This is a genomic window from Arthrobacter antioxidans (genome assembly GCF_023100725.1).
Lineage (GTDB): Bacteria > Actinomycetota > Actinomycetes > Actinomycetales > Micrococcaceae > Arthrobacter_D > Arthrobacter_D antioxidans.
Genome location: NZ_CP095501.1, coordinates 2,335,367 through 2,563,951 on the forward strand (window position 1 = coordinate 2,335,367; position 228,585 = coordinate 2,563,951).

Sequence of the window (228,585 nt, forward strand, 5' to 3'; positions counted from 1 at the left end):
TACAGGTGCTCGAACCCGTAGTCGTTGGCGATCGCCGTGACCGCGGAGCTCTCCGCGTGGAGGGAGATCGCCGAGAACGGTTCGCGCTCGCCGTCGAACCGGCCCACGAGCTCGGCCGTGAGGTGCTGGGCCTCGGCGGCGGAACCGCCGTTCCCGGCCGCGAGCAGCCGCCGGCCGGCCAGCAGGCGGTCCGCCATCTCCACGCCCCAGCCGGCCAGGGTGCCGGCGTTGAGGGCGAGGGATTCGAGGGCCGGCGTGACCGCCCGGAGGTGGTCCAGGACGAGTCGGCGCGAGTCCTCCTGCACGGTGGTCGGGGCGGTGTCCGCTATCAGGTCCGAGCGGATGTCGGACGGGATGTCCGTGAGATGCGTGGTCACAGTGCCCTGCCTCCTGTGCTTTCGAGTCGACGCGCGGCACTGCGCCGCGCGGTGGCCGGTTCTGCCGGTGCTGCGGCGGCGAGGGCCGCCTGGTAGGCCTTCTCCGTGTCGGCCGCGATGCGGCTCCACGAGTAGCGGGCCTTCACACGGCGGTAGCCGTTGTCACCGAGCGCGCGGGCCCAGCCGGGCTCGCCCACGATCCCGGCGACGGCCGCCGCGATGGCCGCCGGATCCTGTGCCGGGACGTGCAGTCCCGTGGTGCCGTCCACCACGGTGTCGACGAGGCCGCCGACGGCCGCGGCGATCACCGGGACGCCGCATGCCATCGCTTCGAGCGGGACGATCCCGAACGGCTCGTACCAGGGCGCGCAGACCACGGCGTCCGCGCTGCGCAGCACCGCGGGCATCTCCGCGCGCGACACCTGGCCGCGCAGGACCACGCGGTCGGCGACACCGAGGTCGACGGCGAGCGCGCGGAGGCGCTGCGCCTCCGGGTCGTCCTCGAGTCCAGTGGAGCTGCCGGCGCCCCCCACGATATGGAGTTCGACGTCGTCGCGGCCCAGGTCGGCGAGCTCGCGCATCGCCCGGATCACGAGGTCCATGCCCTTGCGCGGGACGAGCCGTCCCACGCTCACGATGCGGTGCGCGCGGGCGCGGGCCTCCACGGGCCCGTGCGGCGTGAACAGCTCCACGTCGACGCCGCACGGGGCGATCGACACCCGGTTGCCCGGGATGCCCATGGCCTTGAGCTCGAACACCTCGTCCGAGCACGTCGCGACGATGCGGTCGGCGCTGCGTCCCACCATGGCCTCGAGCATGAGGCGCTCGGACGGGCTGGTGTCCTCGGCCCCCTGGTGGCGGCGCTTGACCGTGCCGAGGGCGTGGAAGGTCTGGATGACCGGCACGGGCCGGCCCGCGGCGCGTGACCGTCCGGCGGCGTCGAGGGCGGCGAGCCCGGACATCCAGAAGTGCCCGTGCACGATGTCCGGCGGCTCCTGCCCCCAGTCATCCACGATGCCCGCCGCCAGTTCACCCATGTAGGGCAGCAGCAGGTCCTTCGGGACGTTCCGGACGGGGCCCGCGGTGATGTGGACGACCTCCAGGCGCGGGTCGGTGCGCACCCGGTCCGGAAGGGCCGGGTCGTCGCGGCGCGTGTAGACCGTCACATCGTGTCCGCGGCGGGCCAGCGCGAGGGACAGCTCGGCGACGTGGACGTTCTGCCCTCCGGCGTCGACACCCCCCAGTGCGGCCAGCGGACTCGCGTGCTCCGACACCATCGTGATCCTCACTGGGCTTTCCTCTCTGTGACCGCCAGGACGCGGTGCCGTGTCGGTTCCTGCTCCAGGACGTCGTCCCAGTCGGCCAGGAACCTGGCCAGCCCGTACCGTGCGAGGGCCGCCTCCCGTGCTGCCTGCCCCCTGGTCCGGGCCTCGTCGGGGTCGGCGATGAGCCGTGCCGCCATGCGGACGAGGTCGTCGACGCTCGTGGAGATCGCTCCCGCCTCCGGGGGCACGGCGCGGGCCGCCTCCGTGGTGGCCAGGGCGAGCACCGGGAGCCCCACGTGCATCGCTTCGAGGAGCGAGAGCCCGAGGGACGTCCAGCGCAGCGGGTGGACATAGGCCCGGGACAGCCCGAGCCGTGCGTGCAGCTGCGCCATGGGCAGGTCGCCACCGATGCGCAGCTCGGCGGGGGCGAGGTCCAGGGCGTCGGCGAGCCCGTCCGTCCCCATCCCGAACACCTCCAGCGGCGCGACGCCCGCAAAGCGCGGCAGCAGGTCGGTGCCGGTGATGCGGCCACGGCGCACGGGCTCGTTGATGACGGCGGCGAGCTGCTCGAGCTCGCCCGTGTAGAGGTAGCCCGGGTCCACGATGCCGTGCTCGATCACCGTGGTGCGCGCGCCGCCGTTGTCCCAGAAGAGGGCGTTGAAGTGGGTGACGTGGACGATCGGGATGTCCGTCCGGCCCGCCAGCGGGTGCACCGTGCCGACGATGTCCCGGCGGGGCGTGTTGTGCTCGAGGAAGACGGCGGGGAGGTCCCGGCCCGGGGTGCGCCGCAGGAGCCGCTCGCACTCCGCGATCTCCTCGACCCGCTGCAGGACGACGATGTCGATGCCGGCGTCGGCGAGGTCATGCGGCGCCACCTCGACGACGGAGGCCGGCCAGTCGCGGCCGGCGCGGCCGAGGCCCCAGGGCCCGCCCTCGGGCGTGGTCGGCAGCACATAGGTGTGCTCCCCCCGCACGAAGGCGTCGGTCCACCCTCCGTGCACGTGCCATAACAGGATCCTCATCGGTGCCCCCTCGTTGGTCGGCGGCCCTCGGTGCGGCCGATGCTGCGGCGTGAGCCGAGTGACGATATCCCGGAGCTGAGCCGGAGGACGGCGTCCATGACGTCCTCCGGGGAGACACCGGACAGGCAGGGATGCCCCTGCACGGGGCAGACGCGGGCCCTGCTGAGCGCGCAGGCGGCATCCTGGTCGCCGAGCAGTTCCACGGGCACCCGGTAGGGCGCCCAGCGGACCGCCGGGACCACGGGCGAGAACAGGCAGACCACCGGGGTGCCGACGGCGGCCGCCAGATGCGCCGGGCCGGTGTTGCCGGTGATGACGACGGATGCCCCGGCGATGACGGACCCCAGCGTGGCGAGCTCGGTCCTGCCTCCGAGGTCCAGGGCCTCGGGGCCGGCGACGGTGGCTGTCAGCTCGGTCTCGTCCGGCCCGCCGGTGACGACCACGCGGAAGCCTGCGGCGGTCAGGAGCTCGACGGCGGCCGCGTGGTGCAGCGGCGGCCAGGCGCGGGCGGGCACGGAGGCACCGGGGTGGACGACGACGTAGGGCCCGTCGCCGACGACGGCCGCGGCGTCGGTGAGGCCCGTGACCTGCAGGCGGCCGTCGTCGCCCGGGGGCAGGGCGTAGCCCGCCGCCTCGGCGATACCGAGCGCCCGTTCCGCTTCCGGCTGGTCCTCCGGGAAGTCCTCGCCCGGTTTGAGCCGCACGTCGAGGAGCGAGCCGGCGTAGTCGACGGACGCGCCCGCGATCCGCCGGACGCCGGCGAGCCGGAGCAGCAGCGCGAGCGGCAGCGGGGACTGGTGGAACGAGGTCAGGAGCACGGCCTCGTCCACGGCGAGCGCCACCACGGCGTCGTGGAGTTCGCCCACCAGCTCCGGCGTCGGCTCGGGGGCCGGGTCCACGATCCAGGGCGCGGGCCAGGTGACGACGTCGACGACGCCCGGCAGCAGGCGGGCCGCTGCGGCGCCCTGCGGCCCGCACAGCATGACGACGTCGTTCGGGGAGTCCCCGTGGTCTCCCGCGGCGACGGCCCGGACGGCGGGCCCGGCGAGGAGGACGTCGCCGGCGCTGTCGAGGCGGGCGACGAGGACCCGGCGCCTCACGGCGTCACCGTCCACAGCGTGTCGACGGCCTCGGCGAGGGTCCGGGCGACGGCGGGAGCCGCGCGGATCTCGTCCTCGAGGGTGACGCTCGTGGGGACGAGGACGGCCTGCGCACCCGCGGCGGCCGCGGCTCCCATGTCCGCGCCGATGTCCCCGATCACGGCGACGTCCGCGGCATCGAGGCCCAGGCGGGCGCTGGCCGCGAGGACCATCCCCGGGGCGGGCTTCCGGCATCCGCAGCCGTCACCGGACCCGTGGGGGCAGAGCTCCCAGACGTCGAACGGTCCGAGCAGTTCCTCGACGCGGGCGTTGACGGCGTCCACCTGGTCGCGGGTGATGAGTCCCCTGGCGATCCCCGACTGGTTGGTCACCACGCCCACCGGGATACCCCGGGAGCGCAGGCCGTCGAGCACCTCGCGCGCCCCGGGCATGGGCTGCACGAGCGCGGGATCACCGTTGTAGGGGACGTCCACGACGATCGTCCCGTCGCGGTCGAACAGGACGGCCCGGGGAGCTGTCCGCGTGGGTCCGGCCGAAGTATGCATACAGGCTTAGTTCCCGGGCAGGAGCACTGCTAAACACTTTCCGCCGAACTTCTTCCCGGCGGTGCCCGCGCACGCCCCGGCCGGTACGGCACCGATCCTCTGGCAGGATCGGACCCATGACTTCCGAGGGCCCCGGCACCACAGGCACGTCCGCACGACCGTCCGGGCACCGTCCGGGGTCCGGATCCCGGCCGGTGCCCGCCTCGACCCCCGCACCGGACGGGCGTCCCGAGATCCTTGCGCTGCGCGCCCTGAAGCTCGGCGATCTCCTCGTGGCGGTGCCCGCCCTCAAGGGACTGCGGCGTGCGTTCCCGGAGCACCGCATCCTGTACGCCGCCCAGGAGTGGCTGCGTCCCATCATCCCGCTCACCGACGCCGTCGACGACCTGCTGCCCACGCACGGCCTCGACGATCCGCTGCCCATCGAGCACGGCAGGATCGACCTCGCCGTGAACCTCCACGGCAGCGGCGGGGAGAGCAGGGGGCGCCTTCAGGAGATCGGTGCACGACGCCGGATGGGGCACCGCTCCCCCGGCTGGGACGGACCCGAGTGGCGCGACGGCATCCTCGAGCGCGAGCGGTGGGCGTCGCTCGTGAGCTGGCACGGAGTCCCCGCCGATCCGCTGGACTGCAGGCTCCGGGTACCCGACGTCGGGAATCCGGCGCCGGGCGCCGTCGTCGTGCATGTCGGGGCCGCCTACGGGAGCCGGCTCTGGCCCGTCGAACGGTTCGCCGAGGTGGCGCGCACCCTGGCCGCCGCCGGTCACTGGGTGGTGTTCACGGGCAGTGGCAAGGAGCGGCCGCGAGCCCTCGCGGTGGCCGACGCCGCCGGCCTGCCGGAGGCGTCGGTCGCCGCCGGGGACCTGCCCCTCGACGTCTTCGCGGGCCTGGTGGCCGGCGCGTCCCTCGTGATCTCCGCGGATACGGGGGCCGCCCACCTCGCCTCCGCCTACGCGCGGCCGTCCGTGGTGCTGTTCGGACCCGCGCCTCCCTCGGAGTGGGGACCGCCGCCCGGACCCCACACCGTCCTGACGGACGAGTCGGTGCGGGTGGGCGAGACGTTCTCCGCCACGCCCGATCCGGCCCTGCTGGCCGTCACGGTCGACCAGGTGCTGGCCGCAGCGGCAGGCCACGGGATCTCCTAGGCGGTACCGGACCGCGCAGTCTGCCGTTCCCCGGCGGCGGGTGCGCCGAGGAGCCTCTTCTGCAGTTTCACGAGGATGCGCGCCAGCGCCCTCGAGACCTGCATCTGGGACATGCCGAGCTCGTCCCCGATGCCCTGCTGGGTCTGCTCCATGAAGTACCGGCGGTAGAGGAGCTCCTTCTCGCTGCCGCACAGTTCGTTGACCGCACCGCGCAGGGAGATCATGTCGTCGCTGCGCTCCGTGCCGTTCGAATCGCCCGCCAGGGTGTCGGCCCAGGTGCGCCCCTCGACGGGCGCGTCGAGCGACACCGGCCTGAGGCTCGTGGAACACGCCTGTGCTTCGAGGACCTTGCCCTCCGGCCGGCCGAGCTCGAGGCCAAGCTCGCGGGCGGTGGCCTCGCGGCCGAGCCGCTGGGCCAGGGCAGGAGCCGTGCGGGCGATCTCCGTGCGGAGGTCCTGCACCTCCCGCGGAGGCCGGACCACCCAGCAGGAGTCACGCAGGTAGCGCTTGATCTCACCACTGATCGTGGGGACCGCGAACGAGGCGAACGGGATGCCGCGCGTCGGGTCGAAGCGCTGCACGGCCTTGATCAGTCCCAGGTAGGCGACCTGGCGGATGTCCGCTGCCTCAGGGCCGGCGACGGCGAAGGACCGCGCAACCGATTCGGCGACGTCCAGGTGCCGCAGGGCGATGTCGTCCTGCAGGGCGGCCTTCAGCGGACCATCCTGACGGACGCGGCCGGTGTGTCCGTCCACCGCGACATGGGCAGGGCTGCTCGGACGCGCCAGGCCGATCGGCTGGGCTTCGGCGGTGGTCTGCATGCTGTTCTCCGATGGGCGCTCGACACTGACGTGTCCCAACACAACATCAGCACGCTTAGTATGCAAGGGGGCTGGGCCGGAAAGGTCCGAACGGGTGAGGGCCTTCCCTTTTCCACCCTGTGGATGTAGGGCACGCCATCTCCGTGGGCCGGGCCGTCGTTCCCTCAACCCGCTGTGTGCCATTGCAGCGACGGGTTCGTGCTGGCAGTATCACTGCCGTATCCCTGCACGCGAGCGGATCGAGGAGCAGTTCATGAACTGGACACTGGAAGTCGTGGTCGTGCCGGTGGCCGACATCGATCGCGCCAAGGCCTTCTATTCCGACCGGCTGGGCTTCGTGGTCGACCACGACATCACCGTGGGCCCCGGCAACCGGCTGGTCCAGCTCACGCCGCCGGGCTCCGGTTGCTCGATCGTGATCGGCGAGGGCGTCGTGCCGAGCATGCCTCCGGGCTCTCTCCAGGGGCTCCAGCTGGTCGTTCCGGATGTGCTCCAGGCGCACGCGCAGCTCGTCGAGCGCGGCGTCGAGGTCGGCGATATCCAGGTGATGGGCGGTGACCCGGATGCGGTGCGGCAGGGCGGGACGGCGCTCGACAACGTCGGGTTCGTGTTCTTCAGCGACCCGGACGGCAACGGCTGGGCGGTGCAGCAGATCTCCGCCCGGGCCTGACGTCCTGGTCCGGGGGTCGGCGGATGGTCCGATGCCGACGACGACGACGTGCAGCGGTGGAGTTGTGACCGCCCCCTACGGCACGTCCGAGGGGCTGGTACCGGGCACGGTGCGCTTCACCAGCAGGCGCCCGGCGTCAGACGCCGCTCCCGCAGGGCCGGGTCGAGCCGCTCCGCCTGCTCCCGGACCTGCCTGAGGTTCTGATGCCGGCGGTGGTCCAGCCGAGTCGTGTTTTCCAGCCAGCCGCCGGTATCGGGGAAGTCGATGACCTCCTCGGTGGTTGCGAAGTACTCGAGGCGGGCCTCGTCGCCGAGGTGGTCCTCCTCCTTCCACGAGAGCGGCCGCGCGGTGTAGCCCAGCTCGATGCGATGCTTCCGCAGAGCCTCGATCCATGTGTCGACCGCGGGGTCCTCGTGGGAGGCGAAGGGCACGCTGCTGATCCGGCGGCGCCCGTCCTGGTCGAAGAGGACATGCAGGATCGGCGCTGTCTCGGTCGACGTCCCGCCACCGTTCCCGGTCAGGATCACGCGGCGAAGGATCCGGCAGGAGACGATCACCGAGACCACCTCCTGCATCGGGATCATCCGGCGCACCGGGTCCTCGGCGCCCATGGTGTTCCACTCCGTCGTCCCGATCCAGCCCTCGCGCAGGACGAAGCTCGAGCGGTGGCATGCCCGCCAGGCGATCGTCCGGGCCGCGGCCACGGTCCTGACCAGGAGCAGGATTCCGGTCGCGACGAAGATCAGGGTCACCAGGAGCCAGGGATTCCAGAATGTCACCATCGGTGCGACGGGTACCCCGATGGAGGTTGCGCCGATGGCCGCGACGAGGAGCAGGGCAAGGACCAGGGCCCGGTCCATGACGCCCACAGCCGGTGGACGGTCCGGCGTGGCCGCTCAGGTGACCCTGTTGACGTCGTCGGCGTCCCAGGTGAGGTCCGTCGTTTCTCCGACTCTGACTGCTTCGACGGCCGGGTGGGCCATCAACTCGTTGATGAGGCCGTAGGTACCGCCGATGAGCGTCGAGTCGACGTCGATCTCGGAGGCGATCGCCCACGCCTGATCGGACGGCCAGATCAGTTGCGGCATGGGCCCGGGCAGTCGGTCGGTCCACCCCATGCCGGCCGCCAGCGGCCATGCCCGGTCCGTCAGCTCCGGGGCACCGGTGGCCAGCAGGACGTAGCGGCGCCCGGGCAGTTCGAGGAACGGCCCCTGCTTCAGCAGTCTCGACAGGGCGCGGTCCACCGTTGGGCGCTGCGGCTGAACGGAGCGCGTGTCCTCGTCCTCGGCGTCGCCCTCCGGCGCGAACGCCTCGAACCAGACGGTTCCCGAATCGATCGCCCATCCCTCCCACAGGGCGGCGGTGACGTCCTCGGGCGTGCTGGTGTGCCCGCCGGCGATCGTCATGACGTGGGCCAGGAGACCGGGATCGAGGTGACCCAGCGGAGGCGGGGCGGCGCTCCTGCCTCCCGGGAGCGGTATCGGGTCGTATTGGTGGCCTGCCACCCGGATCCACTGGACCTGGGGATGGATGACGGTCCCCGTGTGGGCCGCGATCCGCGCCCAGGTCCATGCTTCCTCGGAGTAGTCCTCCCGGGGATCACCGTGGCCCATGGCGTCGTACCGGGTGACCGTGGAGGGATGCAGGACCCGGGCGTAGGCCTCGAAGCCCGTCGGGACGATACTGCCCACCGATCCCGGTGGCCCGTTCAGCCGGGACCTGATCCAGGCACCACGCTCTACGTCCCCCGTCCACCGCATGAGCGGATACTCCCACATCCCGCGGCGTTGTCCCGGCACCTGTGTCCGCGCGGCGGTGCCGCGTCAGCCGAGACGGCGCACCTCCCTCCACCCGGGGTCGGCATCGGGTGACCCCGCCGGCTCCGCGGAGGGGCCGCTCCGAACCACCGATCAGTGATGCGCCGCACAGCGGCGTCGCCTTCGGAGCCGACGGCAGCGTCCTGTGCGCGCCTCGCATGGATCGACCCGAGAGCCGCATGAGGGTCGCCCCATGGTCATCCGGCGGACAGATACTTCGTCCCCCGCGTCCGCCCACGCAGGAAGCCCCCTGCCTTCCTGGCAAGGGGCTTCCGTCAGAACGGTGGTGCCTGCGGCGGGTCAGCTGGGCACGGTGGCGGCCGGCCCGGCGGCGTCGGAACCGTCGGCGCCGCCGCGCGATCCCGCGCCCGCAGGCGTCGAGCTCCAGCGCGGCGCTCCGAGTTCCCGGATGACGGTCTGCAGGTGGTTCCTCAGCTCCTCGGAGACCAGCCCCCCTCCGGGCACCAGGGTGCGCTCGATGTCCTCGGAGGCCTCCAGGACCCGGCGCCCCGCGGGCGAGATCGACACCATGTGGGAGCGTCGGTCCAGGTCGTTCCGTACGCGCGTCACGTGGCCCCGGGACTCGAGCCGGGAGAGCGTCTTGCCCATGGTCTGGGCCTGCACGCGCACGATCTGGGCGAGGCTGGCCTGCGTCATCGCGCCCTGGTCCGCAAGGACGCCGAGGGCGATCACGCCGGCGTGGGTCACCCCGATGTCGACCAGGCGCTCATTCCATGCGTGCTCGACCAGACGCGCCGCTGTCGTCAGCAGTCGACCGGTGGGCCATTGCTCCAGATCGGGCATAGAACCGTGCACTTCCTCTCGCTTGCGAGACCGGCGGCCGCCGTCGGCGTCGGATCTTCCACCTATGATAGCTAGGCCGGCTGCCCGATCTCTCCATGCCGGGCAGCGGGTCCCTGCCCTCCGGCGCGTCCCAGGGCGCCGCCGTCCCATCGATCCTCAGGAGAATGCATGTCGCAACGACTGGTCACGGGCGCCCACGCCCCCGATTTCACGCTCAGGGATGCCACCGGCGAGGACGTGACGCTGTCCTCCTTCAGGGGCAGCAGCGTCATCGTGTATTTCTACCCCGCCGCTGCCACCCCCGGCTGCACCACCGAGGCCTGCGACTTCCGCGACAACCTCTCCTCCCTCGGTGCCGCCGGGTACACGGTGCTGGGAATCTCGCCGGACCCGGCAGGAAAGCTGGCTGCCTTCTCCGAGAAGGAATCGCTCACCTTCCCCCTGCTCTCGGACGAGGACCACGCCGTCGCGGAGGCCTACGGGGCCTGGGGCGAGAAGAAGAACTACGGGAAGACCTACGAGGGCCTGATCCGCTCCACCGTGGTGGTCGACGCGGAGGGCAGGGTGGCGGTGGCCCAGTACAACGTGCGCGCCACCGGTCACGTCGCGAAGTTGCGGCGCGACCTCGGGATCGACCGGTAGGAGGTCCTCGGCAACCGGGGACACCGGCCCATTGGCATTACAGTGAAGGACGAAGGAATGCCCTCCGCGTGAGTGGCATCCCGAGCGCGAGTGGCGGAATTGGCAGACGCGCTGGATTTAGGTTCCAGTGTCTTCGGACGTAGGGGTTCAAGTCCCCTCTTGCGCACCATCAGCACCAGTCGTCGGACCGGTCCCGGGCTGGTCCGTGGAGCCCCACCGGGCCGCCGCCCGGTGGGGCTTTTTCGTGCCCGACGACGCCGCCGCCCGTATCGCCGCAGGTCACGAGCCGGTCACGAAAGCGCCGCTTCCCGAATCCTCACCCATCCACCCCGTCCGCACGCCCGAAGTACCTCCGAGACATCGACACGATGTGTTTCACACGACAGTCACTGATCCAGGCAGATGCCGGATCGTAACTATGGAGGAAATTCATGCAGATCACCAAGCGTAGGAACCTGTCCATCCTGGGTATCGCGGCAGTCTCGATGTTCGGTCTCGCTGCCTGCGGCGGCGGCGACGAGGCAGCAACCGGGTCCGACTCGACCAGCATGGCGGAAGAGACCACCATGGCCAGCGAGTCCCCCTCGATGGAGGCCAGCATGAGCCCCTCCGCCGACGCCATGATGGACCCCGCGGCGAACCTCGTCGGCCCCGGCTGCGAGGGCTACGCCGCCGATGTTCCCGACGGCGCCGGATCGGTGGCCGGTATGGCCCTCGATCCCGTGGCTACCGCCGCAGGCAACAACCCCATCCTGACCCAGCTGACCGCCGCCGTCTCCGGTGGCATCAACCCCGAGGTCGACCTCGTCGACACGCTGAACGGCGACGAGTTCACCGTCTTCGCACCGGTCGACGACGCCTTCGCGGCCCTGCCGGCCGAAACCGTCGAGGGCCTGAAGACCGACACCGAGGGTCTGTCCGGCATCCTGACCTACCACGTGGTGCCGGGCAAGATCCAGCCGTCAGAGCTCGAGGGCACCACGCAGACCACGGTCCAGGGCGGCGACGTCGAGATCACCGGATCGGGCGACGAGCTCCAGGTCAACGGCGCCAACGTCATCTGCGGCGGCGTCCAGACCGCCAACGCCGTCGTCTACCTGATCGACACCGTCCTCACGCCCCCCGCCGGCTGAGGACACCCCGACCTCCCCGGTTCACTCCTCTAACGTGTCCCGGGGATCACGGACGGACCTCCTCACCGCTGGGTGAGGGGGTCCGTCCGTGTGTCCGGCCCATTGCGGTTTCTGGGCGGCGGGAACAGGCCCATCGCCTACACTGGGGCATTCCAGACACCGGGCCACGACGGACCGGCCCCCCTGCCCTTCGGAGATCGACGCCAGTGAACAACCCTGCCGCGCGCCGCACCAGTCACGGGCGGGCGACCCACGGTGTGACCCGCGTCGCCACGATGGCAGTTGCCCTCGTCTCGGCGGTTTCCCTCGCCTCCTGTACGGTCGGCCAGGTCCCGCCGCCCCAGCCCGCGACGACGACGGCGCCTGCCGCCTCGGAGGCCGCCACCTTCACCTTCGGGACGGCGGCGCACCCCCGCACCCTCGACCCGGCGCTCGCGAACGACACCGAGTCCTACCGCGTGAGCCAGCAGATCCTGCAGGGACTCGTGGGCGTGGATCCGCTGACCTCCGAGCCGACGCCGCTCCTCGCGGAATCGTGGGACGAGAACGACGACGGGCGGTCGTACGAATTCACCCTGCGCGACGACGTCGTCTTCCACGACGGCGAGCCGTTCGACGCCGCCGCCGTGTGCGCCAATTTCGACCGCTGGTACACGCTGCCCGAGAGCGCGCGCGCCGGTACGAGCCGGCTGCCCTTCGAGAACGTGTTCAAGGGGTACTCCGACACACCCGAGGTGAGCCTCTACGAGGGCTGCACGGCGACCTCCGCGCACACGGTGGACCTCCAGCTCACCTCCCGGATCACGGGGCTGGTCCCGGCACTCGCCGCGCCCGCCTTCGCCATGTCCTCGCCCGCCGCCCTCGAGGCCGGCGCCGCGGACGAACTGACCGGGACGCGGGACGGCGCGGGCATCTCCCGCTACGGGCAGGCGCCCGTCGGGACCGGCCCGTTCCGGCTCGTCTCCTGGGAGGAAGGGGACGTGGAGCTCGCGTTCTTCGACGGGTACTGGGGTGAGCGCGGGGAGGTGGACCGCGTGGTGTTCACCACCATCGCCAGTCCCGATTCCCGGGCGCGCGCCCTGGCCTCGGGCAGGATCGACGGCTACGACTTCGTGTCCGTGGACAGCGCCGTCGACCTCGCCCGCAACGGACTGCAGTTCCTGCAGCGCGACCCCTACTCCGTGCTCTACCTGGGCATGAACCAGGGCTTCCCCGGCGTCGACGACCCCCTGTTCCGCGAGGCCGTGGCCCACGCCATCGACAAGAGCGCCCTCATCGACGGCCGCTTCCTGAACGGGACCAAGCCGGCTCGCCAGTTCATCCCCGAGAAGCTCGGCGTGAGCAACGAGTCGGTCACCGCCTACAGCTACGACGTCGACCTCGCCAAGGACCTGCTCGAACGCTCCGGGTACGACGGGCGCGAGCTGCCCTTCTACTATCCGCGCAACGTCTCCAGGGCCTATCTCCCCTCCCCCGAGAAGGCCTACGCCGAACTGAGCCGGCAGCTGACCGAGGCCGGCTTCAACATCAAGCCGGTACCCGTCGAATGGAGCGAGGGCTACGTCGAGACGGTCCAGCAGTCCGGGGACCGGGCCTTCCACCTGCTCGGCTGGAGCGGCAGTTACCAGGACCCCGACAACTTCGTGGGCGCGCTCTTCGGCATGTACTCGGAGGAGTTCGCCTACGAGGACCCGCAGCTGTTCAGCAAGATCAACCGCGCACGGGGACTGCCGGCGGGCGAGGACCGCACCGCGGCCTACGCGGACATCAGCGCGCAGATCTCAGACAGGATCCCGGCCGTCCCGCTCGCCTTCCCGATCTCCGCGCTGGCGATGAGTCCGCGCGTGACCACCTACCCCGTGAGTCCCGTCATGAACGAGGTCTTCAACCGCATCGACCTGGCCGATGTCGAGCCCCGGCCGGCGCCGTCCGGCTGAACGCCGGACGCCGGCTCTCCCGGGGCGGTCCCCGTCCTCCGGACGATTTAAGTTCGGTCACCACCAGACGCTAGTCTTTGTCTGCTAGTGACCTCGCGACTGGAGACTCCGTTGACCACAATCCATCAGGGCACGCCCGCCAAGACCACCGACGTCGTCCTGATCGGTGGCGGGATCATGAGCGCCACCCTCGGCGCGTTCCTCCGGCAACTGCAGCCCGACTGGGACATCTCCCTCTTCGAACGGCTCGACGTCGCAGGCCTCGAGAGCTCCGACCCCTGGAACAACGCCGGCACCGGCCATTCGGCCCTCTGCGAGCTGAACTACTCGCCCGCCGGGAAGGACGGTTCCGTCGACCCGGCGAAGGCCGTCGCGATCAACGAGCAGTTCCAGGTCTCGCGCCAGTTCTGGTCGCACATGGTGTCCGAGGGGCACATCGGCGACCCCCGCACCTTCATCAACCCGGTGCCGCACATGAGCTTCGTGTGGGGTCAGGCCAACGCCGAATACCTGCGCCGGCGCTACGAGGCGCTGAGCCCGCAGCCGCTGTTCAGCACCATGGAGCACAGCGAGGACCACGGCACCATCGCCGGGTGGACCCCCCTGGTGATGCAGGGCCGCAACCCCTCCCAGCCCGTCGCGGCCTCCCGCGTCGAGGGCGGTACCGACGTCGACTTCGGTGCCCTCACGCGCCAGCTCACCACCTACCTCGAGGGAACCGGCGTCGACCTGCACTATGGGTTTGACGTCCTCGACGTCGCACGCGCGACCGACGGCCGCTGGGACGTCAAGGTGAGGAACAAGGCCACCGGCGAGACCAGCACGGTCACCGCGAAGTTCGTCTTCATCGGCGCCGGCGGCGGCGCCCTGCACCTGCTGCAGCGCAGCGGCATCCCCGAGGGCCGCGGCTTCGCGGGCTTCCCGGTCTCCGGCCAGTTCCTGCGCTGCACCGATCCTGACCTCGTGGGCCGGCACAACGCCAAGGTCTACGGCCAGGCGTCGGTGGGTGCCCCGCCGATGTCCGTCCCGCATCTGGACACGCGCTTCGTCCAGGGTGAGCGCTCCCTGCTGTTCGGCCCCTACGCCGGTTTCTCCACCAAGTTCCTCAAGAGCGGTTCCTACCTGGACCTGCCCACGTCGATCCGCCCCTCGAACCTCGTACCGATGCTCGCGGTCGCCAAGGACAACATGTCCCTGACGAAGTACCTCATCACGGAGGTCCTCAAGAACCGGGACGCCAAGAACGACGCCCTCACCGACTTCCTGCCGATGGCCGAGGGCGGCAGCTGGGAACTGATCTCCGCGGGCCAGCGTGTACAGGTCATCAAGAAGGCTCCGGGCAAGGGCGGCGTGCTGCAGTTCGGCACGGAGGTCATCACGTCCTCGGACGGATCCGTCGGAGCGCTCCTCGGAGCCTCTCCGGGAGCGTCCACTGCGGCGCCGATCATGGTGGAACTGCTCAAGCGGTGCTTCCCGGCCAACATGGCCGGCTGGGAGCCGAAGCTGAAGGAGATGCTGCCCGGGTACGGCGTCAAGCTCAACGAGACCGCATCCCTGGCCGCCGAGGTGCAGTCGATGACCGACCGGGTCCTCCGGCTCACATAACGTCCGACGGAGCCAGCCGGCCGGTCGACCCTCAGCATCAAAGGCAGGTTCCGTGTTCCGTCTGGCTCACTTCTCCCTGGGCAACAGGGCGCTGATCGCACTCGTCACCATCCTCGCTTCCGTCTTCGGCGTCATCACCCTCGGCTCCCTGAAGCAGGAACTCATCCCGTCCCTCGAGTTCCCGCAGATCACGGTCATCTCCGCGCTGCCAGGAGCCTCCCCGGAGTACCTCGACCAGCAGGTCAGCGAGCCGCTGGAGGCTGCCCTCAGTGGGGTGGAGGGCCTCGAGTCGTCGTCGTCCACGTCCCGCTCCGGCATCTCGACCGTCAGCCTCGTCTTCGTGTACGGCACGAACCTCGACCGGGCCCGGGCGCAGGTGGACCGGGCGATCTCCACGGTGCGTCCCACCCTCCCGGAGGACGTCGAGCCCCAGGCCCTCGCGGGCAGCATCAGCGACCTGCCGATCGTGTTCATGGCGGTCTCCTCCGACCAGTCGCTCAGCGAACTGAACGGTGACCTGGCCCGGCTGACCGTCCCCCGCCTGCAGAAGATCGACGGCGTCCGGACCGCCGACGTGTCCGGAGGGTCCACCCAGCATGTCGCGATCCTGCCCCGGGACGGAGCCCTCACGGCCGCGGGCCTGACGGTCGGCGACATCAGCAGCACCCTCGAGGACAACGGCGCCCTGTTCCCGGTCGGGAGCCTCGAGGACCGCCCGCGGTCGCTGACCATCCAGGCGGGCAGCCGGATCGGGTCCCTCGAGGACATCGAGGCGCTGCCGGTGCTTCCCTCCTCGGAGGACCCCTCCCCCGGTCCGGTCAGCACGATCGGCGAGCTGGCCGACGTCAGCCTGGCCGACGACGAGACCACGTCCGTCGCGCGCACCAACGGGATCGAGACGCTCGCGCTGACGGTGACGAAGGTGCCCGACGGCGACACCGTGGAGATCTCCCAGCAGATCGTGGCCCTCGTCCCCGAGCTCGAGACCGAACTGGGCAATGCGGCGGACATCACCGTGGTCTTCGACCAGGCCCCGTTCATCGAACGCAGCATCGACGACCTCACCACCGAGGGGTTGCTGGGCCTCGGCTTCGCCGTGCTGATCATCCTCGTCTTCCTGCTCTCGGTCCGCTCGACCCTCGTCACCGCGATCTCCATCCCGCTGTCACTGCTCATCACGTTCATCGGCCTGTACGTGGCGGGGTACTCCCTGAACCTGCTGACCCTCGGCGCCCTGACGATCGCCGTCGGACGCGTGGTGGACGACTCCATCGTCGTCATCGAGAACATCAAGCGGCACCTCGGGTACGGGGAGGAGAAACGGGAGGCCATCCTCACCGCGGTCCGGGAGGTGGCCGGAGCCATCACCGCCTCGACCCTCACCACCGTGGCCGTCTTCGCCCCTATCGGCTTCGTCGGCGGCCTCGCGGGAGAGCTCTTCCGCCCCTTCGCGATCACCACCGGGATCGCCCTGCTGGCGTCCCTCGCCGTGTCCCTGACCATCGTCCCGGTGCTCGCCTACTGGTTCCTGAGGCGCACACCCCCGGCGCCCCACGAGGCCCGCCACGTCGCGGTCCCGGCGGCCTCCGCCGTCCCGTCCGGCTCCCTGGCCGCCGCCACATCCCGGTCGGAGTCCACCTCCCCGACGGAGCCCACCGACCGGCCGTCCCTCCTCCAGCGCGGCTACCTGCCGATCCTCACGGGCACCCAGCGCCACCCCGTGATCACCCTCATCAGCGGCGTGATCGTCCTGGGCGCCACGGCCGCCATGGTCCCGTTCCTGCCGACCAACCTGCTCGGCTCCTCGGGCCAGAACAGCTTCTCGATCACGCAGAGCCTCGCCCCGGGCACCAGCCTGGCGACGACGGCGGAGACGGCGGCACGGACGGAGGAGATCCTCATGGACAACCCGGAGATCCGCGACGTGCAGTTGACGGTCGGCAACGCCGACGGTGCCTTCGCGGCGCAGTTCTCCGGCGGCGCCTCGGTGGCGACGTTCACCGTCATCACCGATCAGGACGCGGATCAGGAGGCCCTGCAGGAGTCCGTGCGCCAGGACCTCGAGGGCCTCGAGGACGCGGGCACCATCTCCCTGTCCAGCCAGCAGGGCGGCTTCGGCACCTCGAGCACCATCGACATCGACATCACCGCGCCCGTCACGGCGGATCTCGAGGCCGCGGACCGCGCCGTGTTCGAGGGGCTGCAGGGGATCGACGGTGCGGGAGAGATCACGAGCAACCTCGCGGCGGCCCAGCCGCAGGTCCAGGTGGACGTCGACCGCACGGCCGCCGTGGAGGCGGGCCTGAGCGAGGGCCAGATCGCGGGCCTCCTCGGGGGCAGCATCAGCCCGGTGCCGGCCGGTTCGGTGCGCTTCGACGCCGACGACTTCCCCGTGCTGATCGGGGAGGGGACCACGATCACGAGCCTCGACCAGCTGAGGGACCTGCAGATCCCCACCGCGACGGGACCGGTCCCCCTGACCGACGTCGCGTCGGTCGAGGAGGTGCAGGTGCCCCTGTCCGTCACGAGTTCCAACGGTGAGCGCACGGCCCGGGTCTCGATCACGCCGTCCGGCGACGATCTCGGGACGCTGACGGGGTCGGTGAACGAGCGCCTCGACGGCATCGACCTGCCGCCGGGAGCCACCGCGACCATCGGCGGTGCCTCCAGCCAGCAGGCGGAATCGTTCGACCAGCTGTTCCTCGCGCTGTGGGCCGCCGTCGCCATCGTGTACGTGATCATGGTGGCGACGTTCAAGAGCCTCGTCCAGCCCCTGATCCTGCTCGTCTCCATCCCGTTCGCGGCCACCGGCGCCATCGCCCTGCTGCTGATCACGGGGACCCCCCTCGGGCTGCCCTCCCTGATCGGCATGCTGATGCTCGTGGGCATCGTGGTCACGAACGCGATCGTGCTGATCGACCTCATCAACCAGTACCGCCTCCCCCACGACGGACGGCCGGGGCTGCCGGTCTCGGACGCGATCCGCGAGGGGGCCCGTCAGCGTCTGCGCCCGATCCTGATGACCGCGCTGGCGACCATCTTCGCCCTCACGCCGTTGGCCCTGGGTCTGACGGGGAAGGGCGGTTTCATCTCGCAGCCCCTCGCCATCGTGGTGATCGGCGGCCTCGTCTCCTCCACCGCGCTGACCCTCGTTCTGGTCCCGGTCCTGTACCGGCTCGTCGAGGGCCGCCGGGAGCAGCGGGCGCTGCGCCGGGAGGCCGCTGCCGCCGCCTGACCGGTGGGCCGTACCGAGGAGGACGGCGTATACTCGATGCATACGTATCTAGTTGCCGGTGCCCCGGCAGGAGGCCCGAAACCGCCATGGCTGACCGCTCGCCCACCGTCGTCGACCCCGCCCCTGAATCTGCCGTGGAACCCGCCGACAGCACGGCGGACGTCGGGGACCCGGAGCCGGCGGCGTCCGTCCGCCAGGCGTCGGAGACCTGGGAGTCGCTCTTCCGGGCGCAGGTGGGCATCATGCAGCGCATCCGACAGGACCCGGCGTTCAAGGACCTCCCCATCCGCGAGTACGACGTCCTGTTCAATCTGAGCCGGTGCCCCAGCGGCTGGACGCGACTCAACGAGCTCAACCACCACCTCCTGATCAGCCAGCCCAGCCTCAGCCGCATGGTGGATCGGCTCGAGGCCCGGAACCTCGTGCGCAGGCGGCCGGCGGCGACCGACCACCGCGGCATCGAGCTCGCGCTGACCGAGGAGGGCAGGGCGCTCCAGCGGCGGATCGGCTCGGGCCACGTGCAGCGCATCCGGGAGGTCCTCGCGCCCGTTTTGGACCCCGGGGAGATGGACCAGCTGAAAGCCCTCACGGACAAGATCAACGCCCGGCTGGGTGCCTGACACCGAACCCCGCGGACCCCGGGGCAGGACGAACGAGCGGTAAGGACCAGGATGGACAACGACTTCACAGCGGACGCGATCGGCGATCTCACGGGCAGGCGCGCGGTCGTCACCGGGGCCAACAGCGGGCTGGGCCTCCAGACCGCCGTCGGGCTGGCGCGGAAGGGTGCGGAGGTGATCCTCGCCTGCCGCAGCGAGGAGCGCGGGCGCGACGCCGAGCAGCGGGTCCGCTCGATCACCGGCAGCGAGCGGGTCGAGCTGCGCCTCCTCGATCTCGCCAGCCAGCAGTCCATCCGCGCGTTCGCTGCCGGCCTCAGCGGTCCCGTGCACCTCCTGGTCAACAACGCCGGGGTGATGGCGACCCCGCGGTCCAGGACGGCCGACGGCTTCGAGCTGCAGTTCGGCACCAACCATCTGGGCCACTTCGCCCTGACGGGCCTGCTGCTGCCGAACCTCCGCGAGGCCGGATCCTCCCGCGTGGTCACGCTCTCGAGCCTCGCCCACAAGCGGGGACGCCTGGACTTCGACGACCTGCAGTCCGAGCGCCGCTACCGCCGGTGGGCCGCCTACGGGCAGAGCAAGATCGCCAACCTCTACTTCATGGTCGAGCTCGATCGGCGCGCCCGCGCCGCCGGGTGGGACCTCACCTCGGTGGCCGCGCACCCGGGCCTGGCCAATACGAACCTGACGGCCGGGATGCGGACACCGGCGGTGCTCGACGTCTTCTCCGGTTTCATCGGGCTGATGAGCCAGTCCGACGCCGCCGGCGCGCTCCCCACCCTCTATGCGGCCACCGCCCCCGATGTCCGGGGCGGGGACTACTACGGGCCGTCAGGCCTCGGCGAGACCCGCGGCGCACCCCGCCTCGTCGCTCCCGTGCCCCGCGTGCTGGACCGCGACGTCGCCGTACGGCTCTGGAACCGCAGCGTCGAGCTCACGGGCGTGGACTTCGGGGCGCTGCAGCCCGTCGGGTGAGCACCCCGGCGCGTGGAGGTCAGCCGGTGGTGGCCGGGGCGATCCGGAGGGAGAGGAGCATCTCGCGGATGGTCGCGAAGTCCGGGGTGTCGTAGAAGGCCTGGGCTTCGCCGATCGTCCCGAAGGTGACCGTCTGCGGTCCGGTGTTCGCGGGCGCCTTGGGCGCCAGGACCTCGAGGTCTCCGAAGCTGACCCGCCCGAGCGCGTCGCCGCCCTGGACGGTGTTGGACAGCGTGCAGGCCAGGCCGTCCGCGCCGCCCGCCTGGTCGGTGATGCCGTAGGCCGCGAAGAAGCGGAAGCCCGTGATGAGCCGGATCACGAAGCGCGGCTCGACATCCGCACCCGCCGGCGCTTCGTCCGTGAGGTCGAGCGGTTCGCTGCCGATGACGTAGTAGGGGGTCCGCTCGGCGTCCGGGCAGGGTGCCTCCGGGGTCTGGATTCCGGTGTGCAGCTCGGCGGTCGTCACGCCCTCCGGTGTGCGGACGGCGTAGTGCAGCGAATCGGGAGCGTGGACTCCGGGCTCCGGCTCGAGGAGCTGCACCATCCACTCCTCGGGGAGCTCGAAGCTCAGGAGCCGCCCCGGATCGGTGAAGACCTTCCAGCCCTCGCGCGCCTCGCGCAGGGGCGCGGCTGCGGGCTCCGCCGTCGCGGTCGCTGCGTTCGTCGACGGCGGCGGCGCGCCGCCGTCACCCCCGGGGCCCGTGCAGGCGGTGACCAGCGTCAGGGCGAGTGCGGCAGCGGCGAGGGCCTGCGGCAGGCGCCGCCTGCCCGCCCCTCCGGACGGTCCGTGCTCCATGGCGTCCTCCCTGGGGGTGGCTCGGTGCGGCCAGTCTAGGCGCCGGCGTGGCTGCCCGCGTGTGCCGCGCCGAGGGACCGCACGGCCTCCACGGCTGCGACGACGGCGTGGGCCGCCTGGTCGAGGTCGGCGGACGCGGTGTCCTGCGTCCAGGAGAGCCGCACGGCGCTGTGCGCCGTCTCGTCGTCGAGACCGAGCGCCAGGAGGACGGCGGACGGCTCGGAGGATCCGGCTGCGCACGCGGACCCGCTCGAGCAGAGCACGCCGCGACGCTCGAGTTCCAGGAGGATCGCCTCGCCGCTGACGCCCGGGAAGCAGAAGGAGGCGAGATTCGGGAGCCGGCCCGCGGCGTCGCCCGTGAGGAGGGCCCCGGGCACGCCGGCGAGCACCTGCGCGATGAGGGCGTCGCGGGATGCCGTGGACCGGTCGGCGGCCCCGGGCAGGGCTGCCTGGGCGAGTTCCAGCGCGCGGGCGAGCCCCACCGCGCCCGCCACGTTCTCCGTACCCGACCTGCGCCCCCGCTCCTGGCCGCCGCCGTGGAGCACCGGTTCGCAGGGCGTCCCGGACCGGAGGTACAGCAGGCCGATCCCCTTCGGCGTCCCGAGTTTGTGCCCCGAGATGCTGAGCGCTGTGACGCCGAGCCGGTCGACGTCCAGGGGAAGCCAGCCCGCGGCCTGCACGGCGTCGGTGTGGAAGGGAACACCCGCACGCCGGCAGACCTCCGCGAGTTCCGGGATGTCCTGGACGGTCCCCACCTCGTTGTTCGCGTACATCACGGTGCACAGCGTCGTCGTGTCCTCGAGCGCGGCGGCGAGGTCCGACGGCGAGACGCGGCCGGTGCCGGAGACGGGCAGCACCGTGATCCGGAAGCCGTGGAACGCCCGCAGGTAGGCCAGGACCTCCAGCACCGCCGGGTGCTCGATCGCACTGGTGACGATGTGCCGGCCGCGCGGGGCGGCGAGCGCCAGGCCCTTGAGCGCGAGGTTGTCCGCCTCCGTGCCGCCCGAGGTGAAGATGATCTCCCCCGGCCGGCAGCCGAGCAGCGCGGCGATGCGGGACCGTGCGCGCGCGTAGTCCGACGCCGCGGCCTCGCCGTAGGTGTGGTGGCTGGAGGGGTTGCCGAACGTCGCGGTCAGCAGGGGCCACATCTCCTCGAGGACCTGGCGCCGGGCGGGCGCGGTGGCGGCGGCGTCGAGGTAGATCACGGGTGCCCTCCCGGGTCGACGATCGCCGCCCCCTGCGCCGCGAAGTCCAGGCCCAGGTCCAGGGAGCGGACGCTGTGGGTGAGCGCTCCCGCGGAGATGATGTCGACGCCGGTGGCCGCGATCGGCCCCACCGTGCCGAGGCGGACGTTCCCGCTGGCTTCGACGAGCGCGCGGCCGCCGATGCGGCGCACGCCCTCCGCGAGGTCGGCCGGCGTGAAGTTGTCGAGCATGATGGTGTCCACCCCGGCGGCGAGGACGGGCTCGATCTGGTCCAGCCGGTCCACCTCCACCTCGACGTGCACGGTGTGCGGGAGCCTCGACCGCGCCGCCCGGAGGGCCGCGGTGAGGGCCTCCGGGCCGTCCGCCGCGAGGAGCGCCAGGTGGTTGTCCTTGACCATGACGGCGTCGGACAGGCCGGAGCGGTGGTTCGAGCCTCCCCCGCAGCGGACGGCCCAGCGCTCCAGGACCCGGAGCCCCGGCGTGGTCTTGCGGGTGTCGGTGATGCGCGCGCGGGTGCCCGCCGCGGCGTCGACGAACGCGCGGGTCATGGTGGCGATCCCGCTGAGCCGCTGCGCGATGTTGAGGGCCGTCCGTTCGGCGGTGAGGATACCGGCGGCAGGTCCTGCGATCTCCGCAAGGGTGTCCCCCGCAGCGAAGGCGGTCCCGTCGGCCCGCGGGAACGTGACGCGGATCCGCGGGTCGGTGAGGCGCATCGCGGCCTCGATGGCGGCCGTCCCGCAGAGGACGCCCGGCTCGCGGGCCGTGATGGTCGCCGTCGCCCGCTGGTCGGGGCGGATCAGGGCCTGGCAGGTGAGGTCCCCCCACGGCGCGTCCTCGGCGAGGGCTGCGGCCACGACGGCGTCGATGAGGTGCTGCGGCGGCCGCGCCGGCTCGACGGCGTCCGGGGAGGGCGTCCGGGCGGTGGTGGTTGCGGTCTCGGTCATGGACGTGTTCCTTCGGTGGCTCGTGCGTAGGACCGGCTCGGGGCGGGAGCCTGCGGCGCGGGATCGGGCTGGTCCGCGCGGTGGTGCGCCCCGCAGGACCCCGTGCGGCGGGACGCCGCGTGCACGAGCAGCCGTGCGCACAGCAGCAGGTTGGCGAGCTCGGGGTCGGTGTCCGGGCGGTAGGAGGCGAGGTGCTTGCGGGCGAGCTCCAGTCCGGCGCCCGTACGGAGCACTCCCGCGTGGTCGGACATGACGGCCTGCAGGTCGCCGCGCGTGAACGACTGCGTGACCGTCTCCTCCGCCTCGAGGTCGAGGTACTCGACGTCGAAGGACGGCGCCGGTCCCCCGCCGGCGGCGAGCGCCGCCGCACAGCGGGCACCGAACACCACGCCCTCGAGCAGGCTGTTGGAGGCGAGCCGGTTCGCGCCGTGCACACCGGTGCGGGCGACCTCCCCGACGGCGAAGAGGCCCGGGACGGATGTCCGCCCCGAGGTGTCCGTCCGCACGCCGCCCATCCAGTAGTGGGCCGCCGGCACCACGGGGACCGGTGTGGAGGACCAGTCGATGCCGTGCTGCGCGGTCAGGGCCGTGAGCGTGGGGAAGCGCCGGACCAGGAAGGCGCGGCCGAGGCCCGTCGCGTCGAGGTACACACCGGCACGACGGCGCCCCTCCCGCGCACAGTCGCCCTCGGGGGTGCCGGAGCGGCCGCCCGAGGGATGGTGGAGGAGGTGCTGCGCGATGCTGCGCGAGACGACGTCCCGCGGCGCGAGATCCCCGTCCGGGTGGTAGTCGGCCATGAACCGGTGGCCGTCGGCGTCGACCAGGTGTGCGCCCTCGCCGCGGACCGCCTCGGAGATCAGCGGGTTGCCGGGAACGTCGAGGGAGGTGGGATGGAACTGGAAGAACTCGAGGTCCGCGACCGCAGCACCGGCATGCCAGGCGAGCGCGACGCCGTCGCCCGTGGCGATCCGGGGGTTGGTCGTGGAGTCGAACAGCTGGCCCGCCCCACCGGTCGCAAGGACGACGGCGTCCGCCCGGAGGGTCCGCGCCGCTCCGCCGTGGAGCACCTCGACGCCGGAGGCCCGCCGGCGGCCCTGGCGGGTCGGGGGTGCGCCGTCGTCGTGGCCGGCACTGTCCTGCAGCAGCACGCGCGTCACGAGGGTGTCCTCGAGGACCTCGATGCGGGGGTCGCGGCGGACCGCGGCGGTGAGCGCCGCGACGAGTCCCGCCCCGGAGGCGTCGCCGCCGAGGTGCAGGACCCTCGCCGCCGAGTGCGCCGCCTCCCGGCCCCTGGCCGGGACGGTCGCATCGGTCGGCGAGGCGTCGAAGACGACACCCGCGGCCTGGAGGGCGGCGATCCCCCGTGCCGCCTCCGCGCAGAGCACGGCGACGGCCTCGGGATCGGCCAGTCCCGCGCCGGCGGCCAGCGTGTCGGCGATGTGATCGGCGACGGAGTCGTGCGCGGCCGCCCGGGTGCCCGGCGGATCCGGGACGACGGCGGCGATACCTCCCTGGGCGTACCGGGTGTTGCTCTCGGCGAGCGCCGTCTTGGAGGCGAGGACCACGTCGCAGTGCGGCGCGAGCCTGCGCAGCACCAGGGCGGTCTGCAGGCCGGCGACGCCCGAGCCCACGATGACCACGCGCTGCACGGCGTCCGCCGTCATGGCTGGACCGCGAGCATCCGGTTCAGCGCGATCCGGGCCGGTTCGGCGACGGCGTCCGGCACCGTGATGCGGTTGAGCACCCGGCCCTCCACGAGCCCCTCGAGCACCCAGGCCAGGTAGCCGGGGTGGATCCGGTACATCGTGGAACACGGGCAGATCACCGGGTCGAGGCAGAAGATGGTGTGCTGCGGGTACTGGGCGGCGAGGCGGTTCACCATGTTGATCTCGGTGCCGACCGCGAAGGTGCTGCCGGGTGCGGCGGCGTCGATCGCCTTGCGGATGTAGTCGGTGGATCCCGACTCGTCGGCGGCATCGACCACGGGCATGGGGCACTCGGGGTGCACGATCACGCGCACGCCGGAGAATTCGGCGCGGGCCTTCTCGATCTGTGCCACGGTGAAGCGCCGGTGCACCGAGCAGAAGCCGTGCCAGAGGATCACGCGGGAGTCCCGGAGCGTCTGCTCGTCCGTGCCGCCCCAGGGCTTGCGCGGGTTCCACAGGGGCATCTGCTCCAGCGGCACGCCCATGGCCTTGGCGGTGTTGCGTCCCAGGTGCTGGTCCGGGAAGAACAGGACCCGCTGGCCCCGCTCGAACGCCCACTCCAGCACGGCGGCGGCGTTCGAGGAGGTGCACACGATGCCGCCGTTCTCCCCGCAGAAGCCCTTCAGGGCGGCGGAGGAGTTCATGTACGTCACGGGGATCACGGGCCGGCGGCCGGCGGCGTCCGGCGCGGAGCCGAAGAGCGCGGTGAGCTGGTCCCAGCACTCGGAGACGGAGTCGATGTCCGCCATGTCCGCCATGGAGCAGCCTGCGGCGAGGTTGGGGAGGATGACGGCCTGCTGGGGTGTCGAGAGCATGTCCGCGGTCTCCGCCATGAAGTGCACCCCGCAGAAGATGATCGCCTCGGCCGCCGTCCGTTCCGTGGCGGCGCGCGCCAGCTGGTAGCTGTCACCCACGAAGTCGGCGTACTGCACCACCTCGTCGCGCTGGTAGAAGTGGCCGAGGATGACGACGGACTCGCCGAGGGTCTCCCTCGCCGCGCGGATACGCCCGTCGAGTTCCTCGGCGGACGCCGTCCTGTACTCCTCGGGCAGTTCTCCCTGCCGGGGGGTGGCCGCCGGGGCGATGTCGAACATGGACGCGCCGGGACCGTAGTCGGGCAGGGGGACGCCATCGAACGCCCAGGGGTCCTGCGCGAGATCCGGCGAGCAGGTCCCGGCGGCCCCGGCGGCCCCGGTGGTGCCGGCCTCGCCGCGGGTGATCAGCTGGATGGCGGTGGTGACGGACATGGGGCTTCTCCCTGGGGTGGGGCCGGCGCGGCGGTCGGCAACGGGGCGTAGGTGGAGTCGTGTCTGGCTGGGGGCTAGGACGCCGTCGAGGTTCCGGCCTCGACGTCGGAGGGCGGGGCATCGGACGGAGGGGCCCCGGAGGGCGCCGTCCCGGACCGCGGTCCCGTGTAGCGGTAGAGGCGCGGCGGCCGGTTCCGACCGCCCTGGAGGACCTCGTCCGTCGCCGCGATGTCCTGCGCCGATCGCAGCTGGCGCCGGAAGTTGGCCGGATCGAGCTGCCTGCCGAGCACGGCCTCGTAGACGCCCCGCAGTTGCGCGAGGGTGAAGCGCTCGCCCAGGAAGTGATAGGCGACGGACCCGTACGTGACCTTGCCGCGCAACCGCTCCAGGGCGTAGGCGACGATCTCGTCGTGGTCGAAGGCGAGGCCCACGGCCTCGGCGGCGCGGAACCAGCGCACGTTCTCCGAGTCGCGGGCCAGATCCGCCTGATCGGGGCGGACGAGGGCCCAGTAGACGATGGACACCAGCCGCTGGGTGGCGGACCGGTCCAGCCCGCCGAAGGCGTAGAGCTGTTCGAGGTAGGTGGGGTCGAGGGCGGTCGTGTCCCGCAGGTTCCGCGAGGCGGCATCCTGCAGCGACTCGCGGGCTCCCAGCGGGCCGCCGGGCAGCGCCCACTTGCCGAGGTGCGGCTGCCGGATGCGCCGGACGAGCGGCAGCCAGATCTCCGACCGGCCCGATGCGGGGTCGGTGCGGAGCGCGAAGATCACGGTCGAGATGGCGAGGGAGGGTGCCTGGGACTGCCGTTCCGAGACGTTGGCCGAGCTGTACATCCCCGTCCTCCGACCGTCCGTTGGGCTCCCCACTTGTTAGGGTCACAATGACTATAACTCATGGGGGCGGTTCTCGCAGGGGACGTCCGACCCATTCAGGTCCGCGCGGAGGTGTCCGCCGCCCAGCACGGTCCTGCCGCGCATACGATGGGACCCATGGACCACCATGCCGTGCACGTCGTCGAAGGCGTCGACCCCCGTCTGTCCATCACCCGCAGCGATGCCGGTGAGCCGCTCGACCTGCCGCCGATCCTGCTGCTGCACGGCTTCGGCTCCTCCTCCCGGCAGAACTGGGTGGAGACGGGCTGGGTCCGCTTCCTGAACGACGCCGGACGGAGCGTGATCATGGTCGATCTCCCCGCGCACGGCGACAGCGCGGCGCCGGAGGACGCGGGATCCTACGCACCGAGCCGCATGCGCGCGGACATCCTCCAGGCCCTGTTCGACGAGCGGGTCCTCCCCCTGCGCAGCGACGTGCCGGGGTCCGGTGTCGACGTCGTCGCCTACTCCCTCGGGTCGCGCCTGGCCTGGGAGTTCGGCGCCACCCAGCCCGAACTGGTCCGCAGGATGGTGCTCGGCGGTCCCGGCACCGCCGATCCGCTCGCCACCTTCGACCTCGCGGGGGCGGAACTCTTCCTCGCCGGCGGGCCCGCCTCACAGGACCCGACGACGGCGGACCTGCTGCGCATGGCGCAGGCCGGACCGCACAACGACCTCCCCTCGCTGCTCGCGATGGTCTCCGCGATCAAGACGGAGCCGTTCGACCCGCGGCACGCCGTCCCGAAGATGCCCCTGCTCCTGGTCGCCGGGGACCAGGACGGGTACGCCGAGGGCATCACCGACCTCCGGGAGTGGGCCCCGGATGCCCGCATCGCGACGCTGCCCGGCAGGGACCACTCCAACGCCATCACCGCCCGGCTCTTCAAGGACGAGGCCCTCGCCTTCCTCGCCTGACAGGCCGATGATCAAGGTTCGATAAAGCGTGCGCCGGAAGGGTATGTCCGCCGATTCACAGCGTTATACTGGCCACTGATCAGCAGCCTTACAGGTCGCCGGTCGACGCCCATCATCGGTAGGGGGAGGACACGCATGCCCGTCCTCCTCGCGGACCGATATCAGACCACGGACCTGCTGGGGGTAGGCGGCACGGCATCCGTGTACCGCGCGGTGGACCGCAACCTCGGGCGCGACGTCGCCGTGAAGATCTTCAACGCCACCACCTCCGACGACGACGACTACCGTCGCCAGCACACGGAGAAGGTCCTGCTCTCCACCCTGAACCACCCGGGTCTCGTGACCCTCCACGACGCGGGGATGCACGAGGACCAGGAGGGCCGCACCGCCGGCTTCCTCGTCATGGAGTTCGTCGATGGGGAGGATCTCCGGCACCTGCTCAAGCGCGGCGCCCTGCCGGCCGACGACGTCGCGCAGCTCGGGGCGGACCTGGCCGATGCGCTGGCGTACATCCACTCCGAGGGCGTCATCCACCGGGATGTGAAGCCCGCGAACATCCTCCTGTTCTACAGCGGCGACAACGGGACCCGGCTGTACCCGAAGCTGACGGACTTCGGCATCGCCCGCATGATGGAGGCCACCTCGGCGACCGCCGTCGGCGCGACGATCGGCACGGCGAACTATCTCAGTCCCGAGCAGGCGAAGGGCGACCCGCTCGACGAGCGGAGCGACATCTACTCGCTGGGCCTCGTGCTCCTCGAGTGCCTGACCGGCGAGAAGTCCTTCCCCGGCCCGGTGGTCGAGGCCGCCCTGGCCCGGCTCCTGCGCGATCCGGAGGTACCCGACTGCCTGGGGCCGGACTGGAGCGGACTCCTGCGGCGGATGACCGCGAGGGATCCCTCCCTCCGACCCGCCGCGCACGACGTCGCCCTGCAGCTCCGCAGCCAGGACGATCTCCAGGCCGACGCCCGGGCCGTCGCCCGGCGGACCGGCCTCGCCTCGCCAGGGACGTCCGGCGTGCTGGACGACGGCGAGCTCGTCACCGGCGGCGTCCTCACCGGCAACGTCCACATCCCGGCCCCGCCCTCCCGCGCTCCCCGCATCAGCTGATCCCCGGGAACGCGTCGCCTGCCGCTCCGCCGGCGCGCACGTGGTGCCCTGGACAGAACTGCGCCCCCACCGGTCCGTCCGGCGGGCGCGCAGTTCTGCACGGTCTTCGTGGGATCCGGCGGGCTAGTGCCCCTCGCCCGCGTCTTCCTCGGGCTCGAAGCTGCTCGGCTCGTCCGTGGAGCCGGCTGCCACGCCGTCGCCACTGGCCGGGATGGTGCCTTCGGGTCCGGCGCCCTGTGATTCTGCGGCGTCGTCGTGCCCGGTGCCTTCGGTACTCATGCGTCCTCCTGGATCTCGGTGTCCTTCGATCCTATGCGTCCCGCGGAGTCACTGTCAGCCTGCCGACGAATCCGCCCGGGACCCGTCAGGCCCGGCTGACGCGCCGCAGCGCGACGGCGGACACCGCGCCGAGGACGAGCAGGACGGCCGCGGCGGCTGCCGGGACGACGACGGCGGCGGCCGCTCCCCCGGTCTCGGCGAGGGTCCCTGCCAGTCCGGACCCGACGGCCGTGCCGGCGACGATGCCGCTCGCGAGGAGCGTCATGACCGTGCCGAGGCGGTGGGCCGGTGCGACCGCGGAGCCGATGGAGAAGATCGTGACCATCGTGGGCCCCACGAAGACACCGAGGAACAGCAGCGCCACGAGCATGGCGGCGATCGTCGTGGGCAGGGCCAGGGCGGCGGCGGCCACGGCCATGGCGGCGGCCGAGACCATCCACCGGTGCGTGTGGCGGAAGCGCTGCGGCCAGTAGGCGACGGACAGCGCCGCGACCGCCGAGGTCAGGCCCATGACCGCGTAGAGCAGGCCCGATGACTCGGCGGCACCGAACTGGCCCGAGAAGGCGGTCAGGAAGGTCTGGGTGGATCCGAAGAACGTGCCCACCGCCACCATGCCCGCCACGGGCAGCAGGACGAGGGCGGCCCGGGTGGCCGCGGCCGGGTGGTCCTCCTCCGGCCCGGAGCCGGCGTCCCCGTCGGCAGGGGTGCGGGCATCGGACGAACCCCGGTCGCTGTACGCCACGGTCCGGTGCACGGCGAAGGCGCTGACGAGGGTGATGGTGAGCGCCGCGGCCAGCGCGAGCGGGAGCCAGGGGGCGATCAGGCTCGCGAGCAGGCCGACGAGGGCCGGCCCGAGGACGAAGGTCAGCTCATCCGCGGTCCCCTCGTAGGAGAGCGCGGTGTCCAGGGCGGACCGGGGGCTCCGTCGGGTCATGGCCATCCACCGGACCCTGGCGAGCGGGCCGATCTGCGGGCAGGTGAAGCCGACGGCGAAGGCTGTCGCGAGGACGAGCGCCAGCGCTCCCCCGCTGAAGGTGGCGCTGGTCAGCGTCACGATCAGGAGGGCCGCGATCGCCGCGGTGTTGAGCAGTGCGGAGACGAGCAGGACGATGCGCTGCCCGCGTTTGTCAGCGAGGAAACCGAGCAGGGGCGCCCCGAGAGCCGACCCGAGGCCGACGGCGCCTGCCGAGAAGCCACCGGCGGCGTAGGAGCCGCTCGCCGTCGTGACGAGCGTCAGGGCTCCGACGGTGAGCATCGCCAGGGGAAGACGGGCGAAGAGGCCGAGGACGAGGAAGGAGGTTCCCGCGAGGTGCGGGAGGACGCCGAACTTGCCGAGGCGGGACCGCTGGGGGCCGGGCACGATCGGGGTCGAGGGGGCGGCGTGGGAGGACGTGGCGTCCGGCGAGGCCGATGAAGGAGTGGTGTACATGCGCTTTTCCGGGTGCATCGAATGCGCATCGTCCCCCCTCCCGATGCGCCCGACCCGGTAACGGCCCGAGTTTACACGCTGGCGGGCTGCTCCACATAGCGGAGGATCGAGCCCTGCCGGCCCTTCACGACCTGCAGCTGCGCGCTGACCCGTTGCTTCAGCTCCGGCACGTGACTGACCAGTCCCACCACGCGTCCGCCGCTGCGCAGTCCCTCGAGCGCATCCATGACCTGCTCGAGCGCCTGGTCGTCGAGGGAGCCGAACCCCTCGTCGACGAACAGGGTCTCGATGTCCAGCCCACCGGCCTCCTGCTGCACCACGTCGGCCAGTCCGAGCGCGAGCGCGAGGGACGCCATGAACGACTCCCCACCCGAGAGCGTCGAGGTGTCGCGCTTGTTCCCCGTCCAGCCGTCGATCACGTTCAGGCCGAGCCCGGACCGCCGGTTGCCCGCTGTGGCGTCGCTGTGGACCAGCTGGTACCGGCCGTCCGACATCTGCAGCAGCCGCTCGGTGGCCGCGGCGGCCACCTGTTCGAGACGTGAGGCGAGCACGTAGGTGGCGAGGGACATCTTGTAGAGGTTCTCCCCGCCGCCGCGCGCGGTGTCGGCCACGGCCGCGGCCAGCTGGGCCTCCTGCCGCAGCGGGGCGATGTCCTTCTCGAGGTCGGCGAGCTGCCGGGCGTACGAGTCCAGCTGCGCGACCGAGTGCCCGAGCACCTCGGCGCCGATGCCCGCACGCTGGGCCCTCCCCCTCAGGTCGTCGGCCGCGGCCCCGGCGACGCGCTCGTCGTCGTCGGTCGGCGCGAGGACTCCCTCCTGCTCCTCGCGGAGGGTCTCCCGGACGGCGTCGTCGTCCCAGGCGGCGTCGAGGCGGTGGCCGCGCAGCTCGTACTCCTTCACCGTCGCCGTGAGGCTCGCGGAACGGTCCTCCGGCAGGAGGGCGGCACGTGCCTCCGCCGCCGCATCGAACGGCGTCCCCTCAAGTGCGTCCTGGAGGCGCCGGGCGTTCTCCTGCTGCGTGTCGGTCGCCCGCGCCAGCGCGTCGAGGGTCTCCCGGACGCGGTCGAGGTCGTCGTGGGCGTCCTGGACGGCGTCGATCCTCGCGGCCAGCGACGGCGCGTCCGCCTGCAGCCCGGCGAGACGCTGGGAGAGCTCGGCGTCCTGGTCCGTCAGGGACGACCGTCGGCTCTCGGCAGCGGCACGCTCCTCCCGCAGCGCGTCCCGCTGCGCACCGGTCCTGTCCTCCTCCTCGACCGCCCGCCGCATCCGCTCCTCGACGGCGGCGCACTCGGCGTCGGCGTCCTCGGCGCGCTGCAGGGTCGAGCGCGCGGTCCGTGTCGCCGCGGCGGCGTCCTCCGGGGCCATCTCGCCGCCGCGGGCAGCCAGCCGAGCCACCTCGAGCCGCCCCTGGTCCCGTACCTCGCGGGCCGTCTGCAGCGCCGCTTCCGCCTCGGCCTGGAGCCGGCGTGCGGCCTGCTCCTCGTCGAGGCTGATCCGCTCGCCCTCCGGCGAGGAGACCGGTGCCGGGTGCTCCGTGCTCCCGCACACGGGGCAGGCGTGCCCGTCCTGCAGCCGGTCCGCGAGTTCCTGCGCTGCCTGCTCGAGCCGGAGCTGCAGCTTGGCCAGCCACTCCTCCTTGAGCGTCAGGAACCGCTCCGAGGCCACGGCATAGCCGGCGTCCGCTGCCACCTGGCGTTTCGTCGCAAGGGTGTACTGCCTGACCGTCTCCTCGGCGGCCACCGCGGCGGCGAGGTCCGTGCGGAGGTGGGCGAGCCCGTCGGCGGCCTCCCGCAGGGGCACGAGGCTCTCGGCGTCGGCGGCGCGCTGCCGCTGCAGCCGCGCGATGCCCTCGCGGGCGCCGTCCAGCCCGTCATCGAGCCGGCGGATCGTCGACGCGAGGGCTTCCAGCCCGGCGCGGACGTCGAGCAGCCGCTGCTCGTCCGGCAGGGCTGCCCGCAGGACGGCGAGGACCGAGGAAGAGGCCGCGCAGGCGCTCGTCAGGGCGTCGCGTGGCACGCCGCCGTCCGCTTCCTCCCCGGGGGCGACGTCGAGGTACTCACCGACCGCGGCATTGCGCCGCAGGCGGTCGAGTGCTTCCGTGTGCCGGACGCGGGCGTGCTCCACGAGGGAGGCCGCCTCGTCGTCGAGCCGCAGGTGGGCGGCGAGCCCGCGGGCCTGGTCGTGGCGCCGTCCCAGTCCCACCAGTTCCGCGATCTCCTCCGCCCGGCCCTGGTGTTCCTCGCGTTGCGCCCGGAGCTGCGCCAGCGCGTCGAAGCGGAGCCGCCGCTGCCTGAGCGTGGCGAGCGCACCGTCGGCCTGCGTACTCTGCCCGGCGAGGTCCGTGGATTTGAGGACGGCCGCGTCGCGGCGTCCGGAGAGCGCCAGGGACAGCGCCTGCAGCGTCGCGGCCCAGGCGTCCGGGGCGTCCGGATCGGCGCCGACGTCCGCCGGTGCGAGATCGTGGCGTCCGGCCTCGTCGATGGCGCGCAGGAACAGATGCCGCTGCCGACCCTCCTGCTCCGCCAGGCCGCGCGCGGTCCGCAGGTTCTCCTCGGCGAACAGCCGTTCGAGGTCCTCGAAGCGTGACGTCGAGAAGAGCCGCTGCAACAGTTCCCGGCGCGGTTTGGCGTCCGCCCTCAGGAAGGCGGCGAACTCGCCCTGCGGCAGCATCACCACCTTCGTGAACTGCTCCTTGTCCATCCCGAGCAGGGACTGCAGCTCGAGCCCGGCTTCGTCGTTCCGCGCGGACTTCTGCACCCAGTCACCGTCGATCCGCTCGCTGAGCAGGGTGCGCGCCTGTTCGGTGGTCGTGCCGCTCCCCCGTCGCGACGGCCTGTCCCACGCCGGCGACCTGACCACCCTGAAGCGGCGATCCGCGACGGAGAACTCGAGGGAGACCTCCGGGGCGAGGGACTCGGCCGCGTGGTCGCTCCGGAGCCTCTTCGCCGCCTGGCGCGCCCCCGGGACGGAGCCGTACAGCGCGAAGCACACCGCGTCGAGCACGCTCGACTTCCCGGCGCCGGTGGGTCCGTTGAGAAGGAACAGGCCCTGGGCCGAGAGGGCGTCGAAGTCGACGCCCTGCCGGTCGGCGAACGGCCCGAAGGCCTGGATCTCGAGGTGATGCAGTCTCATGGGATGCTCTACCGTTCGTGGGCGAGGCTCAGCGCGGCGTCGACGGTCGACCGGACGAGTGCCTGTTCCTCGGACGAGGCCTTGCGGCCGCGCACGTGTTCGAGGAAGCCGCAGCAGATCTCGGCGTCGTCCCGGGCCTCGGCGAGGCGCTGGCTGTACGTGCGGGTGTCGGCCTGCTCGCCGCCCTCCGGCGCGAAGGCGAGGACGAGCGTGTCCGGGAAGCGGGCCCGCAGGCGTTCCATGGCCCGCGCCGGCCGTTCGGGGTCCGTGAGCGTGATCTGGCAGTAGGCCCCTTCGGCCCAGGCGAGGTCGTCCCGGACCAGCAGGTCCTCGAGCCGCCCGCTGAGGACCGCGAGGTCGCGGGGTGCGGGCCACTCCACGGCCTGGATACCGCCGATCCCGTCCGGGGTCACGTCGAGGAGCCAGGCACCCTTGGCCTGGTTGGCCTCCGAGAAGGAGTACGCAAGGGGTGATCCCGAGTAGCGCACGGTCTCCGAGAGCTTCTGCCGGCCATGGAGATGTCCGAGGGCGCTGTAGTCGAAGCCGTCGAAGAGGGAGAGCGGCACGGCTCCGAGCCCGCCGATCGCGAGGTCCCGCTCGCTGTCGGAACCTGCCCCTCCCGCGGCGAAGGTGTGGGCCAGGACGATCGAGACGGTGCGCCGCACGGCCGAGCGCGGGGCCAGGTCCTCGCGGATGCGGTCGAGCGCCGCCGCGGTCACCGCGGTGTGGGTGGGGGCCTCCGCCTGCAGGCTCTCCGCGACGACCCGCGGCTCGAGGTAGGGCACACCGTAGATCGCGAGCTCCGCATGCCCGTCCAGGGGGATGATGACGGGGACCGCGATGTCCTCGGTGCGCGTGCGCAGGTGGACCCCGCCGCGGGCGAGGATACGTCCGCCGAACCCGAGCCTGGTCGCGGAGTCGTGGTTGCCGCTGCTGATGACCACCTGGGCGCCGGCGACCGTCAGCCGGTCCAGCGCCTCGTCGAACAATGCGACGACGTCCACCGCGGGCAGGGCCCGGTCGTACACGTCCCCGGCGACCAGAACGACGTCGACGCCTTCCTCGCGGACCGTCTTCTCCAGGTTGTCCACGAAGATTCGCTGGGCGTCGAGGGTCCCGGTGCCGTGGAAGGACCGGCCCAGGTGCCAGTCCGACGTGTGGAGGATCTTCATGATTTTCACGCTACCGCCGTACGCCGACATTCCATGGATCAGCGCGCGGCGGGGCGGTGACCGGGGTCAGGACCTGGTCCCGGAGGTGCCGGGCCCGTCGTCGCGCGCGGCCCCGGTGTCGGATGCCTCGGTGGCGGATGCCTCGAAGAAGGACGCGGCGTCCCCGTGCGCGGGGACAGCTCCGGCGTCGCGCGTGCCATGCGGCTCGTCGACCGCCGCCGGCGCAGGATCCCCTGCGTCGGAGGGCGCACCGTCCGTACGGTCCGGGAGCCGGCCGGCCGGGTGCCAGGCATCGACACTGCGGTAGACGAGGCCCGCGATCAGGGCCCCGACGATCGGCGCGGCCCAGAACAGCCACAGCTGCTGGAGGGCCCAGGACTCCGCGAAGAGGGCGGATGCGGTGGCACGCACCGGGTTGAGGGCGCCGTTGGTGACGGGCAGGAGGAAGGAGAGCAGCCCGGCGTAGGTGAGGCCCACCGCGAAGGGCGCCAGGTCGCGCCGCGCCCGTGCAGAACCTGCGCCGAGGAAGACGGCGACGAGGAGCGCCGTGGCCACGGTCTCCAGCAGGAACGCGCTGGCCAGCGGGAACCGTGCCGGCGAGTGCTCGTCGAAGCCGTTGGACGCGGAGCCGAAGAACTCGCGGATCCCGGAGAGCTGGGCGTTGGCGCTGAGGACCAGCCAGAGCAGCCCTGCCGCGGCGACGGCTCCCAGCACCTGGGCCGCCACGTACGGGGCCACCGACGTCCATGCGGTCCGGCCGGCGACGGCGGACCCGATGGTGATGGCCGGGTTGAAGTGGCCGCCCGAGGCGAAGCCGAAGGCGATCATGGCGGCGAGGACCGCGAACCCGAAGACGAGCGGGGGCTGGAGGGCGGTCTCCGTGGCCAGCATGGTGGCTCCGAGCCCGGCGAGGACGATGAGGAATGCGCCGACTCCCTCGACGATCGACCGCGCGACCAGCCCGGGGCTCCGCTCGGTGTGCGGGGAGGCGGTCGCGGCGGAAGCGGTGTCGTCCGCCGCTCCGGTCGCCGTCGTCTGATGCGTCATGGCTGCACAATCCTTCGTTGGGGACACTGTTGCTTCGGCGGGACGCACGGGACTGCGCCGGGCCGCCGGCAAGCCTTCCATCCTAGCCTGCACGGCGGCTGGGAGCCCTCCGGACGCGGCGGGGGCCCGCCTCCTAGACTGGACCGGTGATGACGAACAACACCGCCGACACCGGCAGCCACACGGATCCCGGCACGAGCGACGCGCGCGCCGTGCAGCATGCACCGCAGGAGGACCCCGCCGCCTACGAGGATCGGGTCCTGGGATGCCTCCTCGGCACGATGGCGGGCGACGCGTACGGCCTCCTGTACGCCGCGGGGGACGATCCGCTGCCGGCCCTGGCTGATCCCTCGGACCTGGCGGTCTCGGACGCCACCCACCTGACCCTGTACACCGTGGACGGCCTGACGGACGCCCTGGAGTGGGCGAACGACGGCGTGGCGGCCGACGAGACCGCCTGCCTGTGGCTCGCCTACCTGCGGTGGCTCACCCGCCAGGGGGAGCACCTCCCGCCCAGGGCGCCGGCACCGCCCGCCCGGTGGCTCGACCGGCAGGAGGACCTCCTCCCGGTGCACGAACCGGACGCCGACACCGTCCGGGCCCTCCTCACCGGCGAGATGGGGACGCGCGCACGGCCCCTGAACCCGGACGCGGAGGGGGCGGGTGCGCTGATGCGTTCGGCGCCCTTCGGCCTGGTCCCCCGCATCCCGGCCAGCCTGGTGGAGCGACTGACCGTCGAGGCCGCGGCCCTCACGCACGGATCCGCCGCCGCCCGGGCCACCGCGGCGCTGTACAGCGGGATCATCCGGTCGCTCGCCATCGACGGCCTCACCCTCGAGGAGGCCGTCGTCGCCGAGCGCGGCGAGGAGCGGCACCTGGCGGAGGACGCCGGGAGCGACCCGGCCCGTGCCGCCGCCGCGGGTGCCCTGGGGGGCGTCACGGCGCACCGCCCGTCCGCCGATCGCACGGGGGTGGGAACGGCGACGGCCGCCGCAACCCTGGACGCGGCCCTCCAGGCGGCTCGCGAGGGCGCGGCCGCGGGCTCGCCGCGCGAACAGTTCGCTGCCGCGCTGGCGCACGCGGCGGCCGCCGGCCGGCCCGACGCCTCACCCGTGGTCGCGGCCTCGCTCGCGGGCGGCATCCTCGGAGCGCTGCACGGTACGGGGGCGCTGCCGGCCGCGTACCTGGACGCCCCCGGGACCGCCGACGTCGTCCGGTCCATGGCCAGGACCCTCCTGAGGGCGACCACCGGCTCCTGATCCGCACCCCTTCCCGGCCCACCGGATCCGTCCGGCCGGTGAGGGCGCGGCGCCCTAGGCTTGGTCCCATGTGGAACCCCGTCGATCTCCCGCCGCTCGCCGGCGCGCGCATCCTCGTCACGGGCGGCAACGCCGGACTCGGCTACTTCGCGTGCGAGCAGCTGGCCGCGGCCGGCGCCCACGTGGTGATGGCGTCGCGGAGCGCCGACAGGGCCGCGCGGGCCATGGACGCCATCCGCGGCCGGCACCCCGGCGCCGAGGTCTCCTTCCAGCCCCTCGACCTGGCGGATCTCGCGTCCGTCCGCGCGGCCGCCACGACGATCGCCGCCGGAGCGCCGCTGAGCGGCCTGCTCGCGAACGCCGGGGTGGTGGGGTCCCGGCGACGGCGGACGACGGCGGACGGCTTCGAACTCCAGTTCGGCACCAACCACCTGGGGCACTACGCGCTGATCGCCCGGCTCCTGCCGTCGCTGTCCGCCGCGGGCACGAGGATCGTGCACCTCGGCAGCATCAGCCACCGCTGGGCGCGCCTCACGCCGTCGTTCCTGCAGCCGGCCTCGTACAGCAGCGCCCGCGCGTATGCGACGTCGAAGCTCGCGGTCATGGCCTTCGGCTTCGAGCTCGCCCGGCGCCTCGATGCCACCGGCAGCCCGGCGACCAGCGTCGTCGCCCATCCGGGACTGGCCCTGGGCATGTTCACGCCGGACCGACCGGGAGTCGCCGCCCGCCCGTTCGTGGCGGCGCCCCGGTGGAGGCAGCGTCTCATGGAACCGGTGGCGCAGGGGAAGGACCACGGCGCCTGGCCGCTCGTGCGCGCCACGCTCGACCGTGCGATTCCGAACGGCGCCTACTGCGGCCCGGACGGCTGGTTCCAGCTCACGGGGCAGCCTGTCGTCGTCCCGGCGAAGCGGCATGCCCGGGAGCGCAACGCCGCGTCCCGGCTCATCGACCTCTCGGCACGACTGACCGGCGTCGACCTCCGCCTCTGAACGACGGACCGCCCCTGATCGACGGGCGGGGATCCGCCCGCGCGGTCACTGGCCGTCTGCCGGCCACCGTCCGCCGGTCATCTGGAGGAACTCGGCCTCGGACAGCACCTCGACCTCCTGGCCCCGCTCGTGCAGTTCGAGCACCCGCCGGGCCTTGCCGGTGACGCGGCCGTTGCGGAGGTCCGAGGCCACGAAGCCGTCGCCGACCACGAGGACCGTGGTGCGCCGGGTGACGGAGCTCGCCGGTTGCGCTCCGAGGCGTGCCGCTCGCTCCTTCGCCTGGGGGCGTGGGATGCCGAGATTGCCGGTGAAGACCACCGTCTGCCCGTACAGCGGGTGCCGCGGATCGGCCTGGGCGTTCGCGTGGGGGTTCTCCCCCTCCTCCGGCCAGCCGGACCAGCCGGCGGGCGAGGTGCCGCGCTCGAGGGCCGTGCGCGTGGCCTTCGACAGCTCGTCGACGCCGGGCGCGTAGGGTTCGGCGCGCGAGAGCGGCAGGTTGTGGCATTCGAGCACGCCCTCGACGGTCGGTACACCGTACCGGCGGGCGATGTCGATCATGATGCCGGCGCAGGCCCGGGCGTCCTCCACGGCGTCGTGGTGGTTGAGCAGGGGCACCCCGGCCGCCTCCGCGACGAACGGCAGGGAGTAGGAGGGCAGCGAGTAGCTCTTCCGCGCGAGCACCACGGTGCAGGCGTAGTCCCACGCGGGACCCGACAGCGCGGAGACCTCGAGCGCCGACCGGATGACGCCGAGGTCGAACGCCGCGTTGTGCGCCACCAGGACGTCGGAGCCGATGAAGCCGCCGATCTCGGGGAACAGGTCGCCGAACCGCGGGGCGTCCTCGACCATCGCCGAGGTGATGCCGTGGATCGCGATGTTCCGGGAGTCGAAGTGGTCGTGGCCGACGGGCGGCCGCATCAGCCAGGAGGCCTCCTCGACGACCCGGCCGTCCCTGACCTTGGTCAGGCCGACGGCGCACGGGGAGCCGCGGAAGCCATTCGCCGTCTCGAAGTCGATGGCCGTGAACGCGATTCCCACGATCCCCAGTTTACCGCCGCCCCCGCGCCTGCCGTTCACCCGAAGTTCACCGCGGCAGCGGCGTCCTATCGCGGTGCGTGTTCCTATGCTGGACCATGGCCCGCACTGACAGTCCGCACCGGTGGTACCTCTTCGACTACGGCAACGTGATCTCCACGGCCCCGACACCCCAGGACTGGGACCTGCTCGCGGAGGCGGTCGGCGTCGACCGCCTGCAGGAGCCGGCGTCCGCCTACTGGCGGCACCGCGGCGCCTACGACGCCGGGTCCCTGACCTCCGACGAGTACTGGTCGCTCGTGCGCGGCCGGCGCATCGAGCCCGCCCGCTCCGCGTGGCTGGACGTCCTCGACGCGAACCAGTGGTCACACCTGAACCTCGAGACGCTCGACGTCCTCGAGGATCTGGACGCGCGGGGCGAGCGCCTCGCGCTGCTGTCCAACATGCCGGCGGCCATGGCTGTGCAGTTCGCCGGCGCCCCGTGGACGAGGCTCTTCCGGCACAGCTTCTTCAGTTCGTCGCTGCGGCTCGTCAAACCCGCTCCCGCGATCTTCGACCGCGTCCTCGCCGAGCTCCAGGCCGCCCCGGGGCAGGTGACCTTCGTCGACGACGCGCCCGCGAACATCGCCGCGGCGAAGGGCATGGGCATCCACGGGCTGCTGTTCGAGCCGTCGTCGGACCTCTCGCGCCTGCTCGCGGAGGGGCGGCCCGTCAGTCCGGCGTTCCGGGAATGAGGAGGTCCAGGACCGCCTCGACGCCCTGCACGCCGGCCACCCAGCCCGGCCGGACGAAGTCCTCGCGGGCCAGCAGGAGGTTCTGCTGCACATCGACCTCCCCGCAACGGGCCTCCACGAGCGTGGTCCCGTTCAGGGCGTAGCCCAGCCGGGTGGACACGCCCAGCGAGGCGCCGTTCCACGCCGCGGCCTCGGACACCGCGGACGTCGCGCCCAGGTGGTCGAAGGCGAACTGGAGCACGGCCGCCCGCATCTCGGTCCCGAGCCCCAGGCCCTGGGCGGACCGCGTGAGCCATGAGCCCGAGCCGACGCGACGGAGCAACGGGAACGAGTGGGCGGTGAGGTCCTGCACACCGATCACGCGGCCATCGTGCAGGACGGCGAAGTTGATGGCCCAGGCGTCCGTCGAGACCCCGGCGCGGAGCCGCCACTGGTGCTTCGCCGTCTCCGTGATCAGGACCTCCCGCGGCGCGTCCGTCCACGGGACGCTGAAGGGCATCTCCCCCGGGTCGTGGATGCCCGCGAGGACGGCGTCGATCAGTTCCGGCAGATGCTCGTCGCGGACCGGGGTGAGGACCAGCCGGGGCGTCGTGAGGACGAGACCGAACAGCGGCCAGATGCCGACGAGGGGGTCCGCAGCGGCACCGGCGGCGGACTCCCCGGTCACTGGATCCGCTTCTTCGCGCGGTACTTGCGCACCTTCGAGACGACGAAGTAGAGGAGGAACAGGATGATGCCGATGATGACGATCCTCTGGAACGTGCTCGCGTACTGCTCCACGATGTGCCAGTTCTCCCCCAGGTAGAACCCCGCCAGCACGAAGATCGAGTTCCAGATGAGGCTTCCGGCCGCGGTGAGCAGGAGGAACTTGCCGACCGGCATGCGCTCGATGCCCGCGGGGATGGACACGAGGCTCCTGAAGAGCGGGATCATGCGGCCGAAGAAGACGGCACTGTACCCGTGCCGGTTGAACCAGGCCTCCACCTTGTCGACGTCCTCGAGGTCGATGAGCGGCACCTTGGACACGAGCCGCCGCATGCGGTCCCGGCCCAGCCAGGCCCCGAGGGCGTACAGCGCGTAGGCGCCGACCACCGAACCGATGGTGGTCCACAGGATCGCCTCGAACAGGGAGAAGTTGCCGCGGCTGGCGGTGAAGCCTGCCAGGGGCAGGATCACTTCGCTCGGCAGCGGCGGGAAGAGGTTCTCGAGGGCGACCGCCAGGCCCGCACCGGGCGCCCCGATGGTCTCCATCAGGTTCACCGCCCAGTCCGTGACGGCGCCGAGGGCCGAGCCGTCCGACGTCGTGGTCGCCGCTGCGACGTGGATCGTCTGGACTGTCTGGGTGATGCTCACGGTGTATCCGTCCCTCTCATGGCCCGTCCTGCGGGACGTGCGGTGCTGGCTGGCGGTGCTGATCAGTGGTGCTGGTGGTGCTGAAGGTCCATCGTGCGGGTGGGCCGGGCGCCCCGGTCAGGACAGCGCCTCGACGAGGTGCGGCAGGAGCGCCCTGAACGCGATGCCGCGGTGGCTGATCGCGTTCTTCTCCTCCGGGGCGAGCTCCGCGCACGTGCGGTCGAGGCCTTCGGGCACGAGGACGGGGTCGTACCCGAAACCGCCCGCGCCGCGCGGGGCGGCCAGGAGCGATCCCCGCAGTTCGCCGCGCTCGGTGTGCCCGGCGGCGCCGTCGGGGTGGGCGAGGGCCGCAGCGCAGACGAAGGCCGCGCCGCGCCGCTCCTCCGGGATGTCCGCGAGCTGCGCCAGGAGGAGATCGAGATTGGCGGCGTCGTCGCCGTGCCGGCCCGCCCAGCGGGCGGAGAAGATGCCCGGCGCTCCGCCGAGGACGTCCACGGCCAGCCCCGAGTCGTCGGCGACGGCGAGGAGGCCGGTGGCCCGCGCGGTCTGCTCGGCCTTCAGCGCGGCGTTCTCCTCGAAGGTGACGCCGCTCTCCACGACGTCCGGGGCGCCGACGGTGGCGGCGTCGACGACCTGCGTGTCGACGTCGAGCCCGGGCACCTGCCCGCGCAGCAGCTCGCGCAGCTCACGCAGCTTGCCGGCGTTGCGGGTGGCCAGGACGAGCCGCGGCCGGGACTGCTCAGGCACCCTGGGAGTCCCGGAGGGTGTCGATCTGGATCTGCGTGAGCTGGGCCGTGCCCACCAGCGCGAGGTCGAGCAGGGCGTCGAGCTCGGCGCGGTCGAAGGGCGCGCCCTCCGCGGTCCCCTGGACCTCGACGAAGGTCCCCGACCCGGTGACGACGACGTTCATGTCCGTCTCGGCGCGCACGTCCTCGACGTAGGGCAGGTCGAGCATGGGGACGCCGTCGATGATGCCGACGCTCACGGCGGCCACGGTGTCGGTGAGCGGGGAGGCCGAGGCGGGGATGAGCTTCTTGTCCTTGGCGTACCGGATCGCGTCGGCGAGCGCCACATACGCCCCGGTGATCGCGGCCGTCCGCGTCCCGCCGTCGGCCTGGAGGACGTCGCAGTCGAGGACGATGGTGTTCTCGCCCAGCGCCTTCGTGTCGATGACGGAGCGCAGCGATCGTCCGATCAGCCGGGAGATCTCGTGCGTCCTGCCGCCGATCTTCCCCTTGACCGACTCGCGGTCGGACCGCGTGTTGGTGGCGCGGGGAAGCATGGCGTATTCGGCGGTCACCCAGCCCTTGCCCTCCCCCTTGAGCCACCGCGGCACCCCGCTGGTCAGCGACGCCGTGCAGAGCACGCGGGTGTTGCCGAACTCGATGAGCGCCGATCCCTCGGCCTGCTTCGACCAGCCCCGCGTGATGGTGATGGTGCGCAGCTGATCGGGTGCCCGGCCGTCCGCGCGGAGGACGGGGGCGGTGCTCACGGGGGCAGGGACGGACGTCTGATTCGCGGGGGTCATGGCTCCCAGTCTAGACGGGAGCACATGGGAGATCGCTGGCAGGACCGTCTGCTGCACGTCCCCGGCCCGGTGGGACCGGCCCCTCAGACGGTGTAGGAGACGCCGGCGACGGCGACGGCGAGATGGCCGTCGTAGCTCTCGCGGGCTTCGCTCACGGCGACGTTGGCATCGTTCCAGACCGGCAGGTGGGTCAGGAGGAGGCGCTTGGCCGCCGCCCGCGTGGCGACGTCGCCGGCCCGCTTGCCCGTGAGGTGGACTCCGGAGATGCCGTCGTCGCGGCCCTCGTGGAACGCGGCCTCGCACAGGAAGATGTCCGCGTCGCGGGCGGCATCCACGAGCCCGTCGCACGCATCGGTGTCGCCGGAGTAGGTGATGACGCGGGTGCGGTCCACGCCTTCCGCATCGGTCTCGGCCACCTCGACGCGCAGCGCGTACGCCTCCTCGATGGGGTGGAGGACCTGGTACGGGGTGATCGTGAAGGGCCCCACCGTCACCGGGCCGCGGTCGGTCCACGACTGGAAGTCGAAGTCCTCGTGCATGCCCGGGTCGAGCTCGAGGCCGTAGGCGCTCGCCATCCTGTCCGCGGTCGCCGCCGGACCCCACACGGGGATGCGGGGCAGTCCCCAGCCGGAGGGATCCCAGTGGACGGCGACGTGCAGTCCGCACAGGTCCATGCAGTGGTCGGGGTGCAGGTGGGACAGGAAGATGGCGTCGATCTCGCGGAGGTCCATGTGCCGCTGCAGGGCGCCGAGCGACCCGTTGCCGAGATCGAGGAGGATCCGCCAGGTACGGCCCTGCCACTGCGCGCTGAGCAGGTAGCAGGACGCCGGCGACTGGGGGCCGGGGAAGGAGCCGCTGCACCCGACGATCGTGAGCTTCATGCCGGGGGGAACCCTGCGGCTGCGATCATCTCGGGCGTGATCCGCGCGAGGCTGCCTGTCGGGTACTGCGCGGCCACATGGTCCACGTGCTGCACGCTGAGCACCTCGGGGCCGAGGAAGCGGCGGGCGAGGACCTCGAAGCTGGCGGCGTCGCCGGTCGCGACGAAGCGGTGCACGCCCGGTGCGGTGGTCTCGCGCTCGAGGCCGTGCGAGACGAGGGCGCGGTAGACGTCCTTGGCCGTCTCCTCGGCGCTCGAGACCAGGGTCACGGAGTCGCCCATGACGTAGGAGATGACGCCGGTCAGCAGCGGATAGTGGGTGCAGCCGAGCACGAGCGTGTCCACACCCGCGGCTCTGAGCGGCCGGAGGTACTCCTCCGCCGTCCGCAGGAGGGCCTCGCCACCGGTGACACCGGCCTCCACGAACTCGACGAACGCGGGGCAGGCCACGGAGGTGATCTCGAGGTGCGGCGCGGCCGCGAAGGTGTCCTCGTAGGCGCGCGAGCCGACGGTCGCCGTCGTGCCGATGACGCCGATCCTGCCCGAGCGGGTGGCGGCGACGGCACGGCGCACCGCGGGCTGGATGACCTCGATCACGGGGATGCCGTAGCGCGCCGTGTAGCGCTCCCGCGCATCGCGGAGGACCGCGGCGGAGGCGGAGTTGCAGGCGATCACGAGCAGCTTGACGCCGGAGTCGACGAGTTCGTCCATCACACCGAGCGCGTGCGCCCGGACCCGGGCGATCGGCAGCGGGCCGTACGGGCCGTTCGCGGTGTCACCGACGTAGATGACGGATTCGTGGGGCAACTGGTCGATGACCGCTCGGGCGACCGTCAGTCCGCCGACGCCGGAGTCGAAGATCCCGATGGGCGCCTCGCTGCGGTCCGTGTTCGTTGGCTCAGGGCTCATAATCCTTCGACAATATGACGTGCCGCCGTTGAAAACTATTCGCCGATCCGTGGGTTTTGTCACAGCCTCCGGTTCGACAGCCCGCGGCCGGTCCGGTGGACCGCCGGGTCAGCGCTCCAGCTTCGCCGCTTTCAGCAGCGCCTGCACGAGCGATTCCTGGAGCCAGGTGATGAAGTTGTAGACGAGGGCGAGGTAGGACTCGACGTCGTCGACGTCCTTCGAGTCCGCGATGTCGTGGAGCCGTTCGGCGTCCTCCTCCGTCTGGATGCTCAGGCGGTCGGCGAGGACCAGACGGACGTCGTTGAGGGCCTGGGCGAGCAGCCGTGCCTGCTCGCCGGTGAGCGTCATGGGGCTGGACTCGATGAGCAGCGCACTGCTGCGGAGGGCACCGATTTTCTGCTCCCGCAGGGAGCGCTCCGTGAGGCGGCGGAAGGCGAGCGCTTCGTCGTCGTCGCCGCGCACCGCATCCGGCAGGAGGCGTCGGACGGCGGAATCGTCGGGGGCCGTGGCGTCGGCGTCGGCACCGGACATGCCGATCAGTGCCGCCAGTGGATCCTCGCTGGGCGCCGTCTCGGGCTCGAGCATGGAGATGACGTCGTCGAGGAGGGCGCCCAGCAGGCGCGCCTCACCGGGCTCCAGCGCTCCGGTGATGCCCCGGCGCGTCGATTTGAAGGGTTTCGCCATGGGGTGCGCCTACTCGCTTCCGGCTTTTTCGAAGGTGGCCCACAGTCCGTACGAGTGGAGGGCTACGGTGTCCTGCTCCACCTTCTCGCGGCTGCCGGAGACGACGGCGGAGCGGCCCTGCTCGTGCACCTCGAGCATGAGCGTGCGGGCCTTGGCCTCGCTGTAGCCGAAGTAGGACTGGAAGACGAAGCTCACATAGCTCATGAGGTTCACGGGGTCGTTCCACACCACCACGACCCAGGGCTGGTCGAGGTCGGTCTTCTCGGCCGTCCCCACCGCTTCCTGGGTGTCGGTACCGGTTGCAAAGCCAACTGTCATAAGCGCCATTCTAGGGCGGCTCGCCCGCACCGGGTGGCCGGGTACTCTCTCGGCGGACGCCCGGCTATCGTTTTCAGGGTGACCGATGCCCTGACCACGAACCCGCCGGCCGCTGCCGGTCCCACACCGCCGGCGGTGACCGCGCCGAACAGTGCGCTCTTCACCGACCAGTACGAACTCACCATGCTGCAGGCCTCGCTGCACTCGGGTGCGGCCCACCGCCGTTCCGTGTTCGAGGCCTTCGCGCGGCGCCTCCCGGCGGGTCGCCGCTACGGCGTCGTCGCGGGCACGGGCCGGCTGCTGGAGGCGCTGGCCGCCTTCCGGTTCGACGACCCGCAGCTCGCGTTCCTCAGCGACCACCGGATCGTGGACGACGCCACGCTCGCCTGGCTCGCCGACTTCCGCTTCACCGGGTCGATCTCCGGGTACGCGGAGGGCGAGGCCTACTTCCCGAACTCCCCCATCCTGACGGTGGAGTCGACGTTCGCGGAGGCCTGCATCCTCGAGACGCTCATCCTCTCGATCCTGAACCACGACAGCGCCATCGCCTCGGCGGCCTCCCGCATGACGGGAGCCGCGGCGGGACGCCCGTGCATCGAGATGGGATCGCGCCGCACGCACGAGGAATCCGCCGTCGCCGCCGCCCGCGCCGCGATCATCGGCGGCTTCGCCAGCACGTCCAACCTCGAGGCCGGCCGGCGGTACGGCGTGCCCACGGTGGGTACGGCCGCGCACTCCTTCACGCTCCTCCACGACTCCGAGCGGGCGGCCTTCGAGGCGCAGGTCGCCGCCTTCGGGTGCGGCACCTCGCTGCTGGTGGACACGTACGACGTCGAACAGGGCGTCCGCACGGCCGTCGAGGTGGCGGGCCCGGAGCTGGGCGCCGTCCGCCTGGACTCCGGCGACCTCGTGGCCCAGGCGCGGTGGGTGCGCGAACTGCTCGACGACCTCGGCAACCACACCACCAAGATCGTGGTGACCTCCGACCTCGACGAGTTCGCCATCGGGCTGCTCGCCTCGGCGCCCGTCGACTCCTACGGCGTCGGCACCTCCCTCGTGACCGGTTCCGGCGCGCCGACCGCCGGCATGGTCTACAAACTCGTGAGCCGGCAGGACGACAGCGGCAGGTTCGTGTCCGTCGCGAAGGCGGCCAAGAACAAGGCCTCGGTCGGCGGGCACAAGCTCGCACTGCGCCGCCTCGACGAGCACGGCAGGGCGCAGGCCGAGATCGTGGGCATCGGCATCACCCCGGCCGACGACGGCAACGACCGCCCGCTGACGCAGCAGTTCGTCACCGACGGCGTCGTCCTGCCCGGCTGGACCGGGCCGGAGGCCGTCACCCGCGCCGCCGAGCAGCACCTGCGCTCCATCGCCGAACTGCCGGGAGCCGTCCGGCGGCTGCAGCGCGGCGAACCAGTCATCCCCACCGAGTACGAGGAGGCAGCATCATGACGCGCGCCCTGATCATCGTGGACGTCCAGAACGACTTCTGTGAGGGCGGTTCACTCGCCGTCGACGGCGGTGCGCAGGTGGCCGCCGACATCAGTGACCACATCGACGGGCAGGCTGCGCGGTACGACTACATCGTCGCCACGCAGGACTGGCACATCGATCCGGGGACCCACTTCTCGGAGACGCCCGACTTCGTCGACTCCTGGCCCGTCCACTGCGTCGCGGACACCAAGGGCTCCGACTTCCACCCGGACCTGGACACCGAGAGCATCGACGCGGTGTTCCGCAAGGGCCGGTTCGAGGCCGCCTACTCCGGCTTCGAGGGCGTCAAGGCTCCCGACGACGAGGTGCCGACGGGCGACCAGAAGCTCGGCGGCGCGGCCGTGGACAGCGGCGATGAGGATCCGAAGACCCTCGACGACTGGCTGCGGGACCACGACGTCGACGACGTGGTGGTCGTGGGCCTGGCGACGGACTACTGCGTGCGGGCGACCGCGCTGGACGCACTCCAGGCCGGCTACTCCGTCACCGTGCCGGTCGACCTCACGCGGGGCGTGCACGAGGACAAATCGGAGGAGACGCTCGACGAGCTGGAAGCCGCGGGCGCCGAGCTGGTCCGCTAGCTCCCTCACGGCGAAGGCCGGGCCGGTTCTCCCGGCCCGGCCTTCGCCGTCTTCCCTGCTTCCCGCCTACTTCTTGCCGATGAACCAGTCCTGCAGCTTCTGCAGGCGGCGCTGGAGCTGGTCCTCGTTGGCCTGCGCCACGGCGGGTCCGCCGCACTGGCGCCGCAGCTCCGTGTGGACCTGGCCGTGCGGCATCCCCGTGCGGGCCGCCCACGCCGAGACGTTCTTGGCCAGCTGGCCCCGCAGTTCGGTGAGCTGGCGGTGATCCACCACGAGCGGTTCGGCGGCGGGCGCTGCGGCCGGCCGGGACTTCCTGCGCGACTGCTGCTCCTGCTGGCGCTGGCGCAGCAGCTGGCCCACCTGGTCGGCGTCGAGCAGTCCCGGGATGCCCAGGAAGTCCTGCTCGTCCTCGCTGCCCATCTCGCCGCCGGTGCCGAACTCGCCGCCGTCGAAGAGGACGCGGTCGAAGGACGCCTGCGATTCGAGCGCCTCGAACTTCTGCTTGGTCAGGGAGTCCGAGGCCTTGTCCTCGCGGTTCGCGGCCTCCATGAGGGCGTCCTCGAGGCCGAACCCCTCGTCGTCTTTCTCGGGCCGGTCGAGCGCGTGGTCACGCTCGAGTTCGAGCTGGTTGGCCAGCGCCATCAGGTTGGGTACCGAGGGGAGGAAGATCGACGCCGTCTCCCCGCGCCGTCGCGCCCGGACGTACCGGCCCACGGCCTGGGCGAAGAACAGCGGAGTGGCCGTCGACGTCGCGTAGACGCCGACCGCGAGGCGCGGGACGTCGACGCCTTCGGACACCATGCGCACCGCGACCATCCAGCGCTTGTCCCCCGCGGAGAACTCCTCGATCTTCGAGGACGCCTTGGCGTCGTCGGACAGGATGACGGTCGGGGACTCCCCCGTGATCCGCTTGAGCTGGCCGGCGTAGGCGCGGGCGTCGTCGTGGTCCGTGGCGATGACGAGTCCGCCGGCGTCGTGCACGGTGCGCCGCACCTCGGTGAGCCGCTTGTCCGCGGCTGCGAGGACGGCGGGGATCCACTCGCCCGCCGGATTGAGTGCCGTCCGCCAGGCCTGGGCGGTGATGTCCTTCGTGACCGATGCCTCGCCGAGGGACGCCGCCATCTCCTCGCCCGCACTCGTGCGCCAGCGCATCTGGCCCGAGTAGGCCATGAACATGACGGGGCGGACCACGTGGTCCTTGAGGGCCTGGCCGTAGCCGTACGTGTAGTCGGCGCGGGAGCGGCGGATGCCGTCGCGGTCCTCGGCGTATTCCACGAACGGGATGGCCGCGGTGTCCGAGCGGAAGGGCGTCCCGGTGAGGGCGAGGCGGCGGGTCGCGGGCTCGAACGCCTCGCGGATGCCGTCGCCCCAGGAGAGGGCGTCGCCGCCGTGGTGGATCTCGTCGAGGATCACGAGCGTGCGGGCGGCCTCCGTCTTGGCGCGGTGCAGCATGGGCTTGCTCGCGACCTGCGCGTAGGTCACCGCGACACCGATGAACGCTCCGCCGTGGCGTCCGTCGGCGTTCTTGAAGTTGGGGTCGATCGAGAGTCCCACCCGCGCCGCGGCGTCCGCCCACTGGCGCTTGAGGTGATCGGTGGGGGCCACGACGGTGACCCGGTTGACGATGCCCCGCTCCACGAGCTCCGTCGCCACGCGGAGCGCGAAGGTGGTCTTGCCGGCACCGGGTGTGGCGACGGCGAGGAAGTCGCTCGGCGATTCCTGGAAGTACTTCTCCAGCGCCTCGCTCTGCCACTGGCGCAGCTTGGGGGCTGTCCCCCAGGCCGCGCGCTCCGGGTATGCGGGGGGCAGGGCTGCGCCGGCACCGAACAGGGTGTCACTACTCACGCCGGGACAGTACCTTCCATTGGCTTGCTGGGGGCGAGACCGGGGCCGTCACCTGATGACCGGGCCCCTCTCAGACCCGAAACTATACCTGCTGCCGTGAACACCCAGAGAGCCAGCCAGATCGCAACAAAGGTCGGGACGTGACCCGGGTCGGCGTCGTCGTGCAGGAGGGCGAAGAGGGCTCCCGCGCCCGCCGTGCCGACCACCCCGCCGAGCTGGTCGGAGATCTGCAGGGCTGCCGAATTGCGGCCCTGCTCGTTCGACGCCGAGAGTTTGAGCACCAGGACGGACGTACTGGAGAGCGTCATGCCCATGGCGAAGCCCGACAGCCCCCACACCACGGCCAGCACCCACAGCGGCGCCTCCACCGCCGTGGCCAGGGCGAAGCCGCCGAGGCTCAGGGACAGGATGGAGGACCCGGCGACCAGCAGCCACTGGCGGCGGAACGTCACGCGCGCCTGGACGAAGGATCCGGCACTCCATCCGAGCGCTCCGGCACTCAGGGTCAGGCCGGCCATCCCCGGGCTGACCTCGCGGGAGCTGACGAGCATGAGCGGGATGAAGGCCTCGGTGCCGAAGAACGCGACGTTGACGAAGCCGCGGGTGGCGATGATGCTCGGCAGGCCGCGCCCCAGGACCAGCGTGCCTTTCGGCAGGAGGGCGGGAAGCACGAGGAGGGCGACGACGACTCCGGCGGCCGCGAGGCTCACCAGCCCTGCCACCGTGGCACCGCCGGGATCCTCGGTGTCGGCGAGATGGACGAGTGACCACTGCGCGGCGAAGACACCGGACGCCAGCGCGAGCCCTCGCAGGGTGCGGGCCTTCGCCGATCCGGCGTCGGGGGCCTCGACCGGACCGAGGTCCCTCGTCTTCGGCCAGACGATGATCACCGCCGCGAGCACGATCGGCGCGACGCCGAGGAACACCCAGCGCCAGCCGACCTGCTCGGTCACGAACCCCGCCACCACCGGGCCGATCAGCGCCGGCAGGACCCAGGCGGCCGAAAGCCAGCCGAAGACCACGGGCCGCGCCTTCTCCGGGAAGGACCGGCCGATCACCACGTAGACCGCGACGATCATGAACCCGCCGCCCAGCCCCGAGATGGCACGGCCCACGGTCACGAGCCAGAAGGCGGGTGCGGCACCGGCTGCGAGCAGCCCGAGGATCATGAGGCCCAGGCCGACGGCGAGGGCGGGCCGGGGTCCCCTGCGGTCGCACCAGGAACCGGCGACGACGGTGCCGAGCAGCGACGCCGTCAGGTACATCGAGAAGGCCAGGCCGTAGCTCGACTCCCCCGAGAGCTCACGGGCCACCGAGGGCATGGCGGTCACCACGGCCATCGCCTCGAAGGCCGCGCACGTGATGATCGCCAGGATCCCGATGGTCAGGGGCCGCAGTTCGGGCGACATCGCCCGTCCCGTCGCGCCCGCGGACGTACTCGCGGCCTTGCTCATGTCACCTCGGGTTCAGGTCGGGGCGCGTCCGCCGCGGGGTGCGGGTTGCTCCCTTCGGGACGCGCCAGTGGCGCCGACCAGGGGCCGGCGCGGTGGGACGCGCCGGCCGGGCGCCGTCAGTCCTTCGGCTTGTCCTTGCCCGGGCGAAGACCGTTGTAGATCTCCTTGCACTCGGGGCATACGGGGAACTTCTCGGGATCGCGTCCGGGCGTCCACACCTTGCCGCAGAGCGCGATCACGGGCTCGCCGGTGAAGGCGGACTCCATGATCTTCTCCTTGCGGACATAGTGCGCGAAGCGCTCTGCGTCGCCGGGCTCCACCTCCTGGCGGACTTCCTCACGCTCGATGGTCGCAGTCGAACCGCCGGTGCCGGGATCGCGTGGATCGTTTGCAAAGGGATCAGCAGGCATAGTCATGGCGCCAGTCTATCGCCCGGCCCCTGCGGCTTCGAGGTGGCTCGCTCGCATTCCCCGGATATCGGCATCCGGAGTACGTCCACCGGCCCTCGGGATCGCATTGTCCGGAGCCCTGATCGTGCGATCCTGGCCGCCACCATAATGTCGGTGGTGGGCGGGAGAATATGTTCATGAGGACGTCAGCGGAATACGAGAGGGAACTCGATCGGATATCCGCTCGGATCACCGGGCTGAGCGCCGAGAAAGCGCGGATCGACGCCGAACTCGCCGCGAGCACCGAGGAATTGAGGAAAGTCTTCGAAACGAAGATGATGGAGCATTTCTGGCCCGGCCGGCCCGGGCCCCACCGCACCAACCTCGCCGACACCACCACCGCCACGGAGATCGCGTGCCTGCTGCGCATCTCCGAACGCGCCGCGCACCGCCTGGTCCAGTACTCGGCCCTGCTGGTCAACTACCACCCCCGGACGCTCACCGCCCTTCGCGACGGCGCGATCTCCTGGCCGCACGCGACCACGCTCCTGCACGAATACCTCGGCCTGCCGCACCACGCCGCCACCCGTCTCGAAGAGGCACTGCTGCCCATCGCGGCGGACACCACGGTGCCCCGCCTGAGCTACCGGGCCCGCCGGCTCCGCACCCAACTCCACCCCGAAGCCCTCGAGAAGCGCGCCCGCGCCGCGGTTCATGGACGGCGCGTGGACCTCGAACCCGCCGACGACGCCATGGCCTGGCTCCACGTCCACCTGCCGGCCACCGACGCCGCAGCGATCGATGCCAGGCTCACCCACACGGCTCGCACCCTCCAGAGGCCCACCGAACCCCGGACGCTCCCCCAGCTGCGGGTCGACGTCCTCACCGACCTCCTCCTCAGCGACTCCGCGCGCCCGGACCACGCCGACCAGCCCGATTCGAGTTCGGCGGACGGGTACCGGATCCGGGCGCACATCAACGTCACGGTCCCGGTCCTCACCCTGCTCGGTGTCGACGACGCCCCGGCGGACCTGGAAGGCTACGGGCCCATCCCGGCCGACATCGCCCGCCGGCTCGCGGCACACGCACCCTCGTTCACGCGGCTCCTCACCCACCCCGAGACCGGAGCGGTGCTCAGCGTCGGGCGCAACACCTACACCGTCCCCGCGGACCTGAAGAAGTGGTTGCGGGTCCGCGACCGCACGTGCCGACACCCGGGGTGCGGCATCCCCGCGGCCCGGTGCGAACTGGACCACACCACACCCTGGTCCCACGGCGGACCCACCAGCCACGAGAACCTCGCCCACCTCTGCCGCAAGCACCACATGCTCAAGAGCGAGGGCCTTTGGCACTACGACCAACCCACCCCGGGTACCCTCGTCGCCACGTCGCCGGGCGGCCGGACCTACGCCTGCGACCCAGAGCCTCCGCCCTTCTGACCCGGGACCTCGGACGCGGCGTACTGGTCACCGGGTGGGAGCCTCGCAGCCGATCCCTCGGGGATTCTCGATGCAGTTCTCGCTCACGTTGTGCCCTTCGGTGCGCCAGATACTCATGAGGTGGGGCTCCGACACGACCGCGGCTTCACCGGCGACCGGCTGGAAGGGCCCGCCGTCCACCGAGTAGTCGCCGGCGAAGAACGTGGTCAGCGTCAGGTCGAAGTCGCCGGTCCGTGCGTACTGGTGACTCGTGGGCGTCTGTGTGTCGAAGGCGGTACCGGCCACCGGGCCTCCGGGGGAGGTCGTTGTCGCACTGGTGCCGTCGCCGTAGTTCCACTGATAGGACACCGGGCGGGCTTTGAGTACGATCTCGGCGTCCTGGAACTCGAAGGTGAACTCCTGCTCCCGCGCCTGCGCGTAGATGTTGGAGTGAGCGTTCCGGAGCCCGAAGTTCGACGGCTGCGACACGATGGTCGCCGCCAGGACGGGCTGCTTCTGGAACTCTTCGAGGGTGATCACGATCGGTGCTTCTTCGGCAACCTCCGCTCCCTCGACGGGCGGCGCAGGAGGCTCACCGGGATACATGCACGACGACCTGCCGGTCGGAGTCCGCGTTGCGGGCTGCACGTTGTTGTTGATCTCGATCCAGTTGACGAGGATCCCATCGTCCTGGGTGTCACACTGGGCGTCCATGCGGGGACACGTCTCCGGATCCAGGACGCTCCCGGCGCCGGCAGTGCAGGCGCGGACGTAGGTGTAGGAGATCCCGTCGCTTACTGGCAGGACAACGGACTCAGCAGCTAGGGCTGGCTTGGTAGGAACGTCTGCCTTCAGAGATCCGGGGCGCTCACTTCGTGAATGATTCTTTCCGATGAAGTTATTTCCCGAAGTCTCAACAACCGGTAGTGGATCGTCTAATGCGTTCGCGGCCATTGGTTGATCCATGACTCCAGCAAGAACGACCGAGCTCAAGAGTGCGGGGAGAACTCTGAATCTTCTCATTACGAAGTTCCTTCGGGTGCTCCATAATCGAGAATTATCCATTTGCCCTCTTCGTAAAGGGCATTTATAACGTCAAATGCTGGCGGATCTTGAGTTGGGACAGTTCTGAGCACTGATCCATCTTTATCAAAGTATTCAATTTTTGACTGTCTATTCTCAACGTACGCTGTTATCGACCCGCTGGTCGTGGATTCGAAAGTGGTGTCGAAAGAAATTACTTGAACCTCTGCTCCACGCACCCAACGGCCCTGCCCATAAAGTTCGTTGACGGCTGACTTGATGCTTGAACAAGTGCGACAGCCAGAATCGGTCTTTTCATCTAACTGCTTCCAGTCGTTTGTGATGTAGGAATAGCTCAGCAGCTCAAACCAGTACTCCGTGAAGGCCTCGAGACCCTCGGGCGTGTTCTCGTCGGCGAGCGCGGGCTTCACGGGAACGGGGATGTTGGCGGCCGGACCGGCCGATGACGCCGGTGATGGTTCAGGCGTGGCCGAGGGCCGCGCGGATGCTTCAGCCGCCGTGGGCGCAGCCGAGGACGACGGCGGAGCGGAGGTCCGGCCGGGTGCGGCGTCCGCATCGTTCTGGCATCCGGTCAGCAGCACCAGGGCCGCTGCCGCCCCGGCAAGAATCGGTGCTGATCGTCGACGGCTCTCTGCACGCACAGGAAACACGCAACTCCCCCATCACTCGGCCGGTCTCGCCGGAATGGGCCTCAGCATAGCCCTCGGCACTGCGCCGTCTGAAGGTTATGCACAAGTGAAAGGTGCCGTGGGACTACGCGATCCGGGCCACTCTTGTCAGGGCGATCCGAGGGGCCTAAGGTACGCGCGGAGCGGAGTCCTACCTCTCAGCGGTTCGCCGAGACCGCCAGCAGCAGTTCAGGCGCCCGGCGGTCGTACCACCGGCCTCCGGCCCTGATACCGACCACCAGGAGGGCCCCGCCGAGGATCAGCCCGACCAGCAGGCTCAGCCAGCCGTACAGTGCGTCACCGGTCACGAAGTAGACGATCGTCAGGACGATCTCCGGCAGCACCAGCAGCAGCATGACGATCCAGCCGAGGAACTGCACGGCGAACATGAGGAAGTTCGTCCCCGGCGGTGTCTTGAAGGCGCTCTCGCCCGGGAGCGGCACGTTGTAGGTGTACCGCGCGGACACGAGGCTCGAGAGCCCGGTCCCCGTCAGCAGCAGGCCGATCGACAGGCCCAGCATCACCGGGAGGTCCTCCAGCCGCCCCGAGAACAGCAGCGGCGCCGCCGTGAGCACCAGGGTGACCGGCAGCGCGAACACCAGCAGTGCGAGCGCCCGGCCCAGGCGGTCGTCTCGCCCGCTGACTCCCGTGGAGAGGTGCAGGCTGAAGGCGGTGTTGTCGTAGGAGATGTCGGCGGAGATGGACCAGGCCAGCAGGAACGCCGTGATGGGACCGAGGAACGCGAGGACCCCGCCCTGGGGGCCGCCCGAGATGACCAGCAGCACGGCGATGAACGGGATGGCCACCAGGGAGGCGAAGTAGCGCGGATCCCGCTGCCAGTACGTCAGGGCCCGGGCGGCCACGGCGCCGGCGGGTGTGGCCGGGAAACGGCCGAGCCAGCCGATGTTCCCGCCCGCCCGCTTGGTCACGGCGTTGTAGGGAGGGGTGACGAGCGCGTGGCTGAGGCTGCGGCTCCACAGCACGAGGAACAGGCCCAGCGTCGCGAGGCCGATCAGGAAGCGGAGCGCCGCGACCCCCGCATCGCCGGCGGCGACGTCGGCCGGTGCGGCCCAGAGCGCACCCAGCGGCGTCCAGGCGAGGACATCGGCCAGTGTGGCGGCGAAGCCGGGAGAGTTCTGGAAGCCTGCCGTCACTCCCCCGATGATCGGTCCGAGGAAGATCAGCGGGATGAAGGCGACGATGCCGTTGATGTCCTTGAACCTGCGCGAGCCGGTCATGGAGGACACCGCCGTCGTCACGAGGCGCGAGGCGACCACGCACAGCAGGACGGCCACCAGCCCGCACACCAGCGCGGTCGCCGCCGCGGCCGGGTACCGGATCCAGGTGAACACCTGCGCCAGGGCGGCGATGAGGGTCACCACACCGGGGATGCCCACGATCCCGCCGAGCACGAGCCCCGTGAGGAGCTGCCGCTGCGGGATGGCGAACGTCACGAACCGGGCGGGGTCCAGCGTCATGTCGATGCCGGTCGCGGCGATCGGGATCACGATCCACCCGAGCACGACGGCGGATCCGCCGATCACGAGGACGGTCCGGATGAGCTCGGGGTCCGCTGCGCCGAGGAACGCGAGCCCGACGACGACGGTCCCCAGGATGCCGAGCCCGTACAGGCCGCCGAGGATCACGCCGACCAGCTGCGCGGTACTCCGCTTGAGCGAGTTGCGCAGGAGGAGGAGCTTCAGCTTCAGGAGGTCCGCAACCACGACAACCCCTCCGACGTGTTGCGGCCACCGACGAGCTCCACGAAGCGGTCCTCCAGGGTCGCGTCGCCGCGGACCTCGTCGACCGTCCCTGCGGCGAGGACGGTGCCTGCGGCGATGACGGCGACGTGGTCGCACATGCGCTGCACGAGGTCCATGACGTGGCTGGAGACGATGACCGAGCCGCCGGACTCCACGTAGCCGGCCAGGATGTCGCGGATGTTCGCTGCCGAGACCGGATCGACCGACTCGAACGGCTCGTCGAGGACCAGCAGCCGGGGCGCATGGATGAGGGCGGAGGCGAGGGCGATCTTCTTGGTCATGCCCGCCGAGTAGTCGACCACGAGCGTGCCGGCGTCGCCGGCGAGGTCCAGCGCACGGAGCAGGTCGCCGGTCCGTTCGGCCACGGTCTCACGGTCCATGCCCCGCAGCAGGCCGGCGTAGGTGACCAGCTGCTCACCCGTCAGCCGGTCGAAGAGCCGGACGCCGTCGGGCAGGATGCCCATGAGCTTCTTGGCCTCCAGCGGCTGGCCCCAGACGTCGACGCCGTGGACGAACACCTGCCCGAAATCGGGACGGAGCAGCCCCGTCGCCATCGAGAGGGTCGTGGTCTTGCCGGCGCCGTTCGGGCCGACGAGCCCGTAGAAGGACCCCTGAGGGACCTCGAGGCTCACACCGTCGACGGCGATCTTCTCGCCGAAGCGCTTGGCCAGCCCGCGGATGCTGAGGGCGGCACTGCCGGCCCTCCCCCGGGGTTCGTTCTCAGCAGATGGCAACGGCACAGGGGAACTCATGGTCCCACGCTAACAACGCGCCGCTGCGCCGATCGTCATCCCAAAGGAGGAAAAGGGCGTCGTCAGTAGGACCCGGCACGCTCGTACTGGGGTGCGGGCACCAGCTCGTGTCCGAGCTCCTGGGCGGCGCGCATCCACCAGTGCGGGTCGCGCAGGGCGGCCCGCGCGATGAGTACGACGTCGGCCCGCTCGCCGCGGATGATCTCCTCCGCCTGGCGTGCATCGCTGATCAGGCCGACGGCGCCGGTCGGGACGCCGGAGGTGCGCACCTCCTCGGCGAGCGATACCTGGTAGCCCGGCCCCACGGGGATGGAGGCGGCCGGGACCGCACCGCCGGAGGACACGTCGACGAGATCGACGCCCTCCTCGGCCGCCCGCTTCGCCAGTCGGGCGGAGGCGTCGCCGTCGAGCCCGCCCTCGGTCCAGTCGGACGCCGAGATGCGCAGCAGGAGGGGCATGCCCTCCGGGATGGCGCGGCGGACCGCGCGGACCACCTCGAGCGTGAGCCGGAACCGGGCCTCCTCCGAGCCGCCCCAGCCGTCGGTCCGCGTGTTGACCAGGGGCGAGAGGAACTGGTGCAGCAGGTAGCCGTGCGCGGCATGGATCTCCATGGTGTCGAAGCCGGCGTCGACGGCGAGCGCGGCGGCGGCGCCGAAGTCGCGGATGACCTGGTGGATGTCCTCCTCGGTCATCGCCCGCGGCGCGGCATACGCACCGAACGCCTCGTCCGTGGGGCCGAGGGCCTGCCAGCCGCCGTCGGCCTCCGGCACCGAGTCCCGCTTGCCGCTGAACGGCCAGTACGTGGACGCCTTCCGGCCGGCATGGGCCAGCTGGACCGCGGTCTTCGTGCCGACGGCGCCGTGCTCGTGGATGAAGTCATTGATCCGCCGCCACGCATCGGCCTGCTCCTGCGTGTGGATGCCGGCGTCCCGCGGGGTGATCATTCCCTCGTGGCTGACGGCGGCCGCCTCCGTGATGACGAGTGCCGCACCGCCGAGCGCGAACTGCCCGAGGTGCACCAGGTGCCAGTCGGTCGGGACGCCGGGTGAGCCGACGGGATCGCACGAGTACTGGCACATCGCCGCGACCCAGCCGCGGTGCGGCAGCTCGAGGGAGCGGAGCGTCATCGGATCGAACAGGCCAGGGGCACCGGCCGGGGAAGCTGCGGGAGTCATCGTGGTCCTCGGGGGTGGGGAGCGGAGCGGCCGGGGGCCCGGCAGGGCACCCCGGCAGGAGCGTCTAGAACAGGGCCCGGGCCAGCGCGCTGCGCGCCTTCGTCACGCGCGGGTCCGTGACGCCGACGACGTCGAACAGCTCCAGCAGGCGCTTGCGGGCCGCGTCGCGGTCCTCGCCGGAGGTCCGGCCGATGAAGGCGATGATGCGGCCGAACGCGTCCTCGACATGCCCGCCCGTCAGGTCCAGGTCGGCAACGGCCAGCTGGGCCTCCAGGGCGTCGGGCTCGTCGGCCCCGCGCTGACGGACCTCGGCGGCGTCGAGGTCCTGGATGCGCTCCATGAGTTCCACCTGCGCGAGTCCGGCCTTCGCGTCGGCGTCGGCCGGCTGCTCCGCGAGCGCCCGGCGGTAGGCTGCCGCAGCGGCGCCGTAGTCGCCGCGCTCGATCGCGTCGAACGCCTCCTGGTGCAGGGGCGGCAGCGGCGGCTCCTCCGCATCGGCCGGACCGGGCTGGGAGCCGTCGTTGAGCGTGCCGGTCACCCCGTTCGCCTCGGCGACCTTCATCAGCTCGTCGAGGTAGGCGCGGATCTGGGGCTCCGGCAGGAGGCCCTCGAAGAGGGGGACGGGCTGGCCCTTCACCACGGCGACGACCGTCGGTGCGCCCTGCGCCTGGAAGGCCTGCGCGATCTGCGGCTGCGCCTGGAGATCGACGTTGGCGAGCAGGATCCGGCCGTCGGACTCGACGGCGGCGGCCTCCAGCACGGCGGTCACCTGGGTGGACTGGTCGCTGTAGGTGGCGCGGAGGTTGACCACCACCGGCACCTGCGACGACAGCTGCACGAGCTGCGGGAAGGTCTGTTCCGTCACCTCCACGATGTACGGGCTGGGCCCCGCGGCGGTCTGCCGGGCCGCGGCCGGCCGTGCGGCCGCATCCGCGCGTGCCTTGAGTGCGGAGAGGTCGACCGCTCCCCGCAGGTTCATGCTCGACGGCGGCATTCCGCCCCGCTGTGCTGGTGTGGACAATGCTCTGCCTTTCTGTGGCTGCTACTGGTGGACCCGGGAGGGAGAAGCCGGGAGGGGTAGGGCGCGGGTCAGCGGAGGGTGGCCGACAGCAACTGCTGGGCGGCACCGATGACCCGGATCTTATCCTCGCTGCCCGCGGGCGGTACGTACATCATGACGGCCTCGCCGTAGTTGACGTCGATGCCCTTCTCGCTGACGGCTTTCCCGGTCAGCGCCTGGTACACCGTGCCCTTCAGGTCGATCGTGTCGCCGCTGGCCTTCGGGACGCTCGAATAGGTGTGGGTGAGGTACCCGAAGACCATCGCCCCGCCGTCGCCCGTCATGAGGGCCTGCGTCTGGTCCTCCTGGGCCGCGTGCGTGAAGGTGATCGTCGCGGCCTTGTTGCCCGGATCCGCGACCACGCCGTCCTGGAACCCGGTGATCGCCTCGGCGAAGGAGTTCTCCTCGAACGTCTCCGCCTCGGGGCCCGAGGGCTTCGTGAGGAAGTCGGCGATGGATGCCACGGAGGCCTGCGGTGCACTCGCGAGAGTACCCGGGTCGTCGACCGGCACGGTCCCGGTGGCGCCCGGAGCCGGCGGCGAGGGGAACGTGCTGCCCGGCAGCATCTGCACGGCCGAGGTCAGCCGGTAGTTCTCCCGCGGTGTCTCCTGGACCAGCAGGAGCGCCTGAGGCACCGGGTTGTCCTCGCCCTGCGTCAGGGCGACGATCGTCCGTGGCCACCCGGTGCCCGTGGGGACCATATCGAGCAGGAGCGGCGACGCGGCGACGGGCGCGGGTGCCGCGGCGTCCGTGTCCTTGGCACGCACCGCATAGGCACCGGTGCGGAGGTCCAGGGCTGCGCCGTCGGCCCGGGGGGCGAGGAGGGTCGCGTCGGAGGCGGCATCGGCGTCGGCCACCGTGGACGCGACGGCTCGGAGGATGCGGTCGAGCTGGATGTCGAGGACGACGGGCGGCCCGCTGGCCTCGCTGCCCGCCGACGGCGCCCCGTTGGCGGCTGCCGTGGAGGACGGCGCGGGCGACGGCGTCGTCGTCGCCGCCGTCGAGGGAGCGACGCCCAGGAGCGATCCGGACCCGACCAGGCCCGCGACGAGGAGGACCGCGCCCGGGGCGGCGATGCGGGAGGCCCCGCCGGGGGCGGTGATGCGGGAGGCCCCGCCGGGGGTGCCCGCCGGAGCCTGCCGGCGGGCGTAGGCGCGCGTGCCCTCGACGGCGTCGGGCCGGTGCCCGTTCCCGGGGCGGCGGGGCGGGAGGAGGAGGAGCGCGACGCCGAGCACGATGACGAGCGCGCCGCCGATGATGAGCGGCAGGGCGAAGGGGGTGGACTGGTCGTTGGGGGTGGTGACGGACACCTGCGTGGGGGCGGGCGCTTCGCCGTCGGCCGCGAGCAGGATGGACCAGTCGCCCTCGGTGGGCTCGGTCCACCGGTAGGTCAGCGATCCGTCGCCGGATTCCTCCGCGATCCACAGATCGCTGCCGCTCGGATCGGGGACCGAGTCCTCACCCTCCGAGAATCCGGAGTCCAGCGTCTGCCCACCGAGCCCCGTGACGCTCAGGTGGGCTGCGTCGCCCACCCACGCCTCGACGTCGGAGGCACGCCCGACGGCGAGGGTGAAGGGACCGTCGGCCTCGACCGTGACCTCGACCGGGCCGTCGCCGGCTCCCCGGGCACCGGGCTCGATCACCGTGACGGGTCCGGCCTGGGCGTCCTGCGCCACGCCGGCGGTGACGGTCTCGGCGGGAGCCCAGACGGTCCGCTGTCCGATGCCGAGGAGCATCAGCAGGAGTCCTGCCACGATGATCGGTACTGCTGTCTTCACGCGCACTGGTTGCCTATCGTTGTCCGTGACGGCGGACCGCGTGGCCCGGTCCGCTCTGATTCCGCTCCGGTGGTCCGGCGCGGCGACCCATGCCGCTGCGGGCCCACCCAGGAATAGTTCCTCAATGGTAACGAAAATCGTCCCGGCCGATCCCGCCGCACACGGGCCGGGGCCACCCTGACCGTCATCCGTCAACAACTGGTCGTCCGGCACCCGGCTGTTAGGGTTTCGCTAGTCCTCCCTCCCGCGGTCGGGACACCGCGCACGTGAAAGCAGAGCCCTTCGTTGACAGACCCCCAGGACGTCCCGGTCGACCAGCCGCTCCCACGGCCCGAGCCGGCCGCGAACGGCAGCGACGAACGGCCCTCCGACGATCAGGCGCCGGCGGCCGAGCGGCCGTCGTCGACGTGGCGCTCCCTCTTCACCCTCGCGCGGCGTTCGCTCCCGTCCGCCCAGCCGCGCCCCCGTTTCGAGTTCCCGCCGGAGGTGGAGCCGGCCGAGGTCGCGGTGGACCATGACGTCTCGCTGGCCGACGAACGCCTGAAGTTCGGAGGCAACAACGCGCCGACCATGCGCGCGCATCCCATCCACTTCGGCTTCATGATGAGTGTCGGCGTCGGGCTCGCCCTGCTCGCCTTCTTCATCATCACCAATGTCGGCCAGCTCCTGGTGTGGATCGGGGCGGCGCTCTTCATCGCCCTCGGGCTGGACCCGATCGTCCGCTGGCTGGAGACGAAGTACGTCCCGAGGCCCGCCGGTATCGCCGTCTCCGTCCTGCTCCTCATGGGGGTGGTCATCGGGTTCTTCGCGCTGCTCATCCCGACCATCGTGAGTCAGACCTCGCAGATCGTCGACCGCGCGCCGGGCTATGCGAACAGCTTCCTCAATTCGGAGTTCTTCACCAGCGTCGACCGGCAGTTCCAGGTCCGCGAGCGCGTCAGCTCCGAGATCGACAAGTTCTTCGCCAACAGCGAGGCCGTGGGCGGGATCTTCGGGGGCGTCCTCGGGGTGGGGACGGTGATCGTCAACGGGCTCTTCGGAGCGCTGGTGATCCTGGTCCTCGCCCTCTACTTCCTCGCGTCCCTGCCGGGCATGAAGAAGTGGGCGTACCGGCTGGCCCCGCGCTCCCGGAGGCCCCGCGTCGAGGTGCTCTCGGAGGAGATCACGCGCAGCGTGGGTCTCTACGTCATCGGCCAGGCGTGCGTGGCGCTGCTCAACGGCACCTTCGCCTTCATCGTCATGTCGCTCGCGGGGGTGCCGTTCTCCGTGCTGCTGACGTTCGTCGTCGTGCTCCTGGCCTTCATCCCGCTGATCGGCGCCGCCACCGCCGCCGTCATCGTCTCCCTGATCGCCCTGACCGTGGGCTGGCAGACCGCCCTGCTGTTCGCGATCCCGTACGTCGCCTACCTGCAGTTCGAGGCGTACTTCATCTCCCCGCGCATCATGCAGCGTGCCGTCGCGGTGCCCGGCGCGGTCGCGGTGATCGCGGTCATCGCGGGCGGCAGCCTCCTCGGCGTCCTCGGCGCGCTGATCGCCATCCCGACGGCGGCCGCCGTGATGCTGCTGCTCAAGGAAGTGTTCATCGCCCGCCAGGACCGCCAGTAGCCCTGGCCGCCGCCCTGCAGGCTCGCGGGGAGGGCGTGCTCAGCGCGTCGGCAGCGCGGACGGCGCGACGGCGGCCGGGCCCGTCCACTGCGTGGGCAGCGGGAGCTCCACGTCGGGGCGGACGACGCCGACGATCTCGTTGAGGGCGCGCGCCGCGTACTTCTCCCCCACCCAGAGGTGCTTCGCCCCGTCGATGCCCGTGACGTCGGCCTGAGGAACACGGGAGAACCGCTCGGTGGCGGCCGCGGGCATCAGGTAGTCGTCGAACTCCGGCACCAGCACCTTCAAGGGCAGGCCGCTCGCACCCCATGCGTCGAGGTCGGCGTCGTCCGCGCGGTGCAGCGGAGGCGACAGCAGGATGGCCCCCTCGACGAGTTCGGCCACCGGATCCTGGGCGCCGTACTTCAGGCACAGCTCGGTGCCGAAGGACCAGCCCACGAGCCAGATGTGGTGCAGTCCCTGCGCCACCACCCAGTCGACCGCCGCCTGGAGGTCCAGCCGCTCGCCGTCGCCGCCGTCGAACTCGCCGTCGCTGCACCCTCGCGGGGAGCACGTGCCGCGCGTGTTGAAGCGCAGGACGGCGATGTCGGCGAGGGCGGGCAGGCGGAAGGACGCCTTCCTGTAGACGTGGGAGTCCATGAAGCCGCCGTGCGTGGGCAGCGGGTGGAGCGTCACGAGGGTCGCCGTCGGGGTACGCCTGCCGGCCGGCGCGGCGAACTCCCCCACGAGGGTCAGTCCGTCCGCGGTATGCAGCTCGATCTCCCGCCGATCGGCGGGGAGGACGGTGGACGCGCGGATCTCGATCGGCTCGTCGCTGGTGGTGAAGGTGTAGTCGGTGGTGTCGCTCGCCATGCTCCCCAGTCTAGGTCGGGCCGGACGGGTGCCCGGCGCGCGAGACCCGTGGGGGCGCACCGGGTCAGTAGCGGAAGCTGCGCGTCTGCCAGCACCGCACGTGCCAGTGGCGGCGCTCGGCCAGCGCGGTCTGCGGACCGAACAGCGAGTCCTCCCGCCAGACGACGAGGTGCGCGATCCCCGGCAGGATGAACGAGTGGCAGCCCGGGCAGGTGTAGGTCTTGGCGGCATTGCGCTCCGTGATGCGGCGCACCGACCACTCGCCGTCGGGCGCGCTCTCACGGCTGGGGATACCCGCCCGGGCGCGCTCGAGGTCCGGTTCGGGCGGCGGGGTCCACTTGCTCCGCGCGCCACCACCGGGCCGGCTGGGTCGGTTGGAACGGGGCACGGCTCCAGTCTGCCATCCGGCCGGGGCCGCGGCGGTTCCGCCGTGAGCCGCTCCACGAATCATGCGCTGCGCCCTCCGCCCGGTAGAGTCGTTCCCGTGCGTCTCGTCATTGCCCGTTGCTCCGTCGACTACATCGGCCGCCTCCGCGCCCATCTCCCCCTGGCCACCCGGCTCCTCATGGTGAAGTCGGACGGTTCGGTGCTCGTGCACTCCGACGGCGGCTCCTACAAGCCCCTGAACTGGATGAGTCCGCCGGCGAGCCTGCGCGTGAGCGCGCCCGACGACGCCGACCGCGCCGAGGGCATCACCGAGGTGTGGACCGTGCAGCACGCCAAGAGCGACGACCGGCTCGTCATCAACATCCGTGAACACCTGCACGATTCCTCCCACGACCTCGGCGTGGACCCCGGCCTCGTCAAGGACGGTGTGGAAGCCGACCTCCAACGCCTCCTCGCCGAGCAGATCGAGCTGCTCGGGGCGGGGTTCACGCTGATCCGGCGTGAGTACATGACGGCCATCGGCCCCGTGGACATCCTCGCGCGCGATGCACAGGGCCGTACGGTGGCGATCGAGCTGAAGCGCCGCGGGGACATCGACGGCGTGGAGCAGCTCACCCGCTACCTCGAGCTGCTGAACCGCGACCCGCTCATGTCCCCCGTCCGCGGTGTGTTCGCCGCCCAGCAGATCAAGCCCCAGGCACGGGTCCTGGCCACGGACCGCGGTATCGACTGCCTGACGCTGGACTACGACGCCATGCGCGGGGTCGACGACAGCGCATCCCGCCTCTTCTAGGTCTTCTAGGGAGGCAGGCCCCGGCGCCCTACACTCGGACCATGGCTCTCTCCAGCAGAACGCCCACCGCCCTGTCCGGACGCATGGTGACCGGGACGGGGATCATCGACGACGCCGTGCTGCGCTGGCAGGGCTCGCGCATCACCGAGGCGGGGACGGCACACGGCGGCGACGCACCCGCGGAACGGCTGCCGGAGGGATACCTCATCCTGCCGGGGCTCATCGATCTGCACTGCCACGGCGCCGGCGGCGGCGACTTCACCTCGGGTTCGGATGCCGACATCGCCGCCGCGGCGGCCCATCTGCACCGCAGTGGTTCGACGACGGTGCTCGCGAGCACGTGTGCCGCACCGCTGGAGGACCTCGAGGCCGCCTTCGGCCGGCTCGCCGCGGCCACGGAGGCGGGACTGGTCGCCGGCATCCATGCCGAGGGTCCGTTCCTGTCGAAGGATCGCAGCGGCGCCCACGATCCGGCCTTCCTCATCCTGCCCACCCAGGAGGACGTCTCCCGTCTCGTCACCGCCGGGCGTGGGCATCTCGCCTCCATGACCTACGCCCCGGAACTGCCCGGCAGCGACGTCCTGGTCTTCGAGCTCGTGATGCACGGGGTCATCCCCTCGATCGGGCACACGGACAGTTCCACCGAGGAGACCTCGGCCGCCCTGGACCTCGTCAACGAGGAGCTCGCCTCGACCGGCTTCGCGGGGTTCAGCGGGCGCCCGACGGCGACGCACCTGTTCAACGCGATGCCCGGGATCCATCACCGTTCGCCCGGGCCGGTCCCCCTGCTGCTGCAGCGGGCGCGCGCCGGGGAGATCGCCGTCGAGCTCATCGCCGACAACGTCCATCTCCACCCGGAGACCGTCAGGATGGCCTTCACGATCGCGGGCTCCGAGAACATCTGCCTCGTGAGCGACTCCACCGCCGCAGCGGGCCGTGCATCCGGTGACTTCCGCCTCGGGCAGGCCGCCATCACCGTCGTCGACGGCGCAGCCGTGCTCACGGCCTCGGGTGTCCTCGCCGGTGGTGCCGGGAGTCTCCTGGACATCGTCCGGTGCACGGTGGAGGCGGGGGTCGACGTCGTCGACGCGGTGCGCGCGGCGACCGCCGTGCCCGCGATCGTGCTGGGGCTCGGCGACGAGGTGGGCAGCCTCCACGGGGGGCTGCGCGCGGACGCCGTCGTGGTCACGCCCGATCTTCAGCTCAAGGGCGTGCTGCGCAACGGGACGTGGGTCAGGCCGCTCGAGGACTGAGGCCGACGCCCGGAGGATCGGGGCGCGGGACCGACGTCAGCGCCAGGTCCCGATGCCGATGACCGGGCCGGCCTCGATCCAGGAGGAGAGTCCCGCGTACACGTCGTAGCGCATCGCGAGGTCGAACGGCTCGCCCTCATGGGCCAGCTGGACGATGATCGCACCCGGTTGGATCCGCACCCGTTCTGCTTCCGTGGGTGCACGCCAGCCCTCGACCTCGAGGGAGCTCCGCAGGAACCGGAACTTCGGGACAGGGCTGAGCGAGAGCAGGCTGAGCCATTCCAGGTGATTGTCCGTATAACGACAAACCCCCACCCGCCATCCCTGGGGAGGGAGGCGGATGGAGGCGTCGAACGTGCCGAGGGCACGGTTCAGCTGGTACCGACGGAGGAGGAATGCTCCGATCACGAGCACGAGCAGGCCGAAGACGACCGCAAGGCAGATGAACGTCACACCCAGTGCCTCCATGCTGGGAGGCCTAGACGGATTCCGGCGTCACCGAACCGCCGACCTTGGCGTTGTCCGCCACGATCACCACGCGGTTGGAATCGACCGAGAAGAAACCTCCATCCACGCCGACCACCAGGCGCTCGCCACTGACCGGCTCCACGGAGATCTCGCCGGCCTCGAGGATCGCGAGGATCGGTGAGTGTCCGGGAAGGATCCCGATCTGCCCGTTCGACGTGCGTGCATTGACCTTGCGCGCCGCGCCCGACCACACGAAGTGGTCGGCCGCGACAACTTCGACCTCGAGTTCGCCCTGTGATGCCATGGGCGTTACTTACCGGTCTGCTGTTGGATCTTGGCCCACTGGCGCTCGACGTCGTCGAGTCCGCCGATGTTGAAGAACGCCTGCTCCGCGATGTGGTCGAGGTCGCCGTTGCAGATGGCCGAGAAGCCCTCGATGGTGTCCTTGATGGAGACCGTCGAACCCTCGACGCCGGTGAACTGCTTGGCGGTGTAGGTGTTCTGCGAGAGGAACTGCTGGATGCGGCGCGCACGCGCGACGATGACCTTGTCCTCTTCGCTGAGCTCGTCGATGCCGAGGATCGCGATGATGTCCTGCAGTTCCTTGTTCTTCTGCAGGATCTGCTTCACGCGGACGGCCGTGTTGTAGTGGTCGTGGCCGATGTACTGCGGGTCCAGGATGCGCGAGGTCGACGCGAGGGGGTCCACGGCCGGGTACAGGCCACGGGACGCGATCTCGCGGGAGAGCTCGGTGGTCGCATCGAGGTGCGCGAACGTGGTCGCCGGAGCCGGGTCGGTGTAGTCGTCGGCGGGGACGTAGATCGCCTGCATCGAGGTGATCGAGTGGCCCTTGGTCGAGGTGATGCGCTCCTGCAGGAGGCCCATCTCGTCGGCCAGGTTCGGCTGGTAGCCCACGGCGGACGGCATGCGGCCCAGCAGGGTCGACACCTCGGAACCCGCCTGCGTGAACCGGAAGATGTTGTCGATGAAGAGCAGCACGTCCTGGTTCTGCACATCACGGAAGTACTCCGCCATGGTCAGGGCCGAGAGCGCCACGCGGAGGCGCGTTCCGGGCGGCTCGTCCATCTGGCCGAAGACGAGCGCGGTGTCCTTGAGGACGCCCGCCTCTTCCATCTCCACCCAGAGGTCGTTGCCCTCACGGGTACGCTCGCCGACACCGGCGAACACCGAGGTGCCACCGAAGTTGCGGGCCACACGCGTGATCATCTCCTGGATGAGCACGGTCTTGCCGACACCGGCGCCACCGAACAGGCCGATCTTGCCGCCCTTGATGTACGGCGTCAGAAGGTCGATGACCTTGATGCCGGTCTCGAGCATCTCCGTGGAGCCCTCGAGGGAGGCGAAGGCCGGGGGCTTGCGGTGGATGGGCCAGCGCTCGGTGATCTGCAGTTCCGACTCGTCGACGTCGAGCGGCTTGCCCAGGACGTTGAAGATGTGTCCCTTGACGCCGTCGCCGACGGGCACGGAGATCGCCGCTCCGGTGTCCTGCACCACGGTCCCCCGGACGAGGCCGTCGGTGGCCTGCAGGGAGATGGCGCGCACGAGGTTGTCGCCGAGGTGCTGCGAGACCTCGAAGGTGATCAGGCGGGTCTCACCGCCGAGGGTGATCTCGGTGGTGAGGGCGTTGTACATTGCGGGGATTGCGTCGGCCGGGAACTCGACGTCGACAACCGGGCCGATGACACGTGCAATACGGCCGGTGGCGCCGGGGGCAACTGAGTCCGTACCGTGTTCAACAGTCTGGGCAGTCATCTCTCTCACTTCATTTACGTAGATGGCGTGGAACTAAGTCTAGCTGTGCACCCGGCGCCCTCGAGGACCCGGATGGGGAGGTGCGTCAGGAGGCGTTCAGCGCGTCCGCGCCGGCCACGATCTCCGAGAGCTCCTGGGTGATCTCGGCCTGACGGGCAGTGTTGCGCAGGCGCGTGTACTTCTTGATCAGCTCCGTCGCGTTGTCACCCGCGGACTTCATCGCCCGCTGGCGGGCGGCGAGCTCGCTGGCCGCTGCCTGCAGCATGGCGGCGAAGATGCGCGATTCGATGTACCGCGGCAGGAGGGCGTCCAGGACCTGTTCGGGCTCCGGCTCGTACTCGTACAGCGGCAGGAGGTCACCCTCCTGGGTCACTTCCTCCTCCACGACCTCGAGCGGGAGCAGGCGCATGACCGACGGCTCCTGCACGACCATGGAGCGGAACTTCGTGTAGACGACGTGGATCTCGTCCACTCCGCCGTCCTCGTAGTCCTTCAGGAATGCAGCCAGCAGCGCCTCGCCGACCTCGCGTGCCGTGTCGAACTCGGGGGCGTCGGTGGAACCCGTCCAGACCTTCTCGTAGTCACGGCCGCGGAAATCGAAGTACACCTGGGACTTCCGGCCCACCAGGAAGGCCTGGATCTCCTTGCCCTCCGATCGGAGCGTCTCGAAGAGACCCTCCGCCTGCTTGAGCGCACTGGCCGAGTACGACCCGGCGAGACCACGATCCGAGGTCATCACCAGGACGGCGGCACGACGGACCTCACCGTGCTCGGTGGTCAGCGGGTGGTCGATCTCCGACTGCGACGATACGGCCGAAACGGCACGGGTGATCGCGTTGGCGTACGGCAGTGCCGCCGCGACACGCGAGCGCGCCTTGCCGATGCGAGAAGTCGCGATCAGCTCCATCGCCTTGAAGATCTTCCGCGTCGACGTGGTCGAGGCGATCTTCTGGCGGTAGACCCGGATCTGGGCTCCCATTCTTGTCCTTTCCTTCGCCCCCGCTACGGGAAGCGATCAGGCCAGGGTCCTGCCGACGGGAGGGGCTGAGCCCCTCCCGTCCTGCAGATCCTCTAGCGCTTCTGTCGAACGATCTTTTCCTGCTCGACCGAATCCGTGTCGATCGCCTGGAATTCCTCGTGACCTGCGCCGAAGCCGTCCGCCCCGGCACCGAAGAAGCCCTCCTTGAACCCGATGACCTGTGCCTTCAGCTCCTCGGCGGTCGAGTCCTCGAGCTTGCCCGTCTGGGCGAGCGTGGTGAGGATCTGCGACTTGTGTCCGAGGTGCTCCAGGAACTCCGTCTCGAAGCGGTTGATGTCTTCCACGGGGACGTCGTCGAGGTAGCCGTTGGTACCGGCCCAGATGGACACGACCTGCTGCTCGACCGGCATCGGCGAGTACTGGCCCTGCTTGAGCAGTTCCATCAGGCGTGCACCGCGGGTCAGCTGCTGGCGTGACGCCGCGTCCAGGTCCGAGGCGAACATGGCGAAGGCCTGCATGTCGCGGTACTGCGCGAGATCCAGCTTCAACGTGCCCGAGACCTTCTTCATCGACTTCACCTGTGCGGCACCGCCCACGCGGGACACCGACACGCCGACGTCCACAGCGGGGCGCTGGTTGGCGTTGAAGAGGTCCGACTGGAGGAAGATCTGGCCGTCGGTGATGGAGATGACGTTCGTCGGGATGTACGCCGAGACGTCGTTGGCCTTCGTCTCGACGAGCGGGAGACCCGTCATCGAACCGGCACCGAGCTCGTCGGAGAGCTTGGCGCAACGCTCCAGCAGACGGGAGTGCAGGTAGAACACGTCGCCCGGGTAGGCCTCGCGTCCCGGCGGGCGCCGGAGCAGGAGGGATACCGCACGGTAGGCCTCGGCCTGCTTCGACAGATCGTCGAACACGATGAGGACGTGCTTGCCGCCGTACATCCAGTGCTGCCCGATGGCGGAACCGGCGTAGGGGGCGAGGTACTTGAAGCCTGCGGGGTCGGAGGCGGGAGACGCGACGATGGTCGTGTACTCCAGGGCGCCCTTGTCCTCGAGGGTCTGGCGGACGGCGGCGATCGTCGACGCCTTCTGGCCGATGGCCACGTAGATGCAGCGGACCTGCTTGTTCACGTCACCGGAAGCCCAGTTGGCCTTCTGGTTGATGATCGTATCCACGGCGATCGCGGTCTTGCCGGTCTGGCGGTCGCCGATGATCAGCTGGCGCTGTCCACGGCCGATCGGGATCATGGCGTCGATGGCCTTGAGTCCGGTCTGCATGGGCTCGTGCACCGACTTGCGCTGCGTGACGCCAGGAGCCTGGGTCTCGAGTGCACGGCGGCCTTCGGCGACGATCTCGCCGAGGTCGTCGATCGGCTGGCCCAGGGGGTCGACGACACGGCCGAGGAAGGCGTCACCGACGGGGACCGAGAGGATCTCGCCCGTGCGGTGTACTTCCTGGCCTTCTTCGATGCCGTTGTAGTCACCGAGCACCACGACACCGATTTCGCGGGTGTCGAGGTTCTGGGCGAGTCCGAGCGTGCCGTCCTCGAACCGCAGCAGCTCGTTGGCCATGACGGAGGGAAGACCCTCCACACGGGCAATGCCGTCACTTGCGGTGGTCACGCGGCCGACTTCGACGCGCTCCGCGTTTCCGGGCTCGTAGGACGCCGCAAAGTCGTTCAACGCACTACGGACGTCTTCGGCGTTGATGGTCAATTCGGCCATCTCAGTCCCTGCTCTCCTGTGTTGTGATCACCATGGGATGCGTGGCGACCGGTGTGTGATTCAGTGGGTGTGGCGCGGATCGGACAGGGCGTGAACGCCCTATCCCGCCAGCTTGCGGCGCAGTTCGGACAGCCGCGTGATGACGGTCGAATCGACCATCTCGTCTCCCACGCTGACTCGGACTCCGCCGATCAGTGTGGGGTCTACCTTGACGTTGACCTTGAGCTCGCGGGCGTACATGGCGTTCAGACCGGACTCCAGCCGTTCGAGCTGGCTTGCCGTCAGCGGACGGGTGACGCTGACGTTGGCAATCCAGCGCTGCTGGCGCAGGGCGACCAGTTCGAGGAACCGTTCGACGAGGATCGCGGGCTTCAGCCCGCGCGGTGAACGCACGGCCTGGGCGATGAGGAGCCTGCCTGCGGGCCCGGCCTGGGGTACGAGCTTCAGGCCGAGGACCACCTTCGACTCCGGGGTGGCCTGTGCGTCCGAGAGCGCCCTCTGCAGGGCGTGGTTGGACGCGACCACCTGGGTGAAGGAGTACAGCTCGTTCTCGAGCCGGTCCAGGCCCTCCACACCACTGCCCTGCTCGGCCACCGCGATGACCACGGTTGCCGCGAGGGTCTCCAGGGCATCACCGATGTCGCGGGCGTTGGCCCATCGCTCGCTGACGAGGCCCTTGACCACGGCTGCGGCGTCGGAGGAGACACGGCCGGCGATCAGCTGGTCGACCAGCACCGCCTTGTCCTTGCCGCTGCGGGACGGGTCCGTGAGTGCACGGCGCAGGCCGGCGTTGCTGTCGAGGATCGACAGCACGCCGAACAGCTCCTCCGCAAGGCCCAGGGTGGCACCCTGCAGACGTGACTCCAGCCCTTCACGGACCGTTGCCAGGGACTGGCTCGATACTCCTGCCATTACTTCGCCGCACCTGCACTGTTCGAGGAAGTCTCGAGGTCGGCGAGGAACCGGTCGATGACGCGGGACGAGCGGGCGTCGTCGGCGAGGGACTCCCCGACGATCCGGCTCGCGAGGTCGGTCGCGAGCGTGCCGACCTCGGCGCGGAGCGAGACCACGGCGGCCTGGCGCTCGGCCTCGATCTGCACGTGGGCCTGCTCGGAGATGCGTGCCGATTCCGCGGCCGCCTTCTCCTTCAGGTCCGCGAGGATCTGCGCCCCTTCGGCGCGCGCTTCCTCACGGATGCGGTTGGCCTCGGTGCGGGCATCCACAAGCTGCTGCTTGTACTGCTCCAGCGCCGCGTTGGCTTCCGCCTGGGCGGCTTCCGCCTTGGCGATGCCACCCTCGATGGCAGCCGTTCGTTCTTCGAACGTCTTCTCGAATGCCGGCATGACGTACTTGATGACGATGAACATCAGCACGGCGAAGCCGGCCAGTGTCACGAGGAACTCCCACCAGTTCGGTGCGAGCGGGCTGGAGCCCTCCTCCGCCGCCATAATCGCTGCGTTAAGCATTTTTCACCCGTCTTTCTTCAGCTTGTCTTCGGTCGGTCAGGGCGGCCTTGTCAGGCGCCGATGACGAAGGCGAAGACGAGGCCCAGGATCGCGAGGGCTTCGGTCAGCGCGAGGCCGAGGAAGGCGATGGGCTGGAGGACACGCTGTGCCTCGGGCTGGCGAGCTACGCCATTGATGTAGGCCGCGAAGACGAGACCGACACCGACACCACCGCCGATCGCGGAGAGGCCGTATCCAACCATGTTGAGGCTACCCTGTACTTCCATTGTGTTCCTTTCAAGATGCCGCATTCGAGCGACAGGTTGTTTGGGATCATCCCCGACGGGGAAGACTTGTAAAAATCAGTGGGCGTCGGCGTTGAGGGCGCCTTCGATGTAGATCGCGGCGAGCAGCGTGAAGACGTACGCCTGCAGGACCATGATCAGGGCCTCCAGCATGTACATCGCCACGGCGCCGACGAGGACGAGGACGCTCGTACCCTGCAGCAGGATGTTGCCCGTCATCACCATGTACTCGATGGCGGATCCCGCGAGGGTCACGATCAGGTGACCGGCGAGCATCGTGGCGAACAGTCGCAGCGAGTGCGTGACCGGACGGACGATGAAGTTCGAGATGATCTCGATGGGTACGACGATCGGCAGGATGTACCAGGGCACGCCCGAGGGGACGACGGCCAGCTTGAAGAAGCGCAGGCCGTGCTTCTGGAGACCGATGCCCACCCAGAGGAGGTAGAAGATCGCCGCGATGGCGTAGGCACTGCCCGGGTGCGAGAAGGTGGGCAGCTGCAGGAACGGGATGGCCCCGAAGATGTTGTTCACCAGCACGAAGAAGAAGGCGGTGAACAGCCAGGGGACGTATTTCAGGAAGTCCCTGCCGCCGATGATGTCCTTGCCGATGGAGTTGCGGACGAAGCCGTACGCCGACTCACCGAGGAACTGCACCTTGCCGGGGACCATCTGGCGGCGTCGTGACGCGACCAGGAAGAATGCGGCGATGATGACCACGGACAGGATGACCATGAGCATCTGCTTGCCGAAGCCGGGGTCGAACCAGACGCCGTAGGGGTCACCCCAGGGGAGGATATCCCGGTAATGGGTGTCCTCGATCGTCGGGGCTACGAATCCCTCTTCGGTAGTTGCGGCCGGGAGCGCAAGCGCGATCAACGCGTTTCCTCTCTGCAGTGTCCATCGTTGGGCAAGATCTGTTCGGCCGCAGCGTGACTGGTCCGACTCATGAAGTTATGGGAATTCACTCCGGTTCATCCTCGGCACCGGACGTCGACCGGGATCCGCCGTGCGGATTCGGTGTGTGGTTCCGAGTGAGGTTGTGCATGTGGGAGAGATAGAAACCCCCTGCTGCACCTAAGAACGCTCCCGCCAGCACCAACCAGCGCGTGTCGAGGAGATTATCCAGCCCCCAGCCTATCAAACTCCATACCGCGATCCCGCCAATCATGTAGCTGAAGACCGCGATGCCCGCGTTGTAGCCGCCGTTGGAAAAGCGCGCCTCGCCCGGGGCCGGCGTGCCGTCGGAGGGGTCTCCGGGCGTCGGTGAAGTGCCGGTCATGTCAGTGTCCTTCCGGTCGCCGGGACGCGGGTGAATCCGTGGTCGGCCCGGGCGGGTCGTCGTAGAGGGGCGTCCTGAGCCGCGAGAACGCGACGACCTCCGCCACCTGCCACACGATCACGGTGGCGAGGGCGCCCCAGAAGAACCAGGTGCGGTCGAGCCAGTCCGGGGTCCCGAACAGGAACAGGACGGCGCCGAACCCGACGACCTTGATGGCGTAGGTGACGACGAACAGGCCGAGCGCTCCGGAGGGGTTGGTCCTGCCCGTGAAGTGGCCGATCAGGAGGCTGATGCCGAAGAACACCATCACGAGGGCGGCACCGAACAGCACGCTCAGGCCGGCGGCGGGTGAGGCCGCGAGCAGCGCCGCGGCGGCGATCAGGACGGCGGTGGCCGCTCCCCCGGCGGCACTCCGGCCCAGGATGCGCAGCCAGGGGCTGTCCGTGGGTTCCGACGCCGGGGAGAGCGTCGCGTCGTCGGCTCCGGTGGCCGGGTTCTCCGGTCGTGGCACGTGCTGTCCGCTCTGTCGGCGGCGCCGTGGGGCGCCCTGTGTTCCCCGGTCGACGGCGTCGTGAGGGCTGGAGGCGGGTCTGCGGGACCGCAGGTCACCGCGCCCGGCGCCTGAAATTCTACCTCACGGCGGGGTTCGCGCCCCCGCTCAGGCCTCGACCACCGTCCGACGACGGGCGATGGCCCGGAAGATCCGCGGGGACCACAGGTACAGCGCGACCACGGCCGCGGCGAACAGCGAGGCGGTCACTGCGAGGGGCGCGGGTGCGGTGGCGAGCACGAAGCCGGCGGCCCCGGTGAGCGCGGACAGGACACTCACGAACAGTGCCACCTGGACGTGGCTGAGTCCGGTGTCGGTGAGCCGCTGGTACACGTGCTGGCGGTGCGCGGCGTAGAGCCGCTCCCCGCGCCGGGCCCGGCGCAGGAACGTGGTGAACGTGTCGGCGAGGTAGATGAGCACCGGCGAGAGGAGGTACTCGAGGTAGACGCCCGCGAGCAGGCCCGTGACGGCGATGGCCGCGATCGACGCTCCGAGGAGGTAGCTGCCCACGTCGCCCAGGAACACGAATCCCCGGCCGAGGTTCCAGGGCAGGAAGCCCGCGAAGGCGGCCGCGACCACGAGCCCCGCGACCGTCAGCCACAGCTGGTCGCTGAGGACCCCGGCCCACGAGTAGAAGAGTCCCACCACCACCCCGTGCATGCCGGAGATGCCGTTGATGCCGTCCATGAAGTTGGCGGCGTTGATGTAGGTGGCCACGGCGACGGCGCCGACCGGGACCCACCAGTAGCTGCTGTCCTCGATCGTCGTCGCGAGGACGATCGTGCCGACCACTCCGATCATGAGCTGCGCGGCGGCACGGACCTTGATGGACAGCCCCCGGAGGTCCTCGATCCAGCCGAGGGTCGCGGCCGCGCCGACCATGCCGATGACGAGGAGGATGAGCGAGCGGTCGACGGCCACCAGGCCGATCGCGAGGGAGAGGGCGAGGGCGGCGAGGATCGCGACCGCGACGGCCATCCCCATGCCCCGGATCACCACGGTGGAGTGCGAGGAACGGCTGTTGGGGATGTCGACGACGCCCCACCGCTTCAGCAGGGGCTTCACGACGACGGGCAGCGCCAGGGACAGGCCCAGGGCGACGAGCCCCACGATCACCAGCTGCGCGGTCATGACGTGGGTCCCGCGGCGCCGGCGGTGGACGGCGAGGTGCGGGCGGCAGGGCCCGCGGCGTCACTCCCGAGGACGCCGATCTGCCCCCGCCCGAAGCCGCCCTCGGTCTTCCACCGCTGCAGGCTCAGCTGTCCCGGATCCAGTGGCGCCACGGACGTGTGGGAGATCTTCGGGTGAAGGGGGCGCGAATCGTTCTCGCCCACGCCGATCAGGTCCTCGTGCATCTTCTCGCCGGGCCGCAGGCCCGTGAAGACGATGTCGATGTCCTTGCCGGACATCGCGATCATGCGCTGGGCGACGTCGAGGATCTTCACGGCCTCGCCCATGTCGAGGATGAGGACCTCCCCTCCCCTGCCGATCGCGCCCGCCTGGACGACGAGCTGGCAGGCCTCGGGGATGGTCATGAAGAATCGCGTCACCTCCGGGTCGGTCACGGTGATCGGACCGCCGTTGCGGATCTGCTCGGTGAACAGCGGAAGCATGGAGCCGCGGCTGCCGATCACGTTGCCGAAGCGCACCGAGACGTACCGCTGGCCCGTGCCCTCCGCGTGCCACGAGGTGAGCTTCTCGGCGACGCGCTTGGAGTGCCCGAGGACGCTGGTGGGGTCCGCCGCCTTGTCCGTGGAGATGTTGACGAAGTTGGTCACGCCGACGGCGGCGGAGGCCCGGAGGACGTTCAGCGAACCCTGGACGTTGGTCTTCCAGGCTTCCTCCGGATACTGCTCGAGCAGCGACACGTGCTTGAGGGCGGCCGCGTGGAAGACGACCTCGGGCCTGCGGTCCTCGAAGATGTTCAGCAACGCATCCGCGTCCCGGATGTCCGCGAGGACGGTGTCACGCCCGGTCAGCAGGCCGCGCCCGGTGAGGGAGATCTGAGTGCACTGCAGGCCGGTCTCGTCGCGGTCGAGCATGATGAGCTCCGCCGGCGCGAAGATCGAGAGCTGGCGGCACAGTTCCGAGCCGATCGACCCGCCGGCCCCCGTCACCAGCACGCGCTTCCCGGTGACGTACCCGGCGACCTCGTCCGGGTGGATGTCCACCGGACGGCGTCCGATCAGGTCCTCGACGGCGACCTCGCGGAAGTCGGCGATGGCGGCACCGGCGGCGCCGAGCATGTCCCGCAGCGGTGGCAGGACGAGCACCCTGATGCCGAGGCCCGCCACGAGGTCGGAGACGCGGCGCACCTGCGCGGCCTCCACCTCCGCGAACGCGATGACCAGGACCGAGGCCTGCGTCCTGGCCACGACATCCCGCAGGTCGTCGATCCGCCCGAGGACCGGGACGGAGGCGAGCCGCAGGTGCTTCTTGGCCGGATCGTCGTCGATCAGGCCGACGGGGAAGTAGGGGGAACCGGGGTCCTGCATCATGCGGCCCACGAGCGAGTTGCCGAGGAATCCGGCGCCGTAGATCAGCGTGCGCTGCGCGTCCTCGCCCGGCTTCGCCTTGCTCTCCACATACATGCGCTTGAGGTAGCGGGTGGCGGCCAGGAACATGCACGCGAAGGGGAAGGCGATGATGCCGATGCTGCGCGGCACCCCGATGACGGTGAAGAACGCGACGCTGACGAGGACCAGGATGACGGCGACGAGCACGGCCACGATGACCAGGAGCTTCGCTTCGTGGAAGCTCCCGAAGCTGTACCTCCCCCGATACAGCGCGAAGCTGAGCCCCACCACCAGCTGGGCGACGACGGCCACCGCACAGAACGCGGCGAATCCCGGGACGTTGACCTCGTTGACCAGGAGCTCGTAGCGGAGGATCAGCGCGAGGAGGATGGCCACGATCCAGGCTGCGGCGTCGAGCAGGTACTGCGACCACAGCCAGATCGCCGGTTTGTCGCCGGAGGAGGCTGTGGCCGTGGAGCCGGGTGTCCGGGCGGAGGCCCGGCCTTCGTTGAGTCCCATGATTCCTAACGGTGTCATGCAGCCATCCACCGCAAACCGGGCGTGGTGCGGCCCGGGGTCCCCGCGCCCGTAGGGTCGGGACCCGTCCGGCCGGGGCTGGAACACGGTGTAATAGACTGCTATTACCCCAGAATACTAACTGCCCCGCCTGTGCCAGGCCCGTTGCATACTGCCAGGGCGCGGCCCGGAAGGAACAGGTTGCACGTCCCCGACGCCGGCTCGCCCCGCGTATTCCTCGTGATCACGACGTTCAACCGGGCACCCCTCCTGCGGGAGCTCCTCGAGTCGATCGCGGCCCTGGAACCGGCCCCGGCCGCCGTCGTCGTGGTGGACAACGCCAGCACGGACGCCACCGCCGACGTCCTCGCCGACGTCCTCCTCCCCGTACCGCTCATCGTGGAGCGCCTGCCCGTGAACCTGGGCGGCTCGGGCGGGTTCGCGGCCGGCGTCGCGCGCGCCCTCGAGGAAGGGGCCGACTGGCTCTGGCTGATGGACGACGACGTCGTCGTCCTCCCCGACGCCCTCGCGTCCTTCGCCCCGTGGATGAGCCGGTACTCGTGCATCCACGGACGCCGCTACGACGCCGCGGGCCTGCCGTTCTTCTGGCAGCACACCCTCGACGAGTTCACCGGCGTCCACCTGCCGGTCCGGGGCGACGTCTTCGCGGCGTCACCGGTCTTCCACACCAACGTCGCGTGCTTCGAGGGCATGCTGGTCGCGGCCGGCGTCGTCCGCGAGATCGGTCTGCCGGACGCCCGGTTCTTCCTCAACGGCGACGACCTCACGTACGGGTGGCTCGTCTCGCAGCGGTACCCGGTGGCCTACGTGGACGCCTTCGTCCTCCGGAAGACGCGCGCGCAGCGGCAGGTGGACCTCGGCGTCCGGCACCTCAACGAGTCGAGCAACCTGTCGCGTTTCTGCGGTATGCGCAACCGCGGGCACCTCGCGCGGTACCTCCAGCTGCACGGCCGCTACCACCGGGTGGGGTTCGGCCTCGGCACGCTCCTGTCCGCCGGCAAGGAGCTCCTCCGCCTGCTCGCCGTCGAGCACTCGATCTCCGGCGCCTCCCAGGTGTGGCGCGGGTGGAGGGCGGCCCGGGTGATCCTGCACGATCCCGGCTGGCGGCCGGAGCCGCCCCTGCGGGACCTCGCCGGGCAGACGGGCGCGTCCTGATGCGCTGGCTGGTGCTCGGCGGCTCCGGGTTCGTCGGCTCGGCGGTGCTGCGGGCCCTGCACGCGTCGGGCATCGAGGCGCACGGCCTGTCCGCGTCGCGGCTCGCGACGGCCGCCGATGCGCCGGTGGCACTCCTCGCCACCGCGGACGCCACGGACACCGCCGGGCTGGAGGCCGCGATGGCGGGGTACGACGTCGTCGTGAACGCGGCCGGCCTGGCCACCCCCTCGGCGACCGGCGGGACGGACCTGCTCGGCGCGAACGCCCTGCTGCCCGCCGTCGTCGCCCGCGCCGCGTCCGCCGCCGGGGTCCGGCGCCTCATCCACCTCAGCAGCGCGGCCGTGCAGGGCCGGACGCCGATGCTGGACGAGACCGGGACCGTGCGCCCCTTCTCGGCGTACTCACGCAGCAAGGCGCTCGGCGAGCAGGCCCTGGATCTCGCGGCGGCGCGGGAGCCGTCACTGTCCGTCGTGACGGTGCGGGCCACCTCCGTGCAGGGCGAGGGGCGTCCGACGACGGCGGCCCTGGCGCGGCTCGCCCGCTCGCCGCTCGCCTCCGTGGCGTCCCCGGGGACCGCGCGATCGCCGATCACGTCGGTGGACTCCCTCGCGGAGCTGGTGCTGGCCCTCGGCACCCACCCCGGGGCCCTTCCGGCGCGGGTGCTGCAGCCCTGGGAGGGACTCACCGTGCGCACCGTCCTCGAGGCGGCCGGCGGACACCCCCGGGTGCTGCCGGCGGCGCTGTGCCGGGCCGCGGTGCGGGGCGGCTACCTGGTGTCGTCCCTCGTGCGCGGTCGCCTCGACGGGCATGTGCGCCGTGTCGAGCTCATGTGGTTCGGACAGGACCAGGTGCCCGGATGGGCGGCCGGCCACGGCGTGGTCCCGACGGCCCGGGTCCGTGAGGTCCTCGCCGACGCGGGCCGCGCGGCACCGGGTGCGGGCGGGCGCTGACCTACCTTCCGGCGTCCGCGTCCTCCGGGGTCCCGGCGTCAGGCGCATCCGCCTGGTCCGGCGTCCCGGCGCCCGGCGCGTCCGGCGTCGGGGAGTCCGCCTGGTCCGGCGTCGGGGCGTCCGCGTCCTCCGGGGTCCCGGCGTCCCGCGCATCCGGCGCGTCCGGGAGTTCGCCGTCGATCCCCACCACGCCCGGCACCACGGCCCGCAGCTCCTCGAGCGACACCGTGCCCTGCCGCACCACGCGCAGCAGCTCCCCCGTGGTGTCGACGATGGTGGACCCCGTGCCTCCGGCGTCGGCCCGCGGGCCGGCGTCGAGGTAGACCGCCACGGACTCGGCGAGCTGCTCGGCGGCCTCCGCCGCCGTCGTCGCCGCCGGCCGGCCCGTCCTGTTCGCGGAGGACACCGCGAGCGGCCCCGTGAGCGTCAGCAGCTCGAGGGCTGTCTCGTCGTCGGGCATGCGCAGCGCCACGGTGCCGAGGGTGTCGCCGAGGTCCCAGGTGAGCGACGGCTGGGCGAGGCAGATGAGGGTGAGGCCGCCGGGCCAGAACGCCTCGGCGAGGCGGCGGGCATCGGGATGGACCTCGGTCGCCAGGCCGTCGAGGGTCTGGATCCGCGGGATGAGGACCGGCGGCGGCATGTTCCGCCCGCGCCCCTTCGAGGCGAGCAGGGTGGCCACGGCCTGCGGCGAGAAGGCGTCCGCCCCGATGCCGTAGACGGTGTCGGTGGGCAGGACGATGCACTGCTTGAGCGATACCGCGCGCTGGGCGGCCGCCAGCCCTTCGCTTCGCTGGGTGGGATCGGAACAGTCGTAGCTCGTTGTCACCCGATCATCCTTCCATTGCTACCCATGGCGGCGCACATCGGCGCGTCCACCCGCCGGTCGGCGGGCGCTCAGGAGGACGGCGGCGGTCCGAAGCCCGTCCCGCGGAGCCCCGCGGAATAGGCGGCGAACCAGGCGCGCAGGCCCTTGAGGTCGCGCTGCGTGATGAAGTAGTAGGGGAAGCCGACGACGTCCGCACCGAACCACCGGAGGTTGCGGTGCTTGCGGGCGAGGTAGGCGCGGTTCCGGAAGTAGGAGAACCGCTTGAAGTCGCCGTCGGGGATCACCGGGGTGATGAAGCCGCCGAAGATCGGCTTCATCTCCGACCAGGTGGCCGGGTGACGCACCGCGACGGTGGCGAGCGTCCCGTACTTCAGGCCGGCCTTCCGTACGCGCGCCAGGAAGTCCACCTCGTCGCCGCGGATGAAGAACTTCATGTCCGGCAGGCCGATCGTCGAGAACACCTCCGCGCGGATCAGTGCACCGTTGAAGAAGTGCACCATGTCGGGCAGGTAGCCCCTGGCCTCCAGCGTCGCGCGGTCGTTCGTCAGCAGCCCGTTGATGCGGAAGTTGAAGGACAGCCGTGAGGGGTCCGACGTCGCGGCGACGAGCGGGCTCACGATGTCGAGCTCGTGCTCGTGGGCGGCCTTCAGCAGCTCGGCGAGGCACCGCCCGTCCTCGGGGTGGCCGTCGTCGTCCATGAGCCAGATCCACTCGGCTCCGCTCGCGACGGCCGCGAGGATGGCGAAGGCGAAGCCCCCCGCGCCGCCGAGGTTGGCTTCCGAGCGCAGGTAGTGGATGGTGCCGCCGGCCGCCGTGGCGGCGTCGACGACGTCCGTCGCGGGCCGTGTCCCCGAGTCCACGAGGGCCACGGTCCGGATCGGGGCGGTCTGCGCCGCGAGAGACCGCAGGAGCTGTGCCAGCTCCTCGTGCCGGTCGTAGGTGACCGCTGCGACGGCGACCGCGGCGTGCGGGGCGGTGTCCGGTCGGCCGGGTGGGGTGTGCTCCGTCATGGGTGTGCCTCTCGGGTGGTGTCGGGGGAAGCGGGTCCCGTGGTCAGCACGGCACTGGTGGCGCGGTCGCGACCGCCGAGGTCCTGATGCGTGGTGACCGCGGTCCAGACGCCCGTCCGCTCGAGGAAGGCCGCGACCCACGGAGCCTGCACCTCCGCGTGCTCCATGACGAAGTACCCGCCGGGCCTGAGCAGGCGAGCGGCCGACCCCGCAGCGGCGCGGGGCAGTTCCATGCCGTCCGCTCCCCCGCCGTACAGTGCCATCCGGGGGTCGTGCTCGGCGACCTCCGGCTCGTTGGGGACGGCTTCGGCGGGGATGTAGGGCGGGTTGGAGACCACGACGTCGAAGCTCCCGTCGTGCTCCGGGAGTGCCGTGGCGAGGTCGCCCTGCACCAGGTGCACCCCGAAGCGCGCGAGGTTCGGTCCCGCCCAGGCGAGTGCGAGGTCGCTGAGTTCGACGGCGTACACGTCGGCGCCGGGGACCTCGTCCGCGACGGCGGCCGCGATCGCCCCGGACCCCGTGCCGAGGTCGACGATCCTGGGCGCGATGAGGCCCGACGCGCGGTCGATCACGAGTTGCGCGACGGTCTCGGTCTCGGGCCGCGGGACGAAGACGCCGGGGCCCACGGACAGTTCGACACGCCGGAAATACGCCACACCGGTCAGGTGCTGCAGCGGCACGCGCCGGGCACGCTCGTCCACGAGGGCCTGGAAGCCCTCGGGAGCGGGCGACCCGATCAGCGCCAGGGCCCTCAGCCGTCCGCGCGAGACCCCCAGCAGGTGCGCTGCCAGCAGCTCGGCGTCGACCCGCGGACTGGGGACGCCCGCCGAGCGGAGCTGCCGTTCGGCGGCCCGCAGGGCCTCCTCCATGACTACTCGTCCGCGCCGATGGCGTCCAGGCGGGCCTGCTCGTCCATCTCGATGGCCGACTGCACCACGGGCTCGAGGTCGCCGTTCATGACGGCGTCGAGGTTGTAGGCCTTGTAGCCGGTGCGGTGGTCGGCGATCCGGTTCTCCGGGTAGTTGTACGTGCGGATGCGCTCCGAGCGGTCCATCGTGCGGATCTGGGACTTCCGGATGTCCGAGTTCGCGGCGTCGATCTTCTCCTGCTCGTGGGCCAGGATGCGGGAGCGGAGCACGCGCATGGCGGCCTCACGGTTCTGCAGCTGCGACTTCTCGTTCTGCATGGCGACGACGATCCCGGTGGGGAGGTGCGTGATGCGCACGGCCGAGTCGGTCGTGTTCACGGACTGGCCGCCGGGGCCCGAGGAGCGGTAGACGTCGATCTTGAGGTCGTTCTGGCTGATCTCCACCTCTTCGGGCTCGTCCACCTCGGGCAGCACGAGCACGCCGGCGGCCGACGTGTGGATGCGGCCCTGCGACTCGGTGACGGGGACGCGCTGCACACGGTGCACCCCGCCCTCGAACTTGAGGCGGGCGTAGACGCCCTCCGCGGGGTCGTTCGAGGACCCCTTGATGGCCATCTGCACGTCCTTGTAGCCGCCGAGGTCCGACTCGTTGGCGGAGATGAGCTCGGTCTTCCAGCCCCGCGACTCGGCGTAGCGGGTGTACATGCGCAGCAGGTCGCCGGCGAACAGTGCGGCCTCGTCGCCGCCCTCGCCGCCCTTGACCTCGATGATGACGTTGCGGCTGTCGTTCGGGTCGCGCGGGATGAGGAGGCGGCGCAGCTTCTCCTGCGCCGTTGCGAGCTGCTCCTCGAGGACGGGCACCTCGGCCGCGAACTCCGGATCCTCGGAGGCCATGCCGCGGGCCGCCTCGAGGTCGTCCTCGAGCGCGCTCCAGCGGTTGTGCGCGTCGACGATGCGTCCCAGTTCCGCGTACCGGCGGCCGAGCCTCCGGGCCAGCGCCTGGTCGGCGTGGACGGCCGGGTCGGCGAGCTGGTCCTGCAGCTCGGAGTGTTCGTCGAGCAGTCCCTGGATGGACTCAAACATCGGGTGTACCTCTTTCGGCTTGTGCAGCCAGTCTACGAAGGTCGGGACGGCGGGGAGGACCAGGTTGCCGGTTGGTTGCCGGTTAACGGACAAAGCCGTCCGGGACGAACCGGCCGATATACGGCCTGCTCGTCCCGGACGGCTGCCCGGTGCTAGTCGGAGTCCTTGGAGCCCAGCGTGGTCTTCTGGACCTGCATCAGGAACTCGACGTTGGACTGCGTCTCCCGGATCTTGTTGGTGAGCAGCTCCAGTGCCTGCTGGGTCTCGAGACCCGACAGCACGCGGCGCAGCTTCCACATGATCTTGACCTCGTCGGGCGAGAGCAGGTTCTCCTCGCGACGCGTGCCGGAGGCATTGACGTCCACGGCGGGGAAGATGCGCTTGTCGGCGAGGTTCCGCGAGAGGCGGAGTTCCATGTTGCCGGTGCCCTTGAACTCCTCGAAGATGACCTCATCCATCTTGGACCCGGTCTCCACGAGGGCGGTCGCGAGGATGGTGAGCGAGCCACCGTTCTCGATGTTGCGCGCGGCACCGAAGAACCGCTTCGGCGGGTACAGCGCTGCCGAGTCGACGCCACCGGAGAGGATGCGGCCCGACGCCGGAGCGGCCAGGTTGTAGGCGCGGCCGAGGCGGGTCATGGAGTCGAGGAGCACGACGACGTCCATGCCCATCTCCACGAGGCGCTTGGCGCGCTCGATGGAGAGTTCGGCGACCGTGGTGTGGTCGTCGGCGGGGCGGTCGAACGTCGAGGCGATGACCTCGCCCTTCACCGTCCGCTGCATGTCCGTGACTTCCTCGGGACGCTCGTCCACCAGGACCATCATGAGGTGGACCTCGGGGTTGTTGATCGTGATGGCGTTCGCGATCGCCTGCAGGATCAGGGTCTTGCCGGCCTTGGGCGGCGAGACGATCAGGCCGCGCTGGCCCTTGCCGATCGGGGCCACGAGGTCGATCACGCGGGGGCCGATCTTCTTCGGGTCCGTCTCGAGGCGCAGGCGGTCCGAGGGGTAGAGCGGCACGAGCTTCGCGAACTCGACGCGGTCCTTCAGCTCCTCGGCAGGCTTGCCGTTGATGGAGGTGACGCGGACCAGGGCGTTGAACTTCTGGCGTGCGGCGGCCTGGGTCTCACCCTCGCGGGGAGCGCGGATGGCGCCGACGACGGCGTCGCCCTTGCGCAGGTTGTGCTTCTTGACCTGGGCGAGCGAGACGTAGACGTCGTTCGGGCCCGGCAGGTAGCCGGAGGTACGCACGAAGGCGTAGTTCTCGAGGACGTCGAGGATGCCCGCGACGGGCAGCAGGACGTCGTCGTCGGTGACCTCGACGTCGTCGACCTCGGGGTTCTGGTTCCGGCCGCGTCGGCGGTCGTTGCGCTCGTTGCGGTCGCGGAAGCGGCTGTTGCGGTCCTCGGGACCGTTCCCTCCGTTGCGGTTCGCACGGTTGCGGCGGTTGCGTCCGCGGCCCTCGTCCTCGGTGGAGCCGTTGCCGCGGTTGTCGCTGCGCTCGTTGCCGCTGCGGCCGCCGTCGTTCTGGCCGTCATTGGTCGACTGGCCGTTCGACGGGCTGTTGAACTGGTTGCCCGACTGGTTGCCCGACTGGTTGCCCGACTGGCCACTGGACTGGTTGGAGCCGTTGGCCGAGCGGTCGTCGTCGCGGCCGTTGCGGGAACGGCTGCGTCGCTCGCTGCGGTCGCTGCGCGCCTCGCCCTGCTGTCCGGACGGGGACTCGGCCTGCGACTCGCCCTGCCCGGCGTTCTGGGACTCCCCCTGCGCACCGTTCTGGGACTCGTTCTGGCCCGACGGGGCGTCCGAGCGGTCCTCGCCGCGACGGTTGCGGCGGTTGCGCTGGCTGCGGCCGCCGTTCTCGCGGTCGCCGCGGTCCTGCTGCTCGGCACCCGAGCCGTCCTCGGCGCCGTCGCGGGACGGGGCCTCGGCCGGGTCGGCGGTGGCGGTCTCGGTCGGGACGGAGACGACGCCGTCGCTGCCCGCGCGGCGGTTGCGGTTGCGGGTGCGGGGCTGACGCTCGGCCGGAGCGGACTGCGCGTCCTGGTCCTGGTTGTCCTGTGCCCCGTCCTGCGTGCCCCCCGTGGCCGGACGCTCAGCGTCGGCGCTGCGCTCGGTGCGGACGGTGGGGGCCTTCTGGCGGTCGGCGACCGCGGAGCCCCGCTGGTGGTCGGAGATCGCGGAGACGAGATCGCTCTTGCGCATCCTCGATCCACCGGTGATGCCGAGCTGGCCGGCAAGTGCCTGCAGCTGGGCGAGCTTCAGGCCGGCGAGACCGCTGCTCTTGGAAGTTGTTGCGCCGGTTGCTTCAGCGTCTTGGGTGGCCACACCTGGTAACAGGTCAGTGGTTTCAGTCACGAAGGATCCTTCCCCCTCGTCGGGCGGCCACATGATCCGTGGTCCGCGGTGGTTTGCCCCGTGCCGCATATGAAGCAGGCGGGGGATCAGCCCGACCGGATACGATCCGGCAGGCCTGGGTGGAGCTGGAAACCTGAGAATGTCCCTGCGCGGGAGGTTGAGTCCATGCGCTCCGGGATAGGGTCGGAGGCTACACCGTCAGGATGTGCTGCTGCTGATGGGACCTGCAGTGTTGCGGCGGTCCAGAGAGGACGGCCGACTCAACAGAAGCACACGGTACTTTTCGAAACGTACTGTTCGAGATGCACAGTAGGTCGGCGTGAACGCCTCGCTACCCCTGGTGCCCTCTTATTTTAGCACCTTCCCGCTCCACTGCCAGCCGGAGGACCCGCCACGCCCCCGGCGTGTCGCCCGCATCGATCAGGCGCCGCAGTGCCTCCTCGGCCGCGTCGGCACCGGCCTCGCCCACGGCGAGGGTCAGCACGCTGGGCCCCGCACCGGAGATGGTGCTGGCGAACCCGGCGGCGCGCAGTCCGCGCAGCAGGGTGGCGCTCGGCAGCATGGCCGGCGCGCGGTAGTCCTGGTGGATCGCATCCTGCGTGGCCGGGAACAGCAGGGAAGGGTCGGTGCCGAGCGCATGCACGATGAGGGCCGCCCGGCCGGCGTTGGCGGCGGCACCGGCGTGGGACACGGATGCCGGCAGCAGCGCCCGGGCACTCTCGGTGGACAGCGCCCGGTCGGGAACCGCGAGGATCGGGATGACGTCCGGGTGCACCTCGACGCGCGTGCTGTGGAACGCGCGGCCACTCTCCCAGGAGATCGCGAGGGCGCCCATGAGGGCGGGCGCCACGTTGTCCGGGTGGCCCTCGATCGAGGCCGCCCACTGCAGGAGGTGCGCGGCGTCCATCCGTTGGTCGGCCGGCAGCAGCGCGTTGCCCGCGAGGACCCCTGCGACGATCGCCGCCGCGGAGGACCCCATCCCCCTGCCGTGCGGGATCACGTTCACGGTGTCGAGGCGGAGCCCGGGAGCGCGGCGCCCCGCCCGATGGAGGGTGCTGATCAGGGAGCGCGCCACGAGGTGGGTCCCGTCGAGCGGCAGGTCGTCGGCTCCCTCCCCCGTGGGACGCACGGTCGTCGTTCCCGACGTCGTCGTGCGGACGCGCACGGTGTCGTAGAGCGAGAGCGCGAGCCCGAGCGCGTCGAAGCCCGGCCCGAGGTTCGCACTCGTGGCGGGGACCCTGACCTCGACGTCCTGGCCGGCGTCGACGGCCGGGAGGTCGAGCTGATCCTCCGGCAGGGGTGCCGCGTGCAGCATGTCAGTCCTCGAGTCCCAGCGCGGCGGCGACGCTCACGACGTCGAACTCCACCTTGGTGGGCTCGATGTCGGCCCCGTCCGCGTTGCGCAGCGCCCACTGGGGGTCCTTGAGTCCGTGGCCCGTGACGGTGATGACGATCGTCTTCCCGGTCGGGACGGCGCCCTCGGCGTGCTTCTTCAGCAGGCCCGCGACACCCGCGGCGGACGCGGGCTCCACGAAGACGCCCTCGCGGGAGGACAGCCAGCGGTGGGCGTCCAGGATCTCGTCGTCGGTGACGGCCTCGATGAGTCCGCCGGACTCGTCGCGGGCGGCGACCGCGAAGTCCCACGACGCCGGGTTGCCGATGCGGATGGCGGTCGCGATGGTGTCCGGCTCGGTGATCGGGTGCCCCTTGACGAGCGGGGAGGCGCCCTCCGCCTGGAAGCCCCACATGATCGGGGTGTGCGTTGCGACGGCCGGGAGCTCCCCGTGGTACATGGAGTCGTAGGGCGCGGCGTACTCCTTGTAGCCCTTCCAGTAGGCGCTGATGTTGCCGGCGTTGCCCACCGGCATCAGGTGGTAGTCCGGGGCGTCGCCGAGGGAGTCGACGACCTCGAAGGCCGCCGTCTTCTGACCCTCGAGGCGCGCGGGGTTCACGGAGTTCACGAGGAACACCGGGTACGCCTCCGCGAGCTTGCGGGCCACGTCGAGGCAGTTGTCGAAGTTGCCGTTGACCTGCAGCAGCTGCGCGCCGTGGGCGATCGCCTGGCTCAGCTTGCCCATCGAGATCTTGCCGTCCGGGACCAGTACGGCGCACGTGATGCCGGCCTGCGTGGCGTAGGCGGCGGCCGACGCGGACGTGTTGCCCGTGGACGCGCAGACCACGGCCTTCGCCCCGGCGGCGACGGCGGCGGTCATCGCCATGGTCATGCCCCGGTCCTTGAAGGATCCCGTGGGATTCATGCCCTCGACCTTGAGGTAGACGCTGGAACCCGTCAGCTCGCTCAGGTGCCGCGCGTGCACGAGCGGCGTGCCGCCCTCGCCGAGGGTGATGACCTCGGTGGCGTCGGTGACGGGCAGGCGTTCGGCGTATTCGCGGATGACTCCGCGCCACTGGTGGGCCACTTAGATTCCCTCTACTCGGAGCACGGATGAGACGGCGGTGATGACGTCGAGCGCGGCGACCTGCGCGACGGTCGCTGCGAGGGACGCCTCCGGCGCGCGGTGGGTGACGATGCGCAGCTCGGCGGTGGTGCCGCCGTCGGGCCCGCCCTGGTGGATGCGCTGGCGCATGGTCTCGATGGAGACGCCGTTCTCGGCGAAGATCTGGGCGATCCGGGCGAGGACGCCCGGCTGGTCGGCGACCTCGAGCCCGATGCAGTAGCTGGTGCGGACGGTGTCGATGCTCAGCGGCGGGACGTGCCCGGTGGTGGTCTCGGTGCGGCCCGGGCCGCCGAGCACCATGCGGCGCGCGGCACTGACGACGTCGCCCAGCACTGCCGAGGCCGTGGGGGTGCCGCCGGCGCCCTGGCCGTAGAACATCAGTTCCCCGGCGTTCTCCGCCTCGATGAACACCGCGTTGAAGGCGCCGTGGACGGCGGCCAGCGGGTGGGAGCGTGGCAGCAGGGTGGGGTGGACGCGGACGCCGACCCCCGCCGCGCCGGCGTCGTCGGTGAGGATCTCCGCGATGGCCAGCAGCTTGATGACGTAGCCGTCCTCCGCCGCGGCCGCGATGTCGTCGGCCGTGACCGAGGTGATGCCCTCGCAGTGGACGTTCTCGAGGGCGAAGCGTGTGTGGAAGGACAGGGAGGCGAGGATCGCGGCCTTCGCGGCGGCGTCGTGGCCCTCGATGTCGGCCGTCGGATCCGCCTCCGCGTACCCGAGGTCCTGGGCGGCCTTCAGCGCGTCCGCGAAGGAGGCGCCCGTGGAGTCCATCTGGTCGAGGATGTAGTTGGTGGTCCCGTTGACGATGCCGAGGACGCGCGTGATGCGGTCACCGGAGAGGCTGTCGCGGATGGGGCGCAGGATCGGGATGGCTCCGGCGACGGCGGCCTCGTAGGAGAGCTGGACACCGGCGGCGTCGGCCTGCTCGTAGAGCTCGGGCCCGTCCTGCGCGAGGAGCGCCTTGTTGCCGCTGACCACCGTGGCCCCGTGCTCGATGGCGCGGAGGATGAGGGACTTGGCGGGCTCGAGGCCGCCCATGAGCTCGATCACGATGTCGGCGTCCTCGACGAGCTTCCCGGCGTCGAGCGTCAGGAGCCCGGCGGGCAGCTCGACGTCACGCTCGGCATCGAGGGTGCGGACGGCGACCCCGATGAGTTCGAGCGGTGCTCCGGCACGGCGGCCGAGGTTCTCCGCGTCCTCGAGCAGGATACGGGCGACCTGGGAGCCGACGTTGCCGCAGCCGAGCAGGGCGACGCGGAGGGGCTGGCGGGAGGGCGTGGCTGGCGTGTTCATACGGTCCGTGGGGCTCCTGGTTCCGTGGCGGGCAAGGCGGGTTCGCGCTCGACGTCCCTGCGGAACAGGTCCTCCTCGGTCTCGCCGCGCACGATCAGCCGGGCACGGCCATCGGCCACCGCCACGACGGGCGGGCGGGTCAGGTAGTTGTAGTTGCTCGAGAGCACCCAGCAGTAGGCTCCGGTGCCCGGGACGGCGAGGAGGTCACCGGCTCCGGTGTCCTCGGGGAGGTAGACGTCCCGCACCACGATGTCACCGCTCTCGCAGTGTTTTCCAACCACGCGGGAGAGCACCGGGTCCGCCCCGGGCGTCCGGGACGCCAGGACGGCCGAATAATCCGCGCCGTAGAGCACCGGACGGGCGTTGTCGCTCATGCCGCCGTCCACCGACACATAGCGTCGCGGGTGCGTAACGGAGGCGCCCTGCAGTTCCTGGGAGCCGCTGGCCGGGGCGTCCACGCGCACGGTCTTGGTGGTGCCGGTGGTGTACAGGGTGAACGTCGTGGGACCGACGATGGCGCGGCCCGGCTCGATCGAGATCCGCGGGACCTTCAGCTGCAGCTCGCGGCAGGTCGTGCCGACGACGGACGCCATGGCACGGGCGATCTCCGCCGCCGGGCGCGGTTCGTCCTCCTCGGTGTAGGCGATGCCGTAGCCGCCGCCGAGGTCGAGCTCGGCGAGTTCGACGCCGTGCCGGTCCCGGACCTCCGCGAGGAAACCGAGCAGCCGCTGCGCGGCCAGTTCGAAGCCCTCGGGCTCGAAGATCTGCGACCCGATGTGGCAGTGGACGCCGAGGAGGTTGATGCCCGGGTGGGCGAGCGCGTCCGCGACGGCGCGCGCTGCGGGTGACGAGGCGCCGTCGTCCTGGGCCTCCTGTCCTCCCCCGGCCTGGCCCGGTCCCTGCTCGGTGGTCAGCGACAGGCCGAACTTCTGGTCCTCGTGCGCCGTGGCGATGAACTCGTGGGTGTGGGCGTGGACGCCAGGCGTCAGGCGGAGCATGACGTTGGCGCGGCGCCCGCGCTGCACGGCCAGGTCCCCGACGAGGGCGACCTCCTGCAGGCTGTCGACGACGATCCGGCCGAGGTCGGCGTCGATGGCGCGCGTGATCTCCGCCGCCGACTTGTTGTTCCCGTGCAGCCCGAGCCGGTGGCCCGGCATGCCGGCGCGGAGGGCGACGGCGAGCTCTCCGCCGGAGCAGGTGTCGAGCCCCAGCCCCTCCTCGCGCACCCAGTGGGCCACTTCGGTGCACAGGAAGGACTTGCCGGCGTAGAACACGTCGACTCCCCCGCACAGGTCACGGAAGGCGTCGTCGAAGGCGTCGCGGAACGTGGCGGCACGAGCGCGGAAGTCGCGCTCGGACATGACGAACAGCGGGGTGCCGTACTCCGCGGCGAGATCGGCCACGGACACACCGTCGATGCGCAGCACGCCGTCGTCCCCGCGCTCCACGTCCTCGGCCCACAGCTTCTGCTCCAGCCGGGCCTGGTCCTCCGGGACGGAGAGCCAGTGGGGCGCGAGCGGGGAGGCCCCGTTCGGTGCGGTCCCGTCCACGCTCACATCCTCTCCGGCGCGGAGACGCCGAGGAGGTCGAGGCCGTTGGCCAGGACCTGCTGCGTGGCGTTGTTCAGCCACAGGCGGGAGCGGTGCACGTCCTCGACGGGCGCGTCGCCGAGCGGCGCGACACGGCAGGCGTCGTACCAGCGGTGGTAGGTCCCGGCGATCACCTCGAGGTGGCGGGCCACGCGGTGCGGTTCGCGGAAGGTCGCGGCCTGGGCGACGACGCCGGGGAACTGGCCGAGGGCGGCCAGCAGTTCACCCTCCGTGGGGTGGCTGAGCGACGCCGCGTCGAAGGAGCCGGTGTCCACGCCCGCCGAGACGGCGTTGCGGGCGACGGCGTGGGTCCTGGCGTGCGCGTACTGCACGTAGAACACCGGGTTCTCGTTGGTGCGGCGGGTCAGCAGGTCGAGGTCGATGTCGATGTTCGAATCCGCGGAGAACCGGGCCAGCGTGTACCGGGCGGCGTCCACGCCGACGGCGTCCACGAGGTCCTCGAGGGTCACCACCGTGCCGGCGCGCTTCGACATACGGACGGGCGCGCCGTTCTGCATGAGGTTCACCATCTGGCCGATGAGCACCTCGACGCTGGCGGGGTCGTCGCCCAGGGCAGCTGCGGCGGCTTTCAGGCGGGCCACGTACCCGTGGTGGTCGGCGCCCAGCATGATGATGTTGAGGTCGAAGCCCCGGCGGCGCTTGTTGACGAAGTAGCCGATGTCGCCGGCGATGTACGCAGGAGCACCGTCGGACTTGATGACGACGCGGTCCCGGTCGTCACCGAAGTCCGTCGACCTCAGCCACCAGGCGCCGTCCTCGAAGAAGAGGTTGCCGGATCCCTTCAGCTGCTCGAGCAGGCCGCCGACGAAGTCGTTCTCGAACAGCGAGTGCTCGTGGAAGTAGACGTCGAAGTCCACGCCGAAGTCGTGGAGCGACGCCTTGATGTCGGTGAACATGAAATCGACGCCGACGGCCCGGAAGCGCTCGACGGCGTCGGCCTCGGGGAGCGTCAGGATGTCGGGCTCGGCCGCGACCACGCGCTGCGCGATGTCCTCGATGTACTGGCCGCCGTAGCCGTCGTCGGGGGCAGGCCTGCCCGCGGCGCTGGCGTGGAGCGAGCGCGCGAACCGCTCGATCTGCGCACCATGATCGTTGAAGTAGTACTCCCGCACCACGCTGGCGCCCTGCGACTGGAGCACGCGGGCCAGCGCGTCCCCCACCGCAGCCCAGCGGGTCCCGCCGATGTGGATGGGGCCCGTGGGGTTCGCCGAGACGAACTCGAGGTTGATCTTCTGGCCGGCGAGCGCCGTGCTCCCGCCGTACGCGGGGCCTGCCTCCACGATCGTACGGGCCAGCTCGCCGGCCGCTCCGGCGTCGAGCGTGATGTTGAGGAAGCCGGGGCCCGCGATGTCCACGCTCTTCACGCCCTCGATGCCGGCGAGGCGTTCGCTGAGGATCTGGGCGAAGTCGCGGGGGTTCATCCCCGCCTTCTTGCCGAGCTGCAGGGCGATGTTCGTGGCCCAGTCGCCGTGCTCGCGGTTCTTCGGCCGCTCCACCCGCACCTCCGACGGGAGGTCGACCGTGAAGTCACCGGCCTCGACGGCGGCCTTCAGGCAGGCGGAAATAGCGGCAGAGAGTTCTTCGGGAGTCACTCGTCCAGCATAGCGGCGCGGCCCCGACCGCCCGGATTTTCGTGACGTGGGTCAAGTGTCCGTGGAACCGTGCCGTCGAACCGTCCATAGTGGCCAGGGAAACGAATGGATGAGTAGATCGTTGGGCTGACCACGGATGTTAGTTTCAGGTTCAATGATTCCGACGGTTCGGACGCCCGCCCCGTCTCGCCGCGGCACCCCGACAGGAGCACCCAGTGACCAGCACAGGCCCGACCCGAACCACTGCACGCGCGGCATCCGCCACGCCCGGCTTCCCCCGCCACAGGAGGATCCTGACGGCGCTCGCCGCCGTGTCGATCCTCGGCACCGCAGGCTGCGCCGGTGCCGATGCCGAGGAACCCGCCGCAGGCACGCCGGGATCGGAGCAGCCGGCGGCCGACGCCCCGGCACAGACGCCGGCGGCCGGCGGATCCTCCGGCGGGGTCTACAAGGACGGCACCTACAGCGGGACGGGCAGCTACCAGTCCCCCGCCGGGCAGGAGGAGGTGGGCGTGACGCTCACCCTCGAGGCCGACGTCGTCACCGCCGTCGAGGTGGAGCCGATGCCGGACAACCCCACCACCACCGAGTACCAGGGCCGCTTCGCGGGCGGGATCTCGGACGCCGTGGTCGGGAAGAAGCTGGACGAACTCTCCGTGGACAAGGTGGCAGGGTCCTCCCTGACGAGCGGCGGGTTCAACGACGCCCTGGGCAAGATCAAGAGCGAAGCGCAGCTCTAGGCGCGCCGGCGTGGCGGATTCCTTCAGCTTCGAGGCGATCGGCACCGGCTGGCGCGTGGACACCGGCGCTGCACTCCTGCCCGGCCAGCGGGCACAGCTGCTCCATCTCGCCCGGGAGTACGACGCCCTCTACTCGCGGTTCCGCACCGACTCCGGCGTCGCGGCGCTCGCCGCTGCCGGCGGCTCGCTGCCCCTGCCTCCCCACGGTGCGGAGCTCGGGCGCCTGCTGCGCTCGCTCCACGACCTCACGCGCGGCGGCGTCTCACCGCTCGTCGGCGACCCGCTCGCCGCGCTGGGCTACGACGCCGGCTACTCGCTGACTCCCACGCGGGCCCCCGCCCCCGCCCGGGCCTGGGACGACGTCCTGACCTGGACGGACGACGGCGTCACGCTGCGGGAACCGGCGATCCTCGACGTCGGCGCGGCCGGCAAGGGACAGCTCGTCGACCTCATGCTGGAATACCTGCGCGCCGAGGGCCACGAGGACGTCCTGGTCGATGCCAGCGGGGACATGCGCCGGGCTGCCGGCGGCACCATCAGCGTCGCCCTCGAACACCCCTACGACCCGTCGTCGGCGATCGGTGCGGTCGGTCTGGGGACCGGCGCACTGTGCGCGTCCGCGTCGAACCGCCGCGCGTGGGGCGACGGCCTGCACCATGTCCTGGACGCGAGGACCGGCCGGAGCGTGGACACCGTCGTCGCGACCTGGGTGCTGGCCGCTGACGCCATGACGGCCGACGGCCTGTGCACCGCCCTGTTCCTCACCGATCCCGCGGACCTCGCGGGAACCTTCGAGTTCGACTACGTCCTGATGTACTCGGACGGACGAGCCCGCTATTCCGCACCCCTCGCAGGAGCCCTTTTCTCATGACCGCAGTACTCGACGGCCTCCTGGGCCGCATGACCATGTACCGGCTGACGCTGACACTCCTGGCGATCCTGACCGTCGAGGCACTGGTCCTCTCGCTGGCCGGCCTGCTCGCGTTCACCCCGGCCGAGATCGCCGGAACCCTGGTGGCTGCCGTGGGCGGCACGATCATCGGCACCCGGCTGATGGCGCTGATCCTCCGGCTGAGGCCCCACGGCGAGTCCTCGCTCATCACGGGACTGATCCTGTTCCTGATCATGTTCCCGTCGGACACGGGAGCCGGTCTCGGGGGCATCCTCGCGGCCGGCGTGGCGGCTGGAGCCTCGAAGTTCCTCCTGGCCGTCAGGGGACGGCACCTCTTCAACCCGGCGGCGACGGGCGCGGTGGTCGCCACCCTGCTCGGGGTGGGGGTTGCCGGGTGGTGGGTCGCGAATGCCTACATGCTTCCCGTCGTCGTGGTGGGCGGCGCGCTCCTGCTCTACCGGACGCGGAAGCTGTCCATGGCGGCCGTGTTCCTCGTGGTCACCGTGGGCATCCTGCTCTACGGCCTGATGCAGAACGGGATGATGCCCGGAGCCGGCCTCCAGCTCATCCTGACCTCGTACCCTGTCCTGTTCCTGCTCGGCTTCATGATGACCGAGCCGCTGACCCTGCCGCCGCTGCGGTGGCAGCAGTGGTCCGTCGCCGCCGTCGTCGGTCTGGTGTTCGCCCTCCAGCTGTCCATCGGTCCGGTGTTCCTCGGACCCGAGTTCGCCCTCGTGCTCGGCAACGCCATCGCCTTCGTCATGGGACAGCGCGGCGGCGTACGGCTCTCCCTTGCAGGGAGGCGACAGCTGACGCCGACCAGCACCGAGCTGGTCTTCCGGACCGGGCGCCCCGTGCGCTTCCGGGCCGGGCAGTACATGGAGCTGGACCTGCCGCACCCCGGGCCCGACGGCCGCGGCAGCCGCCGGGTCTTCAGCATCACCTCCGCACCGCAGCGACGTGATGCCGTGACGTTCGGCCTGCGGACCGCGGAGGCGGGCAGCTCCTTCAAGAACGCCCTCCTCGACCTCCCGGACGACGCGCGCGTCACGGGGACGCTCGTCGGCGGTGACTTCCACCTCCCCCGCGATCCCGCCCTCCCCCTGCTGCTGGTCGCCGGCGGGATCGGCGTGACGCCGTTCATCAGCCACCTCCGTGACCTCGGCGAGCGCGGAGAGGCGCGCGACGTCGTCCTCGTCTACGCGGTCCGCAGCGAGCAGGAGATCGCCTTCCGCGACGAGCTGGCCGGCCTGGGCACGCGCGTCGTGCTGTTCATGCCGACGACCGGAACGGTCCCGGCCCTGCCCGAGGGGTGGACCCTCGCGGGGGCCGAGCCGACGGCGGACCACCTCCTCGCGGCGGTGCCGGACCTGCCCCGCCGGAAGGTGCTCATCTCGGGCTCTCCCGCGTTCATCGGGCGCCTGCGGGCGCAGGTGCGCACGGCGGGCGTCCCGCGCGTGACGACGGATGCCTTCCTGGGGTATTGAACCGACGGGTTCACCGGCCGATCCGGTCGGGGCCTGTTCCGCGCTCGCGATGCGGCCTACTCTGGGCCACACGGTGGCCGGCGAGGAAGAGGAGTGAGCGATGAGGATAGCCCTGACGAGTCTGTTCGTCGACGACCAGCGGAAGGCACTCGCCTTCTACACCGAGGTGCTCGGTTTCGTGAAGCGCCAGGACATCCCTCTCGGCATGCATTCCTGGCTCACCGTGGTGTCCCCCGAAGCGCCGGACGGACCCGAGTTGCTCCTGGAACCGTCCAGCCACCCGGCGGTGAAGCCGTACCGGGACGCCCTCGTCCACGACGGCATCCCACTGGCCCAGTTCGCGGTCGGGGACGTCGAGGCCGAGTACACCCGGCTGACCGGCAAGGGAGTGGTCTTCACCCAGCCGCCGCTCGACATCGGCGCCGCCGTCGTGGCGATCTTCGAGGACACGTGCGGCAATCTCATCCAGCTGATGGAACCGAAGCCGGAGGAGTGAACGCTCCCGGTCCCGGCGCCGGTGTCCGACGCCCTCACCGCAGGAGGAGTCGCGGTGCCGGTCCGGTCCTGGGTGTCCTCGCGCTGTGCGCCCTGTCCGGATGTGGACCCGGATCCATCTCCTGCCCCAGCTGGGCGGGTTTCCCCACACCGCAGGAGAAGTACGACGCCGCCGACCTCGTGGTCGTCGCGTCGTCGAGCACGCGGGATGGGACAGCGCCCGTCTTCGGGGTCGATGCCCACGCCTACGAGGTCCGCGTGGACGAGATCCTGAAGGGGGAGGTCGACGGAGGAAGCGTGCGTGTCTCGTCGATGCCCGACGCCTGCAGCGGCACCGCGGAGTACCCGGACGGCGATCCCCTGGACACCTCCGGTCCTCTTCTCGTGTTCGCCACCCGGCAGGACGGCGAGTGGTTCACGCTGACACCGTTCGACGGCACCCTGCCCTTCACCCGGGAGGCGGTCGACGCCCTCGCCGGATGACGGGCACGACGCTCCCTCGGCAGGCCGACGGCGTCGGGGACCATCCAGGCAAACCAGGACCCGAAAATTGTTGAACAATCTGATGAACTCGGGCATCCTAGAGGAACCACCCAGGAGAGACGAGGATCACAATCGTTCACATCGACCTCAACAGCGACGTCGGCGAATCGTTCGGCAACTGGATCATGGGGGACGACGCCGCGATCTTCCGCTCCGTCTCCAGCGCCAATGTCGCGTGCGGCTTCCACGCCGGGGAACCCTCCACCATCGCGCAGACCTGCCGGGATGCAGTGGCCGCCGGCGTGACGATCGGCGCGCACGTCGGCTACCGGGATCTGGTCGGGTTCGGCCGCCGCTTCATCGACTGCTCTCCCACCGAGCTGGCCGACGACGTCCTCTACCAGATCGGCGCCCTCGACGCGATCTCCCGGGCGGCCGGCGGCACCATCAGGTACGTGAAACCTCACGGGGCCCTCTACAACACCATCGTCACCCACGAGGTCCAGGCGCAGGCCGTGGTGGATGCCGTGAAGGCGTTCGGCGGCGACCTTCCGCTGCTGCTCCTCCCCGGCTCCGTGGCACTGAAGGCCGCGGAGAAGGCGGGCCTCCGCGGGGTGGCCGAAGCCTTCGCGGACCGGGCCTACAACCCCGATGGCACGCTGGTCTCCCGCCGCGAACCCGGCGCGGTCCTCCACGACGAGGACGAGGTCTCGGCCAACATGGTCCGACTCGCCAGCGACGGTGTCATCATCGCCCGCGACGGTTCGACCATCAGGACCACAGCCGAGAGCATCTGCCTCCACGGCGATACCACGGGTGCGGTGTCCATGTCCGCCGCTGTCCGCCGTGACCTCGAGGCCGCCGGCATCGAGATCCGGAGCTTCGTGTGACTCCTCCCGAAATTCGCTGGGCCGGGCCACGCGCCCTCCTGATCCAGCTGGAATCGCTGGAGTCGGTCCTCACGGTGCACGCGCACCTGCAGCAGCACCCGCTCCGCGGGCAGGTCGACGTGCTCGCCGCCGCCCGCACCGTCCTGGCCGTCTTCGATTCCGGCACCAACGCCCGTGCCGCCCGCGCCGCCGTCGCGCAGGTGGATACCGCGCCCGGCGGAGGCGCGGCCGCAGCCGGTGATCCTGTGCGGATCGAGGTGGTGTACGACGGCGACGACCTCGCCGAGGTGGGGCGCCTTACCGGGCTCGACCCCGACGGCGTCATCGCCGCGCACACCGGCCAGCTGTGGACCGCTGCGTTCGGCGGATTCGCCCCGGGGTTCGCCTATCTGGTCGGGGAGAACGAGTCGCTCACGGTCCCCCGTCGCAGCACGCCGCGTACCGCGGTCCCCGCCGGGGCGGTGGCGCTGGCCGGCAACTTCTCGGCCGTCTATCCGCGCCGTTCGCCCGGCGGCTGGCAGCTCATCGGCCGGACCGCTTCCCGGCTGTGGGACCTGGACCGGGAGCAGCCGGCCCTCCTCCGACCGGGGACCGCGGTGCGGTACGTGGCCGTCCGGGAGTCGGTCACGCTGACCACCCCTGCCACCGACGCCGCCCCGTCGCCGGCCACGCCCGAGGAAGCCGGACCGTCGCTCGAGATCCTCGCGCCCGGGCCGCAGTCGCTCATCCAGGACCTGGGTAGGCCCGGCCTCGGCGACGTGGGCGTCTCGAAAGCCGGTGCCGCCGATACCGCGAGCGCACGACAGGCCAACCGGCTGGTCGGGAACGCACCCGGTGACGCGGTCATCGAGACGATCCTCGGCGGCCTCACCGTCAGGGCCCGCGGGGAACTCACCGTCGCGCTGACCGGCGCGCTCACGCCCGCCGGGATCAGCGGTGACGACACCCCCCGTCCGGCCCCCATGTGCTCACCGTTCGCCCTGCACGACGGCGAAACCCTCCATCTGGACGCGCCCGACGCCGGGCTGCGCACCTATCTGGCGATCCGCGGCGGGATCGACGTGCCGGAGGTACTGGGCAGTCGGTCGACCGACGTGATGTCGGGGATCGGCCCGGCTCCCCTCGCTGCGGGAACCGTGCTTCCGGTCGGCGTGGTGGACCAGGGCCGCACGGTCGGCGCTGCCGAGCCCTCCACGCTTCCCGCCACCGTCCGGTCGGGAATGCACGAACCGGTGCTCCTCCGCATCACCGGTGGCCCCCGCCACGACTGGTTCACCGACGAATCCCTCAGGGCGCTCACCGGCCAGAGCTGGAGCGTGACGGCCGAATCGAACCGGATCGGGGTCCGCCTCGCCGTCGGTGAACAGGACGATGCAGCACCGGGAACCACGCCGGGCCCGACCACGGAGAAGACCGGCACGCCGTTGCAACGCCTCACCGCCGACGAGCTGCCGAGCGAGGGGGTCGTCGCCGGTTCGCTGCAGGTGCCACCCTCGGGCCTGCCCGTGCTCTTCCTCGCCGACCATCCGGTGACCGGCGGGTATCCGGTGATCGGCGTCGTCGTTCCCGAGGACCTGGGCGTCGCTGCCCAGCTGGCGCCGGGAACCCGTCTGCGGTTCCAGGCAGTGGATCCCGAAAACCTGCAGCCGATCCCCCGGCCGCACCAGCACCCGCCCACCCGAAGCTCGTGAAAGTAGCAGCCATGAAGAAGGTCCTGATCGCCAACCGCGGCGAGATCGCCGTCCGCATCGCCCGCGCGTGCACCGATGCGGGACTCAGCTCGGTGGCCGTGTATTCCGAGCCCGACGCCGATGCGCTCCATGTCCGCCTCGCCGACGAGGCCTACGCCCTCAACGGATCGGCGGGCGCCGACACGTACCTCGACATGGACAAGCTCCTCGCCGTCGCCGCCAGGGCCGGCGCGGACGCGGTGCATCCGGGCTACGGCTTCCTCTCCGAGAACGCCGACTTCGCGCAGGCCGTCCAGGACGCGGGGCTCATCTGGATCGGCCCGTCACCCGCCGCGATCCGCAGCCTGGGGAACAAGGTCACGGCCCGCGAGATCGCGGTCAAAGTGGGTGCCCCGCTGGTCCCCGGGTCCGACGGACCGGTCGCCGACGCCGAGGAAGTCCGCGCGTTCGCGGAACAGTACGGCGTCCCCGTCGCCATCAAGGCCGCCTACGGGGGCGGCGGGCGCGGGTTGAAGATCGCCCACCGGTTGGAGGACATCGACGACGCCTTCGACTCGGCGGTCCGCGAGGCCACCGTCGCGTTCGGCCGTGGCGAATGCTTCGTCGAACGGTTCCTGGACAAGCCCCGACACGTCGAGGCGCAGGTCCTCGCGGACACGCACGGGAACGTCGTCGTCGTCGGTACCCGCGACTGCTCGCTGCAGCGCCGCAACCAGAAGCTGGTCGAGGAAGCCCCCGCACCGTTCCTGACCGACGACCAGCGCACCCGCATCCACGAATCGGCCCGCGCCATCTGCCGCGAGGCCGGCTACACCAGCGCCGGCACCGTCGAATACCTCGTGGCGCCCGACGGCGTGATCTCCTTCCTGGAGGTCAACACGCGCCTGCAGGTGGAACACCCAGTGACCGAGGCGACGTCGGGCGTCGACCTGGTCCGTGAACAGTTCCGCATCGCCGCCGGCCTGAGCGTCAGCATCACCGAGGACCCGGCGCCGCAGGGCCACGCCATCGAGTTCCGGCTCAACGCCGAGGACGCCGGCCGCGGATTCCTGCCCTCCCCCGGCCCGGTCCACGTGTTCGAGGCTCCCACCGGGGCCGGTATCCGCGTCGACACCGGGGTGCGCTCCGGGTCCAGCGTCCCCGCCGAGTACGACTCCCTGATGGCCAAACTCATCGTCCACGGCGAGGACCGGCCGCAGGCGCTCCGCCGCGCCCGCGCCGCCCTCGACGAACTGCGGATCGAGGGCCTTCCCACGGTGGTCCCCTTCCACCGCGCGGTGGTCCGGGACCCCGACTTCACCGATCCTGACCGGCTCGGGGTCTACACCACGTGGATCGAATCGGCGTTCGCCGGACGCCTGGACGCCGCCCTCTCGAGCGGGGCGGCAGGGCGGCTGGCCCGGCGGGAGACCCTGACCGTGGAGATCGACGGCAAGGCCGTGCAGTTGGGGCTCCCCGCCGAGATCTTCACCGCCCTGATGACCGGCAACGGTGCCACCGGCGCCGTCGTACCATCCCCCGACACGACGACGGACAACCACGGCACGGTCACGGCCTCCATGGGCGGCACCCTGGTGACGTGGCTGGCCGACGACGCCGCCACCATCGGCGCGGGACAACCCGTCGCGGTGATCGAGGCCATGAAGATGGAGACCGAGGTCCTGTCGACGATCGCCGGCACCTTCCGCCGCGGCGGGCAGCAGCCGGGTGCCGCCGTCGCACGGGGAGAGGTGCTGGGCGAGGTCCTGGGCGCAGTGGACTAGCATCGGTTCGTGACGAGGGACGGGGGGAGACCATGGCGATAGAAGCAGCAGCGGAGCCCGACGGCGCGATCGCGGGGACCGCCGAGCACGCGCACACGGCGGCATGGATCGCCACCGTGTTGCGGGGTCGCATCGCCGCCGGTGAGCTCACGCCCGGGTCGAAGCTGTCGGAACAGGCGCTGTCGACGGCGCTCGGCGTCTCCCGCAACACGCTGCGCGAGGCGTTCTCGACGCTCGCCGGCGAATCGATGGTCACCCGGATCCCCAACCGCGGCGTGTTCGTCGCCTCCCCCGGGATCGAGGAGGTGCGCGAGATCTACCGCGTACGCCGGATGATCGAACCCGCCGCGGCGCTGTGGGGCGAGGTCACGCCCGAGGTGCTCGACGCCATGGAGTCCATCGTCCAGCGGGCACAGGCAGCGCGCGACGCGGGAACGGTGGCCGACATGGCCGACGCCAACCAGGCGCTGCACAGCGCCGTGGTGGGCCTCACCGGGAGCGAATCCCTCCGGACGCTGATGGACCGCGTGCTCGCCGAGATGCGCCTCGTGTTCCACGCCATGGCCTCGGCCCCGGACTTCCACAGCCATTATGTGGACCGCAACGTACAGCTCGTGGAGCGGCTCCGGGCCGGGCACCGTGAGGAGGCGGCCTCCGGCCTGCGCGCCTATCTGGACTCCGCGGAGGCCGAGCTCCTGGGCCGCCTCGCCGACGAAGCCGGATAGGACCGACCGCACGGCCTAGGGCACCAGGTAGTCGCTGTCCCGGGCGTCGGTGATGAGCATGTGCCCCGGCGCATGACCGATGGCCAGCGGGGGCCGGGACTGCATGACGGCCGCCTGCGGGGTCACCCCGCAGGCCCAGAACACCGGCAGGTGCCCCTCGGGAATCCGGACCGCGTCCCCGAAGTCCGGCGACTGCAGATCGATCCCCAGCTCCTCCGGATTGCCCACGTGGACGGGAGCGCCGTGGACGGCCGGATAGCGGGAGGTGATGCGGACGGCGTCGGCCACCTGGGCGGCCGGGACCGGGCGCATCGACACCACCAGTGGACCGGACATGGCACCGGCTGGAGCGGCCTCCCGGTTCGTCCGGTACATCGGCACGTTCACGCCCTGATCGAGGTGCGCGATCCTGACGCCGCCGTCCTGCAACGCGGCCTCGAAGGTGAAGGAGCAGCCGAACAGGAAGGTCACCAGGTCATCGCGCCAGTGCGCTTCGACATCGGTGGGCTCGTCCACCAGAAGGCCGTCGTGGTAGACGGTGTACTTCGGGACATCGGTCCTGATGTCCCCGCCGACCAGCAGCGGCCCGGACGTCTCACCGGGCTCCAGCACCCCGAGGACGGGGCACGGCTTGGGATTGCGCTGGGCGAAGAGCAACAGATCGAACGCCTGATCCCGCGGGATCGACAGCACGTTCACCTGCGCGTAGCCGCGGGACCAGCCCGACGTCGGCGTCACCAGTCCGGCACGGAAAGCGGCGCGCGCATCGGCAGGAAGCATCGCCGTCGGATCGGTCGGCATCCCCGCGGACGCGGCCCCTAGCCCCACAGCTGGGCCAACCCGGTGAGTGAGGTGTAGCCGAGGAACAGGGTCAGGAACCAGGTGACGATGCCGACGATCAGCAGCCACTTCGGGTAGGTGTACCCGTGCATCAGATCGCGGCGGCGCCAGGCGACGAAGAGGAGCACACCGAAGCCGACCGGCAGGATCAGGCCGTTGAACGCGCCGGCGAAGATCAGCAGTTCCTGGGGCGCCTGGCCGAGGAAGAGGTAGGCCACGGCGCAGCCGGCGATGAAGGCGACCGTGATGAGGTTCCGCTTGCGTTCCGGTGTCTTCGAGGTGGTGATGAAGGAGACCGAGGTGAACGCGGCGCCGATCACCGAGGTGATCGCGGCGGCCCAGAGGACGATGCCGAAGACCCGCATGCCGATCTCGCCGGCCGCGATACCGAAGGCCTCGGCAGCCATGTTGTCACTGGTCAGCACCGCGCCGCCGGCGACGACGCCGAAGATCGCCAGGAACAGCAGCACCCGCATGACGCCGGTGACCAGGATGCCGATCACCGAGCTGCGGGTGATCTGCCGGACGTTGTCCGGGCCGGTGACACCGGAGTCGAGCATGCGGTGCGCGCCGGCGTAGGTGATGTAACCGCCCACGGTGCCGCCCACCAGGGTGGTGATGATGAGGAAGTCGATCTGTTCCGGGAGGACCGCGTTCTTGAGCGCCTCACCGACGGGCGGGGCGGCGACGATGGCCACGTAGATCATCAGGAGGATCATGATCGCACCGAGGATCACCACGATGCGGTCCAGTGCCATGCCGGCCTTCTTGCTCACGAAGATCATGATCGCGATGACCGCCGAGATGGCGCCACCGATCTTGGGCTCGATACCGAGCATCGCGTTGGCGCCGAGCCCGGTGCCGGCGATGTTGCCGATGTTGAAGACGACGCCGCCGATGAAGACGAGTCCGGCCAGGAACCAGCCGACGCCCGGAAGGACCTTGTTGCCGAGCTCGTGCGCGCGGAGTCCCGAGACACCGATGACGCGCCAGACGTTCATCTGCACCGCGATGTCGATGAGGATCGAGGCCAGGATGGCGAACGCGAACGCTGCGCCGATCTGGGCGGTGAAGACGGTGGTCTGGGTGATGAAGCCAGGCCCGATGGCGCTGGTGGCCATGAGGAACATGGCCCCCAGCAGTGCGGTGCGCCGAGCGGAGGAGCTCAGCTTCGGTCTGTTCTGGGTATCTGCCATGGGCCCGTCCATTACATCAAGGTGACTGGAGTCACATTCTGTGGTGGGGACGACCCTACAGGTTGTTGAACAATCCGCGCAAGGTATTGTTCAACAACTTCCGGGGCGGTTCACCCGCAGCGGGGTGACACCGTGGTCGCTGTCCCCCGGACTGTCGTGATGAATCGGAGGTCAGGACGAAGGGCCGTTCTCCCACGATACGAAAGCCGATCTCCGGGTGGGTGATGTCCTCACCGCGGGCTTCCGGTCGAACTACCATCCCGAACTCATGACGGACCTCATATAATCGGCGCGGCCACCCGCGGCGCCATCATCAATCGGGACCGACCCGGGACCCTGTTCCTGAGCGGCCATCCGCCGAGCGACGTTGCTCGAGCCGGCCCGGATCATCGTCCCGTAGCCGTCATCACGAAGGGCGTCCGGCAACGATCAGGGTAGGACGACGACCTTGCCGAGCGCGTGCCCGGCGCCGACGTAGGTGAGGGCCTGCGGCACCTCCCCGAGCGGGAAGGTACGGTCGATGTGGATGCGAAGATCGCCGTCGACGCACCGCTGCGCGACGGGCTCGAAGTGCGCGGGGCCTCCCCTGACAGCGAGGACCCCGAGCCGCCGTCCGGTCAGCAGGCCCAGCGCGGTTCCGAGGGTCACGACCTGCAGTAGCGCCCGCGTGGTTCCGCCCACGCAGAGATACCGGCCGCCGCGGGTCAGCGCCCTCCCGTAGGCGAACGCGGATCGGTGAGCCACGAGATCCAGCACCAGGTCGTAGGGCTCGAGCCTGGTGAAGTCCTGGCGGCGGTGGTCGATCACCTCATGGGCCCCGAGGCTTCGCATGAAGGCGAGCTTGCGGGCGTTGTCCACGCCGGTCACATGGGCGCCCGAGGACCTCGCGAGCTGGATCGCGAACGATCCCGAACCGCCGCCCGCCCCGTTGATCAGCACACGCTGCCCGGGGTGTGCGCGGGCGGTGCCCTGGAGGGCGATCGAACCTGCCTGCGGCAGCGTCGAAGCCTCGGCGAACGTCAGCTCAGGAGGCTTGCGGGCCAGCGCGGCTTCGGGGACCACAGCGTACTCGGCGAAGCCGCCCTTGAACCCCAGATTGTCGCCGTACACCTCATCGCCCCGCCGGAACCGCGTGACCCCGGAGCCGACGGCGGCCACCCTCCCGGCGATATCGGAGCCGAGCACCCGCCGGGCCGGGGCACGCAGGCCACCGAGCCGCGCATACACGGGCTTTCCGCGGAGCCCCTCCCAGTCCGAGAGGTTGATCGACGTCGCGGCGACCTCGACGAGCACCTGGTGTGCCCCCGGCGTCGGAACCGGGACGTCCTCCAGCCTCAGCACGTCCGGCGGGCCGTAGCGCTCGTACACGACGGCCTTCATACGGCACTGCCCACCGTGGAACAGACGGAATCGACCATGCGGGTCAGGATACCGGGGGCATCCCGTAGCTGAAGCCCCTCTGCGGAGAGTTCCGCCGGCGCAGGCACGTCGCTCTGCCACTATCCGGTGAGTGACGTTCTTTGGGACGCCCAGATCGAACCGACCTGAGTCAGATGCTCGTCGTAGCAGGCCTGTATGTCCTCGCTGGTCGGACCATCGTCACCGCTGTAGGAGGACTGGAAGCCCAACTGCCTGCCGTCCTGCTGGTACTCACTGGTGTTGTCCCGCATCGCACGCTTCTCGTCCTCCGAGAAGGACGCAGCGTAGGCGCAGCCACTCAGCAGGAGAGCTGCGCAGCCGGCAGCAACGACGGCGGATCTGGTCCCCATGGAGCATCCTGCCGCACGAGCGAAGAAGCGTCCACGGCCGGTGGGGTGTCCCTGGCGAGGGGACAGACCGAACCGAGCCTCAGTCCTCCCGGACAGGGATAGCGGCACGGCATGCACTGCGCGTCACCGCCCGATCTACCATGAGGTACGGGCGTGGGTCCGCCACGTGCGCACGAGGTCTGGAGGAACCATGAGAGCAGCACGCTATTACGGACGAGGGGACATCCGTGTCGATGAGGTTCCCGAGCCCGAGGTGGAGCCCGGCACGGTGGGCATCGACGTGGCCTGGTGCGGGATCTGCGGCACGGATCTGCATGAGTACCTCGAAGGCCCGATCTTCTGCCCCACCCACGACACCCCTCACCCGATCTCGGGTGAGACGCTGCCCATCACGCTGGGGCACGAGTTCTCCGGCGTCGTCTACGCGGTAGGCGACGGCGTAGACGACCTCGCAGTAGGCCAGCATGTCGTCGTCGAGCCCTACATCATCGGCGACGACGTCGAGACCGGTCCGGAGAGCACGGACTACCACCTGTCCCAGAACATGAACTTCATCGGCCTGGCCGGACGCGGCGGTGGCCTCGGCGAGAAGATCGCCGTGCAACGACGCTGGGTGCATCCCATTGCCGCGTCGGTGCCCCTCGATCAGGCAGCGCTGATCGAGCCCCTGTCGGTGGGCTATCACGCCGTGAACCGCTCCGGGGCGCAGGCCGGGGACGTGGCCCTGGTGGGTGGAGCGGGACCGATCGGCCTGCTGACCGCAGCCGTCCTCAAGGCCCTCGGCGTCACGGTGGTGATGTCCGAGCTCAGCCCGCTGCGACGCCAGAAGGCGCTCGAGTCCGGGGTGGCCGATCATGCACTGGATCCCCGTGCCACGGATGTCGCTGCCGAGGTGCGCAAGCTGACCGGCGGGAAGGGCGCGGACGTGGCGTTCGAATGCACGAGCGTGCAGGTGGTCCTGGACACCCTCATGGACGCGTTGCGGCCCACGGGGGTGCTGGTCGTGGTCTCGATCTGGGGCAAGCGGTCGGACTTCGACATCCATAAGCTGGTGATGAAGGAGATCGACCTGCGCGGCACCATCGCCTACGTCAACTCCCACCCCGCAGCCATCGAACTCGTGGAGTCGGGGAAGATCGACCTCGCCCCCTTCATCACCGGCAGGATCGGACTCGACGGACTCGTGGAGGAGGGGTTCGACACGCTGATCCATCGGAACGAGACGGCCGTCAAGATCCTCGTCTCACCCTCCGGCACGGGCCTCTGACCGCGGCAGGCAGAGAGCTGCCCGTTGCTGCGCACGCGGGGACCCGCCGACGGATCATGAGTGGGTCGTCGGCCTCGGTGCTCGAGTCACCCGCTGCAGAGGCTCAGTGGCCGGATCCGGTGACGATCTTGTTCCGTTCCGACTCGTGCGCACCGCCCTTCTTCGCCAGCGTGGAGCACGCCTCCTCGATGTCGCGGGCGAGCGTGTCGACGTGCTCGCGACTCATCGTCTCCTTCACCAGGGCCCGCATGATCGTCACGTTCTGGGCGTCCGGCGGCAGGGTGTACGCCGGCACCATCCAGCCGCGCTCGGCCGAGAGCTGCCGGGCGATGTCGAACTCGTTGTACCCGGGGTCGGAGGCCAGCCGGAACGCGACCAGGGGAAGTTGCTCCTCGTCGGGGCCGATGATCTCGAACCGGCCCATGGCCTCCAGCTTCTCGGCGAGGACTCGGGCATTGGTCTGCATGTTCTGCATGATGTAGGTGTAGCCGGCGCGGCCGTAGCGCACCAGGTTGTAGTACTGGGCGAGGACCATCGCCGAGCCTGTGGAGAAGTTCAGGGTGAAGGTCGAATCGGTCTTGCCGAGATAGTTCTCCTCGAAGACGAGGTCCCTGGCGAGGTCGGCCTTCTCCCGGAAGATCAGCCAGCCGATGCCGGGATAGACCAGCCCGAACTTGTGCCCGGAGACATTGATCGAGCGGACCTGCTCGAGCCGGAAGTCCCACTCGGAGTGCGGGTAGAGGAAGGGCCAGACGAACCCTCCGCTCGCTGCATCCACATGCAGCGGCACATCGAGCCCTCGTCCGTTCCTGATCCGGAGCAGCAGGTCGTTGATGCCGACGACGTCGTCCTTGTGCCCGGTGAACGTCGTCCCCAGGACTGCTGCGACGCCGATGGTGTTCTCGTCGATGTAGGGCTGCACATCGTCCGGGCCGATGGTGTACTTCCCCGGCTGCAGCGGCACGATCCGCGGCTCGACGTCGAAGTAGCGGCAGAACTTCTCCCACACCACGTGTACGTCGCCGCCGAACACGAGGTTGGGGCTCGACGTCGACGCACCGGCGGCCTCGCGACGCTTGCGCCAGTTCCACTTCAGGGACAGACCTCCGAGCATGATCGCCTCGGATGATCCCTGCGTCCGGGCTCCCGTCGTCTCGCCGGGTGCGTGGAAGAGGTCGGCGAGCATCCGGATGCAGCGCTGCTCGATCTCGGCCGTGCGGGGGTACTCGGCGTGGTCGATGAAGTTGCGGTGCAGGTTCGCGGCGATGATCCGCTGGGCCTCCGGCTCCATCCACGTCGTCACGAAGGTCGCCAGGTTCCGGGCCGGATCGCCCTCCAGCGCCAGGTCCTCCGACACCAGGCGCAACGCATCCTGGGCAGAGATGCCGGTCTCCGGGAACTCCCGGCTCGGAACCTCCTCGGTGACGAATCGGTTGCCGAACAATGCCGCGTCGGCGTTCGTCTGGTGGGAATCTACTGACATGACTTCTCCTTCAGGAACAGTTGACAGGAACTTACGGATGGATTCCCTGGTCCGCAGGAACCGGGGCGCCGGTGGGTTCCGGACTCAGCATCAGGATCGCGCCGGTGAGGAAGCACAGTGCTCCCACGAATGTGCCGAGACTGGACAGCCCGGCGTTCCAGACGTCGCCGCTGGACGGGACGACGAAGGCCGCGACTGCCGAGATGCCGAAGGCGACAGAGCCGGCCGCGTTGATCAGGTTGATCGTCCACGTCCACGTCCGCGGCCTGAGCCTGCCCGCAGCGGCACTGCGACGGGCATATCTCAACGCCACACCGCTTGAAACGAGGAATGCCACGGAACCCAGGGCGTCGGGTCGCCACACCCGCTGCTCGGTCAACGCCGTACTGAGATCGGCCACCAGAGCGTTCGCCGTACTCCAGTTGAACCATAGGGTGCCGGCGAGTTGGATCGCCGCCGCGAGCCAGATGAGATCCCGTGGCGCCCGGGCCCAGAACGAACGGCCCGCCGTGGTGCCCCCAGCCGGGAGCGCGTCGACGGCTTCGCGGTACTGCAGGTACGCCGCGCAGGTGAAGAACAGCGAACCGATGAAGAAGGTGAGTCCACACCAGTGCGACCCCACAGCCTCCGCGTACGGCGGCACCGCACCCAGGGCGAACAGACTCGAGCCGATGATGAACAGCCAGGCGATCCGCCGGTCGTGGACGGTCGATCGGGCCGCCCTCGAGCTCCCAGGTGCATGGCCGGTGCCCGACCGGGCCGGTGGCCTGACACTCCCGCGATCGTGCGGTGTCCCGGCCTCCTTCGGACCAGGGTCCGGGAGAACATTGATGATCACGAAGGCCACCGCCACAGCCACGACCACCTGGGGTGTCACGGCCACCCCGTCGGCGCCCAGCAGCAGCGTGGCCAGCAGCGTCGACGTCAACGGCAGCCGCAGCATGGCTGCGCACATGGCGCCCATGCCCATGCCGATCCCTGCCGCGAGATCCATTCCCGGCAGCCCGCTCGCAGCGATACCGAGCGCCGCGCCGATGAACATCGAAGGGAACACCGGACCACCACGAAAGGCGCTCAGCGAGAGCCCGTAGACCAGGGTCTTGCAGACGATCAGCAGGACCAGCACAGGAAGCGAGTAGTCCGCGGCGTTTCCGACCAGCTCCGGGAGTGCCTCCTGCCCCGAGAACAGCACCTGCGTGAAGGTGCGACCTGAGATCACCTGGTACGCCATCGCGGTCAGGCCGATCAGCAGGCCCAGCGCGGTGGTCACCAGGACCCGGTTCCGATGCACGACCGGGCGGAGCGACAGCGCGGCCCGGCGGATCAGCCATCCCAGCAGGGCGCCGACGATGCCCATGATCACCGCCCAGCCCAGCGTCGCCAGAGTCGGCGGTTCCGCGGGCGGCACCACGGGCAGCGCCAGCGAGAAGCTGCCCAGCCCGGTCCAGCCGTCCAGACCGACGAACACCAGCGCCCCGACGCCGGAGGCGAGCAGCCCGGGCAGGGCCACCAGGCTCAGTGTCATCCCCCCGATCCCCGCGGCCTCCATGATCAGGAACGCGCCGAGCACAGGAGAGCCGAGCAGGGTACTGATCGCTGCGAAGCTGCCGGCCGATGCCATGATCGTCAGGGCCATCGGCGGAGCGTCCTTTTCACCAGGTGGATCGTCAACGCACCGAGGCCGCCACCGATCGCGATCAGCGGGCCTTCCGGTCCGAGCACTGCACCAAGGCTGAGCGTGGTCAGCGCACCGAGGACGATGCCCACGAGCTCCCGACCGGTGGGCGGAGCGCCGCCCGTCGTGAACCCTGCAGCGGGTGAGTGGCCACCGGTGCCCGGCAGGTACCGGATGGTCAGTGCCGTCAGCAGCCCACACAGCATCAACCACGGAACCGGCCACCACGCCGGAGCAGCGCCCCCGAGGACCTGATCCGGCAGACCGACGAAGACGAACTGCTGGATCGTCGCGACCGACGCGAGAAAACCGTACGCAATGATCGAGATGGGTACACCCAGGACGGCCGCCAGGACGAGCGCGGCGATGTAGGACCTGGAACGGATCACAGCGATCGGGTCCAGACCGGCCGAGGACGCAGCGGGGCCGCTCATGCCCGACCACCCGATCGGGAGTCGGCCGACATCGGCGCGAAAGGCGAGCTCCGGGTGTGCGGCGTCGCCGATAGGTCCGGGAGAACCAGATCGGTGGGCCAGGGGTGGCAGGTGGGCATTCCCTTTCCTTCCGCTGACCGTCCGCCGAAGGACAGGAGCCTTGGGTGAAGCCTTACGGGCGACAGAAGCTGGTCGAACGCACGGTTGCCAAGCTAGCGCGTCACGTGCGGGCACCCATCACCACTTGCGGGTGAAACGGGCCCGGGAACACCCGGCGAACGATGCGGACCCAGGCCCGCGCACAACCGACAAGGCATGCGGCAGCGTGCGACAGCCGGGATTGACATGGGCGGTCCTGGGTCCCAGCGTGGGGTTGAGTGGTTCCATGCGGACCACGCACGCCGCGGGCCGGTTCGATCTCGGTGGGCTTCACGAAGGCAGAAGAAGACCTAGAGGAGACATGGGATGACTACCTGGCGGATCAGGGATTTCCACTCGGCGGACCTGGACGGAATCCTGCACCTGTGGGAGACCCTCAAGGCGAGCAACGTCGACCCGGTGTATGCCCTCTCCGAGGTGCTCGCGTCCTGCGAGAAGGATCACGCCGTGGTGGCGGTGCAGGGCGACCAGGTTGTCGGCGCGGCCGTCGGACGTGCCGCACACGACCAGGGCTGGATAGTCTTCCTGGCCACTCTTCCCGACTATCGTGGCCGCGGTATCGGCACCTCGCTGCTGACGGCCGTCGAGAACAGCATGTCACCGCACGGGCTGAACAAGCTCTCGGCGTTGATGCCGGAATCGGAGACGAGGGTCGAAGCGTTCCTGAGCCGTGGTTTCGCGTTGAAGAAGAACCTGCGGTACTTCGAGCGCACCATCCCTGTCCAGCGACAGGAGCTCGGCGCACTGGGCCAACTCGGTGGCCGCATCCTTGCTCGCGACCAGTGGGAGAAGGTGGCGGGGATGCGCAAGGAGAAAGAGCTACTGGAACGCCGCCTCGTGCTTCCACTCGCCGAGGCAGATCTGGCCGATGAATTCGGTGTCGTACCGCCGCGGGCCGTCGTCCTCTTCGGCCCACCGGGCACCGGCAAGACCACCTTCGCCAAGGCCATCGCCTCCCGACTGGAGTGGCCCTTCGTGGAGGTGTTCCCCTCCCGCCTGGCGGCCAATCCCCAGGGACTGGCCGGGGCCCTCCGCGAGACCTTCCTGGAGATCGCCGAACTGGAACACGCCGTGGTCTTCATCGACGAGGTCGAGGAGATCGCCTCGCACCGCTCCGGCGAGCCGCCGTCACCCCTGCAGGGTGTCACGAACGAACTCCTCAAGATCATCCCGGCCTTCCGCGAACAGCCCGGGAGGCTGCTGGTGTGCGCCACCAATTTCATCCGGGCCCTGGACACGGCGTTCCTGCGGCACGGGCGGTTCGACTACGTCATCCCCATCGGCCTGCCGGACCGTCAGGCCCGCGAGGCGATGTGGCAGCGCTTCATCCCCGCACCCGTGGCGGACGCCGTGGACGTGGCGCTGCTGGTGGAACGCACCCGGGGGTTCTCCCCCGCGGACATCGAGTACGCCGCCCGCAGCGCCTCGCAGCGCGCCCTGGAAAAAGCCGTGTACGACGACGGCGGATCGGCTTCCGGAGGCGTGGCGTCCGTCCGCGCGGCGGGGCGGAAGGGCCCGACCACGCAGGACTATCTGGACGCCATCGGGGAGACCCGGACCACCGTCAGCGACGAGGTCTACCAGGACTTCCTGGCGGACATCGACACCCTCGGTCGCGTCTAGGGCCCAGGAACCTCCGGCGCGTGCAGGTCCGCTCCGACGATCCTCCGGGGAGTTACGGTGGGGGCCATGACGGCGGCACCGGCCCAGCGGGTCCTCTTCCATGGCGGAACAGGCAGCGGGAAGACCTCGGCTGCCCACGCCTACTCCCTCGTCACCGGTGGGTCCTGGACAGTGCCTACTCGTCCTGGCGGGACATCGTCCTCGCCCGCACCGAGCTGATCGTGTTCCTCGACTACCCGCGGTGGCTCTCCCTCGGACGCCTCGTCCGCCGGACGGTCCGCCGCATCGTCGGCGGACACCCGGTGTGCAACGGCAACACGGAAACCCTCGGCCGTGCCCTCGCGAAGGACTCCATCATCAGCTGGCATTTCAGGACCTTCACCCGGAAACGGCACGCGATCGAGGCGATCAGGGCTGATCCGTCGATGCCTCCCGTCCTGTCCTTCCGGCGGCCACGCGACCTGGACGCCTGGATCGCAGCAGGCGCCCATGCGCCCCCGACCGTCCGACCGGCGCGCACGAAATGAGCTCGACTCCACAGGCCGACCGGTACGGCGCCGGCATCATCATCGAGCCGTACTCGCCGGACTGGGCCGCCAGTACCGGTGTGTCGCCGACGCTCTGGGGACCGTCCTGGCAGGCTCCCGATCATCTCGATCGAGCACGTCGGCTCGACGGCGGTCCCGGGTCTACCGGCCAAGCCCATCCTCGACATCGACATCATCGTTCGGCGCGACGTCGTTCCTCCCGCCATCGAAGCGCTCGAACGCGCGGGCTACGCACACCGTGGAGACCTCGGAGTAACGGACCGCGAAGCCTTCGCGGCACCCGATGAGACACCGGCCCGCAACGTCTACCTGTGCGTGACCGGCACCCTGCACCTTCGCAACCACCTGGCCGTACGGGCGGCGCTCCGCGCGGACCCCGCCCTCCGGGACCGGTACGGCGCGGTGAAACGACAGCTGGCAGGCGAACCGGATATGGACATCCACCGCTACATCGCCGGCAAGTCCGCCGTGCTGCAGGACATCCTGGCCGTCTCGGATCTCACGCCCGAGGAGAAGAGTGAGATCCACGAGCTGAATACGCGACGGTGATCGGCGACGGTGGTCGATGACGTCCTCGACGGTGTCCTGCCGAGGACGCCGAGTGATCAGGCCCGCGCGACGATGAGCCATCCCCGACCGGGTGCGTAGGGAAGGTCGCGAACCTCGATCCGGCCGAAGCCCGCTTCCGACAACGAGTGGTGGAAGGCATCCTGCGCGCGGAAGCGCAGGGTGGAGGTGGACTCGATGCGTTCACCATCAGCCAGGAAGATGGTCGGGGATTCGAACGTCACGAACTCCCCCTCGACCCGGGTCAGTTGCACCCAGTCCTCCACAGGCCCTTCGCCGTCCACCTCGACCACCCGATGGGTGAGCTCCTTCGTCCACCGCTCCCAGGCTCGATCGGAAGGCACACGGCTCTCGAACGCCACGCGCCCACCCGGGCGCAGACATGCCCGAATCGCCCGCAAGGTCGCGAGCCACTCCTCGTCGTCGAGAAAGACCTGAGCGACATTGGCGGTCATCGTGGCCAGGTCGAAGTGGCGTCGGTGCGCAGGATCAACTGCCACGTCCACGGCGGTCCCGACGATCCACGTCGTCCGGTCGGCGCCGGCTTTGGTCCGGGCGACGGCGACGGATGCTCCAGCGGGGTCGACGCCCAGCCCCTGTATGCCGCGCCCTGCCAGGAGGGAGCAGAAGGTCCCCGTACCGCACCCGACGTCCAGGACCGCGGTGGCCCCGAACTCGTCGACAAGGTCCAGGTAGGTGTCCAGATCGCTGCGGTCGGGATCGAGCGGGTCGTAGACGCGGGCCACACGAGGGTGATCGAAGACAGCGTCAGGCATTCCACAGACGGTACTTCATCCGATGGGGCGGTTTGCTCCGCCCCCCCGTGCACCAGAACTGCGGTTTCAGAACGCTTGTCGAACCCGTCGAGGACGAGCCGTCCACCTTCAGGTGAACGCCGTCGTCAGTTCGGCGAGGGACTCGATGCGCACGTCAGCCACCTCGACCTCCGCGCGTTGCGCGTGAAGGTATCCCCAGGGGCCACGGCGGATGAAGGCGGTCCGCATACCGGCCCGACGCGCAGGCAGAATGTCGTTGTCCAACCGATCTCCGACGTACAGGATCTCGCGGGCATCGAGCTGTGCGTCCAGAATGATCCGGGAGAAGAAGTCCGCCGAGGGCTTGGCTACCCCCCAGGCGGCCGACGAAGCGATGAAGTCCGCGTCGAAACCGACATCCCGCAACTGGACCTCGACACCACGCGGCTGGTTCCCGGCGATCCCCACCACAAGACCCGCGTCGCTGACAGCGCGCAGACAATCGAGTGCGTCCGGGTACAGGTCGACGTGATCGATCAGGGAAGGCTCGACCGGGCGCTCGACCCCCACCAGGTCCCACACCCCACGGTGGTCCTCGTCCCGGGCGGCCAGCGCACCCAGGAGTCCCATCAGCGTGAACGGTGTCACTCCCGCTTGTCGGGCCAGGCTCGTCCACGTACGGGACTCATCGACCAACGTCTCTCCGACGTCGAACACCACCCCGCGGATTCCGGCAGGGATCACGATTTCCGGCATGGATCGATCCTCCCACCAGCGCAGGACCGCCCGCTCGCTCGTCGGCGGTCGCACGCCTCGGGCCACCTCAGGCGCACGCGGCGAGCACTCGACGCAGGTCGCGAACGAGACGACATGACTACGCGCCCGTCGGGATGGTCCGCATCCGGTACCGAAGGACCCGGCTGCCCGTGGGCGCGTCCTCCAGCACTCCACCGAGGCGTTCGAGGGTCTTCGCCGACGCGGTGTTGTCAGCCTCGCAGACAGCCAGCACCTCGTCCATCCCGAGCCGATGGGCTTCCTCCACGACGCGACCGAGTGCCCAGGAGGCCAACCCCCGGCGTCGAGCTGTTGGGCGGATCCCGTAGCCGAGATGTCCAGCTCGGGACACGAGCGGGTGAGATCCGTGCCGGAGCGCGATCCCACCGAGAACCTCATCACCCTCGGTGATCCACCAGTAGGTGCACTGCTTGTCGAGGGAGAGCCGCTTCACCCAGGACGTGAAGCCGACGACGGATCGGACCTCGTCACCGGGCAGGAGTCCGAAGCCGTCTTCGTGCTGACCCGGGCCCCACTCCAGGTGCGCTGTCAGCCAGGAGCCGTGCCACGTCACCGAAGGGGCACTCAGAACGGCCATATCGAGACCCTGTCGCTCGGCGCTCACGGCAGTGGCACGCCGGCCGAGCTCGCGAGGCACGGCCGCACCCGGCCCCCGGAGCGGTCGCGGGCCGGGTGCAGGAAGCTCAGGCGGTGCGCAGACAGGTGCAGGTCGACCATGTCCGGGCCTATGGACGCACAGCTGTCATGTGCGGACGCCTGAGGGTGAGCAGTCCGGCACGGGGCTGCTCATCGGGGTGCCTGTTCCAGCGATCGTACGAATGTGGCGGCACCCTCACCCCGGAAATCTTCCGTATCGACGGGGCGACCCGAGATGGCCATGAGCAGTACCAACGAGGTTCCTTCGACCTCTGGACCGGAACCGTGCCCGACCCCCGAATCGGAAGCCCGCAGACGGAATCCAGCGGCGCGTTCCTTGCCGCCGCCCATGGAGATGCCGGTTCTGAGCTGATAACGCAGGGCCACGTCGATCGACCCACTCGGGTAGGAGCGCGGAAGCCCCAGCGGACGGCGAATGTCCTCACCGTGCACGATCGCTTCGACGAGTCGGGTTGCTGGAGCAGCAGGCGGCGTCCTGGTTGCATCGCGTACGCGGCGGAACTCGGCCAGGGTCGCTTCCGGGGTCGAGGCACGTTCCCTGGTGATGCCGTTCGCGTTGTGTCTGTCGAAATCGAACCTCGCGGCGATCAATTGACGGAGGAAACCGAGGCGGGTTGTCTTCGCGGAATCCACGAGATGAGCGACGACGTCGTGAATGTCCCAACCGGGGCAGAGCGAGGGCTGTGCCCATTGCTCCGGGGTGAGCGACTCGAGTTCCCTGATCAGGATGTCCCGTTCGATGTGCACAGCCGGCCACACCGCGGCCGAAGGTCGGGAAGGCATGGGGCAATACAACCACGCGATCGGACCCGATAACCAGTGCCTCCACGACTGACGGCGGCGTCAGAACGAGTCGCTTGTTCCCTGCTCAGGATCGACCGCGAACGCGTCGACGGCTCACGACCTCCTCGTCGGCTCCGTCCCGCGCGAGGTCGTCCCGACCACCCTCGTGGTCACCGGAGCAGGACTCCTGGCCGCCGGCGTCATCGGATTCCTCACGGGTGTCCGCGGGCCGCACTGGCCGATCTACGCCCTGATCCTCGCCGGGCTGGCCGTCCTCTTCCTGTCACCGTCCCCGTGGCAGTGGCAGTGGCAGTGGCAGTGGCAGTGGCTCACCCTCGCACCGGTGCCGGTGTCCGCGTGTGGTTACGCGATCGGCAAGGAGGTTGCTTTCCTCCGCCTCAGCCGCCGCCAGCCGGTTCCACCAGCCGGGCCCTGAATGCCGATCGCCGGGCCGACTCATCCGTCCTGAACGCGGGGAGGAACGGAGGTCAGAGATGGCCGGCGAGTGCTGCTCCAGCAGCGGCGGAGGTGCCCAGATCGCTGCCGGGAAGAGGTCGGTGTGCGGTGAGGGCCGCGATCCATGAGTCCGTGGAGCCGACGGAGGCCCAGTTCGAGTTCAACAGTGCGAGCAGGGTCGTGTGTACGGTCCTGGCGTCGGCAGAACCGGCGTCGTTCGCGATGTTGATCGCCCCCGTGGCATCGGAGAGGATTTCCGTGGTGAAACCGATGGCTTCTGCTTCGACGGCGGACCCGAGGATGCAGTTGTTGGTCATGTAGCCCGCGAGGGTCACGGTGTCGACGTCGTGACCGCGCAACCATCGGGTGAGGTCCGTGTCGGCGTAGACCGACCCGTACTGCTTCACGATGCTCTTCCAGGTCCCGGCGCGGCGGCGCTCGATCTCGGGGTGGAGCTCGAACTCGGGCGTGCCCGGGGCGAAGACGGGGGCTCCCTCACCTGAACTGTGCTGGACGACCACGATCGGGATGCCGGCGGCGGTGGCCGCATCGATGGCTGCCGTGATCCGCGGGAGGGACTGCGCGTGCGGCGGGTACTGGATCTCCAGCAGCCCCCCGAAGTACTGCTGTTGGACATCGACGAGGACGAGGGCGCGGCTGGGTGTGGTCATAGTGGGACATTACCCTTGGCGATGCGGTCACGAACCGATCGGTGAGTTCGTCCCGTCGAGGCTGTCGACGATGTAGACGGCCTCGGAGGGATCGGGCCATTCGGTGAGGAAGCTGTCGACGGACCCGGCGTTCTCCTGGTCCGGTGTTGCTGCAGCGAGGTGATCCAGTTGCCCGGCGGACAGCTGGAGGACGACGTGATACGGCGTACCCTCCGGTCCGAGGAACTGGGCCCGCACCGGGAAGACCTGGTCATGGGGCACGGCGCGCGGCATGTCGGCCGGGACGTCGAGGTACACGGTCGAGGTGAATTCGTCGGCCCAGTAGACCTCCTGCGCTACATCCAGCTGTGCGCGGAGCTCGCGTGCTCCCGCTGTGTCGCCGGCAGCCAGCATGCCTTGGATGAGGCCCCGGACGCGGGGGTCCAGCGACCTCACCTGCTCAGGCTCGTCGTCCAGCATCGCCCTGACCTGCGCTCTTCTGGCCGCAGCGCGGTCACTGAGGAATCCGGCGAAGGTGAATGCTGCGGTACCTGCTGCCATCCAGCGGCGCGGGTGCCGCGTACCGGCCCGCCGAAGTTTCTCCTCGAGCCGGGCATCGATCACGTCCCCCACATCAGCGAAGCGAAGGGTGGCCGCCGCTGCCGCGCATCCAGCCAGTACCCGCAGCGGTAGTCGCTTGCCGCCGACCGTGACGCCGATGTACAGGCCGGTGAGGACAGCGGTCCCGACGTGGACAGCGCGACGCTGCTGGTCGTCCAGCCTGGATGCATCGATGAGGGGAAGGGCCCCGATGATCGCCGTCGACAGGATGCCGACCACCGGTGACGCCGGATCGGCGAGTGAGTGCTGCTTCTCATGAGTCATGTGCGGTCCTTCGGAAAGAGGGTGCTTCTTATCTATCACGGCGCGGCGCGCCACTCCCCCCGCCCGGCGTTTTCCCCACACATGCCCTACCTGCTAAGCTCGATGAGTCCCTCACGGGTACGGGAGTTTCCGTATCTGCCTTCGTAGCTCAGGGGATAGAGCGTCTGCCTCCGGAGCAGAAGGTCGTAGGTTCGAATCCTATCGAGGGCACCTCCACCGCCGTCGGCCATCAGGCCGGCGGCGGTTCTGTTTTGGTAGGCTCCACAGGATGCGGCCCCGGGGTCCGCGGGATCACCTACCGACGGGGGGGAACGTGGGGACACCAGCCGGACCCACGCGCGTCCCCACCGTGATGACCCTGATCGTCCTCGTCCTCGTGGTGCTCGCGGCCGCTTTCGTCGGCGACTTCTCCGCCGACCCCGTCGCGGACCCGCAGGACAGCTCCCCCCGACCGGTGCAGTCCGCCGCACCGACCGAGACGACCACGGCACCACCCCTGCCCGACGGCGAGCGCATCGTCGTCGAGGGCGGCACCCTGGCCGCCACCGCCCTGGTCCTCCTCATGCTCGCGCTGGCCCTCCTGACGCGGTTCCTGCTGCGGTTCCGCGGCCGGCACGGGCCCGATGGGGATCCCCCGCAGCGCACCGAGCTGCAACACCCCGCCACCGTCGCCCTGGTGACCGTGGCCCTGCCGGAGTGGGCGGCGGCGTCGCGTGCCGCGCTGGTGAGCGGCGGCAGCACCTCCGACACGATCATCCGGTGCTGGCTCGAACTCGAGCGCGTCTGCGCCGAGGCGGGCGTCGGCCGCACGCCCCCGCAGACGACGTCGGACTTCGCCTCCACGGTGGCGGTCACCCTCGATCTTCCTCCCCTGCCGCTGGCCTCCCTCAACCACCTGTACCAGCGCGCCCGCTTCGGGCAGGCCGGCCGGAACCCCGCCGCCGATCCCCTCGGCCCCGCCGACCGCCACGCGGCGGCGGCGAGTGTGGACGACCTGGCACGCTCCCTCGCCGCACGCGCCCGGCAGCCGGGCGTCCGGCCGTGACGCGGTCCGCGTGGGCCATCACGGCCGCCCTGGTCGGCCTCGCGCTGGTCGCCGTCTGGTTCTTCGGGCTCGATCCCCGCCACGGCGTCGTCCTCGTGGGCGCAGCGTGCGCTGCGGGCATCGCGAACGGCGTCCTCGAGGCCGTCGACATCCCGCGGATCGTCCTGCCGCGCCCGCCCGAGCCGGAGCGCGGTCTCGCCGACCTCCAGGCGCTCGAGTTCTCCCTCGCGTCCACGGACCCCGGCATGCGTGCGGTCCTCGAGGTGCACACCCTCGCCCGCTCCGTCGCTGCGGCACGGCCCGGCACCCCCCGCAGCGATGCGCTCGACGCCTTCGTGGCGGAGCCCCGACCCTCGGGCCTGACCCATCGCGAACTCCAGGCGCTCGGCGCGGAACTGGAGCGCATCGTCCTCTCCCCCGCGCCCCACCCGACGTCCACCCGCCATCAGGAGGCCCCATGACCGACCCCGAGTCCCACCCGCCGAGCGCCGACCCCGGCGCGGTCCTGACGGGCCCGGACGTCGGGCCGGGCCCGGACCAGCTCGACGCCGCCCGCGTGGGCCGTGACGTCCTCGCCCGTGCGGGGACCGTCGTCGTCGGCGCCGAAGGAGCCCTGCGTCTGGCCCTCGCAGCCGTGCTCGCAGGAGGTCACGTCCTGTTCGAGGACCTGCCCGGCCTCGGGAAGACCCTCGCGGCCAAGACCCTCGCCCAGGCGCTGGGGCTCGACTTCCGACGCCTGCAGTTCACACCGGACCTCCTGCCCTCGGACGTGACCGGCTCGTCCATCTTCAATCCGGCCACGCGGGAGTTCGAGTTCAAGCCCGGCCCCATCTTCGCGGGCCTGTTCCTCGCCGACGAGATCAACAGGACGTCCCCGAAGACCCAGTCCGCGCTCCTCGAAGCCATGGCCGAGGCGCAGGTGTCCGCCGAAGGCGCCACCCTGCCGCTCCAGCGCCCCTTCCATGTGTTCGCCACCTCCAACCCCATCGAGTTCGAGGGCACCTACCCGTTGCCCGAGGCGCAGCTGGACCGCTTCATGGTCCGCCTGCGCTTCGGGTACCCCGGCCCGGGAGGCGAACAGGACATCATCGCGCGACGCATCACGCGGCGGCAGGAGGAGACGCGGGTCGCGAAGGTGACCACGGCCGAGGGGCTGCTGCGCCTCCAGGCCGCCGTCGAATCCGTCGGGGTGGACGACGACGTCATCGACTACGCGGTCCGGCTCACCGCAGCAACGCGGACCCACCCGGCGGTCGAGGTAGGCGCGTCGCCCCGCGGGTCGCAGGCGCTGGTCCTGCTCGGCCGCGCGCTCGCGGTCCTCGACGGGCGCACCTTCGTACTGCCCGAGGACGTGAAGGAGGGCGCCGAGGCCGTCCTCGCGCACCGGCTGACGCTGACGCCCTCGTCCTGGGCGCAGGGCGTGGCGACGGAGAAGGTGGTGCGGGACGTGCTGGCCGAGGTGCCCACCCCGCCGACCGTGCCCCGTGGGTAGGACCGACGCCGCCCGGTCCCCCGTCTGGGCGCTCGCGGTCATCATCACGCTCCTCTGCGTGGTGGCAGGCCTGGTCTCCGGTCGCCCGGACACCGTGGCGCTCGCCGCACCGTTCGCCGTCCTCGCGCTCGCCGGGCGCGCAGGGCCGATAGCCGGGAGCGCCTGCGCGGTGCGCATCGCCCCGGACAGACGGACGGAGGCCCGGGGCCCGCGCCTGCGGCTGCTGCTCGCCCCGCGGGAGGCCGACAGTGTGCCGGACGCGGAACGCCTGGTCGTCACCACCCTGGCCGCCCCGGGGTGCCCTCCGGACGCCGTCGTCCTGCTGGCCGGCGAGGAGTGCCCGTTGCTGGTGGACGCGCCGCCCTCCGGTGAACGGGACGTCCTCGCCTACGGCGCCGCGGGTTTCGGCGCCGATCTCGCCCGGCCCTCGGCGTTCGCGGCGGCGCCGCCGGTGCGCGTGAGCATCCTGCCGCCGATCGGCGCGACGCTCACCCGCCCGGTCTCCCGGCGGCTCACGGGCCTGGCCGGGACGCATCGGTCCGGGCGCCCGGGCGACGGCGGCGAGTTGCGCTCCGTCGCCCCCCTGCAGCCCGGGGACGCGCTGCGGAGGATCGACTGGCGTGCCACGGCCCGCCGGTCCACCGACCAGGACCGGCTCTTGGTGCGGCGCAGCTTCGCGGACGCGGAGGCCTCGGTCCTCCTCGTCGTCGACCAGGCCCAGGACCTGCCGTCCTCGACCGCCGACTGGTTCGCCGCGGCTCCTCAACGCCTGGCGACCGGATCGCTGCACGTGGCACGGACGGCCGCAGCGACGGTCGCGGCCTCCTACCTCTCCGTCGGTGACCGCGTGGGCCTCGACGACCTGTCCGGCACGCGGCGCGCCCTGCGCTCGGCGGCCGGAGCACGCCATCTCGAACAGATCCGGGTCCGGCTTGCGGGCACGGCCGTGGTGCCGCGACGGCGGCGCCGGAGGGATCCCGTGCCGCCGCAGGGCGCCGTCGTCGTCGTGTTCTCCGCCTTCCTGGACGCCGAACCCGCACGGCTGCTCCGTCTCTGGCACTCGCAGGGGCACGTGGTGGCAGGTATCGACTGCATGCCGCCACTGGACCGGACGGAGACCACGGCGGCGCAGGCCGGGGCGGTGCGGTTCACGCTCCTGCGGCGTCGCCTGCTGCTCGAGGGCCTGCAGGACGACGGCATCGCCGTGATCGCCGGGGCGACCGCCGACGCGCAGCTCACACACCGACGCGCCGACGCGCCTGACCGGGCGGACGGTCTCGGCGCTCCCTCCGGGCCGGACCTCGACACCGGGTTCAGGCTGCTGGCGCGCCACACCGAACGGCGTGCAGGCCAGGGCTCCGGCCGGAGGATGCCATGAGGCGTCGTGCCGTGCCCGCCCGGACCGCCGGCTCGCCGGCGGTCCCCGACCGGCGCGGCCTCGTCCCGCTGTGGATGGTGCGCAGCGCGACGGCCCTCCTGGCGATCCTCCTCGGCAGCATCGCCTGGAGCGGTTCAGCGTGGATCGTCCTGCCCCTCGTGGTGGCCGCGGGCGCGGCGGCGCTCCGGTCGGTGGGCGTGGTCTCGCTGTCCCTGCTGCTGCTCGTGGTGGCGTACGCGGTGAACGTGCCGGCCGGGTCCCCGTGGCTCCTGGTGTTCGTCGCCGGACTGCATGCCGTCTTCATCCTCTACCTCCTGCTCCTGTACCTGCCCCTCCGCGGATGGATCAGCGTCGCGGCACTCCGTCGGCTCGGCGTGTCCTTCCTCCGCATCCAGGCCGTGGCGCAACCCGTCGCCGTCCTCGCCCTGCTGGTGGGCGATGCCGGGTCCAGCCTGCCCGTGGTGCTGGCCGGTGTGGCAGCCCTTCTCACCTGGGCGGTGTGGCTCCTCCGGCGGCCGGGCTCCTGACGCCCGCCCGCCGCGGACCATCGGCGGGAGAAATCCCGAATCAGGACAGCTATCGTCCGCTTTCCGCCGTACCGTTGACCCATGATCGAGACGTCGGCGCGCCTGCTGCAGCTCCTCTCGCTCCTCCAGCTCCGGCGCGAATGGACGGGACCCGCCCTCGCACAGCGGATGGCGGTCACGGAGCGCACGGTCCGGCGTGACATCGGCAAGCTGCGCACGCTCGGCTACCCGATCAACGCCTCCCCGGGGGTGGCGGGCGGGTACCAGCTCGGCGCCGGGGCCCAACTGCCGCCCCTCCTGCTCGACGACGACGAGGCGCTCGCCGTCGCGATCGGCCTGACCGCGGTGACGGCCAGCCCGGTCTCCGGCGTCGGGGAAGCCTCCGTCCGCGCGCTCACCAAGCTCGAACAGGTCCTGCCGCCCCGGCTGAGGCCCCGGTTCGCGGGGCTGCGTTCCGCGGTGACCCGCATGGCCGCGGCCAGCACGCCGGTGAACCCGGAGATCCTGACCGCCCTCTCCGCGGCCATCACCGAGCGCCGCAGCGTCGCGTTCCGCTACGACCGGCACGACGGCGAGTCCTCCCGGCGCGTCGTCGAACCGTACCGGCTCGTGGACACGGGCCGCCGGTGGTACCTGGTGGCCTTCGACCGCACGCGGGAGGACTGGCGGACGTTCCGCGTGGACCGGTGCCGGAGCGTGCCGGTGGCACGGGACCGCTTCGTGCCCCGCCCCCTGCCCGCAGCCGACCTCGCGGTCTACGTGCAGGAGTCCATCACACGCTCGCCCTTTTCCTACGACGCCGTCATCCGGTTCCACGCACCCCTGCAGGAGCTGGCAGCGCGCGTCCCACCGAGCACGGGCACCCTCGAGGCCGACGGCGAGCACCACACGCTCCTGAGGGCGGGCTTCGACTCCCTCGACTTCCCGCTGGCCTACCTGGCGAGCTGGGACATCGACTTCGAGGTCCTCGAACCGGCCGCCATGCGCGATCGCGCCGCCGTCGTCGCCGACCGGCTCCGCCGGGCAGGAGAGGTCGCAGGGGCGGCAGCGCAGGGCCCACCCCACGACGACGGCGGGCCCGGCTCCAGCCCTCGGTGAACATCCCGCCTGCGGCCCGGTGCGAGGAACTAGACTGGCAGGCAACTATGCCACTGACTATTTCCTACCCCGCGGATCTTCCCGTCTCGGAACGCCGGGCCGACATCATGGCCGCCATCGCGGCCAACCAGGTCACCATCATCGCCGGCGAGACCGGGTCCGGGAAGACGACGCAGATCCCCAAGATGTGCCTCGAGCTCGGCCTGGCCGAGCACGGGCTGATCGGCCATACCCAGCCCCGGCGCCTGGCGGCCCGCACCGTCGCCGAGCGCATCGCCGAGGAACTGCAGGTGCCGCTCGGGGAGGAGGTGGGTTACCAGGTCCGGTTCACCGGATCGGTGGGCCGCCGGACCAAGGTCAAGCTGATGACGGACGGCATCCTCCTCGCCGAGATCCAGCACGACAGGATGCTGCGCAAGTACAGCACGATCATCATCGACGAGGCCCACGAGCGCAGCCTCAACATCGACTTCATCCTCGGCTACCTCAAGCGGATCCTGCCCGAGCGCCCGGACCTGAAGGTCATCATCACCTCGGCCACCATCGACCCCGAGCGCTTCGCCGCACACTTCGCGGCCGATGCCGCCGTCGCGAACACCTCCCCCGCACCGATCATCGAGGTCTCGGGCCGCACGTATCCGGTCGAGATCCGCTACCGGCCCCTCGACCAGCCGCCGGGCGGGCTCGACGACGGCGAGGGCGGCGCGGACAGCGAGCTCGAGGAGGAGCGCGATCCGCTCGACGCCGTCTGCGACGCCGTGGATGAGCTGTCCCTCGAAGCCCCCGGCGACGTCCTCGTGTTCTTCTCCGGCGAGCGCGAGATCCGCGACGCCGCCGACGCCCTCCGCGCACGCATCCAGTCCACCACCCGCCTGCGCGGCACGGAGGTCCTCCCCCTCTTCGCGAGGCTCTCCCTCGAGGAGCAGCACCGCGTCTTCCGCCCCACCGGCAGCCACCGCCGCATCATCCTCGCGACGAACGTCGCGGAGACCTCCCTCACCGTGCCCGGCATCAAGTACGTCATCGACACGGGCACCGCACGCATCTCGCGCTATTCGCACCGCACCAAGGTGCAGCGGCTGCCGATCGAGCGCGTCTCCCAGGCCTCCGCGAACCAGCGGTCGGGCCGCAGCGGCCGCGTGTCCGACGGCATCGCCATCCGCCTCTACTCGGAGGAGGACTACGCGTCGCGGCGTCCGTTCACCGAGCCGGAGATCCTGCGGACCAGCCTCGCCGCGGTCATCCTGCAGATGGCTGCCATGGGCGTGACCCGCAGTCCCAAGGACATCGCGGAATTCCCGTTCGTCGAGCCTCCCGAGACCAAGGCGATCAACGACGGCGTCGCCCTGCTGCGTGAGCTGGGGGCGCTGAAGGACGACGGCGGACTGTCGCCGGTGGGCCGCAAGCTCGCCCAGCTCCCCGTCGATCCCCGCCTCGGGCGCATGATCGTCGAGGCCGGGACGCGCGGCTCCGTCAAGGAGGTCATGGTGCTCGCCGCGGCCCTGACCATCCAGGACCCGCGGGAACGACCGTCGGCGGACCAGCCGGCCAGGCAGCAACAGGCCGCCGAGAAGCACAAGCGCTTCGTGGACGAGAACTCGGACTTCACCGCCTACCTCAACCTGTGGCGGTACCTGCAGGAGAAGCAGGACGAACTCTCCTCGACGCAGTTCCGGAAACTGTGCCGCACGGAGTTCATCAACTATCTCCGCGTGCGGGAGTGGCAGGACCTGTTCCAGCAGCTGCGCCAGCTCGCGAAGCCGCTCGGCATCACCCTGCCCGCCGGTCCCGTGGACCCCGTGGGCCTCCACGAGCAGATCCACATCAGCCTGCTCGCGGGCCTGCTCGGCAACATCGGCCTCTACGACCAGCGCAAGCGCGAATACTCCGGCGCCCGCGGGACCCGCTTCGCCGTGTTCCCCGGCTCCGCCCTGTTCAAGAAGTCACCCGACTGGGTCATGGCCGCCGAACTCGTGGAGACCTCCCGGCTCTGGGCGCGCGTCGTGGCGCGCATCGATCCCCTGTGGGCCGAGCAGGTGGCGCCGCACCTCGTGAAGCGCTCCTACAGCGAACCGCACTGGTCCCGGAAGATGGGCTCGGTCATGGCGTACGAGAAGGTGACGCTCTACGGCGTGCCGATCGTGCCGCAACGCCGCATCAACTATGGGCGGATCGACCGGGAGGTGGCCCGCGAGCTGTTCATCCGGCATGCCCTCGTCGAGGGCGACTGGAAGACCCACCACACGTTCTTCAGCCGCAACCAGGCCCGCCTCGCCGAGGTGGAGGAACTCGAGAACCGCCTGCGACGGCGTGACCTGCGGGTCGACGACGAGACCCTGTTCGAGTTCTACGACCAGCGGATCGGCCCGGACGTCGTCTCCGAGCGGCACTTCGACTCCTGGTGGAAGCAGGCGCGCCACGACCAGCCCGACCTCCTCGACTTCGACCCCGAGCAGCTCCTCAGCGAGGACGCGGCGGAACTCGACGAGGCGGCCTTCCCGAGTACCTGGCACCAGGCGGGCTTCGAGCTGCCCCTCGCCTACGAGTTCTCGCCCCTCACCCCCGGCGCGCACGACGGCGTCACCGTGACCATCCCGGTCCTGTTCCTGAACCAGCTGGACCCGAAGCCGTTCCGCTGGCAGATCCCGGGCCAGCGCGTGGAACTCGTCACCTCGCTCATCAAGTCGCTGCCGAAGCAGGTGCGGAAGAACTTCGTGCCCGCCCCCGATGTGGCCCGGAGTGCCGTCGCCGCCCTCGCGGCGGACTTCGATCCGGAGCAGGACGACCTCGAGGCATCCCTCGAACTCGCACTGCGCCGGCTGCGGGGCCACGTCGTCCCGCCCGGATCGTGGACCTGGTCCGCGGTGCCGCCGCACCTGCTCATGATGTTCAGGATCGTCGACGCCGCCGGGCGCGTCCTCGACGAGTCCCGCGACCTGGAGGCACTCAGGGAGGCCCTGGCGCCGGCAGTCAGCCGCGCCATCGCGGAGTCCCTCGGAGCGACGCCCGGCAGCACCCGCCCGGCGGGCGGTCCGGGCCGCGGGGGCCGCGGGAAGGCGTCCGCCGGTCCCGCCGGGCGGAACAGCACGCGGACCGAGCCCGCGGGCCGCGGCTCCGGCAGCACTCACGCAGCGGACACCGCGGCGGGCGGGCAGGCCGCGCAGGGCGCTTCCCTGGCGCGTGGAGCGGTGGCCGTGGCGGAGGCACCGGCGGTCGCCGAGCGGACGGGCGAGAGCACATGGGTCTTCGGGGACATCGAGCGCGAGGTGTCCCGCACCGTCGCCGGGCACCGTGTCACCGGGTTCCCCGCCGTCGTCGACGAGGGCACCTCGGTGGGCCTGCGGGTGTTCCCGACCGCGGGCGAGCAGGCGACGGCGATGCGGGCCGGGATCATCCGGCTCCTGTCCCTGCGCATCCCGAGCCCGGCGAAGTACGTCCTGGAGCACCTCAGCAACACCGAGAAGCTCACCTTCAGCCAGAACCCGCACGGCAGTGTCGCCGAGCTCATCCGGGACTGCTCGCTCGCCGCGATCGACAAGCTCGTGCCGGAACAGCTGCCCTGGACCGAGGAGGCGTTCGCCCGGCTCTACGAGGAGGTCCGGGCGGAGCTCATCGACACGGTCTTCATCGTGACGGCGACGGTGGAGAAGGTGCTCTCCAGCAACCGGCGGATCCAGAAGCAGCTCAAGGGGACCACGAGCCTGGCACTGATCACGGCCCTGAACGACGTCCGGAGCCAGCTCGAGCACCTCGTGCACCCCGGTTTCGTCGCGGCCACGGGCTACGCCCAGCTGGCGCACCTCCCGCGCTATCTGCGGGCCATCGAGGTGCGGCTCGAGAAGCTGCCCACCAACGTGCAGCGCGACGGCCTCGGGACCGCGGTCATCCAGCGGCTCGAGGACGAGTACGACGACGCCGTCGCGTCCCTCGCCGCGGGGCGGCACCGGCCCGCGTCCCTGGCGCGGGTCCGCTGGATGATCGAGGAACTGCGGGTGAGCCTGTTCGCACAGGACCTCGGCACGGCCTACTCGGTGTCCGAGAAGCGCGTCAGGACGGCCCTCAACGAAGCGCTCGCCGCGACGCGGTGACCGCGACCCGCCCGTCGCCGTCCTGCGATGGAGCACCGGACGGTATCCGCTCGGGCATGGCCCGGGCGGTGAGGTTCCGTGCCCTCTCGGCGACCGACGTCCGCGGATCGCCCGCCAGGCGCTCCAGCTGGGGGTCCAGCCAGGCGCGCAGGGCGGGGTCGCCCTCGGACCACGCGGCCAGCGCCTCCATGGTGTTGATCAGCACGATCCAGTCGTGCTGCTGCTCCAGGTTGCGCTGGAGGACCACCGTGGCGCGGCGGCGCTGGTCCGGCGTGAGGTCCGGTGTCAGCCGCAGGAGCAGCTTCGCGAGCGTCCACTGCGCGGAGGCCTGGTCCAGCGTCCCGACGTCGTCGATGAGCCGGTCGGCGAACGGCACCAGCCATTCGTGCCGCGCGGCCTCCAGGCGTTTGAGGGCACTGGAGGTGCGCAGCCGCACCACCGGGTCGGCACTGCCGTAGCACCCGAACAGCTCCTCCAGCCGCGACCGGTCCGCCACCACCAGTTCCACGACCTCGACCGTGCGCCCCATCGAATTGGGGTGCCCGCCCGTCAACATGCTCTCGATAGCTTCCATGCATCGGCAACCTACCAGCGGGGAGCCGTTCGCGATAGCGGTCCGCGGCCCCTTCAGGCGGGCACGGAGGCGGAATGCCCGGCGTCACGCAGCGCGCTCCGCAGTGCCTCGGCACTCCGGTCCATTGCGGCCGGGTCCGGCGCGTGGTCCACGCGCTTGACGTCGAAATCCTCGGGTGACTGTGTCGGCCAGACATGCACGTGCAGGTGGGGCACCTCGTAGCCCTCGAGCAGGACGCCCACGCGCTGTGCACCGAACGCCGCCTCCTGCGCCCTGCCGATGGTCTGGGCGACGGCCATCACCCGGGTCAGGGTCCCCGGATCGGCCTCGAGCCAGTGCGGGATCTCCCTCCGTGGCACCACGAGCGTGTGCCCGGGGGTGATGGGGGCGATGGTGAGGAACGCGACGACGTCGTCGTCCTGCCACACGAAGCGTCCGGGGATCTCGCCGTTGATGATCTTGGTGAAGAGCGTGGTCATCGGTCCTCCTGGGGTTGCTGCCGGCGGGACACCGCCGCGCGCCCGGCCGGCAGGCAGCGGGATGCCGCCGCGCAGGGGCGGCGGTGCGGGTCGTCCTGGGGTCATGCCCCGACGCTACCGCGCCTCCGTGCGGCGGGGCCACCACGGACCCCGCCGCGGGGTCGTCCCGCACCCCCTGCGCCCTCAGGCACCCGTCGCGACGGGCAGTCCCTCCGTCGTCGACCACTGGGACCACGAGCCCGGGAACAGCGCCGCGTCGATGCCGGCGATGTCCAGGGCCGCGATCTCGTGGGCCGCGGTGATGCCCGAGCCGCAGTAGACGGCGGTGCGCCCCCGGCCCGCACCCAGGGCGCGGAAGCGGCGGCGGAGCTCCTCCGCGGACCGGAAGCGGCCGTCCTCGCCGAGGTTGTCGGCCGTCGGGGCGCTGACGGCTCCGGGGATGTGGCCGGCCCGGGGATCGATCGGCTCGTGCTCGCCGCGAAAGCGTTCGCCGGCGCGGGCGTCGAGGATCACGTCGACCTGCGCCGGATCGAGCAGGTCGGGGATCGAGACGACGGGCATGTGGCCCGAGGTGAGGTGGACGCTGCCGACGCAGTGCCGCTCCTCCCCGCCCTCGACGTCGTACCCTGCCGCGCGCCAGGCCCTCAGGCCACCGTCCAGGAGGGCGACCGACGCGAATCCGGCGTCGCGCAGGAGCCACCAGAGGCGTGCCGCCGCGAGGTTCCCCGAGTCGTCGTAGGCGACCACGGTGTCGCCGTCGCTGAGCCCCCACTGGCGCGCGGCCTCCTGGAGGACCTCCGGCTCGGGCAGCGGATGGCGCCCGAGCCCGGGACCGCCGGGGCCGCACAGCTGCGTCTCCAGGTCCACGTACACGGCGCCGGGGATGTGGGCTTCGCGGTAGTGCCCGTGGCCGTGGGGGTCACCCAGGGACCAGCGCACATCCAGCAGGATGGTCTGCCGGCCGGAGGTCATCCGGTCCCGCAGTTCCTGCACATCCATCAGAGTCTTCATCGAGATCTCCTGTCGGAACGTACGACCGGACCGCGGGCTCACCGCGGCCGGTCCTGATGCAGGCCAGTCCACCACACCGGGGGACGTCCACCAAGGAACCCGCCCGGCGAGCGGGCGGGATCGGGCAGCGCCGGGCAGGGGCTCAGACGTCGGCGCTCTCGCGGACAGCGAGGTGCCGGAAGGACGTACCGTACCGTGCACCGAGGCGCGTGACGTGGCCCTCCACGATCCCGAGCCCGGCCTCGTTGAGGAGGGCGTCATGGATCTGGAACGCGCGGGGTGCGCGGACCGACGCCACGAAGTCCACCACCTCGGCCAGCTTCGACCACGGCGCGTGCACCGGCACCAGGAGCGTCCCGACGGCGATCCCGTCCGGCACGATCAGGGAGTCGCCCGGGTGGTAGAGGGATTCCTCGACGAGGAAGCCCACGTTGGCGATCACGGGGATCAGGGGGTGGATCAGCGCGTGCTGTCCGCCGAAGGTCCTCACCCGGAACCCGCCGGCCATGAACTCCTCGCCGCCCGCCACGGCGTGGACGCGCTCCCCCGCAGCATCACCCAGGCCCTCGACGACGGCGTGCGCCACGGCGCGTGGCGCCCACAGCGCCATCGTGGGATTCGCGGCGAGCACGGCGACCACGCGGTCGACGGCGATGTGGTCGGGGTGCTCATGGGTGATGAGGACGGCGGCAGCACCTTCGAGCGCCTCCTCGACCTCCGAGAAGGTCCCGGGATCGATCGCGAGCACGGATCCCTCCTGCTCGAGCCGCACGCATGAATGGGAGTACTTGGTCAGCAGCATCGCCTCAGACTACCGCCGCCCGCGCTGATAATCTTGACTCTGATCCCGGGCACTCGAGCCCGCAGGAAAGGTAGGACATGACGCCTGAGGCGACCTCCGAGGCAGGAACGGGGACGGGGACGACTGTGCCGCCTGCGCCGCCTGTCCGCCGGGGATCCGAGCAGCGGGTCACGCGGCAGCGGCGTGCGGTGAGTGCTGCCCTCGACGCCCTGGACGACTTCGTGAGCACGCAGGAGCTGCACCGCGTGCTCCACGAGCGCGGCGAATCGGTCTCGCTCGCCACGGCCTACCGCATCCTCCAGTCGATGGCCGACGACGGCCTCGTGGATGTGCTGCGGAACGGTGACAACGAGGCGGTCTACCGGCGCTGCGCCGTCGAGCACCACCACCACCACCTGCTCTGCAGGAACTGCGGACGCGCCGTGGAGATCGAGGCGCCGGCCGTCGAGCAGTGGGCCGCGCGGATCGCGGCGGAGCACGGGTTCTCCGACGCCGCCCACACCGTCGAGATCCACGGCCTGTGCCCGGACTGCACGGCGGCGGGGGCCCGGCCCTGAGGTGCTGCACGATCGATCCCTCGCCGGGATCCGTGCCACCACACCCCGGGGCGCAGGGGGTGTCGGTGCCGTCGATTAGGCTGATCCGGTGACGTCCCCTGACAGGCCCGCAGCCACCGAGCCGACGCCGGGCCCCGCCCGTTCCGATGCCGCGTCCCATCCTGCCCCCGCGCAGGACGCGGATCCCGTCCAGGACCTCGTGGACGCCGTCCGCCGCTACCGCGATGCCGAGAGTTCCATGCGCGGCCAGAGCAGGGACTCCATGCACCTCGGCCGGACGGACATGACAGCCCTGCGCGTCATGCTGCGTGCGGGCCAGGCCGGGACCCCGCTCAGTGCCGCGGCTCTCTCCCGCGAACTCGGGATCTCCTCGGCCGCCACCACGGTGCTGGTCGACCGGCTCGAGCAGAGCGGCCACGCCGAACGACGCCGGAGCACCACGGACGGGCGGGCGATCGAGGTCTGGCCGACGGCCACGACCGAGCACGAGGTGCGGTCGACCATGGGCACGATGCACGAGCGGATGCTGCAGATCGCCTCCGCTCTCCCGCCCGGGGACTGCGCCACCATCCAGCGCTTCCTCGGCGCCCTCGGGCGGGCGATGACGGAGCTGGATTTCCCCACCGCCGGGACGGCCGACCGTTCCGCCTGATCGGAGGACGATCCGCGCGTCCGCGACAGACCATGTATCTAGGGAGATTGACTACTAGATGGTCTAGGATAAAGCCATGAAAGCTTCGGACGCGGGACAGGGAGCGGGCTACTGGTATCCCCCGACCACCGAGGGCGCCACCCATCACGCCGCGACCGGCATCGACGTCCTCAACGCCCTCAGGGCCTACCGCACCGTGGAGAGCGGCCTCCGCCGGGCGCTCAGCCAGCGGCTCAGCATCAACGACACCGATCTCGGAGCCCTGCGCTACCTTCTCGGCGTCTGGCAGAAGGACGAGGGGGCCAGCCCCAAGGAACTCGCGCTCGCCCTCGGGATCTCGAGTGCGTCGACCACCCTCGTCATCGACCGGCTCGAGAAGGCCGGCTTCATCCGCCGCCGCCGGCACCCCGTCGACCGCCGCGCGGTGATCCTGGAACCCGGGGACAGGGCCACCGACGAGTTCCGGTCCGCCTTCGACATCGAGAAGCGCGGTGTCCTCGCCGCCGCCGACGGCCTCACGGCCGAGGAGACCGAGACGGTCACCCGCTTCCTGCGGAGCATGGAGCAGGCGATCGCCGACGCCGTCCGGCAGCCGGACCACACCATCGGTTCCTAGCCCCTGCCGGCTCCGCGCCCTCCTGCTTCAGGGCTCGTCGGCTGCCGGGCCCTTCCCCCTCCGGCCGTTCCGCCCTCAGGCGTGGACGCCCGCTGTCCGTGGCGATCCGACCCCGTCCCCCGGCTGGCGCGACCTCCGCGCCGAGCGGCGGGACCCGATGAGTCGGCACACGAGGTAGATGGCGAACGAGATCGTCGTGACGTACGGGCTGATCGGGATGCGCCCGCCCAGCGCGAGCAGGATTCCTCCCACCACGGAGGTGCACGCGAACGCCACGCTGAGCAGCACGACGACGCCGGGCGCCGACGAGATCTTCAGGGCGGCGGCCGCCGGCGTGATCAGCAGGGCGAGGACCAGCAGGGCCCCGACCACCTGGATGGACAGTGCCACGGAGATCCCCAGCAGCACCATGAAGAGGATGGAGAGGCCCCGCACCGGCACCCCGCGGGCCTCCGCGAGATCCGGATCCGCGCTCGCGAAGGTGAGCGGGCGCCAGATGGCGGCCAGGGCGAGCATGACGACGACCGCACACCCCACGAGCAGGTTCAGCTGCACGTCGTCGACCGAGACGATCTGCCCGGTCAGGAGGCCGAACTTGTTGGCGGCGCGCCCTTCGTAGAGGGCGAGGAACAGGATGCCGAGGCCGAGGCCGAAGGGCATGACGACGCCGATGATGGAGTTGCGGTCCCGGGCGCGGATGCCCATGAGCCCGAGGACGAGCGCGGCGAGGACGGAGCCGACGAGGGAGCCGGCCACCACGTTGGCCCCGACGAGCAGCGCGAAGGCGGCCCCCGCGAAGGAGAGCTCGGCGATGCCGTGCACCGCGAAGGCGAGGTCGCGCATCATGACGAAGGTCCCGATCAGCCCGCCGAGGAGTCCCAGCACCGCGCCGGCGATGAGCGAGTTCCGGACCAGCGGCAGCAGCTGGGCGTAGTTGTCGAACGTGAAGATGGCGTCGAAGATGTCCTGGAAGTCCATGGCCTAGGCGCTCTCGTGGTGGTGGGTCGTGGCGTCGGGCAGGCCGACGACCACGATCCTCCCGTTGCTGTGCAGCACCTCGACGGGGCTGTCGTACAGATCGGAGAGCACCTCGCTGGTCATGACCTCGGCGGGGCTGCCCACCCGGAACTTCCCGTCCGCGAGGTACAGCACGCGGTCCACGTAGTCGATCACGGGGTTGATCTCGTGGGTCACGAAGACCACGGCGCTGTTCTTCTCGTGGCACTGCCGGTTGATGAGCGAGCTCACCGCCTGCTGATGGTTGAGGTCCAGGGAGAGCAGGGGCTCGTCGCACAGGAGGACGGCCGGGTCCGTGGCGAGGGCCTGCGCGGCCCGCAGGCGCTGCTGCTCGCCTCCCGAGAGGAGGCCGACGGGCGCGTCCGCATAGGATTCGGCACCGACGTCGTGCAGGAGCCGGTCCACGTGCTCGCGGTACCCGCGGCCCCTGAGGCGCAGCCCCCAGCGGTGGCCGTCCACTCCCAGCCCCACGAGGTCGCGTCCCCGCAGCGGCGTCTCCGGGGGAAAGGACTTCTGCTGCGGGATGTAGCCGAGCGCCCTGCTGCCCCGCGTGACGGGACCGCCGTCGACGGTCGCGGTGCCGGAGTCGAGCGCCTGCAGCCCGAGGAGGACCTTCAGGAAGCTCGTCTTGCCCGAGCCGTTGGGTCCCAGGACGGCGAAGAATTCGCCGGGCATGATGTCGAGGTCGAGCCCGTCCCACAGGGTGCGGCTGCCGAAGGACAGTGCGGCGTCCCGCAGGCTGATCGCCGGCCGGGCGTCGGCCACCCCGGAGGGGGACGCCGACCGGGGAACTGTCGAGGTCATGCGGAGCGGCTTCCAGTCTGTCGTGGTTCAGGGGTGGTGCAGGAGCGTGCCGGGGTACCTCAGGATCCGAGGGCGGCTTCGATGCTGTCGGTGTTGCCTGCCATCCACGATACGTAGTCCTCGCCGTCGGGCAGGGTCTCGGTGAAGTCGACGATCGGCAGGCCCGCCTCCTCGGCGGCGGACCGGACGGCTTCCGTCTGCGCTCCCTCGGTCTGGCCATTGTAGGCAAGGAAGGCGAGGCTGCCACCCGAGACGAGGGTCTTCATCTCCTCGAGCGCCGCCACGGGGACGTCCGACTCCTCCTCGATCGCCTCGATGAACCCTTCCGGAGTGAGGTCCTCGAGACCGGCAGCCTCCAGCAGGTACGCAGGGACGGGCTCGGTCACCGCGACCTCGACGTCATTGCCCCCGTTCTCCGATGCCAGTGCGGCGAGCCGGTCCTGGACGGGCTGCAGATCCTCGACGAAGGCGTCGGCACGCTGGCGGTAGGCCTCGGCGTTGGGCTCGTCGAGCCGGGCCAGCTCGTCCGCGATGGCGCCCGCGAGCGTCGCCATCGCGGGAAGGTCGTACCAGACGTGCTCGTTGAGGGACCCGTGGCCGTGCTCCTCCTCGCCCGCGTGCTCCTCCTCGCCCGCGTGCTCCTCCTCGCCCGCGTGCTCCTCCTCGCCCGCGTGCTCCTCCTCGCCGGCATGCTCGTCCCCCGCGCCGTCGGGCTCCTCGAGGCCGGACAGCTCGACGGCGTTGAGTACCGTTTCGACGCCGGTCTCGTCCGCGAGGCGCCCGAGGAACGCGTCGTACCCACCGCCGTTCTCGATGACGAGGTCCGCCTCCGAGACGGACAGCTTGTCCTGCACCGTCGGCTCGTACGAGTGCGGGTCCTGGCTCAGGCTGTTGACGATCGGGGTGACCTCGACGTCGTCGCCGCCCACGGCGGCCGCGATGTCCCCGTACACGTTGGTGGCGGTGACGACCGTGATCACCGCGTCGCCGGAGGTGCCCGCCTGCCCGTCCGCGGCATCGGACCCGCCGTTGCCGCAGGCGGCCAGACCGAGGGCCGAGACGGCCATCAGGGCGGGAAGGGCGAGACGGCGGGAGACAGGCATCAGGGGACCTCGATCAGACTAATGAGAATTGTTCGGGTTAGCGCTTCGAGCATAGCCCAAACGCGAACCGTTCGCATTTCTCCGACACCGAGGATCAGGCGACCGGTGCGTCGGGACCGCCGATACCCTCCCCCGACCTGCGCGCACCCTGGTTCTGGGTGGCGTCGCGGATCTCGCCGATGAGCTGTTCGATCACGTCCTCGAGGAAGAGGACACCGCGCGTGGAGCCGTCGGGTCCCAGGACGCGCGCCAGGTGCGAGCCCGTCCGCTGCATCACCGTCAGGGCGTCCTCGATCTCGTCGTGCAGGGACAGGTTGGCCAGCGTACGGACCTTGTTCTCCGTGATGGGCCGGCGGTACATGGCCTGCGGCATCGACATGATGTCCTTCAGGTGCATGTAGCCGGTGAGGTTGTCGTGCTCGTCCACCATGACGAACCGGGAGAACCCGGTCCGGCCGACAGCGCGCTCGAAGTCCTCCGGCGTGGCATCCGTCCGGACGGTGACGAGCCCACTGAGCGGCACCATCGTGGTCTCTGCCGTCTGCCCGGAGAATTCCAGGGCACCGGTGATGAGCCCGGACTCGTCGTCGACGAGCCCGCTCTTCGTCGACTCCTCGACGATCGACTGCACCTCCTCCAGCGTGTAGGTCGAGGACACCTCGTCCTTCGGCTCCACCCTGAGGGCGCGGAGGATGTGGTTCGCCGCCCAGTTGAGGGACGAGATCACCGGGTTGACGACCCGGGCGATCATCACCAGCGGCGGGGCCAGGAGGAGCGCGGCCTTGTCCGCGACGGAGACCGAGATGTTCTTCGGCACCATCTCGCCGAAGGTCACGTGCAGGAAGGTGACCAGGAGCAGGGCGATCGCGAAGGCCAGGCCGCCGGCGAGGCCCTCGGGGATGCCGACGGCTTCCAGCGGCACCACGAGCAGGTGGTGGATCGCGGGCTCCGCGACCTGCAGGATCAGCAGCGAGCAGACCGTGATGCCCAGCTGCGCGCACGCGAGCATGAGGGAGACGTGCTCCATGGCCCAGATCGTGGTCTTCGCACGCTTCGACCCCGTTTCCGCCAGGGGCTCGATCTGGCTGCGGCGCGCCGACATGATGGCGAATTCCGCGCCGACGAAGAAGGCGTTGCCGGCCAGCAGGACGACGAGCCAGACGATTCCTGCCCAGTCGCTCATCGGTGGTCCTTCCGGTAGGCCGTGCTGCCGGCGAAGACGGGCCCGGTGGTCTCCCCGGCACCCGAGGAGCCCTGGGGTACCGGCTGGTGCTCGGGCACCACGGCGCTTGCGTCGTCGTGTTCGGGGGTGGGCGCCGGACGGAACTGGAGGCGGTCGATGCGCCGTCCGTCCATGCGCTCCACGGTCAGCGTGCCCGCGGGGACCTCGACCGCGTCCCCGGGCGCCGCGACCCGCCCGAGCTCGGCCATGATGAACCCGGCGACCGTCTCGTAGCCGGCCTCGTCCGGCACCACGAGGCCGGGGATCTGCAGGGTGACCTCGTCGGGGCGCATGAGGCCGGGGAAGAACCAGTCCCCCGCGGCGCTCTGCAGCACACCCAGTTTCAGCTTGTCGTGCTCGTCCGCGACCTCGCCGACGATCTCCTCGACCAGGTCCTCGAGCGTGGCGACACCGGCGGTGCCCCCGTATTCGTCGAGCACCACGGCCAGCTGGAGGTTCGCCTCACGCAGTTCACTGAGGAGGGAGTCGAGGTGCACCGTCTCGGGGACGCGGAGGACGTCGGTCATGATGGTGCCGGCGGGCAGGTCCGCGCGCTTGTGGCGCGGGACCGCGACGGCCTTCTTGACGTGGACCACGCCCCGGATGTCGTCCGCGGAGTCGCCGATCAGCGGGAACCGCGAATAGCCGGTGCGGCGCGCGGCCTCGACGACGTCGGCCACGGACTGGTCCGAGTCGATGACCTCCATCCGGATGCGCGGGGTCATGACATCGGCCGCCGTCCGCTCGGAGAAGCTGAAGGTACGCGCCAGGAAGTTGGCCGTGCCCTGGTCGAGCGTTCCCATCTCGGCGGAACGACGCACCAGCGAGGAGAGCTCCGACGGCGTCCGCGCGCCGGAGATCTCCTCCTTCGCCTCGAGGCCGAAGATGTTGAGGACGCGGTTGGAGAACCCGTTCAGGACGAGGATGGCCGGCTTGAAGACGGCCGTGAACATCAGCTGGGGGCGGGCCAGGGCCCGGCCCACCCTGAAGGGGAGCGCGATGGAGAGGTTCTTGGGGACCAGTTCGCCGATGAGCATCGACAGCAGGGTCGCGAGGACCATGGCGAGGATGAGCGAGGCGGAGGCGACCACGGCCTCCGAGAGGCCGAGCGCGGTGAGCGGCGTCTCGAGGAGCTTGCCCACGGAGGGCTCCATGACGTAGCCGGTCAGCAGCGTGGTGAGCGTGATGCCCAGCTGGCAGCTGGAGAGCTGGGTCGAGAGGGACTTCAGGCAACGCAGCAGGGGCGCGGCCTTCGTGTCCCCCTCGTCCACCGCCCGCTGGACGTACGTCTGGTCGAGGGCCACGAGGGCGAACTCGACGGCCACGAAGAAGCCCGTGCCCAGCACGAGGAGCAGGCCGGCAGCCAGGTAGATCCATTCCACCGCTACTTCCCCTCCTCGGTCAGGCCGGGGCGGGAGCGCAGCGGTCCGCGTTTAAGGGGGTCCGCGGGGTCCGACGGGGCGGGTAGCGCGCCGCCCTGGTCGGACTCGGCGTCGACGGCCCGGCCGGTGTCGGCCCCGGGCAGCGGATGGGCAAGAGGAGAGGGTGCGCCGGCGTCGAGCCGGCCCCTGGAAGGACTGTCCATAAGACCACCAGTTTACGGGTCGCGCCCCTGGCAGGCCGACGGAATCCGCGCGGCGCTCCCTGATTCTTCGCTCACAGCGCAACGGCGGCCCGGGCGCCGTGCGGTCGGCGCCCGGGCCTGCCCCTACCAGCTCTGCGGGAGCGGGCGCCCCTCCTCGTAGCCGGCGGCGGACTGCACGCCGACCACCGCGCGGTCACGGAACTCGCCCAGCGTCGTCGCCCCTGCGTAGGTCATCGAACTGCGGACGCCGGCGGTGATCAGGTCGAGGAGGTCCTCGACGCCGGGCCGCGCCGGGTCGAGATACATCTTCGAGGTGGAGATGCCCTCCTCGAACAGTCCCTTGCGGGCGCGTGCGAAGACGTCGTCGCTCCGGGTCCGGTTCTGCACGGCGCGGGCGGAGGCCATGCCGAAGCTCTCCTTGTACCGGCGTCCGGCGCTGTCGGTCTGCAGGTCGCCGGGGCTCTCGTACGTCCCGGCGAACCAGGAGCCGATCATGACCTGGCTCGCGCCGGCCGCGAGGGCGAGGGCCACGTCGCGCGGGTAGCGCACACCGCCGTCGGCCCACACGTGGGCGCCGAGCTCGGCCGCCGCCTGGGCGCACTCGTGGACGGCGGAGAACTGCGGGCGTCCGACCGCCGTCATCATGCGGGTGGTGCACATGGCGCCTGGGCCTACGCCCACCTTGATGATCGAGGCCCCCGCGGACACGAGGTCGCGCACGCCCTCGGCACTGACGACGTTCCCCGCGACGATCGGCACCTTCGGGTCCAGGCCGCGCACCACGGCGAGCGCGTCGAGCATCTTCCGCTGGTGGCCGTGGGCGGTGTCGACCACGAGGACGTCCACGCCGGCGTCGAGCAGTGCCGCGGCCTTCGCCTCGACGTCGCCGTTGATGCCGACGGCGGCCGCCACGCTCAGCCTGCCCGCGGCGTCGAGCGCGGGATCGTAGATGGTGGAGCGGAGCGCCCCGGTGCGGGTGATGACGCCCTGGAGCACGCCGTCGCGCACCACGGGGGCCAGGGAGACGCGGGATCCGTCGAGGTCCTCGAAGGCCTTCTGCAGCGCCGCCGCGGGATCGGCGTCGAACATCGACGCCTCGAAGGCGGCGGGTGCCGGGCGCATCACCGATTCCAGCGAGGCGAAGCGGTCCACCTCCTCGCAGTCGTCCGCGTCGACCACGCCGACGCAGACGCCGGCGTCGTCCGTGACGAGGACCGCCCCGTGCGCCCGCTTGTGCATGAGGTGCAGCGCGTCCACCACGGTGTTGCCGGGCCGGAGCTGCAGCGGCGTCTCGAAGACGGGGTGGCGCTCCTTGACCCACGAGGTGACCTCGGAGATGACCTCCACGGGGACGTCCTGCGGCAGCACACCGATGCCGCCGCGCCGCGCGATGGTTTCGACCATGCGCCGCCCGGTCACCGCCGTCATGTTGGCCACGACGAGCGGGATCGTGGTGCCCGTGCCGTCGTCCGAGGAAAGATCGACGTCGAAGCGGGAGATGACCTCGGACGTGGAGGGCACGAGGAACACGTCCGAATAGGTGAGGTCGGTGGTGGGCGGGTTGATGAAGCGCATGGTTCTCCTTGATAGACAGCCGCAGAAAGTATAGTGGTCCCGGCCCGGCTGATTGGATTGTTCGTTACTACTGTCACTACACTTGGACAGGGTCCGGGCACGGCTTCGCGCCGATCTTGCCGACCGCACCGCGCTCAGGGCAATTTACGGAAGAGGCGTATACCAAGTGCCAGAACAGACCAGCCACCGCCTACCTGAAGAATTCGGCGGAAACGAGTGGCTTGTTGACGAGCTCTACGAGCAGTTCCAGCGGGACCGTCACTCGGTGGACCGCAAGTGGTGGGAGCTCTTCGACTCGTTCGACGCCGACGGCGCGCCGTCGGGAAACAGCAGCCGTGCCGCGGACGCCCCTGCCGACAAGGCGACGTCGCCCGCTGTCGCCACGCCGGCCGCTCCCGCACCGGCCAGCCCGCCGTCCGCCGCACCCTCGGCAGCCAGGCCCTCCACGAGGGAACTGCCGGTCGTGAAGGCGGAGACCGCGGCGCCGAAGGCCTCGGGCGAATCGCCCGCGAGCACCCAGCAGAGCGGCAAGCCCCCCGTCGCCAACGAGCCGGCGAAGAAGCCGGAATCCTCGCGCGAGGACAAGCCCGCCACGAAGCCCATCCCCGCGCAGCTCCCCGCCTCGGACCGCACCCCCGAGATGGACGAGAACAAGGTCAGCGTGCTGCGCGGCCCGGCGAAGGCGATCTCCACCAACATGGAGGCCAGCCTCAGCGTCCCCACGGCGACGAGCGTCCGGGCCATCCCCGCGAAGCTGCTCATCGACAACCGTGTGGTCATCAACAACAACCTCGCCCGTGCCCGCGGCGGCAAGGTGTCCTTCACCCACCTGATCGGGTACGCGATCATCCGCGCGCTCGCCCAGTTCCCCTCCCAGAACGTCTACTACGACGTCGTCGACGGCAAGCCGTCCGCGGTGCAGCCCGCGCACGTGAACTTCGGCCTGGCCATCGACATGCCGAAGCCGGACGGCACGCGCTCCCTCGTGGTGCCGAACATCAAGAAGGCCGAGACCATGAACTTCTCGGAGTTCTGGCACGCCTACGAGGACCTCGTGAAGAAGGCCCGGGCCGGCAAGCTCGGCGCCGACGACTACGCCGGCACCACGGTGTCCCTGACCAATCCGGGCGGCATCGGCACGGTGCACTCCGTGCCACGCCTGTCCAAGGGCCAGGCGTGCATCATCGGCGCGGGCGCCCTCGAGTACCCCGCGGAGTTCCAGGGCTCGAGCGAGAAGACCCTCGCGAAGCACGCCATCAGCAAGACGATCACGCTGACCTCGACCTACGATCACCGCGTGATCCAGGGCGCCGGCAGCGGCGAGTTCCTGCGCATCATCCACCAGCTGCTGCTGGGTGAGCAGAACTTCTACGACGACATCTTCGAGTCGCTGCGCATCCCCTACGAGCCCGTGCGCTGGAGCGCGGACATCCAGGTCGATCCGATGGACCAGATCAACAAGGTCGCCCGGATCCAGCAGCTCATCCACGCGTACCGGGTGCGCGGACACCTCATGGCGGACACCAACCCGCTCGAGTACGTCCAGCGCAAGCACGCCGACCTCGACATCCGCACCCACGGACTGACCCTGTGGGACCTCGATCGCGAATGGCCCACGGGCGGTTTCGGCGGCCAGCCGACGCTCAAGTTCCGCGACATGCTCGGCGTGCTCCGCGACGCCTACTGCCGCACCACGGGCATCGAGTACATGCACCTGCAGGACCCCGAGGAGCGCCAGTGGTTCCAGGACGAGCTGGAGCACCCGTACTCCAAGCCGAGCCGTGAGGAGCAGCTGCGCATCCTGCACAAGCTGAACTCCGCCGAGGCGTTCGAGACGTTCCTGCAGACGAAGTTCGTCGGCCAGAAGCGCTTCTCCCTCGAGGGCGGCGAATCCCTGATCCCGCTGCTCGATGCCGTGATCTCCGGTGCGGCCGACGACGGCCTCGACGAGGTCGCGATCGGCATGGCGCACCGCGGCCGGCTGAACGTCCTCACCAACATCGCCGGCAAGACCTACGCGCAGATCTTCCGCGAGTTCGAGGGCACGCAGGATCCGCGCTCGGTGCAGGGCTCGGGCGACGTCAAGTACCACCTCGGCACCGAGGGGACGTTCACCTCCGACGCCGGCAACGAGACCAAGGTCTACCTCGCCGCGAACCCGTCCCACCTCGAGGCGGTGGACCCCGTGCTGGAAGGCATCGTCCGCGCCAAGCAGGACCTGCTGGACCAGGGCGAGACCTTCCCCGTCCTGCCGATCCTCATCCACGGCGACGCGGCCTTCGCGGGCCAGGGCGTCGTGGCGGAGACGCTCAACCTCTCGCAGCTGCGCGGCTACCGCACCGGCGGCACCATCCACGTCATCGTGAACAACCAGGTGGGCTTCACCACGAGCCCGACGTCGTCGCGCTCGTCCGTGTACTCGACCGATGTCGCGAAGATGGTCCAGGCGCCCGTCTTCCATGTCAACGGCGACGACCCCGAGGCCGTGGTCCGCGTGGCCCAGATGGCGTACCAGTTCCGCCAGCGGTTCAACAAGGACGTCGTCATCGACATGGTCTGCTACCGCCGTCGCGGCCACAACGAGGGCGACGACCCCTCGATGACGCAGCCCATGATGTACAACCTGATCGAGGCCAAGCGCTCCGTCCGGAAGCTGTACACCGAGGCGCTGATCGGCCGCGGTGACATCACGCAGGAGGAGGCCGAGCAGGCACTGCGCGACTACCAGGAGCGCCTCGAGCGCGTCTTCGCCGAGACCCACGCCGCCCAGACCTCGCCGATCCCCGTGATCGCCAAGGACCCGCAGGCGGTCTCGGACCTCGAGCGGCCCTACGCCCAGCAGTCCGACAGCGGCGATGCCGCCGCGCCGCAGACCGCGATCAGCAAGGACGTCCTGGCCCACATCGGAGCGGCGCACACCGCGATCCCGGACGGCTTCACCGTCCACCCGAAGCTGAAGGCACTGCTCGACAAGCGCGAGCAGATGTCGCGTGAAGGCGGGATCGACTGGGGCTTCGGCGAGATCGCGGCCTTCGGGTCCCTCCTCATGGAAGGCATCCCCGTCAGGCTCGCAGGCCAGGACTCGCGTCGCGGCACCTTCGTGCAGCGGCACGCCGTCTTCCACGACCGCGCCACCGGGCACGAGTGGCTGCCGCTCGACGACCTCAGCGAGGACCAGTCCAAGTTCTGGATCTACGACTCCCTGCTGAGCGAATACGCGGCCATGGGCTTCGAGTACGGCTACTCCGTGGAACGCCCCGACGCCCTCGTCATCTGGGAGGCGCAGTTCGGTGACTTCGTCAACGGCGCGCAGACCATCATCGACGAGTTCATCAGCTCCGCGGAGCAGAAGTGGGGACAGCGGTCCTCCCTCGTCCTCATGCTGCCCCACGGCTACGAAGGCCAGGGTCCCGACCACTCGTCCGCGCGCATCGAACGGTTCCTGCAGATGTGCGCCGAGGAGAACATGGTCGTCGCCAACCCGAGCAACGCCGCCTCCCACTTCCATCTGCTGCGCCGGCACGCGTACACGCGTCCGAGGAAGCCGCTGATCATCTTCACCCCCAAGCAGCTCCTGCGCCTCAAGGCCGCGGCGAGCTCGGTGGAGGACTTCACCCAGGGCACCTTCCAGCCCGTCATCCCCGACACGCTCGAGACGCCGGGGAACGACGTCGAGCGGGTCATCCTCGTCTCCGGGCGGCTCTACTACGACCTGCTGGCTTCACGCCAGAAGCTCGACGACGGCAAGACGGCCATCGTGCGCGTGGAGCAGCTGTACCCGCTGCCGGTGGAGGAGATCCGGGCCGCCCTCGCCACCTACCCGGGCGCGGAGATCGTCTGGGCGCAGGACGAGCCGGCCAACCAGGGGCCGTGGCCCTTCATCGGGCTCAACCTCCCCCAGGAGCTCGACCGGCCCCTCCGGCTCGCGTCGCGTCCCGCGTCCGCCTCCACGGCGACGGGTTCGGCGAAGAACCACGCGAAGGAGCAGGAGCTCCTAATCAAGCTGGCGTTCGGCCGGCAATAGTAAGCCATCAGTATGATGTTGGGTGGGGCTCAGGCCCCACCCGATGTCTTTAAGGGCCTGTCAGCGGCATGCGCCGACTTCAGGCAGCCCCGCACCTCCGACGAGCACACCGAGGAACCAGTGGAACAACGCAGAATCCGGCTAGCAGCAGTGGGCGACGAACTCCTCGCAGGGCTCGGTGATCCGAGGGCTCTCGGCTGGCTCGGTCGCGTGATGGCCCGGACCAGGCCCGACAACGTGTCCGTCGAGGCGTACAGCCTCGCCGCTCCCGGTGAGGGGACCGAAGCCCTGGCGAACCGCTGGCTGCAGGAGGCGGGGCGCCGCTTCGCCGACGGCTACGACAACCGCCTCGTGATCGGTTTGTCCGACCGCGACCTGGACCTGGAGCTGTCCACCGCGAGGAGCCGACTCAACCTCGCGAACATCCTCGACGGCGCTTCGCAGTCGAGCGTCAAGGCACTCGTCGTCGGGCCTCCGCCCGGACTCGACCCAGAACGCAACCGCCGCCTCGCCGACCTCTCCGCTGCCTTCGGGGACGTCACCACGCGCCGCAAGCACGTCTTCGTCGACACCTTCACCCCGCTGCTCGCCCACGAGCAGTGGCGCCACGACCTCGCGGCCAACGGCGGGACGCCGGGCCAGGCCGGCTACGGCCTCATGGCCTGGCTGGTGCTGCACCGCGGCTGGTTCCAATGGCTGGAAGTGCCCGCGCCAGAGTAAGGCACACGAGACCAGGAAGGCCCCGGGACACGCTGTTCCCGGGGCCTTTTCCGTTATTCAGGAGCCTTATGTTTCACCGGGGTAACAAATGGGTTATCAGTGACTTACTGAGTGTCCGAAGGCAACGATCCTTCGCTATGCTGACCGAGTGTGATTGCCGTCACGACCGCAATCCACCTCGTGGGACATTGCTGCGTCCCTCGCGCCCAGCACAGTAAGGACTATCGAATGCGTAATAAGCGCACATTGACGCTCGCCGCACTGTCCATCGGGGCGCTCACACTGAGCGCCTGTGGATCGGCGGGCGGGACCACCGCGGCTCCGGCCTCGGACAGTGCCGAGGAGAACCTGGCGACGACGATCAACATCGCGATCAGCCAGGCCCCGACCGGCTACAACGGCAACACCGCCGCCACGAACTCCGTCTACAACGGCTACATCAGCAACCTGACCACGAGTGGCTTCGCAGCCTTCACGGCGGCCGGAGAGCTGGAGGCCAACCCGGAATTCGGCAGCTACGAGAAGATCAGCGACGACCCGCTGACGATCAAATACACCATCAATGACGATGCTGTCTGGTCCGACGGCGTGCCGATCGACTACGACGACGTCCTGCTCACCTGGGCCGCCATGTCGGGCACGCACCCGAGCGGCGAGAAGGATGCCGAGACGGGCGCCGAGTCGGATCTCTTCCTGGCCTCCTCCACCAACGGGTTCGCACAGACGGAGATGATCGAGGGCGAGCCCGGCGACAAGGAATTCGAGCTCGTCTTCTCGGAGCCGTATGCCGACTGGGAAGCACTCCTCACCGGCGACCTCATCATGCCCGCGCACATCGCCGCGGAGCAGGGCGGGCTGTCTCCCGAGGGTGACGGCACCGAGCTCGTCGAGGCCATCAAGGCGACCGACATCGCGGCGCTCACGCCCGTCGCCGAGTTCTGGAACAGCGGCTGGGACTACGAAGTGGATCTCCCGACCCTGCCGGACACCGCGCTGCTCCCCTCGTCCGGCCCGTACAAGCTGGACAATGCCACCAACGGCACCCTGACGCTCGTGAAGAACGACCAGTACTGGGGCGACGAGCGGGCCGGCAAGACCGACACCATCGTCTTCAAGACCATCGTCGACGAGGAGGCCGTCCAGGCGCTCCAGAACGGCGACGTGGACGTCATCGACCCCTCCAGCCCCACCGTCGACACCAAGGCCGCCCTCGAGCAGATCGGCGAGACCGTCGCGGTCGACACCGGGACGTCGCTGACCTTCTCGCACCTGGATCTCGACCAGCGCCCCGGCGCCGTCTTCGAGGACGTCAAGGTCCGCCAGGCCTTCAATGCCTGCACGCCCCGCGCGGACATGGTCGACAAGTTCGTGACCCCGATCGATCCCGAGGGGACGGTCATGAACCTGCGCGAGTACCAGCCCGGACAGCCCGATTACGACACGGTCCTCGACGGCGCTCCCGCCGCACAGGGTGACGGTGCCGCGGACATCGAGGGTGCCAAGGCCCTGCTCGCCGAAGCCGGCAAGACCGAGCCCGTCAAGGTGTCCCTGATGTACGCGTCCACGAGCCAGCTCCGCGCCGACATGGTGGCACTCATCAAGGACTCCTGCGACAAGGCAGGGTTCGAGATCATCCCGCAGCCCGAGGCCGAGTGGAGCGCCAAGCTCTCACAGCCCGGCGCCTGGGATGCCGTGCTGTTCGCCTGGGCCGGATCCGGCCTCGTCGCCTCCGGCGAGTCCATCTACGTCTCCGGTGGCGAGCAGAACTTCGGCGGCTACGCCGATGAGGAAGTCGACCGCCTCTGGAGCGAGATCGCGACCACGACGGAGGCCGACGAGGTCCCCGCGCTGAAGACCGAACTCGAGCAGCGCCTCGCGGAGACGCAGTACAACGTGGTGCTCTACGCGAACGCCGACATCATCGGGTACTCCTCGAAGCTCGACGGCGTCGAGATGAACCCGACGCAGACCGGCATCACCTGGAATGCCTACAGCTGGACGAAGCAGAACTGATTGCAGCCTTCCGCTGACGCATGAGGACGGGCAGGCCCGCGGGCCTGCCCGTCCTTGTGCCCGGCACCGCGACAGCCTGCACCGTTTCCAAGGAGCCCCCACGTGTTCTACTTCATCGCCAAGCGAACGATCATCTCGTTCTTCATCATGCTCGCAGCGACCACGCTGATGTATTTCCTCACCATCTCGTCGGGCGACCCCTTCGAAGACCTCGGTGAAGCCAGCGGTCCGGAGAAGGAGGCGACCATCGCCGCCCGCACGGCCGCCATGAACCTCGACGTGCCGCCCATCCCCCGCTACTTCCTCTGGCTGAAGGAGGTGGGTCACTGCATCGTCCCCGGCGGCGTGAGCTGCACCCTCGGCCTGGACCGCTCCGGTGCCGCGGTCCTCCCCCAGCTCGAGAACGCGATGGGCTCGACGCTGCGCCTCGTCGTCGTGGCCACGGTCCTCGCCCTCGTGCTCGGCGTGATCGTCGGGATCGTGACGGCGATCCGCCAGTACAGCGTCTTCGACTACTCCGTCACCTTCATCTCCTTCCTGCTGTTCTCCCTGCCCCTGTTCTGGCTCTCCACCCTGCTCAAGCAGTACCTGGCGATCGACCTCAACACGTGGCTGGCAAATCCGCAGTTCTCCTATCTCGCGATCGCCCTGATAGGCGTGATCGCCGGCGTCATCTGGGCGGTCGTCGTCGGTGGCGACCGCAGGCGCCGGCTCACCGTCTTCGGCGTCGCTGCCACGGCCACCGCCGTCGCGCTCTACCTCCTCCTCGTCACCGGCTGGTTCGTCAACCCGGGCCTCGGTGTCGTCGGCATGCTGGTTTCCGCCGCGGGCATCGCGGTCCTCTGGACGGCCCTCCTCGCGGGCTTCCGCCGTCGGCGCGTCCTGAACGCCGCCCTCGCGGCCGCCGGTGTCAGCTTCCTCGGCTACGTCGTCTCACTCTTCGTCTTCGACGAGCCGAACTGGCTCGTCGTGGTGGGCCTCGTGGTCGTCACGGCGGTGCTCGCCTACGTCGTCGCCGGCGTGGTCGGCGGCCCGTTCCGCGCCCAGGCCGCGAAGATCGGGGCCGTCATCGCCGTGTCGGTGGGCCTGCTGATCGTGCTGGACCGCCTCCTCCAGGCCTACCCGACCCTGTCGGCCAAGGCGGGCGGACGGCCCATCCCCACTACCGGCTCGCAGTCGGCCAACCTGGCGGGCACGTTCTGGGAGATCAACCTCGACTACGCGCTGCACCTGATCCTGCCGACCATCGCGCTGACGCTCATCTCGTTCGCCACCTACACCCGGTACACGAGGGCCAGCCAGCTCGACGTCATGAACCAGGACTACATCCGCACCGCGCGGGCCAAGGGCCTCAGCGAGCGCACCGTCCTCGTCAAGCACGCGTTCCGCAACGCGATGATCCCGATCACCACGCTGATGGCGTTCGACTTCGCAGGCGTCCTCGGCGGCGCCGTCATCACGGAGCAGGTCTTCGGCTGGAACGGCATGGGCAAGATGTTCGTGGACGGCATCAACCACGTGGATCCCGGGCCCGTCATGGCCTTCTTCCTCGTCGTCGGTACCGCCGCGGTCCTCTTCAACATGCTCGCCGACATCGCCTACGCGTTCCTCGACCCGCGCATCACCCTGAGCTAGGACCCGATCATGAGCAATCACCAGAACCCGCGGGACGATTCCCGCCCGTCGGTCGAATTGTCCGAGATGACCCTGCAGAGCCAGGACACGGACATCGCCACGGCCATCCCCACCCGTGAGCAGACCGACCGCATCCGGACCACGGAGGCGAAGAGCCAGGGGCGCCTCATCCGGGAACGCTTCTTCCGGCACAAGGGCGCCCTCGCCGGCATCGCGCTGCTCGTGCTGATCTTCCTCCTCGCGTTCACCTCGATCGGCTTCGCGGGCATCCCCGGGTGGTGGAACAAGGACTACGACGTCCTCGCGGACCGGTTCAACGAGGGCAAGCCCACCCTGACGCTGTGGCCGTTCAGCCTGGGCGAGCACCCGTTCGGCCAGGACGTGCTGGGCCGCGACTACTTCGCCCTGACGATGCGCGGCATCCAGACCTCGCTGATCATCGCGTTCATCGTCGGCATCGTGGCCATGGTCATCGGCACCACGGTGGGCGCCGTCGCCGGCTACTTCCGCGGCTGGACCGAAGCCTTCCTCATGCGCATCACCGACGTCGTCATCACCATCCCCACCGTCGTCATCGCGGCCGCGGTCGCGGGCATCGTGGCCGAATACGGCATCATCCCCTTCGCCGTCTTCCTCGGCCTCGTGACCTGGACCGGCCTCGCGCGCCTGGTCCGCGGCGAGTTCCTGTCCCTGCGCGAGAAGGAGTTCGTGGAGTCCGCGAAGTCGGTCGGGGCGAGTTCGGCGCGCATCATCTTCCGCCACATCCTGCCCAACACGGTGGGCGTGATCATCGTCTCGACGACGCTCGCCATCTCCGGGGCCATCCTCCTCGAGACCGCCCTCAGCTACCTGGGCCTCGGCGTCACGGCGCCGGACACCTCCCTCGGCAAGGCCATCAACGACAACCGCTCCGCCCTCACGGTCCGGCCGTGGCTGTTCCTGTGGCCCGGCGCCTTCATCATCGGCATCGCCCTCGCCGTCAACTTCATCGGTGACGGCCTGCGCGACGCGTTCGATCCCAAGCAGACAAGGGTGAAGCAGTAATGAGTTCCAGTACCGTCACCATCTCGGACGAGCAAGCACCTCCCGTCAACGGGCCGATCCTCGCCGTCCAGGGCCTCGGCGTCGAGTTCAACGTGGACAACGAATGGGTCATGGCCGCCGAGGACGTCTCCTACGAGATCCATCCCGGCGAGATCCTCGCGATCGTCGGGGAATCCGGGTCCGGCAAGAGCATGTCCTCCATGGCCCTGCTCGGCCTCCTCCCCCGCAACGGGCGCTCGCACGGCAGCGCGAAGATGCTCGGCAAGGAGCTGATCGGGGCATCGCAGGGCACGCTCCGGCGCGTCCGCGGCAACGAGATCGCGATGATCTTCCAGGAGCCCATGACCGCGCTGAACCCGGTGCTGACCGTCGGCGAGCAGATCCGCGAAGCCGTCGAGCAGCACACCGAGCTCTCGCCCGCGCAGGCGAAGAAGCGCTCCATCGAGCTCCTCCGCATGGTGGAGATCCCGGAGCCGGAGCGCCGCTACGACAACTTCCCCCACCAGTTCTCGGGCGGCCAGCGGCAACGGGCCATGATCGCTATCGCGCTGGCCAACGACCCGATGCTGCTGATCGCCGACGAGCCGACGACGGCGCTCGACGTCACCGTGCAGGCCGAGGTCCTGGACCTGCTGCGCAAGCTCAACAAGCGCCTCAACAGTGCCGTACTCCTCATCACCCACGACATGGGGGTGGTCGCCGACCTCGCGGACCGCGTCGTCGTCATGGAGCGCGGGCGGATCGTGGAGGCAGCGCCCACCGCGCAGCTGTTCGCGGCCCCGGCCGAGGCCTACACCCAGCAGCTCCTCGGGTCCGTACCCCACCTGGGCTCGAAGGTCGGCGGCGTCCTCACGGATGTCGAGGTGGTCGACGGGCACCTGAACATCCACGAGGAGTACGCCGCGGCGGCCCTGCGCACGCGGGAGTCCCACACCGCGTCCGGCGTCGTCCCGGCCCTCGAACTCACGGACGTCGACATCGAGTATCCGGGGCGCTTCCGCCAGCCGGCCTTCAAGGCGGTCTCGGGTGTCTCCCTCACCATCAATCCCGGCGAGGTGATGGGCCTCGTCGGGGAGTCCGGCTCGGGCAAGTCCACGATCGCGCGCGCCGTCACCGGCCTGATCAGGACCTCCGGGGGCCGGGTCAGGATCGGCGGCACGGACATCACGGAGCTCAGCGCCCGGCAGCTCCTGCCCCTGCGCAAGCGCTTCGCGATCGTGTTCCAGGATCCCGCGGCCTCCCTCAACCCGCGCATGTCGATCGGCGAGAGCATCGGCGAGCCGCTGTTCCTGCACGAGAAGCTGAACCGGGCGGACCTGGACAAGCGGGTCGCGTCGCTGCTGGAGGACGTGCAGCTGCCGGTCGCCTTCCGCAACCGGTACCCGCACGAGCTCTCGGGCGGCCAGCGCCAGCGCGTCGGGATTGCCCGCGCGCTGTCGCTCCAGCCCGACCTCCTCGTCGCGGACGAGCCGACGTCGGCCCTGGACGTCTCCGTGCAGGCGAAGGTCCTCGACCTGCTGCAGGAGCTGCAGCGGGAGCGGGGCTTCGCGTGCCTCTTCGTCAGCCACGACCTCGCCGTCGTCGAGCTGCTCGCGAGCCACATCGCGGTGCTCAACAAGGGCGTGCTCGTGGAGCAGGGCAGCACGGAGCAGATCCTGAAGTACCCCCGCGATCCGTACACACGCAGGCTGCTCGCGGCGGCGCCCGTCCCGGACCCGACGGAGCAGTCGCTGCGGCGTCAGCAGCGCTCGGCGATCCTGGCGGCCGGCCTGTCCGAGTAGCAGCTCCTCGCGGAGCAGAACCCTGCACGACGACGAAGGACCCCTCCAAGCGGAGGGGTCCTTCGTCGTCCGGGGGTGGTGCCGCTCAGTGGCGGAAGACGATCTTCCCGAACAGCTCGCCGTCGAGCATGCGCTGGAAACCCTGGGCGGCGTCGTCGAGCGGGAGGACGGCGTCGATGACGGGCCGCACCCCGGTGGCCACGAGGAAGCGCGTCAGCCGGATCAGCTCGTCCCGCGTGCCCATCGTGGAGCCCAGCACGCGCAGCTGCAGGAAGAACACCCGGTTGAGGTCCGCCGAGGGTGCCGCGCCGCTCGTCGCGCCGCATGTGACCACCGTGCCGCCCGGTACGAGGGATTTCAGGGAGTGGGCCCAGGTGGCCTCGCCCACGGAGTCGAAGACGACGTCGACGCGCTCGGGCAGGCGGGCGCCGGCGTCGAAGGCCTGCTCGGCCCCGAGTTCGAGGGCCCGCTGCCGCTTCTGCCCGCTGCGGCTCGTCGCCCACACCCGGTAGCCGGCCGCCGAGGCGAGCGCGATCAGGGCCGAAGCGACCCCGCCCCCCGCCCCCTGGACGAGCACCGTGGACCCGGGCGCCGCGGGTGAGACCGTGAACAGCATGCGGTACGCCGTCAGCCACGCGGTGGGCAGGCAGGCCGCCTCCTCGAAGGACAGCTCCGCCGGCTTGGGCACCAGGTTGCGCGCGGGGACCCAGACGTAGTCGGCCATGGTGCCGGGGTGGCGTTCCGAGAGCAGGGAACGCTTCGGGTCGAGGGTCTCGTCGCCGCGCCAGCCGTCCGAGGAGACGACCCCGTGCACGATCACCTCGTTGCCGTCGTCGTCGATCCCCGCCGCGTCGCAGCCGAGGACCATCGGCAGGCGGTCCTCCGGCAGCCCGACGCCCTTCAGCGACCACAGGTCGTGGTGGTTCAGGCAGGAGGCCATCACCTTCACCCGCACGAAGCCCTCGGGCGCGTCGGGGACGTCCAGGTCACCGACGGTGAGGCCGGCGAGGGGTGTGTCCGCGGACTGGGTTGCTGCGTAGGCGGCGCGCATGCATGATCTCCTTCGATGACGGATGGTCCCCCAATCCTAGGCGGCGGGCTGTTTAGGCGACGCCCGTGGCCGTGTGGGAGACTTGGGTGCAGTTCTGCACGACTACAGAGCCTGAAGAAGAAGGAGGCAGCCATGAGCAAGCGAGCACGCAAGCGTCGCGACCGGAAGCGTGGTGGCGCAAACCACGGTAAGCGCCCCAACACCTGAGTCCAGGCGTACAGAGCGTCCTCGACATCCGAGGATGCACGCACAGAACCTCCGGCCCCTGAAGGGACCGGAGGTTCTGTGTTGATCGGGTTCTGTGTCGATCAGGTTCTGTGTCTACAGCATGCTGCGATCTGCTGCGCCGTCAGTGGTCCACGGTCTTGAGGTGGCTGATCCGGTCGAGGATGCTCGCCTTGAGGGTCGACGGCGCCACCTCGGTGCAGGACCGCTTCACGACAGACCTGATGACGCACTCGAGGTCATGCTCCTCGGCGCACTGCGGGCAGTCGTTGAGGTGGTCCTTGATCTCCACGAGGTCCTGGTGGGACAGTGCACCGTCCAGGTATTCGTACAGCCGCTCGATCCTCGCGTCGGCGCAGTCGCCCATGTTCCCGCAATCGCTCATTTCTCCATCTCCTCTTCCTTGCCCTTCGTGCCCGCTGCGACCTTGGCCTTCGCGCCAGCTCCGGTGCTGGCGCCGAGCCCGCGATCGCGTGCATACTCGGCGAGATGCTCGCGGAGCAGCTTGCGGCCGCGGTGCAGCCGGGACATGACGGTCCCGATGGGCGTGTTCATGATTTCTGAGATCTCTTTGTATGCGAAGCCCTCGACGTCCGAGAAGTACACCGCGAGCCTGAATTCCTCGGGGATCGCCTGGAGCGCGTCCTTGACGTCCGAATCGGGCAGGTGGTCGAGCGCCTCGACCTCGGCCGAGCGGAGCCCCAGGGAGGTGTGCTCGGCGGCCTTGGCGAGCTGCCAGTCCTCGATGGTGTCCGAGTGCGACTGCAGGGGCTCGCGCTGCCTCTTCCGGTACAGGTTGATGTAGGTGTTGGTGAGGATGCGGTACAGCCACGCCTTCAGGTTGGTACCCGGCTTGTACTGGTGGAAGGCCGAGAACGCCTTGGTGTAGGCCTCCTGCACCAGGTCCTCCGCGTCGCTGGGATTGCGGGCCATGCGCATGGCGGCCGAGTAGAGCTGGTCGACGTACTGCATGGCGTCGCGTTCGAAGCGCGCCTTGCGATCGGCGTCCGACTCCGTCGACACGTCCAACTGTGCGTCTTCGGCCTGGCTGCTGCCTGCGGGGGCTGTGGTATTCATCGTGCTGAAGTCTACGCGCCCCGGGCGTCGCGACGCCGTGATGTCAGGGCGCCGAGGAGACGTCGACAACTGGAAATCCGGTCTGTCGACCGGCGCGGTCCGTGTCCCTGTCATACCGAATCCCCTTCCTGTTCCGCTGTCCGTTACGCCTGTTCCAACCCCTCCCGGCATCCCCTTATTCCTGTGCCGTCCCTCCCCGTGCCCGCAACCCCACCCGTCGGCCCGGGTCGCGGATCGTCCCCGGAGGTGGGGCGTGCAAAACTAGAGCCAGCGTGCTTCGTACTCGAGAACCCGATGTCCGGCCGACCCGCCGGCAACCAGGAGGCAGTTGTGACCCTTGTCCGCGTAATAGCCCGACCCTTGATCGCCAGCAGCTTCGTCGTGAGCGGCGTCGATCGACTCCGCACCGCGGGTGCCACGGCCCCGCAGCTCAAGCCCGTCCTCACCGGCGTCGCGAAGATCGTCCCCTCGGCCGGCGCGATCACCGGCAACGAGAAGCTCGTGGGCCAGGTCCTCGGCGCCACCCAGGTCGGCGCGGCCGTCCTGCTCGGCATCGGCAGGTTCTCCCGGGTGGCAGCGCTGCTGCTGACGCTCACCACCACGGTGAACGCGCTCGTCGACTACCGTTCGGCCGACGCCTCGAGCCCCGAGGGCAAGAAGGCACGCCGCTCCCAGCTGCTCAAGAACCTGTCCCTGATCGGCGCCGTCCTGCTCGCCGCCGTCGACACCAACGGACGCCCCGGCATCGCCTGGCGCGCCGAGCACCTCGCGACGGATGCCAGGAGGCAGCTGAAGAAGGCGGACAAGGCCGTCCGCAAGACCGCGTCCGACGTCGTGGGTTCCTAGGCTCCATGGCAGCGTCATCAGGCGGGGCGCCCCACCGGACCGGGTGGAGGGCGCCCCGCCTGACCCGTCCCGTGGACGCCGACCTCTCGGTCCCCGGCTCCAAGTCCCTCACCAACCGCTATCTCGTGCTCGCCGCCCTGGCCGACGGCCCGTGCCGCCTGCGCCGCCCCCTGCACTCGCGTGACTCGGCCCTCATGATCGCGGCGCTGCGCTCGCTCGGTGCCGTCATCGAGGAGGTCCCCGGCGACGGCGACTTCGGCCCGGACCTCCGGGTGATCCCTCTCCAGGACGGCGCGCCGACCTCCCGTGCCGTGGACTGCGGCCTCGCGGGCACTGTCATGCGCTTCGTACCCCCGCTGGCGGGCCTGGTCTCGGGCACCACCACGTTCGACGGCGATCCCCACGCGCGCCGCCGCCCCATGGGCAGCATCATCGACGCCCTCCGGGGCCTCGGCCTCCGGATCGACGACGACGGCGCCGGGTCCCTTCCCTTCACCGTGCAGGGCGAGGGCCACGTCCGCGGCGGCCGCCTGGTCATCGACGCCTCCGCGTCCTCGCAGTTCGTGTCGGCGCTGCTGCTCGTCGGCGCGCGCTTCACCGACGGACTGCACCTCGAGCACGTCGGCAAGCCCGTGCCCAGCCTCGACCACGTCCGCATGACGGTCGAGGCCCTGCGGGCGGTCGGCGTCGCCGTCGACGACTCCGTGCCGAACCACTGGCGCGTCTCCCCCGGCCCGATCACCGCGTTCGACGCCGCCGTGGAACCGGACCTCTCCAACGCCGGCCCCTTCCTCGCCGCCGCCGTCGTCACGGGCGGCACCGTCCGCGTGCGGAACTGGCCCGAGGGCACCACGCAGGTCGGCGACGCCTGGCGGCGCATCCTGCCCCTGATGGGCGCCACGGCCGACCTCGCCGGCGGGGTGCTCACCGTCACCGGCGGAGCGTCGATCGCCGGCGGGACCTTCGCCGACACCTCCGAGCTCGCCCCCACCGTCGCCGCGCTCTGCGCCCTGGCCACGACGCCGTCGACCCTCACCGGCATCGCCCACCTCCGCGGGCACGAGACGGACCGGCTCGCGGCGCTCGTCACCGAGATCAACGGGCTCGGCGGGGACGCGGAGGAGACGGCCGACGGCCTCGTCATCCGGCCGGCACCGCTCCACGGCGGCACGTTCAGCACGTACGACGACCACCGGATGGCCACCGCGGGCGCGATCATCGGCCTCGCCGTGGATGGCGTGGACGTGGAGAACATCGGCACCACGGCCAAGACGATGCCCGAGTTCCCCGACCTCTGGGCCGCCCTCGCGAGCACCGCGGGCGGACCGGGGTCCAACGGCGCGGCGGTCCCCACCGCACCCGTGGCCAGGGCATGAGCGAGACCGGCAACCGCCGCGGCTCGCGGGCATGGGACGAATCCGATGTGCGCATCCGCCCCAACAAGAAGGGGACCCGCCCGCGCACCAAGAACCGTCCGGCCTACGACGACGCCGTGACGGGCCGCGTCGTCACGGTCGACCGCGGGCGGTACACCACGGTGGTCGACGAGGGCACGCCCGACGAGCGGACGGTCATCGCCGCGCGGGCCCGCGAACTGCGCCGCAACGCCGTCGTCGCCGGCGACCTCGTGGCCCTCGTCGGTGACCTCTCGGGCGGCCCCGACTCCCTCGCGCGCCTCGTGCGCATCGAGGAACGGACCACGGTCCTGCGCAGGAGCGCGGACGACACCGACCCGGTGGAGCGCGTGGTGGTCGCCAACGCGGACCAGCTCGTGATCGTCGTCGCGGCTGCCAACCCCGAGCCGAGGACGGGCTTCATCGACCGGGCGCTCGTCGCCGCCTACGACGCCGGGATCGAACCCCTGCTGTGCATCACCAAGGCCGATCTCCGGGATCCCGCTCCCCTGCTCGCGAACTACGAGCACCTGGACCTCCGCGTCATCATCAGCAGGACGGACGACGCCGTGGGCATCGCCGCCACCTCCGACGACGGCGAGTCGGCGCACCTGTCCACCGCCGCCGTCGACGCCCTGAGGGAGGAGCTCGACGGGCAGGTGAGCGTGCTGCTCGGCCACTCCGGCGTCGGCAAGTCCACCATGGTCAACGCCCTGACGGGATCCACGCGCGCCACGGGCGGTGTGAACGCGGTGACGGGCAGGGGGCGCCACACCTCGTCCTCGGCACTCGCCCTGAAGGCCGCTGATGCCGCGCCCGGCACCTGGATCATTGACACGCCCGGCATCCGGTCCTTCGGGCTCGCGCACGTGGAGGCGGACAGGATCCTCAAGGCGTTCCCCGACCTGGAACCCGGGACCGAGCGCTGCGAGCGTGGCTGCCGGCACGACGACCACGCCGTCGGGTGCGGCCTGGACAGCTACGTGGCAGAGGGCCTCGCGGGCGACTCCGGCCCCGTGCGCCTGGCCTCCCTGCGGCGCCTGCTCAGCGCCGGGACGGCCGAGGCGCGAGGCAGCTCACACGACGCCAAGGAACTCGGACACCAGTGATCGGCCCGAACACTGGTAGGCTCATGTCTGTTGTTGTTTGCGCATTACATCTCTAAGCCTTGACCCTCCACCTGGAGTTCGACAGCTTTTTTGATAAGCGGGTAACGAACTGCACGATGAGCCCCGAACGTCGGGACGCTCTCACATGGTAAGGAAATCTCAATGGCTACTGGCACAGTGAAATGGTTCAACGCCGAAAAGGGCTTCGGCTTCATCGCTCCCGAGGACGGCGGCGCTGACGTGTTCGCCCACTTCTCCGCGATCAACTCGAACGGCTACCGTTCCCTCGAAGAGAACCAGAAGGTCAACTTCGAGACCACCCAGGGTCCCAAGGGTCCCCAGGCCGAGAACATCACCGTTCTCTAATTCTTCCGACACCGCCTGGCGGTGACGGTCGGAAAGCCACCGTGCGGCGCAAGCCCTCGGTGGCTTTCTGCTGTTCCGGGCCGCTCCCCGCGCCGCCGCACGGCATGCGCCCACCGAGACGATAGGTTGAACGGTATGAGTTTCACGCAGGGCTACAACGACGACCTCCGTCTCGCCCACATCATGGCCGACTCGGTGGACGACCAGACCATGTCGCGCTTCAAGGCGCTCGACCTGCGGGTGGAGACCAAGCCGGACCTCACCCCCGTCACGGACGCCGACAAGAGCGCGGAGGAGGCCATCCGCGGCCAGCTCTCCCGGGCCAGGCCCCGTGACGCGGTCCTCGGCGAGGAGTTCGGCAGCACGGGATCCGGATCACGCCGCTGGGTGATCGACCCGATCGACGGCACCAAGAACTTCGTGCGCGGCGTCCCGGTCTGGGCCACCCTCATCTCGCTCATCGACGACGGCAAGCCCGTCGTCGGCCTGGTCAGCGCTCCCGCGCTGGGCAAGCGCTGGTGGGCAGCGCAGGGCACCGGCGCCTACACCGGGAAATCCCTCGCCGCCGCGCAGCGCCTGCGGGTCTCCAACGTCTCACGCCTCGAGGACGCGTCGCTGTCCTACTCCAGCCTGGGCGGCTGGCGCGAGCGCGGCACGCTCGCCGAATTCGTGAACCTCACGGACCGGGTATGGCGGACGCGTGCGTACGGGGACTTCTGGTCCTACTGCCTCGTGGCGGAGGGCGCGGTGGACATCGCGTGCGAGCCGGAGCTCAACCTGCACGACATGGCCGCGCTCGTGCCGATCGTCACCGAGGCCGGGGGACGCTTCACCTCCCTCGACGGCGAGGACGGACCTCACGGCGGCAACGCACTCGCAACGAACGGCACCCTGCACAGCGAGGTGCTGCGGACCCTCAACCCCGATGTGGATGACCTGCTCTGACGGCACCCGCAGCATGACCGGCCCGCCATGGTGACGGGCGGGCCTCGGCTCGCGGAGGAACGCCGCAGGGATCTCGCCGGCGCCTACCTGTCCGGGGCCGGCCGCTACGACCGCGTACGCCCCGGCTACCCTGCCGCCGTCGCCGACTGGATCATTCCCGCGGGCGCACGCCGCGCCGCCGATATCGGCGCCGGGACCGGCCTCTTCACGGAACTGCTCGTGGAGCGCGGGCTCACGGTGACGGCCGTGGACCCGTCCGAGGACATGCTGGCCGTCCTCGCGGGCAGGCTGCCCGGGGTCCCCGTCGTCCGGGGCACCGCGGAGGAGTCGCACCTTCCGGACGCCTCCCTGGATCTGCTCACCCTGGCGCAGGCGTGGCACTGGTGCGACCACGCCGCCACGGTCCAGGAGGGGGCCCGGATCCTGAAGCCGGAGGGCCGGCTCGCCCTGCTGTGGAACCAGCTCGACGTCTCGATCCCGTGGGTGCACCGCCTGTCCCGGATCATGCACGCCGGTGACGTGTTCTCGGCCGCCTACCGCCCCGTGGTCGGGGCCGCCTTCGACGCCCCGGAGGAACTGGTGGTCCACTGGACCCAGGAACTGGACGTCCCCGGTGTCCTCGACCTCGCGCGGTCTCGTAGCTACTACCAGCGGGCGGCGCCCGCGCTGCGGGCCCGCGTCGAAGCGAATCTGCGGTGGTACCTCACCGACTACCTCGCCTTCGCGGGGGACGCCACCCTCCGATTGCCGTACTACACCCATGCCTGGCGAGCCTCCCTGCGGACGGGCTAGATTTCGGCATGCCTAAACGTTAGGTTTAGGCATGCCTCAATCGACGCGGCGCCAGTCCGTACGGGCCATGGTCCTCCGGTGCCTGGTCCTCGTCCTCGTGGCGACCGGGTGCGCCCGGCAGGCCCCGCCGTCCTCCGCCCCGGACGACCGCCCGCGCGTGCTGACGACCTTCTCCGTCCTCGCCGACCTCGTCGACACCGTGGGCGGCGGGCACGTCCGCGTCGAGTCGATCACCAAGGTGGGAGCGGAGATCCACGGCTACGAACCCACGCCGTCGGACCTCGTCCGCGCCCAGGACGCGGACCTCGTCATCGACAACGGCCTGGGGCTCGAACGCTGGTTCGAGCGGTTCCTGAACTCCGTCGACGCACCCCACGCCGTCCTGTCCGACGGCGTCGAGCCCATCGACATCCGCACCGGCGACTACCGGGGACGGGCGAACCCCCACGCATGGATGTCCCCCGTCGCCGCACAGACCTACGTGGACAACACCGTCGAGGCCCTCTCCGGGCTCGCGCCCGATCACGTTGCCGACTTCGAGGCGAACGGCGAGCAGCTCAAGGCGGACCTCGCGGACCTGCTGACCGGCTTCCGGGAGGACCTCGCGGATGCCGACGTCGCGGCGCTGGTCACCTGCGAGGGTGCGTTCTCCTATCTCGCCCGCGACGCCGGGCTCCGGGAGGCGTTCATCTGGCCGGTCAACGCCGATTCCGAGGGGACGCCGCGGCAGATCCGCTCCGTCATCACGTTCGTCGAGGAGAACCGCGTGCCGACGCTCTTCTGCGAATCCACGGTCAACCCCTCCGCACAGGAACAGGTGGCCCTCGCCACCGGGGCTCGGCTGGGCGGGACGCTCTACGTGGACTCGCTGTCCGGCCCCGAGGGTCCGGTGCCCACCTTCCTCGACCTCATCCGGTACGACCTCGACACCATCGCGGAAGGACTCACACGATGACCACCCACCGGGAGGCGGAGCCCGTGCCCGTCATCGACGTGCGGCACCTCACCGTCCGCTACCACGACGTGCTGGCGCTCGACGACGTCAGCGTGCGCCTCGCGCCCGGGCGGATCTGCGGGCTCATCGGCGTCAACGGGTCCGGGAAGTCGACCCTCTTCACCGCACTCATGGGTCTCCTCACGCCGCAGGAAGGCTCCGTGGAGCTCTTCGGCACCTCCATCGCCCGGGCCAGGAAGACCGGGCTCGTCGCCTACATGCCGCAGGCCGAGGGGGTCGACTGGACCTTCCCGGTGTCGGTGTCCGACGTCGTCGGCATGGGCCTGTACGGGCGGCTCGGGACGGCGCGCCGGCTGCGGGCGGCCGATCGGGCGGCCGTGGACGACGCCCTGGAGCGCGTGGGGTTGTCGGACCTGAGGAAGCGCCAGATCGGGCAGCTGTCCGGTGGGCAGCGCAAACGCGTGTTCATCGCCCGGAGCATCGCCCAGGACGCCCGGCTCCTGCTCCTCGACGAGCCCTTCGCGGGGGTCGACCGGTCGAGCGAGCACACCATGACCGCACTGCTGAAGGCGCTGCGGGACGAGGGGCGGTCGGTGCTCGTGTCCACGCACGACCTCGCGGGCGTGCCGGACCTCTGCGACGAGGCCGTCCTCCTGCACCAGCGCGTCCTGGCGCAGGGCGAGCCGTCGCGGGTCCTGACCCACGACAACCTCGCCCTCGCCTTCGGTCCCCTGCCCGCCGGCATCCCCTCCGCCTCCCCCGCCCCCGATGCGGCTCCCTCCTCGAACGGAGCATCCTGACATGGACGTCCTCGCGTTCCTCCTCGAACCGCTCCAGTACGGCTTCCTCACGCGCGCCCTCGCCGTCACCGTCGCGGCGGCCGTCGTCGCCGCGGTGCTCTCCTGCTGGCTCATCCTCATGGGGTGGTCGCTGATGGGCGACGCCGTCTCGCACGCCGTCCTGCCCGGCGTCGCCCTCGCCTACATCATCGGCATCCCCTTCTCCATCGGCGCCTTCGTCTTCGGCATCGGGGCCGTGGCGCTCATCGGACTGGTCCGGTCCACCACCAAGCTGAAGGCCGACACCGTGATCGGCGTGGTCTTCACCGGCCTCTTCGCCGCCGGTCTGGCCATCGTCTCGGCCACGCCGTCGCAGATCGACCTCATGCACATCCTGTTCGGCAATGTGCTCGGGGTATCCGACGGCGATGTCCGGCAGGTGCTGGTCCTGGGCGCGCTGACCCTCACGGTCCTGCTGGTGAAGCGGCGTGACCTCACCCTGCTGGCCTTCGACCGCACGCACGCCCACGTGATCGGCCTGAACACCCGGTTCCTGTCCGCGCTCCTCCTCGGCCTGCTCGCCCTCACCGTCGTCGTGGGCCTCCAGGCCGTGGGCATCATCCTCGTCGTGGCCATGCTGATCACGCCCGGAGCCACGGCGTTCCTCCTCTCCCGCAGCTTCGACCGCATGCTGGTGATCGCCGTCGTGCTGACCGTGGCCGCGTCCGTGGCCGGCATCTACGCCAGCTACTACCTCGACATCTCCACCGGCGCCGCCGTCGTGCTGTGCCAGGCCCTCGTGTTCGCCGTCGTCTACCTCGTGGGCAGGCCCGACGGCGTGCTGTGGCAGGCACGACGACGGCGCACGGCGGCCGCTCCGTCCGGCACGCCGGACGCGTCATCGCTCCGGGACGCCCGATGACGGGCCGCCGGGGCGCGGTGCTCAGCATCGAATCGACCAGCGTGCAGGACTACGTGAAGGCCATCTACGCGTTCACGGAGTGGCAGGCGGACCCGATCACCGCCACGCATCTGGCCGCCCGCCTCGCGGTCGCCAACTCCTCCGTCACCGGGATGGTCGGCAAGCTCGTGGACCTGGGCCTGGCCGAGCACCGCAAGTACGGGCCCATCAGCCTCACGCCGTCGGGCCGGGCGCTCGCCCTCGCGATGGTGCGCCGCCACCGGCTCATCGAGACCTTCCTCGTCACGGAGCTCGGCTACGGCTGGGACGAGGTGCACGACGAGGCGGAGCTGCTCGAGCACACGGTCTCGGAGGCCTTCGTCGAGCGTCTCGACGTGAAACTCGGCCGGCCCGCGCGCGATCCGCACGGTGACCCCATCCCGGGCGCGGACGGCCGTGTCCGCTACCCGCCGGCGCACCGGCTCGACGGCCTCGACGAGGGCCACCGCGGCAGGCTCGCCCGGGTCAGCGACGACGATCCCGATGTGCTGCGCCTCCTCGACCGGCACGGCGTGGCCCTCGACGCCGACCTCCTGGTGGCCCGACGCGGCGCCGGTCCGCTGATCGAGCTGCGCCTCGGCGTGGGCCCCTCCGCACCGAGCCTCTCCGCGGACGGGACCCTCGCGCAGGCGCTCTGGATCGAGAGCACGGCGGCACACGAGGGCTGCACGCTCGACGCCGGGCTCGGCTGACCGGACCCGTCCTGGACCGGTCATCCCGGCCGCGTCACCCGGGGCGGCGGAACCACGCCCGCGCGTCGCGCCCTCCTAGACTGGTCGGGACCTGCAACGCCCCGCGCCCTGCCAGCTGAACGGAGTGCCCCGATGACCACTCTCGGTCTCGAAGAGGAGTACCTGCTCCTCGACCCGCGGTCGGGACTGCCCGCCCATCACGCCGCCGAGGTGGAGGGCATGCTCGAATCCCACCCCGAGGTCGGCCCGGACGAGATCCAGCGTGAGCTGCGGTCGTGCCAGATCGAGACGGCCACCCCGGTCTGCTCCACCCTGACCGAGGCGGAGGAATCGCTGCTGAACTTCAGGAGGAGGTTCGCGGACGCGGCCGCCCGCACGGGGAGTATCGGTGCGGCGACCGGCACGGCACCTCGGATCCCCCAGGCGTATCCGGAACTCACCGACAAGCAGCGCTACGAGGACCTCCGGGCCAGCGCCCCCGGTATCGTCGGCGACCAGTTCGTGAACGGCCTCCACGTGCACGTGGGCGTACCGGATCCCGAGCGGGGCGTCCAGGCACTCAACCGGATCCGGCCGTGGATCCCCCTGCTGGCCGCCCTCGGCGTCAATTCGCCGTACTGGCTGGGCCGCGACAGCGGGTTCGCCAGCTGGCGGGTCATCCACTACCGGCGCTGGGCCGTCCAGGGGATCGCCCCGTACTTCGCCGATGCCGCCGACTACGAACGCCGGATCACGCGGCTCGCCGCCACGGGCGCGATCCTCGACCGCGGTGTCCTCACCTGGGTGGCGCGGCTCTCCGACCACTACCCCACGCTGGAGCTCAGGGCATGCGACGTCCAGCTCGAGGCCCAGGACTCGGTGCTGCTCGGCGCCCTGACGCGCGCGCTCGTCGTCACGGAACTCCAGGCGGCCGAGGCAGGCACCGCTCCCCTCGTCCCGGATCCGGAACTGCTCGACGCGGCCCTCTGGCAGGCCGCACGCGACGGCATGGGACGCCACCTCGTGGACCTCGCCACGGCGGAGCCGGTGCCCGCGGAGCGGCACCTCGCGGCCTTCCTCGAGCACGTCGGCCCCGCCCTCGAGGCCGAGGGCGACACGGACTGGGTGAAGGCCGGCCTCGAGACCATCGCCGAACGCGGCACCGGCGCACAGCGCCAGCGCCGCGCCATGCACGACGGCGGCCCCCAGGAACTGCTGTCCCTCTACACGGAGACCCTCACGTACGAACCGTGAGCGCCGGGCGCCTCCCGGGTCGGGCAGGACCGTTCACGGGGACGACGCCGGCATGCGCCGCCGTCGTCCCCGCGCGCACCCCCTACGCGCCGACCGCGCGGAACTCGATCAGCAGGCTCTGCTCGGGCAGCAGCACGGGTGCCTGGACGCCGGCCTGGGCCAGGGCGCGGCCGGACAGGCGCACCGGATCCCCGTCGAGGGCCCGCTGCAGCCAGGCCAGCGGCGACTGTCCGTTGCCCGGATGCCCCTCCTCCGGGACCGCGGGGCGCACTTCGTACAGCGCCTCGGGGTCCAGTCCCGGGAAGGTCAGGGGCCCCGGCGGGTAGCTCGCGCTCGACGCGGTGAGCGAGTAGCCGAACAGGGCGCGGCGCCGGTCCCCGGACACGATGCCCCGCAGGTCCATCGCGGGGTCCGGGCACTCGGCATGCACCACGCTCCCGCGGTGCAGGTCGTCGCGCCAGGACCGGTGGAGGCCCACGTAGCGGCCGAGGATCTCGTACTCCGCCTCCGTCAGGTCCGAGATGTCCCATTCGATGCCGAAGTGGCCGAAGATCGCGGTGGCGGCCCGGAACGGCAGGGTGTGGGCGCGGCCCGTCGAGTGCGAGACCGGACCGCCGATGTGCATGCCCAGCAGTTCCGGCGGCACGACGAGGCCCGTGTACTTCTGGTTCACGAGCCGTTCGATCGGGTCGATGCAGTCGCTCGTCCAGATGCGGTCCGTCCGTGCGAGGATCCCGAGGTCCACGCGTGCACCGCCCGAGGCGCAGCTCTCGATCTCGAGGCCCGGATGACGGCGGCGCAGTTCGTCGAGCAGCCGGTAGAGCGCCTCGACGTGCCGGTGGACGGCGGCCTGGCCCGTGCGCGCGTCCGCCGCCTCGAGCAGGTCCCGGTTGTGGTCCCACTTGACGTAGGCGATGTCATTGTTCGTCAGGATGTCGTCGAGGCGTTCGAGGATGTAGGCGTAGGCGTCCGGATGGCCGAGGTTCAGCACCTGCTGCTGGCGGCCCGGGAGCGGCAGTCGGCCTTCCGCCTGCAGGATCCAGTCCGGATGGGCGCGCGCCAGGTCCGAATCGGTGTTGACCATCTCGGGTTCGAACCACAGGCCGAACTCCATGCCGAGGCGCCGCACGTGGTCGATGATCGGCGCCAGTCCGTCGGGCCACACCGTCTCGTCCACGTACCAGTCGCCGAGGCTGGAGGTGTCGTCGCGCCGCCCGCGGAACCAGCCGTCGTCGAGCACGAACCGTTCGACGCCGAGGGACGCCGCGCGGTCCGCGAGGGCCAGCAGGCGCGGGAGGTCCAGCGCGAAGTAGACCGCCTCCCACGTGTTGAGCGTGACCGGCCGGGGCCGCTGCGGGTGCGAGGCCCGGGCCCGGAGGTCCCGGTGGAACCGGCCGGACAGTTCGTTCAGACCGTGTCCCCAGGACCCGACGGCCGGCGGGGTGGAGTAGCTCTCCCCCGGTGCCAGGACGACCTCGCGAGGGGCCAGCACCTCGCCTGCCGCGAGGAACACGGAACCCGCGGGGGTCTTCTCGGCGAGCACCTGCTGGTTGCCGCTCCAGGCGAGGTGGATGCCCTGGACGTGGCCGTGTTCGAACCCGAAACCGCGGGTCCCCGCAGCGAGGAGGACCGTGGCGTCCGCGCCCGGCCTGCCGCGCCTGCTCGTCCGCGTGTAGGTGCCCGTGGTCAGCGCGTGGCGCTGCGGCGACCGCTCACGCAGGTGCCGCCCGGTGGTGTCGAGGATCTCGGCCGCCGTGTGGTGCAGCGGGAAGAACAGATTGAGCGCGCGCACCTCGTAGTCGTCGTCGCCCGTGTTGGTGAGCTCCAGGCGCTGCGTGAACAGGCCGGACGCCGTGAGGCCGAGGTGCGCGCGCACGGTGAGTCCGGCGTCGTCGTCGCGCGCCTCGACGAGTGCGCCGTCGCCCTCGGGCTGCCGGTCCATCGAGGTCACCGTGAACCGCGGGTAGAGCTGGGCGCCCGCGCGGTCGCCCGTCAGTCCGGGGGTCCCCTGCCAGCCGGCGGACTCGAGGGGCAGGAGGGTCAGGAGGGCCGGGACGTCGATCCCGCCGGACACGCGCTGGGGCTGGTGTGCCGCGGTGATCCCGCGCAGCTCGTCGAGGCTGACGTCGCCGAGGCCCGGACCCCAGTAGGCGATGGTCGGCATGCCGTGGGGATGCGGATCGAGCACCACGCTGGTGCCGCCGCGGGAGAAGTGGAGGGGTTCGGAGGTCATAGGTTATTTTTATCGTGTAAATAACCCCTCGGGCAACATGCCTACCGTGCGCGCGTGTCCCGCCGGAGCAGGCCGGTGATCAGGCAGAGGAGACCGAGCAGCAGGGGGATCAGGGTGTAGAGCGTGTGGGTTCCGCCGAGGTAGCTCATGGCGAAGATGTACACGAAGGTGCTGCCCACGAGGATCCAGCCGAGCACGATCAGGCCGCGGCCCCGACGGGGCGGTGGTAGTGGAGGGAGCCACGACGGCGTCCTGTCAGTCCAGCTCATGGCCCCAGTGTAGTTCGCACGTCCGGCTCCCGTGCCGTGCCTCCGCCCTTGCCGACGCAGTACCGGCCTGCCCCGGGAACGACGAAGCGCCCCGCCGGAGACCGGCGGGACGCTTCGTCCTGGTGTGGTGGAGATGGCGGGAATTGAACCCGCGTCCGATGCAGTGTAGTCAGGGCTTCTCCGGGCGCAGTTCGCGTCGGTTTTTCTCGGCTCCAGTCATCGTGCGAACGAGTGACTGCCGAGCCCAGTTGTATTAGAGTCCCCCCGGTCCCTACAACGAGGACCGGGAGCAGTGGCCCTCTAAATGACGCCAGTATCCGGGGCGAGAGCAAACCCGGGCTGACGGACTAGCTAGGCTGCTTAGGCAGCGAGAGCGAAGTCAGTGCGCTTTTGTTCGGCACTTATTGTTTTACAAGGAGCGTTTACGAGATAACCCTGTATCCTCGGCCCGCTTCCCCTGTCGCGACTAACATCGTCGAAACCTGTCATCCCCATGTTCAGTTATCAAATGATTCCTGCGCTGTGCGGCCCACCGGCCGTCCAGTTCCTCTACTCTACCGCACCCGCGTGGCCCGCCGGCAGGACTTCGCCGCCGGTGAACGGGCGGTGCTACTGCCCCAGCGTGACGCCCAGGATGACGACGGGCGACTGCCAGAGCCGCACGACCACGAAGGCCAGGGTGACGAACGCGATCCCGAGGGCCGCCAGCGCGGTGGTCGCGGCCTGCTTGCGGCGGAAGCCCCACCAGAAGATGGCTGCGTTCAGGAGCAGCAGGACGGGCGAGATCCAGACGAGGACCTGCGCGAAGAAGACGTAGATGAGGAAGACGAACGGGATCAGGGAGAGAATCCCTACCGGCACCACGATCAGCAGCAGGATCAGGTCCACCAGGGCGCCGAGGGTCACCCACCAGGGCCGCTTGTACCTCAGCTCCGACGGCTCGGGCTCGTCGTCCTCCTGGGTCTCCCAGAAGACATCGCTCATGCCCCGAGGTTCTTCTCACGCATGGCGCGCAGCGCTTCCCGGTTGTCCTGCTTCTCGCGCAGGGTCTGCCGCTTGTCGTAGTCGCGCTTGCCCCGCGCGACGGCGATCTCCACCTTGGCCCTGCCGTTGAGGAAGTAGAGCTGGAGCGGGACGAGGGTGAAGCCGGACTCGCGGATCTTCTGCGAGATCTTGGTGAGTTCCTCGCGGTGCAGCAGCAGCTTCCTCCGGCGACGCGCGGCGTGGTTGGTCCAACTGCCCTGCGAGTACTCGGAGATGTGGATGCCTTCGAGCCAGAGCTCGTCGTTGTAGAAGACCGCGTAGCCGTCGACGAGGGAGGCGCGTCCGGCACGCAGGGACTTCACCTCGGTTCCCATCAGGGCGAGCCCGGCCTCGTAGGTGTCGAGCACGGCGTAGTCGTGGAAGGCCTTCCGATTGGTGGCCACCACTTTCCGGCCACTTTCCTTCGGCACGGCGATACTCCTTCTCGCGACACTGCTGCGGACGGCGGCCCGCGGGTGGGCAGTGCCTTCCATCCTACGACCCGAGCAGGCCCAGCGGGTCCACGAGCGTGCCGTTCAGCATGGTCTCGAAGTGGAGGTGGCAGCCCTGGGAGTTCCCGGTGGTGCCCGTGTAGCCGATCAGCTGGCCCGCGCTGACGCGCTGCCCCACGGAGACCACGTAATCGGTGAGGTGGTAGTAGTTCGTCGCGAGCGCGTTGCCGCCGACCACGCCGTGGTTGAGGACGATCCGGTTGCCCGCGCCGGGCAGCACGTTCGAGTCCGCGTACCAGACCTCGCCGGCGGCGGGCGCGTACAGGGGCGTGCCGCAGCCCACCCCGTAGTCGATACCCGTGTGCACGTAGCCACCCGTGCCGTTGAAGTCGATGGTCCCCACCGGCGTCGGGCGCCACCCGAAGCCTGACGAGATGGGCCCCCCGACCGGCGACCGCAGGCCGAACGCGGTCGGGGTCGACGGCGCGGCGGCGGGAGGGTCCGGGATGACCGGTGCCACGGGGGCGACCGCCTGGGGCTGCACCGGAGCGGGCGCGGGCTTGTTCGCGGCGGCCGCCTCGGCCGCACGGCGTGCCGTCTCCGCTGCTGCGGCGGCTTCGGCGTCCGCCCTCCGGCGGGCCTCCTCGGCGGCGGCCGCGGCCTCCGCCTCGGCGCGGAGGCGTTCCTGCTCGGCCTTCTGGCGCGCCTCCTCGGCCTTGCGGGCCTCCTCGATCTGACGGCGCTGGCGCTCGGCGATGTCCGCGTTGACCTGCTGCTGCGCCTTCTCGATGCCGGCCAGCTCCGCCTCGATGACGGGCTTCTGTTCCTGGAGCTTCGCCGACAGGGCCGAGGTGTCGGCCACGAGCCGGTCCACCTTCGCCTTCTCCCCTGCCGCGGCGTCGCGCGCCGACTGCTCCGCGGCGAGGGCGGCGTCAGCCTTCTCCTTGAGCTTCGCGATCTCGGCCTCGACGGCGATCAGGCGCGCCTGGCTGTTCGCGTTCGTGGCGTTCTGCTCGGACAACCGGGCCATCGCGGCGTTCTGGCTGCGCATTGCCTGGTCCACCATGTCCATCGACCGTGTGAAGTCCTCGACGCCGTCGGCGCCCAGGAGCAGCGACACGTTGGTGGGGACCCCGCCGTTCTTGTAGGCCTCGGTGGCGATCTGGCCGATCACCTCGCGGGTCTCGTCCATCTCCTGCCGGTCGGCGCGGAGCTCCTCGGTGATCTTCGTCTTCGTCTCCTGCGCCAGGTCGACGCGCACCGCGAGGGCCCCGACGTCGTCCGCCGCCGTCTCGACCCGGCCCTGGGCGTCCGCCAGGGACTGCTGCGCTGCGGGGAGTTGCCCCTGGTAGGTCCTGAGCGCGCCGATGGTCTCGGCGATGTCCGCATCGAGGTACTCCATGGACTGCTGGACCTCCGCGACCTCGTTCTCGAGGGCGCTCTTGCGGTCGTCGAGCTCGTCCGCCACCACCGGGGAGCCGAGGGCGAGAGCCACGACGAGCGCGATCGATGTCCCCGCGGCACCGCGGACGAGGTGCGTCCGCTGGTCCTGCCGCGCCCACCACGATGATCCTGTTGCGCGCACGTGTCCCCGGGCATTGAGCATCATCGCGGTCAGACCTTTACGTATCGTCGAAGAGTGAGCAGGGACGAGATCCCCGCGAGGAGGGCACCGAGCAGGATGAGCGCCGGGACCAGGAGCAGGACCTGCTGGGAGGAAATGAACGCCGTCTGCGGGAAGGCGTTCACGAGCCAGCCGTCGATCAGGAAGCGCGAGGCCCCCCACAGCGTCGCCGACGCGAGGACCGCCCCGATCACGGCGGCGATCACCCCCTCGAGGATGAACGGCAACTGGATGACCGCCTTGGACGCGCCGACCAGGCGCATGATGCCTGTCTCCCGGCGGCGGCTGAAGGCCGAGAGCCGGATGGTCGTGGCGATCAGCAGGATGGCGCAGAACGTCATGATGCCGGCGATCGCGAGGGCGACGACGGATGCCCAGTTCATGTAGCGGAAGATCGCCTCGAGGAAGTCCCGCTGGTCACTGACCGCGTCCACGCCCGGCTCGGAGGAGAAGGCCTCGTCGATGACCTCGTACTTCTCGGCGTCGACGAGGCTGACGCGGAAGGATTCGGGCAGCTGGTCCGCGGTGACGGAGTCGACGATCGGCGAGTTGGCGAACTGGTCGCGGAAGTGGGCGAGTGCCTCCTCCTGCGTCTCGTGGGTGACGGTGTCGACGTAGGGTGCGAACTGCTCGGACCCGAGCTTCGCCTCGATGGCCGCACGCTGGTCCTCGGTCACCGGTCCGGTGGCGCAGGCCGCTGCGGAGGAGTTGTCCACGCACAGGTAGATGGTGACCTGGACGCGGTCGTACCAGTAGCCCTTCATCTGGTTGATCTGCAGCTGGAACAGGCCGGCAGCACCCACGAAGGTCAGCGAGATGAAGGTCACGAGGATCACCGAGGTGACCATGGACAGGTTGCGGCGGATGCCCGAGCCGATCTCGGACAGGATGAAGGCGACCCTCATCCGGCCATCGCTTCGGGCCGACCCACGTAGATGCCCTGCGCGTCGTCGCGCACCACCGACCCGCCGCGCAGCTCCACGACGCGCTTGCGCATCGTGTTCACGATGTCGTCGTCGTGCGTGGCCATGACCACCGTGGTGCCGTTCTGGTTGATCGTGTCGAGGATCTTCATGATGCCCATGGAGGTGGTGGGGTCGAGGTTCCCGGTGGGCTCGTCGGCCAGCAGGATCCCGGGACGGTTGACGATCGCGCGCGCGATCGCGACGCGCTGCTGCTCGCCGCCGGACAGCTCGTGCGGCATGCGGTTGTTCTTGCCCTCGAGGCCCACGGTGGCGAGGACATCCGGCACGGTCTCGCGGATGACGGCCCTGCTCCTGCCGATGACCTGCATCGCGAAGGCGACGTTCGCGAAGACCGTCTTGTTGGGGAGGAGGCGGAAGTCCTGGAAGACGACGCCGATGCCCCGGCGCAGGCGGGGCACGCGCCAGCTGGGGATGTTCGCGACGTTCTGGCCGGCCACGTAGACCGCGCCCCGGGAGGCCCGCTCCTCCTTGAGCACCAGACGGATGAAGGTCGACTTGCCGGAGCCGGAGGCGCCCACGAGGAAGACGAACTCACCGCGGTCGATGTCGAGGGAGACGGCATCGAGGGCGGGCTGCGACGTGGGGTCGTAGGTCTTCGTGACGTCGTCGAATCTGATCATGATCACTCTGCGCCCGTGGATCGCCGGGGCACGGGCATTGGCTCGGGGAAGGGAGCGCCGGCTCCTCGACTATAACGACTTGTCGAGAAACGCCCCTTACCTCTGCGGTGTGTCGCGGGCAAGAGCTGGAGCAGAAAACAAGTGATTTGCGCCGGAAGACGCGTAGCCCTACCCGGCGTCGTTGCGGTTGTTGGTGCGCCAGCGGATCCCGGCGTCGATGAAGTCGTCGATCTCGCCGTCGAACACGGACGACGTGTTGCCGACCTCGTGATTGGTGCGCAGGTCCTTGACCATCTGGTACGGGTTCAGGACGTAGGAGCGCATCTGGTCACCCCAGGAGGCCTTGACATCGCCCGCGAACGCCTTCTTCTCGGCGTCCTCCTGCTCCTTCTTGAGCAGCAGGAGCCGGGACTGGAGCACCCGCATGGCGGCGGCACGGTTCTGGATCTGCGACTTCTCGTTCTGCATGGAGACGACGACGCCGGTGGGCAGGTGTGTCAGGCGCACGGCCGAGTCGGTCGTGTTCACCGACTGGCCGCCGGGGCCCGAGGACCGGAAGACGTCGACGCGGATCTCGTTGTCCGGCACCTCGACGACGTCCGTCCCCTCGATCAGCGGGATGACCTCGACCGCGGCGAACGAGGTCTGGCGGCGGCCCTGGTTGTCGAAGGGGCTGATGCGGACGAGGCGGTGCGTCCCGGCCTCCACGGACAGCGTGCCGAAGGCATAGGGTGCCTTGACCTCGAAGGTCGCGGACTTGAGGCCCGCCTCCTCCGCGTAGGAGGTGTCGAGGACCTGCGTGGGATACCCGTGGCGTTCGGCCCACCGCAGGTACATGCGCAGGAGCATCTCGGCGAAATCGGCGGCGTCCACGCCGCCCGCGCCGGAGCGGATGGTGACCACGGCCTCGCGCTCGTCCCACTCCCCGGCCAGCAGCGTGACGATCTCGAGGTCGTCGAGGGACCTGCCGAGGGAGACGAGCTCCCTCTCGGCCTCGGCGAGGGTGTCCTCGTCGTCCTCGTCCTGTGCGAGCCCCACGAGGACCTCGAGGTCGTCGATCCGGCTCTCGAGGGTCTCGAGGCGCTCGAGGGCGGACTGCCGGTGCGACAGCTTCGAGGTCACCTTCTGCCCTGCGGCGGGATCGTCCCAGAGGTCGGGGGCCCCCGCTTCCTCGCTCAGCTCCTCGATGTCCTTGCGGATCCCCCCGACGTCGGAGACCTGCTCGATGGACTGGTACTTGGCGCGGAGGGCGCGGATCTCTGCGGGAAAATCGGTGGTTGCCATGGTCCGTCCAGCCTACGTCATGGGCTCTCCCGCCCGTCTACCGGACCAGCTGGGCCCGCGCATCCGCCTGCGCGACGATCGGGATGCCGGCGGGTACGAGGAAGTTCACGAGAGGCGGGCGGACGACGGCGGTGAGGACGACCCGCGCGGTCCGTCCGTCCTCCGCCCCGGTGGACGGGTCGACGGACAGCTGCTCGAACCGGGCACGCGCCCCGGTGGCGGCGAGGTAGCCCGCCGCCGACTCCTCCACCCCGGCGTCCTGCAGGGCCGGAAGCGGGGTCGTCGTGCCCTCTCCCGGCCCTCCGACGTCGATGCTGTAGTTGTCGGCGGCCGCGAGCGCCGCACCGTCCGCCACCGACAGGAGCTTCTTGTGGTCGATGTAGACGGCCGAGACGGCGAGGACGACGGTGACCACGAGGAGACAGACCAGGAGGTATCCGATGACCAGGACCCCGACCTGCCCGTCCTCCGGGTGGCCGGCTGCTGCGCCTGCGCCGCCTGCTGTGTCCGTGCTGCCTGCTTCTTCGGCGCTGCCTCCGTATCGGGTCATCCGAAGCGCTCCACATCGGGTCATCCGAAGCGCTCCACGATCTGGGTCGAGGTGGCGTCCACGGTGGCCGCCGAGGGATGGGTTCCCGCGATCGCGGGGATCAGCGGGAGGGGGACGTCGAGGCGGACGACGACCGTCACGGTGGTCCCCGGCGTGAGGCACTGATCGCTGCAGGCGATGTCCACCACGGCCTGCTCCGGGCCGAAGCCGAAGTCGGCCAGCGCGATGCGGGCCGCCTCGCGCGCCCTCGCGTCGGCCTCCTGCGGCGTGGGCGCGTCCACGTAGACCTTCGCCGCCTGGTCGGCGGCCCCGACGACGGCGAAGGAGCCGCCCTGGAGCTGCCCGACCGTCAGGACGAGGTAGACGACCGGCACCAGGAGCAGCACCCCCAGGAACACGAATTCCACGACGGCGCTGCCGCTCTCCGCCCCGAGGAGCCGGCGTCCTCGGGGCGGAGGGCCTGCCGCGATGGCGCCGGCCCTCGGCGTGCCGCGGTGTCCGGGCCGGCCGGCGGTCCCCTCAGGACGGGAGCGCAGCATGGCCGCGCACCTCCATGATCCCTGCCGGTCCGACCAGTCCGATGACGGGCAGCGGAGCGCGGACGACCACCTCGAGGGTCCTCACGCCGCCGACCGTGCTCTCACCGACCGAGACGTCGGACCCGTAGGCATCGGCGAGCGACCCCCGGATGAGATCCTCAGTACGTCCGACGGCGTCCTGCGGGGAGCGGTCCGCGAGCGTCCCGTAGCGGGCTCCCGAGGCGGCGGCATCGATCAGCGTGTTCCGCACGTGCAGGACGAGCGTCAGCTGGATGATCGCGATGAAGACGACCGTCAGCAGACCTCCGACCAGGGCGAAGTCGACGACGGCGGCACCGCGCTCCCGGTCCTCGCGGCGCTCGCGACTCGTGCTCGGATCGACCAGCGGGAAGGTCATGGGCTAGGGCGAGACCTGATCGATCGCCTGGTTGAACAGGCCCTCGAGGGCGGGTCCCGCGATGGCCAGCAGGGCGGCGACCAGGACCGCCGACATGAGCGTGATCATCACCCAGCCGGGCACATCCCCCCGTTCGCGGTCCCCGGACCTGCTCAGCAGGACCGCCGTGATGCTCAGGAGGAGGTGGGCGAGGCGCGAGGCGCTGGTCGGGATCTTCATGGCGTTTCCCCTTCGTTGGTGTGGTTGCAGTATCAGAAGCCGAGGTTGATCAGGGCGATGCCCGGGTAGACGGCGAAGAGGACGGTCAGCGGAAGGACACCGAACACCAGCGGCACCATCATCGCGATCTCCTTCTTGCCGGCGGATTCCATCAGCTCGCGCTTCGCCAGGTCGCGGACGTCCTGCGCCTGGGCGCGGAGGACGTCCGCGAGCGGCGTTCCGCGCTGGACCGCGACCGTGATGCCGTCGACGAACCGCGCGAGCGGGGCGAGGCGTGTGCGGTGCGAGAACTCCTGCAGGGCCTCCACGAGCGGCTTGCCCGCGCGCGTCGCGGCGAGCACGAGGGCGAACTCGCCGGCCAACTCCCCCGTCGCCGTCCTGCAGATGCGCTCGAGCGCGCCGGTCGTGCTCTCCCCCGCCGAGACGGCCAGGGCCATGAGCTCCGCGAGGCTCGGGAACTCGGCGAGCATGCGGGCCTCGCGTCTCTTGACCTCGGACGAGAGGACGTGGTCGCGGCCGACGAACCCCAGGACGGCGCAGGCGAGGACGATCACGACGGCGAGCGGCACGTTGACCGACCCCGAGGCCGCCAGGAGCACCGTGACCAGCGTCGATGCGGCGAGTCCGCCCGCGGCCCAGAGCAGCTGCTGAGCCCGGAAGTCCGCGGCGGTCTGCGCACGGCCGGCCTGGGCGAGCCTGCGCTCGAGGGTTGCGGCCGCCGGGTTGAAGCGGTGCGACCACGCCACGGCGTCGGCGAGCAGGGGGCGCACGATCCGCTCGAGCGGCCCGAAGGGCGTGACGTTGCCCGGCGCGTCCGCGAGCAGCCTGGACCGCAGGTCCACCGCGCGGAGTTGGGGTGCGATGCGCTGCGTCAGGGTTGTGGCACGCATGGCCGGGAGCCGGACGACGACCAGCCATAGGCCTGTACCGAGCAGGAGACCGCACAGCATCGCCAGCGCGAGCGCCGGTGTCATCGGAGCACCCGCTCGTCCTCGGGCAGTGCCCCGATCCGGAGCATGATGCGGTAGCAGACGACGGAGACGACGAGTCCTCCCAGCAGCACCACCGCGCCGCCGGTCGTGTTGTAGGCGCGCACCGCCTCCGGCCGGGTGGACAGGAGCATGAGGACGAACCAGGGCGCCGCGACGGCGAGGCGGGCGGCGTTGATCGTCCAGGACTGCCGGGCCTCCAGTTCGCTGCGGGTGCGGGCGGCGTCCCGCAGGAATTCGGACAGCGTGCCCAGCAAGCGGCCGAGGTCCGACCCGCCCACCTCCCTGGTCATGCGGAGTGCCTCGACGATGCGGTCGGCTACCGGGTCCGCCAGCCGTTCCTTGAGCCGGTTGAGCGCGTCGTCGAACCGTCCGCCCGCACGGTAGTCGGAGCCGAAGGCCCGGAAGGCGGCCCTCAGCTCGACGGGTCCTTTCTCGCCGAGCTGGATGAGAGCCTCGGGAAGCGAGAGCCCGGCACGGATGGCCGACCGGAGATGGTCCACGACGTCGGGCCACAGCTCGCGGAGCGAGGCGGTACGTCTGGCCGCACGCCATCGCACGATCGAGAACGGCATGAATCCGCCGAACAGCGCGAAGCACAGTGCGATCGGCGCCGAGCCGGTGAGCACGAACCCGATGAGCAGCACGACCAGTCCCGTGGCACCGCAGGTGGCGAGCAGTCCGCGGCCCGAGACCCGCTCCACTCCCGCACGCAGGAGCAGTTCTTCGAGGGGCTGCCGCCGCGTGGGGGCCCGACGTTCCCCCGCGGGCCGCTCCCAGCACGACCACCACATCAGGAACAGGCCGACGCCGAGGCCGACGCCCGCCGCCGTGGTCACGCCCGCGCGCCCAGGATGGATGAGACGTCGACGCCCGCGGCCGCGAATTTCTCCTCGGCCGGCATACCGGTGGCCGTCAGCTCCAGGCTTCCCTCGATCCGCGTGAAGACCGGGGAGGACTCGATGACGCCGTTCTCCACGCGCCGTCCGAGTGCCATGATCTCGGTGACCCGGCGCCGGCCGCCGGGCAACCGGGCGCAGTGCACCACGAGGTCGATGCAGGAGGCGACCGTCGGCACCACGAAGCTGCTGGAGATGTTCTCGCCTGCCAGGAGCGGCAGCGTGCAGATCTTGGTGATGGCGTCGTGCGCACTGTTGGCATGGACGCTGCACATCCCGGGCAGTCCACTGTTGAGTGCGATGAGCATGTCCAGGCTCTCGGCCTCGCGCACCTCGCCGACGATCAGCCGGTCCGGCCGCATCCGAAGGGCCTCCTTCACGAGGCGCCGCAGCGGGATCTCCCCGTGACCTTCGAGGTTGGGTTGGCGGCACTGCAGGCCGACGACGTCACGCAGGGGCAACTGCAGTTCGAAGATCTCCTCGACGGTGATGACCCTCTCCCGTGGGCCGATGGAGGCCCCTAGACAATTGAGCATCGTCGTCTTGCCGGACTGGGTGGCCCCGGAGACCAGGATGTTCAGGCCTGCGGCGACAGCCGTCCCGAGGAACCGCGCGGCGTGGGGAGACAGCGAGCCCAGCTCGACGAGGTGCTCGAGCCTCGAGGCACGCGCGATGAACTTCCGGATGTTCACGGACCAGTGGTTGCGGGTCACGTCGGGGATCACGACGTGCAGCCTGGAACCGTCGGGCAGGGAGGCGTCGACGAACGGGGAGGACAGGTCGAGCCGCCGCCCGGAGGACTTCAGCATCTTCTCGACGAGGTCCCGGACCTGCTGGTCCGTCAGCGACAGGGCCGTGAGCTCGGATTCTCCGTCCCGTGCAACATAGATCTCCGCGGGCGCATTGATCCAGATCTCCTCGATGGTCGGATCATCGAGGAGCGGCTGGAGTGCCCCGAATCCGGCGACGGCGTCGTAGATCTGCTGACGCGCGGCGTCCGGCCGACCGAGCGGCGGGAGGACCCCGAGCATGGAACGCTCCTCGTAGTCGGCGACGGCGTCGTGCACGAGGAGTTGCACCTCGCCGACCTGGCGGGCGGGATCGAGCCCGCGCCTGCGGATGAGTTCCCGTACCTCGCCCTCCACCAAGCGAACAGCATCCATCGATGTCCCCCATATGTTCGCCCGCCGACGTCGATCCGCCGTCCGGGCCCGGAATTGCATCCGCCGGCCTCACCCTACTGAACGGAGCGCTGCCCGACCAGAGCAGTCGCCGCATGTGCACAACCACGGCTACTGCCCCGGCAAGATCCTCGAGGAGCTTGTTCGCGAGTTGAGGACCCGCCGCAAACCGGAAGGATGCCGGGGAACGTGAGCCCGAGGGAGCCGTCACTCGTGACGCTGAGCAGGCCCATCAGGCCGACTCAGAGCGAAGTGGCGATAGTGACGAGACTGGTTATGATGCGGATGCCTGGTCCTCCGGGCGCAATGGTCCCGGTCCTACCACCGCGGACCTGGCTGCATGGATGGCGTGGTCCACCGGGCGGTCGCCGTGGAAGTACCCGGAAGGGGCAACCCTTCAGAGGACGTGGGCCCCTCCATCCCAACCCACGTCATGGGCCATACCGAACACATCGGGTATCGCAGCGTGAACCTTGCCCGCCGTCCGATCGAACTCAAATCCGGGGTAGAGCACCCTGTCTTCCAGCTTGATGCCGTTACGTCCCAGGACAGGAGGGCAGAGAAGCTGGCGACGACCTCGTCGTCGGTCGGCGTGGTGATTGCGCGACCTCAGCAGCAGCGACGCGCGGACGGCCGTGGTGCGCGATGAGGAGCACTCCGCCAAGCAGGGCGAAGGCGAGCAGCGTCTGACTATTGTGGATGGGCGCTGTCACGCCGAATATGAGTGCTGCGAGGATCATCAGGAGATGAGCGATCTTCAAGGTCGTCATGTATAGGCAATGCGTGCGAGTCCCTGGAAAAAACCAACTGATCACGCACATGAGCTTGGACACATCCGACTGCCCGACTGCACGCACAAGAGACCGCCGGTTTGCTGTCATCCTCGTCGATATACAGCCCGAGAGATAGGGCGCTGCCCGAACCTGCTACTGGCCGGGTGCCCGATACGACGGCGTCTTGCTTGCTGCTGCGTCGAGATCCTCGGGCGTCATGAGGGGTGTGAGGCGCAGATTCACGGCGCCGCTGGAATTGATCATCAGTGACAGTGACGCTGCGCTGGGTTGATCGGGTACGTCGAGTACGCCGAGGACATCCGTTTCACCGAATGCGTAGTAGAAGCACTCGAGTGATCCCCCCACGGACTCCAGTGCCTTGACGACCGCGTCACGACGCTTGGACCCGCCCTCCTTCATGAGGCCTTTGATGCCCTCGCCCACATAGTTTCCTTGAAACAGATACTTGGTCATGGTTGGTTCCTGTTCTGCTCAGGCCAGAACAGAAACCCATTCGCACGCCCAGTACATCCGATGAGTGAAGGGTTCTGGAGTTCTCCCCGACCGGGGTTGTACGCCGAGTGTAGGCCCCTCCCTTGGGGCTGACAACGGGCGGCAGCCCCGTCTTTCCAAGCACAGTGCAACCGGTGCGCTCACAGCCCAGGCCGACGTCCGCGCCAGAGGTGAGACCCGCCAGGGGAAGAGCAGGGCTCTTGGCAACGCTGATCCCTCAATTCCGCCACCTTGTCCGTCACCCTTTCACGGAGGACCGATGGGTCGGATACACGCCGGCGGCCCCCTCGTCGATCGGCGGGTGTCGTATCGGGCAACGAAGCAGAAAAAAAGCACTTATCGCGGGTCCCCTACCAGGTGCTCGTCGAGACATCGATGACGTTGGGGACGAACCGGCAGAAATAGTCGGTGATGTATCCGTCGGATTCGCGGATGCCGACACCGACGGACTCACCGTCGACGACCCACGCGCCGAGGACCGGCCTGTTGCCGTCGAAGTCGGGTAGTGGGCTCCACGCCTGATAGCACCAGCCTTCGGCCCCGTAGTCGCCGGGCTGCTCGGTGTCGACGCCCTTGGCGTGGATGCGGATGTTGTCGCCCTCCCGGCCGTGCAGGGGCTTGGCGACCCACTCCTCCATGCCGTTCGGTCCGTCGAGGTAGGACGGCAGCAGGTTCGGGTGGTCCGGATAGAGGTGCCAGAGGGCGGCCAGGAGCGCCTTGTTGGACAGGAACATCTTCCAGGCTGGTTCGAGCCACCGGGTCATCACGGGCCAGTCGAGGATCTTCTGGCCGAAGTCCTCCTTCATCATCAGCTCCCACGGGTAGAGCTTGAAGATGTTGCTGATGGCCTTGTTGTCGAGGTCCACGAAGCGGTGCTGCCGTGCGTCCCAGCCGAGGTCGCTCATGTTGATGCCCACAGTCTCCCAGCCGGCCTGGGATGCGACGTCACGCATGTAGGCGGCCGTCATCCAGTCCTCGCCGGATTCCTCGACCTCGGTGTGGGCGACGTGCAGCCGCGGGCCTTCCAGGCCGCCGCGCTGCTTGTCCCACGCTTTGATGAGAGCCTCGTGAATGCCGTTCCACTGGTCGCTATCGGGCTTGACGTCCTGGAGCCAGAACCACTGGGCGATCGACGCCTCGATGAGGCCGGTCGGGGTATCGGCGTTGTACTCGAGCGTTTTCGGCGGGTTCACGCCGTCGTAGGCGAAGTCGAAGCGGCCGTAGATGGCGGGTTCGCTGCGAGCCAGTGAACCGGCGGCAAGCCGCAACGCTTCGGCGCTGATGCCGATGTTGCCCATGGCGCCGGTGGCGAGATAGCGGGCCGCCTCGATGCACATGCCGTGCAACTCCTCGGTGACCTTCTCCAGCATCTCCACCTCGGCGAGGTCGAACTGGTAGTAGGCACTCTCGTGCCAGTACTCGATCTCGGAGCCATCGGGCATGATCGTCGTCGAATAGAGCAGGCCCTGGCTGGCAATCTTGTCCTTCCAGTCCGGGCGCGGGGTCGAGAGGACACGCTTCATGTCAGCCCCCCATGCTTCCGGAGCGACCGCCGTTGCCACCGGACTTCACGCTGCTGCCGAAGCCGCCACGCGTGACGGACTGGCCGTCGCCGGCAAACCCGTTCCTGGCGGTCGTTCCCGAGGGGATGCTCGTGGTGCCGCCGGAAACTTTGCCTCCGACGCGCGGGATGACCGTGCTGCTACCGGAACTGTTCAGGACCATGGGCAGGAAGTACCACCCGAAGTGGCTGCTGGAACGCCCTTCCTCGCTGCATTTGCTGTCCTCGACACGCTCCTGGGTGGTCCTGTCCTGGCACACCTGGGCATAGTCCTCGTCGATGACGTCGCCCGAGGGGGTGCAGCCGGTGAGAAGGGCGCTGGCCAGGAGGGCGGTGACGCCGAGGGCTAGAGACCCGGTGCGGCGGGTGTGGTTCGAGATGCCCGAGGTCGAACTTTGGGTGCTGGTCATCGTCGCTTTCGCTGGTCGGCCGGGTGCTTGACCCGAATGTGTGCGGTCGCGCGTGGGTCTCTTCCCGAAACGAGGGCGACACCGTCGAGAATCTGGCAGCTTCTACTTCGAGTGTCCTCCCCTTCGAGTGACAAAAGGAAAAGCGACAAGCTGATCGATCAGCTTGCCGCCTCGTCATGTTGGAGCACCTCGCTCGCCGGGATTCGAACCCGCCTGCTGAGGGACGACAGGTCACGTGGTGCTGCGACGGCGATCTGAGGTGCAACCTGATCGAGCTGCCAAACCAGTTCATTCCTGCCTGTCTCGCAGTCTCCTCGAGGATGCGCAAGATATGCCCGAGGTAGGACCCAGCTTCTGACGGACACCTCCTGTTGCGATCTCGTCACACCGATCCGGATGACCTGCGGTGTCGGGCTACGCGTGAGCCCTGGCAGTAGTGCCGGCCACTGCAACGCTGCGATATTGACGGGGTGCTGGCCGAGGCGCAGACTGTGCGCCATGTCCGCAGATACTGTGCGCATCGCAGCAGTCCAGGCCACACCTGTCATCCTCGATGCGGAGGCGTCAATATCCAAAGCGCTCCGTCTCCTCGACGAGGCATCAAGGGAGGGCGTGAAGCTCGCGGTCTTCCCTGAACTGTTCATCCCGCTCTACCCCTCGGGGGTCTGGGCCTATCAAGCGGCCAAGTTCGACGGATTCGATGACCTGTGGACCCGCCTCTGGGCCAACTCCATCGACGTCCCCGGCCCACAGATCGACCGGCTCATCGAAGCATGTGCAAAGCACGACATGTACTGCGTCCTGAGTGTGAACGAACGGGAATCCGCGAGGCCCGGGAGTCTCTACGACACGATGATCCTGCTCGGTCCCGAGGGTTTGCTCTCGAAGCATCGTAAGTTGATACCCACGATGCACGAACGCCTGTTCTACGGTATCGGGCCAGGACATGACTTGAGTGTCGTCGAGACTCCATTCGGCAGGGTTGGAGGCCTGCTCTGCTGGGAGAACCGCATGCCTTTGGCCCGGTATGAGCTCTACCGTCAGGGCGTGCAGATCTTGGCTGCCCCGACGGCGGATGACTCAGAAGGCTGGCTTTCCACGATGAGCCACGTGGCTATCGAAGCCGGCGCCTTCGTCGTCTCGGCCCCTCAATACATTCCCCGTTCTGCGTTTCCCGATGACTTCCCGGTTCCGTTGCCCGAGGATGGCCAGGCGTTGGGACGGGGTGGAGCGGCGATCTTCGAGCCCCTTGACGGCCGTCCGATCGCCGGTCCTCTCTATGACCAGGAAGGGATGGTCGTGGCAGACGTCGATCTGAACCACACCCTGACCGCTAAGCGGATATTCGACGTCGTGGGGCATTACAGCCGCGAGGATGTCCTCTACCCGCCGGCGGCACCCAGCCAGGCCCCGGGAGGCCCCCTTCGGCCGTGACACAGATCCTCACAGGAAAATAATCATTAAGCCCGGCCCCGTTGGCTACAGCACACTCAACCAAGGTTCGGCTTCAACGCTCACGAGTACCAGAGCTGGAAAACAAGTAGCTGATACTCATGACACTTACGGGAATGCCTTCCTAACGTTCTTGTATGGGATACACGGACCACCACTGCCAGCTCTGCGGAGACGAAACCGACACGCTGTTCTGTGAGGACTGCACGTAGAACAACCACGGGAACACCCCATCTCCGTAGAGGTGGGGCCCATCCGGTCGGCCACTAGAGCGTGGCGATATTCCACTCCCTGAATGGGAGGATCCAAAGCTCCCCCGTATCCCGTCGTGCAGCGAGAGATGCAAGGAACGCGTCCATTTGTGCGGCGGTGATGTAGTTCGTGACCCCCACGTACTGTGGGTGAGCCCGAATAATCCAGCGGCCTCTCTTCGCGACGGCGCTGTTCAAGCGTGTTTTCACCGAGTCGATGCCGGTCTGCCCAGCGTCCAACCACCGACCGTTGGACCCAATCGGAATGTGCCCGTCGAGCGGCTGCAACTGCCCGAGGCGGGTTACCTGCCCGGCGACGCACGCGTGGCCGCCGATGATCAGCCACCCCGCCGCGTGTACGCGTGGGTCCGCTCCCACCCAGGCAATCAGGGTCCGAGCAGCAGCCATCTCGTAGACAGCAACCGCTTTGAAGATCTCCTTTCTCGAGCCACACTTCTGCGCTCGGCAGGAGGGCTGGGTGTGGCGTAACGCCGGCACACCCGTCTATCCCCTGAGGCAGACGCGCCTCGCACAAGACGCGCAAAACTTCGCGGATCACTGGAACCGTCACGGAAGCGTCATATTCTTGCGAAGCCGCCCGCCACCCGGGCCGGCCCAAACCATGCCAGTTGATCGCACCGCACCACTCAAGGAAGAAAGTGAACGAACATACCGACGTCGTGACGTGATCGAATGATAAACAGCCCCCGCAGACCATCGTTAGGAAGCAGAAGCCCAATAAAACTAATTCTTAGTGAATTTCGCATCATGGGTTACGATGATCGCCTCGTGCTTATCGGAGCAGTGCGGGAAGCAGACGAGCATTTCAATGTGAAGGCCGCTCCGCTCGTAATGCCGATCATCGTCATCGTGCTCGGTATCGTCGTTGCCGAGTTGTCCGGACCTGAGAATGCAGCTCTGTTCGTATCCCTGTTCGCAGTAGTCTTCTAGGAGTACTGGTGTACGCGATTCGAATATCTCGACGGGAAGAAAGCAAGTACGAGGGATGGAAGTTCATCCTCGACGATGTGCATAAAACCAGGACGGCTTTGGAGCAGAAGGCGGAGACATCGGTTCCGCCACTGCCACGCAACTCATCTGCAGACGTGCAACCAGCGGCTATATCGCCCTCCTGAGATCATGCATTCAGAACCACACAGCGCCCTCACCCTTGAATGGGCGGGGCGCTGTTGCTTGAGCGAAACACCTAAGACTTCGCCTGTTGCCTTAGATGTTGATCGACCAGCGGAAGGTCGCCGCTTCCTCAGAACGACGGCACGGGGTGGGGTCGGGGCAAGTCCCCCTGCCTTTCCTGAAGGCACTCCTCTGGCATAGTGCCTATCTCTCTAGTTGATCCCCACGCCCACAGGGGGTCATCCCCTCCCCCTCCAGGGGTCGCCGCTCCTCTGATCCAGATCTCCTCGATGGACGGATCATCGAGGAGCGGCGGGAGCGCACCGAGCATGGAACGCTCCTCGTAGTCGGCGAGGGCGTCGCGCACCAGGAGTTGCACCTCACCGACCTGGCGGGCGGGATCGAGCCCGCGCGTGCGGATGAGTTCCCGCACCTCGCCCTCCACCAAGCGAACAGCATCCATCGATGTCCCCCATCTGTTCGCCCGCCGACGTCGATCCGCCGTCCGGGCCCGGAATTGCATCCGCCGGCCTCACCCTACTGAACGGAGCGCTGCCCGACCAGAGCAGTCGCCGCATGTGCACAACGCCCGACGCCGCCGGGACGATCACAGCAGCGACTTCCGCGCAAGGACGACACACCCGCGCGGATCCGGACAGAAGCGCAGGTTTTGCCTAAGATTCCGGTTTCACTTCCGAAACGTTAGTCACGTAGGTCACAGAACTGTAGTCTGCACGGGAATTCAACCACCTGGCTGACGCCCGGATTCTGCTGGAGAAACCTGTGACTTTGCCCTCCCCCGTTCGGCTCCTGTGCGCGGCCCTGCTGTCCTTCGGACTTCTGAGTACCGCGGTTCCCGCAGTAGCAACCAACACTGTGACCACCCCGTCGCCGTCGCCGTCGACGACAGCAACGCCGACCGCCCCGCCGACCGCTCCGGCTCCTTCGACCGCCAGGACGCCGGCCCCTCCCTCGCCGGCCCCCACGCGGAGCGCGGCTCCCGCCCCGGCGGCGACGACCGCGCCGACGGCCCCTGCCCCCACCAAGACCGCAGCACCTGTGGAGCAGCCCGCGGCGCGGGACGAAGTGACCTCCTTCGTCCCGGACCTGAAGTGGAATCCGCTCGACGAACCCGGCTCGAATGCCCGCTATGGAGAGCACTACACGGAGCCGGTCACGCCGATGAAGGCGGCGTCACCCCTGAACCTCGACGGCAGCGGAGGGAATGCGGCGCTCGCCCCGCGCTCCGGAGCCTTCAAGGTCACGCTGGTCACCGTGCAACTGTCGGGGAAGACAGTTGCCGACACCAATGCGATCAACATGACGGCGGCCCGCAACTCCATCACGAACGCCGACGCGTACTGGAAGTCGGTCTCCGCCGGGCGGCTGTCGATGACGAAGGTCAACGAATACCGCCACGTCTCCAAGGCCAAGATCACCGACTCCTACGGCACGATCATGGCGACCGTGACAAAGGAGCTGAACTGGCAGTACCGCCCCTACGAAGCCCTGGTCATCTTCGTCCCGCACGCGGACCTGAACTACAACGGGTCCTGGGGCATCCTGGGCGGCGGCTTCACGGACGGGCCGACCACCGGTCGCGTCATCATGCCCTACCCCTCCGCACTCACGAACAACGTCGTCACGCACGAGTTCGGGCACGTCCTCGGCCTGCACCACGCGAACTCGCTGGCCTGCACGAGCGGCCGCGCCGACGCTCCGAGGACGGGCGGTTCATGGGCCGATCCGGCGTGCTGGTCCTCCGAATACAGCGACATGTCGGATCTGATGGGCTACGCCCAGGTCAGTTCCCCGGTCATCAACGCGTTCATGTGGGAGTACGGCGGCTTCGGGTCCGGCTCGGACATCCGCGATATCGGGACACCGACGGACAGTCAGCGGGTCACCCTGAAGCCCTGGGCCGGCGGTGATCCCGCGAGGGCCGTGAAGTTCACCGATCCCGTCAGCAAGGAGGTCTACTACCTCGAGTTGCGGGTGCCCGTCGGATTCGACAGGACCAGTGCCGTCGGTGGCAATCAGGGCGTGAAGATCACCAAGCAGGACATCCTCGGCTGGGACGGTAACGCCTCCGTGGTCCTCACCCCGAACAGCAGGCTGTCCGGATACTCGCACCGCTCGCTGACCTGGGCGGCAGGACAGACGTTCGTCACGCACTCGGGAACACGGGTGGAGATCAGCTCCATAGCCCTCCCCGCGAACCAGCCGCAGAATGCGAGTGCCATCGTGACGATCACTCCGCCCGAGACGAACGCCACGCGTGCGGCGGCGGCTATCTCGGCGCTGGTCTCTTCTGCTCCGGAGCTCGGTGCGGTGAAGTCCGGTGTGGTCTGTGGCCTGGTCGATGGAGGGTGCTACCAGGGATTCAACAACGGCACGGTCATCTGGTCCTCCGGGACGGGTGCTGTGATCTCCCTCAACGGCCCCATCCGCAGTGCATGGGTGAGCGCCGGAGCCCAGAACGGTGTCCTGGGCTACCCGAAGGCCGCCCAGGTATGCGGGATCCGCGATGGCGGCTGCTACCAGTCCTTCCAGAAGGGCGAGATGTTCTGGTCCGAAGCCTCCGGAGCCGAGATCAGCAAGGCCGGCGCGATCCGCACCGCCTACCGCGCCGCAGGCGCGGAGAACGGAGCCCTGGGCTTCCCCGTCGCCGCGGAGATCTGCGGGATCCGCGATGGCGGCTGCTACCAGTCCTTCCAGCGGGGCGAGATCCTGTGGTCCCCGGCCTCCGGAGCCCAGATCAGCAAGGCCGGCCCGATCCGCACCGCCTACCGCGCCGCAGGAGCCGAGAACACCATCCTCGGCTACCCCGTCACCGCGGAGATCTGCGGCCTCAGGGACGGCGGCTGCTACCAGGCCTACCAGAACGGGGAGATCCTCTACTCCAGCAAGACCGGAGCGCACATCAGCAGGGCCGGCGGGATCCGTGACCTCTACCGCAGCTCCAAGGCCGAGAACGGCGTCCTCGGATTCCCCGACGGCGAAGAGACCTGCGGCCTGAAGAACCGCGGCTGCTACCAGGCCTTCCAGGGCGGCGAGATCTTCTGGTCCCCCACCACCGGAGCCGAGATCACCTATAACAGCCCCATCCGCACCACCTACCGCACGGCAGGAGCAGAGAACGGCATCCTGGGCTACCCCGCGAACGCACAGATCTGCGGGATCCGCGACGCAGGGTGCTACCAGTCCTTCCAGGGCGGCGAGATCTTCTGGTCCACCGCCTCCGGAGCCGAGATCAGCAGGCAGGGCGGGATCCGCGACCTCTACCGATCCATGGGAGCCGAGAACGGCCGACTGGGCTTCCCCACCAGCGCCGAGATCTGCGGCCTGCGCGAGGGCGGCTGCTACCAGTCCTTCCAGGGCGGCGAGATCCTCTGGAGCCCGAGCACCGGAGCCAAACCCGTCACCACCGGATCCATCCGCACCGCCTACCGCAGCGCCGGCGCCGAGAACAGCTCCCTCGGCTACCCACGGGTCAACGAGATCTGCGGCCTGCGCGAGGGCGGCTGCTACCAGTCCTTCGAGGGCGGCGAAGTCCTCTGGAGCGCCAAGACCGGAGCCAGGATCACCGCCGAAGGGCCGATCCGCACCACCTACCGGCAGTCCGGCGCCGAGAACGGAGCCCTCGGCTACCCCACCAGCAACCAGACCTGCACCACCAGCACCCGCTGCACCCAGACCTTCCAACGCGGAACCCTCACCTGGACCCCCACCACCGGCGTCAGAAAAACCTGACCCACCCCCACCGACCACCAGTACGCGCGCCTGCGGGTGCAGTCCCCGAATACATAGGTGATTCCACGATGACAACCAGACGAACCTCTACCCTGGCCGGCGTCGCTGTCCTGCTGACAGCGATCCTCATCGGTCCCGTTGCCCCTGTGTCGGTAGCACCGGCCCTCGCGATCGAGAACATCGACGGAGCTCCGCCGGCCGCTCCGACCACCGTCGCCGAGGCCCCGGCCGGCGATGAGGCCCCCGTCGACGACGGGAAGGCCGCCGAGGTGGAGCCCTCCGCCCTTCCGAAGGATGTCCTCGAGCCGGCTGCGGACGAGGCGGAAGAGACGGAACAGCAGGGTCTCTCCGCGATGGCGCCCGAGGAGAGGAACGCCTCCATGGGACAGGGACTCGCACGGATCGCCGAGACCGGCGACCCCCAGGTCCCTCGCGCCGCGGAGTCGCGCGACAGCCGTCCCGATGGAACGGAGGGCGTCGAATCCCCCTCGGACGAAGGTTCGGCCGCAACGAACTACTGGACTCCGGGCGGAGTCCTCGGTGTGGATGTGAGCAGTCATCAGGGGAGGTTCGTCGACTGGCCGTCGGCGTGGAGGTACGGTTCCCGCTTCGCCTACGTGAAGGCGACCGAGAACAACGACTACGTCAACCCCTACTTCTCCGATCAGTACGCAGGGTCGGCTGCGTCGGGGATGTATCGGGGTGCGTATCACTTCGCCCTACCGAACATGTCCTCGGGTTCTGAGCAGGCGAAATTCTTCGTCAGGAACGGTGGAGGATGGAGCGCGGACGGCAAGACCCTCCCGCCCCTCCTCGACGTCGAGTTCAATCCCTACCCGTCACTGGGCAACACCTGCTACAACATGACGCCGTCCCAGATGGTCGCATGGATCGCCGACTTCTCACGGGAGATGCAGGTGCTGACCGGTCGTAAGCCGATGATCTACACCGCGGCCAGCTGGTGGAACCAATGCACCGGCAACTCCACGGCGTTCGGCGATCACGCGCTGCACATAGCGCGCTACGGGACGACCACCCCCGGCACGATGCCCACCGGGTGGACCAAGCAGGATGTCTGGCAGTATACGGACAGCGGCCCGGTGATCGGCGACTGGAACCAGTGGAACGGGGATCTCGCGAGCCTGGACACCTTCGCCAGGAACACCTCGAACTCGCCGGAAGCGCGTGCGGCGGCGGCTATCTCAGCGCTGGTCTCTTCTGCTCCGGAGCTCGGTGCGGTGAAGTCCGGTGTGGTCTGTGGCCTGGTCGATGGAGGGTGCTACCAGGGATTCAACAACGGCACGGTCATCTGGTCCTCCGGGACGGGTGCTGTGATCTCCCTCAACGGCCCCATCCGCAGTGCATGGGTGAGCGCCGGAGCCCAGAACGGTGTCCTGGGCTACCCGAAGGCCGCCCAGGTATGCGGGATCCGCGATGGCGGCTGCTACCAGTCCTTCCAGAAGGGCGAGATGTTCTGGTCCGAAGCCTCCGGAGCCGAGATCAGCAAGGCCGGCGCGATCCGCACCGCCTACCGCGCCGCAGGCGCGGAGAACGGAGCCCTGGGCTTCCCCGTCGCCGCGGAGATCTGCGGGATCCGCGATGGCGGCTGCTACCAGTCCTTCCAGCGGGGCGAGATCCTGTGGTCCCCGGCCTCCGGAGCCCAGATCAGCAAGGCCGGCCCGATCCGCACCGCCTACCGCGCCGCAGGAGCCGAGAACACCATCCTCGGCTACCCCGTCACCGCGGAGATCTGCGGCCTCAGGGACGGCGGCTGCTACCAGGCCTACCAGAACGGGGAGATCCTCTACTCCAGCAAGACCGGAGCGCACATCAGCAGGGCCGGCGGGATCCGTGACCTCTACCGCAGCTCCAAGGCCGAGAACGGCGTCCTCGGATTCCCCGACGGCGAAGAGACCTGCGGCCTGAAGAACCGCGGCTGCTACCAGGCCTTCCAGGGCGGCGAGATCTTCTGGTCCCCCACCACCGGAGCCGAGATCACCTATAACAGCCCCATCCGCACCACCTACCGCACGGCAGGAGCAGAGAACGGCATCCTGGGCTACCCCGCGAACGCACAGATCTGCGGGATCCGCGACGCAGGGTGCTACCAGTCCTTCCAGGGCGGCGAGATCTTCTGGTCCACCGCCTCCGGAGCCGAGATCAGCAGGCAGGGCGGGATCCGCGACCTCTACCGATCCATGGGAGCCGAGAACGGCCGACTGGGCTTCCCCACCAGCGCCGAGATCTGCGGCCTGCGCGAGGGCGGCTGCTACCAGTCCTTCCAGGGCGGCGAGATCCTCTGGAGCCCGAGCACCGGAGCCAAACCCGTCACCACCGGATCCATCCGCACCGCCTACCGCAGCGCCGGCGCCGAGAACAGCTCCCTCGGCTACCCACGGGTCAACGAGATCTGCGGCCTGCGCGAGGGCGGCTGCTACCAGTCCTTCGAGGGCGGCGAAGTCCTCTGGAGCGCCAAGACCGGAGCCAGGATCACCGCCGAAGGGCCGATCCGCACCACCTACCGGCAGTCCGGCGCCGAGAACGGAGCCCTCGGCTACCCCACCAGCAACCAGACCTGCACCACCAGCACCCGCTGCACCCAGACCTTCCAACGCGGAACCCTCACCTGGACCCCCACCACCGGCGTCAGAAAAACCTGACCCACCCCCACCGCGAGGGGCCGACAGGGAGACAGAAGGAAGGACCTGGGGTCGCGACGGCCCGTCCGGGCATCCGGGAGACGATCCCGACGAGGAGGAGTCCGAGTGATCGACCATGGCTGCTCGGGCAGTCCCCGGCGCGGCGGGCCCGACGTCTCCTGCCCACCGCACTGCTCGTCGCCACCTGTCCCTCCTGGTCGCCGCGATCTACCTGCCCGCGGATCGCCTGATGGCGACGGCGCGGGAGGGACGCCCGCCCGGGTGCAGGAGTTCACGGCCGGCGGGCGTCGCCGCAGCTGCCTCTGCGTGGTGCATGGACGAGCGCTTCCTCGCGCGTCTCCACGTCGCAGGCATCGCCCAGCGCACCGGACCCGGCTTCATCGGCGCCGCCGCACCGACGTCCGACGAATCGACGGAGGTCCAGGGCTTTTCTCGCGGCGGTTCCGGTGGGGGCACGGTGGGGATCATCGCGTCCGGCGCCCGGTTACCGCTCTGGTCACCCGACACCCTCCGGGGGTCGCCCCGGTCCGGACGGCCGGGACCATCTCCCACTCGCCCCACTTGGAGCACTGGCCCGTCATATCGCGCTGCCGGCGATCATCGATCGTTCGCCGGGTACCTCCGGTCCCTCCCTCCCTGAGCCTCGCCGTAGCGGCCCGTGCTCCTGACAGTTCCGGCAACCATGACGGTCCCATGACCTGCGCCGGCCTCATCATCGCTGCCGCCTCCGCTCAGGCGGCAGAAGCACGGCGGCTCGACGCGCGGTCCGGAGCCGACTGCTTCGGCGCCGGTACCCTGTCCGCGGTGCGACTTCTCGGACGGCGTGGACGACGCCGAGACCGTCTGGCTGGTCGGTGATTCCCACGCGGAGCAGTGGAAGGCCGCGATGCTTCCGCTCGCGCGAGAATCACTGGAAGGTCACCATCAGTCATCTCCGCGGGTGTCCGTACGTCGATGTGAAGCGTTCCGCCTTCATAGGATCCGAGACGACCGACGGGAAGGTGCAGCTACGGTGTCTGGAGTGGAGCCGGTCGGTCTCGGACCGCGTCCTCGCCGCGCCACCCGACATCGTGTTCCTGTCCTCCTTCGCCGTCGGCGAGGAGATCGACGACGGCCCCGGCCGCCCGCGCGTCGGGCCGTAGAACCGCGTTCTGCCCGGAGGGCACCTGTGACGCGGTGACCGGTGGCCTCCACATCTACTTCGACCGGGACCATCTCGCACGGAGTCATGTCCGCTCGCTGATCCCGGCATTCGCGGAGCGGTTCGCCGCCGTCGCGCTCTAGTGCTGCGCGGAGCCCGACGGCGTCTGCTCGGTCTTCCGCCGGGACCGGAGAAGGAACAGCGCCACCAGGACGGCGACGACCACGGCGACCTCGACCACACCGGCGACGAGGCTGAGCGGGACGAGGCCGAGCAGGACCACGGCGGCCACCTGCACGCCGAGGCCTCCCAGGAACAGCGCAGCGGGCACGCTTCTGCCAGGAGGCGTCCGAAAGACCAACGCATAGGTCAGCAGGCCCAGGCACACGAACCCGAGCACCTGGATCATCGCCACCAGCACGAGGCCGGACTCCGAGGCGGGCCAGTAGGCGAGCAGGGCGACGACGAACAGGACGCAGGGCGTCGCGACGGCGAGGCGCCGCGTCCCGTTGGCGATGTACAGCAGGTTGGAGGACACGAGGAACAACGCGTAGCCGGTCGACACCAGCGGGAGCGTCATCGCGATCGGCCAGACGAGCGCGGGCTCGGTGGAGAGGACGAACGATCCCACGGCTGCTCCGGCGGAGGCCAGGAGCCCGACCGCCGCCGCCCAGCCCGCGGCTTCGAGGGACACGCGCCGGGTCTCTGCCACCAGCCGGTCCCTCCCGGCGGACATCATCCGGGTGGACCAGGCGTTGTTCAGGGCGTTCAGGATCGTGATCGGGCCCAACGCGAAGATCAGGACCGCCCCGAAATGACCCGCGTCCTCGACCGTGGCGGCATAGGCGAGGATCAGGACGGACCCCTGTGTGAGCAGCATGAGCGCACCCGTGTGCGGCAGTAGCGGGCCGGCGATCCTCAACGATTCGCCGCTCGATCCCGGCACCCTCCACGGCAGGCGCGGCCGGGCGAGGACGAGCGCCGCGACTCCGGTGGCCAGGACAGCGAGGCTGTAGGCACCCATATAGACCTCGGCGGTGGGCGCGATGAGGATGATCCCCACCAGACCGAGGAGATTCGCCATGACGGACGAGCCGATACTCAGCAACACGAAGCGTCCGGGCCGGTTCTGCGCGCGGAGGACGGCCTGTGAACCCAGGACCGTTCCGAGGACGCCGACGCTGACCACCGACAGGACGGTGGTCGGTGCCACACCCCCGTCACCCAGCGCGCCCAGGCCGAAGAGGCCGAGCACCGCCACGGCAGCCAGTACCGCTGAGGCGATGGCCATGAAGCCGTACATCCCCAGGGAGCGGTCCTGTCCCCGCTCACGCGCGAACCAGAGGTTCGTGATCGCGAGAGGGAGGCCTGCGGAGATGAGGACGACCAGGACCTGGATGGTCACCACCGACGTCGAGACGTACCCCCATTGCCGTTCGTCCAGGATCCTGATGGCGAAGGGCTGGATGAGCAGGAGCCCCAGCCCCTGGAGGAGCGACCCGACGAGGTACCACGTGCCGGAGACGCTCCGCTCGGCCCCTGCGGGCCGTGGCGTGGAGGACCTGCTGCGCACCACTATCTGGCGATGGCGTGAGCGGTCAGCTTGCGCATGCCACCCCACATACGGCGTCGGGCCACCTGGGGCAGAAGGGTCAGTGCATGGAGCCGGGACGACGCGTGCCGGCTCGCGGCGGTCGCGGCCCGCTCCCATCCGAGCTTCCGGAAGTCCTTGACGCACTCGTCGAAGAAAGCGCGTTCCTCGGCGAACCGGCGGCCGTCGAGGGCCCGCACGGAGGAGTCGGATTCGCGGTGGCGCCGGTAGAGGAAGCAGGTCTCCGCCAGGACGAGCATCTTCCCGCCCGACATGATGATGTCCGTCGCCAGGGCGAGGTCCTGCACGACGTCGTACTGCTCCCTGAAGCTGTGGCGCTTGATGGCTTCGGATCGCCAGGCGAGGGACGGGAAGTACAGCCAGTCGCCCGTGAGGAGGCTCGCGGCGAGCGGTTCGCCCTTCACGACCGCACTCGCGCTCTCTCCCACGAGCCGCCGGCGCAGGTAGCTCTTGACCCGATCGCCCACCGGTTCGTAGACGGTCCCGTTCTCGTCGATGACGTCGACGCCGGGCTGGATGATGTCCACGGCCTGCCCCGCGAAGCCCTCCTGGACCACGGAGAGGTAGTTCGGGAGCATGAGGTCGTCCGCGCCCATGATCACGACGTAGTCGTGCTCGATGAGGGACAGGCACTTCCGGTAGTTCGCGTTCGCGCCGAGGTTGACCTCGTTCCTGAAGTACCGGACGCGCTCGTCCGAGTCCGTCAGGGACTTGAAGTAGGCGGGCAGCGAATCGTCCGGGAATCCGTCGTCGACGATGGTCAGCACGAAGTCACGGTATTCCTGGTCGAGGACGGACTGTACTGCCGCCTTCATCATCGCCACATCCCCGTAATAGGGGAACATCACGTCAATAGTCATAGGTCTTTCCTCTGTTGGTCAAAGTTCATCGGGTTGTCGGTCCGGTTGCGGGGGACGTTGGTGGCAGTCGAGCCGCTCAACCGCTCCACTGCCGCACGGAGGATCGATACCTCTTCGGCGAGGATGCGGGTCTCGTCCTCGAGGATGGTCAGCTCGCGGGATACATGCAGGGAGACTCCCAGGAGAAGGAGGATGGCCAGTGCGAAGAGCAGATTGGCCGGGATGATCACTCCGACCGCGTCCGCGGCGAATTCCAGCATGCTGGGGAACAGCGCCAGGACGATCGACAGGCTGCCGATCACGATCCAGAGGATGGCGTACTTCTCGCGCAGTTTCCCGTTGCGCAGCATCACGAGGACGGCGACGACGATCAGGATGGAGGAGAACAGTGAAAGTGCCACGCTCATGCTGGTACGGGTCCTTCTCCTGCTATGTCCCCGGTCGAGGGAGCCTGGTGATCACGCGGAGTCTTTCTCCGGGCGAGGGCGAAACACAGGACCAGTCCGGACCGCGCGAGGTAGATCGCCGATTTCAACGGACCCTGGCTCGGGGTGCCGGCCTGGCGCGGTCTCATCTCCACGGGCACCTGGGTAACCGTACAGCCTGACTTGAGCGCGACGACGAGCGAATCGACCGTGTCACCGAGGTACTCCGCCGGGAAGTGCTCGATGTACTGGTGGAGGCCGCGCTGGTTGACGGCCCTGAAGCCGGAAGTGACGTCGGTCAGCCTGGTGCCCGCCACACGCGAGATGACCGCGGCGAGAAGCGACATCGCCCAGCGGCGCGGCCCTTTCGCCTGGTAGTCCCCCTTGCCGGCGAATCTCGCCCCGATGGAGATGTCGGCGGTCTCCAGGCCTTTCACGACCTTCGCGATCTCCTCGGGCATGTGCTGCCCGTCCGAATCGACCTGGATGACGCCCGAGTATCCGTTGCGGAGCGCGTACTTGAAGCCGGTGCGCATCGCGCCGCCGACCCCCAGGTTGAACGGGAGCTTCAGGACGACGGCCCCGGCCTCCGCTGCGATCCTCGCCGTGTCGTCCCGGGAGCCGTCGTCGACCACGAGGATGTCCATTGCGGGTTCCACACGTCTGATGTCCCTGATGGTGTCACCGATCGCCTCTGCTTCATTCCAGGCAGGCATGACGATCAGGATGCCGGAAGGCGGTCTGTTACCCATGATGTGCAATCATAGCAATAGGCGTCGCGACCCCGGTGCTCAGCCCGTGGGAGCCGCACATCATCGTCTGGCGCGCCTCAGGCAAGCCACCGTACTCCCCGGCTCGGGAGGGCCACGCAGGGCAACGATCTTCTCGTAGGGCTACCGCTGTGTCCTCCGAACGCGGCCCTCAGAAACACGACGAGGAGAATGACCATATGAGCTGGTGGGCTACCGCCCCTGCTTTCGTTAGCACGGTACTCGTATTCTTCGGGCCGGGACTTCTCGTCCTGGCAGCAGCCGGCGTCAGGAGGCTCAGCCTCGCCGCCCTCTCGGCGCCGATCTCGATGACGATCGGCTCGTGCCTCGCCGTGGTGCTGCCCTTCGTCGGTGTGCCGTTCAACCCCGTGTCCTACCTGGTCTTCTCCGTGTGCCTCGCCGCGGCGGTCCTGCTCGCGCGGCGGCTGCTCCTGAGGAACGATTCCGCAGGCCTCGGCTCGGTTCGCCGCTACGGGGACCTGGCCCTGGTGGACAACCAGCCGATGTCCCGTGACGGACTCCCCCGCTGGATCACGAGGGCGCTGGTCCCGGTCGCCATCGCGTTCCCGGCCGTGATCATCGGAAGTCGGTACATCGCGGGGTTCGGGGCACCGGAGAACTTCTCGCAGACGTTCGACAACGTGTACCACCTCAATGCGATCAAGCACATCGCCGAGACCCAGAACGGTTCGGCGCTGAGCCTCGGGAATCTGACCGAGGCCTCCCAGGCCTTCTATCCCGCCGCCATGCACGATCTCATGGCACTCGTGGTCATGATGACCGGCACCCCCGTACCTGTCGCGGTCAACGTCGGCACGATCATCCTCGGGGCCCTGGTGTGGCCGCTCTCCTGCGTGTTCCTGATCAGCCGGGTCATCGGCTACCGGCCCATCCCGCTGCTCGCGGCCGGCGTCCTGTGCGCGGGCATGAGCGGTTTCCCCTACATGATGGTCGCCTTCGGTGTCCTCTACCCGAACCACGCGGCCATCGCCCTCCTGCCGGCCGCCCTGGGGCTGGTCGTCGAAGCCCTCGGGATGACCCCCGGGCGTCGTCGCTCGTTCTCCCTCTCCGCCGGGCTGCTCGCGGTCGCGGTCGTCCCGGGCCTCGCTCTCGCCCACCCCAGTACGCTCCTCGCCCTCCTGGCGTTCGCCGGGCCGGTCGTCGCGGGGAGAGCGGTGAGGGAGTTCCAGGGGCACCGGGGCGGAACGGGCGAGCGCTCGCGCCCTGTCCTCTGGGGCATCCTCTTCGTCCTGTACGCGGGCGTCACGCTCGTCGCATGGCTGAAGGTCCGGCCGTCGCTGGCCTTCGCCCCCTGGACACCCTTCCAGACCAACGCCCGGGCGATCGGCGAGATCCTCGGAAGTGCCCCGATGGGGGCGACCACGGCGTGGGTGCTCCTGATCCTGACGGTCGCCGGAATCTACGTCGCGGCGCGGCAGTTCCGGGACATGTGGTGGATCCTCATGATGTTCGTCATCGGCGGCATCCTGTACATGGTGGTGTCGAGCTGGAGTCTGGGCTGGTTCCGTACCTTCCTGACCGGGGTCTGGTACAACGACAGTTTCCGCCTCGCGGCGCTGCTTCCCGTCGTCACGCTTCCCCTGAGCGTTCTCGGCGCCGAATGGCTGACGGGTCTCCTGCGGCGGATCGGGAAGCGACGGACCGCAGAGGAACCGGTCATCGACGGGGGCTCACACCCCTCCCCCGTGGAACGGACCCGCCGCGTGGTACCCAGGATCACCAGCAGCCCGATCACCGCTGCGGCGGCCGTCCTCCTCCTCGGGGTGGGGACCCAGGGAGGGACCCTGGCCGGAGTCCAGATCCGCATGGAGGAGGTCTTCGCGCTCGAGGAGGAATCTCCCCTCCTGACCACCGATGAGCTCGCTCTCCTGCAGCGCGTCCCCGATCTCGTCCCGGCCGACGGCGTGATCGTGGGCAATCCCCGGACCGGTGCGTCCCTCGTCTATGCCCTCGCGGACCGGCGCACCGTCGCACCCCATATCTTCGGGGACCGTACCGACGCCGAGCAGACACTCCTCGATCACTGGGACGAGGCCGGGTACAACGTGTCGGTCTGTGACGCCATCACGCGCGAGGGCGCCCTCTGGGCCCTTGATTTCGGCGATCAGGAGATCGTGCCGGGGGACGAGCCCTACATCGGTCTCCGGGCTTTGGAGGACGGGAGCGCCCCTGGCATCTCCCTCGTCGCGGAGGAAGGCGACGCCCGCCTCTACCGCGTCGATGCCTGCACGGAATCGTGATGCCGAGGGCCGGCGGACGACGCTGATCGACGTCGCGCAGGCCCCGATGGTGCCGTGCACGGGACGCTCCTATAAGAGTCAATACCCGAGCCGGGAGAGCGGCGACGGCTGAAGGACCGTGATGCGATTGTTCTGCGCGGACCGTAGACCTCGGTAGAAGTGGGGCCTACGGTGAAAGCTTCGACCAGGGAGCGTGCATGCGCAATCAGCAGTGGCGTCGACGTATCGCAGCAATGACCGCAGTAGGAGTGGCAGTAATTTTGACCGCGTGCTCGAGTGCTGCCCCCGAACAGCTTTCCGCCTCCGTAGAACGTGCCGTCGTCGCGCAGGATCAATTTTCCGACGCCGAGCAAGCGCTCCTGCGTTCATCGTTCCGGTTGGGAGCGGCGATGACCACGGACCCGGATACGAATCAGGTCACCAGCCCCTTGAGCGCTCTCTACGCGCTGTCGATGCTCCGCGCCGGCGCGGGCACCACGACGGCGGCGGAAATGGATGCGGTGCTCGGGTTGCCCATCGATCACCGCGACGAAGCGCTCAACGCCCTGATGGCGAGCGTCCAACAGTTCGACGGCGATCCGGGCGACGTGGATGAGGACAATCCACCCGAGGTTCCGCTGCTGCGCATCACGAATGCAGCCTTCGTGCCGGAAGACGACATCATCGGCCAGTCCTATCTCGAAACCCTCGCGCGGCACTACGGGTCTGGCGTGTACCCCGTGGACTTCGCAGCGCCCGAGACGCCCGGGCGCATCGACGCATGGGTCTCGGAGGAGACAGGCGGGCGCATCGACAAAGCCCCGCTGAAGGTCGACAGAAGGACGATCCTCAGTCTGCTCAACGTGGTGTTCTTCGCGGCGGCATGGGAGCAGCCATTCGACGAATCCGCCACCCACGATGACGATTTCAGGCTCGCCGACGGCACTATGGCGAGTGTGCCGACCATGCACGCCTCACCCGTGGTGCGGCACGCACGTGGAGAGGGCTGGTCGGGAATCGACCTGCCGTATCGAGAAGGCTTCTCCATGCGCCTGGTTCTCCCCGATGAAGGAACCGAGCCGCTGTGGTCGGAGGACGAGTTCGTCGCGATCGGGGCGACCCTCGACGCGGCGGAACCTCGTCCCGTCGAACTGGCACTACCAACGTGGGATCACGCCTATGACCAGGATCTGCTCGTGGTCCTGCGGGCCATGGGCCTCGACGAATCAATCGGAACTGCGCCCGACTTCGACGCGATCACACCGAACGCCTACGTGTCAGGAGCGGCGCAATCCGCAAACATCACCGTCGCCGAGAAAGGCACCGTGGCAGCCGCGGTCACGCAGATCACCATGGCGGAAACATCGGCTCCCATGGTGCCCGACCTGAGCATCTCCTTCGACAGGCCCTTCGGCTACCAGATCATCCACGAGGACACGGGCCTGCCCGTCTTCCTCGGGACAGTCGCAGACCCGCGCTAACGGCGAGACCAGAGTCAGCCTCCGCCTCGCCGGTGTGTGGGGCACGCGGCGAAGCGTAGGGGCTTCTGCCGTGCCCACCTGGGCAGCAGGCGCGCCAGTCAAGGGTCATACCTGTAAGGCGTCGACCGCTGAGTCCGTCAGGGCTTCTGCCCCGGTGTTGTGATCATGAAGCCAGCCCCGGTAGCGCAGGAGGAGGTGATCGTTGCGGGTCCGGCCGCGCTCGAGCCGGGAGAGGGTCGATGGCCACTCACCAAGACTGCCGGCTGCTTCCTGCAGCGTGACGCCCAGTTCGTGGCGGAGAGGTCGCAGGTCCGCGATGGCGGGTGCCGGAACCGGGTTGGTGATCTGGCGGTAGACCTCGCGGGCGACGTAGCGCTTCAGGCACCGCATGATCTCCCGTTTGCTCTTACCCTCCTCCGTGCGTTGAGCGACATACTCCTTGGTTCGGGGGTCGATGTTCATGCGCACCAGGACGATGTGGTGCAAAGCGCAGTTGGCCTGCCGGTCACCTCCGCGGCTGAGCCGGTGACGACTGGTCTTACCCGACGAGGCAGGAACCGGGGCGACACCCGCGAGGGCCGCGAACTGGGCCTCGTTCCTCACCCGATCCTGGTTGTCTCCGAGTGTGACAAGCAGTTGGGATGCGACATCGGTGCCAACACCGGTCAGCTCCTGTAGCATCGGCGCATACGACTCCAGGATGTCCTTCAGCTGGGCGGTAGCTTCATCGATTTCCTCGCTCAGGTGCTGGTAACGCACGGCCAACGCCTTGAGCACGCGCGCCGTCACATAGGAGGGATCGGCCTGGTGCCCGGACGGTCGGGATCGGGCCATGACCCCGATCATGGTCGCCGTGGGCATGCCCTGATACTCGGACCGCAAAACCTCCGGAGCGGAGATCAACAAGCCCTTGATCTGGTTGATCGCTGCGCTGCGCGACTTCATTGCGGGTACTCGTACTGCGCGCAGGACCCGTAGGCATTCAACAGGCCCGTCCTTGGCTTTCGGGACCGCGGTACTCCTACCTGCGATGACGGATTGAGCTGCACGATACGCATCCAGTGGGTCTGTCTTGCCCTTGAGCCGGCGGTGCTGGCGGTCGGGCCGGTCTACTTCAATGACAATCATCCCTTCGCCCTGCAGGACCTTTGTCAGGGCAGCGCCGTAGGTGCCGGTACCTTCCATGCCTATCTGCAGCACTTCACCGAATCCGGTGATGAAGCGAAGAGCCTCACGATAGCCCGCGGCAGTCGTGAGGAACGCCTGGTCGGCTATCGGTTTGCCGTACTCGGTGACGACGGCGACGTGATGAATATCAGCGTGCGTGTCGACACCCACCACAACGCGTTGTTCCTGCACTTCAGGATCTGACACGTCTGCCTTTCAACGGAGGAGGGTCTCCACGTGGCCAGAACAGGCAGGCAATACGGTAAGGGGATCTGGTCAGGCTCCTATCAGGCCATACCCGCCGGCACGTGAAGCGATCGTGGGCCGGTGGACAGGTCCTGTGAAGGACAGCAGCCTAGGGGCTGCGTCAGGTGGACAGAGAGTCACACCGGATCCGCGATCAGTTTCCACTATTACCGATGGACGGGACGCGCGACGGGCCGTCGAACTCCTTCAGCGTGCCCAGCGGGTCACGACGGCGACGGGTCCCCGACGACGCCGTCGCGGACGAACCTGACCACCGAATTGGCCGGTCCGTCGAAACGCGCTCCAGCGCGATAGCCGAGCGATTCGAGCGTCCGCTCCGGAGCGGGGTCCTCCCTCGGATGCACCACCCAGACGACATCGTGCGGCAGGATCCTGTCCTCCACGGCGTCCAGGTCGAAGCGCTGATCGTAGATCCTCCCCCACTCCTCGGCGCTCGTGCCGATCGTGACGTCGTCAAGACCGGCGAAGGAGTCCTGGTAGGCGATCCGGCCGAGGCCCGCATCCACCGTCAGGGCGATGGCTTCCCCGGCCTCGGCCTCGGCTCTGATGGTGTCCGCCACGAAGCGGAAGTCGTCTCCCGGACTCCTGCCGTATTCCGTCCGCTGGCCCAGATAGGACGGCAGGGCCAGCAGCGCGACAGTAGCCAGCACACCGACCGCCGCCCGACCATCCCAGACCGACGGTGTCGCCGACCGTCCACCGCGGGATGCGGGCTCCCCCACCCTGAGCACCACCCCCGCTGCCAGGAGCGGGACGGACGGCAGGACGAACGAGAGATAGCGGGGCAGATAGTACGGGGAGCCGAGAACCAGGGACCCGCCGATGACACAGACCAACGGGACCACGAGGAGCGGCACGGCCAATCTCGCGGCGAAATGCTTCCGGAGCCGCAAGGCCCCCACGATCGTCAGGCCCCACAGGACCACAGCGAGCCCGACCGTGGTGAGGTTCTCGCCGGGGGTCGGCAGAGGGGCGATGTCGCCGTCGAGCATGAGGTAGGCGTCGCTGAAGAACTGCAGGAGGACGACCTCCGCGATGACGCCGCTGTCGATCGGGCGTATCCATGCGATCTGGAACTGCTGGCTCGCGCCGATCGCGGCCAGGCAGGCCGCGGGGATGAGCCACGCCGGGCTGGTCGCCAGGAACGGGCGCCAGCTCTCCCGCAGTCTCCGGTCCAGGCAGACGGTCACGGCGTGGGCCACGAGGACGAGCACCGTGTAGAAGGACAGCAGCGTGGCCAGCAGGCCTGCCGCGGCGTAGCCGATCCAGAACCGCCGCCTGGGGAGCTCGCGGGCACGTACGAGGAAGTACGTCGCGGCGACGCTGGCAGCGAGCGCCAGCGCATAGGACCGGGCATCGGTGGCGACATACTGGGTTCTCGGCAGCAGCACCATGAGCAGGGCGGCCGTCAGCCCGTAATTGAGGCTTCCGATCCGCCGTCCGATGGCGACGACCAGTCCCGCAGCCACACCGATCGCCAGGACGCCCGGCAGCCGGAGTGCGAACTCCGACAGGCCGAAGAGTGCTGCCCATCCGCGCATCAAAAGATAGTAGAAGCCATGCACGGCATCGATGTTGCCCAGCATCCGGACCAGGTCGGGCAGACTGCGATCGATGGCACTGATCGTAGCGGCTTCGTCCACCCAGAAGCTCGGGGTATGGATCCTGAATCCGGAGTAGGCGACAGCCAGTACCCCGACAAGGACAGCAGGTCTCGTTGTCCTTTGCACATCCCCAGTAAATCACGCACCGCTGATCCATCAGCGATCAGGGGCGCCCGACGGCTCGAAGCCTCCCGGACAGCGGACTACTGGCGCACGTCGAAGGCGGCCTCGGCAAGGATGGGGACGAAGTTCCGCGCCAGCCACTCGATACTGAGCGGGGACACCATGATCATCGCAGCGCCCATCTCGTCCTTCGGGGCGAGGACGGTCTGCTGGGCCGGATCGAGATCTCCCGCGAGTTCGTCCGCAAGCTCCTGGGCCCGCCGTCGTTCCGCGACGAGGACCAGGACCTCCGCACTCAGTTCCTCCGCGCGGGCGCGAGGCCATCGGACCTGCCCGACCCGACCGAAGACATCGTCGACCAGCTCCTCGGACTCCTCCAGGCCGGGCGGCAGCGGGGCGAGGTCCATACCGAACTCCTCGAGGATGCCCACAGGCCCGGACGCGGCCCTGTAGACCCCGAGGTCGGCCCCTGCCGCAGTGAAGGCCTCGACAACGAGGAAGGTGGTCCCGGGCAGATCCGGGTAGTCGGAGACCGACGCCGTGATCCGCTGCTCCGTGTCCCGGATGAGCTCGGCGCCCTCGTCCGACCTGCCGAGGGCCCGTGCGACCTGGTCGACCGTCTCGCGCCAGGAGGGCTTCCCCGCGGTCGTCCCGTGGACGACCGGGGCGATATCGGACAGGCGACCGTACTGCTCGCGGGTGATGTCGGCACCGAGGGTGAAGATCAGATCCGGTTCGAGCTCCTCGATCGCGGCGAGAGCCAGATCGACATCATCCGGATAGAGGACCGGCATCAGGGTCTCCTCGGCGACGCGCCGCAGGTTGTACCAGGGCGTAGCGTTCGACCCCGGCATGCCGAGGGGTGCGATCCCGAGGGCGATGCAGACATCCGCAGCGGCGTATCCGAAGGTCGCGATGCGCACCGGCCGTTCAGCGAGTGTCGTCACCCCGAAGTGATGCGTCACATCGATCGGGAAGGCATTCCTCCCGGCCCCCGGATCGTCGTTGCCGTTGGTGCACGCGGCCGCGATGAACGGCAACCCGAGCATCCCCAGGACGACGGACCGGCGGCTCATCATCGGTCGAGCCCCACCGGCGCTCTCATGTCTCAAAATTCTTCCCTCTCGTGAAATCCCGGTGTTCCAGGCGCCTGCTTCGTTCCCGACGGGGACCGGCGTCCGGTGCCCCCTGGCGCTTTCCTAATGATCGCTTGCGCGCTGTCTCAGTTCCGAGACGACGGATGCCACGTCGCCGTCCTTCACGAGCCGTCCGTTCTCGAGCAGGATCCCGCGTTCGCAGACACTCGACACCAGGTCGAGGTCGTGGCTCACGACGATGAGGGTCTTCCCCGCGGCTGCGAGCTCCCTGATCTTCGCCAGGCATTTCCGCTGGAACGGCTCGTCCCCGACGGCGAGGATCTCGTCGACGAGGAAGATGTCCGGATCCGTGTGGACCGCGATCGAGAACGCGAGCCGGAGGTACATGCCCGACGAGTAGAACTTCACCTCGGTGTCGATGAACTCGCCGATCTCGGCGAACTCGATGATGGAGTCGAACCGTTCCTCGATGTCCTGCTGGGACATGCCGAGGATGGCCCCGTTGAGGTACACGTTCTCCCGCCCGCTGAGGTCGTGGTGGAACCCGGCCCCGACCTCGATGAGTCCGGCGAGGTGTCCTCGTGTGCGGATGACCCCTGCATCCGGCTGGAGCACCCCCGAGATCAGCTTGAGGAGGGTCGACTTGCCTGAGCCGTTGAGGCCCAGCAGGGCGACGGTCTCCCCGGTCCGCACCGTGAACCCGACGTCGTCGAGTGCCTTGAACTTCTGGACGAGCTCACCCCTCCGGCCGCGGACGAACCAGACGAAGGCCTCCTTCAGCGAGCGGGTATGGCGGAGGACGAAGCGCTTCTGCAGTCCGGTGGCGACGATCGCATCGGTGGCCATCCTCAGAGCTCCTGGGCGAAGTTGACCGACAGGCGCCGGAAGACGAGCTGGCCGATGAACAGGATCACCAGTGAGAGGACTGCCGCGACGGGCACCCACAGACCGAGGAGGTCGGGCATCAGCGTGGGCCCGGACGTCGTGTCCTCGAGGGTGGGGACCCAGAAGCCGAGATGGAACAGTTCGACCGCGACGGTCATCGGGTTCAGCTGGTACAGGAAGAACCACTTGCCGAGCGCGTCGCTGACCAGGATCCAGCTGTAGAGGACCGGCGACGCCCAGGTGACCACCATGAGGATCATGTCGACGAGGTTCTCCGCATCCCGGAAGTACACATTGACCGCCCCGAACAGCAGTCCGAGCCCGGCCGCCAGGCAGGCGACGATCAGGAAACCGACGAGCACCAGGAACAGCTGAAGGACGCCCGGACGCCAGCCGACGACGAGGCAGGCGCCGCCGAGGACGAGGAGTTGCGGGAAGAAGTGGACGGCCGACACCCAGACCGCGGAGATGGGGAACAGCTCGCGCGGGAGGTAGATCTTCTTGATGAGGTCCCGGTTCTCCACGATCGACCGCGTCGCGTTGCCGAAGGCCTCGGTGAAGAAGTTGATGAGCACGATCCCGGAGAACAGGTAGATCGCGTAGTTCTCCGTCGTGCCCTGGAGGTTGAGGAAGATCCCCAGCGCCACGTAGTAGACGGAGAACTGCAGGAGCGGTTTGAGGTACGACCAGAGGAGACCCAGCACGGATCCGCGGTAGCGGACCCGGATCTCCTTCCGGACGAGGAGCCGCAGGAGGAACCGGTTCTTCAGGACAGCCGCAAGTCCGCCACCAGCACCCGGTGTCTGCATGGCGCCCGGCAGGTCCGCTGCGGACCCTCGCACCCCGCTGCTCAATCTGCCGTGTCTCCCTCGATCTCCTTGGAGAACCGGCGGAATGTCCTGTTCCAGGCCTGCCGACTGGTGAACTCGGGCAGGGCACCGCTGTACTGTGCCTGCAGTTCGGACCAGTTGCTCACGAGCTTCCAGTGCCGCGAGAGCGTCTTGCCGAGGAGGGAGAAGAACATGGAACGGTCGCGCCGATACCACGACACCCCTGTCCCGTCCGAGGCGGTGACCAGCGCGGAATCGAACCGCGTGAGGCGCCACCAGCGCGCATCCATGGCGGGGACCTCGACGGTGGGGCGCTCGACCGCCTCGGCGGGAACCGGGCGCCATTGGGCCACCAGGGCGAGAACGGCGCGGACCAGCGATTCGGGAACCGTCGCCGGCTCCTGGATGGCGTGGTGGCTCTTCCGTTCCTGCACCTCCGGGAAGTCGGAGGAGTTCGGCATCACCCGGGCATCCGTGAAGTCGCGCCGTGTGGTCCTGACCCACTGCAGTCGCTCCCCCAGGGTGGCATGGAGGTGTGCGGGTCCCTCGAGGACGTCGTCGAGCGCCTGGATGCGGACGGCTACCGCGGAGTACTGCATCGACAGGAGGTGGCGGACGTCGAGTGCGAGGCTCTCGAAGGGCATCCTCCCTCCGCGGTCGAAGGGGGAATGGCTGAGGGCAGCGACCCACCGGTTGCGCTGATGGTAGTAGGCCTGCCAGTCGATCGTGTCGTCCTTCTCCGTCCAGGGCATGTGCCACACCGCTGCACCGGGAAGGGTGACCGTGGAGAAGCCCGCCTTCTGTGCCCGTACGCCGTACTCCGCGTCGTCCCACTTGATGAAGACCGGCAGGGCGAGCCCGATCTCACGGACGATCTGCAGCGGGATCAGGCACATCCACCAGCCGTTGTAGTCGACGTCCACGCGTCGGTGGACCCACGGCGTCATCCGGAGGTTGCGCTCCGAGAAATCGTGTCCCTCGAGGCTCTTCGCCGCCGGCCCCCAGAAGAAACGACGGCGGTCCACCTGCTCGCCGAACGTGTGGAGGACGGCCCGCTCGTAGAGGTTGAACATGTGGCCGCCGACGATCGTCGGGTCGGTCGTGTAGTTGGCGAAGCGCAGGGCGCGGAGGATGCCCTCGGTCTCGATGCTCACGTCGTCGTCGAGGAGCAGGACGTAGTCGCTGTCCTCCCCGCGCAGGGCTTCCTCCATACCGCGGGCGAAGCCTCCCGAGCCGCCGAGGTTGGCCTGCTCGACGAGGCGGAACTTCCCGCCGAGCCGTGCGGCCGCCGCCGCGTACGCGGCCTGTCCGGTCACCCTGTCGTCGCCCTGGTCGATGATGATCAGGCGGTCGAGGACCTCGAGCAGATCGGGGTCGTTCGCGAGGGTGGTCATGTGACGTACCGCGTACTCGGGGCGGTTGAAGGTCGTGACCGCGATGGAGAGGGTCCCCTGGCTGCGCGCCGAGGCGGCGGGCACGGACCAGTCGGCCCGCGACAGCGTCACCTCCGCGTCATGGGCGACGAGGTCGAACCAGTACCAGCCGCCGTCGACGAACGATGCCAACGGCAGATCGAAGACGAGCTCGCCGCCGGCCGTCGTCGTTGCACTGTCGACCCTGTTCGAGGTGCCACGCGGGCTCGACCGGTAGACGATGACCGACGCTTCGGAGCCTGCCTCCACCTCGACGCGGAGCCGCACGGAGCGTACGGGGGTGTGGCGGCGCCAGTAACTGGCCGGGAACGCGTTGAAGTAGGTGCCGAGGGAGACCCTCTGATGCGCCGGCAGTTTCAGACTGGTGCGTCCGGCGATGAAGTCGGACCTCTGATGGCTGAGGACGGGGAACGAGGGTGCGGTCTTCGGCGCCCCGTTCCGGATCGCCCGGCGGGACGGGTCCACGACGCGCCGCGCCGGATTGAAGTCCACATAGAGGGGCAGGACGTCGGTGTCCCCCTCGACCGGGAGCACGACCTTGTGGACGACCTGGTAGGCGGCACCGTCCGTCCCGGCGCCGCTGCCGACGGCCTCAGTCGTTCCGACGGTCATGCGTCGACTCCGCCGCTCTCGAACTTCTGCCCACTCGTGAAGTGCGGCGTGACCTTGTTGTCGAACATGGCGAGGGCCGATCCGATCGCCATGTGCATGTCGAGGTATTTGTAGGTCCCGAGGCGGCCGCCGAACAGCACGGACTTCTCACCCTTCGCCAGGTCGCGGTAGGCGAGCAGTTTCGCCCGGTCCTCGGAGGTGTTGATCGGGTAGTAGGGCTCGTCGCCCTTCTCGGCGAAGCGCGAGTACTCCCGCATGATGACGGTGGCGTCCTTGGTGTAGTCGCGCTCCGGGTGGAAGTGGCGGAACTCGTGGATGCGGGTGAATGCGGCATCCTCGTCGGGATAGTTCATCACCGAGCAGCCCTGGAAGTCCTCGACCGGGAGCACCTCCTCCTCCAGGTCGATGGTGCGCCAGGAGAGATCTCCCTCCGCGAAGTCGAAGTACCGGTCCACGGGCCCGGTGTAGATCACGGGGACCTGGCCGAGCGTCGACGAGCGCGAGTACTCGTGGCCCTCGTCGAAGAAATCGGTGTTGAGGTGGACGTCGATGTTCGGGTGGTCCGCCATGCGCTCGATCCAGGCCGTGTAGCCGTTGACCGGGAGTCCCTCGTACTTGTCGTTGAAGTACCGGTTGTCGTACGTGTAGCGGACGGGGAGGCGGGAGATGATCTCCGCCGGCAGGTCCTTGGGATCGGTCTGCCACTGCTTGCCCGTGTAGTGCTTGATGAAGGCCTCGTACAGCGGGCGCCCGATCAGCTGGATGCCCTTGTCGTTCAGGTTCTGGGGGTCCGTGCCCGCGAGTTCGCCCGCCTGCTCCTGGATCAGCGCCCGCGCCTCGGCGGGGCCGAGCGCGGAGCGGAAGAACTGGTTGATCGTGCCGAGGTTGATCGGCATGGGGTACACCTCGCCCTTGTGGCGGGTGTAGACCTTGTGCACGTAGTTCGTGAACTCGGTGAAGTTGTGGACGTAGTCCCAGACCCGCTCGTTGGAGGTGTGGAAGAGGTGCGCACCGTACCGGTGGACCTCGATCCCGGTGCGGGCCTCGTTCTCGCTGTACGCGTTGCCGCCGATGTGGTGCCGGCGGTCGAGCACAGCCACCTTGAGGCCCAGCTGGGTGGCCGCTCTTTCCGCAATGGTCAGGCCGAAAAAGCCCGATCCGACGACAACGAGGTCAACGCTCACAAGTGCTCCTGAATTGATTCTGACGACGGACATGCCCGCTTAAGGCTACCCGACGGAAGCCGAGGCCCTTCCAACCGGAGGGGCGGTCCGACACCGACCGCCCCCACCACCGGCCTACAGACGGACGGTCTCGTCGAAGCGCTGGGTGAAGATCGGCAGCATGGTCCTGAGGTAGGTGGCGCTGACGTGGTTGTCGTCGATGTACACGAAGACGTTGCCCACCACGGCCGGGCACACCTCGTCCCGGCACAGGTAGTCGGTGAAGTCCAGGAAGGCGATGTTCGGGGCCTGTTCGAGCAGTTCGGCGACCGGCGGCTGATCGGTGAGGGTCTCAGCGCGGGGAGGGTTGCACTCCGGGCTTTCCGCACCCTGCGTCTCGACGCAGAGCACCCGACTCGTCCCGAAGCGCGGATTGTCGCGGACGGCCGCCACCTGGATGCCGCTGTCGTCGAGCATCCGTGCCGTCCGGGCGAACCCGGCCGGCAGGAGGTCCTGCGGATCATCGCTCCGGGCCACCGTTCCGACCGTGTAGACGAGGTCGGGCGCCTGCTTCAGCACGTAATCGGTCACCGCCGCGTTCCACTGCTCGCACTCCGGTGTGCGTCCCTCCGGACCCGACCCGTACTTGCATCCTCCCAGCAGGACGAACGTCAGCTTCCAGCCCCTCTCCTGCGCCATCGCGGCCAGCGGGACCGACCACTGCTGGGAATGCGAATCGCCCACGACGATGATGTCCCGCACGGGCGTGGAGGGAGGATCGATGACGTAGCACTCACTCCGGATCAGTTCGTCCTCGGGTTCGTCGTCCCCGGCACACACCCTGTCGAGCTGGAAGTACTCCTTGCCCATCTCGGTGGTCGCGGGGATCAGTGGGACCCCCTCGGGAGCGGACAGGTCGAGGAGCGGGTCCAGCACCAGCGCGCCGGGATTGTTCGTGTCGGCGTTCGCGGCGACGTCCCGGGCCTGCTGGGTGATGAGGTGCTGCCAGCCGGCCAGGGGTGCGGCGACCAGCGCCACGCTGACGGCCAGGACCACCACGGCACGACGCCGCCGCCTGTCCGCCCACGCCAGTGCCCGCATGGGCCGCTCGACGAAGCGCATCGTCAGGTACGCGAGTACGAGCGACACGGCGATGACGATGAAGCCGCCCAGGACACCTGGCGAGGGCCGGTCCTGCCAGATGAGGGCCAGCACCAGGACCGGCCAGTGCCACAGGTACAGGGCGTAGGACAGGTCGCCGACGCGGACCAGGGGCTTGGCGGACAGGAAGCGGTCAGCGCCGATGGCGCTGCCGGTCTGGCCTGCGACGATCACCAGCGCTGCGGCCAGCAGCGGCCACAGCGCGACATATCCGGGGAACTGGCCCTGGACATCGAGGATGAAGCCGCCGCTGAGCATCGCGACGACACCCACCCAGCCGGCGAGGATGCGCAGTACGAGCGGCAGCCGGATGAACGGCAGGGCCAGGGCCAGCAGGGCGCCGAGTGCGAACTCCCACAGGCGTGCACGGGTGTCGAAGTAGGCGTAGGCCTGGTTCGTGTACGTCTCCCAGATCGAGAACCCGAGCGAGGCGACGAACACGACGCCGAACACGAGCAGGACCACGCCACGCACCCTGAGCCGGAACCTGCGGGCCAGCAGCGCACTGGCGAGGAACAGCAGGGGCCACAGGATGAACACCTGGCCCTGGACCGAGAGGGACCAGAAGTGCTGGAGGGGACTCGCGAGGCTGTGGTCGTCCGCGTAGTAGTCGACCGCGTTCGAGGCCAGAACCCAGTTCTGCACGTAGAACAGGGACGCCCAGGACTGCTCGATGATGTCGGGCCACCGCGATGGCGGGACCAGGACGTAGCTCGCCCCGAGGACACCGACGATGACGACGACGACCGCGGGCAGCAGCCGCTTGAACTGGTGCAGCCAGTGCCGTGCAAGGTCGAGCGGCTTCCCGCCCTCGACCTTGCGCAGGAAGGACAGGGACAGCAGGAACGCGGAGATCAGCAGGAAGACGTCGACACCGCCTGAGACCCGGCCGAACCAGACGTGGTAGGTCACCACCATCAGCACGGCGAGCGCCCGAAGGCCCTGCACCTCGGGACGGAACCCACGGTCGGAGCCGCCGGCCGCACCCCGGGGAGCAGCGGTCGGACTTGCTTCAGCGACGGCCATGGGCATTCTTCTCGGTAGACACGATGATCGATTGTACCGGGGCGACCTCCACGGCCGGATCGGTCGCGGAGGTGGGTCGCGGAGGGTGGGTCGCGGAGTGGGGTGCCCCGCCCCCGGCCTGCGGCAGGCGTGGTTGTCCACATCCCGGGGGTGCCGATCAGGACCCGCCCCCTCCCGCCCTAGCATCGGGACGAGTCACCGTCCAGGAGGTTCCCGATGAATCTGCATGTCACTCTCGCCGGTGCTCCCCCGACGGCCTTCGCACCGCGGGAGATCGTCGTCGACACCGACGTCCTCCGCACCGGCGCGGCACTGGCGGACCGGCTCACGGCGGGCGGGTACCCGGGGCCCTTCACCGTGGACGGACGACCGCTCGCCACCCTCCTTCCCCACTCCGACGACCTCACGCATGGCGCCGTCATCGTGTGCGGAACGCCGCCGGGTCCCTCCACCCCTGCATCACTCCCCCACCTCGCGTTCGTCGTCCACACGGGCCCCGATGCCGGACAGGTGATCCCCCTGACGCGGGGCAGCTACGTCATCGGACGCGCGGGGGCCGACATCGCCATCGCCGACCCTGCCCTCTCCCGGCATCACGCCCTGCTCACGGTGACGGAGGACTCCGTCCTCCTCGAGGACCTCGGGTCGGTGAACGGGACCTTCGTCGGGGAGGCGGGGATCACGACGGCGGAGATCACCAGCGCTGCGGACCTGCGGATCGGAGGGAGCCGGTGCGGTATCCGACTGATCGACGATCCGGGATGGACGCCAGGAGACCCCCGGGACGTCCTCGAGCCCCTGTCCATCGGTGCGGAGCTGCCGGGCAGGCCGTCGCGCATCCTCGTCGTGTCGGCATTCCTGCCCCTCGTGCTCGGGATCGTCCTCGCTCTGACCACCGGCCTGTGGTTCTTCCTCGCGTTCAGTGCGCTCTCCGCCGTGACCGGACTCGTACCGCTGACGACGTATCGCCGGAAAGCAGCCGTCTTCGCCGACGAGGTGCGCGACGCCGCCGGTCGGGACCGCGCCAGGCGCCGGAGTGCGGCGCCCGATCCCGGACAGACGGGGCTCGAGGCTGTCCGTGCATCCCGCCACCCGCCGTCGGAGGCGGCCCGGGCCGCGAGGCCGGAAGCGGACCTGGTCCTGCTGCGGCTCGGCAGGGCGGACCAACCGGCCAATCTCACGGCCGCGCGGGCCGCTTCCGCATTCGGGCCCCCGACGCTGGACGCCGTCCCGCTCCTCCTTCCCTGTTCTCGGGCCGCGGACACCGGCGACGCGTCCCGCGCCGGCTCGTTCACGATCACCGGTGACGGCGAGGAAGTGCAGGGCGTCCTGCGGGCGCTCCTGCTCCAGGCGGCCCACCCGCGGTCGGGAGCCCCGACCGTCGTGTGCTGGGGACCGGCCCGGGACCTCCCGCACCACGCACGCTTCCTGCCGAACGTGCACCTCACGCATGACCGGGGAGCCCTCGCCTCGCTCGCAGCACAGGCCGCGCTGCTGCTGGTCTTCCAGCTCTCCGGGGACCTGCCCGGGTTCGCCGGCGAGGCGAAGGCCTTCGTCATCCGCGTCGCCGCCGGACCACGACCAGACCGGGCCGTCCCCGGGCGCGGGGCGGGCCCCGGAGCATCGGGGATGACGCTGACGGCGGGGACCGCCCGGGCCCGCATGGATGGCCACGACTACGAGGTCCTTCCGGACCGGGTCTCGGCCCGGACCTTCGAGCGGACGGCCCGGGCGCTCGCCCGGGCGGCGGCGCTCGACCCTGCCTCGGCGGCCGACGACCGGAGGACCCGGCCCTCCGCGGCTCCGGCCCTGCCGGAGTCCGCCTCCCTCTGGTCGGAGGATCTGATGCCGGCGACGCTCGCACCAGCGGTCACCCACCGGTGGTCAACGTCCGGCGGCGAGCACGCCACCGCCCACGTGGGCCGGTCCGGGGAGGGCCCGCTGTCGATCGATCTCGTGAAGGACGGCCCGCACCTCCTGGTCGCCGGCACCACCGGTTCGGGGAAGTCCGAGTTCCTGAGGACCCTCGTGCTCGGACTCGCCCTCGATCAGCCACCCGAGCACCTCACGCTGCTCCTGATCGACTACAAGGGCGGTTCCGGCCTCGGTCCGCTGGCGGCCCTGCCGCACTGTGTCGGCAGTCTCACCGATCTGTCGGCCGAATCGACGGGCCGGGCCCTGACGTCGCTCCGGGCGGAGCTGCGCCGCCGGGAACACCTGTGCTCCGCGTACAGCGCGCACGACCTGGACGAACTCCGCCGCGCCGCGCCGGAGGACTGCCCCCCGCGACTGGTGATCGTGATCGACGAGTTCAGGATGCTGAGCGACGACGTTCCCACCGCGATCCCGGACCTGATGAGGATCGCCTCGCTCGGCCGGTCACTCGGAGTGCACCTGGTCCTGGCGACCCAGCGGGCGCAGGGCGCGGTGACCCCGGACCTGAGGGCGAACATCACCGCGACGGTGCTCCTCAGGGTCCAGACCCCGATGGAGTCGCAGGACCTTCTCGGGACATCGGCGGCCGCCGGCCTGCCCCTGCACGCCCCGGGCCGGGCCTTCCTGCGCCGCGGATCCGAGGCGCCGATCGCCTTCCAGGTCGCGTCCTCGTCGGCGGTACCCGCCGCGGACCGCAGTGCGGGCTGGCAGGACCTCGCCGCACACGTCGCTGGCGCATCGGCCGGTGCTGCCCGGGCGGACGTGCCCGACCCCGACGGAGCAGCCCCGCACCGGCGGCAGTGCGCCGTGCTCGGACAGGCGGTCGATGCCCTGCGATCCGCGGCCGGCGGGTCCTCCGCGCCGCGGCCACGCCGACCCGTCCTGCCGCCCCTGCCGGCCGTGCTCACCTCGCGGGCATGCGAAGACTTCCCTCCCGTGATGGCGGAGGGCAGCACCCCCGGTGCCCGCCCTGGACGCGGGGGTGTGCCCCTCGGCGTCGCGGACTTCCCGGACCGCCAGGAACAGCGGCTCCTGCTCTGGCGACCCGAGGACCACTCCCACCTCGCCGTCCTCGGGCTCCCCGGCAGCGGCGCGACCCAGGCCATCGCGGCGGTCGCCTCGCGCCTGCCCGCCGTCGATCCCGACGTCCACCTGTATCTCCTCGACGGTGACGGCGGCCTGACCGGCTGCTCGACGGGCCCACAGGTGGGTGCCTATGTCCGATCGGACGAGACGAAACGCGCCGGCCGGGTCCTCGAGAGACTGGTGGGTCTCGCGGGCGGGCCCCCCGAGGACCAGCCGAGGATCGTCCTCCTGGTCACCGGATGGGGACGGTGGAGCAGCCAGTTCCGCCAGGGCCGCTTCGCCCGCGCGGAGGAGGACCTGCAGTCGCTCGTGCGGGACGGCGCTGCGCGCGGGGTCACGGTCTGCATCGGTGGGGACCGGGAGTTGACCACGGCCCGGTTCTTCGCCCTCCTCCCGAACCGCGCCTACGTCCCGCTGGGCGCCCAGCCGGAGACGACGATGACCTGGCCGAAGATGCCGCCCATGGATGCTGTCGCGGGCCGAGGCTTCGCCCAGGGCCGCATCACCGGGATCTGGGGTGACGGCACCTGCCAGCTCGTGCAGGAGGTTGCCCGCCCCGGCCCACTCCTGATACCCCCGGCCCGGGCGCCGTTCCCGGTCCATCCGCTGCCGTCCACCGTGGACGCCGCCCGGCTCCATCGGCGACCCGTGGCGGAGTCGCGGCGGGGATCGATCGATCTCCCCGTAGGGCTGTGCGGGGACGACCTCGATCCGTATGCGATCAGCCTCCGGCCCGGCGAGGTCTTCCTCGTGCTGGGCCACCCGACGGCAGGACGCACCACGGTGATCCGGGTGCTCAGGGATTCGGCATCCCGGCTCAGGCCGCGTCCTGCCGTCTTCGCGCCACCGGACGGCGGCGCCGACGCCGAGTCGCTGAGCTACTGGCGGGATCTCGCCGGGCGCGGCGTCGGCCCGTCGGCGCGGGACTGCCTCCTGCTCGTCGATGATGCGGACCATCTTCCCGCCGACGTGCACCAGGCGCTCGCAGGGCTTCTCGCGCAGGGTGCCGCCGCGGTGCTCACCGCCACGCCGGGTCCGTCCCTGATGGCGCGGGTCCCCCTGGCCGTCCACGTCCGCGGACTGGGACGCGGCCTCGTGCTGTCCCCGAGGTCACCGGCCGACGGCGACGTCCTCGGGGTGCGCCTCGAGCCGGAAGGCTCCCCCACCCCGGGCCGCGGGTTCGCCTGCGACCCGTCGGGCATCGTTGAGGTCCAGCTGGCGCGGGTGCAGGAGTGTCAGGACGGGGAGGAACCGCCGGGGGCAGCGCGGGGCCGGCCCGCACCGCGATCTACAGCGTTCGTCCCGGCCCCGCCGCCCGGGTGGTGAAGTCGATGACGGGCTTCGAGAAGAGGGTGAGGATCACCGCTGCGGCCGGGGCGATGAGCAGGAGGCCGATGAGCGGATTCCCGGCCGTGAAGAACGGGAATGCCAGGATCACCAGGAACAGCTGGACGACGAGGGACGGCGATCGCGGCCAGCGGAAGCCGGCCACGAGTTTCCCCGCCATGGCCACCAGGCTCGCGGCGACCAGCAGGAGCAGGACGGTCATGAAGACCGATCCTCCGACGGAGATCGGGTCCCGTCCGAAGATCGAGAGGAGGAACCCGATGGACAGGGCGAGGAGGGCGATCGCCTCGAGCACCAGGACCACGGCGATCAGGACGACGCCGGGCGGTCGGGTTGCCCGCTGCGGGGCCGGATCGGTGGACACCCTCGAACCCTACCGGACCGGCTGCTGACCGCTCGATGTCCGCCGATCAGGTCCATAGCAGGCATCGCTGTGACAAACCACTCATCCGTCGGACCAATTAGAGCGGTCAAGCCCTTGTTTACCTGTTGGTTACGTGACAGCGTTAACTCAGTTGAAACCCGGGGGCCGAAATCGGCCCCTTTACTATGAGCCCCCTCGTGAATGTTTTCACAAACACACGATGCGTGAGGCTGAAGGAGAATGTGATCACCATGGATTGGCGTAGTCGCGCGGCCTGTCTGGACAAGGACCCGGAGCTGTTCTTCCCGGTCGGGAACACCGGACCGGCGCTCCTTCAGATCGAGGAAGCGAAAAGCGTCTGCCGCCGCTGTCCGGTGCAGGACACCTGCCTGCAGTGGGCGATCGAGTCCGGGCAGGATGCCGGAGTCTGGGGCGGATTGAGTGAGGACGAGCGCCGTGCGCTCAAGCGCCGGGCCGCCAGGGCCCGTCGCGCCTCGTAAGGGGCTCCGGGCCGGGGAATCGGTCCGGTGCTGACGGGGCCCTGCAAGGCGCAGGGTCCGGTCGATCGACGAAGGGCCGCCCGGTGGGCGGCCCTTCGTCGTCGGAGCCGCCGTCCGGACTCCGCCGGTGGGACGACCGCCCCGAACCGTTCCGCCTAGAAGCTCTGGTTGAGGCGCAGTCCCAGCTCGAGGGTGACCGACGTGCCGCCACCGGGACGTGTGCTCCACGCGATCGTCCCGTCGAGCTCGCTGGTGACCAGCGTCCTGACGATCTGGAGGCCCAGGCCTTCAGCGTGTCCGCCGACCGGCAGGCCGACGCCGTCGTCCTCGACCGTGACGCAGAGGATCTCCTCGCCGTCGTCCTCCGTCCGCCGGTTCGCCCTGAGCCACACGGTCCCGGCGCGGCCGGACAGACCGTGCTCGACGGCGTTGGTCACGAGCTCGTTGATCACCAGGGCCAGCGGTGTCGCGAGGTCGCTCGGAAGCTCCCCGAAGTCCCCGCTGCGTTCGGTCCGGACCGCCTGCGACGGTGACGCCACCTCGGCGGACAGGCGGAACTGGCGGGAGATGAGTTCGTCGAAGTCGACGCTCTGCGCGAGGCCCTGGGACAGCGTCTCGTGCACCAGCGCGATCGTCGACACACGGCGCATGGCCTGCTCGAGGCCGAGCTTCCCCTCCTCGCTGACCATCCTGCGGGACTGCATCCGCAGCAGCGCGGCCACGGTCTGCAGGTTGTTCTTCACGCGGTGGTGGATCTCGCGGATGGTCGCGTCCTTCGACACGAGTTCCATCTCGCGGCGCCGGAGCTCGGAGACGTCCCTGCACAGCACGAGGGCCCCGAAGCGTTCCTTCTCGTCCCGCAGTGGGATGGCCCGCAGGGACAGGCTGACGCCGCGGGACTCGATCTCCGTGCGCCACGGCATCCTGCCGGTCACCACCAGGGGCAGCGTCTCGTCGACCATGCGGCGGTCCTTCAGCAGGCCCGTGGTGATCTCGGCGAGCGGCCGGCCCTCGAGGGTCTCCACGTCCCCGAGGCGGCGGAAGGCCGACACCCCGTTGGGGCTCGCGTACTGGACGATGCCGTCGACGTCGAGCCTGATCAGCCCGTCGCCCACGCGGGGTGCGCCGCGGCGGGACCCGGTCGGGGTCGCGAAGTCGGGCCACAGCCCGAGCGTGCCCATGCGCAGGAGATCGTAGGCGCACTGGCGGTAGGTCAGTTCGAGCCGGGACGGCATCCTCGAACTGGACAGGTCCATGTGGGTCGTCACGACGGCGAGGGTGCGGCCGTTCCGCACCATGGGGACGGCCTCGACCCGCATCGCCATCTCGGTGGTCCAGTTGGTCTCGCCGGAACGCTCGATCTTCTGGGACGCCCAGGCGACGTCGACGAGCGGCTGGAGGTCCGCCCGGATCCGCTCGCCCACGAAGTCGCTGTGGAAGACGGTGTGCGACGTCGACGGCCGGGCATGCGCCAGCGCGACGTACCCGCCCCCCTCGAGCGGGAACCACAGGGCGAGGTCGGCGAAGGCGAGGTCGGCGACCATCTGCCAGTCCCCCACCAGGAGGTGGAGCCACTCCGCGTCGCCGGGCTCGAACCCGGCGAACTCGCGGATCGGATCAGTGAAGATAGCCATGGAGTCTCTCTGTTGCGAAAAAACGGCCGGCGGACCGCGGACCGGCGCCGGCCCTCCGGCGGGGACGCCGGGATCCAGTCTGCCACTCCAGGCCCGACACCTCCGCCGGGAGCGGCCGTCAGCGGACGATCGAGCGGAGGAGCCTGAGTGCGACCGACAGCGACGAGATGTCGTCCTGCTCCAGCATGTTCACCTCGGCGAACATGTTGCTCGCCCGCTGGAGCTGGTCCTCGTTCTGGTCCTGCCACGCCTGGAGCCGTTCCCCGGCATCGCGGTCCTGCAAGTCCTGGGACGCGCGCATGACGGCCACGGTGATGTCCGCGGCGGTGGAGTAGAGATCGTCCCGCAACGCCGCCCGTGCGAGAGCCTGCCACCGGTCCGTCCTCGGCAGCTTCGTGATCCGCTCCAGCAGGTTGTCGACCTCGAAGCGGTCGTAGACCGCGTAGTAGACACGGGCGATGTTCTCGACGGGCTCGTCGATCCTGCGCGTGGCGTGCGCGATGTCGAGCAGGGCGAAGGATTCGAACTGCTCGGCCCAGTGCCGGCCGAGCTCGTCCGGCAGGCGCCACTGAGCAGCCCGCGCCCGCCAGCTGCGGGCCCGCTCCAGGTCGTTGCCCCGGAGATACTCGCAGAGGTGCATCCGGAAGGGCGCGATCAGCGGCTTGAACGCGTCGATGTTCTGGTCCACCGAGGTGCCCGGCTCCACGTGGTTGACGAACCAGCGCACGGCGCGGTCCAGGAGCCGCCGCAGATCCAGGTGCACGGTGCACCAGTGGTCCGTCGGGAAGTCCGCCGGCAGCGCCGCGAGCGTGTCCACGGTCTCGTCCAGCGAATAGATCTCGCGCAGTGCCACGAAGGCGCGGGCGATCTCCGGTTCGGCGACGGAGGTCTCCTCCATCACCCGGAAGGCGAACGTGATCCCTCCCATGTTGATGATGTCGTTGGCGACGACGGTCGAGATGATCTCCCGGCGCAGGGGGTGGGTGTCGAGCAGGTCGTCGAACCGCTCGACGAGCTGGCGCGGGAAGTAGCGCCGCAACGTGCCGCTGAAGTACGGATCGTCGGCGAGGGTGCTGGCCGAGAGCACCCTGGTGAGTTCGATCTTCGCGTAGGCCGCGAGGACCGAGAGTTCCGGCGCGGTGAGGCCCTGGCCCGCGTCGATCCTCCGGCGCAGGTCCGCCGTGGTCGGCAGCGCCTCGAGGTCCCGGTCGAGATCGGCCTTCTTCTCCAGCCAGTCCATCATGCGCTCGTAGCTCGGGCCCCATTCGACGACCCGCTGGCGGTCGTTGAGCAGCAGCACGTTCTGGTCGATGTTGTCCTGCAGGACCAGCCGGCCGACCTCGTCCGTCATCGACTGCAGGAACTCCGCGCGTTCCTCGGGCTGCAGGCGCCCGGCCCGGACCATCCTGTCGACGAAGATCTTGATGTTGACCTCGTGGTCCGAGCAGTCCACGCCGGCGCTGTTGTCGATGGCGTCGGTGTTGAGGACGACCCCGGACAGCGCCGCCTCGATGCGTCCGCGCTGGGTCATCCCGAGGTTCCCGCCCTCACCGACGACGCGCGCCCGCAGTTCGCTGCCGTTCACCCGGATGGCATCATTGGCGCGGTCGCCCACATCGGCGTTCGTCTCCTCGGAGGACTTCACGTAGGTCCCGATACCGCCGTTGTAGAGCAGGTCCGCGGGGGCCCGGAGGATGGCGCGCAGCAGTTCAGGGGGACTCAGCTGCGTGACCCCGGCGTCGAGGCCCAGCGCTTCCCTCACCTCGGGCGAGACGGGCACGGACTTGACCTGCCGCGGGTACACACCGCCGCCGGCGCTGATGAGCGCGGGGTCGTAGTCCTCCCAGCTCGATCGGGGCAGCTCGAACAGGCGCCGTCGCTCGGCGAAGGACACCGCCGCGTCCGGGGTGGGGTCCAGGAAGATGTGGCGGTGGTCGAAGGCCGCCAGGAGGCGGATGTGCTCCGAGAGGAGCATCCCGTTACCGAAGACGTCACCACTCATGTCGCCCACGCCGACGACGGTGAAGTCGTCGGTCTGGGTGTCGACGTCGAACTCGCTGAAGTGCCGCTTCACGGACTCCCACGCGCCACGCGCGGTGATGCCCATGGCCTTGTGGTCGTAGCCGACCGATCCGCCGGAGGCGAAGGCATCGCCGAGCCAGAAGTCGTACTCCGCGGACAGCTCGTTCGCGATGTCCGAGAACGACGCCGTGCCCTTGTCCGCCGCGACCACGAGGTAGGCGTCGTCGTCGTCGTGCCGGACCACGCGGGGCGGCGGCGACACCGTCTCAGTGGTGCCGTTCGTGATGACGTTGTCGGTGATGTCGAGCAGACCGCGGATGAAGGTGCGGTAGCTGGCCTGGCCCTCGCCGAGCCACGCCTGGCGATCGAGGGCGGGGTCCGGCAGCTGCTTCGCGAAGAAGCCGCCCTTGGCCCCGGTCGGCACGATCACCGCGTTCTTCACGGTCTGGGCCTTGACGAGGCCGAGCACCTCGGTCCGGAAGTCCTCGCGCCGGTCGGACCAGCGCAGACCGCCGCGGGCCACCTTGCCGAAGCGCAGGTGCACTCCCTCGACCTGCGGGGAGTAGACCCAGATCTCGAACTTCGGCCGCGGGAACGGGGCCCCGTTGATCCGTGAGGTGTCGAACTTCAGGCTCACGTGGCGCTTGTCCTGGAAGTAGTTGGTCCTCAGGGTCGCCTCGATGAGGTTGGCGAAGGTCCGGAGCACGCGGTCCGCGTCGAGGGTCGGCACCTGCTCCAGGCCCTCCTCGAGCGTGGTCCGGGCCGCGTCGGACGCGGCGTACCGGTCGCCGTCGAGATCGGGGTCGAACCGCGCGGTGAACAGCGCCACCAGGGCCCGGGTGACGACCGGGTTGTGGAGCAGGGTGTCGGCGACGAAACCGTACGAGTTGGTGTTGCCCATCTGGCGCATGTACTTGGCGTAGGCACGCAGGATCGCGACCTGGCGCCACTCGAGTTCCTCGCTGAGCACGAGCCGGTCGAACTGATCGGACTCGCTGTCGCCCGTGACGGCCGCCCTGAAGGCGTCGCGCAGCAGTGACGCGGTGGCAAGCGGCGAGATGCCGGTCGGGAACCTCAGCCCGAGGTCGTACAGGAAGAACGAGCGATCGTCCGACCGCGTGATCTCGAAGGGCCGCTCGTCCAGCACCTCGAGGCCGAGGTTGTGGAGATAGGGCAGGATCTGCGTGAGGCTCTTCGCCTCGGTCAGGTAGAGCTTGAGACGGGCGTCCTCGGCATCCTGCCGCTGCGGCACGTACACGTGGAGCTGCGGAGCCCCGTCGCCCGCCTCGGCCAGCCGCTCGAACCGGGAGATGTCCTCCAGGGCGTCCTCGACCTCGTAGTCGACGCGGTAACTCGGAGGGAAGGATTCCGCCCACAGTGTCGCGAGGCGCTGCGCGCTGTCCTGCTCGAACCGCTGCTGGGCGACCTCGACCACTCCCTCGGACCAGGAGCGGGCCGCGCGGACGAGGCGTTCCTCGAGCTCCGCGGTGTCGATCGGGGGGATCTCGACCCCCCGCTGCAGCCTGATGCGGAAGAACAGCCGCGCGAGCGCGGACTCGCTCATCCGTGCCTCGAAGTCGATGGACTCGGCGGCGAGTGCGGTGCGCAGCTCGTCCTCGATGCGCCGCCGGACGCTGGTCGTGTAGCGGTCGCGGGGGAGGTAGACGAGGGCGGACATGAAACGGCCGTACACGTCCGGCCGCAGGAAGAGCCGCGTGCGCCGTCGTTCCTGCAGGCGCAGGATTCCGAGCGCCGTGGACACCAGGTCCGCGACGTCGATCTGGAACAGCTCGTCGCGCGGGTAGGTCTCGAGGATGGACAGCAGGTCCTTGCCCGAATGCGAGTCCGAGGGGAACCCGCAGCGGCGCAGCACCTCGGCGACCTTGTCGCGGACGAGGGGAACGTTGCGCACCGAGCCGGTGTAGGCGCTGGTGGCGAACAGGCCGATGAAGCGGCGCTCGCCGTCGACGTTGCCCTGGGCGTCGAAGCTCTTGATGCCGATGTAGTCGAGGTACGCCGCGCGGTGCACGGTCGAGCGCGAGTTCGCCTTCGTGATCACCAGGACCCGGCGTTCGCGCGCCTTCGCGCGTCCGGCCTCGGTGAGCTGCTGCAGGTGCCTGCCGCCACTGCCGTGCCGGAGCAGACCGAGACCGCTGCCCTCGCGCACGCGGAGCGCGTCGGCGCCGTCCTCGTCCGTCACGAGGTCGTACTCCTTGTAGCCGAGGAACGTGAAGTTGCCGTTGTCGAGCCACTGCAGGAGTTCCTGCGCCTGGCGCAGGTCGGGGAGCTGCTCGGCGCCGGCGACCGATGCGAGCGACGCCTCGACGGAGCGCACCGTGCCGCGCATCGCGGGCCAGTCCTCGACCGCGGCACGGACATCGCCCAGCACCCGGTGGAGGCCGTCGATGACCGACTCCTTCGCCGCCGCGTCGGACAGTCGCGCGACCTCCACCGAGATCCACGACTCGATGTGCGTGGTCCGTCCGTCGAGGCCCACGAGCTCGCCGATGTTCGGCAGGGCCGCGGTGTCCCCGCTCGACGCGCCGGCGGTCGAGGGGACGCGCTTGAGTGCCGTGAGGGCGTGGGATTCGTCCTCCCGCACCGCGAGGAACGTGGGGTGCACCACCAGCCGGATCGCGGCGTTCTGCCGGACGAGCTCGGCCGTCACCGAGTCGACGAGGAACGGCATGTCGTCGGTGACGATCATGACGACGCTCGAGGTGCCCTGGTCCATGACGCCGACGGAGGCCGTTCCCGGCTCACGGGATTCGGCGAGGTCCCGGTGGGCGAACGCCCGCTGGCGGAGATCGGTGGGGACATATCCGACGGCGTCCTCGCGCGCGAGATGCTCGAAGTAGTGCTCTACGAAATCCTCCCGTGACGTGTCCGAGCTTGACTGATCCGTTGTCCTGGATCCAGACGACATGGGGAGGGCCTCCGTAACGAAATGAAAGGCCGCTCCGTTGCGACCTCTTACCGTGGAAGCCTAGCCGGGATACCCGGAAACTTCACGTTGCGCGGCCGCCCTCCGGGCCCGCGCCGCCGCGTCTGTCCGGCGGCGGGGACATCGGCGAGGCCGGCGATAGCGAGTCTCAGCGGGGAGCCCGGCGCGGTCTCGAGCAGGGCCGTTCCGGCGAGCAGCGCCCGGTCCGCCGCCGCATGGTCCATGGGCAGGAAGGCGGAGATCCCGAGGGACGGTCCGAAGCGCTCCCAGGCCTCCCGCAGCTGCGTCTCGGGAGCACGGCCCACCGCTGCCGCCCGCACCTTGTTGAACACCACACGCGGTGTGGCCGTCGGGACCGCGTCGCCGAGTTCCGCGAGCGCCTTCACGAGGCGCGGGACGCCGATGGTATCCGCCGCGCCGAGAGCGATGACCGTGTCCGCGACCTCCAGGCAGCGCAGGGCGGCACCGTTGCGGCGCGGCGCGAGGGTGTCGAAGCTGAGTTCCTCGTCGGCCTCGAGGCAGAATCCGCAGTCGACGACGGTCACCTCCGCCAGGGAGCGTCCCGCCTCGAGGACCCTGCCGAGGGCTGCGGGCCGCAGCTCGGGCCATCGGTCCGGGCGGGTGATGCCAGTCAGTACGCGCAGGCGGCCGCCCTTCACCGCGACACTGACCGCGATCCGGCCGAGCGCCGTGCCGTCGATGCGGCCCTGGTCGGCGATGCGGCAGGCCTGGGCGAGGCCGGCCGACTCGTCGAGCAGCCCGAGCGACGCACCGATGCTCGCCCCGTAGGTGTCGGCGTCGACCAGCAGGACCGAGCTGCCCGCCGCGGCGAGTTCCGCGGCCATGTTGAGGGCCACGGTGGTCCGCCCCGGTGCCCCCGGCGGACCCCAGACGGCCACGATCCGCCCGGCGCCCGGTTCCTCGGCCACCTCGGCGGGTTGCACGGCCACCGCGTCGGGCAGGCCGAGCGGATCGGCGTAGGCGAGGGAACCCCGCGGCCCGGCAGGGTCTGCCTCGAACCGTCCCACCGCCCGGGTGACGGCGGCCGCGAGCACGGCGGGCTCCACCGTCACCTCGACGTACTCGATCCCGTCGAGGACGGGGCCGTCGGCTCCCGGCAGGTGGTTGCAGAGCGCGACGACGACGGCACCGGTGAAACGCAGGCGGTCGACGAGGGACGCCGTCAGCTCGGCGGCACCGGGAGCGATGATCACCGCACGTGCGAGGCCGCTCTGGCATGCGGCGACCAGCTCCGTGAGCTCCGCGCAGCGACGCACGACGGTCACGGGCCCGCGCAGCTGCTCCAGCCCGGGCACGTAGGCACTCGCCTCCGCTCCGAGCGTGATGACCGGGATGCTCATGAACCGGCGCCCAGATTCAGGACGACGGCGATCCGGGCATCGTTCGACAGCGCACCCAGCAGCTCGGGCATCGCGTCGTCGTCCACGAGGACCTGGACGAGGGTGGAGGAACTCGCCCCGAGGGCGGACTCCCCCACGGTCAGCTCCGCCACCTCCGCGGCCTCGAGGAGCAGCCGGGGTTCCTCGTAGGAATTCGTGTCGGTCCGGAGCGAGACCCAGACGTCCACCCGGTCCCCTGCCGCGGCCCCGTTCGGCAGCGGGTCCTCGACCGTGAGCCCCACCGGCTTGCGACCGAGCCCGTCGGTCGTGCCGACCGCGGCGGCCGGGACGAGTTCTCCCCGTGTGACGAGCCGCGTGGCGACCGCTCCGTCAGGGATGCCGTCGGCCACGGGCAGGTAGGCGGCGGACGAGTCCCCCAGGCGGACCGGAACAGCCACCAGGTCCTCCTCCGTCAGCCTCGACCCCACGGCGAGGTCCTCCCGGGCCGAGTACATCTGCGTGGTGGCGTTCTGGCTGTCCAGGAGCGCGATCACCCCCGCGGTGGAGGCGAGGACCAGGAGGAGCCCGATCAGGAGCCTCGGATCCTTCCAGGACGGCTTCCGCAGGCGCGGAGCCTCGCTCGGCAACTGCACGGCGCGCGTGTCGGTGCTCACTGTCGTCCCCCACTCGACCGGTGGGACCCCCATCGGACCCCACTCCCCGCAAGTCATTGTCGTGCACGGTAGGCCCCAGGGGAACCGGTCGACCACAACTGGGCTCGACGTGTGGAGAACCGCGGCAATCGGGCTCAGCGGTGGCAGACTGGAGGAACACCCCGAACGACCAGGAAAGGCGGACCCGTGGCCGAGCGGCGCTTCCTCACCCTCGCCGACGTGGCCGAGGTACTCAACATCAGTGCGTCGCAGACCTATGCCCTCGTCCGATCGGGCGACCTTCCGGCCATCCAGGTGGGAGGCCGCGGCCAGTGGCGCGTGGAGACGCGGGTCCTCGAGGAGTACATCGCCAGGGCCTACGAGAAGACGGCGTCAGCGCTGAAGAACGACGCCGCGAGCATCCCACCGGCCTGATCGCTCCCGCGACACCCCGGGGATGGGCATTCACGACGCCGTGCTCAGTCCGCCGTTCCCGCCGCATCGACCGTGTCGATGGACGCGAAGGGCACGGTCAGGACGCCCCTTCCCGCCGCCGGGCGTCCCTCGCGGTCGGGTCCGGCGGTGCCGACGTCGATGAAGTCCGTGCCCACCCTGTCGATGATCCCCGCCTGACGGGACGAGGGGCCCACGGTCCAGAGCGTGACGTGCGCCCGGTCGCGGGACAGGACCCGGAGCGCCGACCCCAGTCCCAACCGGGCGCCGACGCCCGACAGCGGCTGGCCGGCGCCGCGCCCCATCCCCCGGAGCAGGTGCAGTGACGACAGCGGCACGATCACGGACCGCCCCTCCACCGCGACGGCGATCCACTCCGAGCCGACGTTCGTGAGGACTCCCTCGAGGCTTCGACCGCCGCGCGTGAAGACCCCGAGCGGCCGACCGACCTGACCGAGCAGCCTCTGCACCAGGGTCAGCCGTGACTGCTCCGAGCGTGTCCGCTCCCTGATCTCGCTCTCCTGGAGGCTGACCACTGCCGCCTGGAGCTGCGATTCGAGGTCGTTGAAGAGGGCATCCCAGCGCATTTCCCCAACCTAGGACCGGCCCTGCCCGACGTCAATCAGAACGAGAGACATCAAAAAGGAAGAGCTATAGACAAAACACATCAAACTACATCAAACTGGGTGCCTTGATGAGGAGCGATGCCATGCAGAGGTCAGACGCGATCCAGGCCGGAATGATCCTCGGGTGCGGGGTCGCCCTTTCGGGGGCAGGGGCTGTCCTCCTCGTCGGCCGTCGTGCCGCTGACGGCCCGGCCCTGGAGGGCGTCCTCGGCATGGCGCTGACGGCGATCGGCCTCGCCGTCGTCGGCGTGTGGGTGCTCCTGTTCGTCCTCGCGGTGCTTGCCGAACTCCTCGGGCGAGGCGGCCCGTCCGCCGGGGCGGCTCTCGCCTCCCGGTGCACCCCCGCGGTGATGCGCCGACTCGCCGCCGCGCTCCTCGGGGTCAACCTCCTCGCCGTCCCCGCGATGGCGCAGGCCGCTTCGGACGACGGCGACCGGCCTGTGCTGACGGCGACCGCCGCCGATCGGTCACCTGCCTCCGCTGCGGCGTCGGAGTCCCCGGACCCTGCACTCACGCCCGTATCACCGGCGTGGAAGCCGGAACGCCTGCAGGTGGACGGCGGGCCCCTGCTCCGCGCGGAGAGCCGCACCCTCGTCGAGGCACAGGAGGCCGTCGTCGCGCCGGGTGATTCCCTGTGGTCGATCGTCGCCGCGCGGCTCGGACCGATGGCGACCGCATCGGACATCGCCGAGGCGTGGCCCGCCTGGTACGACACCAACCGCGCCGCCATCGGGGACGATCCGTCGCTGCTGCTCCCCGGCACGGTCCTGCAGACGCCCTCGGGGTAGGGACCCGGTCACCGGCCCGCACTGACCCGAATGGCACGACCACCGAGCACCAGCACCAGCACCAGCACCGTCGGCCGATCGGTCCGACCGGCCGGCCCCGCGACCAGTTCACGAAGGGAATCAGCATGAACGCCGTCACCCGGCTCCATCCCGCCACCGCCCAGCTCGCCGAGGCCAGCGGTGCGCCGCGACCCCTGCTGGGGACGCCGCCCCGCCCTGCCGACGCGCAGGCCGCCGTGATCCCGCTCAGGTCACCGGCGGACACGGCCATCGGACCCGGCCCGACCTACGGCCCGCCGCCGGACGGAGACGCGACGGGCGGCGCGGATCCGGACGTCGAGCTCCGGATCGCCGGGATCGCCCGGTCCGTCTGCCAGGGGGCACTCGAAGTACTGGACGGATCACGCCCCCTGCAGCAGATGGCCCGCTGGCTCGACGCGGAGAACTACGAGCGACTCCAGTTACGCACCAACCTGGTGCGCTGCATCGGCGCGCGTCCTGCCGGTCGGGGCGGGGAGGTCCGGGAGAGCACGCACCGGAACGTCGTGGTGCGCTCCGCCCGCGTCTGCACCGTCAGCCCCGGCGTGTTCGAGGCCGCGGTGGTCGCTTTCGACCGGAAACGGGTCCGCGCCGTCGCTCTTCGGATCGAGCAACGGCGCGGCGCGTGGCGGGTCACCGCCCTCGAGATCGGCTGACTACTTCTTCCTGGTCTTCCGGCCGTTCGAGGGGGCTGCCTGCTGTGCCTTGTTCCGCTCCACGTGCACCTCGGCCTCGCCCTGGGCGTTGGGGGCGATGAAGTTGAGCGTGGCGGGCTTGGCGGGTGCCTCGAGTCCGGCGGCCCTGATCGTCGGCGCCTGGACCACTCCGCGGCCGTCCGTGACCCCGGGGAGACCGGTCTGGGCCGGTGTGGAGACCTCCACCTCCAGGTTGAACAGGTAGCCGATGCTCTCCTCGCGGATCGACTCCATCATCGCCTGGAAGAGGATGAAACCCTCGCGCTGGTACTCGACCAGCGGATCCCTCTGCGCCATCGCGCGGAGGCCGATGCCCTCCTTGAGGTAGTCCATCTCGTAGAGGTGCTCCTGCCACTTCCGTCCGATGACCGAGAGCACCACGCGACGCTCCAGTTCGCGCACCGTCTGCTCCCCGAGCGACTCCTCACGCGCCTGGTAGGCCAGCTTCGCGTCGGACAGGATCTCGTCGTGCAGGAAGTCGCGGGTGAGCTTGGACTTCCCGCCCGCTTCCTCGATGACCTCGTCGGCCGTCAGGGTGATCGGGTACAGCGTCCTGAGGTTCGTCCACAGCAGGTCGTAGTCCCAGTCGTCGCCGTGGCCCTGCACCGTCGCCTCGTCGACCATCGCGGTGATGACGTCCTCGAGGAAGAACTGCACCTTCTCCTTGAGGTCGTCGCCCTCGAGGATCCTGCGGCGGTCGCCGTAGATCGCCTCGCGCTGGCGGTTCAGCACGTCGTCGTACTTCAGGACGTTCTTGCGCTGCTCGGCGTTGCGTCCCTCGACCTGGCCCTGGGCACTCTCGATGGCCTTCGACACCATCTTCGATTCCAGGGCGACGTCGTCGGGCATGGTCGCGCTGTTCATGATCCGCTCGGCGCCGCCGGAGTTGAACAGGCGCATGAGGTCGTCGGTGAGGGAGAGGTAGAAGCGGGACCGTCCGGGATCGCCCTGGCGACCGGAACGGCCGCGCAGCTGGTTGTCGATGCGCCGCGACTCGTGGCGCTCCGTCCCGAGCACGTAGAGGCCGCCGATCTCGCGGACTTCCTCCTGCTCGGCCCTGACGGCCTCCTTCGCGGCCTCGAGGGCCTCCGGCCACCGGGTCTCGTACTCCTCCGGGTTGTCCGCCGGGTCCAGCCCCATCTTCTCCATCGCCGCGACGGCGTTGAACTCCGCGTTGCCGCCGAGCATGATGTCGGTGCCGCGACCGGCCATGTTGGTGGCGACGGTGACGGCGCCCTTGCGGCCGGCCTGCGCGATGATCGAGGCCTCCCGGGCGTGGTTCTTCGCGTTCAGGACCTCGTGGCGGACGCCCGCCTTGGCGAGCTGCTTCGACAGGTACTCGCTCTTCTCGACGCTCGTCGTGCCGACGAGGACGGGCTGGCCGGTCTCGTGGCGCTCCACGATGTCCTTGACGACGGCGTCGAACTTCGCGACCTCGTTCTTGTAGATGAGGTCGGAGAGGTCCTTGCGCGCCATCTCCCGGTTGGTGGGGATGGGGACGACGCCGAGCTTGTAGGTCGACATGAACTCCGCGGCCTCGGTCTCGGCGGTGCCGGTCATGCCCGAGAGTGTGTCGTAGAGGCGGAAGTAGTTCTGCAGCGTGACGGTGGCGAGGGTCTGGTTCTCCGCCTTGATCTCCACGCCCTCCTTCGCCTCGATCGCCTGGTGCATGCCCTCGTTGTAGCGCCGGCCCGCGAGGATGCGGCCCGTGTGCTCGTCGACGATCATGACCTCGCCGTTGAGGACCACGTAGTCCTTGTCCCGCTTGAAGAGTTCCTTGGCCTTGATGGCGTTGTTCAGGAATCCGATGAGCGGCGTGTTGGCCGACTCGTACAGGTTGGAGATGCCGAGGTAGTCCTCGACCTTCTCGATCCCGTCCTCGAGGACGCCCACGGTGCGCTTCTTCTCGTCCACCTCGTAGTCGGCGTCGACGGTGAGCTTCTGGACCACCTTCGCGAACTCGTTGTACCAGCGGTTCACATCCCCCGAGGCCTGGCCGCTGATGATGAGCGGGGTCCGCGCCTCGTCGATGAGGATGGAGTCGACCTCGTCCACGATCGCGAAGTTGTGGCCGCGCTGCACGAGCTCCGTGGCACTCCAGGCCATGTTGTCGCGCAGGTAGTCGAACCCGAACTCGTTGTTCGTGCCGTACGTGATGTCCGCGGCGTACTGCTCGCGGCGTGTCGCGGGGTCCTGCTTGGAGAGGATGCAGCCGCTGGTCAGCCCGAGGAACCGGTAGACGCGCCCCATCAGGTCCGACTGGTACTCGGCCAGGTAGTCGTTGACCGTGACGACGTGGACGCCCTTGCCGCTCAGGGCGTTGAGGTAGGCGGGCGCGGTGGCGACGAGGGTCTTGCCCTCGCCGGTCTTCATCTCGGCGATGTTCCCGAGGTGGAGGGCCGCGCCGCCCATCAGCTGGACGTCGAAGTGGCGCAGGCCGAGCGTGCGGCTCGACGCCTCGCGGACGGCGGCGAAGGCCTCGGGCAGGAGATCGTCCAGGGTGGCGCCGTCGGCGAGGCGCTTCTTCAGCCGCTCGGTCTCCCCGCGCAGCTCTGCGTCGGACATCCCGCGGAATTCGTCCTCCAGGACATTGATCGCGTCAGCGTAGTTCCGGAGTCGCTTCAGTGTCTTCTTATCGCCGGTGCGTAGAACTCGTTCAAGAAGTGATGGCACTGGTATTTGCTCCCAATCTGATGCTGCCCAAAGATGGCGTCTCTAGTCTACGGGAGAGAGACGTCCGGCCCCCCGTTCCAGTTCCCTGCGGCACGCTGCAGCGACGCGGAACTGCGTGTCCGCTCACAGTAGCGTGCCGACCTGCGCGGAGAGCGCGGACGCCAGGTCGCCACGGTCCTCGACGACGACGTCGTCGAGCCCCAGCCACTGTGCCAGCAGGCGCAGCTCGTCGGCGAGCTGGGCCGCCGTGTCGGCGGGGGCGCCGGGCTGCGCATGACCGGAGCGCACCAGCAGCCGACCGGACGCCCGGTCCGCCTTGAGATCCACCCGCGCGACGAACGAGTCGCGCAGCAGGAAGGGCAGCACGTAGTACCCGTGGGTGCGCCGTTCGGCCGGCGTGTAGATCCCGATGCGGTAGTGGAAGTCGAAGAGCCGGTGGAGCCGGTCCCGCTCGAAGACCAGCGAATCGAAGGGACTGAGCAGCGCCCTCCCCT

206 protein-coding genes, 2 tRNA genes and 1 other RNA gene (2 of these 209 only partly in view) are annotated in these 228,585 nt (G+C 69.9%); 78 read left to right on the forward strand and 131 right to left on the reverse strand.

The window, feature by feature from the left end; translation table 11 throughout:
• The 5 genes in view from MWM45_RS10700 to MWM45_RS10720 are tightly spaced (at most 41 nt apart) and all read right to left on the reverse strand, a layout consistent with a single transcriptional unit that may run on beyond the window.
• Positions 1 to 332, reverse strand: the 5' portion of a protein-coding gene (locus tag MWM45_RS10700) for a D-sedoheptulose-7-phosphate isomerase (RefSeq protein ID WP_247829207.1). Its footprint begins 292 nt before the window's first position; 332 of the gene's 624 nt are visible here — the first part of the coding sequence; its start codon is at positions 330 to 332; its stop codon lies off the left edge, out of view.
• Between the two features lie 41 nt (positions 333 to 373).
• Positions 374 to 1,666: a glycosyltransferase gene (locus MWM45_RS10705; protein ID WP_247826428.1), complete on the reverse strand. Its 1,293-nt coding sequence runs from the start codon at positions 1,664 to 1,666 to the stop codon at positions 374 to 376.
• Positions 1,663 to 2,664, reverse strand: coding sequence for a glycosyltransferase (locus MWM45_RS10710; protein WP_247826429.1), 1,002 nt, complete (start codon positions 2,662 to 2,664; stop codon positions 1,663 to 1,665). The genes MWM45_RS10705 and MWM45_RS10710 overlap by 4 nt, the downstream gene beginning before the upstream one ends.
• On the reverse strand, positions 2,661 to 3,764 hold the full coding sequence (locus MWM45_RS10715; RefSeq protein ID WP_247826430.1) for a glycosyltransferase family 9 protein: 1,104 nt from the start codon (positions 3,762 to 3,764) through the stop codon (positions 2,661 to 2,663). Before MWM45_RS10715 ends, MWM45_RS10710 begins: the two co-directional genes overlap by 4 nt.
• Positions 3,761 to 4,309, reverse strand: a complete 549-nt coding sequence (locus MWM45_RS10720) for a D-glycero-alpha-D-manno-heptose-1,7-bisphosphate 7-phosphatase (protein ID WP_247826431.1) — start codon at positions 4,307 to 4,309, stop codon at positions 3,761 to 3,763. Before MWM45_RS10720 ends, MWM45_RS10715 begins: the two co-directional genes overlap by 4 nt.
• 116 nt (positions 4,310 to 4,425) lie before the next feature.
• Here MWM45_RS10720 and MWM45_RS10725 point away from each other — a divergent pair, with 116 nt between their 5' ends.
• Positions 4,426 to 5,454: a glycosyltransferase family 9 protein gene (locus MWM45_RS10725; RefSeq protein ID WP_247826432.1), complete on the forward strand. Its 1,029-nt coding sequence runs from the start codon at positions 4,426 to 4,428 to the stop codon at positions 5,452 to 5,454.
• Here MWM45_RS10725 and MWM45_RS10730 read toward each other — a convergent pair.
• Positions 5,451 to 6,275, reverse strand: coding sequence for a sigma-70 family RNA polymerase sigma factor (locus MWM45_RS10730; protein ID WP_247826433.1), 825 nt, complete (start codon positions 6,273 to 6,275; stop codon positions 5,451 to 5,453). The two genes, MWM45_RS10725 and MWM45_RS10730, sit on opposite strands and share 4 nt — an antisense overlap.
• 253 nt (positions 6,276 to 6,528) lie before the next feature.
• Between MWM45_RS10730 and MWM45_RS10735 the strand changes: the two genes are divergently transcribed.
• Positions 6,529 to 6,945, forward strand: coding sequence for a VOC family protein (locus MWM45_RS10735; protein ID WP_247826434.1), 417 nt, complete (start codon positions 6,529 to 6,531; stop codon positions 6,943 to 6,945).
• 116 nt (positions 6,946 to 7,061) lie between these two features.
• Here MWM45_RS10735 and MWM45_RS10740 read toward each other — a convergent pair whose 3' ends face one another.
• From MWM45_RS10740 to MWM45_RS10750, 3 genes are all read right to left on the reverse strand, one after another.
• Positions 7,062 to 7,805 (reverse strand): hypothetical protein, encoded by a 744-nt coding sequence (locus MWM45_RS10740; RefSeq protein ID WP_247826435.1) that lies wholly within the window; start codon positions 7,803 to 7,805, stop codon positions 7,062 to 7,064.
• A 36-nt stretch (positions 7,806 to 7,841) separates the two neighbouring features.
• Positions 7,842 to 8,636 carry a hypothetical protein gene (locus tag MWM45_RS10745; protein ID WP_247826436.1) on the reverse strand — a complete coding sequence of 265 codons (795 nt, stop codon included), beginning with the start codon at positions 8,634 to 8,636 and terminating at the stop codon, positions 7,842 to 7,844.
• Between the two features lie 426 nt (positions 8,637 to 9,062).
• Positions 9,063 to 9,566: a MarR family winged helix-turn-helix transcriptional regulator gene (locus MWM45_RS10750; RefSeq protein WP_247826437.1), complete on the reverse strand. Its 504-nt coding sequence runs from the start codon at positions 9,564 to 9,566 to the stop codon at positions 9,063 to 9,065.
• A gap of 168 nt (positions 9,567 to 9,734) precedes the next feature.
• Between MWM45_RS10750 and bcp the strand changes: the two genes are divergently transcribed.
• The 8 genes from bcp to MWM45_RS10790 all read left to right on the forward strand — a co-directional run bounded on the left by bcp (position 9,735) and on the right by MWM45_RS10790 (position 19,713).
• On the forward strand, positions 9,735 to 10,208 hold the full coding sequence (gene bcp, locus MWM45_RS10755; protein ID WP_247826438.1) for a thioredoxin-dependent thiol peroxidase: 474 nt from the start codon (positions 9,735 to 9,737) through the stop codon (positions 10,206 to 10,208).
• Between the two features lie 84 nt (positions 10,209 to 10,292).
• A tRNA-Leu gene (locus MWM45_RS10760) sits at positions 10,293 to 10,377 on the forward strand.
• Between the two features lie 262 nt (positions 10,378 to 10,639).
• Entirely contained in the window at positions 10,640 to 11,341 is a 702-nt protein-coding gene (locus MWM45_RS10765) for a fasciclin domain-containing protein (RefSeq protein WP_247826439.1), read from the forward strand.
• Between the two features lie 206 nt (positions 11,342 to 11,547).
• On the forward strand, positions 11,548 to 13,278 hold the full coding sequence (locus MWM45_RS10770; RefSeq protein ID WP_247826440.1) for an ABC transporter substrate-binding protein: 1,731 nt from the start codon (positions 11,548 to 11,550) through the stop codon (positions 13,276 to 13,278).
• Positions 13,279 to 13,398: 120 nt separating this feature from the next.
• On the forward strand, positions 13,399 to 14,883 hold the full coding sequence (locus tag MWM45_RS10775; RefSeq protein WP_269076590.1) for a malate:quinone oxidoreductase: 1,485 nt from the start codon (positions 13,399 to 13,401) through the stop codon (positions 14,881 to 14,883).
• Between the two features lie 52 nt (positions 14,884 to 14,935).
• Positions 14,936 to 18,118: an efflux RND transporter permease subunit gene (locus MWM45_RS10780; RefSeq protein WP_247826441.1), complete on the forward strand. Its 3,183-nt coding sequence runs from the start codon at positions 14,936 to 14,938 to the stop codon at positions 18,116 to 18,118.
• Between the two features lie 86 nt (positions 18,119 to 18,204).
• The gene (locus MWM45_RS10785; RefSeq protein WP_247826442.1) at positions 18,205 to 18,738 is read left to right on the forward strand and encodes a MarR family winged helix-turn-helix transcriptional regulator; all 534 of its coding nucleotides are present in this window, start codon (positions 18,205 to 18,207) and stop codon (positions 18,736 to 18,738) included.
• 51 nt (positions 18,739 to 18,789) lie between these two features.
• A complete protein-coding gene (locus MWM45_RS10790; protein WP_247826443.1) occupies positions 18,790 to 19,713 on the forward strand; it encodes an oxidoreductase in 924 nt (307 codons plus the stop codon).
• A gap of 19 nt (positions 19,714 to 19,732) precedes the next feature.
• Here the strand turns inward: MWM45_RS10790 and MWM45_RS10795 are convergent, their stop codons facing one another.
• From MWM45_RS10795 to MWM45_RS10820, 6 genes are all read right to left on the reverse strand, one after another.
• Positions 19,733 to 20,509 carry a hypothetical protein gene (locus MWM45_RS10795; protein WP_247826444.1) on the reverse strand — a complete coding sequence of 259 codons (777 nt, stop codon included), beginning with the start codon at positions 20,507 to 20,509 and terminating at the stop codon, positions 19,733 to 19,735.
• Between the two features lie 35 nt (positions 20,510 to 20,544).
• Positions 20,545 to 21,714 carry a cysteine desulfurase family protein gene (locus MWM45_RS10800; protein WP_247826445.1) on the reverse strand — a complete coding sequence of 390 codons (1,170 nt, stop codon included), beginning with the start codon at positions 21,712 to 21,714 and terminating at the stop codon, positions 20,545 to 20,547.
• The gene (nadC, locus tag MWM45_RS10805) at positions 21,711 to 22,658 is read right to left on the reverse strand and encodes a carboxylating nicotinate-nucleotide diphosphorylase (RefSeq protein WP_247826446.1); all 948 of its coding nucleotides are present in this window, start codon (positions 22,656 to 22,658) and stop codon (positions 21,711 to 21,713) included. The genes MWM45_RS10800 and nadC overlap by 4 nt, the downstream gene beginning before the upstream one ends.
• On the reverse strand, positions 22,655 to 24,322 hold the full coding sequence (nadB, locus tag MWM45_RS10810) for an L-aspartate oxidase (protein ID WP_247826447.1): 1,668 nt from the start codon (positions 24,320 to 24,322) through the stop codon (positions 22,655 to 22,657). The genes nadC and nadB overlap by 4 nt, the downstream gene beginning before the upstream one ends.
• Positions 24,319 to 25,611 (reverse strand): quinolinate synthase NadA, encoded by a 1,293-nt coding sequence (nadA, locus tag MWM45_RS10815; protein WP_247826448.1) that lies wholly within the window; start codon positions 25,609 to 25,611, stop codon positions 24,319 to 24,321. The genes nadB and nadA overlap by 4 nt, the downstream gene beginning before the upstream one ends.
• Positions 25,612 to 25,685: 74 nt before the next feature.
• A complete protein-coding gene (locus MWM45_RS10820; RefSeq protein WP_247826449.1) occupies positions 25,686 to 26,441 on the reverse strand; it encodes an NUDIX hydrolase in 756 nt (251 codons plus the stop codon).
• A gap of 156 nt (positions 26,442 to 26,597) precedes the next feature.
• Here MWM45_RS10820 and MWM45_RS10825 point away from each other — a divergent pair, with 156 nt between their 5' ends.
• Together MWM45_RS10825 and MWM45_RS10830 are read left to right on the forward strand one after the other, a co-directional pair.
• A complete protein-coding gene (locus MWM45_RS10825) occupies positions 26,598 to 27,395 on the forward strand; it encodes an alpha/beta fold hydrolase (RefSeq protein ID WP_247826450.1) in 798 nt (265 codons plus the stop codon).
• A 135-nt stretch (positions 27,396 to 27,530) separates the two neighbouring features.
• Entirely contained in the window at positions 27,531 to 28,505 is a 975-nt protein-coding gene (locus MWM45_RS10830) for a serine/threonine-protein kinase (protein ID WP_247826451.1), read from the forward strand.
• A 123-nt stretch (positions 28,506 to 28,628) separates the two neighbouring features.
• Here the strand turns inward: MWM45_RS10830 and MWM45_RS10835 are convergent, their stop codons facing one another.
• The 5 genes from MWM45_RS10835 to MWM45_RS10855 all read right to left on the reverse strand — a co-directional run bounded on the left by MWM45_RS10835 (position 28,629) and on the right by MWM45_RS10855 (position 35,563).
• Positions 28,629 to 28,784 (reverse strand): hypothetical protein, encoded by a 156-nt coding sequence (locus tag MWM45_RS10835; protein WP_247826452.1) that lies wholly within the window; start codon positions 28,782 to 28,784, stop codon positions 28,629 to 28,631.
• Positions 28,785 to 28,869: 85 nt separating this feature from the next.
• Complete coding sequence (locus tag MWM45_RS10840) at positions 28,870 to 30,213, reverse strand: MFS transporter (protein ID WP_247826453.1); 1,344 nt, start codon at positions 30,211 to 30,213, stop codon at positions 28,870 to 28,872.
• 71 nt (positions 30,214 to 30,284) lie between these two features.
• The gene (locus tag MWM45_RS10845; RefSeq protein WP_247826454.1) at positions 30,285 to 33,344 is read right to left on the reverse strand and encodes an AAA family ATPase; all 3,060 of its coding nucleotides are present in this window, start codon (positions 33,342 to 33,344) and stop codon (positions 30,285 to 30,287) included.
• Between the two features lie 8 nt (positions 33,345 to 33,352).
• Positions 33,353 to 34,516 carry an exonuclease SbcCD subunit D gene (locus tag MWM45_RS10850; RefSeq protein ID WP_247826455.1) on the reverse strand — a complete coding sequence of 388 codons (1,164 nt, stop codon included), beginning with the start codon at positions 34,514 to 34,516 and terminating at the stop codon, positions 33,353 to 33,355.
• 66 nt (positions 34,517 to 34,582) lie between these two features.
• Positions 34,583 to 35,563: an aquaporin gene (locus MWM45_RS10855; protein ID WP_247826456.1), complete on the reverse strand. Its 981-nt coding sequence runs from the start codon at positions 35,561 to 35,563 to the stop codon at positions 34,583 to 34,585.
• A gap of 149 nt (positions 35,564 to 35,712) precedes the next feature.
• On the opposite strand from MWM45_RS10855, the gene MWM45_RS10860 reads away from it, so the two are divergent.
• Both MWM45_RS10860 and MWM45_RS10865 read left to right on the forward strand, forming a co-directional pair.
• Entirely contained in the window at positions 35,713 to 36,822 is a 1,110-nt protein-coding gene (locus MWM45_RS10860) for an ADP-ribosylglycohydrolase family protein (RefSeq protein WP_247829209.1), read from the forward strand.
• Between the two features lie 68 nt (positions 36,823 to 36,890).
• Entirely contained in the window at positions 36,891 to 37,811 is a 921-nt protein-coding gene (locus tag MWM45_RS10865; RefSeq protein ID WP_247826457.1) for an SDR family NAD(P)-dependent oxidoreductase, read from the forward strand.
• A gap of 45 nt (positions 37,812 to 37,856) precedes the next feature.
• On the opposite strand, the gene MWM45_RS10870 is transcribed toward MWM45_RS10865, so the two are convergent.
• On the reverse strand, positions 37,857 to 38,849 hold the full coding sequence (locus MWM45_RS10870) for an exonuclease domain-containing protein (protein ID WP_247826458.1): 993 nt from the start codon (positions 38,847 to 38,849) through the stop codon (positions 37,857 to 37,859).
• Positions 38,850 to 38,944: 95 nt separating this feature from the next.
• On the opposite strand from MWM45_RS10870, the gene MWM45_RS10875 reads away from it, so the two are divergent.
• Positions 38,945 to 39,580, forward strand: a complete 636-nt coding sequence (locus MWM45_RS10875) for an HAD family hydrolase (protein ID WP_247826459.1) — start codon at positions 38,945 to 38,947, stop codon at positions 39,578 to 39,580.
• Here MWM45_RS10875 and MWM45_RS10880 read toward each other — a convergent pair.
• The 8 genes from MWM45_RS10880 to clpS form a co-directional block, all read right to left on the reverse strand.
• The gene (locus MWM45_RS10880; RefSeq protein ID WP_247826460.1) at positions 39,558 to 40,247 is read right to left on the reverse strand and encodes a GNAT family N-acetyltransferase; all 690 of its coding nucleotides are present in this window, start codon (positions 40,245 to 40,247) and stop codon (positions 39,558 to 39,560) included. The genes MWM45_RS10875 and MWM45_RS10880 overlap by 23 nt on opposite strands.
• A complete protein-coding gene (locus MWM45_RS10885) occupies positions 40,244 to 40,933 on the reverse strand; it encodes a DedA family protein (protein WP_418909685.1) in 690 nt (229 codons plus the stop codon). Before MWM45_RS10885 ends, MWM45_RS10880 begins: the two co-directional genes overlap by 4 nt.
• Positions 40,934 to 41,050: 117 nt before the next feature.
• On the reverse strand, positions 41,051 to 41,680 hold the full coding sequence (rdgB, locus tag MWM45_RS10890; protein ID WP_247826461.1) for an RdgB/HAM1 family non-canonical purine NTP pyrophosphatase: 630 nt from the start codon (positions 41,678 to 41,680) through the stop codon (positions 41,051 to 41,053).
• Positions 41,673 to 42,461, reverse strand: a complete 789-nt coding sequence (gene rph / locus MWM45_RS10895; protein ID WP_052274368.1) for a ribonuclease PH — start codon at positions 42,459 to 42,461, stop codon at positions 41,673 to 41,675. The genes rdgB and rph overlap by 8 nt, the downstream gene beginning before the upstream one ends.
• A gap of 83 nt (positions 42,462 to 42,544) precedes the next feature.
• Positions 42,545 to 43,342 carry an MBL fold metallo-hydrolase gene (locus tag MWM45_RS10900; protein WP_247826462.1) on the reverse strand — a complete coding sequence of 266 codons (798 nt, stop codon included), beginning with the start codon at positions 43,340 to 43,342 and terminating at the stop codon, positions 42,545 to 42,547.
• Entirely contained in the window at positions 43,339 to 44,250 is a 912-nt protein-coding gene (murI, locus tag MWM45_RS10905) for a glutamate racemase (RefSeq protein ID WP_247826463.1), read from the reverse strand. The genes MWM45_RS10900 and murI overlap by 4 nt, the downstream gene beginning before the upstream one ends.
• Positions 44,251 to 44,358: 108 nt before the next feature.
• Entirely contained in the window at positions 44,359 to 44,934 is a 576-nt protein-coding gene (locus MWM45_RS10910; protein WP_043446028.1) for a DUF2017 domain-containing protein, read from the reverse strand.
• 9 nt (positions 44,935 to 44,943) lie between these two features.
• Positions 44,944 to 45,252 carry an ATP-dependent Clp protease adapter ClpS gene (gene clpS, locus MWM45_RS10915; RefSeq protein WP_043446031.1) on the reverse strand — a complete coding sequence of 103 codons (309 nt, stop codon included), beginning with the start codon at positions 45,250 to 45,252 and terminating at the stop codon, positions 44,944 to 44,946.
• A 183-nt stretch (positions 45,253 to 45,435) separates the two neighbouring features.
• On the opposite strand from clpS, the gene MWM45_RS10920 reads away from it, so the two are divergent.
• Complete coding sequence (locus MWM45_RS10920; protein WP_247829211.1) at positions 45,436 to 46,704, forward strand: nicotinate phosphoribosyltransferase; 1,269 nt, start codon at positions 45,436 to 45,438, stop codon at positions 46,702 to 46,704.
• A complete protein-coding gene (locus MWM45_RS10925) occupies positions 46,701 to 47,327 on the forward strand; it encodes an isochorismatase family protein (protein ID WP_247826464.1) in 627 nt (208 codons plus the stop codon). The genes MWM45_RS10920 and MWM45_RS10925 overlap by 4 nt, the downstream gene beginning before the upstream one ends.
• A gap of 66 nt (positions 47,328 to 47,393) precedes the next feature.
• Here the strand turns inward: MWM45_RS10925 and MWM45_RS10930 are convergent, their stop codons facing one another.
• The 3 genes from MWM45_RS10930 to MWM45_RS10940 form a co-directional block, all read right to left on the reverse strand.
• Positions 47,394 to 49,172: a DEAD/DEAH box helicase gene (locus tag MWM45_RS10930; protein ID WP_043446037.1), complete on the reverse strand. Its 1,779-nt coding sequence runs from the start codon at positions 49,170 to 49,172 to the stop codon at positions 47,394 to 47,396.
• Entirely contained in the window at positions 49,169 to 50,626 is a 1,458-nt protein-coding gene (locus MWM45_RS10935; RefSeq protein ID WP_247826465.1) for an MFS transporter, read from the reverse strand. The genes MWM45_RS10930 and MWM45_RS10935 overlap by 4 nt, the downstream gene beginning before the upstream one ends.
• A 116-nt stretch (positions 50,627 to 50,742) precedes the next feature.
• Positions 50,743 to 51,042, reverse strand: coding sequence for a DUF3039 domain-containing protein (locus tag MWM45_RS10940; RefSeq protein ID WP_043446040.1), 300 nt, complete (start codon positions 51,040 to 51,042; stop codon positions 50,743 to 50,745).
• A 170-nt stretch (positions 51,043 to 51,212) separates the two neighbouring features.
• On the opposite strand from MWM45_RS10940, the gene MWM45_RS10945 reads away from it, so the two are divergent.
• The gene (locus MWM45_RS10945) at positions 51,213 to 52,454 is read left to right on the forward strand and encodes an HNH endonuclease (protein WP_247826466.1); all 1,242 of its coding nucleotides are present in this window, start codon (positions 51,213 to 51,215) and stop codon (positions 52,452 to 52,454) included.
• Positions 52,455 to 52,481: 27 nt separating this feature from the next.
• Here MWM45_RS10945 and MWM45_RS10950 read toward each other — a convergent pair whose 3' ends face one another.
• The 7 genes from MWM45_RS10950 to MWM45_RS10980 form a co-directional block, all read right to left on the reverse strand.
• On the reverse strand, positions 52,482 to 53,147 hold the full coding sequence (locus MWM45_RS10950) for a PKD domain-containing protein (protein ID WP_247826467.1): 666 nt from the start codon (positions 53,145 to 53,147) through the stop codon (positions 52,482 to 52,484).
• 308 nt (positions 53,148 to 53,455) lie between these two features.
• The gene (locus MWM45_RS10955; protein WP_247826468.1) at positions 53,456 to 54,127 is read right to left on the reverse strand and encodes a DUF6318 family protein; all 672 of its coding nucleotides are present in this window, start codon (positions 54,125 to 54,127) and stop codon (positions 53,456 to 53,458) included.
• A 176-nt stretch (positions 54,128 to 54,303) separates the two neighbouring features.
• Positions 54,304 to 55,869: a transporter gene (locus tag MWM45_RS10960; protein WP_247826469.1), complete on the reverse strand. Its 1,566-nt coding sequence runs from the start codon at positions 55,867 to 55,869 to the stop codon at positions 54,304 to 54,306.
• Positions 55,851 to 56,660, reverse strand: a complete 810-nt coding sequence (locus tag MWM45_RS10965) for an ABC transporter ATP-binding protein (RefSeq protein ID WP_247826470.1) — start codon at positions 56,658 to 56,660, stop codon at positions 55,851 to 55,853. Before MWM45_RS10965 ends, MWM45_RS10960 begins: the two co-directional genes overlap by 19 nt.
• A gap of 62 nt (positions 56,661 to 56,722) precedes the next feature.
• The gene (locus tag MWM45_RS10970; RefSeq protein WP_247826471.1) at positions 56,723 to 57,835 is read right to left on the reverse strand and encodes an NADH:flavin oxidoreductase/NADH oxidase; all 1,113 of its coding nucleotides are present in this window, start codon (positions 57,833 to 57,835) and stop codon (positions 56,723 to 56,725) included.
• A gap of 64 nt (positions 57,836 to 57,899) precedes the next feature.
• Complete coding sequence (locus MWM45_RS10975) at positions 57,900 to 58,856, reverse strand: tetratricopeptide repeat protein (protein ID WP_247826472.1); 957 nt, start codon at positions 58,854 to 58,856, stop codon at positions 57,900 to 57,902.
• A 68-nt stretch (positions 58,857 to 58,924) separates the two neighbouring features.
• Positions 58,925 to 60,673 (reverse strand): DUF8094 domain-containing protein, encoded by a 1,749-nt coding sequence (locus MWM45_RS10980; RefSeq protein ID WP_247826473.1) that lies wholly within the window; start codon positions 60,671 to 60,673, stop codon positions 58,925 to 58,927.
• A 285-nt stretch (positions 60,674 to 60,958) separates the two neighbouring features.
• On the opposite strand from MWM45_RS10980, the gene MWM45_RS10985 reads away from it, so the two are divergent.
• A complete protein-coding gene (locus MWM45_RS10985) occupies positions 60,959 to 62,278 on the forward strand; it encodes an AI-2E family transporter (RefSeq protein ID WP_418909686.1) in 1,320 nt (439 codons plus the stop codon).
• 39 nt (positions 62,279 to 62,317) lie between these two features.
• Here MWM45_RS10985 and MWM45_RS10990 read toward each other — a convergent pair whose 3' ends face one another.
• Together MWM45_RS10990 and MWM45_RS10995 are read right to left on the reverse strand one after the other, a co-directional pair.
• Complete coding sequence (locus MWM45_RS10990; protein WP_247826474.1) at positions 62,318 to 63,130, reverse strand: alpha/beta hydrolase; 813 nt, start codon at positions 63,128 to 63,130, stop codon at positions 62,318 to 62,320.
• A 64-nt stretch (positions 63,131 to 63,194) separates the two neighbouring features.
• Positions 63,195 to 63,518 (reverse strand): hypothetical protein, encoded by a 324-nt coding sequence (locus MWM45_RS10995; protein ID WP_043446056.1) that lies wholly within the window; start codon positions 63,516 to 63,518, stop codon positions 63,195 to 63,197.
• A gap of 96 nt (positions 63,519 to 63,614) precedes the next feature.
• Here MWM45_RS10995 and nucS point away from each other — a divergent pair, with 96 nt between their 5' ends.
• Positions 63,615 to 64,310, forward strand: coding sequence for an endonuclease NucS (nucS, locus tag MWM45_RS11000; protein WP_199276230.1), 696 nt, complete (start codon positions 63,615 to 63,617; stop codon positions 64,308 to 64,310).
• A gap of 41 nt (positions 64,311 to 64,351) precedes the next feature.
• A complete protein-coding gene (locus tag MWM45_RS11005) occupies positions 64,352 to 65,563 on the forward strand; it encodes an N-acetylglucosamine-6-phosphate deacetylase (protein ID WP_247826475.1) in 1,212 nt (403 codons plus the stop codon).
• Between the two features lie 36 nt (positions 65,564 to 65,599).
• On the opposite strand, the gene MWM45_RS11010 is transcribed toward MWM45_RS11005, so the two are convergent.
• The 13 genes from MWM45_RS11010 to MWM45_RS11070 all read right to left on the reverse strand — a co-directional run bounded on the left by MWM45_RS11010 (position 65,600) and on the right by MWM45_RS11070 (position 77,145).
• On the reverse strand, positions 65,600 to 66,031 hold the full coding sequence (locus MWM45_RS11010) for a DUF2550 domain-containing protein (RefSeq protein ID WP_247826476.1): 432 nt from the start codon (positions 66,029 to 66,031) through the stop codon (positions 65,600 to 65,602).
• 10 nt (positions 66,032 to 66,041) lie between these two features.
• Positions 66,042 to 66,335 (reverse strand): F0F1 ATP synthase subunit epsilon, encoded by a 294-nt coding sequence (locus MWM45_RS11015; protein ID WP_043446068.1) that lies wholly within the window; start codon positions 66,333 to 66,335, stop codon positions 66,042 to 66,044.
• A 5-nt stretch (positions 66,336 to 66,340) separates the two neighbouring features.
• Positions 66,341 to 67,804 carry a F0F1 ATP synthase subunit beta gene (gene atpD, locus MWM45_RS11020; protein ID WP_247826477.1) on the reverse strand — a complete coding sequence of 488 codons (1,464 nt, stop codon included), beginning with the start codon at positions 67,802 to 67,804 and terminating at the stop codon, positions 66,341 to 66,343.
• Between the two features lie 85 nt (positions 67,805 to 67,889).
• The gene (locus MWM45_RS11025; RefSeq protein ID WP_043446075.1) at positions 67,890 to 68,783 is read right to left on the reverse strand and encodes a F0F1 ATP synthase subunit gamma; all 894 of its coding nucleotides are present in this window, start codon (positions 68,781 to 68,783) and stop codon (positions 67,890 to 67,892) included.
• Positions 68,784 to 68,875: 92 nt separating this feature from the next.
• Positions 68,876 to 70,510 carry a F0F1 ATP synthase subunit alpha gene (gene atpA, locus MWM45_RS11030; RefSeq protein ID WP_247826478.1) on the reverse strand — a complete coding sequence of 545 codons (1,635 nt, stop codon included), beginning with the start codon at positions 70,508 to 70,510 and terminating at the stop codon, positions 68,876 to 68,878.
• 99 nt (positions 70,511 to 70,609) lie between these two features.
• On the reverse strand, positions 70,610 to 71,422 hold the full coding sequence (locus MWM45_RS11035; protein ID WP_247826479.1) for a F0F1 ATP synthase subunit delta: 813 nt from the start codon (positions 71,420 to 71,422) through the stop codon (positions 70,610 to 70,612).
• Positions 71,422 to 71,976: a F0F1 ATP synthase subunit B gene (locus MWM45_RS11040; protein WP_043446081.1), complete on the reverse strand. Its 555-nt coding sequence runs from the start codon at positions 71,974 to 71,976 to the stop codon at positions 71,422 to 71,424. The genes MWM45_RS11035 and MWM45_RS11040 overlap by 1 nt, the downstream gene beginning before the upstream one ends.
• Positions 71,977 to 72,026: 50 nt before the next feature.
• Positions 72,027 to 72,242, reverse strand: a complete 216-nt coding sequence (locus tag MWM45_RS11045; protein ID WP_043446083.1) for an ATP synthase F0 subunit C — start codon at positions 72,240 to 72,242, stop codon at positions 72,027 to 72,029.
• A 75-nt stretch (positions 72,243 to 72,317) separates the two neighbouring features.
• Complete coding sequence (atpB, locus tag MWM45_RS11050; RefSeq protein WP_043446085.1) at positions 72,318 to 73,139, reverse strand: F0F1 ATP synthase subunit A; 822 nt, start codon at positions 73,137 to 73,139, stop codon at positions 72,318 to 72,320.
• Between the two features lie 85 nt (positions 73,140 to 73,224).
• Entirely contained in the window at positions 73,225 to 73,542 is a 318-nt protein-coding gene (locus MWM45_RS11055; protein WP_247826480.1) for an AtpZ/AtpI family protein, read from the reverse strand.
• Between the two features lies 1 nt (position 73,543).
• A complete protein-coding gene (locus MWM45_RS11060) occupies positions 73,544 to 74,053 on the reverse strand; it encodes a Cg1360 family ATP-synthase-associated protein (protein ID WP_247826481.1) in 510 nt (169 codons plus the stop codon).
• 147 nt (positions 74,054 to 74,200) lie between these two features.
• Positions 74,201 to 75,223, reverse strand: coding sequence for an MraY family glycosyltransferase (locus tag MWM45_RS11065; protein ID WP_247826482.1), 1,023 nt, complete (start codon positions 75,221 to 75,223; stop codon positions 74,201 to 74,203).
• Complete coding sequence (locus MWM45_RS11070) at positions 75,220 to 77,145, reverse strand: polysaccharide biosynthesis protein (protein ID WP_247826483.1); 1,926 nt, start codon at positions 77,143 to 77,145, stop codon at positions 75,220 to 75,222. Before MWM45_RS11070 ends, MWM45_RS11065 begins: the two co-directional genes overlap by 4 nt.
• A gap of 180 nt (positions 77,146 to 77,325) precedes the next feature.
• On the opposite strand from MWM45_RS11070, the gene MWM45_RS11075 reads away from it, so the two are divergent.
• Entirely contained in the window at positions 77,326 to 78,300 is a 975-nt protein-coding gene (locus MWM45_RS11075; RefSeq protein WP_247826484.1) for a glycosyltransferase, read from the forward strand.
• Positions 78,300 to 79,250 carry an NAD-dependent epimerase/dehydratase family protein gene (locus MWM45_RS11080; RefSeq protein WP_247826485.1) on the forward strand — a complete coding sequence of 317 codons (951 nt, stop codon included), beginning with the start codon at positions 78,300 to 78,302 and terminating at the stop codon, positions 79,248 to 79,250. The genes MWM45_RS11075 and MWM45_RS11080 overlap by 1 nt, the downstream gene beginning before the upstream one ends.
• A gap of 1 nt (position 79,251) precedes the next feature.
• Here MWM45_RS11080 and MWM45_RS11085 read toward each other — a convergent pair whose 3' ends face one another.
• The 10 genes from MWM45_RS11085 to argS all read right to left on the reverse strand — a co-directional run bounded on the left by MWM45_RS11085 (position 79,252) and on the right by argS (position 92,348).
• Positions 79,252 to 80,076: an L-threonylcarbamoyladenylate synthase gene (locus MWM45_RS11085; protein WP_247826486.1), complete on the reverse strand. Its 825-nt coding sequence runs from the start codon at positions 80,074 to 80,076 to the stop codon at positions 79,252 to 79,254.
• A 68-nt stretch (positions 80,077 to 80,144) separates the two neighbouring features.
• Entirely contained in the window at positions 80,145 to 81,086 is a 942-nt protein-coding gene (locus MWM45_RS11090; RefSeq protein ID WP_247826487.1) for a glycosyltransferase, read from the reverse strand.
• The gene (gene prmC / locus MWM45_RS11095; protein WP_247826488.1) at positions 81,083 to 81,955 is read right to left on the reverse strand and encodes a peptide chain release factor N(5)-glutamine methyltransferase; all 873 of its coding nucleotides are present in this window, start codon (positions 81,953 to 81,955) and stop codon (positions 81,083 to 81,085) included. The genes MWM45_RS11090 and prmC overlap by 4 nt, the downstream gene beginning before the upstream one ends.
• Positions 81,956 to 81,957: 2 nt before the next feature.
• A complete protein-coding gene (gene prfA, locus MWM45_RS11100; protein ID WP_247826489.1) occupies positions 81,958 to 83,037 on the reverse strand; it encodes a peptide chain release factor 1 in 1,080 nt (359 codons plus the stop codon).
• A 152-nt stretch (positions 83,038 to 83,189) separates the two neighbouring features.
• Positions 83,190 to 85,394 carry a transcription termination factor Rho gene (gene rho, locus MWM45_RS11105; RefSeq protein ID WP_247826490.1) on the reverse strand — a complete coding sequence of 735 codons (2,205 nt, stop codon included), beginning with the start codon at positions 85,392 to 85,394 and terminating at the stop codon, positions 83,190 to 83,192.
• A 331-nt stretch (positions 85,395 to 85,725) separates the two neighbouring features.
• Positions 85,726 to 86,709, reverse strand: a complete 984-nt coding sequence (thrB, locus tag MWM45_RS11110; protein WP_247826491.1) for a homoserine kinase — start codon at positions 86,707 to 86,709, stop codon at positions 85,726 to 85,728.
• A 1-nt stretch (position 86,710) separates the two neighbouring features.
• Positions 86,711 to 87,814 carry a threonine synthase gene (gene thrC / locus MWM45_RS11115; protein WP_247826492.1) on the reverse strand — a complete coding sequence of 368 codons (1,104 nt, stop codon included), beginning with the start codon at positions 87,812 to 87,814 and terminating at the stop codon, positions 86,711 to 86,713.
• Complete coding sequence (locus tag MWM45_RS11120; protein ID WP_247826493.1) at positions 87,815 to 89,146, reverse strand: homoserine dehydrogenase; 1,332 nt, start codon at positions 89,144 to 89,146, stop codon at positions 87,815 to 87,817. It lies immediately after the preceding gene.
• Entirely contained in the window at positions 89,143 to 90,696 is a 1,554-nt protein-coding gene (gene lysA, locus MWM45_RS11125) for a diaminopimelate decarboxylase (protein WP_247826494.1), read from the reverse strand. Before lysA ends, MWM45_RS11120 begins: the two co-directional genes overlap by 4 nt.
• Positions 90,697 to 90,698: 2 nt before the next feature.
• A complete protein-coding gene (argS, locus tag MWM45_RS11130) occupies positions 90,699 to 92,348 on the reverse strand; it encodes an arginine--tRNA ligase (protein WP_247826495.1) in 1,650 nt (549 codons plus the stop codon).
• A 215-nt stretch (positions 92,349 to 92,563) separates the two neighbouring features.
• Between argS and MWM45_RS11135 the strand changes: the two genes are divergently transcribed.
• From MWM45_RS11135 to MWM45_RS11175, 9 genes are all read left to right on the forward strand, one after another.
• A complete protein-coding gene (locus MWM45_RS11135; protein ID WP_247826496.1) occupies positions 92,564 to 93,088 on the forward strand; it encodes an FMN-binding protein in 525 nt (174 codons plus the stop codon).
• Between the two features lie 10 nt (positions 93,089 to 93,098).
• On the forward strand, positions 93,099 to 93,959 hold the full coding sequence (locus MWM45_RS11140) for an FAD:protein FMN transferase (protein ID WP_247826497.1): 861 nt from the start codon (positions 93,099 to 93,101) through the stop codon (positions 93,957 to 93,959).
• Positions 93,956 to 95,467, forward strand: coding sequence for an FAD-dependent oxidoreductase (locus MWM45_RS11145; protein ID WP_247826498.1), 1,512 nt, complete (start codon positions 93,956 to 93,958; stop codon positions 95,465 to 95,467). The genes MWM45_RS11140 and MWM45_RS11145 overlap by 4 nt, the downstream gene beginning before the upstream one ends.
• A gap of 100 nt (positions 95,468 to 95,567) precedes the next feature.
• Positions 95,568 to 95,963 carry a VOC family protein gene (locus MWM45_RS11150; RefSeq protein ID WP_247826499.1) on the forward strand — a complete coding sequence of 132 codons (396 nt, stop codon included), beginning with the start codon at positions 95,568 to 95,570 and terminating at the stop codon, positions 95,961 to 95,963.
• Entirely contained in the window at positions 95,960 to 96,445 is a 486-nt protein-coding gene (locus MWM45_RS11155) for a hypothetical protein (protein WP_247826500.1), read from the forward strand. The genes MWM45_RS11150 and MWM45_RS11155 overlap by 4 nt, the downstream gene beginning before the upstream one ends.
• Before the next feature lie 131 nt (positions 96,446 to 96,576).
• A complete protein-coding gene (locus MWM45_RS11160) occupies positions 96,577 to 97,335 on the forward strand; it encodes a LamB/YcsF family protein (RefSeq protein WP_247829213.1) in 759 nt (252 codons plus the stop codon).
• Positions 97,332 to 99,026, forward strand: coding sequence for a 5-oxoprolinase subunit B/C family protein (locus tag MWM45_RS11165; RefSeq protein ID WP_247826501.1), 1,695 nt, complete (start codon positions 97,332 to 97,334; stop codon positions 99,024 to 99,026). The genes MWM45_RS11160 and MWM45_RS11165 overlap by 4 nt, the downstream gene beginning before the upstream one ends.
• 11 nt (positions 99,027 to 99,037) lie before the next feature.
• Positions 99,038 to 100,789 carry an acetyl/propionyl/methylcrotonyl-CoA carboxylase subunit alpha gene (locus tag MWM45_RS11170; protein WP_247826502.1) on the forward strand — a complete coding sequence of 584 codons (1,752 nt, stop codon included), beginning with the start codon at positions 99,038 to 99,040 and terminating at the stop codon, positions 100,787 to 100,789.
• 32 nt (positions 100,790 to 100,821) lie between these two features.
• The gene (locus MWM45_RS11175; protein ID WP_247826503.1) at positions 100,822 to 101,514 is read left to right on the forward strand and encodes a GntR family transcriptional regulator; all 693 of its coding nucleotides are present in this window, start codon (positions 100,822 to 100,824) and stop codon (positions 101,512 to 101,514) included.
• 15 nt (positions 101,515 to 101,529) lie between these two features.
• Here MWM45_RS11175 and MWM45_RS11180 read toward each other — a convergent pair whose 3' ends face one another.
• The 4 genes from MWM45_RS11180 to MWM45_RS11200 form a co-directional block, all read right to left on the reverse strand.
• A complete protein-coding gene (locus MWM45_RS11180) occupies positions 101,530 to 102,315 on the reverse strand; it encodes a putative hydro-lyase (protein WP_247826504.1) in 786 nt (261 codons plus the stop codon).
• Between the two features lie 17 nt (positions 102,316 to 102,332).
• Complete coding sequence (locus MWM45_RS11185; protein WP_247826505.1) at positions 102,333 to 103,550, reverse strand: NRAMP family divalent metal transporter; 1,218 nt, start codon at positions 103,548 to 103,550, stop codon at positions 102,333 to 102,335.
• Between the two features lie 429 nt (positions 103,551 to 103,979).
• Positions 103,980 to 104,930 carry an NAD(P)-dependent alcohol dehydrogenase gene (locus tag MWM45_RS11195; protein WP_247826506.1) on the reverse strand — a complete coding sequence of 317 codons (951 nt, stop codon included), beginning with the start codon at positions 104,928 to 104,930 and terminating at the stop codon, positions 103,980 to 103,982.
• Positions 104,931 to 105,049: 119 nt separating this feature from the next.
• On the reverse strand, positions 105,050 to 105,319 hold the full coding sequence (locus MWM45_RS11200; RefSeq protein WP_247826507.1) for a hypothetical protein: 270 nt from the start codon (positions 105,317 to 105,319) through the stop codon (positions 105,050 to 105,052).
• A gap of 190 nt (positions 105,320 to 105,509) precedes the next feature.
• Here MWM45_RS11200 and MWM45_RS11205 point away from each other — a divergent pair, with 190 nt between their 5' ends.
• A complete protein-coding gene (locus tag MWM45_RS11205; RefSeq protein ID WP_247826508.1) occupies positions 105,510 to 106,586 on the forward strand; it encodes a 2,3-butanediol dehydrogenase in 1,077 nt (358 codons plus the stop codon).
• 103 nt (positions 106,587 to 106,689) lie between these two features.
• Here the strand turns inward: MWM45_RS11205 and MWM45_RS11210 are convergent, their stop codons facing one another.
• From MWM45_RS11210 to MWM45_RS11220, 3 genes are read right to left on the reverse strand one after another with little or no spacing between them, the layout of a single operon-like run.
• On the reverse strand, positions 106,690 to 108,069 hold the full coding sequence (locus tag MWM45_RS11210; protein ID WP_247826509.1) for a glutamate decarboxylase: 1,380 nt from the start codon (positions 108,067 to 108,069) through the stop codon (positions 106,690 to 106,692).
• A gap of 31 nt (positions 108,070 to 108,100) precedes the next feature.
• A complete protein-coding gene (locus tag MWM45_RS11215; RefSeq protein WP_247826510.1) occupies positions 108,101 to 109,705 on the reverse strand; it encodes a chloride channel protein in 1,605 nt (534 codons plus the stop codon).
• Positions 109,696 to 110,178, reverse strand: coding sequence for a hypothetical protein (locus tag MWM45_RS11220; protein ID WP_247826511.1), 483 nt, complete (start codon positions 110,176 to 110,178; stop codon positions 109,696 to 109,698). The genes MWM45_RS11215 and MWM45_RS11220 overlap by 10 nt, the downstream gene beginning before the upstream one ends.
• A gap of 465 nt (positions 110,179 to 110,643) precedes the next feature.
• On the opposite strand from MWM45_RS11220, the gene MWM45_RS11225 reads away from it, so the two are divergent.
• The 3 genes from MWM45_RS11225 to MWM45_RS11235 all read left to right on the forward strand — a co-directional run bounded on the left by MWM45_RS11225 (position 110,644) and on the right by MWM45_RS11235 (position 113,057).
• The gene (locus tag MWM45_RS11225; protein ID WP_247826512.1) at positions 110,644 to 111,960 is read left to right on the forward strand and encodes an ATP-binding protein; all 1,317 of its coding nucleotides are present in this window, start codon (positions 110,644 to 110,646) and stop codon (positions 111,958 to 111,960) included.
• 221 nt (positions 111,961 to 112,181) lie between these two features.
• Positions 112,182 to 112,487 (forward strand): hypothetical protein, encoded by a 306-nt coding sequence (locus tag MWM45_RS11230; protein WP_247826513.1) that lies wholly within the window; start codon positions 112,182 to 112,184, stop codon positions 112,485 to 112,487.
• Between the two features lie 78 nt (positions 112,488 to 112,565).
• Positions 112,566 to 113,057: a GrpB family protein gene (locus tag MWM45_RS11235; protein WP_247826514.1), complete on the forward strand. Its 492-nt coding sequence runs from the start codon at positions 112,566 to 112,568 to the stop codon at positions 113,055 to 113,057.
• Between the two features lie 56 nt (positions 113,058 to 113,113).
• On the opposite strand, the gene MWM45_RS11240 is transcribed toward MWM45_RS11235, so the two are convergent.
• The 4 genes from MWM45_RS11240 to MWM45_RS11255 all read right to left on the reverse strand — a co-directional run bounded on the left by MWM45_RS11240 (position 113,114) and on the right by MWM45_RS11255 (position 116,065).
• A complete protein-coding gene (locus MWM45_RS11240; protein WP_247826515.1) occupies positions 113,114 to 113,851 on the reverse strand; it encodes a class I SAM-dependent methyltransferase in 738 nt (245 codons plus the stop codon).
• A gap of 108 nt (positions 113,852 to 113,959) precedes the next feature.
• Positions 113,960 to 114,586 carry an HAD family hydrolase gene (locus tag MWM45_RS11245; protein WP_247826516.1) on the reverse strand — a complete coding sequence of 209 codons (627 nt, stop codon included), beginning with the start codon at positions 114,584 to 114,586 and terminating at the stop codon, positions 113,960 to 113,962.
• Positions 114,587 to 114,704: 118 nt separating this feature from the next.
• Positions 114,705 to 115,202, reverse strand: coding sequence for a GNAT family N-acetyltransferase (locus MWM45_RS11250; RefSeq protein WP_247826517.1), 498 nt, complete (start codon positions 115,200 to 115,202; stop codon positions 114,705 to 114,707).
• A 209-nt stretch (positions 115,203 to 115,411) separates the two neighbouring features.
• The gene (locus MWM45_RS11255) at positions 115,412 to 116,065 is read right to left on the reverse strand and encodes a maleylpyruvate isomerase family mycothiol-dependent enzyme (RefSeq protein ID WP_247826518.1); all 654 of its coding nucleotides are present in this window, start codon (positions 116,063 to 116,065) and stop codon (positions 115,412 to 115,414) included.
• A gap of 166 nt (positions 116,066 to 116,231) precedes the next feature.
• Between MWM45_RS11255 and MWM45_RS11260 the strand changes: the two genes are divergently transcribed.
• Positions 116,232 to 116,501: a hypothetical protein gene (locus MWM45_RS11260; protein ID WP_247826519.1), complete on the forward strand. Its 270-nt coding sequence runs from the start codon at positions 116,232 to 116,234 to the stop codon at positions 116,499 to 116,501.
• 52 nt (positions 116,502 to 116,553) lie between these two features.
• On the opposite strand, the gene MWM45_RS11265 is transcribed toward MWM45_RS11260, so the two are convergent.
• Together MWM45_RS11265 and MWM45_RS11270 are read right to left on the reverse strand one after the other, a co-directional pair.
• A complete protein-coding gene (locus MWM45_RS11265; RefSeq protein ID WP_247826520.1) occupies positions 116,554 to 117,192 on the reverse strand; it encodes an isochorismatase family protein in 639 nt (212 codons plus the stop codon).
• A 27-nt stretch (positions 117,193 to 117,219) separates the two neighbouring features.
• Positions 117,220 to 118,056 (reverse strand): hypothetical protein, encoded by an 837-nt coding sequence (locus tag MWM45_RS11270; RefSeq protein ID WP_247826521.1) that lies wholly within the window; start codon positions 118,054 to 118,056, stop codon positions 117,220 to 117,222.
• A 137-nt stretch (positions 118,057 to 118,193) separates the two neighbouring features.
• Here MWM45_RS11270 and MWM45_RS11275 point away from each other — a divergent pair.
• From MWM45_RS11275 to hrpA, 8 genes are all read left to right on the forward strand, one after another.
• A tRNA-Arg gene (locus tag MWM45_RS11275) sits at positions 118,194 to 118,266 on the forward strand.
• A gap of 103 nt (positions 118,267 to 118,369) precedes the next feature.
• The gene (locus MWM45_RS11280) at positions 118,370 to 119,101 is read left to right on the forward strand and encodes a DUF4129 domain-containing protein (protein WP_247826522.1); all 732 of its coding nucleotides are present in this window, start codon (positions 118,370 to 118,372) and stop codon (positions 119,099 to 119,101) included.
• Entirely contained in the window at positions 119,098 to 119,562 is a 465-nt protein-coding gene (locus MWM45_RS11285; RefSeq protein WP_247826523.1) for a hypothetical protein, read from the forward strand. The genes MWM45_RS11280 and MWM45_RS11285 overlap by 4 nt, the downstream gene beginning before the upstream one ends.
• Positions 119,559 to 120,593 carry an AAA family ATPase gene (locus MWM45_RS11290; protein WP_247826524.1) on the forward strand — a complete coding sequence of 345 codons (1,035 nt, stop codon included), beginning with the start codon at positions 119,559 to 119,561 and terminating at the stop codon, positions 120,591 to 120,593. The genes MWM45_RS11285 and MWM45_RS11290 overlap by 4 nt, the downstream gene beginning before the upstream one ends.
• Complete coding sequence (locus MWM45_RS11295) at positions 120,586 to 121,971, forward strand: DUF58 domain-containing protein (RefSeq protein ID WP_247826525.1); 1,386 nt, start codon at positions 120,586 to 120,588, stop codon at positions 121,969 to 121,971. The genes MWM45_RS11290 and MWM45_RS11295 overlap by 8 nt, the downstream gene beginning before the upstream one ends.
• Positions 121,968 to 122,498, forward strand: a complete 531-nt coding sequence (locus MWM45_RS11300; protein WP_247826526.1) for a hypothetical protein — start codon at positions 121,968 to 121,970, stop codon at positions 122,496 to 122,498. The genes MWM45_RS11295 and MWM45_RS11300 overlap by 4 nt, the downstream gene beginning before the upstream one ends.
• A gap of 81 nt (positions 122,499 to 122,579) precedes the next feature.
• Positions 122,580 to 123,596, forward strand: coding sequence for a helix-turn-helix transcriptional regulator (locus MWM45_RS11305; RefSeq protein WP_247826527.1), 1,017 nt, complete (start codon positions 122,580 to 122,582; stop codon positions 123,594 to 123,596).
• Positions 123,597 to 123,643: 47 nt separating this feature from the next.
• The gene (gene hrpA / locus MWM45_RS11310) at positions 123,644 to 127,684 is read left to right on the forward strand and encodes an ATP-dependent RNA helicase HrpA (RefSeq protein WP_247826528.1); all 4,041 of its coding nucleotides are present in this window, start codon (positions 123,644 to 123,646) and stop codon (positions 127,682 to 127,684) included.
• Here hrpA and MWM45_RS11315 read toward each other — a convergent pair.
• From MWM45_RS11315 to MWM45_RS11330, 4 genes are all read right to left on the reverse strand, one after another.
• Positions 127,656 to 128,258, reverse strand: a complete 603-nt coding sequence (locus MWM45_RS11315; protein ID WP_247826529.1) for a hypothetical protein — start codon at positions 128,256 to 128,258, stop codon at positions 127,656 to 127,658. The two genes, hrpA and MWM45_RS11315, sit on opposite strands and share 29 nt — an antisense overlap.
• A gap of 53 nt (positions 128,259 to 128,311) precedes the next feature.
• Complete coding sequence (locus MWM45_RS11320) at positions 128,312 to 128,737, reverse strand: HIT family protein (RefSeq protein WP_247829214.1); 426 nt, start codon at positions 128,735 to 128,737, stop codon at positions 128,312 to 128,314.
• 183 nt (positions 128,738 to 128,920) lie between these two features.
• Positions 128,921 to 129,748, reverse strand: coding sequence for a sulfurtransferase (locus tag MWM45_RS11325; protein ID WP_247826530.1), 828 nt, complete (start codon positions 129,746 to 129,748; stop codon positions 128,921 to 128,923).
• A gap of 142 nt (positions 129,749 to 129,890) precedes the next feature.
• A complete protein-coding gene (locus MWM45_RS11330; protein WP_247826531.1) occupies positions 129,891 to 130,550 on the reverse strand; it encodes an MBL fold metallo-hydrolase in 660 nt (219 codons plus the stop codon).
• Positions 130,551 to 130,627: 77 nt separating this feature from the next.
• On the opposite strand from MWM45_RS11330, the gene MWM45_RS11335 reads away from it, so the two are divergent.
• From MWM45_RS11335 to MWM45_RS11345, 3 genes are all read left to right on the forward strand, one after another.
• The gene (locus MWM45_RS11335) at positions 130,628 to 131,107 is read left to right on the forward strand and encodes a Fur family transcriptional regulator (protein WP_247826532.1); all 480 of its coding nucleotides are present in this window, start codon (positions 130,628 to 130,630) and stop codon (positions 131,105 to 131,107) included.
• A gap of 88 nt (positions 131,108 to 131,195) precedes the next feature.
• Positions 131,196 to 131,759: a MarR family winged helix-turn-helix transcriptional regulator gene (locus tag MWM45_RS11340; protein WP_247826533.1), complete on the forward strand. Its 564-nt coding sequence runs from the start codon at positions 131,196 to 131,198 to the stop codon at positions 131,757 to 131,759.
• A 76-nt stretch (positions 131,760 to 131,835) separates the two neighbouring features.
• The gene (locus tag MWM45_RS11345) at positions 131,836 to 132,375 is read left to right on the forward strand and encodes a MarR family winged helix-turn-helix transcriptional regulator (RefSeq protein WP_247826534.1); all 540 of its coding nucleotides are present in this window, start codon (positions 131,836 to 131,838) and stop codon (positions 132,373 to 132,375) included.
• Positions 132,376 to 132,450: 75 nt separating this feature from the next.
• Here the strand turns inward: MWM45_RS11345 and MWM45_RS11350 are convergent, their stop codons facing one another.
• From MWM45_RS11350 to guaB1, 7 genes are all read right to left on the reverse strand, one after another.
• Positions 132,451 to 133,353, reverse strand: a complete 903-nt coding sequence (locus MWM45_RS11350) for a metal ABC transporter permease (protein WP_247826535.1) — start codon at positions 133,351 to 133,353, stop codon at positions 132,451 to 132,453.
• 3 nt (positions 133,354 to 133,356) lie between these two features.
• Positions 133,357 to 134,196, reverse strand: coding sequence for a metal ABC transporter ATP-binding protein (locus MWM45_RS11355; protein ID WP_247826536.1), 840 nt, complete (start codon positions 134,194 to 134,196; stop codon positions 133,357 to 133,359).
• Between the two features lie 59 nt (positions 134,197 to 134,255).
• Complete coding sequence (locus tag MWM45_RS11360; RefSeq protein ID WP_247826537.1) at positions 134,256 to 135,299, reverse strand: metal ABC transporter solute-binding protein, Zn/Mn family; 1,044 nt, start codon at positions 135,297 to 135,299, stop codon at positions 134,256 to 134,258.
• A gap of 94 nt (positions 135,300 to 135,393) precedes the next feature.
• The gene (locus MWM45_RS11365) at positions 135,394 to 136,482 is read right to left on the reverse strand and encodes a hemolysin family protein (protein ID WP_247826538.1); all 1,089 of its coding nucleotides are present in this window, start codon (positions 136,480 to 136,482) and stop codon (positions 135,394 to 135,396) included.
• The gene (locus tag MWM45_RS11370; RefSeq protein WP_247826539.1) at positions 136,479 to 137,903 is read right to left on the reverse strand and encodes a hemolysin family protein; all 1,425 of its coding nucleotides are present in this window, start codon (positions 137,901 to 137,903) and stop codon (positions 136,479 to 136,481) included. Before MWM45_RS11370 ends, MWM45_RS11365 begins: the two co-directional genes overlap by 4 nt.
• Positions 137,904 to 137,905: 2 nt before the next feature.
• Positions 137,906 to 138,106, reverse strand: a complete 201-nt coding sequence (locus tag MWM45_RS11375; protein WP_247826540.1) for a hypothetical protein — start codon at positions 138,104 to 138,106, stop codon at positions 137,906 to 137,908.
• 123 nt (positions 138,107 to 138,229) lie between these two features.
• Positions 138,230 to 139,681, reverse strand: a complete 1,452-nt coding sequence (gene guaB1, locus MWM45_RS11380) for a GMP reductase (RefSeq protein WP_247826541.1) — start codon at positions 139,679 to 139,681, stop codon at positions 138,230 to 138,232.
• Between the two features lie 166 nt (positions 139,682 to 139,847).
• On the opposite strand from guaB1, the gene MWM45_RS11385 reads away from it, so the two are divergent.
• From MWM45_RS11385 to MWM45_RS11410, 6 genes are all read left to right on the forward strand, one after another.
• The gene (locus MWM45_RS11385; protein ID WP_247826542.1) at positions 139,848 to 143,705 is read left to right on the forward strand and encodes a multifunctional oxoglutarate decarboxylase/oxoglutarate dehydrogenase thiamine pyrophosphate-binding subunit/dihydrolipoyllysine-residue succinyltransferase subunit; all 3,858 of its coding nucleotides are present in this window, start codon (positions 139,848 to 139,850) and stop codon (positions 143,703 to 143,705) included.
• A 120-nt stretch (positions 143,706 to 143,825) separates the two neighbouring features.
• Positions 143,826 to 144,425, forward strand: a complete 600-nt coding sequence (locus MWM45_RS11390) for a GDSL-type esterase/lipase family protein (RefSeq protein WP_247826543.1) — start codon at positions 143,826 to 143,828, stop codon at positions 144,423 to 144,425.
• Positions 144,426 to 144,653: 228 nt separating this feature from the next.
• Positions 144,654 to 146,438 carry an ABC transporter family substrate-binding protein gene (locus tag MWM45_RS11395; RefSeq protein WP_247826544.1) on the forward strand — a complete coding sequence of 595 codons (1,785 nt, stop codon included), beginning with the start codon at positions 144,654 to 144,656 and terminating at the stop codon, positions 146,436 to 146,438.
• 102 nt (positions 146,439 to 146,540) lie between these two features.
• Positions 146,541 to 148,073: an ABC transporter permease gene (locus tag MWM45_RS11400; RefSeq protein WP_247826545.1), complete on the forward strand. Its 1,533-nt coding sequence runs from the start codon at positions 146,541 to 146,543 to the stop codon at positions 148,071 to 148,073.
• Positions 148,074 to 148,082: 9 nt separating this feature from the next.
• On the forward strand, positions 148,083 to 149,117 hold the full coding sequence (locus MWM45_RS11405; RefSeq protein WP_247826546.1) for an ABC transporter permease: 1,035 nt from the start codon (positions 148,083 to 148,085) through the stop codon (positions 149,115 to 149,117).
• A complete protein-coding gene (locus MWM45_RS11410; protein ID WP_247826547.1) occupies positions 149,117 to 150,898 on the forward strand; it encodes an ABC transporter ATP-binding protein in 1,782 nt (593 codons plus the stop codon). The genes MWM45_RS11405 and MWM45_RS11410 overlap by 1 nt, the downstream gene beginning before the upstream one ends.
• A gap of 85 nt (positions 150,899 to 150,983) precedes the next feature.
• Here the strand turns inward: MWM45_RS11410 and MWM45_RS11415 are convergent, their stop codons facing one another.
• Positions 150,984 to 151,949 (reverse strand): zinc-binding dehydrogenase, encoded by a 966-nt coding sequence (locus tag MWM45_RS11415; protein WP_247826548.1) that lies wholly within the window; start codon positions 151,947 to 151,949, stop codon positions 150,984 to 150,986.
• A 132-nt stretch (positions 151,950 to 152,081) separates the two neighbouring features.
• Here MWM45_RS11415 and MWM45_RS17775 point away from each other — a divergent pair, with 132 nt between their 5' ends.
• Positions 152,082 to 152,156: a 50S ribosomal protein bL37 gene (locus tag MWM45_RS17775; protein WP_369299106.1), complete on the forward strand. Its 75-nt coding sequence runs from the start codon at positions 152,082 to 152,084 to the stop codon at positions 152,154 to 152,156.
• A 142-nt stretch (positions 152,157 to 152,298) separates the two neighbouring features.
• On the opposite strand, the gene rsrA is transcribed toward MWM45_RS17775, so the two are convergent.
• Both rsrA and MWM45_RS11425 read right to left on the reverse strand, forming a co-directional pair.
• Positions 152,299 to 152,559, reverse strand: a complete 261-nt coding sequence (gene rsrA / locus MWM45_RS11420) for a mycothiol system anti-sigma-R factor (RefSeq protein WP_043446197.1) — start codon at positions 152,557 to 152,559, stop codon at positions 152,299 to 152,301.
• On the reverse strand, positions 152,556 to 153,251 hold the full coding sequence (locus tag MWM45_RS11425) for a sigma-70 family RNA polymerase sigma factor (RefSeq protein WP_197060679.1): 696 nt from the start codon (positions 153,249 to 153,251) through the stop codon (positions 152,556 to 152,558). The genes rsrA and MWM45_RS11425 overlap by 4 nt, the downstream gene beginning before the upstream one ends.
• Positions 153,252 to 153,581: 330 nt before the next feature.
• On the opposite strand from MWM45_RS11425, the gene MWM45_RS11430 reads away from it, so the two are divergent.
• From MWM45_RS11430 to MWM45_RS11480, 11 genes are all read left to right on the forward strand, one after another.
• Positions 153,582 to 154,097, forward strand: coding sequence for a DoxX family protein (locus MWM45_RS11430; protein ID WP_418909687.1), 516 nt, complete (start codon positions 153,582 to 153,584; stop codon positions 154,095 to 154,097).
• A gap of 5 nt (positions 154,098 to 154,102) precedes the next feature.
• Positions 154,103 to 155,473 (forward strand): 3-phosphoshikimate 1-carboxyvinyltransferase, encoded by a 1,371-nt coding sequence (aroA, locus tag MWM45_RS11435; protein WP_247826550.1) that lies wholly within the window; start codon positions 154,103 to 154,105, stop codon positions 155,471 to 155,473.
• Complete coding sequence (rsgA, locus tag MWM45_RS11440; protein WP_247826551.1) at positions 155,470 to 156,600, forward strand: ribosome small subunit-dependent GTPase A; 1,131 nt, start codon at positions 155,470 to 155,472, stop codon at positions 156,598 to 156,600. Before aroA ends, rsgA begins: the two co-directional genes overlap by 4 nt.
• Positions 156,601 to 156,762: 162 nt before the next feature.
• Positions 156,763 to 156,966, forward strand: a complete 204-nt coding sequence (locus MWM45_RS11445) for a cold-shock protein (RefSeq protein WP_043446208.1) — start codon at positions 156,763 to 156,765, stop codon at positions 156,964 to 156,966.
• Positions 156,967 to 157,101: 135 nt separating this feature from the next.
• The gene (gene hisN, locus MWM45_RS11450) at positions 157,102 to 157,911 is read left to right on the forward strand and encodes a histidinol-phosphatase (RefSeq protein WP_247826552.1); all 810 of its coding nucleotides are present in this window, start codon (positions 157,102 to 157,104) and stop codon (positions 157,909 to 157,911) included.
• 27 nt (positions 157,912 to 157,938) lie between these two features.
• Positions 157,939 to 158,703 (forward strand): class I SAM-dependent methyltransferase, encoded by a 765-nt coding sequence (locus MWM45_RS11455; protein WP_247826553.1) that lies wholly within the window; start codon positions 157,939 to 157,941, stop codon positions 158,701 to 158,703.
• A gap of 31 nt (positions 158,704 to 158,734) precedes the next feature.
• Positions 158,735 to 159,658 (forward strand): metal ABC transporter substrate-binding protein, encoded by a 924-nt coding sequence (locus MWM45_RS11460; protein WP_247826554.1) that lies wholly within the window; start codon positions 158,735 to 158,737, stop codon positions 159,656 to 159,658.
• Entirely contained in the window at positions 159,655 to 160,458 is an 804-nt protein-coding gene (locus MWM45_RS11465) for a metal ABC transporter ATP-binding protein (protein WP_247826555.1), read from the forward strand. The genes MWM45_RS11460 and MWM45_RS11465 overlap by 4 nt, the downstream gene beginning before the upstream one ends.
• A gap of 1 nt (position 160,459) precedes the next feature.
• The gene (locus tag MWM45_RS11470; RefSeq protein ID WP_247826556.1) at positions 160,460 to 161,359 is read left to right on the forward strand and encodes a metal ABC transporter permease; all 900 of its coding nucleotides are present in this window, start codon (positions 160,460 to 160,462) and stop codon (positions 161,357 to 161,359) included.
• Positions 161,356 to 162,090 (forward strand): metal-dependent transcriptional regulator, encoded by a 735-nt coding sequence (locus tag MWM45_RS11475; protein ID WP_247826557.1) that lies wholly within the window; start codon positions 161,356 to 161,358, stop codon positions 162,088 to 162,090. The genes MWM45_RS11470 and MWM45_RS11475 overlap by 4 nt, the downstream gene beginning before the upstream one ends.
• Positions 162,091 to 162,222: 132 nt before the next feature.
• On the forward strand, positions 162,223 to 163,323 hold the full coding sequence (locus tag MWM45_RS11480) for a carboxylate-amine ligase (RefSeq protein ID WP_247826558.1): 1,101 nt from the start codon (positions 162,223 to 162,225) through the stop codon (positions 163,321 to 163,323).
• A gap of 82 nt (positions 163,324 to 163,405) precedes the next feature.
• Here MWM45_RS11480 and MWM45_RS11485 read toward each other — a convergent pair whose 3' ends face one another.
• From MWM45_RS11485 to MWM45_RS11575, 19 genes are all read right to left on the reverse strand, one after another.
• On the reverse strand, positions 163,406 to 165,556 hold the full coding sequence (locus MWM45_RS11485; RefSeq protein ID WP_247826559.1) for an alpha-galactosidase: 2,151 nt from the start codon (positions 165,554 to 165,556) through the stop codon (positions 163,406 to 163,408).
• A 41-nt stretch (positions 165,557 to 165,597) separates the two neighbouring features.
• Complete coding sequence (locus MWM45_RS11490) at positions 165,598 to 165,825, reverse strand: hypothetical protein (RefSeq protein WP_156135189.1); 228 nt, start codon at positions 165,823 to 165,825, stop codon at positions 165,598 to 165,600.
• A gap of 125 nt (positions 165,826 to 165,950) precedes the next feature.
• Positions 165,951 to 166,318: a transfer-messenger RNA gene (gene ssrA, locus MWM45_RS11495) on the reverse strand.
• Positions 166,319 to 166,434: 116 nt separating this feature from the next.
• Positions 166,435 to 166,809, reverse strand: a complete 375-nt coding sequence (locus tag MWM45_RS11500) for a hypothetical protein (RefSeq protein WP_247826560.1) — start codon at positions 166,807 to 166,809, stop codon at positions 166,435 to 166,437.
• Complete coding sequence (gene smpB / locus MWM45_RS11505; RefSeq protein WP_043446231.1) at positions 166,806 to 167,279, reverse strand: SsrA-binding protein SmpB; 474 nt, start codon at positions 167,277 to 167,279, stop codon at positions 166,806 to 166,808. Before smpB ends, MWM45_RS11500 begins: the two co-directional genes overlap by 4 nt.
• 64 nt (positions 167,280 to 167,343) lie before the next feature.
• Positions 167,344 to 168,909, reverse strand: coding sequence for a peptidoglycan DD-metalloendopeptidase family protein (locus MWM45_RS11510; protein ID WP_247826561.1), 1,566 nt, complete (start codon positions 168,907 to 168,909; stop codon positions 167,344 to 167,346).
• 5 nt (positions 168,910 to 168,914) lie between these two features.
• Positions 168,915 to 169,829: a permease-like cell division protein FtsX gene (ftsX, locus tag MWM45_RS11515; RefSeq protein ID WP_247826562.1), complete on the reverse strand. Its 915-nt coding sequence runs from the start codon at positions 169,827 to 169,829 to the stop codon at positions 168,915 to 168,917.
• Entirely contained in the window at positions 169,826 to 170,530 is a 705-nt protein-coding gene (ftsE, locus tag MWM45_RS11520; protein WP_043446234.1) for a cell division ATP-binding protein FtsE, read from the reverse strand. The genes ftsX and ftsE overlap by 4 nt, the downstream gene beginning before the upstream one ends.
• A gap of 168 nt (positions 170,531 to 170,698) precedes the next feature.
• The gene (gene prfB, locus MWM45_RS11525; protein WP_247826563.1) at positions 170,699 to 171,814 is read right to left on the reverse strand and encodes a peptide chain release factor 2; all 1,116 of its coding nucleotides are present in this window, start codon (positions 171,812 to 171,814) and stop codon (positions 170,699 to 170,701) included.
• 37 nt (positions 171,815 to 171,851) lie between these two features.
• Complete coding sequence (locus tag MWM45_RS11530; protein WP_269076547.1) at positions 171,852 to 172,364, reverse strand: pilus assembly protein TadG-related protein; 513 nt, start codon at positions 172,362 to 172,364, stop codon at positions 171,852 to 171,854.
• Between the two features lie 20 nt (positions 172,365 to 172,384).
• Entirely contained in the window at positions 172,385 to 172,903 is a 519-nt protein-coding gene (locus MWM45_RS11535; RefSeq protein WP_247826564.1) for a hypothetical protein, read from the reverse strand.
• A complete protein-coding gene (locus MWM45_RS11540; protein ID WP_247826565.1) occupies positions 172,884 to 173,300 on the reverse strand; it encodes a TadE family protein in 417 nt (138 codons plus the stop codon). Before MWM45_RS11540 ends, MWM45_RS11535 begins: the two co-directional genes overlap by 20 nt.
• Positions 173,301 to 173,303: 3 nt before the next feature.
• Complete coding sequence (locus MWM45_RS11545; protein WP_247826566.1) at positions 173,304 to 173,519, reverse strand: hypothetical protein; 216 nt, start codon at positions 173,517 to 173,519, stop codon at positions 173,304 to 173,306.
• A gap of 32 nt (positions 173,520 to 173,551) precedes the next feature.
• Positions 173,552 to 174,493 (reverse strand): type II secretion system F family protein, encoded by a 942-nt coding sequence (locus tag MWM45_RS11550; protein WP_247826567.1) that lies wholly within the window; start codon positions 174,491 to 174,493, stop codon positions 173,552 to 173,554.
• Positions 174,490 to 175,347, reverse strand: coding sequence for a type II secretion system F family protein (locus tag MWM45_RS11555; RefSeq protein ID WP_418909688.1), 858 nt, complete (start codon positions 175,345 to 175,347; stop codon positions 174,490 to 174,492). Before MWM45_RS11555 ends, MWM45_RS11550 begins: the two co-directional genes overlap by 4 nt.
• Positions 175,344 to 176,570: a TadA family conjugal transfer-associated ATPase gene (locus MWM45_RS11560; RefSeq protein ID WP_247826568.1), complete on the reverse strand. Its 1,227-nt coding sequence runs from the start codon at positions 176,568 to 176,570 to the stop codon at positions 175,344 to 175,346. The genes MWM45_RS11555 and MWM45_RS11560 overlap by 4 nt, the downstream gene beginning before the upstream one ends.
• Before the next feature lie 944 nt (positions 176,571 to 177,514).
• Positions 177,515 to 177,835: a GYD domain-containing protein gene (locus MWM45_RS11565; RefSeq protein WP_247826569.1), complete on the reverse strand. Its 321-nt coding sequence runs from the start codon at positions 177,833 to 177,835 to the stop codon at positions 177,515 to 177,517.
• 389 nt (positions 177,836 to 178,224) lie between these two features.
• Entirely contained in the window at positions 178,225 to 179,397 is a 1,173-nt protein-coding gene (locus MWM45_RS11570; protein WP_247826570.1) for a glutathionylspermidine synthase family protein, read from the reverse strand.
• A 1-nt stretch (position 179,398) separates the two neighbouring features.
• The gene (locus MWM45_RS11575) at positions 179,399 to 179,845 is read right to left on the reverse strand and encodes a tRNA-dihydrouridine synthase (protein ID WP_247826571.1); all 447 of its coding nucleotides are present in this window, start codon (positions 179,843 to 179,845) and stop codon (positions 179,399 to 179,401) included.
• Positions 179,846 to 180,343: 498 nt separating this feature from the next.
• Here MWM45_RS11575 and MWM45_RS11580 point away from each other — a divergent pair, with 498 nt between their 5' ends.
• Both MWM45_RS11580 and MWM45_RS11585 read left to right on the forward strand, forming a co-directional pair.
• On the forward strand, positions 180,344 to 181,279 hold the full coding sequence (locus tag MWM45_RS11580; RefSeq protein ID WP_247826572.1) for a carbon-nitrogen hydrolase family protein: 936 nt from the start codon (positions 180,344 to 180,346) through the stop codon (positions 181,277 to 181,279).
• Positions 181,280 to 182,316: 1,037 nt separating this feature from the next.
• Complete coding sequence (locus MWM45_RS11585; protein ID WP_247826573.1) at positions 182,317 to 182,499, forward strand: hypothetical protein; 183 nt, start codon at positions 182,317 to 182,319, stop codon at positions 182,497 to 182,499.
• A gap of 313 nt (positions 182,500 to 182,812) precedes the next feature.
• On the opposite strand, the gene MWM45_RS17780 is transcribed toward MWM45_RS11585, so the two are convergent.
• A complete protein-coding gene (locus MWM45_RS17780; RefSeq protein WP_418909689.1) occupies positions 182,813 to 183,145 on the reverse strand; it encodes a hypothetical protein in 333 nt (110 codons plus the stop codon).
• Positions 183,146 to 183,558: 413 nt separating this feature from the next.
• Between MWM45_RS17780 and MWM45_RS11595 the strand changes: the two genes are divergently transcribed.
• The 3 genes from MWM45_RS11595 to MWM45_RS11605 all read left to right on the forward strand — a co-directional run bounded on the left by MWM45_RS11595 (position 183,559) and on the right by MWM45_RS11605 (position 190,237).
• Complete coding sequence (locus MWM45_RS11595) at positions 183,559 to 186,435, forward strand: hypothetical protein (RefSeq protein WP_247826574.1); 2,877 nt, start codon at positions 183,559 to 183,561, stop codon at positions 186,433 to 186,435.
• A 68-nt stretch (positions 186,436 to 186,503) separates the two neighbouring features.
• Positions 186,504 to 189,095 (forward strand): GH25 family lysozyme, encoded by a 2,592-nt coding sequence (locus MWM45_RS11600; protein ID WP_247826575.1) that lies wholly within the window; start codon positions 186,504 to 186,506, stop codon positions 189,093 to 189,095.
• A 1,001-nt stretch (positions 189,096 to 190,096) separates the two neighbouring features.
• The gene (locus tag MWM45_RS11605; protein ID WP_247826576.1) at positions 190,097 to 190,237 is read left to right on the forward strand and encodes a hypothetical protein; all 141 of its coding nucleotides are present in this window, start codon (positions 190,097 to 190,099) and stop codon (positions 190,235 to 190,237) included.
• 138 nt (positions 190,238 to 190,375) lie between these two features.
• On the opposite strand, the gene MWM45_RS11610 is transcribed toward MWM45_RS11605, so the two are convergent.
• The 4 genes from MWM45_RS11610 to MWM45_RS11625 are packed head-to-tail and all read right to left on the reverse strand — an operon-like array spanning position 190,376 to position 193,885.
• Positions 190,376 to 191,812 (reverse strand): lipopolysaccharide biosynthesis protein, encoded by a 1,437-nt coding sequence (locus tag MWM45_RS11610; protein ID WP_247826577.1) that lies wholly within the window; start codon positions 191,810 to 191,812, stop codon positions 190,376 to 190,378.
• Positions 191,812 to 192,708 carry a glycosyltransferase family 2 protein gene (locus MWM45_RS11615; RefSeq protein WP_247826578.1) on the reverse strand — a complete coding sequence of 299 codons (897 nt, stop codon included), beginning with the start codon at positions 192,706 to 192,708 and terminating at the stop codon, positions 191,812 to 191,814. Before MWM45_RS11615 ends, MWM45_RS11610 begins: the two co-directional genes overlap by 1 nt.
• Positions 192,705 to 193,115, reverse strand: a complete 411-nt coding sequence (locus tag MWM45_RS11620; RefSeq protein ID WP_043441141.1) for a DUF2304 domain-containing protein — start codon at positions 193,113 to 193,115, stop codon at positions 192,705 to 192,707. Before MWM45_RS11620 ends, MWM45_RS11615 begins: the two co-directional genes overlap by 4 nt.
• Positions 193,112 to 193,885 (reverse strand): glycosyltransferase family 2 protein, encoded by a 774-nt coding sequence (locus tag MWM45_RS11625; RefSeq protein ID WP_247826579.1) that lies wholly within the window; start codon positions 193,883 to 193,885, stop codon positions 193,112 to 193,114. Before MWM45_RS11625 ends, MWM45_RS11620 begins: the two co-directional genes overlap by 4 nt.
• A 197-nt stretch (positions 193,886 to 194,082) precedes the next feature.
• Between MWM45_RS11625 and MWM45_RS11630 the strand changes: the two genes are divergently transcribed.
• Together MWM45_RS11630 and MWM45_RS11635 are read left to right on the forward strand one after the other, a co-directional pair.
• Entirely contained in the window at positions 194,083 to 196,164 is a 2,082-nt protein-coding gene (locus tag MWM45_RS11630) for a DUF6541 family protein (RefSeq protein ID WP_247826580.1), read from the forward strand.
• 197 nt (positions 196,165 to 196,361) lie between these two features.
• The gene (locus MWM45_RS11635; RefSeq protein WP_247826581.1) at positions 196,362 to 197,624 is read left to right on the forward strand and encodes a serpin family protein; all 1,263 of its coding nucleotides are present in this window, start codon (positions 196,362 to 196,364) and stop codon (positions 197,622 to 197,624) included.
• Positions 197,625 to 197,729: 105 nt separating this feature from the next.
• Here the strand turns inward: MWM45_RS11635 and MWM45_RS11640 are convergent, their stop codons facing one another.
• The 8 genes from MWM45_RS11640 to MWM45_RS11675 form a co-directional block, all read right to left on the reverse strand.
• Entirely contained in the window at positions 197,730 to 198,998 is a 1,269-nt protein-coding gene (locus tag MWM45_RS11640) for an IS110 family RNA-guided transposase (RefSeq protein ID WP_247826582.1), read from the reverse strand.
• Positions 198,999 to 199,261: 263 nt separating this feature from the next.
• Positions 199,262 to 200,701: a glycosyltransferase family 39 protein gene (locus MWM45_RS11645; protein WP_247826583.1), complete on the reverse strand. Its 1,440-nt coding sequence runs from the start codon at positions 200,699 to 200,701 to the stop codon at positions 199,262 to 199,264.
• Between the two features lie 164 nt (positions 200,702 to 200,865).
• A complete protein-coding gene (locus MWM45_RS11650; RefSeq protein ID WP_247826584.1) occupies positions 200,866 to 201,864 on the reverse strand; it encodes an ABC transporter substrate-binding protein in 999 nt (332 codons plus the stop codon).
• Positions 201,865 to 201,984: 120 nt separating this feature from the next.
• Positions 201,985 to 202,728 (reverse strand): ABC transporter ATP-binding protein, encoded by a 744-nt coding sequence (locus tag MWM45_RS11655; protein WP_043441131.1) that lies wholly within the window; start codon positions 202,726 to 202,728, stop codon positions 201,985 to 201,987.
• 2 nt (positions 202,729 to 202,730) lie between these two features.
• On the reverse strand, positions 202,731 to 203,576 hold the full coding sequence (locus MWM45_RS11660; RefSeq protein ID WP_247829217.1) for an ABC transporter permease: 846 nt from the start codon (positions 203,574 to 203,576) through the stop codon (positions 202,731 to 202,733).
• Positions 203,577 to 203,617: 41 nt separating this feature from the next.
• Positions 203,618 to 205,642, reverse strand: coding sequence for a glycosyltransferase (locus MWM45_RS11665; protein WP_247826585.1), 2,025 nt, complete (start codon positions 205,640 to 205,642; stop codon positions 203,618 to 203,620).
• Positions 205,639 to 206,826, reverse strand: coding sequence for a UDP-galactopyranose mutase (gene glf / locus MWM45_RS11670; RefSeq protein ID WP_247826586.1), 1,188 nt, complete (start codon positions 206,824 to 206,826; stop codon positions 205,639 to 205,641). The genes MWM45_RS11665 and glf overlap by 4 nt, the downstream gene beginning before the upstream one ends.
• Positions 206,827 to 206,940: 114 nt before the next feature.
• The gene (locus tag MWM45_RS11675) at positions 206,941 to 208,992 is read right to left on the reverse strand and encodes an acyltransferase family protein (protein ID WP_247826587.1); all 2,052 of its coding nucleotides are present in this window, start codon (positions 208,990 to 208,992) and stop codon (positions 206,941 to 206,943) included.
• Positions 208,993 to 209,208: 216 nt separating this feature from the next.
• Here MWM45_RS11675 and MWM45_RS11680 point away from each other — a divergent pair, with 216 nt between their 5' ends.
• Positions 209,209 to 213,339, forward strand: coding sequence for an FtsK/SpoIIIE domain-containing protein (locus MWM45_RS11680; RefSeq protein WP_247826588.1), 4,131 nt, complete (start codon positions 209,209 to 209,211; stop codon positions 213,337 to 213,339).
• Here MWM45_RS11680 and MWM45_RS11685 read toward each other — a convergent pair.
• Positions 213,302 to 213,724, reverse strand: coding sequence for a hypothetical protein (locus MWM45_RS11685; RefSeq protein ID WP_247826589.1), 423 nt, complete (start codon positions 213,722 to 213,724; stop codon positions 213,302 to 213,304). The genes MWM45_RS11680 and MWM45_RS11685 overlap by 38 nt on opposite strands.
• Before the next feature lie 251 nt (positions 213,725 to 213,975).
• Between MWM45_RS11685 and MWM45_RS11690 the strand changes: the two genes are divergently transcribed.
• On the forward strand, positions 213,976 to 214,224 hold the full coding sequence (locus MWM45_RS11690) for a WhiB family transcriptional regulator (protein ID WP_043441485.1): 249 nt from the start codon (positions 213,976 to 213,978) through the stop codon (positions 214,222 to 214,224).
• Positions 214,225 to 214,379: 155 nt separating this feature from the next.
• On the opposite strand, the gene MWM45_RS11695 is transcribed toward MWM45_RS11690, so the two are convergent.
• From MWM45_RS11695 to MWM45_RS11710, 4 genes are all read right to left on the reverse strand, one after another.
• Entirely contained in the window at positions 214,380 to 215,858 is a 1,479-nt protein-coding gene (locus MWM45_RS11695; RefSeq protein ID WP_043441120.1) for a sensor histidine kinase, read from the reverse strand.
• Between the two features lie 118 nt (positions 215,859 to 215,976).
• Complete coding sequence (locus MWM45_RS11700; protein ID WP_247826590.1) at positions 215,977 to 220,806, reverse strand: NAD-glutamate dehydrogenase; 4,830 nt, start codon at positions 220,804 to 220,806, stop codon at positions 215,977 to 215,979.
• A gap of 47 nt (positions 220,807 to 220,853) precedes the next feature.
• Positions 220,854 to 222,185: a CpaE/TadZ family protein gene (locus MWM45_RS11705; protein ID WP_247826591.1), complete on the reverse strand. Its 1,332-nt coding sequence runs from the start codon at positions 222,183 to 222,185 to the stop codon at positions 220,854 to 220,856.
• Positions 222,182 to 222,838: an SAF domain-containing protein gene (locus MWM45_RS11710; RefSeq protein WP_247826592.1), complete on the reverse strand. Its 657-nt coding sequence runs from the start codon at positions 222,836 to 222,838 to the stop codon at positions 222,182 to 222,184. The genes MWM45_RS11705 and MWM45_RS11710 overlap by 4 nt, the downstream gene beginning before the upstream one ends.
• 186 nt (positions 222,839 to 223,024) lie before the next feature.
• On the opposite strand from MWM45_RS11710, the gene MWM45_RS11715 reads away from it, so the two are divergent.
• Positions 223,025 to 223,252, forward strand: a complete 228-nt coding sequence (locus MWM45_RS11715; protein WP_247826593.1) for a helix-turn-helix domain-containing protein — start codon at positions 223,025 to 223,027, stop codon at positions 223,250 to 223,252.
• A 44-nt stretch (positions 223,253 to 223,296) separates the two neighbouring features.
• Here MWM45_RS11715 and MWM45_RS11720 read toward each other — a convergent pair whose 3' ends face one another.
• Positions 223,297 to 223,857, reverse strand: coding sequence for a hypothetical protein (locus MWM45_RS11720; RefSeq protein ID WP_247826594.1), 561 nt, complete (start codon positions 223,855 to 223,857; stop codon positions 223,297 to 223,299).
• A 122-nt stretch (positions 223,858 to 223,979) separates the two neighbouring features.
• Between MWM45_RS11720 and MWM45_RS11725 the strand changes: the two genes are divergently transcribed.
• A complete protein-coding gene (locus MWM45_RS11725) occupies positions 223,980 to 224,684 on the forward strand; it encodes a LysM peptidoglycan-binding domain-containing protein (RefSeq protein ID WP_247826595.1) in 705 nt (234 codons plus the stop codon).
• A 125-nt stretch (positions 224,685 to 224,809) separates the two neighbouring features.
• The gene (locus tag MWM45_RS11730; RefSeq protein WP_247826596.1) at positions 224,810 to 225,379 is read left to right on the forward strand and encodes an Rv3235 family protein; all 570 of its coding nucleotides are present in this window, start codon (positions 224,810 to 224,812) and stop codon (positions 225,377 to 225,379) included.
• Here the strand turns inward: MWM45_RS11730 and secA are convergent, their stop codons facing one another.
• Positions 225,380 to 228,091: a preprotein translocase subunit SecA gene (gene secA / locus MWM45_RS11735; protein WP_247826597.1), complete on the reverse strand. Its 2,712-nt coding sequence runs from the start codon at positions 228,089 to 228,091 to the stop codon at positions 225,380 to 225,382.
• A gap of 123 nt (positions 228,092 to 228,214) precedes the next feature.
• Positions 228,215 to 228,585: the end of a DNA glycosylase AlkZ-like family protein gene (locus MWM45_RS11740; RefSeq protein WP_336296662.1), read on the reverse strand. 532 nt of this gene lie beyond the right edge of the window; only the last 371 of its 903 coding nucleotides appear in the window; its start codon lies beyond the right edge, outside the window; it ends in the stop codon at positions 228,215 to 228,217.

Bases quoted from the DNA above. Each gene is read 5' to 3' on its own strand.
- atpD (WP_247826477.1), bottom strand. From the start codon at position 67,804: ATGACTGCCCAGACTGTTGAACACGGTACGGACTCAGTTGCCCCCGGC.
- MWM45_RS11650 (WP_247826584.1), bottom strand. From the start codon at position 201,864: ATGATGAGCCGCCGGTCCGTCGTCCTGGGGATGCTCGGGTTGCCGTTC.
- MWM45_RS11465 (WP_247826555.1), top strand. From the start codon at position 159,655: ATGACCACCCACCGGGAGGCGGAGCCCGTGCCCGTCATCGACGTGCGG.
- MWM45_RS11475 (WP_247826557.1), top strand. From the start codon at position 161,356: ATGACGGGCCGCCGGGGCGCGGTGCTCAGCATCGAATCGACCAGCGTG.
- MWM45_RS10925 (WP_247826464.1), top strand. From the start codon at position 46,701: ATGACGCGCGCCCTGATCATCGTGGACGTCCAGAACGACTTCTGTGAG.
- MWM45_RS11225 (WP_247826512.1), top strand. From the start codon at position 110,644: ATGACTACCTGGCGGATCAGGGATTTCCACTCGGCGGACCTGGACGGA.
- MWM45_RS10720 (WP_247826431.1), bottom strand. From the start codon at position 4,309: ATGCATACTTCGGCCGGACCCACGCGGACAGCTCCCCGGGCCGTCCTG.
- MWM45_RS11560 (WP_247826568.1), bottom strand. From the start codon at position 176,570: ATGGATGCTGTTCGCTTGGTGGAGGGCGAGGTACGGGAACTCATCCGC.
- MWM45_RS11195 (WP_247826506.1), bottom strand. From the start codon at position 104,930: ATGAAGGCCGTCGTGTACGAGCGCTACGGCCCGCCGGACGTGCTGAGG.
- MWM45_RS11175 (WP_247826503.1), top strand. From the start codon at position 100,822: ATGGCGATAGAAGCAGCAGCGGAGCCCGACGGCGCGATCGCGGGGACC.
- MWM45_RS11090 (WP_247826487.1), bottom strand. From the start codon at position 81,086: ATGACGGAGCACACCCCACCCGGCCGACCGGACACCGCCCCGCACGCC.
- MWM45_RS11245 (WP_247826516.1), bottom strand. From the start codon at position 114,586: ATGCCGGAAATCGTGATCCCTGCCGGAATCCGCGGGGTGGTGTTCGAC.
- MWM45_RS11530 (WP_269076547.1), bottom strand. From the start codon at position 172,364: ATGACCCGATACGGAGGCAGCGCCGAAGAAGCAGGCAGCACGGACACA.
- nadC (WP_247826446.1), bottom strand. From the start codon at position 22,658: ATGACCGAGACCGCAACCACCACCGCCCGGACGCCCTCCCCGGACGCC.
- MWM45_RS11240 (WP_247826515.1), bottom strand. From the start codon at position 113,851: ATGCCTGACGCTGTCTTCGATCACCCTCGTGTGGCCCGCGTCTACGAC.
- MWM45_RS11320 (WP_247829214.1), bottom strand. From the start codon at position 128,737: ATGACCACGCTCTTCACCAAGATCATCAACGGCGAGATCCCCGGACGC.
- MWM45_RS11615 (WP_247826578.1), bottom strand. From the start codon at position 192,708: ATGACTATTGACGTGATGTTCCCCTATTACGGGGATGTGGCGATGATG.
- MWM45_RS11325 (WP_247826530.1), bottom strand. From the start codon at position 129,748: ATGAAGACTCTGATGGATGTGCAGGAACTGCGGGACCGGATGACCTCC.
- MWM45_RS10710 (WP_247826429.1), bottom strand. From the start codon at position 2,664: ATGAGGATCCTGTTATGGCACGTGCACGGAGGGTGGACCGACGCCTTC.
- MWM45_RS11255 (WP_247826518.1), bottom strand. From the start codon at position 116,065: ATGCCTTCCCGACCTTCGGCCGCGGTGTGGCCGGCTGTGCACATCGAA.
- MWM45_RS11500 (WP_247826560.1), bottom strand. From the start codon at position 166,809: ATGAGCGATGTCTTCTGGGAGACCCAGGAGGACGACGAGCCCGAGCCG.
- MWM45_RS11540 (WP_247826565.1), bottom strand. From the start codon at position 173,300: ATGACCTTCCCGCTGGTCGATCCGAGCACGAGTCGCGAGCGCCGCGAG.
- MWM45_RS11460 (WP_247826554.1), top strand. From the start codon at position 158,735: ATGCCTCAATCGACGCGGCGCCAGTCCGTACGGGCCATGGTCCTCCGG.
- MWM45_RS10765 (WP_247826439.1), top strand. From the start codon at position 10,640: ATGCAGATCACCAAGCGTAGGAACCTGTCCATCCTGGGTATCGCGGCA.
- MWM45_RS11220 (WP_247826511.1), bottom strand. From the start codon at position 110,178: ATGAGCGGCCCCGCTGCGTCCTCGGCCGGTCTGGACCCGATCGCTGTG.
- MWM45_RS11405 (WP_247826546.1), top strand. From the start codon at position 148,083: ATGAGCAATCACCAGAACCCGCGGGACGATTCCCGCCCGTCGGTCGAA.
- MWM45_RS11625 (WP_247826579.1), bottom strand. From the start codon at position 193,885: ATGGGTAACAGACCGCCTTCCGGCATCCTGATCGTCATGCCTGCCTGG.
- MWM45_RS11635 (WP_247826581.1), top strand. From the start codon at position 196,362: ATGCGCAATCAGCAGTGGCGTCGACGTATCGCAGCAATGACCGCAGTA.
- thrB (WP_247826491.1), bottom strand. From the start codon at position 86,709: ATGCTGCACGCGGCACCCCTGCCGGAGGATCAGCTCGACCTCCCGGCC.
- MWM45_RS10990 (WP_247826474.1), bottom strand. From the start codon at position 63,130: ATGGCGAGCGACACCACCGACTACACCTTCACCACCAGCGACGAGCCG.
- MWM45_RS10830 (WP_247826451.1), top strand. From the start codon at position 27,531: ATGCCCGTCCTCCTCGCGGACCGATATCAGACCACGGACCTGCTGGGG.
- MWM45_RS11550 (WP_247826567.1), bottom strand. From the start codon at position 174,493: ATGACACCGGCGCTCGCGCTGGCGATGCTGTGCGGTCTCCTGCTCGGT.
- MWM45_RS11210 (WP_247826509.1), bottom strand. From the start codon at position 108,069: ATGTCAGTAGATTCCCACCAGACGAACGCCGACGCGGCATTGTTCGGC.
- MWM45_RS11180 (WP_247826504.1), bottom strand. From the start codon at position 102,315: ATGCCGACCGATCCGACGGCGATGCTTCCTGCCGATGCGCGCGCCGCT.
- MWM45_RS11580 (WP_247826572.1), top strand. From the start codon at position 180,344: ATGTCCGCAGATACTGTGCGCATCGCAGCAGTCCAGGCCACACCTGTC.
- MWM45_RS11470 (WP_247826556.1), top strand. From the start codon at position 160,460: ATGGACGTCCTCGCGTTCCTCCTCGAACCGCTCCAGTACGGCTTCCTC.
- MWM45_RS11365 (WP_247826538.1), bottom strand. From the start codon at position 136,482: ATGAGCGACTGGGCAGGAATCGTCTGGCTCGTCGTCCTGCTGGCCGGC.
- MWM45_RS11655 (WP_043441131.1), bottom strand. From the start codon at position 202,728: ATGGCCACCGATGCGATCGTCGCCACCGGACTGCAGAAGCGCTTCGTC.
- MWM45_RS17780 (WP_418909689.1), bottom strand. From the start codon at position 183,145: ATGGATGCTGTTCGCTTGGTGGAGGGCGAGGTGCGGGAACTCATCCGC.
- MWM45_RS11410 (WP_247826547.1), top strand. From the start codon at position 149,117: ATGAGTTCCAGTACCGTCACCATCTCGGACGAGCAAGCACCTCCCGTC.
- hrpA (WP_247826528.1), top strand. From the start codon at position 123,644: ATGCCACTGACTATTTCCTACCCCGCGGATCTTCCCGTCTCGGAACGC.
- MWM45_RS11300 (WP_247826526.1), top strand. From the start codon at position 121,968: ATGAGGCGTCGTGCCGTGCCCGCCCGGACCGCCGGCTCGCCGGCGGTC.
- MWM45_RS11725 (WP_247826595.1), top strand. From the start codon at position 223,980: ATGCAGAGGTCAGACGCGATCCAGGCCGGAATGATCCTCGGGTGCGGG.
- MWM45_RS11490 (WP_156135189.1), bottom strand. From the start codon at position 165,825: ATGAGCTGGACTGACAGGACGCCGTCGTGGCTCCCTCCACTACCACCG.
- nadB (WP_247826447.1), bottom strand. From the start codon at position 24,322: ATGACGGCGGACGCCGTGCAGCGCGTGGTCATCGTGGGCTCGGGCGTC.
- MWM45_RS10935 (WP_247826465.1), bottom strand. From the start codon at position 50,626: ATGAGCAAGGCCGCGAGTACGTCCGCGGGCGCGACGGGACGGGCGATG.
- MWM45_RS10875 (WP_247826459.1), top strand. From the start codon at position 38,945: ATGGCCCGCACTGACAGTCCGCACCGGTGGTACCTCTTCGACTACGGC.
- MWM45_RS11565 (WP_247826569.1), bottom strand. From the start codon at position 177,835: ATGACCAAGTATCTGTTTCAAGGAAACTATGTGGGCGAGGGCATCAAA.
- MWM45_RS11010 (WP_247826476.1), bottom strand. From the start codon at position 66,031: ATGGAGGCACTGGGTGTGACGTTCATCTGCCTTGCGGTCGTCTTCGGC.
- MWM45_RS11355 (WP_247826536.1), bottom strand. From the start codon at position 134,196: ATGACCTCGACAGTTCCCCGGTCGGCGTCCCCCTCCGGGGTGGCCGAC.
- MWM45_RS11045 (WP_043446083.1), bottom strand. From the start codon at position 72,242: ATGGAAGTACAGGGTAGCCTCAACATGGTTGGATACGGCCTCTCCGCG.
- MWM45_RS10825 (WP_247826450.1), top strand. From the start codon at position 26,598: ATGGACCACCATGCCGTGCACGTCGTCGAAGGCGTCGACCCCCGTCTG.
- MWM45_RS11700 (WP_247826590.1), bottom strand. From the start codon at position 220,806: ATGTCGTCTGGATCCAGGACAACGGATCAGTCAAGCTCGGACACGTCA.
- MWM45_RS11065 (WP_247826482.1), bottom strand. From the start codon at position 75,223: ATGACCGCGCAGCTGGTGATCGTGGGGCTCGTCGCCCTGGGCCTGTCC.
- MWM45_RS11145 (WP_247826498.1), top strand. From the start codon at position 93,956: ATGACCGCAGTACTCGACGGCCTCCTGGGCCGCATGACCATGTACCGG.
- MWM45_RS10820 (WP_247826449.1), bottom strand. From the start codon at position 26,441: ATGTACAGCTCGGCCAACGTCTCGGAACGGCAGTCCCAGGCACCCTCC.
- MWM45_RS11585 (WP_247826573.1), top strand. From the start codon at position 182,317: ATGGGTTACGATGATCGCCTCGTGCTTATCGGAGCAGTGCGGGAAGCA.
- MWM45_RS11005 (WP_247826475.1), top strand. From the start codon at position 64,352: ATGGCTCTCTCCAGCAGAACGCCCACCGCCCTGTCCGGACGCATGGTG.
- MWM45_RS11705 (WP_247826591.1), bottom strand. From the start codon at position 222,185: ATGAGCATCCCGGTCATCACGCTCGGAGCGGAGGCGAGTGCCTACGTG.
- MWM45_RS11120 (WP_247826493.1), bottom strand. From the start codon at position 89,146: ATGAACACGCCAGCCACGCCCTCCCGCCAGCCCCTCCGCGTCGCCCTG.
- MWM45_RS11205 (WP_247826508.1), top strand. From the start codon at position 105,510: ATGAGAGCAGCACGCTATTACGGACGAGGGGACATCCGTGTCGATGAG.
- aroA (WP_247826550.1), top strand. From the start codon at position 154,103: ATGGCAGCGTCATCAGGCGGGGCGCCCCACCGGACCGGGTGGAGGGCG.
- prmC (WP_247826488.1), bottom strand. From the start codon at position 81,955: ATGGAGGAGGCCCTGCGGGCCGCCGAACGGCAGCTCCGCTCGGCGGGC.
- murI (WP_247826463.1), bottom strand. From the start codon at position 44,250: ATGAGCCCTGAGCCAACGAACACGGACCGCAGCGAGGCGCCCATCGGG.
- rsgA (WP_247826551.1), top strand. From the start codon at position 155,470: ATGAGCGAGACCGGCAACCGCCGCGGCTCGCGGGCATGGGACGAATCC.
- clpS (WP_043446031.1), bottom strand. From the start codon at position 45,252: ATGACAGTTGGCTTTGCAACCGGTACCGACACCCAGGAAGCGGTGGGG.
- nadA (WP_247826448.1), bottom strand. From the start codon at position 25,611: ATGTCCGTCACCACCGCCATCCAGCTGATCACCCGCGGCGAGGCCGGC.
- MWM45_RS10735 (WP_247826434.1), top strand. From the start codon at position 6,529: ATGAACTGGACACTGGAAGTCGTGGTCGTGCCGGTGGCCGACATCGAT.
- MWM45_RS11620 (WP_043441141.1), bottom strand. From the start codon at position 193,115: ATGAGCGTGGCACTTTCACTGTTCTCCTCCATCCTGATCGTCGTCGCC.
- MWM45_RS11415 (WP_247826548.1), bottom strand. From the start codon at position 151,949: ATGCGCGCCGCCTACGCAGCAACCCAGTCCGCGGACACACCCCTCGCC.
- MWM45_RS11215 (WP_247826510.1), bottom strand. From the start codon at position 109,705: ATGGCCCTGACGATCATGGCATCGGCCGGCAGCTTCGCAGCGATCAGT.
- atpA (WP_247826478.1), bottom strand. From the start codon at position 70,510: ATGGCCGAATTGACCATCAACGCCGAAGACGTCCGTAGTGCGTTGAAC.
- ftsE (WP_043446234.1), bottom strand. From the start codon at position 170,530: ATGATCAGATTCGACGACGTCACGAAGACCTACGACCCCACGTCGCAG.
- MWM45_RS11270 (WP_247826521.1), bottom strand. From the start codon at position 118,056: ATGACTCATGAGAAGCAGCACTCACTCGCCGATCCGGCGTCACCGGTG.
- MWM45_RS10750 (WP_247826437.1), bottom strand. From the start codon at position 9,566: ATGCCCGATCTGGAGCAATGGCCCACCGGTCGACTGCTGACGACAGCG.
- MWM45_RS10970 (WP_247826471.1), bottom strand. From the start codon at position 57,835: ATGACTCCCGCAGCTTCCCCGGCCGGTGCCCCTGGCCTGTTCGATCCG.
- MWM45_RS11360 (WP_247826537.1), bottom strand. From the start codon at position 135,299: ATGCCTGTCTCCCGCCGTCTCGCCCTTCCCGCCCTGATGGCCGTCTCG.
- MWM45_RS10790 (WP_247826443.1), top strand. From the start codon at position 18,790: ATGGACAACGACTTCACAGCGGACGCGATCGGCGATCTCACGGGCAGG.
- MWM45_RS10945 (WP_247826466.1), top strand. From the start codon at position 51,213: ATGAGGACGTCAGCGGAATACGAGAGGGAACTCGATCGGATATCCGCT.
- MWM45_RS11170 (WP_247826502.1), top strand. From the start codon at position 99,038: ATGAAGAAGGTCCTGATCGCCAACCGCGGCGAGATCGCCGTCCGCATC.
- MWM45_RS10835 (WP_247826452.1), bottom strand. From the start codon at position 28,784: ATGAGTACCGAAGGCACCGGGCACGACGACGCCGCAGAATCACAGGGC.
- MWM45_RS11290 (WP_247826524.1), top strand. From the start codon at position 119,559: ATGACCGACCCCGAGTCCCACCCGCCGAGCGCCGACCCCGGCGCGGTC.
- prfA (WP_247826489.1), bottom strand. From the start codon at position 83,037: ATGTTTGAGTCCATCCAGGGACTGCTCGACGAACACTCCGAGCTGCAG.
- rsrA (WP_043446197.1), bottom strand. From the start codon at position 152,559: ATGAGCGATTGCGGGAACATGGGCGACTGCGCCGACGCGAGGATCGAG.
- hisN (WP_247826552.1), top strand. From the start codon at position 157,102: ATGAGTTTCACGCAGGGCTACAACGACGACCTCCGTCTCGCCCACATC.
- MWM45_RS10845 (WP_247826454.1), bottom strand. From the start codon at position 33,344: ATGAGACTGCATCACCTCGAGATCCAGGCCTTCGGGCCGTTCGCCGAC.
- MWM45_RS10940 (WP_043446040.1), bottom strand. From the start codon at position 51,042: ATGACTATGCCTGCTGATCCCTTTGCAAACGATCCACGCGATCCCGGC.
- prfB (WP_247826563.1), bottom strand. From the start codon at position 171,814: ATGGCAACCACCGATTTTCCCGCAGAGATCCGCGCCCTCCGCGCCAAG.
- MWM45_RS11315 (WP_247826529.1), bottom strand. From the start codon at position 128,258: ATGGAAGCTATCGAGAGCATGTTGACGGGCGGGCACCCCAATTCGATG.
- MWM45_RS11535 (WP_247826564.1), bottom strand. From the start codon at position 172,903: ATGCTGCGCTCCCGTCCTGAGGGGACCGCCGGCCGGCCCGGACACCGC.
- MWM45_RS11695 (WP_043441120.1), bottom strand. From the start codon at position 215,858: ATGGCTATCTTCACTGATCCGATCCGCGAGTTCGCCGGGTTCGAGCCC.
- MWM45_RS10855 (WP_247826456.1), bottom strand. From the start codon at position 35,563: ATGACGCATCAGACGACGGCGACCGGAGCGGCGGACGACACCGCTTCC.
- MWM45_RS10910 (WP_043446028.1), bottom strand. From the start codon at position 44,934: ATGGCGAAACCCTTCAAATCGACGCGCCGGGGCATCACCGGAGCGCTG.
- MWM45_RS11600 (WP_247826575.1), top strand. From the start codon at position 186,504: ATGACAACCAGACGAACCTCTACCCTGGCCGGCGTCGCTGTCCTGCTG.
- MWM45_RS11040 (WP_043446081.1), bottom strand. From the start codon at position 71,976: ATGCTTAACGCAGCGATTATGGCGGCGGAGGAGGGCTCCAGCCCGCTC.
- MWM45_RS10840 (WP_247826453.1), bottom strand. From the start codon at position 30,213: ATGTACACCACTCCTTCATCGGCCTCGCCGGACGCCACGTCCTCCCAC.
- MWM45_RS11265 (WP_247826520.1), bottom strand. From the start codon at position 117,192: ATGACCACACCCAGCCGCGCCCTCGTCCTCGTCGATGTCCAACAGCAG.
- MWM45_RS11690 (WP_043441485.1), top strand. From the start codon at position 213,976: ATGGATTGGCGTAGTCGCGCGGCCTGTCTGGACAAGGACCCGGAGCTG.
- MWM45_RS10860 (WP_247829209.1), top strand. From the start codon at position 35,713: ATGACGAACAACACCGCCGACACCGGCAGCCACACGGATCCCGGCACG.
- MWM45_RS11350 (WP_247826535.1), bottom strand. From the start codon at position 133,353: ATGGACTTCCAGGACATCTTCGACGCCATCTTCACGTTCGACAACTAC.
- MWM45_RS11305 (WP_247826527.1), top strand. From the start codon at position 122,580: ATGATCGAGACGTCGGCGCGCCTGCTGCAGCTCCTCTCGCTCCTCCAG.
- MWM45_RS10965 (WP_247826470.1), bottom strand. From the start codon at position 56,660: ATGAGTTCCCCTGTGCCGTTGCCATCTGCTGAGAACGAACCCCGGGGG.
- MWM45_RS11425 (WP_197060679.1), bottom strand. From the start codon at position 153,251: ATGAATACCACAGCCCCCGCAGGCAGCAGCCAGGCCGAAGACGCACAG.
- ftsX (WP_247826562.1), bottom strand. From the start codon at position 169,829: ATGAGGGTCGCCTTCATCCTGTCCGAGATCGGCTCGGGCATCCGCCGC.
- MWM45_RS10740 (WP_247826435.1), bottom strand. From the start codon at position 7,805: ATGGACCGGGCCCTGGTCCTTGCCCTGCTCCTCGTCGCGGCCATCGGC.
- MWM45_RS11200 (WP_247826507.1), bottom strand. From the start codon at position 105,319: ATGGGGACCAGATCCGCCGTCGTTGCTGCCGGCTGCGCAGCTCTCCTG.
- MWM45_RS11395 (WP_247826544.1), top strand. From the start codon at position 144,654: ATGCGTAATAAGCGCACATTGACGCTCGCCGCACTGTCCATCGGGGCG.
- rph (WP_052274368.1), bottom strand. From the start codon at position 42,461: ATGACCCCCGCGAATCAGACGTCCGTCCCTGCCCCCGTGAGCACCGCC.
- MWM45_RS11055 (WP_247826480.1), bottom strand. From the start codon at position 73,542: ATGACCGGCACTTCACCGACGCCCGGAGACCCCTCCGACGGCACGCCG.
- MWM45_RS11510 (WP_247826561.1), bottom strand. From the start codon at position 168,909: ATGATGCTCAATGCCCGGGGACACGTGCGCGCAACAGGATCATCGTGG.
- MWM45_RS10730 (WP_247826433.1), bottom strand. From the start codon at position 6,275: ATGCAGACCACCGCCGAAGCCCAGCCGATCGGCCTGGCGCGTCCGAGC.
- MWM45_RS11575 (WP_247826571.1), bottom strand. From the start codon at position 179,845: ATGACCAGCACCCAAAGTTCGACCTCGGGCATCTCGAACCACACCCGC.
- MWM45_RS10865 (WP_247826457.1), top strand. From the start codon at position 36,891: ATGTGGAACCCCGTCGATCTCCCGCCGCTCGCCGGCGCGCGCATCCTC.
- MWM45_RS11660 (WP_247829217.1), bottom strand. From the start codon at position 203,576: ATGCAGACACCGGGTGCTGGTGGCGGACTTGCGGCTGTCCTGAAGAAC.
- MWM45_RS10900 (WP_247826462.1), bottom strand. From the start codon at position 43,342: ATGAAGCTCACGATCGTCGGGTGCAGCGGCTCCTTCCCCGGCCCCCAG.
- MWM45_RS11345 (WP_247826534.1), top strand. From the start codon at position 131,836: ATGAAAGCTTCGGACGCGGGACAGGGAGCGGGCTACTGGTATCCCCCG.
- MWM45_RS11025 (WP_043446075.1), bottom strand. From the start codon at position 68,783: ATGGGAGCCCAGATCCGGGTCTACCGCCAGAAGATCGCCTCGACCACG.
- MWM45_RS11375 (WP_247826540.1), bottom strand. From the start codon at position 138,106: ATGGACAGTCCTTCCAGGGGCCGGCTCGACGCCGGCGCACCCTCTCCT.
- MWM45_RS10950 (WP_247826467.1), bottom strand. From the start codon at position 53,147: ATGGACGCCCAGTGTGACACCCAGGACGATGGGATCCTCGTCAACTGG.
- MWM45_RS11445 (WP_043446208.1), top strand. From the start codon at position 156,763: ATGGCTACTGGCACAGTGAAATGGTTCAACGCCGAAAAGGGCTTCGGC.
- MWM45_RS11680 (WP_247826588.1), top strand. From the start codon at position 209,209: ATGAATCTGCATGTCACTCTCGCCGGTGCTCCCCCGACGGCCTTCGCA.
- MWM45_RS11665 (WP_247826585.1), bottom strand. From the start codon at position 205,642: ATGACCGTCGGAACGACTGAGGCCGTCGGCAGCGGCGCCGGGACGGAC.
- MWM45_RS10785 (WP_247826442.1), top strand. From the start codon at position 18,205: ATGGCTGACCGCTCGCCCACCGTCGTCGACCCCGCCCCTGAATCTGCC.
- MWM45_RS11335 (WP_247826532.1), top strand. From the start codon at position 130,628: ATGACGCCTGAGGCGACCTCCGAGGCAGGAACGGGGACGGGGACGACT.
- MWM45_RS11455 (WP_247826553.1), top strand. From the start codon at position 157,939: ATGGTGACGGGCGGGCCTCGGCTCGCGGAGGAACGCCGCAGGGATCTC.
- MWM45_RS11730 (WP_247826596.1), top strand. From the start codon at position 224,810: ATGAACGCCGTCACCCGGCTCCATCCCGCCACCGCCCAGCTCGCCGAG.
- MWM45_RS11675 (WP_247826587.1), bottom strand. From the start codon at position 208,992: ATGGCCGTCGCTGAAGCAAGTCCGACCGCTGCTCCCCGGGGTGCGGCC.
- MWM45_RS11185 (WP_247826505.1), bottom strand. From the start codon at position 103,550: ATGGCAGATACCCAGAACAGACCGAAGCTGAGCTCCTCCGCTCGGCGC.
- MWM45_RS11070 (WP_247826483.1), bottom strand. From the start codon at position 77,145: ATGACACCGTTAGGAATCATGGGACTCAACGAAGGCCGGGCCTCCGCC.
- MWM45_RS11485 (WP_247826559.1), bottom strand. From the start codon at position 165,556: ATGACCTCCGAACCCCTCCACTTCTCCCGCGGCGGCACCAGCGTGGTG.
- MWM45_RS11630 (WP_247826580.1), top strand. From the start codon at position 194,083: ATGAGCTGGTGGGCTACCGCCCCTGCTTTCGTTAGCACGGTACTCGTA.
- MWM45_RS10795 (WP_247826444.1), bottom strand. From the start codon at position 20,509: ATGGAGCACGGACCGTCCGGAGGGGCGGGCAGGCGGCGCCTGCCGCAG.
- bcp (WP_247826438.1), top strand. From the start codon at position 9,735: ATGTCGCAACGACTGGTCACGGGCGCCCACGCCCCCGATTTCACGCTC.
- MWM45_RS11150 (WP_247826499.1), top strand. From the start codon at position 95,568: ATGAGGATAGCCCTGACGAGTCTGTTCGTCGACGACCAGCGGAAGGCA.
- MWM45_RS11480 (WP_247826558.1), top strand. From the start codon at position 162,223: ATGACCACTCTCGGTCTCGAAGAGGAGTACCTGCTCCTCGACCCGCGG.
- MWM45_RS11015 (WP_043446068.1), bottom strand. From the start codon at position 66,335: ATGGCATCACAGGGCGAACTCGAGGTCGAAGTTGTCGCGGCCGACCAC.
- MWM45_RS11720 (WP_247826594.1), bottom strand. From the start codon at position 223,857: ATGCGCTGGGATGCCCTCTTCAACGACCTCGAATCGCAGCTCCAGGCG.
- MWM45_RS11080 (WP_247826485.1), top strand. From the start codon at position 78,300: ATGCGCTGGCTGGTGCTCGGCGGCTCCGGGTTCGTCGGCTCGGCGGTG.
- MWM45_RS10725 (WP_247826432.1), top strand. From the start codon at position 4,426: ATGACTTCCGAGGGCCCCGGCACCACAGGCACGTCCGCACGACCGTCC.
- MWM45_RS11250 (WP_247826517.1), bottom strand. From the start codon at position 115,202: ATGGCCGTTCTGAGTGCCCCTTCGGTGACGTGGCACGGCTCCTGGCTG.
- MWM45_RS11570 (WP_247826570.1), bottom strand. From the start codon at position 179,397: ATGAAGCGTGTCCTCTCGACCCCGCGCCCGGACTGGAAGGACAAGATT.
- guaB1 (WP_247826541.1), bottom strand. From the start codon at position 139,681: ATGCGCTTCATCAACCCGCCCACCACCGACCTCACCTATTCGGACGTG.
- MWM45_RS11330 (WP_247826531.1), bottom strand. From the start codon at position 130,550: ATGCTGCTGACCAAGTACTCCCATTCATGCGTGCGGCTCGAGCAGGAG.
- MWM45_RS11545 (WP_247826566.1), bottom strand. From the start codon at position 173,519: ATGAAGATCCCGACCAGCGCCTCGCGCCTCGCCCACCTCCTCCTGAGC.
- MWM45_RS10850 (WP_247826455.1), bottom strand. From the start codon at position 34,516: ATGAAGATCCTCCACACGTCGGACTGGCACCTGGGCCGGTCCTTCCAC.
- MWM45_RS11035 (WP_247826479.1), bottom strand. From the start codon at position 71,422: ATGGCAGGAGTATCGAGCCAGTCCCTGGCAACGGTCCGTGAAGGGCTG.
- MWM45_RS10920 (WP_247829211.1), top strand. From the start codon at position 45,436: ATGCTGCAGGCCTCGCTGCACTCGGGTGCGGCCCACCGCCGTTCCGTG.